Source organism: Pontiella sulfatireligans (assembly GCF_900890705.1).
GTDB classification, from domain to species: Bacteria; Verrucomicrobiota; Kiritimatiellia; order Kiritimatiellales; family Pontiellaceae; genus Pontiella; species Pontiella sulfatireligans.
In genome coordinates this window covers 3,401,337-3,632,022 of record NZ_CAAHFH010000001.1, presented here as the reverse complement: position 1 = coordinate 3,632,022, position 230,686 = coordinate 3,401,337, and the positions used below count along the sequence as shown (strand labels likewise).

General features: G+C 53.6%; 163 protein-coding genes and 3 pseudogenes (1 of these 166 running past the window's edge). 135 read left to right on the top strand and 31 right to left on the bottom strand.

Going from position 1 to position 230,686, the window contains the following annotated elements; translation table 11 throughout:
* The 42 genes from rpsG to SCARR_RS12595 form a co-directional block, all read left to right on the top strand.
* Positions 1-249, top strand: partial view of a 30S ribosomal protein S7 gene (gene rpsG / locus SCARR_RS12800; protein WP_136061958.1) — the 3' portion only. 225 nt of this gene lie to the left of the window's left edge; only the last 249 of its 474 coding nucleotides appear in the window; its start codon lies off the left edge, out of view; it ends in the stop codon at positions 247-249.
* Positions 250-350: 101 nt separating this feature from the next.
* The gene (fusA, locus tag SCARR_RS12795; RefSeq protein ID WP_136061957.1) at positions 351-2,486 is read left to right on the top strand and encodes an elongation factor G; all 2,136 of its coding nucleotides are present in this window, start codon (positions 351-353) and stop codon (positions 2,484-2,486) included.
* A gap of 8 nt (positions 2,487-2,494) precedes the next feature.
* Positions 2,495-2,803 (top strand): 30S ribosomal protein S10, encoded by a 309-nt coding sequence (gene rpsJ / locus SCARR_RS12790; RefSeq protein ID WP_136061956.1) that lies wholly within the window; start codon positions 2,495-2,497, stop codon positions 2,801-2,803.
* Positions 2,804-2,815: 12 nt separating this feature from the next.
* Complete coding sequence (rplC, locus tag SCARR_RS12785) at positions 2,816-3,445, top strand: 50S ribosomal protein L3 (protein WP_187356368.1); 630 nt, start codon at positions 2,816-2,818, stop codon at positions 3,443-3,445.
* Positions 3,446-3,457: 12 nt separating this feature from the next.
* The gene (gene rplD / locus SCARR_RS12780) at positions 3,458-4,081 is read left to right on the top strand and encodes a 50S ribosomal protein L4 (RefSeq protein WP_136061954.1); all 624 of its coding nucleotides are present in this window, start codon (positions 3,458-3,460) and stop codon (positions 4,079-4,081) included.
* 14 nt (positions 4,082-4,095) lie between these two features.
* On the top strand, positions 4,096-4,380 hold the full coding sequence (gene rplW / locus SCARR_RS12775) for a 50S ribosomal protein L23 (RefSeq protein WP_136061953.1): 285 nt from the start codon (positions 4,096-4,098) through the stop codon (positions 4,378-4,380).
* A 13-nt stretch (positions 4,381-4,393) separates the two neighbouring features.
* On the top strand, positions 4,394-5,221 hold the full coding sequence (rplB, locus tag SCARR_RS12770) for a 50S ribosomal protein L2 (protein WP_136061952.1): 828 nt from the start codon (positions 4,394-4,396) through the stop codon (positions 5,219-5,221).
* A 2-nt stretch (positions 5,222-5,223) separates the two neighbouring features.
* Entirely contained in the window at positions 5,224-5,496 is a 273-nt protein-coding gene (gene rpsS, locus SCARR_RS12765) for a 30S ribosomal protein S19 (RefSeq protein ID WP_136061951.1), read from the top strand.
* Between the two features lie 97 nt (positions 5,497-5,593).
* On the top strand, positions 5,594-5,929 hold the full coding sequence (gene rplV, locus SCARR_RS12760; protein WP_136061950.1) for a 50S ribosomal protein L22: 336 nt from the start codon (positions 5,594-5,596) through the stop codon (positions 5,927-5,929).
* 17 nt (positions 5,930-5,946) lie between these two features.
* The gene (rpsC, locus tag SCARR_RS12755) at positions 5,947-6,579 is read left to right on the top strand and encodes a 30S ribosomal protein S3 (protein ID WP_136061949.1); all 633 of its coding nucleotides are present in this window, start codon (positions 5,947-5,949) and stop codon (positions 6,577-6,579) included.
* 10 nt (positions 6,580-6,589) lie between these two features.
* Positions 6,590-7,009, top strand: a complete 420-nt coding sequence (gene rplP, locus SCARR_RS12750) for a 50S ribosomal protein L16 (protein WP_136061948.1) — start codon at positions 6,590-6,592, stop codon at positions 7,007-7,009.
* Between the two features lie 15 nt (positions 7,010-7,024).
* Positions 7,025-7,219, top strand: a complete 195-nt coding sequence (gene rpmC / locus SCARR_RS12745) for a 50S ribosomal protein L29 (RefSeq protein ID WP_136061947.1) — start codon at positions 7,025-7,027, stop codon at positions 7,217-7,219.
* A 6-nt stretch (positions 7,220-7,225) separates the two neighbouring features.
* On the top strand, positions 7,226-7,492 hold the full coding sequence (gene rpsQ / locus SCARR_RS12740; RefSeq protein ID WP_136061946.1) for a 30S ribosomal protein S17: 267 nt from the start codon (positions 7,226-7,228) through the stop codon (positions 7,490-7,492).
* A gap of 9 nt (positions 7,493-7,501) precedes the next feature.
* Positions 7,502-7,867: a 50S ribosomal protein L14 gene (gene rplN, locus SCARR_RS12735; RefSeq protein WP_136061945.1), complete on the top strand. Its 366-nt coding sequence runs from the start codon at positions 7,502-7,504 to the stop codon at positions 7,865-7,867.
* 12 nt (positions 7,868-7,879) lie between these two features.
* On the top strand, positions 7,880-8,107 hold the full coding sequence (gene rplX / locus SCARR_RS12730) for a 50S ribosomal protein L24 (protein ID WP_136061944.1): 228 nt from the start codon (positions 7,880-7,882) through the stop codon (positions 8,105-8,107).
* 41 nt (positions 8,108-8,148) lie between these two features.
* Positions 8,149-8,694 carry a 50S ribosomal protein L5 gene (gene rplE / locus SCARR_RS12725; protein WP_136061943.1) on the top strand — a complete coding sequence of 182 codons (546 nt, stop codon included), beginning with the start codon at positions 8,149-8,151 and terminating at the stop codon, positions 8,692-8,694.
* Between the two features lie 14 nt (positions 8,695-8,708).
* On the top strand, positions 8,709-9,107 hold the full coding sequence (rpsH, locus tag SCARR_RS12720; RefSeq protein WP_136061942.1) for a 30S ribosomal protein S8: 399 nt from the start codon (positions 8,709-8,711) through the stop codon (positions 9,105-9,107).
* Between the two features lie 19 nt (positions 9,108-9,126).
* Positions 9,127-9,663 carry a 50S ribosomal protein L6 gene (gene rplF / locus SCARR_RS12715; RefSeq protein ID WP_136061941.1) on the top strand — a complete coding sequence of 179 codons (537 nt, stop codon included), beginning with the start codon at positions 9,127-9,129 and terminating at the stop codon, positions 9,661-9,663.
* On the top strand, positions 9,663-10,001 hold the full coding sequence (rplR, locus tag SCARR_RS12710) for a 50S ribosomal protein L18 (protein WP_342803695.1): 339 nt from the start codon (positions 9,663-9,665) through the stop codon (positions 9,999-10,001). Before rplF ends, rplR begins: the two co-directional genes overlap by 1 nt.
* Positions 10,002-10,011: 10 nt before the next feature.
* The gene (gene rpsE / locus SCARR_RS12705) at positions 10,012-10,554 is read left to right on the top strand and encodes a 30S ribosomal protein S5 (protein WP_136061939.1); all 543 of its coding nucleotides are present in this window, start codon (positions 10,012-10,014) and stop codon (positions 10,552-10,554) included.
* Between the two features lie 20 nt (positions 10,555-10,574).
* The gene (gene rplO, locus SCARR_RS12700) at positions 10,575-11,015 is read left to right on the top strand and encodes a 50S ribosomal protein L15 (RefSeq protein WP_136061938.1); all 441 of its coding nucleotides are present in this window, start codon (positions 10,575-10,577) and stop codon (positions 11,013-11,015) included.
* A gap of 19 nt (positions 11,016-11,034) precedes the next feature.
* Positions 11,035-12,375, top strand: a complete 1,341-nt coding sequence (gene secY, locus SCARR_RS12695; RefSeq protein ID WP_136061937.1) for a preprotein translocase subunit SecY — start codon at positions 11,035-11,037, stop codon at positions 12,373-12,375.
* Positions 12,372-13,013 carry an adenylate kinase gene (locus SCARR_RS12690; protein ID WP_136061936.1) on the top strand — a complete coding sequence of 214 codons (642 nt, stop codon included), beginning with the start codon at positions 12,372-12,374 and terminating at the stop codon, positions 13,011-13,013. The genes secY and SCARR_RS12690 overlap by 4 nt, the downstream gene beginning before the upstream one ends.
* A 10-nt stretch (positions 13,014-13,023) precedes the next feature.
* Positions 13,024-13,782, top strand: a complete 759-nt coding sequence (gene map, locus SCARR_RS12685) for a type I methionyl aminopeptidase (protein ID WP_136061935.1) — start codon at positions 13,024-13,026, stop codon at positions 13,780-13,782.
* Entirely contained in the window at positions 13,782-14,000 is a 219-nt protein-coding gene (locus tag SCARR_RS12680) for a S1 domain-containing protein (RefSeq protein WP_136061934.1), read from the top strand. The genes map and SCARR_RS12680 overlap by 1 nt, the downstream gene beginning before the upstream one ends.
* A gap of 1 nt (position 14,001) precedes the next feature.
* A complete protein-coding gene (gene rpmJ / locus SCARR_RS12675) occupies positions 14,002-14,115 on the top strand; it encodes a 50S ribosomal protein L36 (protein ID WP_130595687.1) in 114 nt (37 codons plus the stop codon).
* A 15-nt stretch (positions 14,116-14,130) separates the two neighbouring features.
* A complete protein-coding gene (gene rpsM, locus SCARR_RS12670; protein ID WP_136061933.1) occupies positions 14,131-14,535 on the top strand; it encodes a 30S ribosomal protein S13 in 405 nt (134 codons plus the stop codon).
* A gap of 31 nt (positions 14,536-14,566) precedes the next feature.
* Positions 14,567-15,175 (top strand): 30S ribosomal protein S11, encoded by a 609-nt coding sequence (gene rpsK / locus SCARR_RS29285; protein ID WP_136061932.1) that lies wholly within the window; start codon positions 14,567-14,569, stop codon positions 15,173-15,175.
* Positions 15,176-15,240: 65 nt separating this feature from the next.
* Positions 15,241-16,251, top strand: a complete 1,011-nt coding sequence (locus tag SCARR_RS12660) for a DNA-directed RNA polymerase subunit alpha (RefSeq protein ID WP_136061931.1) — start codon at positions 15,241-15,243, stop codon at positions 16,249-16,251.
* 22 nt (positions 16,252-16,273) lie between these two features.
* A complete protein-coding gene (rplQ, locus tag SCARR_RS12655) occupies positions 16,274-16,681 on the top strand; it encodes a 50S ribosomal protein L17 (RefSeq protein ID WP_136061930.1) in 408 nt (135 codons plus the stop codon).
* A 282-nt stretch (positions 16,682-16,963) separates the two neighbouring features.
* Positions 16,964-17,962, top strand: a complete 999-nt coding sequence (gene pta / locus SCARR_RS12650) for a phosphate acetyltransferase (protein WP_136061929.1) — start codon at positions 16,964-16,966, stop codon at positions 17,960-17,962.
* A gap of 27 nt (positions 17,963-17,989) precedes the next feature.
* Positions 17,990-19,186, top strand: coding sequence for an acetate/propionate family kinase (locus tag SCARR_RS12645; protein ID WP_136061928.1), 1,197 nt, complete (start codon positions 17,990-17,992; stop codon positions 19,184-19,186).
* A gap of 89 nt (positions 19,187-19,275) precedes the next feature.
* Positions 19,276-19,893, top strand: a complete 618-nt coding sequence (gene orn / locus SCARR_RS12640) for an oligoribonuclease (protein WP_136061927.1) — start codon at positions 19,276-19,278, stop codon at positions 19,891-19,893.
* Between the two features lie 215 nt (positions 19,894-20,108).
* Complete coding sequence (locus SCARR_RS12635) at positions 20,109-22,472, top strand: DNA translocase FtsK (RefSeq protein WP_136061926.1); 2,364 nt, start codon at positions 20,109-20,111, stop codon at positions 22,470-22,472.
* Positions 22,459-23,130: a helix-turn-helix domain-containing protein gene (locus SCARR_RS12630; protein ID WP_136061925.1), complete on the top strand. Its 672-nt coding sequence runs from the start codon at positions 22,459-22,461 to the stop codon at positions 23,128-23,130. Before SCARR_RS12635 ends, SCARR_RS12630 begins: the two co-directional genes overlap by 14 nt.
* A gap of 33 nt (positions 23,131-23,163) precedes the next feature.
* Entirely contained in the window at positions 23,164-23,754 is a 591-nt protein-coding gene (gene pgsA, locus SCARR_RS12625) for a CDP-diacylglycerol--glycerol-3-phosphate 3-phosphatidyltransferase (protein WP_136061924.1), read from the top strand.
* A gap of 72 nt (positions 23,755-23,826) precedes the next feature.
* Positions 23,827-24,420 carry a hypothetical protein gene (locus SCARR_RS12620; protein ID WP_136061923.1) on the top strand — a complete coding sequence of 198 codons (594 nt, stop codon included), beginning with the start codon at positions 23,827-23,829 and terminating at the stop codon, positions 24,418-24,420.
* Positions 24,421-24,483: 63 nt separating this feature from the next.
* Complete coding sequence (gene hisF, locus SCARR_RS12615; protein ID WP_136061922.1) at positions 24,484-25,242, top strand: imidazole glycerol phosphate synthase subunit HisF; 759 nt, start codon at positions 24,484-24,486, stop codon at positions 25,240-25,242.
* A 108-nt stretch (positions 25,243-25,350) separates the two neighbouring features.
* Positions 25,351-25,767, top strand: a complete 417-nt coding sequence (locus tag SCARR_RS12610; protein WP_136061921.1) for a phosphoribosyl-AMP cyclohydrolase — start codon at positions 25,351-25,353, stop codon at positions 25,765-25,767.
* 73 nt (positions 25,768-25,840) lie between these two features.
* Positions 25,841-27,304 carry a phosphomannomutase gene (locus SCARR_RS12605; RefSeq protein ID WP_222846286.1) on the top strand — a complete coding sequence of 488 codons (1,464 nt, stop codon included), beginning with the start codon at positions 25,841-25,843 and terminating at the stop codon, positions 27,302-27,304.
* Between the two features lie 104 nt (positions 27,305-27,408).
* Positions 27,409-28,941: an anthranilate synthase component I gene (gene trpE / locus SCARR_RS12600; RefSeq protein WP_136061920.1), complete on the top strand. Its 1,533-nt coding sequence runs from the start codon at positions 27,409-27,411 to the stop codon at positions 28,939-28,941.
* On the top strand, positions 28,938-29,501 hold the full coding sequence (locus SCARR_RS12595; RefSeq protein WP_136061919.1) for an anthranilate synthase component II: 564 nt from the start codon (positions 28,938-28,940) through the stop codon (positions 29,499-29,501). Before trpE ends, SCARR_RS12595 begins: the two co-directional genes overlap by 4 nt.
* A gap of 116 nt (positions 29,502-29,617) precedes the next feature.
* Here SCARR_RS12595 and SCARR_RS12590 read toward each other — a convergent pair whose 3' ends face one another.
* Complete coding sequence (locus tag SCARR_RS12590) at positions 29,618-30,010, bottom strand: putative signal transducing protein (protein ID WP_136061918.1); 393 nt, start codon at positions 30,008-30,010, stop codon at positions 29,618-29,620.
* A gap of 67 nt (positions 30,011-30,077) precedes the next feature.
* Positions 30,078-31,520 carry a sulfatase family protein gene (locus SCARR_RS12585; protein WP_136061917.1) on the bottom strand — a complete coding sequence of 481 codons (1,443 nt, stop codon included), beginning with the start codon at positions 31,518-31,520 and terminating at the stop codon, positions 30,078-30,080.
* Between the two features lie 203 nt (positions 31,521-31,723).
* Here SCARR_RS12585 and SCARR_RS12580 point away from each other — a divergent pair, with 203 nt between their 5' ends.
* The 4 genes from SCARR_RS12580 to SCARR_RS12565 all read left to right on the top strand — a co-directional run bounded on the left by SCARR_RS12580 (position 31,724) and on the right by SCARR_RS12565 (position 38,982).
* Complete coding sequence (locus SCARR_RS12580; RefSeq protein WP_168433276.1) at positions 31,724-32,515, top strand: IclR family transcriptional regulator; 792 nt, start codon at positions 31,724-31,726, stop codon at positions 32,513-32,515.
* A gap of 125 nt (positions 32,516-32,640) precedes the next feature.
* The gene (locus SCARR_RS12575; protein WP_168433275.1) at positions 32,641-34,350 is read left to right on the top strand and encodes an arylsulfatase; all 1,710 of its coding nucleotides are present in this window, start codon (positions 32,641-32,643) and stop codon (positions 34,348-34,350) included.
* 15 nt (positions 34,351-34,365) lie between these two features.
* Positions 34,366-38,145, top strand: coding sequence for an HzsA-related protein (locus SCARR_RS12570; protein ID WP_136061914.1), 3,780 nt, complete (start codon positions 34,366-34,368; stop codon positions 38,143-38,145).
* Positions 38,146-38,982, top strand: coding sequence for a beta-propeller domain-containing protein (locus SCARR_RS12565; protein WP_136061913.1), 837 nt, complete (start codon positions 38,146-38,148; stop codon positions 38,980-38,982).
* Positions 38,983-39,051: 69 nt separating this feature from the next.
* On the opposite strand, the gene SCARR_RS12560 is transcribed toward SCARR_RS12565, so the two are convergent.
* The 4 genes from SCARR_RS12560 to SCARR_RS12545 all read right to left on the bottom strand — a co-directional run bounded on the left by SCARR_RS12560 (position 39,052) and on the right by SCARR_RS12545 (position 44,260).
* Positions 39,052-39,738 (bottom strand): family 16 glycoside hydrolase, encoded by a 687-nt coding sequence (locus SCARR_RS12560; protein ID WP_136062175.1) that lies wholly within the window; start codon positions 39,736-39,738, stop codon positions 39,052-39,054.
* A 111-nt stretch (positions 39,739-39,849) separates the two neighbouring features.
* Positions 39,850-41,235 (bottom strand): sulfatase, encoded by a 1,386-nt coding sequence (locus SCARR_RS12555; protein ID WP_136061912.1) that lies wholly within the window; start codon positions 41,233-41,235, stop codon positions 39,850-39,852.
* 2 nt (positions 41,236-41,237) lie between these two features.
* Positions 41,238-42,614 (bottom strand): sulfatase, encoded by a 1,377-nt coding sequence (locus SCARR_RS12550; protein ID WP_222846284.1) that lies wholly within the window; start codon positions 42,612-42,614, stop codon positions 41,238-41,240.
* 143 nt (positions 42,615-42,757) lie between these two features.
* Entirely contained in the window at positions 42,758-44,260 is a 1,503-nt protein-coding gene (locus SCARR_RS12545; RefSeq protein WP_222846283.1) for a sulfatase family protein, read from the bottom strand.
* A 412-nt stretch (positions 44,261-44,672) separates the two neighbouring features.
* Between SCARR_RS12545 and SCARR_RS12540 the strand changes: the two genes are divergently transcribed.
* Positions 44,673-45,512 carry a hypothetical protein gene (locus tag SCARR_RS12540; RefSeq protein WP_136061909.1) on the top strand — a complete coding sequence of 280 codons (840 nt, stop codon included), beginning with the start codon at positions 44,673-44,675 and terminating at the stop codon, positions 45,510-45,512.
* Between the two features lie 31 nt (positions 45,513-45,543).
* On the opposite strand, the gene SCARR_RS12535 is transcribed toward SCARR_RS12540, so the two are convergent.
* The 4 genes from SCARR_RS12535 to galB all read right to left on the bottom strand — a co-directional run bounded on the left by SCARR_RS12535 (position 45,544) and on the right by galB (position 50,297).
* Positions 45,544-46,950: a sulfatase gene (locus SCARR_RS12535; protein ID WP_136061908.1), complete on the bottom strand. Its 1,407-nt coding sequence runs from the start codon at positions 46,948-46,950 to the stop codon at positions 45,544-45,546.
* Positions 46,951-47,297: 347 nt separating this feature from the next.
* The gene (locus SCARR_RS12530) at positions 47,298-47,483 is read right to left on the bottom strand and encodes a hypothetical protein (RefSeq protein ID WP_222846282.1); all 186 of its coding nucleotides are present in this window, start codon (positions 47,481-47,483) and stop codon (positions 47,298-47,300) included.
* Positions 47,470-47,760: a BrnT family toxin gene (locus SCARR_RS12525; protein ID WP_136061907.1), complete on the bottom strand. Its 291-nt coding sequence runs from the start codon at positions 47,758-47,760 to the stop codon at positions 47,470-47,472. Before SCARR_RS12525 ends, SCARR_RS12530 begins: the two co-directional genes overlap by 14 nt.
* 89 nt (positions 47,761-47,849) lie before the next feature.
* Positions 47,850-50,297, bottom strand: coding sequence for a beta-galactosidase GalB (galB, locus tag SCARR_RS12520; protein WP_136061906.1), 2,448 nt, complete (start codon positions 50,295-50,297; stop codon positions 47,850-47,852).
* A 170-nt stretch (positions 50,298-50,467) separates the two neighbouring features.
* On the opposite strand from galB, the gene SCARR_RS12515 reads away from it, so the two are divergent.
* The 7 genes from SCARR_RS12515 (at position 50,468) to SCARR_RS12485 (ending at position 58,432) form a co-directional block, all read left to right on the top strand.
* Positions 50,468-51,235 (top strand): AraC family transcriptional regulator, encoded by a 768-nt coding sequence (locus SCARR_RS12515; RefSeq protein WP_136061905.1) that lies wholly within the window; start codon positions 50,468-50,470, stop codon positions 51,233-51,235.
* A gap of 63 nt (positions 51,236-51,298) precedes the next feature.
* The gene (locus SCARR_RS12510; RefSeq protein WP_136061904.1) at positions 51,299-52,591 is read left to right on the top strand and encodes a 3-keto-disaccharide hydrolase; all 1,293 of its coding nucleotides are present in this window, start codon (positions 51,299-51,301) and stop codon (positions 52,589-52,591) included.
* Positions 52,578-53,903 carry a Gfo/Idh/MocA family protein gene (locus tag SCARR_RS12505; protein WP_136061903.1) on the top strand — a complete coding sequence of 442 codons (1,326 nt, stop codon included), beginning with the start codon at positions 52,578-52,580 and terminating at the stop codon, positions 53,901-53,903. The genes SCARR_RS12510 and SCARR_RS12505 overlap by 14 nt, the downstream gene beginning before the upstream one ends.
* Complete coding sequence (locus tag SCARR_RS12500) at positions 53,900-54,853, top strand: Gfo/Idh/MocA family protein (protein ID WP_136061902.1); 954 nt, start codon at positions 53,900-53,902, stop codon at positions 54,851-54,853. Before SCARR_RS12505 ends, SCARR_RS12500 begins: the two co-directional genes overlap by 4 nt.
* Positions 54,850-55,641 (top strand): sugar phosphate isomerase/epimerase family protein, encoded by a 792-nt coding sequence (locus SCARR_RS12495; RefSeq protein ID WP_136061901.1) that lies wholly within the window; start codon positions 54,850-54,852, stop codon positions 55,639-55,641. The genes SCARR_RS12500 and SCARR_RS12495 overlap by 4 nt, the downstream gene beginning before the upstream one ends.
* On the top strand, positions 55,638-57,071 hold the full coding sequence (locus tag SCARR_RS12490) for a sulfatase-like hydrolase/transferase (RefSeq protein WP_136061900.1): 1,434 nt from the start codon (positions 55,638-55,640) through the stop codon (positions 57,069-57,071). The genes SCARR_RS12495 and SCARR_RS12490 overlap by 4 nt, the downstream gene beginning before the upstream one ends.
* 146 nt (positions 57,072-57,217) lie before the next feature.
* Positions 57,218-58,432 (top strand): nucleoside permease, encoded by a 1,215-nt coding sequence (locus SCARR_RS12485; RefSeq protein WP_187356367.1) that lies wholly within the window; start codon positions 57,218-57,220, stop codon positions 58,430-58,432.
* Between the two features lie 565 nt (positions 58,433-58,997).
* Here the strand turns inward: SCARR_RS12485 and SCARR_RS12480 are convergent.
* From SCARR_RS12480 to SCARR_RS12420, 13 genes are all read right to left on the bottom strand, one after another.
* Positions 58,998-60,443, bottom strand: a complete 1,446-nt coding sequence (locus SCARR_RS12480; protein WP_136061899.1) for a carbon starvation CstA family protein — start codon at positions 60,441-60,443, stop codon at positions 58,998-59,000.
* Positions 60,444-60,562: 119 nt separating this feature from the next.
* Positions 60,563-62,509 (bottom strand): FAD-dependent oxidoreductase, encoded by a 1,947-nt coding sequence (locus SCARR_RS12475; RefSeq protein WP_136061898.1) that lies wholly within the window; start codon positions 62,507-62,509, stop codon positions 60,563-60,565.
* A gap of 185 nt (positions 62,510-62,694) precedes the next feature.
* The gene (locus SCARR_RS12470; RefSeq protein ID WP_168433274.1) at positions 62,695-64,161 is read right to left on the bottom strand and encodes a sulfatase-like hydrolase/transferase; all 1,467 of its coding nucleotides are present in this window, start codon (positions 64,159-64,161) and stop codon (positions 62,695-62,697) included.
* Position 64,162: 1 nt separating this feature from the next.
* Positions 64,163-65,644 carry a sulfatase family protein gene (locus SCARR_RS12465; protein ID WP_136061896.1) on the bottom strand — a complete coding sequence of 494 codons (1,482 nt, stop codon included), beginning with the start codon at positions 65,642-65,644 and terminating at the stop codon, positions 64,163-64,165.
* A 9-nt stretch (positions 65,645-65,653) separates the two neighbouring features.
* Positions 65,654-67,171, bottom strand: a complete 1,518-nt coding sequence (locus SCARR_RS12460; protein ID WP_222846281.1) for a sulfatase — start codon at positions 67,169-67,171, stop codon at positions 65,654-65,656.
* Between the two features lie 10 nt (positions 67,172-67,181).
* The gene (locus SCARR_RS12455) at positions 67,182-69,074 is read right to left on the bottom strand and encodes a sulfatase-like hydrolase/transferase (protein ID WP_136061895.1); all 1,893 of its coding nucleotides are present in this window, start codon (positions 69,072-69,074) and stop codon (positions 67,182-67,184) included.
* Between the two features lie 112 nt (positions 69,075-69,186).
* A complete protein-coding gene (locus SCARR_RS12450; protein ID WP_136061894.1) occupies positions 69,187-72,054 on the bottom strand; it encodes a hypothetical protein in 2,868 nt (955 codons plus the stop codon).
* Between the two features lie 42 nt (positions 72,055-72,096).
* Complete coding sequence (locus SCARR_RS12445; protein ID WP_136061893.1) at positions 72,097-74,928, bottom strand: PQQ-binding-like beta-propeller repeat protein; 2,832 nt, start codon at positions 74,926-74,928, stop codon at positions 72,097-72,099.
* Between the two features lie 141 nt (positions 74,929-75,069).
* On the bottom strand, positions 75,070-78,810 hold the full coding sequence (locus SCARR_RS12440; protein WP_136061892.1) for a PQQ-binding-like beta-propeller repeat protein: 3,741 nt from the start codon (positions 78,808-78,810) through the stop codon (positions 75,070-75,072).
* Positions 78,811-79,011: 201 nt separating this feature from the next.
* Positions 79,012-79,755: a PEP-CTERM sorting domain-containing protein gene (locus SCARR_RS12435; RefSeq protein ID WP_168433273.1), complete on the bottom strand. Its 744-nt coding sequence runs from the start codon at positions 79,753-79,755 to the stop codon at positions 79,012-79,014.
* Positions 79,756-79,926: 171 nt separating this feature from the next.
* Positions 79,927-82,974 carry an Ig-like domain-containing protein gene (locus SCARR_RS12430; RefSeq protein WP_136061890.1) on the bottom strand — a complete coding sequence of 1,016 codons (3,048 nt, stop codon included), beginning with the start codon at positions 82,972-82,974 and terminating at the stop codon, positions 79,927-79,929.
* Positions 82,975-83,162: 188 nt separating this feature from the next.
* Complete coding sequence (locus SCARR_RS12425; protein WP_136061889.1) at positions 83,163-87,029, bottom strand: S-layer family protein; 3,867 nt, start codon at positions 87,027-87,029, stop codon at positions 83,163-83,165.
* 78 nt (positions 87,030-87,107) lie between these two features.
* Positions 87,108-88,943: a right-handed parallel beta-helix repeat-containing protein gene (locus tag SCARR_RS12420; protein WP_136061888.1), complete on the bottom strand. Its 1,836-nt coding sequence runs from the start codon at positions 88,941-88,943 to the stop codon at positions 87,108-87,110.
* Between the two features lie 616 nt (positions 88,944-89,559).
* On the opposite strand from SCARR_RS12420, the gene SCARR_RS12415 reads away from it, so the two are divergent.
* The 5 genes from SCARR_RS12415 to SCARR_RS12395 all read left to right on the top strand — a co-directional run bounded on the left by SCARR_RS12415 (position 89,560) and on the right by SCARR_RS12395 (position 101,378).
* Positions 89,560-92,043 (top strand): hypothetical protein, encoded by a 2,484-nt coding sequence (locus SCARR_RS12415; RefSeq protein ID WP_136061887.1) that lies wholly within the window; start codon positions 89,560-89,562, stop codon positions 92,041-92,043.
* A gap of 310 nt (positions 92,044-92,353) precedes the next feature.
* Complete coding sequence (locus tag SCARR_RS12410; protein ID WP_136061886.1) at positions 92,354-92,575, top strand: hypothetical protein; 222 nt, start codon at positions 92,354-92,356, stop codon at positions 92,573-92,575.
* 16 nt (positions 92,576-92,591) lie between these two features.
* A complete protein-coding gene (locus SCARR_RS12405) occupies positions 92,592-94,178 on the top strand; it encodes a sulfatase family protein (RefSeq protein ID WP_136061885.1) in 1,587 nt (528 codons plus the stop codon).
* A 193-nt stretch (positions 94,179-94,371) separates the two neighbouring features.
* A complete protein-coding gene (locus SCARR_RS12400) occupies positions 94,372-97,803 on the top strand; it encodes a beta-galactosidase (protein ID WP_168433272.1) in 3,432 nt (1,143 codons plus the stop codon).
* A gap of 230 nt (positions 97,804-98,033) precedes the next feature.
* Positions 98,034-101,378 carry a hypothetical protein gene (locus SCARR_RS12395; RefSeq protein ID WP_136061883.1) on the top strand — a complete coding sequence of 1,115 codons (3,345 nt, stop codon included), beginning with the start codon at positions 98,034-98,036 and terminating at the stop codon, positions 101,376-101,378.
* A 227-nt stretch (positions 101,379-101,605) separates the two neighbouring features.
* Here SCARR_RS12395 and tnpC read toward each other — a convergent pair whose 3' ends face one another.
* From tnpC to SCARR_RS12375, 4 genes are all read right to left on the bottom strand, one after another.
* The gene (gene tnpC / locus SCARR_RS12390; protein ID WP_168432867.1) at positions 101,606-103,129 is read right to left on the bottom strand and encodes an IS66 family transposase; all 1,524 of its coding nucleotides are present in this window, start codon (positions 103,127-103,129) and stop codon (positions 101,606-101,608) included.
* Positions 103,130-103,193: 64 nt separating this feature from the next.
* Positions 103,194-103,541, bottom strand: a complete 348-nt coding sequence (gene tnpB / locus SCARR_RS12385; RefSeq protein WP_136059629.1) for an IS66 family insertion sequence element accessory protein TnpB — start codon at positions 103,539-103,541, stop codon at positions 103,194-103,196.
* Positions 103,529-103,858, bottom strand: a complete 330-nt coding sequence (tnpA, locus tag SCARR_RS12380) for an IS66 family insertion sequence element accessory protein TnpA (protein WP_136059628.1) — start codon at positions 103,856-103,858, stop codon at positions 103,529-103,531. Before tnpA ends, tnpB begins: the two co-directional genes overlap by 13 nt.
* A 62-nt stretch (positions 103,859-103,920) precedes the next feature.
* Positions 103,921-105,036, bottom strand: a complete 1,116-nt coding sequence (locus SCARR_RS12375) for an AraC family transcriptional regulator (RefSeq protein ID WP_136061882.1) — start codon at positions 105,034-105,036, stop codon at positions 103,921-103,923.
* 144 nt (positions 105,037-105,180) lie between these two features.
* Here SCARR_RS12375 and SCARR_RS12370 point away from each other — a divergent pair, with 144 nt between their 5' ends.
* The 5 genes from SCARR_RS12370 to SCARR_RS28610 all read left to right on the top strand — a co-directional run bounded on the left by SCARR_RS12370 (position 105,181) and on the right by SCARR_RS28610 (position 111,938).
* Entirely contained in the window at positions 105,181-106,623 is a 1,443-nt protein-coding gene (locus SCARR_RS12370; protein ID WP_136061881.1) for a tagaturonate reductase, read from the top strand.
* The gene (locus tag SCARR_RS12365; RefSeq protein ID WP_136061880.1) at positions 106,616-108,058 is read left to right on the top strand and encodes a UxaA family hydrolase; all 1,443 of its coding nucleotides are present in this window, start codon (positions 106,616-106,618) and stop codon (positions 108,056-108,058) included. The genes SCARR_RS12370 and SCARR_RS12365 overlap by 8 nt, the downstream gene beginning before the upstream one ends.
* A gap of 111 nt (positions 108,059-108,169) precedes the next feature.
* Entirely contained in the window at positions 108,170-110,980 is a 2,811-nt protein-coding gene (locus tag SCARR_RS12360) for a glycoside hydrolase family 2 protein (RefSeq protein ID WP_168433271.1), read from the top strand.
* Between the two features lie 88 nt (positions 110,981-111,068).
* A complete protein-coding gene (locus tag SCARR_RS12355) occupies positions 111,069-111,716 on the top strand; it encodes a LamG domain-containing protein (protein WP_222846280.1) in 648 nt (215 codons plus the stop codon).
* A 45-nt stretch (positions 111,717-111,761) separates the two neighbouring features.
* Positions 111,762-111,938: a hypothetical protein gene (locus SCARR_RS28610; RefSeq protein WP_222846279.1), complete on the top strand. Its 177-nt coding sequence runs from the start codon at positions 111,762-111,764 to the stop codon at positions 111,936-111,938.
* Between the two features lie 257 nt (positions 111,939-112,195).
* Here the strand turns inward: SCARR_RS28610 and SCARR_RS12350 are convergent, their stop codons facing one another.
* Positions 112,196-112,759, bottom strand: coding sequence for a TetR/AcrR family transcriptional regulator (locus SCARR_RS12350; RefSeq protein WP_136061878.1), 564 nt, complete (start codon positions 112,757-112,759; stop codon positions 112,196-112,198).
* Between the two features lie 194 nt (positions 112,760-112,953).
* Between SCARR_RS12350 and SCARR_RS12345 the strand changes: the two genes are divergently transcribed.
* The 29 genes and pseudogenes from SCARR_RS12345 (at position 112,954) to SCARR_RS12205 (ending at position 159,531) form a co-directional block, all read left to right on the top strand.
* Positions 112,954-113,517 (top strand): carboxymuconolactone decarboxylase family protein, encoded by a 564-nt coding sequence (locus SCARR_RS12345; protein ID WP_136061877.1) that lies wholly within the window; start codon positions 112,954-112,956, stop codon positions 113,515-113,517.
* Positions 113,518-113,533: 16 nt separating this feature from the next.
* Positions 113,534-113,659, top strand: a pseudogene (locus tag SCARR_RS12340) (haloacid dehalogenase type II); the annotation flags it as partial.
* Positions 113,660-113,789: 130 nt separating this feature from the next.
* Positions 113,790-114,251 carry a hypothetical protein gene (locus SCARR_RS12335; protein WP_136061876.1) on the top strand — a complete coding sequence of 154 codons (462 nt, stop codon included), beginning with the start codon at positions 113,790-113,792 and terminating at the stop codon, positions 114,249-114,251.
* A 17-nt stretch (positions 114,252-114,268) separates the two neighbouring features.
* Positions 114,269-115,135, top strand: coding sequence for a peroxiredoxin-like family protein (locus SCARR_RS12330; RefSeq protein WP_222846277.1), 867 nt, complete (start codon positions 114,269-114,271; stop codon positions 115,133-115,135).
* A gap of 37 nt (positions 115,136-115,172) precedes the next feature.
* Positions 115,173-115,910 (top strand): SDR family oxidoreductase, encoded by a 738-nt coding sequence (locus SCARR_RS12325; RefSeq protein ID WP_342803694.1) that lies wholly within the window; start codon positions 115,173-115,175, stop codon positions 115,908-115,910.
* 67 nt (positions 115,911-115,977) lie between these two features.
* A complete protein-coding gene (locus tag SCARR_RS12320; RefSeq protein WP_168433270.1) occupies positions 115,978-116,661 on the top strand; it encodes an aminomethyltransferase family protein in 684 nt (227 codons plus the stop codon).
* 201 nt (positions 116,662-116,862) lie between these two features.
* Positions 116,863-118,659: a right-handed parallel beta-helix repeat-containing protein gene (locus SCARR_RS12315; protein WP_136061874.1), complete on the top strand. Its 1,797-nt coding sequence runs from the start codon at positions 116,863-116,865 to the stop codon at positions 118,657-118,659.
* A gap of 96 nt (positions 118,660-118,755) precedes the next feature.
* Positions 118,756-120,303: a sulfatase family protein gene (locus SCARR_RS12310; protein ID WP_136061873.1), complete on the top strand. Its 1,548-nt coding sequence runs from the start codon at positions 118,756-118,758 to the stop codon at positions 120,301-120,303.
* Between the two features lie 735 nt (positions 120,304-121,038).
* The gene (locus SCARR_RS28165) at positions 121,039-121,176 is read left to right on the top strand and encodes a hypothetical protein (RefSeq protein ID WP_168432847.1); all 138 of its coding nucleotides are present in this window, start codon (positions 121,039-121,041) and stop codon (positions 121,174-121,176) included.
* Entirely contained in the window at positions 121,124-122,422 is a 1,299-nt protein-coding gene (gene ltrA / locus SCARR_RS12300) for a group II intron reverse transcriptase/maturase (protein ID WP_136061871.1), read from the top strand. Before SCARR_RS28165 ends, ltrA begins: the two co-directional genes overlap by 53 nt.
* Positions 122,423-122,743: 321 nt before the next feature.
* Positions 122,744-124,618, top strand: a complete 1,875-nt coding sequence (locus tag SCARR_RS12295; protein WP_136061870.1) for a hypothetical protein — start codon at positions 122,744-122,746, stop codon at positions 124,616-124,618.
* 217 nt (positions 124,619-124,835) lie between these two features.
* A complete protein-coding gene (locus SCARR_RS12290) occupies positions 124,836-126,230 on the top strand; it encodes an arylsulfatase (RefSeq protein ID WP_136061869.1) in 1,395 nt (464 codons plus the stop codon).
* Between the two features lie 24 nt (positions 126,231-126,254).
* Positions 126,255-127,628 (top strand): sulfatase-like hydrolase/transferase, encoded by a 1,374-nt coding sequence (locus tag SCARR_RS12285; protein ID WP_136061868.1) that lies wholly within the window; start codon positions 126,255-126,257, stop codon positions 127,626-127,628.
* A 38-nt stretch (positions 127,629-127,666) separates the two neighbouring features.
* Positions 127,667-129,535, top strand: a complete 1,869-nt coding sequence (locus SCARR_RS12280) for a sodium:solute symporter family transporter (protein WP_136061867.1) — start codon at positions 127,667-127,669, stop codon at positions 129,533-129,535.
* An 8-nt stretch (positions 129,536-129,543) separates the two neighbouring features.
* The gene (locus SCARR_RS12275; RefSeq protein ID WP_136061866.1) at positions 129,544-131,952 is read left to right on the top strand and encodes a glycoside hydrolase family 2 TIM barrel-domain containing protein; all 2,409 of its coding nucleotides are present in this window, start codon (positions 129,544-129,546) and stop codon (positions 131,950-131,952) included.
* 15 nt (positions 131,953-131,967) lie between these two features.
* Positions 131,968-134,301 (top strand): glycoside hydrolase family 2 protein, encoded by a 2,334-nt coding sequence (locus SCARR_RS12270; protein ID WP_136061865.1) that lies wholly within the window; start codon positions 131,968-131,970, stop codon positions 134,299-134,301.
* A gap of 74 nt (positions 134,302-134,375) precedes the next feature.
* Positions 134,376-137,417, top strand: a complete 3,042-nt coding sequence (locus SCARR_RS12265; protein ID WP_136061864.1) for a glycoside hydrolase family 2 TIM barrel-domain containing protein — start codon at positions 134,376-134,378, stop codon at positions 137,415-137,417.
* Positions 137,418-137,680: 263 nt separating this feature from the next.
* Entirely contained in the window at positions 137,681-139,075 is a 1,395-nt protein-coding gene (locus SCARR_RS12260; protein WP_136061863.1) for a vWA domain-containing protein, read from the top strand.
* 84 nt (positions 139,076-139,159) lie between these two features.
* Positions 139,160-141,508, top strand: a complete 2,349-nt coding sequence (locus SCARR_RS12255) for a beta-galactosidase (RefSeq protein ID WP_136061862.1) — start codon at positions 139,160-139,162, stop codon at positions 141,506-141,508.
* Positions 141,509-141,598: 90 nt separating this feature from the next.
* Positions 141,599-143,452, top strand: a complete 1,854-nt coding sequence (locus SCARR_RS12250) for a heparinase II/III domain-containing protein (RefSeq protein WP_136061861.1) — start codon at positions 141,599-141,601, stop codon at positions 143,450-143,452.
* Entirely contained in the window at positions 143,452-145,062 is a 1,611-nt protein-coding gene (locus SCARR_RS12245; RefSeq protein WP_136061860.1) for an alpha-L-fucosidase, read from the top strand. The genes SCARR_RS12250 and SCARR_RS12245 overlap by 1 nt, the downstream gene beginning before the upstream one ends.
* A gap of 78 nt (positions 145,063-145,140) precedes the next feature.
* Positions 145,141-147,159: a sensor histidine kinase gene (locus SCARR_RS12240; protein WP_136061859.1), complete on the top strand. Its 2,019-nt coding sequence runs from the start codon at positions 145,141-145,143 to the stop codon at positions 147,157-147,159.
* Between the two features lie 122 nt (positions 147,160-147,281).
* Positions 147,282-147,914, top strand: a complete 633-nt coding sequence (locus SCARR_RS12235; protein WP_168433269.1) for a response regulator transcription factor — start codon at positions 147,282-147,284, stop codon at positions 147,912-147,914.
* A 162-nt stretch (positions 147,915-148,076) separates the two neighbouring features.
* Positions 148,077-149,786: a sulfatase-like hydrolase/transferase gene (locus tag SCARR_RS12230; protein WP_136061857.1), complete on the top strand. Its 1,710-nt coding sequence runs from the start codon at positions 148,077-148,079 to the stop codon at positions 149,784-149,786.
* A 12-nt stretch (positions 149,787-149,798) separates the two neighbouring features.
* On the top strand, positions 149,799-153,350 hold the full coding sequence (locus SCARR_RS12225) for a putative Ig domain-containing protein (RefSeq protein ID WP_136061856.1): 3,552 nt from the start codon (positions 149,799-149,801) through the stop codon (positions 153,348-153,350).
* Between the two features lie 76 nt (positions 153,351-153,426).
* Positions 153,427-157,326, top strand: coding sequence for a sulfatase-like hydrolase/transferase (locus SCARR_RS12220; RefSeq protein ID WP_136061855.1), 3,900 nt, complete (start codon positions 153,427-153,429; stop codon positions 157,324-157,326).
* A gap of 88 nt (positions 157,327-157,414) precedes the next feature.
* The gene (locus SCARR_RS12215) at positions 157,415-158,281 is read left to right on the top strand and encodes a family 16 glycosylhydrolase (RefSeq protein WP_136061854.1); all 867 of its coding nucleotides are present in this window, start codon (positions 157,415-157,417) and stop codon (positions 158,279-158,281) included.
* 200 nt (positions 158,282-158,481) lie between these two features.
* Positions 158,482-159,234, top strand: a complete 753-nt coding sequence (locus tag SCARR_RS12210) for a sugar-binding domain-containing protein (protein ID WP_136061853.1) — start codon at positions 158,482-158,484, stop codon at positions 159,232-159,234.
* A 21-nt stretch (positions 159,235-159,255) separates the two neighbouring features.
* Entirely contained in the window at positions 159,256-159,531 is a 276-nt protein-coding gene (locus tag SCARR_RS12205) for a family 16 glycoside hydrolase (protein ID WP_136061852.1), read from the top strand.
* 309 nt (positions 159,532-159,840) lie between these two features.
* On the opposite strand, the gene SCARR_RS12200 is transcribed toward SCARR_RS12205, so the two are convergent.
* Positions 159,841-160,671, bottom strand: coding sequence for a substrate-binding domain-containing protein (locus SCARR_RS12200; RefSeq protein WP_281281174.1), 831 nt, complete (start codon positions 160,669-160,671; stop codon positions 159,841-159,843).
* A gap of 472 nt (positions 160,672-161,143) precedes the next feature.
* Between SCARR_RS12200 and SCARR_RS12195 the strand changes: the two genes are divergently transcribed.
* From SCARR_RS12195 to SCARR_RS28860, 19 genes and pseudogenes are all read left to right on the top strand, one after another.
* On the top strand, positions 161,144-163,093 hold the full coding sequence (locus SCARR_RS12195; protein WP_136061850.1) for a hypothetical protein: 1,950 nt from the start codon (positions 161,144-161,146) through the stop codon (positions 163,091-163,093).
* A gap of 121 nt (positions 163,094-163,214) precedes the next feature.
* Positions 163,215-164,360, top strand: a complete 1,146-nt coding sequence (locus tag SCARR_RS12190; protein WP_136061849.1) for a glycoside hydrolase family protein — start codon at positions 163,215-163,217, stop codon at positions 164,358-164,360.
* Complete coding sequence (locus SCARR_RS12185; RefSeq protein ID WP_168433268.1) at positions 164,350-167,814, top strand: beta-galactosidase; 3,465 nt, start codon at positions 164,350-164,352, stop codon at positions 167,812-167,814. Before SCARR_RS12190 ends, SCARR_RS12185 begins: the two co-directional genes overlap by 11 nt.
* 272 nt (positions 167,815-168,086) lie before the next feature.
* Complete coding sequence (locus tag SCARR_RS12180; protein ID WP_168433267.1) at positions 168,087-170,867, top strand: sensor histidine kinase; 2,781 nt, start codon at positions 168,087-168,089, stop codon at positions 170,865-170,867.
* A 62-nt stretch (positions 170,868-170,929) separates the two neighbouring features.
* Entirely contained in the window at positions 170,930-171,577 is a 648-nt protein-coding gene (locus SCARR_RS12175; RefSeq protein WP_168433266.1) for a response regulator, read from the top strand.
* A 242-nt stretch (positions 171,578-171,819) separates the two neighbouring features.
* On the top strand, positions 171,820-174,156 hold the full coding sequence (locus SCARR_RS12170; protein WP_168433265.1) for a CBM96 family carbohydrate-binding protein: 2,337 nt from the start codon (positions 171,820-171,822) through the stop codon (positions 174,154-174,156).
* 351 nt (positions 174,157-174,507) lie between these two features.
* Positions 174,508-177,861: a fibronectin type III domain-containing protein gene (locus SCARR_RS12165; protein ID WP_136061844.1), complete on the top strand. Its 3,354-nt coding sequence runs from the start codon at positions 174,508-174,510 to the stop codon at positions 177,859-177,861.
* Positions 177,862-178,020: 159 nt separating this feature from the next.
* Positions 178,021-178,779, top strand: a complete 759-nt coding sequence (locus tag SCARR_RS12160; protein WP_136061843.1) for a PEP-CTERM sorting domain-containing protein — start codon at positions 178,021-178,023, stop codon at positions 178,777-178,779.
* Positions 178,780-178,998: 219 nt separating this feature from the next.
* Positions 178,999-181,617, top strand: a complete 2,619-nt coding sequence (locus tag SCARR_RS12155) for a sulfatase-like hydrolase/transferase (protein WP_136061842.1) — start codon at positions 178,999-179,001, stop codon at positions 181,615-181,617.
* Positions 181,618-181,656: 39 nt separating this feature from the next.
* Positions 181,657-182,760: a glycoside hydrolase family protein gene (locus SCARR_RS12150; RefSeq protein WP_136061841.1), complete on the top strand. Its 1,104-nt coding sequence runs from the start codon at positions 181,657-181,659 to the stop codon at positions 182,758-182,760.
* An 80-nt stretch (positions 182,761-182,840) separates the two neighbouring features.
* A complete protein-coding gene (locus SCARR_RS12145; protein WP_136061840.1) occupies positions 182,841-183,980 on the top strand; it encodes a glycoside hydrolase family protein in 1,140 nt (379 codons plus the stop codon).
* Positions 183,981-184,103: 123 nt separating this feature from the next.
* Entirely contained in the window at positions 184,104-185,258 is a 1,155-nt protein-coding gene (locus SCARR_RS12140) for a glycoside hydrolase family protein (RefSeq protein WP_136061839.1), read from the top strand.
* Positions 185,255-186,892, top strand: coding sequence for a sulfatase family protein (locus SCARR_RS12135; RefSeq protein WP_136061838.1), 1,638 nt, complete (start codon positions 185,255-185,257; stop codon positions 186,890-186,892). The genes SCARR_RS12140 and SCARR_RS12135 overlap by 4 nt, the downstream gene beginning before the upstream one ends.
* The gene (locus SCARR_RS12130) at positions 186,889-188,427 is read left to right on the top strand and encodes a sulfatase family protein (RefSeq protein ID WP_136061837.1); all 1,539 of its coding nucleotides are present in this window, start codon (positions 186,889-186,891) and stop codon (positions 188,425-188,427) included. Before SCARR_RS12135 ends, SCARR_RS12130 begins: the two co-directional genes overlap by 4 nt.
* Before the next feature lie 16 nt (positions 188,428-188,443).
* Complete coding sequence (locus SCARR_RS12125; protein ID WP_136061836.1) at positions 188,444-189,568, top strand: glycoside hydrolase family protein; 1,125 nt, start codon at positions 188,444-188,446, stop codon at positions 189,566-189,568.
* A complete protein-coding gene (locus SCARR_RS12120) occupies positions 189,565-191,202 on the top strand; it encodes a sulfatase family protein (RefSeq protein WP_136061835.1) in 1,638 nt (545 codons plus the stop codon). The genes SCARR_RS12125 and SCARR_RS12120 overlap by 4 nt, the downstream gene beginning before the upstream one ends.
* Positions 191,202-192,680 carry a sulfatase family protein gene (locus tag SCARR_RS12115; protein WP_136061834.1) on the top strand — a complete coding sequence of 493 codons (1,479 nt, stop codon included), beginning with the start codon at positions 191,202-191,204 and terminating at the stop codon, positions 192,678-192,680. Before SCARR_RS12120 ends, SCARR_RS12115 begins: the two co-directional genes overlap by 1 nt.
* A gap of 93 nt (positions 192,681-192,773) precedes the next feature.
* The gene (locus SCARR_RS12110; RefSeq protein ID WP_136061833.1) at positions 192,774-195,281 is read left to right on the top strand and encodes a glycoside hydrolase family 2 TIM barrel-domain containing protein; all 2,508 of its coding nucleotides are present in this window, start codon (positions 192,774-192,776) and stop codon (positions 195,279-195,281) included.
* A 98-nt stretch (positions 195,282-195,379) separates the two neighbouring features.
* Positions 195,380-195,523, top strand: a pseudogene (locus tag SCARR_RS28860) (transposase); the annotation flags it as partial.
* A 121-nt stretch (positions 195,524-195,644) separates the two neighbouring features.
* On the opposite strand, the gene SCARR_RS12100 reads toward SCARR_RS28860, so the two are convergent.
* Positions 195,645-196,796: an AraC family transcriptional regulator gene (locus SCARR_RS12100; RefSeq protein WP_136061831.1), complete on the bottom strand. Its 1,152-nt coding sequence runs from the start codon at positions 196,794-196,796 to the stop codon at positions 195,645-195,647.
* A 127-nt stretch (positions 196,797-196,923) separates the two neighbouring features.
* On the opposite strand from SCARR_RS12100, the gene SCARR_RS12095 reads away from it, so the two are divergent.
* From SCARR_RS12095 to SCARR_RS12065, 7 genes are all read left to right on the top strand, one after another.
* Positions 196,924-197,682, top strand: a complete 759-nt coding sequence (locus SCARR_RS12095) for an SDR family NAD(P)-dependent oxidoreductase (protein WP_136061830.1) — start codon at positions 196,924-196,926, stop codon at positions 197,680-197,682.
* Between the two features lie 11 nt (positions 197,683-197,693).
* Positions 197,694-198,770: a mannonate dehydratase gene (locus tag SCARR_RS12090; RefSeq protein ID WP_136061829.1), complete on the top strand. Its 1,077-nt coding sequence runs from the start codon at positions 197,694-197,696 to the stop codon at positions 198,768-198,770.
* A gap of 5 nt (positions 198,771-198,775) precedes the next feature.
* A complete protein-coding gene (gene uxaC, locus SCARR_RS12085) occupies positions 198,776-200,167 on the top strand; it encodes a glucuronate isomerase (RefSeq protein WP_136061828.1) in 1,392 nt (463 codons plus the stop codon).
* An 18-nt stretch (positions 200,168-200,185) separates the two neighbouring features.
* A complete protein-coding gene (locus tag SCARR_RS12080) occupies positions 200,186-200,869 on the top strand; it encodes an RraA family protein (RefSeq protein ID WP_136061827.1) in 684 nt (227 codons plus the stop codon).
* A 41-nt stretch (positions 200,870-200,910) separates the two neighbouring features.
* Entirely contained in the window at positions 200,911-202,134 is a 1,224-nt protein-coding gene (locus SCARR_RS12075) for an Nramp family divalent metal transporter (protein WP_168433264.1), read from the top strand.
* A gap of 42 nt (positions 202,135-202,176) precedes the next feature.
* On the top strand, positions 202,177-204,279 hold the full coding sequence (locus tag SCARR_RS12070; RefSeq protein ID WP_136061825.1) for a glycosyl hydrolase 115 family protein: 2,103 nt from the start codon (positions 202,177-202,179) through the stop codon (positions 204,277-204,279).
* Between the two features lie 358 nt (positions 204,280-204,637).
* The gene (locus tag SCARR_RS12065) at positions 204,638-206,116 is read left to right on the top strand and encodes a sulfatase family protein (RefSeq protein WP_136061824.1); all 1,479 of its coding nucleotides are present in this window, start codon (positions 204,638-204,640) and stop codon (positions 206,114-206,116) included.
* Positions 206,117-206,205: 89 nt separating this feature from the next.
* Here SCARR_RS12065 and SCARR_RS12060 read toward each other — a convergent pair whose 3' ends face one another.
* Positions 206,206-207,087 carry a helix-turn-helix domain-containing protein gene (locus SCARR_RS12060; RefSeq protein ID WP_136061823.1) on the bottom strand — a complete coding sequence of 294 codons (882 nt, stop codon included), beginning with the start codon at positions 207,085-207,087 and terminating at the stop codon, positions 206,206-206,208.
* 105 nt (positions 207,088-207,192) lie between these two features.
* Here SCARR_RS12060 and SCARR_RS12055 point away from each other — a divergent pair, with 105 nt between their 5' ends.
* From SCARR_RS12055 to SCARR_RS29530, 16 genes and pseudogenes are all read left to right on the top strand, one after another.
* Positions 207,193-208,446 carry a uroporphyrinogen decarboxylase family protein gene (locus SCARR_RS12055; RefSeq protein ID WP_136061822.1) on the top strand — a complete coding sequence of 418 codons (1,254 nt, stop codon included), beginning with the start codon at positions 207,193-207,195 and terminating at the stop codon, positions 208,444-208,446.
* Positions 208,447-208,477: 31 nt separating this feature from the next.
* Positions 208,478-209,908 (top strand): sulfatase-like hydrolase/transferase, encoded by a 1,431-nt coding sequence (locus SCARR_RS12050; protein WP_136061821.1) that lies wholly within the window; start codon positions 208,478-208,480, stop codon positions 209,906-209,908.
* A gap of 86 nt (positions 209,909-209,994) precedes the next feature.
* On the top strand, positions 209,995-211,284 hold the full coding sequence (locus tag SCARR_RS12045; RefSeq protein WP_168433263.1) for a DUF4185 domain-containing protein: 1,290 nt from the start codon (positions 209,995-209,997) through the stop codon (positions 211,282-211,284).
* A gap of 2 nt (positions 211,285-211,286) precedes the next feature.
* Positions 211,287-212,750 carry a sulfatase family protein gene (locus SCARR_RS12040; protein ID WP_168433262.1) on the top strand — a complete coding sequence of 488 codons (1,464 nt, stop codon included), beginning with the start codon at positions 211,287-211,289 and terminating at the stop codon, positions 212,748-212,750.
* 23 nt (positions 212,751-212,773) lie between these two features.
* Positions 212,774-214,624 carry a DUF7402 domain-containing protein gene (locus SCARR_RS12035; protein ID WP_136061818.1) on the top strand — a complete coding sequence of 617 codons (1,851 nt, stop codon included), beginning with the start codon at positions 212,774-212,776 and terminating at the stop codon, positions 214,622-214,624.
* Between the two features lie 61 nt (positions 214,625-214,685).
* Positions 214,686-216,131, top strand: coding sequence for a helix-turn-helix domain-containing protein (locus SCARR_RS12030; protein ID WP_136061817.1), 1,446 nt, complete (start codon positions 214,686-214,688; stop codon positions 216,129-216,131).
* 136 nt (positions 216,132-216,267) lie between these two features.
* Complete coding sequence (locus SCARR_RS12025) at positions 216,268-217,647, top strand: sulfatase family protein (RefSeq protein WP_136061816.1); 1,380 nt, start codon at positions 216,268-216,270, stop codon at positions 217,645-217,647.
* Between the two features lie 71 nt (positions 217,648-217,718).
* Positions 217,719-219,260 (top strand): right-handed parallel beta-helix repeat-containing protein, encoded by a 1,542-nt coding sequence (locus tag SCARR_RS12020; protein WP_136061815.1) that lies wholly within the window; start codon positions 217,719-217,721, stop codon positions 219,258-219,260.
* 288 nt (positions 219,261-219,548) lie between these two features.
* Positions 219,549-221,366 carry a Sip1-related alpha-galactosidase gene (locus SCARR_RS12015; RefSeq protein ID WP_168433261.1) on the top strand — a complete coding sequence of 606 codons (1,818 nt, stop codon included), beginning with the start codon at positions 219,549-219,551 and terminating at the stop codon, positions 221,364-221,366.
* A 58-nt stretch (positions 221,367-221,424) separates the two neighbouring features.
* Positions 221,425-222,795, top strand: a complete 1,371-nt coding sequence (locus tag SCARR_RS12010; protein ID WP_136061813.1) for a sulfatase — start codon at positions 221,425-221,427, stop codon at positions 222,793-222,795.
* Complete coding sequence (locus SCARR_RS12005) at positions 222,795-223,922, top strand: glycoside hydrolase family protein (RefSeq protein ID WP_136061812.1); 1,128 nt, start codon at positions 222,795-222,797, stop codon at positions 223,920-223,922. The genes SCARR_RS12010 and SCARR_RS12005 overlap by 1 nt, the downstream gene beginning before the upstream one ends.
* An 87-nt stretch (positions 223,923-224,009) precedes the next feature.
* Positions 224,010-224,456 (top strand): hypothetical protein, encoded by a 447-nt coding sequence (locus SCARR_RS12000; protein ID WP_136061811.1) that lies wholly within the window; start codon positions 224,010-224,012, stop codon positions 224,454-224,456.
* Positions 224,457-224,838: 382 nt separating this feature from the next.
* On the top strand, positions 224,839-227,463 hold the full coding sequence (locus SCARR_RS11995; RefSeq protein WP_136061810.1) for a sugar-binding domain-containing protein: 2,625 nt from the start codon (positions 224,839-224,841) through the stop codon (positions 227,461-227,463).
* A gap of 18 nt (positions 227,464-227,481) precedes the next feature.
* The gene (locus SCARR_RS11990) at positions 227,482-228,321 is read left to right on the top strand and encodes an SGNH/GDSL hydrolase family protein (protein ID WP_136061809.1); all 840 of its coding nucleotides are present in this window, start codon (positions 227,482-227,484) and stop codon (positions 228,319-228,321) included.
* Positions 228,322-228,330: 9 nt separating this feature from the next.
* A pseudogene (locus SCARR_RS29535) lies at positions 228,331-230,397 on the top strand (glycoside hydrolase family 95 protein); the annotation flags it as partial.
* Positions 230,398-230,409: 12 nt separating this feature from the next.
* Positions 230,410-230,673: a glycoside hydrolase family 95-like protein gene (locus SCARR_RS29530; protein ID WP_407984810.1), complete on the top strand. Its 264-nt coding sequence runs from the start codon at positions 230,410-230,412 to the stop codon at positions 230,671-230,673.
* The last annotated feature ends 13 nt before the right edge of the window (positions 230,674-230,686 follow it).

The window sequence follows — 230,686 nt, the reverse complement described above, 5'->3', positions numbered from 1 at the left end:
GTGAAGTCCCGCCGTGTTGGTGGCGCCACCTATCAGGTTCCGCTGGAAGTGAAACCAAAGCGCCAGATTGCTTTGGCGACGCGCTGGCTGATCCAGTTTGCAAGCAACCGCAAGGGTGTTCCCATGCGCAAGGCCCTTGCAACCGAGCTGATCGATGCGTCCCGCGGACAGGGCAATGCCATCAAAAAGCGTGACGACACGCATAAGATGGCTCAGGCGAATAAAGCCTTCGCCCACTACCGCTGGTAGAAAAAATGCAGTGAACAGAGGAAGCTTCCGGGTTTGGAGGCTTCCAGTTCGTTAAAAATTCCAAGCGTTGGGGTTTTTTTAATTTCGGATACTATAAAAGAATGTCGATTGTCGTGAATAAGCAGAATAACAAAGGAGCCAAGTCTTCGGATTCCCAAAGGGAAGCTGAGGGGCGTGGCCGTGCTTTGTCTGCGATCCGCAACATCGGCATCATTGCCCACATCGATGCGGGCAAGACCACCACATCCGAACGCATTCTTTACTATAGCGGCAAGGTCCACAAGATTGGCGAGGTGCATGACGGCACAGCGACCATGGACTGGATGATTCAGGAACAGGAGCGCGGCATCACGATTACGAGCGCCGCAACGACCTGTTTCTGGAACGACCGTCAAATCAACATTATCGACACCCCCGGCCACGTGGATTTCACGGTGGAAGTGGAGCGCTCACTTCGCGTCCTTGACGGTGCCGTGGGCGTTTTCTGTGCCGTAGGCGGTGTTCAGCCGCAGTCCGAGACCGTTTGGCGCCAAGCTACAAAGTACAGTGTGCCGCGTTTGGCCTTCGTCAATAAAATGGATCGCATGGGCGCTGACTTCCTTAAGGTGGTCGGCGAGATGCAGGAAAAGCTTCGTGCTCCTGCTGTGGCGATCCAGCTCCCGATCGGCGCTGCGGAAACCTTCTCCGGCGTGGTTGACCTGATTAAGATGCGCGGCATCAACTTCTCCGAAGGCGACATGGGATCGAATGTAGAATACATCGGCATCCCAGCCGAGCTCGCCGCCGAGGCTGAGGCCTATCGTGTGGAATTGATCGAAAAGGTTGCTGAAGTCGATGAGGAGCTTCTCGAAGCCTACATGGAAGATGCGGACGTTTCTGAGCAGGCGCTGATTGCCGCTCTGAGGCGCGCCACCATTGCCAACCACATCGTTCCGGTTCTGGTTGGATCATCGCTGAAAAACAAAGGCGTGCAGCCGTTGCTCGACGCCGTTGTTGATTATCTTCCGTCTCCGCTGGACGTTAAAGCCGTGATTGGCATTTCTCCGAAGAACGAAGCGGAGCTCGAGCGCGAAGCCTCCGACTTCGAGCCGCTGACCGGCCTTGTCTTCAAGATGGCCTCCGATAAGTTTGTCGGAAAGCTGGCCTTTGTCCGCATTTATGCCGGCCAGCTGAAAAAGGGACAGAACATTTTTAATCCGCGCACCCGCAAGCGCGAACGCATCGGCCGCCTCCTGCGCCTGCACGCCAACCATCGCGAAGATGTCGATGCGCTGTATGCCGGCGAAATCGGAGGCATGGTTGGGCAGAAACTGTTCACCACCGGTGATACGGTTTGCACGGAAAACGAACCTATCGTTCTTGAAAACATTGAATTTCCGGAACCTGTAATTTCCATGGCCATCGAGCCGAGAAGCACGGCCGACAAGGACGCTCTTGTTGACGCACTGCAGGATCTGTCTGAAGAAGATCCGACGTTCCATACGTCGATTCACGAAGAAACCGGCCAGACCATCATTCAGGGCATGGGCGAGCTTCATCTTGAAATTTTGAAAGACCGCCTGTTGCGCGAATACAAGGTGCGGGCCAACGCCGGCAAGCCGATGGTGGCCTATCGCGAAAGCGTTTCCGCCAAGGGCGAGGGCAGCTTTACGTTCGAGCGGGATATTGGTGGCGAAAGCCATTTTGCCTGCCTCAATCTTCAGGTTGCTCCGGCATCCGAGGGAGCGGGAAACAGCATCGAGTTCGACGTTTCCGCCAACATTATTCCGAACGAATACCGTAAGGGAATCGAACAGGGGATTGCTGATGCATTGCTGACCGGCGTGCTGGGCAATTATGCCATCATCGACACCAAGGTGAAGGTGGTCGGCGGGCAGGCCCATGCCACAGAATCTTCGGAAATGGCCTTCCGCTCCGCTGCGGTTATGGCGTTGCGCGCCGCCGTCGGCAATTCCAAGCCGGTTTTGCTCGAGCCGATCATGCTGCTCGAAATCGAAACCCCCGAGGAGCATCTTGGCGATGTAATGGGCGACCTCAACAGCCGTCGTGGCCGCGTCCGCGAAATCAAGGCGACCAATGATTTACAAATTGTGCAGGCGGATGTTCCGCTTGCTGAAGTTTTTGGATACGCAACGTCGTTGCGGTCATTAACAAAGGGTAGGGCTAGCTATTCGATGGAACCGCAAGCGTTTGAACCGGTTCCTGCGAGCATGGAAGCGTCTATCCTCAATCGGTGAGAAAAAATATGAGTAATCAACGTATCAGAATCAGGTTGAAGTCGTTCGACCATCGAGTCCTCGATGTTTCAGCCTCAGAAATTGTCGAAACGGCACGTCGTACGGGCGCCCGAGTTGCCGGCCCCATTCCGTTGCCGACCCGCATCGAGCGCTTTACGGTCAACAAAAGTCCGCACGTGAACAAAAAAGCGATGGAACAGTTCGAAATCCGTACGCATAAGCGTCTGCTCGATATCATTGATCCAACGATCAAGACGGTCGATGAGCTCAAGAAGCTCAATCTTCCGGCTGGCGTGGACATCACCATTAAAATCTAGAGGGAGGAGATCATGAAAGGTTTGATTGGAAAAAAACTAGGAATGGCCTCCATCTATGATGAAGCCGGCACTGCGGTTCCGGTTACGGTCATCGAAGCGGGCCCCTGCGTTGTTGTTCAGCGCAAGACCAATGACAAAGAAGGCTACTCAGCGGTTCAGCTTGGTTTTGAAGACCAGAAAGAGTCCCGCTTGACCAAAGCCTCGCTCGGGCACCTCAAGAAAGCCGGGGTCGAAGCCAAGCGCATTCTCAAGGAATTCCGCACGGAAGATGGCGAAGAGGCTATTGTGGGCGACGTGATCGACGCTAGCGCCTTTGCAGAGGTTAACTTTGTCGACATCGTGGCCACCGGCAAGGGCCGCGGCTTCCAGGGCGTTGTAAAGCGCTACGATTTCGGTGGTGGCCGTGCTTCCCACGGTGGCGGCTGGATTCGTCGTACGGGTTCGATCGGCATGTGCGAATTTCCGGGCCGCGTGTTCAAGGGCAAGAAGATGCCGGGGCACATGGGCAGCAAGCGTGTTACCACGCAGAATCTCAAGGTGATCCAGGTTCGTCCTGAAGAGAACCTTATCCTGATCAAGGGATCGGTTCCGGGCGCCAACGGCGACATCGTCACGATTCGTGAAGCGCTCAAAAAGAAGTAAGCGAGGATTATCATGAGCAAATTACCTTTGAAAAACGTTAAGGGAGACAGCGTCGGCGACTACGAGTTCGCAGACAGCCTCCTCGTACTCGACCGCGGCGAGCAGGCCGTACATGAAGCCATTGTTGCATACGGCGCTCATCAGCGTGCTGGCACTGCTTCGACTAAGAGCAAGCGCTTCGTTAACGGCACCGGCGCAAAGCCCTGGAAACAGAAGGGTCTCGGCCGGGCACGTGCCGGCTACAAGCAATCACCCGTATGGCGCGGTGGTGCGGTGGCCCATGGCCCGCATCCGCGTAAGTATACAAAGAAAGTTTCGAAGAAAGTGGGTCAGCTGGCCTTCCAGCGTGCATTCAGCGCCAAGGTGGATCAAGGTGAAATCACGGTCATCGATCAGTTGAGCGTTACCGCCCCGAAGACCAAGGAGTTCGTTGCCGTACTCAAGAACCTGGGTCTGGACCGTGGCGCGCTCTTCATCGTGGATGAAGCAACCGACAATCTGTTGCTGGCCGCGCGCAACATTCCTCGTGTTGAGCTGGTATCGGCGAGTTTGGTCAACACCTACCAAATCCTGCGCTACAAGAACGTGATTGTTACGAAGGCAGGCATGGAAGCGCTCGAAAAGCGCCTCGGATAAAGGAGCCCTACGAGATGAAGAATTCAGCTGATATTATTAAACAGGTTTTGTTGACGGAAAAAGGAACGCGCCTTTCTGAGGAGCAGAACAAATATTTGTTCCGCGTGTCCATGGATGCCAACAAGGTAGAAATCAAACGAGCCGTAGAAGAGCTCTTCAATGTCCGTGTTATGGCCGTCAATACGATGCGCCGAAAAGGCAAGAAGAAGCGCCAGAGAACGGCTCATTTCGGAATGACCGCCGCATGGAAGCGTGCAGTGGTTACGTTGAATGCAGAAGACAGCATTAACTTGATCTAAGGAGTTTGTTGTAATGCCTTTAAAAGCACATAAACCGTACACACCGAGCCGCCGGCACATGGTGTTGTCCGATTTCGCCGACATTACCAAGTCGAGCCCAGAGCGCTCGTTGGTCAAAGCGAAGAAAAGCAATGCCGGACGCAATAGCGCGGGACGCATTTCGGTGCGCCACCGTGGGGGCGGGCACAAGCGTCGCTACCGTGTGATTGACTTCAAGCGCGACAAGTTTGGCATTCCTGCCAAGGTTGCTTCGGTTGAGTACGATCCGAACCGCTCGGCGCGCATTGCGCTGCTTCATTATGCTGACGGCGAGAAACGCTACATTATCGCACCGGTCGGCCTGAAGGTTGGAAGCACTGTAATGTCCGGGCCGGACGCCGAGCCTTCCGTAGGTAACGCGTTGCCGTTGGTCGCGATTCCGGTTGGAACGTCTCTGCACAATATTGAGCTGGTTTCTGGCCGCGGCGGCCAGTTGGTTCGTTCCGCCGGCACCTCGGCTCAGTTGATGTCCCGTGAAGAAGAGTTCGCGCACATCAAGATGCCTTCGGGCGAAATCCGCCTCATCCGCACCAACTGCCTGGCTACAATCGGCCGTGTTGGCAATGTTGAGCACAGCAGCATTGTTATGGGCAAGGCCGGACGCAAGCGTTGGCTGGGCATCCGCCCGACGGTTCGCGGCGTGGCCATGAACCCGGTGGACCATCCGATGGGTGGTGGTGAAGGCCGTACGTCCGGCGGGGGGCATCCGATGTCGCCTTGGGGCTTGCTCGCGAAGGGCAAACGAACCCGCAACAAACATAAGCAGACCAACAAGTACATCGTTGAACGGAGGAAGAAATAGTTATGGCACGTTCACTGAAAAAAGGTCCTTACGTCGACCTCAAGCTGGTCAAGAAGGTTCGCAAGATGGAAGGCGCCCCGCGCAAGTCTCCGATCAAAACATGGGCTCGCAACTCCATGATTGTTCCGGAATTCGTCGGGCATACCTTCAATGTTCACAACGGTAAAGTTTTCGTTCCGGTGTTTGTTACGGAGAATATGGTCGGGCACAAACTGGGTGAGTTTTCACCTACCCGAGCTTTCAGAACGCATGGTATGGCAACGGATAAGGGCTAGAGTGGATTTTTGTGAGCGAAATCGCTGGATTTCGCTCAACAAATCCATACACTGTCCGCCCTTTATTACCTGCAGACAAAATCGAGAGTGAAAACACATGGAAGTGTCAGCAACAACTAAATATGTGAGAATGTCGCCTACCAAGGCGCGTGATCTGGCAAACGAAATAAAAGGTTTGCCCGTCGCCGCTGCGTTGCGCATTACAGAGTTCAATGCCCGCAAGGCTGCTGTTCAGATTGGCAAGACCCTCAAATCGGCGATTGCAAATGCCGAGAACAACGAGGGCCTGTCGACTGATAGCCTGATTGTTAAAAATGCCATCGTGGATGGCGGACCGATGATGAAGCGTTTTCGTCCGCGTGCCCGGGGCATGGCGAGTCCGATTCAGAAGAAGACAAGCCACGTAACCATTATTCTAAGCGACAACGCGTAGTTGAGAAGGAGACTATTTTGGGTCAAAAAGTAAATCCTATTGGAATGAGACTCGCTTTAACCAAGGACTGGCGTTCGCGCTGGTATGCGGACAAGCGAGATTTCGGTGCCATGCTTAAGGAAGATGTCGATATTCGCAAACTTGTGGCCGAACGGCTCAAGGACGCGGCTGTCTCTGACATCTACATCGAGCGTTACGCCAACCGTATCCGTGTAACCATCAAGTCGGCTCGTCCGGGCTTGGTCATCGGCCGCAAAGGCGAAGACATCGACAAGCTTCGCGAAGTGCTCTCGAAGATCACTAAAAAAGAGATCTACATCGAGATTGCCGAAGTGAAGAAGCCGGACATGGATGCCACTCTGGTAGCCGCCAACGTGGCTATGCAGCTCGAACGCCGTGTTTCGCACCGCCGTGCAATGAAGCGTGCGCTTCAGATGGCCATGGACAATGGCGCTCTGGGCATCAAGATTCTGGCTTCCGGCCGCTTGAACGGCGCAGAAATTGCGCGTTCGGAAAGCTATAAAGAAGGCATGATTCCGTTGCATACGCTCCGCGCCAACATTGATTATGGCACTGCAGAAGCCAACACCATCGCCGGCATCATCGGCATCAAGGTGTGGGTCTGCAAAGAAGCCGAAAAGAAAGCTTAGGAGTTGAACCATGCCTTTAATGCCGAAAAGAGTTAAGTATAGGAAGGTTCAGCGTGGTTCGCGCAAAGGTCTCGCGCAAACCGGTAATAAGCTGGCCTATGGAGAGTACGGTCTTCAGTCGTTGGAACGTGGATGGATCACAGCGATTCAGATTGAAGCGTGCCGTGTGGCTGCAAACCGTGCCATGAAACGTAAAGGGAAGCTGTGGATTCGCATTTTCCCTGACAAACCGATTACGAAAAAGCCGTTGGAAGTTCGTATGGGTAAAGGTAAAGGCGCGGTCGACCAATGGGTCGCTGTAGTCAAGCCTGGCACCATGCTCTTCGAGCTGGATGGAGTACCGGAAACGCTGGCGAAAGAATGCCTGCGTCTCGCAGCCACCAAGCTGCCGATCCGTGTGTGCTTTGTTCAGCGCCACGCTCACGACTAAAGGATAGGGCGAGCCATGAAGGTTAACGAATTAAAAGAAATGACGAAGGAAGAGCTGGATCAGCAGCTCGTAGACATCAAGAAGGAGCAGTTCAATTTGAAGCTCCAACAGGTGTCCGGTCAGCTGGAAAAACCGTCACGCATGAAAGAACTGCGCCGTACGGTGGCCCGCATTAAGACCATCCAAACCGCAAAAAAAGTTGAAGGATAAATGGTCATGGAAGAGACAAAAAGACATCTCAGAAAGACCCGCGAAGGCCGCGTATGCAGCAAGAGCGGCGACAAGACGATTGTCGTGTTGATCGAACGTCGTATGCGCCACCCGCTCTACGGCAAGGAAATCCGCCTTTCGAAGAAGGTTCATGCCCACGACGAAGATAACCGTGCAGGTATCGGCGACGTGGTCCGCGTGATGGAAACCCGCCCGCTGAGCAAGCTTAAGCGCTGGCGCTTGGTGGACATTGTTTCAGAAGCAGCGAAATAGGGCAGAACGATGATTCAAGAGCTAACACGTTTAAAAGTTGCGGATAATTCGGGCGCACGCACCGTGATGTGCATCCGGGTGCTCGGCACCAAGAGCAAGGTCGCCCGCGTTGGCGACGTGATCCGCGTATCCGTTAAAGAAGCACAGCCGAATGGCGTGGTGAAGAAAGGCGACCTCTGTTTGGCGGTTGTCGTTCGAACCAGAAGCACCATTCGTCGTTCCGACGGCTCATGCCTTCGTTTCGATGGGAACGCGGCCGTGATTGTTGACGAGAAAAACAACCCGCGCGGCACCCGTATTTTCGGGCCAGTCGCCCGCGAGCTTCGCGAAAACGACTTCATGAAAGTTGTCTCGCTAGCTCCGGAAGTACTTTAGAGGAGTTTAGAAATGAGCAAAGCCAATATCAAAAAAGGCGACACCGTTACGGTGATCTCCGGAGATGACAAGGGCAAAACCGGCAAGGTCCTTCTGGTATCGCCCGAAAGCGGGCGCGTACTGGTTGAAGGGATTAATCTTGTCAAGAAACATATGCAGAAGAGCGAGGAAAACCCTCAGGGCGGAGTCGTGGAGCGTGAAGCTCCTTTCGCGATCTCCAATGTGAAGGTTTCCGTTTAACCGTTCCAAGCATTGGAACCGTAATTTTGGAGGACGGGTTAATGGCCCCAACACTGAAAACCAAGTATAAAGAAGCAGTAGTTCCTTCGCTGATGGAAAGCCAGGGCTACTCGAGCAAAATGCAGGTTCCCGCAGTTAAAAAGATCGTACTGAATCTTTGCGTTTCCGTTGCAAATGACCGCGACACACTGACCGCGCTTGCCGAAGACCTCGGCAAGATCACCGGACAGAAAGCCGTCATAACGAAAGCCAAGAAGAGTGTATCGAACTTCAAGCTGCGAGAAGGAATGTCGATCGGCGCGCGTGTTACACTGCGTAATGACCGGATGTATGAATTCATGGACCGCTTGGTCAACGTCACGCTACCCCGCATCCGCGACTTCCGCGGCATTCCGGGCACGTCGTTCGATGGCCAAGGCAACTATTCCATGGGATTGCAGGAGCAGACCGTGTTCCCTGAAATCGATCCGGACAAAGTCAAGAAGACGCATGGCATGGATATTACTTTCGTAACGTCCGCCACCAAAGACGACGAAGCCAAAGAGCTGCTGACCCTCATGGGAATGCCGTTCGCCACGGGCAACTAGGAAGAGGTTTAAAGATGGTTTTAACAGATCCAATCGCTGACATGTTGACCCGGATTCGCAACGCGAACATGGCAGAAAAGAAAGTCGTTGCAATGCCGCACTCGAAAATGAAGAGCGAGCTTGCGCGCATTCTCAAGTCCGAAGGATTCATCAAGGACTACACAATGGAAAACGACGACGGCAAAAGCGTGCTGAACTTGTTTCTCAAGTACACTGCAGACCGTGAGCCGGTCATCCAGGGGCTTCGTCGCATCAGCAAGCCGAGCTGCCGCAAGTATGTCAATTCCGAAGAGGTTCCGCGCGTTTTGGGCGGCATCGGAGTGGCGATTTTGAGCACGTCTTCGGGGGTCATGACCGACACCGATGCTCGTGAAAAGAAAATCGGGGGCGAAGTCCTCTGCTACATTTGGTAGAAAGGACCGGGATTTAGTTATGTCTAGAATAGGTAAACAACCCATTTTGATTCTCGACGGCGTGACCGTCGGGGTAGATGGCCAGACGGTTTCCGTCAAAGGCTCCAAGGGCGAAAGCTCATATACAGCGCCGGCATGCATTGCCGTCGCGATTGAAGACGGCAGCGTTGTCGTTTCCCGCACGGATGAATCACGCTTCGGAAAGGCCATGTTCGGCACGGTCCGCAGCCTGATCGACAACATGATCGTTGGCGTCAGTACGGGCTACAAGAAAGAGTTGATCATCGAAGGCGTCGGTTACAAGGCCGTGATGAAGGGGCAGGAAATCATTCTTTCCCTCGGATTCTCGCACGAAATCAACTATGCGATTCCGGATGGAATCGCCGTCGAAGTAAAAGACAGCACCAAGGTTTCCGTCGAGGGGATCGACAAGCAGCTGGTGGGCCAGGTGGCCGCGCGAATTCGCGACTACTCCCCGGCTGAGCCGTATAAGGGCAAGGGTGTTCGTTATGCTGGTGAACAGATTCGCCGTAAGGAAGGCAAGGCGGTTGCATAATCATGAGTACTAAAAGCAAAAGAGATTTGAGAATTCGCCGCCACTTGCGTGTGCGCAACAAGGTTCAGGGAACTGCCGCGCGTCCGCGCATGGCAATCTTCCGCTCCAACAAGCGTCTGGAAGTGCAGTTTATCGATGACGACGCCCGCATTACGCTGGCCGGTGTTTCCTCCAATGGCAAAAACGCGGAAGCGGCCAAGGCGCTCGGTGCCAAAGCGGCGGAAGCAGCTAAGGGCAAGGGCATCGAGAGCGTCGTATTCGACCGGGGCGGCTTCGCCTTCGGCAGCAACCTTAAAACACTCGCCGACAGCGCCCGCGAAGCGGGCCTTAAATTCTAGGAGTTTCCTGATGGCAGAAGAACGTACAGAACGTAGAGGACGCAGAGACGGCGGTCGCGGCCGGAAGCGGGATGACCGCAACGAGCCCCGCGCAAAGCCGGAATTCGAAGAACGCGTAGTCCACATTAGCCGCAACTCTAAAGTGGTTAAGGGCGGACGTCGCTTCAGTTTCGGCGCACTGGTTGTCGTTGGCGACCGTAAGGGGCGCGTAGGCTTTGGCCTCGGCAAGGCGGCGGAAGTGGCGGAAGCCATTCGCAAGGCCGGCGAGGTGGCCAAACGCAACCTCGAAACCGTCACCATGCGTGGCACCACGCTCCCGCACGACGCGCTGGGTAAGTTCAGCGGCGCACAGGTGTTGATTCGTCCGGCCTCCAAAGGTACAGGCATCATCGCTGGCGGCCCATGCCGTGCGGTGCTTGAACTCGCAGGCGTTCGCGATGTATTAGCGAAGTCGCTCGGTTCCAACAACCACCTTAACGTAACCAAAGCCACCCTTAAGGCGCTCAGCTCGCTTCGTTCCAAAGAAGCCGTGCTCGCTCTCCGCAAGGGTTAGTTTTAGCAAAGGATTTAGTCATGGATTTGCATTCATTACAGCCTTCAGAAGGCTCTAAGCATCGGAGAATCCGCGTTGGACGCGGTCGTGCATCCGGCAAGGGAAAAACCGCCGGACGTGGCCACAAGGGGCAGATGTCCCGCGCCGGCGCCACTCATAAGCCATTGTTCGAAGGTGGTCAGATGCCACTCGTACGAAAGCTTCCGAAGCGTGGTTTCACCAACTTTAACCGTAAAGAGATTCTTCCGGTCAATCTGGACGCGCTTGCCGCGTTTGAAGAGGGTTCCGAAGTCACCATCGAGCTCCTGATTGAAAAGGGCTTGGTCAATGGTCGTTTCGACGGCGTGAAGATTCTCGGCAACGGTAGTGTGGATAAGAAGCTGGTCGTTAAGGCCAATGCGTTCTCCGCCTCGGCTAAGGAAAAAATAGAAGCCGCTGGCGGCTCCTGCGAAATCGTCTAATCAACGAAAGGCCACACCTATGCTCTCCGCGTTTGTTAACACCTTCAAGATTACTGAACTTAGACAACGTATTCTTTTTACGTTTGGTCTGATTTTCGTCTGCCGTCTGATTTCTGCCGTTCCGCTTCCGGGCGTGAATGCAGTAGCGATCAGGTCTTTCATCGAAACCCAGGGCGGTGCTGAAGGTGGATTGTTCGGACTCATGAACCTTTTCAGTGGCGGCGCAATGCTGCAGTGCTCTATCGGCACGCTGGGCATCATGCCCTACATCAGTGCTTCGATTATCATTCAGTTGATGACCGCTGTTATTCCGCATCTTGAAAAGTTGGCGCGCGAGGGCGATGTAGGCCGGCAAAAAATTACGCAGTACACCCGTTACCTCACTGTGGTCATCTGTGCCGTTCAGGGCATTGCCATGGCGGCGGCGCTTCAAAGCGGGGGCTATTTCGGGCTTCCGCAGTCCGTGGTTCGGATTCCCGGTTTTGGTTTCGTAGTACTGACCATGCTGAGTCTGGTGACCGGTTCGCTTCTTTTGATGTGGATTGGCGAGCAGATGACGGATCGTGGTATCGGCAACGGCATCTCCATCATTATTACGGTTAACATTGTGAGCAGAATGCCGATGGCCGTTAAGACGCTGATCGACAAGCTGACTCCGGTTGACGGAGTTGCTGAAATCGGCGTTTTCCATTTGGCGCTTCTGATTGCTCTGATCTTCTTCGTTATTCTAGGCGTGGTTGCGGTGACGCAGGCGCAGCAGAAGATTCCCGTGCAGTTTGCCAAACGCATGGTTGGCCGGAAGATGATGCAGGGGGGTACGTCCCACCTGCCGCTTCGCGTCAACTATTCCGGCGTTATGCCGATCATTTTCGCTTCCGCGATCCTCGCGATTTTCCCGAAGGTAGGAAGCTTCCTTCCATTTCAGGCGGCTAAAGAGTGGGCGTCCGCGTTCCCGACTTCACCTTGGTACATGTTCTGGTTCGGCATGATGATTTTGTTTTTCTCCTACTTCTGGGTGGCGACGCAGTTCAACCCGATCCAGATTGCAGACGACCTGAAGCGTCGTGGGGGCTATATTCCCGGGATCCGTCCGGGCCGGCCGACCGCTGAGTTTCTGGATAGAACCATGACTCGCCTCACGCTGGCCGGTGCTGTATTTCTGACGGCCATTGCCGTGATGCCGAACGTGATGACCTCACAGTTCAATGTTCCGTGGATTGTGGCCTCCTTCTTTGGTGGCACCAGTTTGCTCATCATCGTGGGTGTCATGCTCGACACCATGCGTCAAATTGAATCGCATCTGCTGATGCGCCACTATGACGGCTTCCTGAAAAAAGGGAAGATGCGCAGCGGGAAATGAACGCGGTAGTCCTGTTGGGCCCCCCCGGTGCGGGCAAGGGAACCGTCTCTGAAGTGCTGGTGGGCAAGGGTTACACGCATGTGTCCACCGGCGATCTCCTCCGCGAGCAGATTCGCTTGGAAACGACGCTTGGCTTGGAAGCCAAGCAACGGATGGATCAGGGCAAGTTTGTTCCCGATGATGTTGTTGTGGGAATGATACGCGATCTGCTTCAATCTTCTGATGCGAACGCTAATTTTTTATTCGACGGGTTTCCGCGTACTTTGGTGCAGGCAGAAAAGCTGGATGAACTGATTGAAGCCCTGTCGGGTACGCTCGAAGAAGTGGTCTTGCTTCAATGCCCCGATGAAGTGATTGTCGAGCGCCTGTCTGGTCGCCGGACCTGCAGCAAGTGCGGCATGGTATATCACATTAAATATAATCCGGCCGTTCAAGAGGGCAAGTGCGACATTGAGGGCTGCGAATTGATGCAACGCCCGGACGATAATTCTGAAACGATTAAAAAGCGACTAGATGTTTATAAAGAACAAACCGCTCCGCTTATCACTTACTACGAGGCCAAGGGCCTCATTCATCCTATCGATGCCGCAAAGAGCATCGCAGAAGTGCGTTTAGCGGTGCTTGCGCGCATAGGATAAGGCTTTCGTCATGATTATTGTAAAAAACCAAGCAGAGCTGAATGCCATGCGCATTGCCACGAAAAAAACCGCAACTATTCTGCACAAGGTTGCCGCCAAGGTTGCGCCAGGTGTGACGACGCAGGAACTCGACGACTATGCCGCCGAGCTTGCCCGTAAGGCAGAGGGCCGTTGTGCGTTTTATGGCTACCACGGTTTTTCCGGCCACATTTGTTCCTCGGTGAATGAAGAGGTGGTGCATGGGATTCCTGGACGGCGCGTCATCAAAGACGGCGATGTGGTCGGCATTGATTTCGGCCTCGTCTACGGTGGGTTTGTCGGCGACACAGCCATCACGGTGGCTGCAGGGGAGATTGATCCCGAATGGCAGCGCCTTCTTGATAAAACACAGGAGTGCCTGACCGCGGCCATAGGCCAAGCGGTCGAGGGGAACCGGCTTTCCGATATTTCGAATGCTGTTCAGGTGGTTGCAGAAGAGGCTGGTTTTTCCGTTGTGCGTGATTTTGTTGGGCATGGCATTGGCCGGGAGATGCACGAAGATCCGCAGATCCCGAACTATGGGCCTCCGGGGCGGGGTCCAGTGCTGAAAGCCGGCATGACTTTCGCGATTGAACCGATGATTAATCTGGGTATCCACAAGACGGAAACCCTGAAGGACGGTTGGACGGTGGTGACCAAGGACAGGCTTCCTTCTGCTCACTTTGAGCACACGGTAGCAGTGGGTAAGGAAGTTGCAGAGATTTTGACGATTCCCGACTTAGAGTCGTGATGGAGAAAAAAGAGACAATTTTACTAGACGCCCGCTTGTTAAGCGTGATAGACAAACACGCTTTTGACGCAGAACTGCCCAATGGGCACCGTTTTGTCGCCTTTTTAAGGCGCGAAGATTTAAAGTGCCCGCCACCGCAAGCTGGTGAGCAAATAACAGTTGAAATGTCGCCCTACGACATGTCGAAGGGGCGTCTGGTGATTGACCAGGAGCAATGAGATGAAAGTAAGAGCTTCAGTGAAAAGAATGTGTGAACAATGCAAGGTAATCCGGCGCAAAGGTGTGGTTCGCATCATTTGCACGAACCCGCGCCATAAGCAGCGCCAAGGATAATAAGGAGTTTTAGCAATGCCACGTGTACTCGGTATAGACATTCCCGGAAGAAAAAAGCTGGAATATTCCCTTCGGTATATTTACGGCATCGGCCACACAACCGCTAAGGAAGTGTGCGAAAAAGCCAAGCTGGATCCATCGAAAAAAGCGGATGACATGACGGATGATGAAATTCAGCGTTTGATTTCAGTCCTGCAGAACGACTTCCGCATCGAGGGCGACCTGCGTCGCGAGGTGTCGGCAAACGTTCGTCGCTTAATCTCGATCGGTTCGTACCGTGGACGGCGTCATCGCGCCAGTTTGCCGTGCCGTGGACAGCGCACTAAAACCAATGCCCGTACCCGCAAGGGCGCCAAGCGTACCGTGGGCATCGTTCGCGGTAAGGAAGCACGTTCCGCGGTCAAGGCTGGCGGTAAGTAGGCGCGCCACTGATTAAATAAGGAATATTCCCATGGCAGAAGATAAAAAAGAAGTAGAAGAAACAGCGGTTGAGCAAGCAGCTCCGGTAGTCGAAGAAAAAGCGGCCGAAGCCGTTGCGGTTCCCGTTGAAGAAAAGGCGGCTGCGACACCTGTTGAAGAAAAGGCGGTTGCGGCTCCTGCTGAAGCGAAAGCCGAAGAAGTGGTTGAGGACAAGAAGCCTCGCCTGCCCACCGCGGCCGACTTGCTCGCCGATGAAAAGATCGAGCCGATCAAGCGCAAGAAGGGTTCCAAGAACGTTCCGTTCGGAATCGCTTTCGTGAAGACCACGTTCAACAACACCATCGTTTCCATTACGGACATGCGCGGCAACGTGATTTCTTGGAGTAGCGCCGGACGTTGCAATTTCAAGGGATCGCGTAAGAGCACGGCCTTTGCAGCAACGACTGTTGCGCAGGATGCGGCCCGTACCGCAATCAGCCATGGAATGTCGGAAGTTGAAGTCCGCGTTCAAGGACCAGGCGCAGGACGCGAGTCTGCTGTTCGTGCCATCCAGTCCGCTGGCTTGGCGATTACGTCGATCAAGGACACCACGGCCATCCCGCACAACGGATGCCGGCCTCCTAAGCGTCGTCGCGTTTAAGTAGAATTTAACAATTAACAACACCATACGAGCCGGTTAATGCCCGGTTCTGGGAGGAAAATATTATGGCTACACGACTCGGTCGTTTTGAAATGCCGAAGCAGGTCGTCAAGGATGAGGCCGCTTCAACCGACACCTATGGCAAGTTCTATGCAGAGCCTTTCGAGGCCGGTTATGGACGCACCATGGGCAACTCGCTTCGCCGCGTACTGCTCTCTTCACTGGAAGGCGTCGCGGTTTCATCGATAAAAATCAAGGGCGCGCCCCACGAATTCTGCAGCCTCGAAGGCGTTCTCGAAGATGTCACTGACATTATCCTGAATGTAAAACAGTTGCTGTTCAAGTGCTACACCCGCGATTCGCAGATGGTTAAGGTTAAGGTTGAAGGTCCGTGCGAAGTCACCGCCGGCGACATCGTCACCTCCGACTCCATTGAAGTGCTGAACCCCGATTACGTGATCTGCACGCTCGCCGAAGGTGCCGTGTTCGAAGCCGAGATGGAGGTTCGCATTGGTCGTGGCTACTGCCCCGCCGATCTGAACAAAAAAGAAAATCAGGAAATCGGCATCATTCCGATCGACTGCCTGTTCTCCCCGGTTCGCCGTGTGAAGTTTGCCACCGAAAACACCCGTGTGGGCCGTCGCACCGACTACGACAAGCTCGTAATCGAAATCTGGACCGATGGCCGTGTGAGTCCGGACGACGCGCTGACTATGTCCGCCGCGATTTTGCGCCACCACCTCGATGTTTTTGTGAGCTACGACAAAGACCTGATTGAGTTTGAAGAAAGCGAAAAGCAGATCGACCTTGAAAAGGAAGAGCTCCGCAAGAAGCTCAACATCAGTGTAAACGAAATCGAGCTCAGCGTCCGCGCCGCAAACTGCCTGAACAACGCCAACATCACGACGGTTGGCGAGCTCGCGCAGAAGACCGAAGCCGAAATGCTCAAGTACCGCAACTTCGGCAAGAAGTCGCTGAACGAAATCAAGGCCAAGATTCAGGAAATGGGTCTTTCGCTGGGAATGACCTTCGATATCGACCTGCTCAAGCAGACCGTATCCGACGACATTATTTAAAAATTATCCAGAGGTTGGAACAATGAGACACCGTAAAAAGACAGTAAAGCTTGGACGCACCAGCGCGCACCGCAACGAGTTGCTCGCAAATCTGGTCTGCGCCCTCATCGATAACAAGCGCATCAAGACCACGCTGCCCAAGGCGAAAGCCGCCCGCAGCTTGGCCGAAAAAATGGTAACCCTCGGCAAGAAGGGCACGTTGGCCCATCGCCGTCAGGCCATTTCCACGCTGAAACAGGAAGGTTCTGTTAGGGAGCTTTTCGAAAGCATTGCTCCAATATTTTCAGATCGTTCCGGCGGCTATACCCGCATCATCAAACTTGGCCGTCGTATTTCCGACAGTTCCGAGATGGTGCTGCTCGAGTGGGTCGATACGATCGCTGCTCCGGCTGTCGCTCCGGTTGCCGAAGTGGAAGCCGCTGCCGAGTAATCGGAAAGTTTAGCTTTGCGTTTCAAAACCCCGTTGCCTTTTGGCCTCGGGGTTTTTTGCGTTCTGGGCCTCTAAAACGAAAAACAAGGGCGTTCTGCCAGTGCCAAATGGGCCGATATCCCTCTGTGTCCGTTGTTTTAGGGATTGTGTTTATGACCAAAATTCAAAACACATAATATTTATGAGGATTTGGGTTGCGCAAAACCCCGCAGGTGGTAGCTTTTGCAGGTATTTTTGCATATTTGGGGATGCTTTAACCAATTAAAACAGGGAAATAGGCCAATGGGCAGAAGTTTATTTATTCAGCAAATCATTGATTCGGCAAAGCTTAAGCAACGCAGCATTGTACTTCCGGAAGGCAATGATGAGCGAGTGCGCGAAGCCGCCAACACCATCAACCAAGAAGGGATCGCCACGATCACTTTGCTGGGCAGCGAACAAGCCATTACGGAAGCATTTTCCTCGAAGGGCTGGAGCCTTGAAGGAATCACGGTTATTGATCCCGAAACCTCGGGAAAGCTTCAGGAATATGCCGATGCTTTTTATGAGCTCCGCAAAGCCAAGGGCATCAAGCCGGAACAGGCTCTGGAAGCAGTGAAGCAGGCTAATTATTTCGGCATGATGATCGTGCAGGCTGGGGAAGCCGACGGCCTTGTTTCGGGAGCGGTCCATTCGACGGCCGATACTGTTCGCCCAGCGCTTCAGATCATTAAGGCGGCTAAGAGAGGGGCGACGGTTTCGAGCTTTTTCCTCGAATGCGTGAACGACGTTCCCTATATCTTTTCCGATTGCGGGCTGGTGGAAGATCCTGATGCTGACCAGCTTTCTCAGATTGCCGTGCAAAGTGCCAATTCGGCTATTCAATTCGGTATACCTCCGATGACGGCCATGCTGTCGTATTCAACCTATGGATCGGCTTCGAGCCCGCTTGTTGAAAAGGTTCAGGAAGCGACAAAGCTGGCCAAGCAGCGAGTGGCAGACGAATGTCCTGGCAAAGGCATCATTGTCGATGGCGAGCTGCAGCTCGACGCCGCCATTGTGCCGGAGGTTGCCGCAAAGAAGGCGCCGGAAAGTCCTTTGGGCGGCGAAGCGCGCGTGTTGATTTTCCCCGACCTCAATGCAGGAAACATTTCCTATAAAATCGTTGAGCGCATGGCTGGCGCGGAAGCTTTCGGACCCTTGCTTCAGGGGTTGAATAAGCCGGTTAATGACCTTTCCCGCGGATGTTCCGTTGAGGATATCGTCGGTGTTGCGGCCATTACGGTGCTGCAGGCGTTTTAGTTTCGAATTATAAGGAAAACTAGTTCAATGAAGATTCTCGTACTTAATTCCGGATCCTCCTCCATTAAATTCAAGCTCTACCACGCCAACGAGGCTGACGACCAGTTTCGCGCGCTGTGCGAAGGGCAGGCCGACCGCGTCGGCATCGCCGGGTCCACCATCGCCTTTGAGCGGGGCGACGAAGGCAAAGAAAAGCAGTTCATCGATTTGGCAACCCACAAGGTGGCGATTGATGAAATTCTTAAGTTGCTGACCGATGGCGAAAAGGGCGTGCTCGAAAGCTTGGAAGAGCTCAGCGGAGTGGGCCATCGCGTCGTGCACGGCGGTGAGGACTTTACGGGCTCCGTGGTCGTTGACCGCGAGGTGATCAAGGCCATCGAGCGCAACTCAATGCTGGCGCCTCTGCATAACCCGCCCAATCTAATGGGCATCAAGGCGATGTCGTCGCTGCTGCCCGAAATGCCACAGGTTGCCGTGTTTGATACGGCTGTTCATCAGTCGATGCCTAAGAAGGCCTACATGTATGCCCTTCCGCGCGCGCAGTACACCAACTATAAAATCCGCAAGTATGGCTTCCACGGAACCTCCCACGGCTATGTGGCGAATAAGGCCGCCGAGCAAATGGGCAAGCCGTTGAAGGATCTTAAGCTGATTACTTGTCACTTGGGTAACGGCGGTTCGTTGGCGGCATTCATGGGCGGTGTTTCGGTGGATACTTCTATGGGCTTCACTCCGCTCGACGGCATTATCATGGGTACCCGCTCCGGCACGCTCGATCCGTATGTGCCGCTGCACATCATGGAGTCGCAGGAACTTAATCCGGCACAGGTCAGCACCATGATGAACAAGCAGGGCGGATTGCTGGCGATTTCCGGGAAAAGCGATATGCGCGACAATGTGGAAGCCGCGGCCGAGGGCGACAAGGACTGCCAGATGGCCATTGAAATGTTCTGCTACAGCATCCAGAAATACATTGGCTCCTATGCGGCCGCAATGAATGGGGTCGACGGCATTGTCTTTACCGCCGGCGTGGGTGAAAACAACCCCATGCTCCGCAGGAAGATCCTCGAAAACTTCACCTTCCTTGGGTTGGAGGTGGACGATGCGAAGAACGATGCGAACGAGACCCTCATCACCACCGCTGAGTCGAAGGTCGCTGCGCTGAAGATCCACACCAACGAAGAGCTGGTGATTGCGCTGGATACCTACAACCTTATAAAATAAGGCGTGTAGAATTTTGAACAAGGATCGCCGAATGATGAAGGGAGCTTCTTCGTGATTCATAATTCCTTGTTCGACATTTTACGGTTCCCATGAGTGAAACGATTAAAAAAACATCCGCTTACGTTTGGTTTGATGCCGAGTTTACTTCGCTGGAGCTCGACCAGGCGCGCCTGTTGCAGGTGGCGGTGATCGTCACCGATCACCAGCTCAACCGCATCCATCCCGAAGAGGCCGACCTGAATCTCTGCATTAAGCTGGCGGATGGGGAGCCGGTCAGCGACTGGGTCGAAGAAAACCTTTCAGGCCTTGTGGCGCAGTGCCGTTCCGATGAAGCGGTTACCCTTGAGGAAGCCGATCAGCAGATTACTGCATTGCTGGATCAATATTGCGGAACACCCTGCAATGAGATGGCCGACCGTCCAGTGCTGGCCGGCAACAGCGTGCACAACGATTGGTTCCTGATGCGTAAGTTTCTGCCTCAGTTTGGAAGCCGTCTGCACTACCGCCTGCTTGATGTCTCCACCATTAAGATCCTGTGGCAGGATTGGGTGGGGCAGGCGCCGTTCGACAAGGAGAGCGTCGAACAACTCAATCAATATTTCCCTGGAGGCGGCATTTCCTCCGCCAATGCCCACGACGCCCTGTTCGACATCAAGGCTTCCATTGCAGAGCTGAATTTTTATCGTTCGAAGCTGAATTTGAAATAGAGCCCGCATAGTGGAGGGGCAACGTCCTTGTTGATCCTCCAGTTGGCACCTCCCGTCAGTATGCAATGGGCTGAGGAGGTGCCAAGTCCTGAGGAGCCGCAGCACACGTCAGAGCACCTTGCTGTGTAGAACAGTGCTCCGCGCTGTTTGTTTTCTGCTCAATTAGACATTCCAATGTTTTGATTTGTGGGGGGTGATTCCTCTATATTCCCCGAATGGCAAAAACAACAACAGAGGCGCCGGTTCGTTCGGGCTGGCGCGAGATTGCAGGCATTTTAGTGGGCACGGTGGGGCTGATGCTTTTGCTGGGCGTTTTTTCGTATAATCCGGCGGACATCGGGCTGTTTCGCAATACGCTGGGATCGCACAATTGGATCGGCCCGTTTGGTGCGCGCACGGCTTATGCGGCGTTCATGTATTTTGGCGTGGCGGGCTATGTCATTCCGTTTTGTATTTTATGGATCGGCGTTTCATCCGTTTTTTGGTCGGCGCGCAAGATTTATCCGCGGTTGCTGTGGTTTGTGCTCGGGCTGTTCTGTCTGGCGGGGCTGATGGACATGCAGCAGATCTGGTTCAGTACGGTCGAACGCTTGAATATTGGAAGTCCGGGCGGGCTGATGGGCGAGGTGCTCGCACAGCGGTCGCTCGGCTATTGGATCGGATCGGCCGGCGCAGGCATCGTGTTCACGGTGCTCTTGGCCATTTCAATCATTCGGATGCTGGACCTGCATATCATTGATTTGGTCAAGCGCCTTTGGGGCTGGATTAAAACCATTAAGATGGAAGCGCCGTCGGCCGAAGAGGTTTTTACGCCGAAGGAAGAAACAAAGCCGGGCCGAAAGCGCGCACCCCGCAAGTCCAAGAAAACAGCCCCTGTCGCGGAACAGGGTGCCTCCTCCGATCAGATTATAACCATGGTTGAAGCACAGGAAAAGCGGGCGAAAAAGAAGCCGGTCAAATCCGAGCCCGCCGTAGAAATCCCGTTGGTGAAGCCCTCTAGGCCGAAAAAGGGAAAAACCGAGGAGGCGGCCGAGATCACTATCTCTCTCAATGAAGGCGGCGAACAAACCGACTATCGGCTGCCGTCGCTCGATTTGCTCGATCCTGTGACGCCGCAGGCCAAGGGCATGTCGGCCAGCGAGATTGCAGAAACCGCGCAGGTGTTGCAGCAGGCCTTGGAAGAGTTCAATGTGGAGGCCAAGGTGACCGGTTACCAGCAGGGCCCCGTGGTGACCTGCTATGAAATCCAGCCCGCTCCCGGCGTGCGCGTGGAAAAAATTAAAAGTCTGGCCGACAACCTAAAGCTGAAGATGCATGCCGAAAGCCTTCGTATTCAGGCGCCAATTCCGGGCAGGGGCGTCTGCGGCGTTGAAGTGCCGAACACCGCGCGGGCAGACGTGTTGTTCCGCGATATGGTCAGTTGCGACGATTTCCGGCATGGCAAGAGCGCGCTTCCGCTGGTTTTGGGCAAGGACGTGAGTGGCGACAGCATGATCTACGACCTCGCCAAAATGCCGCACCTGCTGATTGCCGGTGCAACCGGCGCGGGCAAGTCGGTTTGTATGAACTCGATTTTGACCGGCTTGCTGATGAAGCATTCCCCCGCCGATATGCGCCTGATTTTGGTGGATCCGAAAACGGTCGAGTTCCACAGCTACAACAACCTGCCGCATTTGGTGGTTCCGGTGATCACCAACGCCAAGAAAGTTTCGCTCGGGCTGCGTTGGGCGATCGACGAGATGGAACGCCGCTTCAAGTGGTTCCGTCTGGCCGGCGTCCGCGATCTGCAGAGCTTTAATGCTCGCGTGATCCAGAAGCAGGAAGAGCTCTTTGGCGATGAAGTGGTGGAGGAACCGGCCAAGAAAAAGGATCAGATACCCGAAAAGCTGCCCTACATCGTCATTGTGATCGACGAGCTGGCCGACCTGATGGCCGTGGCGCAGGCCGAGATCGAGGCCGGGATTGCCCGTCTGGCCGCCAAGTCGCGCGCCGCCGGCATCCACATGATTCTCGCCACGCAGCGCCCGGACGTGAAGGTCATCACCGGCACCATCAAGGCCAACTTTCCGGTGCGCATCGCCTTCAAGGTTTCACAAAAGGTCGACAGCCGCACGATTCTCGACCGCATGGGCGCAGATACGCTGCTGGGCAAAGGCGACATGCTCGTGCTGCCTCCGGGCTCGGACAAGTTGATCCGCTCGCAGGGCGCCTTTACCAGCGACGGCGAAATCGATCGCGTCACCAACTTCTGGAAAGAGCAGAGCCAGCCGGAATTCATTGCCGAAATCCACGACAAGATTGAAAAACCCTCGACCGACCTGCCGGACATGGATAGCGGGGAGGACGATGATATTGTTGAGCAGGCGATGGAGGTGATCCGCCAAACCAAGCGAGCCTCCACGTCGTCGTTGCAGCGTCGGCTGCGCATCGGCTACACGCGCGCCGCCCGTGTGATGGACTTGCTCGAAGAGCGGGGCGTGATCGGGCCGCCCGACGGCGCGGGGCCTCGCGAAATTTTGATAGATCTTGACGGGGAAATTCCTCAGAACACGGGAGCAGAAGACGATGCAACAAACTAGTTTGAATATCGGAAGTATTGGGCAGCAGCTTGAATCGGCGCGCCATGCCAAGGGCGTGACCGTGTCCGAGGCGGGGCGGGCCACTAAAATCCTGTCCAAGTTCATCGAGGCCATGGAAGCGGATGACTTCGGCGCGCTTTCGGCTCCGGTCTATGCCCGGAGCTTCATTAAAATGTATGCTCAGTATCTGGGGCTCGACGCCCGTCCGCTGGTTGAGGAATATGCAACGCAGCACGACACCTCGACTTCCAAGCCCAAGTTGCCCGAAGAGGTGCGCCAGCATCTGGCGAAGGCGGATCAGATTCCGGCTGAAGCCAACGGCGCGTCCACGGCTCCACCCAATGGAGCCAGAAAGAAAATATTCAGTCCGGCGGCCTCGGCTCCATCCAATGGTGCGGGGAAGAAGGTGTTCAGCGATGTCAACGAAGCCATTGTCCGGCTTTCCGGTGCCGGGGGCGGCCTCAAGGCGGCTGTTGCGGGCGGGGCCGGACTGGTGCTGCTTGTAATCATTTTGTTTAGCGTGACCCAATGTGCGGACGAGGACAGCGAGGTGCCGGCGAGCAGCGGAGCCGCCTTGGTTGAGCGCGCGGTCATCTCCGACAGCGCACCCGATGTATATCTTGTGAAGCCCGGTGTGGTCGAGGTCGACAAGCACTAGTTCCAATCCGTGGAAACCTGTAGAGACTAAATTATGAAAAGCCTGCCCAATCACTTGACCATTAGCCGTTTTTGGATGACCGCCGTAATGATGGTCTGCATGAGCGTCGATTTCCCCTATGCGCTGATCGTTGCTCTGGGGATTTTCATCGTCGCCAGCATAACCGATGCACTTGACGGCTATCTGGCCCGCAACTTTTTTGGCTGTACCTCTTTCGGCAAGTTGATGGACCCCTTGGCCGACAAGGTGCTGGTTTGCGCCGCGTTCATCGGGTTCATTGAGCTGAACAGCCTGAGTGCCTGGATGGTTGTGCTCATTATTGCCCGCGAATTCATGGTGACGGGCATGCGCCTGCTGATGATTGAAAAAGGAATTGTGATGCCCGCCGGCAACTGGGGCAAGGTCAAGACCACCGTGCAGATGCTGGCGATCTGCCTCCTTTTCTTTGGTTTGATTTGGCCGGAGGTTAAATGGTTCCCAACTCCTGGAACAACCTCATGCATACCCTATTCGTTCGCTTGGTGGCTGGGACTGGGCACCGCGCTGCTGACCGCCTGGACCGGTGTAGTTTATTTTTGGCAGCAGCGCCATATCATTTGGGAAAAGGAAAGTGAAGGTTCGTAGTTCCGCCGTCAGGCGGTTCAGCTGCAGCACCGCCTAAAGGCGGGACTACATGCCTTTTCAAAGGATTTCATCATGGGACGCGAAAACATTGAAAACTGGAGCGTGAGAAAATGCGCCAAGGCGTGCGTAAAGTGCGAGAAGGAATTCGAGGACAAGGAAGCGCTTCATTCCCATCTCGTTTTCAAAGAGGGGGAATATGTCCGCCACGACTTTTGCAATCCCTGCTGGAAAAAAGAGGAATCCGCTCAGAATTCTTGGAAGACGGTCTTCATTGTGCCTCCGCCCCCCGCTGAGGAGGCCGTGAAGAAAGAGAGCGCCGAGTCGCTCCTCCGCAAGCTGCTGGCCAAGGAAAATGAAGACGATCTGAACGCCATCTTCATCCTGACGGTTATGCTGGAACGGAAAAAGATTCTGGTTGAACGTGCGGTCCAGACGGCCGAGGACGGCCGGAAGCTGCGCGTCTACGAGCACAAGAAAACCAACGAAAGCTTTATGGTCATCGACCCCGAGCTGAAGCTCGACGAGCTGGAGCACGTGCAGGAAGAGGTAGTGGTGCTGCTGGGCGGTCAGCCCCGCAATGCGTCGCCAGAGCCCGAGGATCCCGTCGAAGAATCTGCCGCTCCGCCCGAACAGGCGGAAGCGGCGCCGTCCGAAACGAAGGAATAAGCCGTTTGCCTTATTCCCGTCGCTGGAATATCGTTTCGGGCTTTTGAATTTAGGAATATTTCTATGCTGGCAAAACGAATCATACCCTGTCTGGATGTAACGGGCGGGCGCGTCGTCAAGGGCGTTAATTTTGTGGATTTGCGCGATGCGGGCGATCCGGTGGAATGCGCCAAGGCCTACGAGGCGCAAGGCGCCGACGAGCTGACCTTTCTCGATATCACCGCCTCGAGCGACGGCCGTGAAACCATGGTCGATATTGTCCGCCGCTGCGCTGAGCAGGTGTTCATGCCATTGACGGTTGGCGGTGGCATCCGTACGGCGGTCGATGTGCGCAACATGCTCAAGGCCGGCGCCGACAAGGTTTCGTTCAACACGGCGGCCATCAACAATCCCGACATCCTCAACGAATGCTCGGCCTCGTTCGGCTCGCAGTGTACGGTGCTAGCTATCGACGCGCGTCGCAACGGCGACGGCACCTGGGGCGTATTCACCCACGGCGGCCGCAATCCGACCGAACTTGATGCGATCAAATGGGCCATCGAAGGCACGCAACGCGGGGCAGGGGAAATTCTGCTCACCAGCATGGACTGCGACGGCTGCAAAGACGGCTATGACCTGGAGCTGACCCGCAAAATTTCGGAAGCGGTCAATGTCCCGGTTATCGCCTCGGGTGGCGCCGGCACGCTGGAACATCTGGCCGACGCTGTAACCGAAGGCAAGGCCGACGCAGTACTGGCCGCCTCCATTTTCCACTTCGGCGAATTCACGATCCGCGAGGTGAAAGAATACCTACGGGACAAAGGAATTGAAGTAAGGTTATAAACACAAAGACACCAAGGACTCAAAGAAGAGGTTTTTCTTCGTGTACTTTGCGTCTTAAGCGAGCTTTGCGAGCGGGTGTTTAATTTTGAATTAAATAGGAGTAGAGATATGAGCAAGGAACTCGAAGAAGGACTGGAACTGGCATTGGATTGGAACAAACTCGAGAAAGCCGTTGAGGGCACAAAGGGCATCATTCCCGTGGCCGTGCAGCATGCCGACACGAAGGAAGTCATCCTCGTGGCCTACATCAACCAGATCGCGTTCGAAGAATCGCTCAAGCGCAAGATGCTTGTGCTTTGGAGCTCGTCACGTCAGGAGCTTTGGATCAAAGGCCTGACCTCCGGCGAAACCTTCGAGCTGCTCGAAGCCTACGTCAACTGCGAGCAAAACTCGCTGCTGTTTGTGGTGCGTCCGAACCGCGGTGGCATCTGCCACACCAAGAACGCCAAGGGCGAGCCGCGCAACTGCTACTACCGTAAGATCGACCTCGACAACCCGACCCACCTCGAAAACATCGATGCGTAAAAAAGTTTGTAGTTCCGCCTTTAGGCGGTTCTGCGGATACACCGCCTAAAGGCGGAACTACGGAACTTCAATCATGGAAATCAAGATCAACGATTTAATGCAGCAGAGCGGGGTAAAGTTCGGCACCAGTGGCGCGCGCGGGCTGGCCGTTGAAATGACCGATCAGGTTTGCTATACCTATGCCAAAGGCTTCCTTCAATATTTGGAGGAATCCGGCGAGCTGAAAAAAAACGGCGAGTCGGTGGCGATTGCCGGCGACCTGCGCCCGAGCACGGAACGCATTATGGGCGCGGTGGCCAAGGCGGCTTCCGACATGGGCTACGTGCCGGTCAACTGCGGCTTCATTCCTTCTCCGGCAGTGGCGCTCTACGGCATTACACACGGCTGCCCGGCCATCATGGTGACCGGCAGCCATATTCCGGCCGACCGCAACGGCATCAAATTCAACAAGTGCACCGGCGAAATCCTTAAGTATGACGAGGAGCAGATTCGCGAACAGATCGTTGATGTTGACGAGTCGATTTTCGGCGAAGAAGGCTTCGGGCTTCCCGAGGTCAACATTGATGCGCGCATCGACTATGTCCGCCGCTATCTCAGCGCTTTTCCGGAAGACTGCCTGCAAGGCAAGAAGGTTGGCATCTACCAGCATTCGGCCGTGGGCCGCGATGTGCTGATTGAAATATTTTCCGGACTTGGCGCCGACGTAACGCCACTAGGCTTCTCGACGACCTTCGTTCCCGTCGATACCGAAGCGATCCGCGAAGAGGATGTTGAACTGGCGCGCGAGTGGTCGGCCGAAAACGGCTTCGATGTCATCCTTTCTACCGATGGCGACAGCGATCGCCCGCTCGTCAGCGATGAAAACGGCGTGTGGCTGCGCGGCGACGTAGCTTGCATTCTGGCGGCTAAATATTTGGACGCCGACTCGGCCAGCACACCGGTCAGCTGCAATACGGCGCTCGAAAAGTGTGGCTGGTTCAAGGATATCCGTCGCACCAGGATCGGCTCGCCGTTTGTGGTGGCTTCGATGATCGAAGCCTCGTTTGCCGGTTGCAAGGGCGTGATCGGCTACGAAGCCAATGGCGGTTTCTTAACGAATTCGGATTTCACCGTGTTTGGCAAAGAGCTTCGGGCGCTGCCGACCCGCGATGCCGTGTTGCCTGTGCTCGCGATCATTCTGCTCTCCATTCAGGAGCGCAAACCGATCTCGGCACTGCTGGCCGACCTGCCGCAACGCTTTACTGCCAGCGACCGAATCCAGGGTTTTCCGACCGAGGAAAGCCGCAAGATCCTTGAGCAGTTCGAAGAGGTTTCCGCCATCGAAGAGGCCTTCGGCAACGCGTTCGGAAAGGTCGAGTCCATCGACCGCACCGACGGCCTGCGCGTGACCTTTGAATCATCGGAAGTGCTCCACATGCGCCCCTCCGGCAACGCGCCCGAGTTTCGCTGCTACAACGAGGCCGACAGCGAGGCACGCGTCCAGGAGATGCAGCGCGTCAGCATGGAAATCTTGATGCGCATGAAAAGCGATGCATGAGGCGTGACTCTCAGATCACGCCTCACGTTTCACTCGTCACGCATTTTAGATTGCCAAGGAGACCGTAAAAGCTACCATCCAATGTTTTAACCACGAGAAGAACCATGGCCGTTGTACCCGATAGAGAAACATTTTTAGAGCAGGCGAAGCAGGGGAATCTGGTGCCGGTGTGGGCGGAGCTGCTTGCCGACCAAGAGACGCCGGTTTCGGCCTACAAGCGCGTTCGAACCTATTTGCGCGAGCGCGACGACGCTTCGCACACCTACCTGCTCGAAAGCGTCGAGGGCGGCGAAAACATTGGACGCTATTCTTTTATCGGCGGCACGCCGCGCACCATCATCCGCGCCTACGGCCGCCGGGTGGAAATCGCCACCAACGGCGATACGCCGAAAATTATTGAAGACATCGATCCGCTCGAGGCGCTGAAAAACCACATGGCGCAGTTTGCTCCCGTGGTGGATGATCCTTCGCTGCCGCGCTTTATCGGCGGAGCGGTCGGCTTCTTGGGCTACGACATGGTTTCGCAGTTCGAGCCCCGGGTTCCAATCATTGGAAACGACGACATCGGCAATCCCGACATGGTCTTCATGGTCACGGATGGACTGATCGTTTTCGACCGCGTGCAGCACCGCATGAAAATTGTGGCGAATGCGCATATTGAGGGCGACCCGAACGAGGCCTACGACAAGGCGGTTGCCCAGATTGACGAGTTGACCGAAGCTCTGCAGACGCCGCTGCACCGTGTGATGATTGATGCGCATGTGGATGCCGAGCCGTTGGAGCCCAAGTCGAACACGACCAAGGAAGAGTTTCTTGGGATGATTGAAAAGGCGCAGGAATACATCCGCTCCGGCGACGTGATCCAAACGGTGCTCTCGCAACGCTTCGAGGTGGAGAACGAGGCCGATTCGCTGGACGTCTACCGCGCGCTCCGCACCATCAATCCTTCACCCTACATGTATTGCCTGGATATGGGCGAAAGCTCGATTGTCGGCACCTCGCCGGAAATCCTCGTGCGCTGCGAAGACAAGCATGTTGAAGTGCGCCCGATTGCTGGAACCCGCCCCCGTGGCCAGACGCCGGCTGAGGATCTAGCGCTCGAAAAGGATTTACTGGCCGACCCGAAGGAATGCGCCGAGCACATCATGCTTGTTGATCTCGGCCGCAACGACATCGGCCGCGTGTGCGATTATAATTCCGTTGAAGTGCCGGATCTGATGGTGATCGAGCGCTACAGCCATGTGATGCATATTGTTTCCGATGTCATCGGGCATTTGTCTGCCGAGCACGATGAATACGATGTCATACGCGCCAGCTTCCCGGCCGGCACGGTGAGCGGCGCGCCGAAGATTCGAGCAATGGAAATTATTGCCGAGCTCGAAAAGAGCAAGCGCGGCCCCTATGCCGGCGCAGTCGGCTACTTCAACTATAACGGCAATGTCGATTCGGCCATCACCATCCGCACCGTCATTCTCGACAAGGACAAAGCCTACGTTCAGGCCGGGGCGGGGATCGTCGCCGATTCCGTGCCGATTAACGAATACGAAGAAACGCGCAACAAGGCGCGCGGCATGATGAAAGCCCTCGCCCTTGCCAAGCACTACCACGCCGCCCGCATGGCGGGAGGTGAATCATGATTCTGGTCATCGACAATTACGACTCCTTTACCTACAACCTCGTGCAGTATCTCGGCGAGTTGGGCGCAGCAATGCGCGTGTTCCGCAACGACGAAATCACCGTGGAAGAGGCCGTTGCGCTCAATCCCGAAAAGGTGCTCGTCAGCCCTGGGCCCTGCACGCCGAAAGAGGCCGGCATCTCGTGCGACATTATCCGCGAGTTCGGCCCGCGCCTTCCGACGTTCGGGGTGTGCCTCGGCCATCAGTCCATTGGCGACGTCTATGGAGGCAACGTCATCCGCGCCGACCGCCTGATGCACGGCAAAACTTCGCCGATGATCCACGAAGGGCAGAGCGTCTTTAAAGGCCTCCCGAGCCCGTTCGATGCCACCCGCTACCACTCGCTCATCATCGAGCGCAAAACCATTCCTGATTGCTTGGAGATCACGGCCTGGACGGCCGAGGGCGAAATTATGGGCGTGAAGCACAAGGAGCATCCGGTGCATGGCGTGCAGTTCCACCCCGAGTCCATCCTGACGGTCGAAGGCAAGAAGCTGCTGCAGAACTTTCTCGATTTATAGCGCCGGTTTATCCAGTTCTGAGCGGGACGTCCTGTCCTTGAAGCGATGACGAAGCTTCGCCCTCCAGTTGGGTGGAGGGACGCCGTCCCCGATGTCCGGCGCCGGATTGGAGTCCGCTACATCTGGGGTCGTTTTTTATCTTTCCATTTGTGCCCGCAATTTTTGCATGTGCATTTGCGCTTAGACCAGGTGAACGGCATGTTGATTAGAAACAATGACAGGTACGCGCTTCGCTTAGATACATTTTCATATTCAACTGAATCAGAAGAGCAGTTGGGGCATTTGAAAATTCCTGTGTCTACTGGGTTTTCATCATCAAGAATCTCCCGAGCCTTCTTCATGTCATCTTCATGAATTTGAATTCTAATTCCTCCAATTGCTCCAGAATATAGGGGATTAATTAAGGCTAGATTTTGATCTGCAATGAATGCGTTGATGCCAGATTCTTCCAGTTGCATGCATAACATGTCCGCTTCGTGAATGTATGAAACTTTAGCTATTGTGATCATTTTTTTGTCCAAACCCAACCGTAGAGCGTGCCCGTTGCGCCGGATTGGAATCCGGCACCACACGACCCTATAGGTTTACGCCGGTGCCCTGCATCTTGCTCTTGTTGCCCCAGATAATCTGCCAGGGATCGTTGGTGTCGGTCTGGAAGGCTTTCATCTTATCCTTCATGGCCTGGAGCTGCTTGGCGTATTCCGGCTTTAGGGCCAAGTTGTCGCTTTCTTCCGGATCCTTGGCAAGGTCATAGAACTCGAACTCGGCGCGGTAGAGATAGTCCTGCACTTTGCGGTGCCCGAAATATTCGCCTTTGTTCCGATAGACGCTCTGCCAGGTGGAGGCGGCCCACAGGTCGGAGGCGAACGGATATTTCAGGCCGTAGGCAATGTTCCAGATCAGCTTCATGTCACCGTCGCGCACCACGCGCATCGGATAGTACATCGTGATTTCATGGAAGGTGTGCGTCGCATAGATCGTGTTCCAATCTTTGGAATCTTTTTTTCCAAGGATGGGAAGAAACGAGCGGCCGTGGAATTCCGATGCTTGGAAGTCCACTCCGGCAAAGTCGAGAATGGTGGGGGTCAGGTCAACCCACGAAACCATGGAGTTGTTGACGGCGCCTTTGAGGTCGGTGCGCGGATCTTTGACGATACAGGGCAGTTTGATGCCCGGCTCGTATACCGTGGTTTTCGCGCCGGGGAAGGCGATGCCGTTGTCGGAAATATAGATGATGATGGTGTTGTCGGTTTTGCCGGCCTTGTTCAGCAGTTCCTGCAACTTGCCGAGCCCTTGGTCGATGCGCGATATGGACTGGTAATATTCGGCGAGTTCGGCGCGGCATTCTTTGGTATCAGGCAGGAAAGGGGGGACAAGGACTTTGGCCGGATCATACTTTACGGTCGTTACACCGGGATAGCCTTCGGGGCGGTTGCCGAAGGAATTCGGCGCGTCCCATGGATCGGGCGTGAAGGGATGCCCTCGGTGGGGATCATCGGGGCAGAAGTAGAGGAAGAAAGGTTTGCTGCCATCGATGACATCCTCGCATTTTTCAGCCATCGCAACGGTGCTGCGCGGATCTTCTTTGAGCACCGTGTTGAAGAGGTAGACCGACTCGGGGGCCACGTGGTATTTGCCGATGCGGGCTGTTTCGTATCCGGCTTCTGCAAGCAGGACGGGCAGCGACTTGACGGTATCGAAGGTGCTGAAGTGATGGTAGTCATGGACGTGGCCGTAGGAGCCGGTGGCGTGGCCGAACTTTCCGGTCAAAATGACGGAGCGGCTGGCGGCGCAGCTGGCGCTGGTGCAGTAGGCGCGGGTAAAGCGTACGCCGTCCGCAGCAAGCTGATCCATATTCGGGGTTTTGATGACCGGATTGCCGTAGCACCCCAGCGCATCGAGCCCGTGGTCGTCGGTGACGAATAGAATAATGTTGGGCTGCGCCGGCGGCGTTCTTCCTGCGGCATAAATCTGTGAGCTGAAAATCAGGGATAGGGCGATCAGGGATAGTGTTCTCATAGTCAGGTTCCTTTTTCAATAGAGTTGTTTATACATGCATTCTCTAACTGGGGAAATACGTAGATGCGTAAATGATGTATTCTATTTTGCCAGAACGGGGAGGAAATGGGCGGAATAGGAAAATAACTCATTTTATTTTGGACGCGCTATCCAAAATATTAAATATAGAACGTCGTTCTATTATGGGTCATTCAGGAGAGTTTATGAATATACAGGCGAACCGAGAAGAGCTGGCGGAGTTCAAGATGACCAATCTTGAGCGCGGACTCACGATTATGGAGCTGCTGACCGACTATCCCGACGGGCTGGGCACATCGGAAATTGCCCGGATGCTGGATTTGCCGAAAAACTTTATTTTTCGGGCAACCCGTGTACTGCACCTGCGCGGCTATTTGGACCGCAACGAGGATTCGAAAACGTTTTCGGTGAGCCGCAAGCTGCTTTCGATGAGCTATCACGTGTTGAAGCACACCAGTTTGATCGAAGTGTCCATGCCCTTGATGAAGCAGCTGCGCAATGAAATTAAGGAAACCGTGACGCTGTCCGCTATTGAAGGAGCGCAGGGCATTGTTCTCGATTATGTGCCAAGTCCGCATTCGCTGCGGCTCGTGGTGGAGACCGGCGCGCATTACCAGCTGCATTCCTCTGCGCCGGGCAAGGCCATGCTCGCCTTCATGCCGGAAGAGGATCGCGACTATCTGATCGAGCAACTCTCTTTCGAAAAATTCACCAGCCAGACCATCACGTCGAAGAAAGCTTTTTTCCAAGCATTGGAAAGCGTGCGAAAGGCCGGCTATGCGGTCGATCTCGGCGAAGAGTTGGAGGGCATTCATTGTCTATCGGCGCCGGTGTTCGACGAAAAAGGGTTTCCGGTCGCCGCGCTCGTCGTGACGGGGCCGGCCAGCCGCTTTCCGGTTAGGCTGTTTAAAGAACGAGGGGAGCTGCTTAGGCAAGCCGCGGTAAATATTTCAACTAAATTGGGATGTGCAGAATGAAAGATGCAGATATGTTAACCACGAAATATACTAAATACACGAAACGGGTTCATTCTGTTGGTTTTCGTGTGGTTCGTGTATTTCGCGGTTTAATTTTCTGTTGCACAGGAGCTTTCTCTCTTGCTGTGTCGGCGGCTGAAAAACCCAACGTGATCGTGGTGCTGACCGACGATCAGGGCTACGGCGATTTTTCGTGCCATGGCAACCCGGTGCTGAAAACGCCGAACCTCGACAAGCTGCATGCACAGAGCATTCGTTTGACCGACTTTCACTCCGCGCCGGTTTGCACGCCGACGCGCGGGCAGTTGCTGACCGGTCGCGATGCGATGCATAACGGCGCGTGGTCCTGGGCCTTCGGCCACGAAATGATCCATGGCGAAAACAAAACCATGGCCGACATTTTTAAGGCCAACGGATACACTACCGGCCACTTTGGAAAATGGCACCTCGGCGACAACTATCCGTTCCGTCCCGGCGATAAAGGATTCGACGAAACCATCAGCCACGGTGGTGCGGCAACGCACCAAACGCCGGACTATTGGCAGAATGATAATTTTGATGATTTCTATCGCCACAAGGACGGCTCGTATCAGCAACACAAAGGCTACTGCACAGATGTCTGGTTCGACCTATCGATGGATTTCATGGCGCGCTGTCAAAAGAAGAAAAAGCCCTTCTTCCTCTATCTGCCGACCAATGCGCCACACGGCCCGCACTATGTTGCCGAAAAATATTCCGACCTGTACAAGGATGCCGGGAAGGCCTCGAACTTTTTCGGCATGATTGCCAATATCGATGAAAATATGGGGAGGCTCGAGGCCTTCATGCAGGAAAATGGACTGGCCGAAAACACGATCTTGATTTTCATGACCGATAACGGTGCGACCGCCGGATACGAGATCTATAATGCCGGCATGCGCGACAAGAAAAGCAAATATTACGATGGCGGGCATCGGGTGCCGTGCTTCATCCGCTGGCCGGAAGGCAACCTCGGAGTCCCGCGCGATATTAATGAGCTGACCCAGGTGCAGGATATTTTCCCGACGCTGATTGAGCTGCTGGATCTTAAGGCAAAGACGGATGCGGTTGAACGGTTTGACGGCGCAAGCCTCGCCGGTTTGTTGACGGGGAAACAAGTTGTACTGGCCGACCGTAAATTGGTGGTTCAGTGGTCGTCCAAAGATTATCCCGACTATGGCGCCGCCGCCGTGCTCTGGAAAAAATGGCGGCTGGTGCACGACAAGGAGCTTTACAATATTGCCGATGATCCGGCGCAAGCGACCGACGTTGCTCTCCAGCACCCGGAAATAGTGGAAAGCATGAAGGCGCATTATGCCGATTGGTGGGAAACCGTGAAACCGGTGGTCTCGATCTATTCGCGCGTGGGCATCGGTGGAGCCGAAAACCCATCGCGCTTGACTTGTTTTGAATGGACGAAAAAATCCAATACCAAAATCAATGTAACCGATCAGCGGAAAAGTGTCTGGCTCGGTGGCCAGGTGAACGGCAGCTGGATGCTGGATGTGGTCACACCCGGCAAATATCGATTCGAACTGATGCGCTATCCCAAAGAAGCAGCCACTGCCATGAGCGCGGCCTATCCGGCGATTCAAAGGGAGTTCAAACCGTTTCCCAAATGCAAGGCGTTGTCCATTACTCGGGCACGGTTGCAGATCGGTATGATCGATAAGACCATAGCCGTTAAAACGACAGATAAGGTTGCGATGTTCGGGGTCGAATTGCCCGCCGGAGAAATCGAAATGCGTACATGGCTCATGGATGAGGCCGGGGAAGAACTTTGTGGAGCCTACTATGTGGAAGCAACGCGACTTTAAGAGGCAAAGAGAACGATGATGAAGAAACTATTTATATCAACCATATTGCTCATGGCGTTTTCTGTTGCCGCCGAAATCAAACTGGGTGACTGGCATGTGATCGGCCCATTCAAAGATGAGGAGTTCGGCAACATTGACCGGACGCTGGCCTATCGTTTCGGGCCGGAGCTGGACTATTTCAAGTCGCTGGGAATTTTGCTGGAAGAGCCGGATCAACGGGAGAACCTTGCCCTGTTGGCCAAGGCTTCAAGCCCTGATGGCATTCCTGCTCAGGGGCATAATCCGAGTGGCGCGAATGATGGGAATCCGGACTCCTATTGGGACGACCAAGATCATGGAAAACAATACGTGCTCCAGTTGGATTGGAAAAAGCCGGTGTCGTTCAGCAATGTACGATTGTCTGGATATGCGCATCATAATTTTGCGCCTAAAACCTTCTCGCTTGTAGCCGATGGAAACGTGGTTGCAGAGGTGCAGCATGCTGCATACAGCCAAAATCAACTCGTCGTCACTTTCAAGCTGGTCAAGGCGCGTCGGCTCGAATTGCGGGTGAATAAATATTATGGAGGTTCGCCTGCGGTACGTGAAATCGAGGTGTTTAAAACGCTTCCAGCCGAGGCCGCTGCGGTCTTTATTCCTCAGATCGACCTTTCGGGCAGCTATGAAATGAAGCCGTTTCCGGGCTACCTTGATTTGGAGCGTAAGTGGGAGGTTCGGAAGGACTACGCAGACGGTTTCTACAACCTGTTGCCGCGCGGTCCGGCACCGTCGCGCATGGAGGCGGTTTATCTCTACCGTACGATTGAGTCCGATAGCGACCAGACCATCCCGATGTATTTCCGGATGCAGGATTTCTTCAAGGTCTGGGTCAATGGTGCAGAGGCCTTTAAGCATAATCAATTGGCTGGATGGAGCCGGTATCAAAAGCCCATGAAACAGGATGTCCGGTTGAAGAAAGGAACGAACCATCTGCTGATCAAGAACGTCAGTCGATGGGCAGAGCATGGGTTTTCGTTTGCCGTGGAAGGCATGCACGATGTTACGGACCCGTTTTATGTGGATGTTCATGAAACGGATAAGCTGACGGCTGAACAGTATGCTGGCGCTTTCAAGTTTAAGGCGGAGCCGATTCCGATGTATTCGCCGGCTGAATATGAACTTGAGAAAAGCCTCGGTTCGTTCAATGCCTCGCCAGCGGCTGCGGAATATGACCGCAAGTTGGACGCATTGAAAAAGAAAACGGCTAAGATGAAGAATGCAGATCGGAAACGACAGAAGCTGGAGGCTTTTCTTGATGAAGAAGTGAAGGCGCTGCCTCCGATCCTTTTCATTGCCAAACCGCTGCACGATCAGAATGCCATTGCTCCCTACATGACGCAAGGATCGCTTCCTTCGGCCATTTGCAAACTGGATCCTTCAAAGCCGGGCAGTGAGCCGAAGGTAATCTATTCAGACCCAGACATGCGCATCTACGATATGAGTCTCTCTTTTGATGGGAAGACCATCTTCTTTTCCGCAAAGAAGGAGAACAAACCCTATGCTTGGAACATTTATGAAATTGGGAACGCTGGCCAAGGCCTGAAGCAGATTACCAGCGGCGATACAGCAGATATCAGCCCGGTAGAGCTTCCGAGTGGCCGACTGGCGTTTATCTCCACCCGGAAAAGTACATTTGTTGAATGTCAGAGTAAGTATGCCGGCCTGCTGTTCACGATGAACCGCGATGGTTCAGATGTCCGTCTCATTTCGGCGAACATCGACAGCGATCATTCGCCGCGCGTGACCAATGACGGGCAGATCATGTTTACGCGTTGGGATTACGGCGTGGAAAAGAATGTGTTTGCACGGCACGGCCTCTGGACGGTGAATCCGGACGGAACAAACCTTCAGCTAGTCTACGGCAATACGATCGAAGATCCGGGCGGACTCTGGTGGGCGAGCTCCATTCCGGACCGGCCTGAAATTCTGGCGGTCTTCGGCCCGCACCATAATCACCATGCCGGCATGATTGGTCTGGTGTGGAATGGCAAGGGGCCCGAAGCGCCGCGCGGCGTGGGCTACCGCTGGATCACCCGCGAGGCCCCGGTGTATGGAGATAAGACTTATGCCGACGGATACCGCACGCCTTGGCCTCTGAATGAAAAGCAGTTCTTGGTTTCATACGGAGGAGAAAAACATCGCCCTGAATGGGTTAGTCCGGATCCGAAGAACTGGAAGGTTAAACGGCCGTACAACAAGTATACTCCACTGAAGCTGCTGTATCTGGATGCCTACGGCAACGAGCGTGTGATCTATGAAGCGCCGGACAACCTGTCCGTCTACAACGGCATGCCGGTTGTGCCCCGTAAAAACCCGGCGGTAATTGCCGACAAGATTCCGCCGTTCAACTGGAGCTTCGCTGATCCGGAAAAAATGAACCGCACGGATGCCGGTGCGGATCTGATGGGCACAATGATGGTGCAGGATGTCTATCAAGGTATTTCAAAGCATGTGAAGCGGGGCGACGCTAAATACATTGCGGTGATGGAACAGATCCAGAAGAGTCGTATTCTGAGCGGTGGCGAGGCGTGGGGGCATTCGCCATTGATCGGACGCGGCACGGTGCATGCGCGCCGTCTGATTGGTCTGGTCCCGGTTGAAGAGGACGGTTCTGCCTTCTTCAAGGTTCCGGCGTTGCGCAGCGTTTCGCTCAACGTGCTCAACGACGAAGGCAAGACGCTCATGCGCATGGGGTCGGATATTCATGTGATGCCCGGCGAAAACCTGAGCTGCATCGGCTGCCATGAGCAGCGCGAACTCGGCTATGGCGTGGCCCCGCCAGCGCTCGGGCAGCGCACAGCGCTTAAAAAACCGGCTGTCGTGCCGGAAAAGCAAGGCTGGGGAACGCAGGGCATCATCGATTACTCTACCGTCATTCAGCCGGTTTGGGATAAGCACTGTGTGGAATGTCACAGTGGCTCGGTCCCGAAGGGCGGCGTGAATATGACCGCCGATAAAACACGCTTCTTCAATCAGTCGTATGATCACCTGATCGACCGCGATATTGTCGATCACCTTTCCGTCTTCTCGCTGGACCACGACGAGGGCACACCCAATACGGTGGGCGCCATGGTCAGCCGCATTGACGAGTTTATGGACAAGAAGCATTGCGGTTCGGAAATCAGTTGGGACGATAAGTTCCGCGTCTACTGTTGGATCGATGCAAATGTTCCATACTATGGAACCTATGACTCTTTATTGGTTGATGGGAAAGCGCGTGGGCTGGGTATGCGCGATTCATGGGAAACGAAAAACAAGGCACAACAATGGGCCGAGGGTGACCTGCAGGAAATGTTCGACCGTCGCTGCGCCGACTGCCACGAACGCGATGCGCTCAACATGTCGTGGCTGATTCCGGCACGCATGAAAGTCTACAGCGATATCTGGGGCGACAAGGCGCTGACTTCGCACGGCATGGGTAAAAAATGGAAGTTGGTGCAGAAGCTGGGGCCGGAGTTCCGGATCAACCTGTCGAATCCTTCGCACAGCCTGTTGCTTCAGGCTCCGTTGGCGAAGGATGCGGGCGGGGCGGGCATGTGCAAAAATGAAGACGGATCACCGGTGTTTGCCGACAAGGACGATCCGGATTATCAAAAGTCATTGAAGGCCATTGAGGTCGGGCAGGACCGGCTGGAGGAATATCCCCGGATCGACATGATGGGCAAAGAAGCGTTCATGAATCCGTTGCCTGCGTGCAGCCCTTCGAATAATCCGGGCGGGCCCGGTGGGTGCGATGAAGATGTGGAGGGGCTATAAATGAAGCGTGCACTGGCTGTTGTTTATTTAGTTGCATTCACCTGTTCTGCGGAACAGCAGTTTCTGGTGACAAGCCATAAGCCGGACGGCATTCATAAGGTCGATAGTTCCGGGAATGTGGTTTGGACCTATTCCGACATCCGGCATCCGCAGGATTTTGATGTCGATGCGCAAGGGAATATATTTTGCAGCGAAATTCTCGGGGCAAAGATGCTTTCCCCTGAAGGGAAGCTGCTTTGGCGATATGATGTCCCGAAAGGATGTCAGAATCCCGTAGCGCAGTTCCTTGGCGATGGTCGCTTTTTGGTCGGAAACGAAGGGCCGGGCAAGCTGCTGGAAATCAATTCGAAAGGCGAGACGCTGAAGGAGGTTCAGCTGTTGCCAAAGAATGACAAGAGCCATGGTCAGTTCCGCTTTTGTCGCAAGACGCCGCAGGGCACCTGCCTCGCGCCGATGACCGCGGACGGCGTCGTACACGAAGTTTCCAGTGAGGGTGAAATTATCCGCGACTTCGGCAAGTTTACGCAGCCCGTATGTGCTGTACGTCTCGGCAATGGCCACACGCTGATCGGCTCCCTGCGCCGGTTGAACGATTTCGATAAAGACGGAAAACTGGTTTGGTCCTTTAATCCTGTGGTTGACGGAAAATTGCCCGAAGGAAACAAAGGGCATGTGTGCTCAATCCAACCTTTGGAAAACGGCGACATCGCTTTTACATTCTACCATGGGGTTAAAGCGTGGCCCGACATCATGGTGGTCAATCGCAAGAAGGAAGTCGTGAAGTCCATCGTCCTTCCTGAAATCGACAAGGTCGCCTCGCTTCGGAAAAGTTTGTGAATAGGTTGTAGTCCCGCCTTTAGGCGGTCAGTTCGCATAACCGTACGTCAAGGCCGCCTAAAGGCGGGACTACGAACTTTTATTATTATAAATCTTCAGGTCGTCGATCACGGCCTTCTTCGGCACGGAAAGGCGAAGGGTTCGTTTGGTGGGATGCGCAATGCCTTCCGACGAGAAGGAGGCGGTTTCCATTCCGTCAATGGTAACGGTCATGGTGTCGCCTTTGATCGTTACCTCTAGGTCATGCCACTTTCCGTTTTCTAGTTTGTTCTGGAATTTGTTCTCGGTGGATTTTAGTTTTTCCTTTTGTGTATCGGTCAGTGGTTGTTTGGCTTTGCGGACGGCGTAGATTTCCTTGCCCATTTTTCCGGTCTTTAGATCCGAGATCGTAATGTCCTTGGTGCTGATTTTAACCATGCACAGGTGGCCGGCGTGAACCTCTTTGAATTTCAGGTCTGCAAAGTTAAGGCCAAGGCTGTCGCCCGCATTTTCGAGCATGAAGCGGAGCTCAACGGTTCCATCTTTGAATTCGGCCGGGTGGGTGACGGAGACGGCGTGGTCCGCTTCGGCGTGGCGGTAGATGTGCATCGCCCCGTCCTTCAGATCGACCTGCTTGTTTCCTTTCGCCCGGCTCTTGCTGTTGGATCCCCATTCCTTTCCAATCTCGTCTTTAATTTCCTGAGATTCGTTACGGTTGAAGTCGTCGGAGAAGATCAGTGTTCCCTGTTTCCCGGCGAATGCAGTGGCCGAGAGCATGAGGAGGATCAAGGTATGTAGTCCCGTTTTTAGGCGGTTCCGCTCGTGGGTGCCTTGCTTCTGGATTTCGCCTAACGGCGGGACTACATGCCTTGTCATCATATTTCCCCTCTATTGGACTCCGGAATATTTTTCGACGTTCATCTCTTTTTCCCAGTCGATGAGCTTGGCTTTCAATTCAGCCACTTTTTCGGGGTTGGATTTGGCGAGGTCGGTTTTTTCTCCCTCGTCCTGAGCAATGTTGTAGAGCTTGAGGATGCCGCTGCGGTAGGCGAGCAGTTTCCAGTCGCCCTGGCGCACGGAACCATAAAGATCCTCGTAGGCGCGGAATCCGTAGATCGGCTCGCAGCGCTTCAGCTCGCTGTTGTTCTTGATGGTTTTCAGCAGGGAGATGCCGTCGAGATCTTTATAGTCGGACGGATCGCCGCCGGCGATTTCCACGAGGGTGGGGAAGAGGTCGGTCGATTGGACAATGCTGTTGTTGACTGCGCCCGGCTTGGTGACGCCCGGCCAGTTAAAGACAAACGGCACGCGCGCGCCGCCTTCATACAGCGTGTCTAGCTTTTTGCCGCCGTGGAAGGGCGGGTTGTCGAACGCGCCGCCCTGGTCGGACAGCAGGATAATGATGGTGTTGTCGGCCAGGCCTTTCTTTTCGAGAGCATCTCGGACGCGGCCGATAGACTCATCAACGGATTTGACCATGGCCGCATAATGCGCATAGCTTCCGGTCAGTCCTTTTTCCTGGAAGTGTTTCAGATAATCCTTCCGGCCGACGTGCGGGCCGTGGACGGAGTAGTACCAGAGCGAAATCATGAGCGGCTGTTCCTTGTTCCAGCCGTCGATAAACTTGACCGTTTCGTCGGTGAGCTTGTCGGTCAGGTAGGCTTCCTTTTCATCCGCCATCACATCGGAGTTTTTGAAGTAGGGCGGATAGTAGGATTTCGGGTGGCCGGCGTTGGAGGTGCCGATCTGTCGGTCGAAGCCTTGGTGGATGGGGTGGTAGGGTTCGTGGCCGAGGTGCCATTTTCCTGCGAACAGGTTGTAGTAGCCCAGCTCCTTCAACGCTTCGGCATAGGTGGTGTGCTCGAGCGGGAGCCAGTTGATGCAGGGGACGTGTGCGGGATCCTTTTCCCAGTAGCTGTATTTCTCGTCGGTGCGGCCGAACTTGTCGAAGCCGTGTTTTTCGTCGTTCGGGATATGGCGCACCAGCTCCAAGCGGGTGGGATGCTGGCCGGTGAGCAGGGTGCCGCGGCTCGGGCTGCAGGTCGGCGTGGCGATGTAGGCCTGTGTGAAATCGATTCCCTGGTGCATCAGCTTGTCGATGTTGGGCGACTCAAACACCTTCGGCTGGCGCAAGCCCATGTCGGCCCAGCCCCAGTCGTCCACAAAGAATAGGACAATGTTGGGTTGGGCTCCTGATTTAGCCGGGTTGGATGCGCCGGCCATGGCGTTAATCGCAAGAACTAAAAGTGATACTGCGAGAATTAATTTTTTCATAGTTAACCTTCCTTTTTTGCGAGTTTCTCTGAAAGCTGCTGCTTGAGCTCGGCAACGAGTGCTGGGTTTTGGTCTGCAATATTCAGCGTTTCCGAGCCGTCAGTGGTGTGGCCATAGAGCTCCACTTCTCCGCCCTTGTGAACCGTGATCCGGTGTGTGGCCGTGCGGAGCGTGTTGGCGTCGCTCTTATAAGCCAAGGCCGTATGCCCGGTTGCTTCCGGATTTGAGAGCTGGGGCGAGAGCGAAATGCCTTGCGCAAAATCAGGTGCGGGCAGATCGGTTAGGTCGCACAGCGTGGGGAAAATATCCAGCGTCTCCACCACGGCATCGGTTTTAATGCCCGGCTTTCCAATGCCGGGATAATAGACAATCAGCGGAGAATGCAGCGATTCTTCGAACAGCGAGTGCTTGCCCCAGATGGAGTGTTCACCAAGGTGCCAGCCGTGGTCGCCCCAAAGTATGACGACGGTGTTTTTGTCGGCGCCGGTTGCTGCCAGCTTGGCTATGATTTTTCCGACCTGTGCGTCGGCATAGCTCACGCAGGCGGCATAGTGCCGGCGGACTTCGGTGGCGAAAGTGGCGTCCTTGCGCGGATCTTTGCCCCATTGGTTGTATTTCATGTATTCGCCAGAGCCGTGCCAGGTGGTTTTGCCCGTCGGTTTTTCTGAATGAGGAATCGGCGGGAGTTCAACACCCTCGTACAGATCCAGATATTTTTTGGGTGCGCCGAACGGCAGGTGGGGCTTAATGATTCCGACCGCGAGGAAGAACGGTTTTTTTTTGTCGGCAGCCAATTCGCCGAGCTGGTCGAGCGCTTCATTCACAATCAAACCGTCGGGGTAGATCGTGTCCGGACCTTCCACAGATTGGAAAACATCCATGTCGCCGGTTTTTACACGAATCTCGCCGTTGGCAAGGCCATGCATCATCCCTCTTGGATGCTGCCATTCGCCGACCGGCATCAGGTGGCGGTCCCACGCATTCGGCATCTCGATTTTAGAGTCGTCGCTCCAGTCCGCGCCGCCGCGTCCGCCGGGGTGGTGCGAAACCTTGCCGACCGATACCGTCGTGTAGCCATGCGTCCGGAACCATTCCGGCATGCTGGGCGGCACAGCGTCCGGGGTTTTCGCCATTTCCCCGGCTCGTTCAAACAAGGCGCTGTTTCCTGCCGGGCCATAGCGGCCGGTCAGCAGGGTGAAGCGCGACGGGCCGCAGCTCGGCGCATTGACGTAGTGATGGAGGAACGGCCGCCCTTGCGCCGCCAGCTTGTCGATGTTCGGCGACTTGACGTAGCTTGCGCCAAACGAGGCCAGCTCCGGGCGCAGGTCATCAATGCAGATGAGCAGCACGTTTTTAGGCGATGCTTGCGTGTTCTGCAAACATAAGGAGATGAGTGCCAGAAATGCCGCGCCGAGGTGCAGAGTACGACTCGTTTTTACCACAGAGGCACGGAGGCACAGAGAAGGCAAAAAATTCCGAGCCTCTGTGTCTCCAGCGAAGCGGGTGGTGAAATAAGGATTCATTATTTTCCCTTCTTCTTGGTGCCGTACTTTTTCTTCCACGATTGGGTTTCCATCAGTTCGCCGGCTTCCAGTCTTGCCCAGACGTCCGGCGCCTTTTCCTTAACGGCTTCTCGAACCAAGACTGCACCGAGCCCTTCTTCGGGATGACGGTTGCCGAGATCGGCCAAGCCCATGTCATTGTTTTCGGCCTGCCATTGCTTTTCAAGCGCGCGCATCTTTTTCAACGTTTCGGCATATTCGGGGTTGGCGGCCAGATTGACCATTTGGTTGGGATCCTTATTGAGATCGTAGAGCTCTTCGGAGGGTTTTTCGTCCAAGAAGAACGTCATCTCGGCATCGCTCAGTTTGCCTTCCGCTTTCAGGCGGCGCATCACGTGCAGGGCAGGGCGGTTGAGTTCGAGGTAGGCCTGCGTGGTGTTCCACGGAACCTCGGGCATGTGGTTTTTGATGTAGGAAAACTTTTTGGTGGTGATGCTGCGCGAGCATTCGTCGATCTCGTCCCAAATGTCGCGGGCGGAGCGGACATATTCGCGGTATTGCGGATTTTCCACGCCGAAGACCGGATGGCCGTCGAGATAGTCGGGCATATGGGCGCCGGCGAGTTTCAGGATGGTGGCGGAAATGTCGGTCATGCAGACGAGTTCGTCCACGACGGTGCCGGCCTTGATGCCCGGGCCCCAGACAATCATCGGAACATGGATGCCCGGTTCCTGCAGATAGCCCTTGCCTCGCAAGTTGCAGCGGCCGTTGTCGCCCACAAAGACGACGATGGTGTTTTTGTCGAGGCCCTGATCCTTGAGCCGCTGCATGATCTGGCCGACCTCGTCGTCCATGTATTCAATGGTGTCGAGGTAGGTGGCCCAGTCGTAGCGGATTTCCGGGGTGTCGGCCATGAAGGGGGGCAGTTTGATGGCGTCGAGCGGAACCGGGTGCTTCGATGCGGCCCGGACGCCGTTCCACCAGTCGCCGCGATGGGTGACTACCGTCTGGATCTGGTTGAAGAAGGGCTGGTCTGCCGGGGTGAACGTATCGAGCTTGTCAAAAATGCCGAAGTTTTTCACGCCGTCGTAAGGGCCCGTGTCTTTGTATTTAAAGTTGCAGTCGATTTTGCGCCCCTGCTTCATAACGAGATCGCTGCCTAGGATGCAGGTGTAGCCGGCGTCGCGGAGGTAGCTGGTGATCGGTTTGTACGGAGCCGGCAGCGGCGTGTCGCGGTTGCTGCGGTGGTGTTGGGCGTTAAAGGTGGTCTGGTGCGCGCCGACCATCATCGAAGAGCGGCTGGGCGAGCAGATCGGGTTGGCGCAGTAGGCACGGGTGAAGAGCATGCCTTCCTTCGCCATTTTGTTGAGATTAGGCGTTTTGACGCCGGCCATGCCATAGCATTCCAGATCCGGCGCGATGTCCTCCGTCATGATCCAAATCATATTGGGCTTCTGTAGTTCCGAAGCTTGGACAAGCCCTGCGGCCATAAGAGCTCCTGCCATTGCAAATGCGCGTTTCATATTGTGATCCTTGATTAGGTACTTTCGTTTTAGTTTCTTTAGCATTATGCGTTCCTGATCAGACTACTCTTTAGGTACTTGCGTCCAACCAATAACGCAGGATTTTCAGCAACGAATTTCCCCGTAGTTCAGATTTGTTGCTTTACATACATTCGTTGCTATTAAACCTCTGCTGCGGATCCGCATTGGATTCCAGAGTCTAGTTAAACAAGCACGAAATGTAGCAGAAATACGGACGCTCTGTAATGCGCGATTGCGTAAAAACTATACGTAATATTGCCAGTTTGCGCCTAAAAGTGAGGTCGCTTCCGTAGGTGACTTTTGTCGCGGGCTATTGTATTATCCCGCCTTTTATCGCAAGAAATGTAAACTTACAAAACAGATTAACTTATTTGGACAAAGGACGCGACACATGCTTTCAATTTTGATTTCACTCGCCTTTTCAATCGCACTGGTTGTCACCTGTGCGGTCACGGACGTACGCACGGGAACCACGGTTTTCTTTGGAATTTTCGGGTTCATTGCAGCCCAATTTCTGGTTGGGTTCCTGGTGCGTAAAAAAACCACTGCGGTTCAGAATGAGCTGCAAGCGCTTCTTACGCAGGGCCAGCAGCGGCTGCAGCGGAAAGTGCAGCAATTCCAAAGCAAGCCCGGCGGGAACATCAAGCTGATGCAGCGCCAGATTGAGGCTGGCCAGATGGAGATCGTGAAAGGCGCACTCGATTTTACCGATCGCTTTGAGCCCTTCAGGAAGTGGAATCTGTTGATGGGAAGGCAGATTGCAACCATGCGCTTGCAGTTTCTTTATCAGCTGAAGGAGTTTAAACAGGTGGATGAAATTTTCGCAGCAGGGGGGCTGTTTAGAGGCCCAATGCTGATGGACCCTATGCCGGTGTCCATGAAGATGGCGCGTCAGTATAAAAAGGGTGATGTTGCGGGCGTTGAAAAAACCTTCAAGCGTTATGTGAAATGGTTCCGAGGGGATCGCGGCACCCTGTTGTATGGTCTTATGTCGTGGGTGTTGGTGAAAGAAGGCGAGCCCGAAAAAGCGCGCCAGCTTTTGCTGAAAGCGAAGGACGCCACCGGAAATGAGACGTTCTCTTATAACTGGGAACGGCTTTCAAACAATAAAGAAAAGAGCTTCTCGAATGCGGGGCTCGGCGACGAATGGTACGGTCTCCATCTGGAAAAGCCACCGGCCCCCAAGCAGCAGCGAATGCGCGGAAACGCGCAAAACGCCCGCCGGTTCTAGATCCCGCTTTGGAGGGGCGGCGCCCCTCTAGCTAGTGGCCGGCCTTAGCTGTTGGTTTTTTGTCTGCCGGCAGAAACTTGCGCAGCTCTTTGATGATGCCCGCGTGTTCCGGGTTGGATGCAAGGTTGGTCCATTCGTTTGGATCTTTGTCGTGATCGTACAGTTCTTCGGTGCCCCTCTTCTTGCTGATGTAGCGCCACCGTTCGGTGCGCAGGCTATGGCCTCCGGCCGAGGAGGTGATTGCTGGATATTTCCATTCGATGTCTGGATTTTTAAGCACCGGAACAAAGCTGCGTCCGACCAGCTCTTTCTTTTCCGGAAGACCAGCGAGATCGATCAGGGTGGGGTAGAGGTCGATCAGGTTGACCGGGCGCTTGCTGCGTCCCGGCTCCATGCCCGGCACCTTGACGATGAAGGGCATGCGGGCGGTTTCTTCCCAGAGCGTTGATTTTTTATAGCGCAGTTTTTCGCCGACGTGCCAGCCGTGGTCGCTCCAGAGCACTACGATGGTATTATCCTTATAGAGGCTCTTTTCCAGCGCGTCGAGAATCACGCCGACGCAGTCGTCGGCATAGGCAATGTTGGCGAGGTAGGCCCATACGATTTCCTCGCGCAGCCCTTTTTCTTTGGCTTCTTTGTATTCGTCCATCGCTCCGCCTTTGCCAATGTCTGAGTAGTCATCTTCGTTGATTGGCGGGAGTTTGATCGAATCGAGATCAAAGCGGGCGTAGTACTCGGCCGGCACCGTCCACGGCAGATGCGGGCGGAAAATGCCGCAGGCCAGGAAAAACGGCTTTGGGGTTTTCTGCTCCGCTTCATCCGTCAGCCACTTCGAGGCCCACATGGCGTTCTGATAATCCTGGGTCAGCTCCTTCGGCTGCTGGGTGGACTTCCAAGCGATCCGTGGCTTTTGGACAAACGAAAGGCCGTTGTCGATATTGATGTCCTGGTAGGGCGTCATGTCGGTCAGCTGGCCTTTCGGGATCTTAAGCTTGTCCGTGCGCTGATTGCTCATGATGTCCCAGCTCTGCGGATCCATGTCGGCGTGGTGGAAAATCTTACCGCGCACCATTGAGGTGTAGCCATGGTTGCTGAAATAGCGGGGCAGCATGATGGCCTCTTTCAGCACGGGGCTCTCCCGCATTTCCTGTCCATTGCTGTACATTCCAGAAATATAAGGAGGAATCCCGCTCATCAAGGCGGAGCGGGAAGGGTTGCAGGCCACGGACGAACAACTGGCGTTTTCAAAGACCATGCCCTGAGCTGCCAGCCGGTCCATGTTGGGGGTCAGCGTCTGCGGATGCCCGCCCAGAAAGCCGACCCAGTCGTTCAGGTCGTCTATGGCAATCATCAGCACGTTCATAGGTTCTTTCGCGCTGAAGGCCGGCGAGGCCAGCAAGGCCATTGAAAATATTGAAATCCAAATCCTTCGTTTCATGTTCACTCCTGTAGTTGCCGATATTTAAGGCAGAATAATTGGGTGGTAGAATGATTCTCCGTCCATCCAGCAAAGAAGAATTATTCTGTCAAAATCACTCTGCCTAATTTCTCCCTTGCGATGCCAACGGAGTTTGTTTTTAGACGTGATAAAGGTATCAGAATCCAAGGCTCGATAAATACGTGATCGCGCAAAAGGTATGCGTGATTTCGCACAAAGAACGCACTTTCCTGTGGGAACCTGCCACGTGTTCAGCTGGCTTTTTGGGTAAGCCTCCCATTCACGTATCGGTGAAGGATGCTGGACATCAGGGTCTGGTAGGGGATTCCGTCTTCAACGGCAATGGCCTAGAGTTCCTCTAGATCTTTCGAGGTCATCCGTATGTTGACGCGTCGGTCTTTGCGCAACGTGTTTTGCGCGTATTTTTTGTGGCGGGCCATCTCTCCCTTTTGGTTTTTAACAGGCAGCCATTCACCCTGTTCAAAGGAATCCAGAATATCTTTTTCTCCTTGGTTTAGCTTACTGTTTTTCATTTGAAGAACCTCCAAGGTAGTCGCGTGTAGCCTTCCGGCTGGGAATGATGGTTTTCAGGAAACGGCCGTTCTCGTTTTCAACAAACAGCACGAGATAGGCATAGTCCTGTATACTCACCACCAAGACCTGCTGGCCTGGATGTTTTTTCTGATTGGGATGTGCAAGCACTCCGAGTAGATCGTCCTTCTCGATATGCATGACAACTTGCTCAAAGCTGATGCCTCGCTCAACTTTAAGCTTTTTGTTTTTCTCAGGATTCCACTGATAATAATCCACGTCGTTAAGTTGTCACGATGTGTGCCCTTTGGCAGCACCATATTTCGGGCATCATCGCTCGCTAAGTTGTCGTTTTTCGCTTTTGGGGACTATTTTGCTTTAACCGAGATCTTTGCGGATTCGAGGCCTTCGGACTCGGCGGTCAGTTCGATCTTGCCGGCTTCGCCCGCCTTCGAGCGGATGACGACGAGGGCGAGGCCGTTGAAGACCTTCCGTTCCGTGGCCTGGAAAGATTCGTGGCTGACGGGATCGCCGTTGCCGACGGCGATGATTTCGCCGGGGCCGGAGAGCGTGTATTTTACCGAGTTGTGCGTCCGCGGAACAAGCAGGCCGTCGTTATCGGAAACCTGAACCGTTACAAACGAGAGGTCGGTCCCGTCGGCGGCAATTTTTTTCCGGTCGGCGGAGAGCTCAAGCTTCACGGCTTTTCCGGTGGTTTTCGTTTCGCTCGCTGCCCATTTTTTGCCGTTTTTATAGGCCTCGACCTTCAATTTGCCGGGCTCATAGACGACATCGTCCCAGCGCAGGCGGTATTCAAACTCGCCCTTCTTTTTTCGACCGAGCGATTTCCCGTTGAGGAAGAGCTCGGCTTCGTCGCCGGAGGTGTAGACGTGAACCGGCGTGATTTTGCCGACGCGTTCCGGCCAGTTCCAGTGCGGGAGGATGTGCGCCATCGGCAGCTCGGGGCGCCACTTGGCCTGGTACATGTAGAAGCGGTCTTTCGGGAAGCCGCAGAGGTCGACAATGCCGAAGTAGGAGCTGCGCGGCGGAATATTGCCGCCGAGCGCTGCGAGCTCTTTTTTCATCCGCGCTTTTTCCGCGGGATCGGTAAAGTTGAGGAGATTGGTTTTGTCTTTGTTGTAGGGGGTCGGCTCGCCGATGTAGTCGAAGCCGGTCCAGACAAATTCGCCGAAGACCCAGGGATATTTGTCCTGCGCTTCAAACTCAATGTCGGGGCGGTAGGCCCAATTGGGGGCGGAAAGGTCGTAGCTGCTGACCTGGAAATAGCCTCCGGAGCCTTCTTTTTTGTTGTCGGAGACAGGGAAGAAATATTCACCGCGCGAGCTGACGGTTGAGGCGGTTTCGGAACCGTAGAGCGGCAGGTCGGGATTGTCTTTGCGGAACTGCTCGTACATGTGGGGCTTATAGTTGAAGCCGAACACATCTGCGGTGTTCTGGAAACCGTTGGTCGAGGCCTCGGGGCGGCTGTTGCCAAACGTGCAGGGGCGCGTTGGATCTTCGGCATTCACCAGCTCGCGCAACTGTTGGGAGAGCGCGGCGTCTTCCGGATAGCGCAGTTCGATCATTTCGTTGCCGGTGGACCACATCACGACGCACGGATGGTTGCGGTCGCGGTGGATCATGGCTTTCAGATCCTTTTCATACCAGTCCGCGAAGAGGGTGGAATAGTCGTTCACCACCTTTTTCCTCGCCCAGACATCAAAGGCTTCCACCTGTACGAGGATGCCCATGCGGTCGCACTGGTCGAGGAATTCCGGCGCCGGCGGATTGTGCGCTGTGCGGATAGCGTTTACGCCGAACTCTTTCAGGATTTCAATCTGGCGCTCTATGGCGCGGACGTTGACGGCGGTGCCCAGCGGGCCAAGGTCGTGGTGCTGGCAGACGCCGTTCATGCGGACCTTTTTTCCGTTCAGGAAAAAGCCATTGGCGGTGTATTTGATGGTGCGGATGCCGAACGAGGTGTCGTAGCGGTCGACGGCTTCGCCGCCTTTGAAAACCGTGGTCTTCACTTGATAAAGGTTGGGGTTTTCCAGATCCCAAAGCTTCGGAGAGGCGAGTTCAATCGAGCAGTCTGTCCCGTTTCCGGAGGCCAGCACCTTGTTGGAGCCCTCTTTGAGGACTTCATGGCTCACTTCAACATCGGCCGAAGCGCCTTCGATCTGCGTTGTAATATGGATGGTTGCGCTTTCTCCCGAGACCTTGGGCGTGGTGACGAACGTTCCCCAGTGGGCCACATGCACCGGACCGGTTTTGACGAGACGCACATTGCGGTAGATGCCTCCGCCCGGATACCAGCGCGACGAATCCGGCTTGTTGTCGAGCCGTACGGCGATCGTGTTTTCCTGTCCGACCTTCAGCTTGCCGGTCAGCTCCAGTTGGAACGAGGAATAGCCGTAGGGCCACTCGCCGATGTATTCGCCGTTGAGCCAAACCTTGGTGCGCGACATGGAGCCGTCAAACTCAATGAACACCCGCTTGCCCGCATCGCTTTCCGGTGAATCGAAGCTTTTGCGGTACCAGCCGATGCCCGCCCACGGGAGCTTGCCGGTTTGGTTGGGCAGTTCGGCGCGGAACGGGCCTTCGATGGCCCAGTCGTGCGGGAGGTTCAGCGTGAGCCATCTGGAATCGTTGAGTCCGGGCTTTTCCATCCCCTTGGGTTCTTCCAGCTGCGAGCCGTTGGGCATCGCGCCGAAACGGGCAAATTTCCAGTTGTCGTTGAAAGAGGCCGTATCGCGCGTGGCGCCGGCAGACAAGGTGAATACGCATCCCAGTAATAGAAGCAGTGTATGTTTCATAGCAATCGTCATCCTTTTCAGTATCTCGAACAATTCAATGAATATAGCAGAATGTACATAGGCCGCGATACGACATCGCGCAAAAAGCATGCGTGATTTGGCCAGCAAAGGGAAATGACCCGGCAACGGCTACTTGCTTGGCAGGCTGTCTTCACCTAGTCTGGTCTTCTATGAGTGAAGGACATCAGATGGATGCGGTCCAGGAGGCCGATGCCTTTCGGAAGAGGGTGCATGGTGCGCAGCTGCAGCAGCTTTTCAACTATCTGCCCGGAGTATACTTCGTCGTGAAAAGCCGCGATGGGCGGGTGATGATGGCCAATGAGGTGGCGGCGAGGTTATGCGGCTTCGAACACGAAGCGGATATGATCGGCAAGACCGATTATGACATTTTCGCGCCCGACCGGGCCTCCGCCTATGTTCAGGATGACCGCCATGTGTTCGAAACCGGTGAGAGCATCATTGACTGGGTGGAGCTGGCTCCAGACCCGAAAAATTCGATCAACTGGTTTGTCACCACCAAGATTCCGCTGCATTCACACGACGGTAAAGTCATTGGGCTGGCTTGCATTGCTCGCAACATGACCGACGCCCACGAAAAGCTGCGCCCCTACGTGGAGATGAACGAGGTGCTTGAATTTGTTCGCGAAAACCATGCAAGCCCTATCCGGATTGAGGAGCTGGCCAAGATTGCGAACCTGTCGTCAAGCCAGTTCGAACGCCGCTTTAAGAAGGTTTTTGATATCACTCCGACGAAGCACATTCTGAATGTGCGCATTCGGGCCGCCTGCAACCTCCTTTCAACCACGAATGAAACCATTGCATCCATTGCGCTGGAATCTGGGTTCTACGACCACAGCCATTTTATCCGGAACTTCCGGAAAGTGATGGGCCTTTCTCCCAAGGAATACCGTGAGCAGGATCGTAAGAGCCCGTGGTGATCTACACTGTTGTGCTGAGATTTTACAATACGCGACGTTGCCTGTTCTGATAGATTCCGTTCCATGAATTGGAAACTGAAGATATGTTTGCTGGCTGGGTGTGCAGGGCTGCTCCTCAATGTTGCTGCGTTGCCGGAGGGTTTTGTTCCTCTCTTTAACGGAAAGGATCTGACGGGGTGGTGGGGCTTGAAGACGGAAGATCCGGCCAAATGGATGGCGCTGCCCCCGGAAAAGTTTGAGGAAAAAAAGCAGGCCAGCCTGAAAGACATTCATCAGCATTGGCGCGTCGAGGGCGACGTGTTGGTGAACGACGGCAAAGGGTTGTTTTTAACGACGGATAAAAACTATGCCGACTTTGAGCTGATGCTCGAATATAAAACCGTCGCCCGCGCCGACAGCGGGGTTTATTTGCGCGGCATACCGCAGGTGCAGATTTGGGATTCCACCGATAAGAAAAAATTCAAGCTCGGTGCCGACAAGGGGTCGGGCGGGCTGTGGAACAACAAGAAAAACCTCGAAGGCCGGGATCCGCTGGTGCTGGCCGACCAGCCGTTCGGCGAATGGAACCAGATGCGCATCCTCATGGTGGGGGAACGGGTTTCTGTTCTTTTAAATGATCAGATCGTGGTTGATCACGCTCGGTTGGAAAACTATTTCAACCGCGATATGCCGGTGCCCCGCTCTGGGCCGATTCAATTGCAGACCCACGGCGGGGAAATCAGCTGGCGCAATGTTTTCATCCGGGAGATTGGCGGCGAAGAGGCCAATCAAATCCTCGTTTTCAATGCCTGGGAGGACGGAGAAGTTCCGGCGGACTGGCAGGGCCCGGCCGATAACTATTTATTCGAGAACGGCATGATTCAGTGCAAAAAAGGAAAGGGCGGAACCATCTTTACCGAAACGGAATATTCCGACTTTGCCGTGCAGTTTGAATTTAAACTTCCAGAAGGTGGAAACAACGGGCTGGCGATCCGCTATCCCGGCAAGGGCAATCCGGCTTACAACGGCATGTGCGAACTGCAGGTGCTCGACAACACGGCGCCCAAATACGCCAAGCTCGATCAACGGCAGTACCATGGTTCCGCCTACGGCATGATGCCGGCGCACCGGGGCTATCAGCGACCCGTTGGCGAATGGAACTTTCAAACGGTGGAGGTCGTTGGATCGACGATCAAGGTCGAGCTCAACGGCACGTTGATTCTCGATGCCGATCTGTCAGGGGTCACTGAATATTTGGCCGACAAGAAACATCCGGGCAAGGAGCTGACCCGCGGTCATTTCGGTTTTGCCGGGCACAACAGTCCGGTCGCTTTTCGCAACATTCTCATCAAGGAGCTTAATCATGAATCCAAGTAGACGTTCATTCATCAGAAGCACGGCCGTGGCGGCCGGCCTTCCTCTTTTTAATGTTGGCGCTCAAGGCGTTTCTCCTAACGAAAAGATTAACCATGCCAGCTTCGGCGCGGGGGGCAAGGCGGGATCTGATATCGGAATGATGATGCGGACCGGCCATTGCAATCTGGTGGCCGTGGCCGAGGTGGATGAAACGCGGGTGGGAAAGATCAAGAAAAACTATCCGGAGGCCAGAATCTATAAGGATTGGCGCGTGTTGCTGGAGAAGGAGCATAAGAATCTCGATTCGGTCAATGTATCAACGCCGGACCACATGCATGCACCGATTGCTGTGACGGCGATGAAGCTTGGGCTGCACGTGTTTGGGCAAAAACCGCTGGCGCAGAATCTCTATGAAACGCGGCGGATGGCCGAGGTGGCGCAGGAGACGGGTGTTGTTACCCAGATGGGCATTCAGCTTTCATCCAGCACTTATGAACGGCTGGCGGTGCGGATGATTCAGGACGGTGTGATCGGCAAGGTAAAGGAAGTCCATATCTTCAGTCACAAAACCTGGGGCGACCCAGGGACCCTGCCGGACAGATGCGACCCTGTTCCAGAAACACTCGATTGGGATCTGTGGTGCGGCGTGGGGCCGAAGAAACCGTATCTCGGCAATAAATATTACCATCCGAGTGGCTGGCGAAAGCGCCTCGACTACGGCACTGGAACCCTCGGCGACATGGGCTGCCATATTTACAGCCCCATGTTCGGTGCACTGGGCATCAAGGCGCCGCTTTCGGTCAAGTCGCTCGGTAGCGTGCCGAACAAAACCAATTGGGCTATTGATGAAAAATTTGAATATATTTTTCCCGGCAATACACGCACCGCTGGCAAGACCGTTAAGGTCATCTGGACCGACGGTGCCCACCGTCCGCCACAGGCGCTGATGGATTTGTTTGGTGAAAAAATGCCGAAGCAAGGGGGCATATTCATTGGAACGGAAGGGGTCCTTTTAGCGCCGCATGGCGGGCTTCCCGTGCCTTATCCGCGCGAAAAATTTGCAGACTACCGCTATCCGAAATTCCCGGCGCGCGATCACTACGGAGATTACGTGGATGCCATACGCGGTGAGGACGTGAAGCCGATTGCAGACTTTGTCACCTATGGGGGACTGCTCACAGAAACCGTTCTGCTGGGGGCGCTCTCCTCGCGTTTCCCGAACGAAACATTGATGTGGGATGCCGCCAATCTGCGCTTCACCAACCATGATGCTGCGAATCAATTCATTCGTCGCACCTACCGCAAGGGCTGGAAAGTCGACGGTCTGTCATGATTCGAGTCGGAATTATTGGACTGGGATTCATGGGCGGCGTTCACTTGCGCAATTGGCAGGCATTGGACGGTGCGCAAGTGGTTGCGGTTTGCGACAAGAGTCCGGAGGTTGGGAAGGCAACGCAGGGGAATATTGACGCGGGGCAAGAGGTTCTTGATCTTGAAGGTATGACCCTCTATTCCGATGTGGCAGAAATGCTGGCCGGTGAAAAGCTCGATGCCGTGTCGATCACGCTGCCGACCCACCTGCACAAAGCCATTTCAATTCAATGCCTGGAAGCTGGTGTTCATGTGCTGTGCGAAAAGCCGATGGCGCTGAACACTGCCGATTGCGACGCCATGATCGCGTCCGCATCAAAGGCGGGCCGGTACTTGATGGTGGCCCATTGCATCCGGTTTTGGCCGGAATATGTTTGGGCCAAGCAGGCGGTCCAAAGTGGTGAATACGGCAAGGTGCTCTCGGCCGATTTTTCACGGCTCACCTATGCGCCGGCATGGGATGGCGACAGCTGGCTTTCGGATCCTGCGAAGAGCGGCGGCATTGCGCTGGATCTGCATATTCACGATCTCGACTTTATTCAATACCTCTTCGGTGCGCCGGCCGGAAGCCGTTCGGTGCGCTCCACATTCAAGCATGTTCAAACGTGGCTCGACTATGGCGACGACCGCGTCATTTCGGCCACCGCCAGCTGGCTGATGCCGGAGTCGTTCGGTTTCCAGATGGCCTTTAAGATTGTTTTCGAAACCGCGGCCTCGGTTTATGACGGCACCACGCTGACCGTCTATCCCTCCGAGGGCAGCCCGTACGAACCCGAGGTGGGGGACGGCATGGGCTATGCCGGCGAGATTGAATATTTTGCTGCATTGATTTCAGGAACAAACACAGAAGCCGTCATCACGCCGGAGCAGGCGCGCGAGTCGGTCCGTATGGCATTGGAGACAAATCGATGAAGCACCCCCTTGGCATTTGCAGCTGGTCGCTGCTCAACAATCCTTTCGATATTTCCCGGACTCTGGGAAAAACAGAACTTACCCTCCTGCATCTCGAGCTGGTTGCCGCGCCTCTTTTACGCGAGGCGATTGCTGAAAACAGTTGGAAGGTCAGCGCCACGATGCTGGCGTTTCCGCAGGAGGATTATTCCTCGCTCGGAAGCATTCGCGAAACCGGCGGCATTGTGCCGGACGACTGCTGGACGGTGAACCGCGCGCTGACCTTGGATGCCATCGAAAAGACGGCGGAAATGGGCGTTGCATTTCTGACCTTCCATGCGGGCTTCATCGATCACAAAGATGCAGAGGGCTATCAACTGTTTTGCGCCCGCATGTCGGAGCTGGCCGATGCCGCGCAGGCGCGCGGCGTTATGCTGCTGCTCGAAACCGGGCAGGAAACCGCCACTGATTTGCGCGTCTGCTTGGAAGATCTCAACCACCCCGCACTGGGCGTAAACTTTGACCCGGCCAACATGATTCTTTACGGCAAAGGCGATCCGATTGAGGCCGTCCGTGTGCTTGCGCCGTGGATCAAACATGTGCACATCAAAGATGCTGTCAAGACCGCCGCGCCCGGCGAGTGGGGCGCCGAAGTCCCGTGGGGCGATGGCGAAGTCGGATGCGATACGTTTATTCAAACCTTGGAGGAAATCGGATATACAGGCGCCTTGGCGATCGAACGCGAAGCGGGAGATGCGCGAATGGCCGATATCCAGTTGGCGGCGGAACGACTCAGAGGTGAACAATGATTAGATATGGAATGGTTGCCGTCGCGCTGATGGGACTGATGAGACTGATGGTCGGTGGTTGCTATGCCTCTGAACAAAAGCCCAATATTATTTTGGTTATGGCCGACGACCAAGGGTGGGGGGATACCGGCTACAACGGTCATCCCGTATTGAAAACGCCGGAGCTCGATGCCATGGCGCGGGACGCGTTTGTTTTCGACCGCTTCTATGCCGCGGCGCCCGTTTGCTCGCCCACCCGCGCCAGCGTGATGACCGGCCGTAGCCCTATTCGCGCAAAGGTGCCCAACCATGGACGCTACATGCGCCCCCACGAAACCACGTTGGCTGAAACACTGAAGGCGGCTGGATACACAACCGGTATTTTCGGCAAGGTCCATCTGGGTTCGGGGCAGCCCGGCTCGCCATGCAACCCCTCCTCCATGGGTTTTGACGAATGGGTGGTTGGTCTGAACTTTTTCGATAACGATCCCTACCTGAGCCGCAACGGAACGGTTGAGCACCGCAAGGGCAAGGGCTCGGTGATCCTGATGGACGATGCCATCGAATTCTTGGAAAAGCACAAGGAGGGCAGTAAGCCCATCTTTGCCGTTGTGTGGTTTCCATCGCCCCACTCGCCGCATAAAGAGGTGCCTGATGGCGTCCGCCTGTACGACGGCGAAAAAAATGCCGGATATTTCCGGGAGATTGCCTTGCTCGATCAACAGGTCGGGCGGCTGCGCGGGGAGCTGAGGCGGATGGGCCTCGCCGAGAATACGATTCTTTGGTATTGCAGCGACAACGGCGGCTTGCTGAAAGAAAGTTCAGGCGGGCGCGAGAAGAAGGGAAGCATCTACGAAGGGGGCTTGCGGGTGCCCGGCATCATTGAATGGCCCGCGAAAAAACTCAAAGGCCGAACCAGCGTTCCGGTCGTCACGTTTGATCTGTTTCCAACCCTGCTTTCCATGGCCGGAATTGAGGCGGCGAACCCAACGCCGCAGGACGGCATGGATGTGAGCGGCGTATTTAGCGGCGAAATGAAGCGTCGCGCCAAGCCCATGGGCTTTTGGCATCTTTTCCAGGGTGGGCAATCGACGAAAAGCGATCTGATCCTGAAAGATATTATGGAAAAGCAGCAGGCCGGCGCGTCGCTTCCCCACAACGCGGAACGCATGCAAAAGGATTCGTTCGACTTCCCGCAATTTCCCGAAGACATCGCAACAGGGCATGCCGCTTGGAACGATTGGCCGTGGAAGCTGCACCGCATCACGAAAAAAACCAGTGTCTACGAGCTCTACAATCTGGAAGACGATCCAATGGAAGCAACCGATCTATCCTCCCTTCCCGAGTACAGGGAGCGGTTTGAGCGGATGAAGGCGGAATTGAATGCTTGGATGCGCTCCGTTGTCCGGAGCATCAACGGGGCGGACTACAAACGGAAGGGCCGCAACTAACGCGGCTGTGCAGCAGAGGGATTAATGGCAACGAATATTTCGGCTGTATGGATTCGTTGCGGATGCTTTTACTTTTTTAACCATAAATAATATGTAATGCAGCTCCGTAGCAGAATGGTAAGAAGTTTGAGTATAAGGAACTAACGATGAGTGAATCTAATATACACCCCTATATTGGTGCACGCCTTTCGGCGATGATGTTTCTCCAGTTTTTTGTCTGGGGCGCCTGGTTCGTTACGGTCGGCAACTACATGTTCAAAGCGGGCATGGGCGATGCCATCGGCTGGGCGTATTCCGTCGGGCCGGTCGCCGCTATTCTTTCCCCGTTCCTGCTCGGCATGGTGGCCGACCGTTTCTTCGCGACGGAGCGGGTGCTTGGCACTCTGCATATTCTCGGCGGCGTGCTGTTGTTTGGCGCGGCGGCGCAGCCGTCTGCATTTCCATTCATTGGACTCTTGTTCCTACATACGCTCTGCTACATGCCGACGCTTGGGCTGACCAATACGCTGGTCTTCCACAACATCACCAACCAGGAAAAGCAGTTTCCGCTGATTCGGGTTTTCGGGACGCTTGGATGGATTGCCGCCGGCACTCTGGTGAGCATGGTGCTTCATGCGGATGAGACCGTTCTTCCGCTGCAGATCGCCGGCGGGGCAGGGGTGCTGCTGGGGCTCTACTGCCTGACGCTTCCGCATACACCGCCCCCTGCCAAAGGTAAAAAGGTCTCGGTGCGCGATCTGCTCTGCCTCGATGCGCTGTCGCTGTTGAAGAAGCCTTCGTTCCTCGTGTTCATCGTCAGTTCCATGCTCATCTGCATTCCGCTGGCGGCCTACTATGCCTATGCGCCGGTTTTTGTGAATGCCAGCGGACTGGCGGATCCCGCATTCAAGATGTCGTTCGGGCAAATGTCGGAAATCTTTTTCATGCTCGTCATGCCGCTGTTCTTCGCCAAACTGGGCGTAAAGAAAATGCTGCTCATCGGCATGGCCGCCTGGGTGGCGCGCTACGGCCTGTTTGCCCTCGGTGCTCCGGAAGGAACGCTCTGGATGATCCTGATCGCTATTGCGCTGCACGGAGTCTGCTACGACTTCTTTTTTGTCACCGGCCAGATCTATGTCGACAAAGAAGCGCCGCTGGCCGTTCGCGGGCAGGCGCAGGGGCTGCTGATTCTAGTCACGCAGGGCATCGGCATGCTGGTCGGTGCGCAGGTGTCGGCCAAGCTGTTCAGCGCTTTTGTCCAAGGGCGCGAGGCCGATGTGTTGCTCGGATGGCAGCAATACTGGGAAGTCCCATGCATCGGCGCCGCCTTGATTCTGGTGTTCTTCGCTCTGCTGTTCCGGGAACGGCGCAAGGGTGAATAGAGCGTAGCGCGGAATTCTGTTTCGCGCTACAAACAGCGTAACGGAAGATGTGTGTGGTTGGATGTAGCATCGGTTCTCAGAACCAGTATTTCTGGGGGCTTCCAATGATTGGAAATAAACTGTCTGGAGGTGGAAGGCGTTGAATGGGGCCTTGTCCCCGTGGGCGACGACGAAGCGTCGCGCTCTATTTTAGGGGCGCGCAGCACTCTGGAATGCGGAGACCACGTCTCCGCTCTTAGCAGAATATGCTTCGCAGGGCTTTCCTCAGAAGCAACAGTGTTGCCGGGGCTGTTCCGCCATGGTTTTCTTGATGTATCTTCCCGTAGGAACGGCCGGATCGGCGGGCGCAGCGGTTTCTTGCTCAGCATATTCAGCCTAAAGGCTGGACTACATACCTTCTCCACTGCGGGTCTGTAGTCCACGCTTCAGCGTGTCCAGTCCGACATGATCCAAAAGGTGGATTCTATTCTTCGAGGGCGACGACAAAGCGTCGCGCTTCATCTAGGCGTTGCGCGGGGCAGGCAGGATGCCGGCGGGACGGAGCGCGCTTCGCGCAAGCCTTGCCTTACGATCCTTTGGCGGGGATTCCTTTTTTGAAAAAGAGAACGACTGCGACGGCGGTTGCGATGAGTCCGGCCGGATAGGCAATTGCGGTGCTGAGCCCGAAGCCTTCGGGGGCGATCAGGATGTAGGTGGAGCAGACGGCCGTCATGAACGCGGCCGGCAGGGTGGCGATCCAGTGGTTTTTTTTGTGACGGGCCATGTAGACGGCGGACATCCACAAAACGATCGTCGCCAGAGTTTGGTTGGAAAAGCCGAAGTAGCGCCAGATGACGCTGAAGTCTAGGCGGGTGACCAGCCAAGCAACGGCAAAGAGCGGCAGGCTGATAAACAGGCGGGAGCGGACGGGCTTTTGGTCGAGGTTGGTGAAGTCGGCAATAATCAGGCGGGCGCTGCGGAAGGCGGTGTCGCCGGAGGTGATGGGGCAGGCGACGACGCCGAGGATGGCGAGGAGCCCGCCAACCTTGCCCATCCATGAGCCGCAGATTTCCTTCACGGCCCAAGCGGCGCTGCTGCCCTGTTCGGCCATGGCGTTGTTGAGCTCCAGCGTGCCGCCAAAAAAGCTGATGGCCGCCGCAGCCCAGATGAGGGCGACAATGCCTTCGGTGATCATGGCGCCGTAGAAGATGCGGCGGCCGAGGCGTTCGTTGGTTATGCAGCGCGCCATCATGGGCGACTGGGTGGCATGGAAGCCGGAGACCGCACCGCAGGCGATGGTAATGAAGAGCATGGGATAGATCGGCTGCGTGGCCGCTTTGGCGTGGAAGTTATGCAGGGTTGTAAAGGTGATGTTTGGAATGGGGGCATTATTGACGATCAACGCACCCAGCAGGCCAAACGCCATAATGAGCAGGACGGCGCCGAAGAGGGGATAGATTTTGCCGATGATTTTATCGATGGGAAGGACCGTGGCGGCAATGTAGTAGCCAAAGATGATGAGCAGCCAGAAATCGTTGGTTTCGAAGGCGCCCCATGTAATGAATTCGCCGGTCATGCCGGTAATGATTTTGGCCGGGCCGAGAATAAAGACCACCCCAACGAGCAGGAGGAGGATGACGGAAAATGCGCGCATGAACTGCTTGAAGCCGTTGCCGAGGTAGTGGCCGACCACTTCGGGAATGCTTTCGCCGTCATGGCGGATTGAGAGCATGCCCGAGAAGTAGTCGTGCACCGCTCCGGCAAAGATGCAGCCGAACACGATCCAGATGAACGCGACCGGTCCGTAGAGCGCGCCCATAATCGCACCGAAGATGGGGCCGAGGCCGGCAATGTTCAGGAACTGGATCATGTAAATGCGCCACGCCGGCATGGGCATGAAATCGACGCCGTCGTTGAGCCGGGTGGCGGGGGTCTCTGCCGCTTCGTCAATGCCGAAGGTTTTCTCGATGAAGCGGCCATAGGTGAAATAGCCGACGACCAATGCGATGAGCGAAATAATAAATGTAGTCATAAGCGTTCCTCAATTAGCCATCCTTAATCCGCTTCGGTGAAAGATGTTTAACCATGAAATACACTAAAGACACGAAACGATCAGCGGGCTTTCGTGTCTTTCGTGGTCGGTTTTCGTTGTTATGATTTGTAGGCGCGGACTTCGAAGACCTTGGCGGTCGGTTTGCCATGGACCTCTTTAATGTTTAGGCGGATGGCGGTGGCTCTTACCGTCGGGAACTCGGTTTTAATCCGGCGGACCAGATTGTTTTCCACCGTGGCAACCTGCACCCATTTTCCGTTCACCTGCGCATCGATCGTCATGGTTTTGATCAGCTCCGGCGGGACGGTGGTGTGCTGCCCCTCGTTCTTGGCCGGATTCTTGTGCATGGCGATTTTTTTATGCAGTTCGGTGTCGCCCTTTAGCTCCACTTTCGAAAGCTCGACAGGTTTTTCCCAGACCACCTGAATCTCGGCGGGCAGCGAGTTGGATTCCCAGTGGTGCACCTCGCCGTAGATATCGCGCCCAATGCCGTCGGTCAGCAGGTTGACGTCGCCGGACTTGGCCGGCGAGGCGAAGAGCATTCCGTCGTTGCGAACCAGATCCTTCGGATCGTTGGCGGGGCGGTTAGGGATGAAGGTGTCGTCGCGGATAATCTGTTCCTGTAGCTCCTTGATGTGCAGCTGGGCGATGTCCCTTGGGTTGACGCCTTTATCCACACACATGGCGGCCGCCGAGCCGGTGGCCTGGCCCATCATGGCGCAGGTGCTGATGATGCGGGTCGAGGAGAGGGCAATGTGCGTCAGGCTGGCGTTGCGTCCTGAAAACTGCAGGTTCGAAATGTTTTTCGAGTAGAGGCTGCGGTACGGAATCTCGTAGAGCTTTTCGAAGCCTTGATGGAAAAAGCTGGCCGGGTCGTCGAGGTTTTCAATTCCGCCGGGTGCGTGTTCGTCAAGCGACCAACCGCCATACGCGACCGCGTCTTCGAAGTGGCGATAATCGAGCATGTCATTTTGGCAGAGAACATGATCGCCCATAAAGCGGCGCGATTCGCGGCGGCCGGGAATGGAGCCCACCCAATCCAGCGCAAGGTTGTCGGCTTCGGGGAAGTCGCCGGAATTCTTGATGTGGTCCCAGACGCCGTAGAAGTAGGCCATCAGTTTGTGGCGGTTGTCCTCGCGGGCGGCAATCGTATCGAACTCATCGCCGAGCTCAACCCACCAGAAGCCCTCTTTTACCTGCTTAATTTTGCGGTGCTTGTCCTTGAAGGCTTTTTCATAATCGAAGGGGAGCGCGTATTCCGGCGGATAGAACGGAACGGGGCGGCCCATGTCTTTGGTGATCATCATGATCGTGTCGCCCTGGGTCCAGCCGTCGGGCTGGTCGGGGGCGTAGGATTCGTTGAACTCGGCTTTGCCTTCGCGTCCAGTGCGGTATTCCGCGCCGGCGGTCGCCGCCAACAGGCCGTCGCCCGAGCAATCGACAAACTGTTTGGCGTTGATGACGTATTCCGTTTCGTTGGTGTAGCCCCAGCAGACTGCGGATTTTATTTTTGCGCCGTCCATGATGGCCTCGGTGGCCTGGCAGTTGAGCATGACCGTCAGGTTGGGCTCGCGAACGCAGAAGTTGTAGAGCACGTGGTCCCAAACGGGATACGACTCCTGCGGGTTGTAATACCAGTTCTCGATCATGATTTCTTCAATGATCCCGGTTTCACGCTCAATCTTCGGCTGCTTTTTATCTTTGACGCGCAGGCCGTGTACGCCGTTGACGGTGACGCGCATTTCGCTTGAAGCGTTGCCCCCGAGCACCGGGCGGTCCTGCACCAGCACGGTCTTGGCGCCGTTCCGCGCTGCGGCAACCGCCGCCGAGATGCCTGCCATGCCTGCGCCGAGCACGGCAACGTCATAGTTGAGGGTTTTTTTACGGTTGGGCAACCCGGTTTTTCCGGTGCCGACTTGCGTCCATTTATCGGTGGTCCGTTCGCCCTTGCTGTTCACTCGGGCAGTGGTGCATCCGGCCATAGGGAGGATGCTTGCGACGCCTACCGTTCCGGCGGATGTTTTAAAAAAGCTTCTGCGTTTCATAGTGCTCCTGTTGTGCATCCTCCGCGGAGGGTTGTTTTGATGTCTCGGGTATGAGCTGTTAGTCCTGCTGAGTTGGTTTAATGCAGTAAGATAGCAGAAGTAAAAGCTGAAGAAATACGCTATTGCGCAAAAGGTATACGATATTCAGTCGGGCTGGTGTGGCGGAATGATATGGCGTTCAGCTTCTATTCCGTGACGTAGGGCCGCTTCATGGCAAGGCCTGGTTCCTTGAATTTTTCCATCTGTACGAAGAGCTCGTCCTGAAGGCGTTTGGCGATTTCTTTGTATTCGGGATTATTGTACTGGTTCACGAGCTCGTCCGGATCTTTTTCCAGATCGATCAGCCAGGGCGTTTCCTTCTTGTCGAGGATCAGTTTGTAGCGGTTGTTCACCGCCGCGACCCACCATCCGCCGTTTTTGGCAAAGTAGGTAATGCGGTCGTCCACCACTTTCTTTTCCGGATTCTGGAAATCGGCGGAGGTGTCTTCGCCATGGAACGCGGCATCGGATTCCACGCCCATCAGTGCGAGCGTGGTCGGGGCGAAGTCAACGTTGGTGTAGGCCTTGTTGATGACCTTGCCTGCTTTGATCTTTTTGGGATAGCGGATCACAAACGGGATTTTTGCCGAGGCTTCGTAGGGCACGCCCTTGTTGCGGCGGTTGTGCTCGAAGAACATGTCGCCATGGTCGGAGGTGAAGATTACGATCGTATTTTCGGACAGGCCGTTTTTATCTAGAAACTCCAGCAACCGGCCGACGCTGTCGTCGATGTGCTTGACCATGCCGAAATATTGGCGCAGGGGCTTCGGGTCAAAGCCATCGGCCTCGTTATGGTCGTCGTCGTTGCTCTTGGAAGCCCACGAAGGTTTCGCTGCCGTGTATTCGGGCGCCATGGTTTTCGGGGGTTGCAGATCCATGTGGTCATACATGGTGTGGTAGGGCGGGCGGGCATAGTCCGGCGTGTGCGGATCCGGAATCGAGAGCATGATGCAGAACGGCTTGTTCTTGTCGCGTTCGAGAATTTCCAGGGTGGCGTCGGTGAAAAAGTCGGTCATGTGGACTACTTCTTCTTTCGGCAGTTTGGCAACGGATTTGTCGCCAAGCCCGCCTTTGGCCACGTTGCCGTTTTTCACTTGAAAGAACGGTGAATGCCCGCCTCTCATCATATGGCGGTTGTCGTCGAAGCCGGCCTTGTATTCGATGCCGAAAGTATATTTTTCATGTCCGTCGAGGTGCCACTTTCCGACATAGGATGTGGCGTAGCCGTGCTCTTTCAGGACGGTTGCGAAGGTGGGGATATCCTGCCGGATGTGGTCGCCGTTTTTCGGTGCGCCGGTCGCCTGCGGGTGGAGGCCGGTGATGAACGAGGCGCGCGACGGTGTGCAGATCGGCGACGAGCAGTAATAGTTGTTGCAGATGGCGCCTTCGTCGGCAATCCGGTCGATGTGCGGTGTTTCAACGCCGTTGCCTTTGCCCCAGACAAACGCTTGGTCTTCGGGGAGCTGATCGCGGTAGCAACCGAGTGTGCGGAAGTTGTGCTCGTCCGTATGAATGATCAGCAGGTTGGGTTGCTTGGACTTGCCTGCGAGCGTGGTGCGGCTGATGGCTGCTATGGTGACGGATGCGGTTATGGTGAAGTTGCGTCTATTCATTTTATTCTCCGACGGTCGGGGCCTTGGTTTTGCGCAGTTCGATGCACCGGTTGAGCATGGCATCCACGCGCGGTTTGTATTCTGGGTTCTTAAGCAGGTTGTTCTTTTCGTAGAGATCGGTTTTTAGGTTGTAGAGTCCGATCGGTTCCATGATGCCCGGTTGCAGCAGTTTTTCCGGCTTAAACTTGAAATCCTTGATCGTGGTGCTGGCCTTCATGATCAGCTTCCAGTCGCCATCGCGGATGGCCCATGAGGGGCCGCCGGCGGACTGGTGCATCAGGTTGCTGTGGCGCTCCTTCACATCGTGCCCTTGCAATACGGGCAGCAGATTCATCGAGTCCTTTACCATGTTCCGGTCGATCGGCTGGCCGGCCAGCGCCGCAATGGTGGCGACCACGTCGTGTCCAATGATTGGTTCGTCGGAGACCGAGCCCGGCTTGATCTTGCCCGGCCATACGGCGACGAACGGCACGCGGTGGCCGCCCTCCATGATGGAGCCCTTCTTGCCGCTCAAGCCGTTGCTCGAATCCAGATCCATGGAGAGGCCGCCGTTGTCGGACGTGAAGATGAACAGCGTGTGGTCATAAACGCCGGCTTTCTTCAGCGCCCGAACCAGCATGCCGGTTTGCACATCCAGCTCCTTGACCATGTCGCTGTGTTTGCCCGGCGTGGTTCCAGCGATCTTGATGCCGTCGAGCTCGACCGGCGGTTCGTGGGGGATGTGCACGGCTTGGCTGCAGTAATACATGAAGAACGGGTTGCCGGCATGCTTCTTGATATATTCCATGCCTTTCTTCGCGAGAACCGGGCCCGCTTTGGAGGGATCCCAGTTGGAGTCGCCCATGCCACCGCGGTCGTTGAGTTTTTTCGAGGTGGCGTAGCACGTTTGATCGGCGTCGAGTTCCTTCATAACGGAATCCGGGCCCAGTTTCATCCAGACCTGGTTTTCATAGAACGCATAGGGCTTGTTCTGGATGCCTTCCGGCAATTCGCAGGCATAGTCGAAGCCAAAGTGCAGCGCACCGCCGTCTTCCTTTTCCCAGTTTTCGATTTTGGAAAGCCAGGAGCTGCCGAGCCCCCACTTGCCGAAGAATGCGGTCTGGTAGCCGCCGGCCTTGGCGATCCGGGCGCTGGTGGTGAAGCCGCCGGGCTCGATGCCTGATTCCGCCTCCGGTGTCCAGACGCCGAACGAGTTGTGGTTGCGGTAGGAATAGTTGCCGGTCAGCATCGAAAAGCGGGTGGGGGCGCAGAGCGAGGCGGGGGAGTGGGCATCGGTGAAGCGCATGCCTTGCGAGATCAGCTTGTCGATGTTTGGTGTCTCCAGCACTGGTGTTTCGCTGCGCTGGCGCTGGAAAAAACTGATGTCGCCGAGTCCGATGTCATCCGCCATCAGGACGACAAGGTTCGGTTTGGCGCCCAGCTGAGGGGCGATTCCTGCGAGAAGCAAGAGACTGGCTGCGATGCTTTTTAAATGTGCGTTCATAAGGGGTTCCTAGTAGGGCAACGACGAATTCGGAGGCAGCGGAACGTTGTTGGCCTTGCGCCAGCCGGTTAGTTCCTTCAGCAACAGCTGCGCGGTTTCGGGGTTTTTCAGGGCCAGGTTGTTTTCTTCCTTTGGATCCTTTTTCAGGTCGTACAGCTCCAGCTCGCCGGTGGCGAGGAACTGGATGAGCTTCATGTCGTTTTTGCGGATGATGGAGCAGGTGCCGTTTCTATATTCGCTGGCGAGGTGCCAAAAGATCGGACGGGCCTGCAGCGCCTTGTCCTCGCCCTTGAAGAGCGGTGCGAAGGATTGGCCGTCGAGCTGGCCCCTGTAGTCGATTCCCGCGAGCTCCATAAAGGTCGGAAAATAATCGGTCACCATCACCGGTGTTTCGGTGCGGCGCGCGTCAACCTTTCCGGGCCAATTCACGAACGCGGGAACCCGGATGCCAGCCTCGTAGATGTAGCCTTTCTTTCCGCGCAGCTGAAGATTGCTGCCGATGTTCTGTCCGTTATCGGACGTAAAGATGATGAGCGTATTTTCGCGCAGCCCTTTTTGGTCGAGAAATTCGGCGATTCGCCCGACGTTGTCGTCGAGCGACTCAATCATGGTGGCGTACTGAGCCGTCGTGAGTTTTTTCTTTCCCGTTTCCATGCCCTGGCCGGTTTTAGGGTCGCCGAGTTTGTTCATGTATTTTTCCGTCAACTCCTCGCTGCGGGCTACGACAGGGCGGTGGACGGTGTAGTAGTGAAGGTTGATGAAAAACGGGCCTTCCTTGTGCTCGTCCATGAAGTTGATGGCTTCGGTGGTCAAATGGTCGGTCAGCCATTTGTCTTTCGGATTTTTCTGGTCCATGAACGGATTGCTGAACGGCGCGAAATAGCCGCCGGTCTTGCTCTTGTAGCCACCGACCTCCAGCGCGGGATCGCCGCGATAGGTGCCGCCAATGTTTTTGAGATAGCCGCGGCCTTCCGGATAATACGCTTTGCAGTGCTCTTTGTGATAGGGCACCCAGCTGAAGTCCGATGGCTTGGGTTGCCCCAGCTTTTTCTTCAGCGGCCAGGACGCTTCCATCTCTTTTTTGGGATAGGGGCCGACGAGGTGCCACTTGCCAAGGTGGATGGATTTGTAGCCGGCGTCCGCCAGCGGCTGGCTGTACATGATGTGCTCTTCGCCGACCGTCCAGCGCGAGAATATGCTCACCTGATCATTGCCCTTTTCGAGGACGGGAACCGTGTAGACGCCGGTGCGGAACGACTGCTTCCCCGTGGCCAGCGCCGTGCGCGACGGAGAGCAAGTCGGATACATATAGGCGTTCTTGATCACTAGCCCGTCATTGGCCAGTTGGTCAATGTGCGGCGTTTCGTAATAGGTCGATCCGTTGAATCCGACGTCGCCGTGTCCGAGGTCGTCGACCAAAATAAACACGATGTTGGGTTTAACTTTTGGCGTTGAAGCCCCCGCATACGTGCCACCCGTCAGTACGGCGAATGCCAAGCCCGTCGCCATTGTTTTTGCAGTTATCACTTGGTCTCCTCTATTTCTTTTTGATCTGAATGCGCTTCGCCGCCAGATGCCCCCCGCCTCGGATTCCGGCTGTGAGCTGCCATGCATTGGAATCGTTGGTGCTCAGCTCCAATGTCAGGGTGCCGGATTCTCCTGCGGCCGCCTTCCAGATATGCAGCTGCTTGGCCGTTTTATCCGATTTGTCGCCGACAAAGTTGACAAAAAAATCGGCGCCTTTATCTAGGCCTTTTGACTCCCACTCCATCGTCAGGGCATAGGTGGTGTTGGGCGCAAAGCTTTTCGTTGGGACTTCCAGCACGCGGTTCCATGAACTTTTTTTTGCGCCCTTGGCGTTTAGCTCGAGGTCGGCTTCGTCGATCAGGTATTCACCCTTTTTGTCGGCCTTGAGCTTTCCGCCCTTCTTTTTCCCGCCGGTATTCGCCGGCACCTTTTGATCGGCGCTGTAGAGGTAGTTCTTTCCTTTGGCGAGTCCGGGTTCGTTGTAGGCCTTCATCTGCCGAACCAATTCGTCCATCATGGTCTTGCCGATTTGAGCATACTCCGGGTTGAGGTAAAAATTGATCAGTTCGTCCGGATCCTTCTTCAGGTCGAAGAGCCACGGGATGTCGCTTTCCGAGATGACGAGCTTGCAGCGGTTGTTCACTGCCGCTACCCAGCCACTGGCGGAGGCGGTGATGTAGGTGACGCGGCCGTCTTCGACTTTCTTTGCAGGCGAGGTGAAGGCCTTCGCGTCGTTCAGTCCTTGGGAGCCGGGGATTCCGGGCGCGCCCATGATGCCCAGAATGGTCTGCGGGAAGTCCACGGTGGTGTAGGCGGTATGGATCATTTTCCCGGGGGCAATCTTTTCGGGATAGCGGATGAGGAACGGGATTTTGGCAGAGGTTTCGAAGGGGCTTCCCTTGTTGTGCTTTTTGTGTTCGCCCATCAGGTCGCCGTGGTCGGAGGTGAATACGACGATGGTGTTGTCGGCCAGCCCGTTGGCTTCCAGCCATTCCAAAAGGCGTCCGACGTTGTCGTCGATGCATTTCACCATACCGAAATAGATCTGCATCTGCTTCTGATTCAGCTCCGATACGAGCTCCTTTCCGCCTTGAGCCCAGATCGGCATGCTTTCCACAGGAACGTCCATCGTGCGGGGATTCTCAAAGTGAAAATTTTTAAACATGGTGTCGTAGGGCGGGCGCACGCTGTTCGGGCCGTGTGGGTCGGGAATGGAGAGCATCAGGCAGAACGGCTTGCCTTTGTCGCGCTCGAGGATTTCCAGCGAGCGGGTGGTCAGGAAGTCGGTGGTGAAGTTTTCGGGGTTTGATCCCGACACATTGAATTTTGCGGATTCTTTTTCAGGAATGAGTCCAATCACCGCCGGCTTGCCGTTAATGTTCGACAGTCCTTTCCAGTGGCCGCGGTTCATCATATATCGATTATCGGAAAAGCCGAACTTGCGGGCCGGTTCAAAGCCCGGCTTGGCGTCGCCGTCGAGGTGCCATTTGCCGACATACGAGGTGGCATAGCCTTGGTCCTTCAGCACCGAGGCGAAGGTGGCGAGCCCGTCATGCATCGGCATATTGTTCACCGGCGATCCGGTTGCGATGGGATAGAGGCCGGTCACGAAAGATGCGCGCGACGGCGTGCAGACCGGGGACGAGGCATAGTAGCTTGTGCAGATCGCGCCGTCGTGGGCGATGGAGTCAATGTGCGGGGTATCCACCTTAACGCCTTCGCCCCAGACAAACGCCTGGTCGTCGGGCATCAGTTCTCGGTAGCAGCCGAGCGTGCGGAAGTTATGCTCATCCGTGTGGATGATCAGCAGGTTGGTTTTTTTTGATTTCCCGGCCAGCGCATTTCCAGCCATGGCGGTGATGCCCGTTGCAGAAGCCAGCATTGAAAAATTACGTCTGTTCATCGTATTCCCTTTTTGTTGGATAGCGGCTCGACTGACTATGTAACGGATTGCAGGGGCAATAATGGACGCATTCTAGGCAAAGGGTTGCGTAAAAATAGTTGTTCCGCCATGCCTATTTCCCGGTGAAGGGTTCTTTCAGCTCAATATCGATGAAGCGGAAGCTGCCGAGCTGCACCTTAATTTCGGCTGTGTTCTCATTCTGCATCGGGATGGTTTGACCGGTCAGCACATCGGTGATCCGGATCGGTTTCACCGTGTTAAATTTTGTGGTGGCTGTTCGGGCCTTCGGGTTGATGTAGCCTGAGTCGACCAGCGTTAGACGCAGGCGCTTCGGAGCGGACTGGGCGACAACCCAGCCGACATCGCCGGCTACGGTCAGCGGAAGCAGCTTTGCCTTCTCGGCGATCGCATCCCTGACGGTGGTGTAGTAGGTGTTAGCCGCATGGGTTGAATTTCCGTCGGCTGCGATATAGCTGTGCCCGTCCGTAATGAACTCCTGCATGATGTTCCGGTAGAGTGGGTGCAGGTGATCGGTCAATTTTCCGCGGGGAACCGTTTGGTCCGCCAAAGGGCCTTCCTGCGGCGGCGTGATCAGGACCATCCCATTGGGGAACGGAGCGATAAAGTTCAAGCGGCGTTCTTTGACGGCCGCGGCATAGTTGGAGTAGTCCCACGGCGTTGTTTGTGCGCCCATCCATGTGGCGTTCATGCGGCTGAACACCATGGGGTTTCCGGTTTCATCGATTTCGTTGTAAAAGGTGTTCCACTTCGCTTCGTGGGCTTCCTTCATGTAGCGCGGATGGGGATTGTCCATGCTCAAGTGGACGGGGTTAATACTAAGGATTTCGTCGCGATGCGGCACATAAAGGGCGCCGGATGCGATCAGTTCCCAGAGAATGCTCATGTATTCCTGATCAACCGGAAAGTTGTTCAGGTATTGTCCGCCGTTGGCGACATGGAACACCAAATTCAGCAGAAAATGATTGGGCAGCATCTGGTTGCTGTACTGGCGCGAACGATCATAGCTGGGATTGTCGCGCACAGCTCGCGTGCCCCAGCTGTTGACCGCCCCGCTGGCCCAGAGTCCCATGCGTCCGGCGAGGCTGATTTCCATGGTTTTATCCGTTGTTTCCTCCATAGACGGGACGAATACATCGGCATATTCACCGGACAGGAGGACATTCCACATCGGTTTATCTGCACCGGGTTTGAATGATTTTTGATATACATTTCCGGTCCAGGAAATATTCTTACACCGCAGATAGATGTTCGCGTTCCGGGTTTCGCAGTATGCCGCAAAAGGCACGAACAGGTTGTCGACCACCCATTCGAAGTCCGCATCGCAGTGCTCCATTTCCGGGAAGATTTGAACCGTCTTTTTGCCCCCGTCTTTAAATGCGCGGTCAACCAGTGCATAGCGCGTTTCCAGGCTGAAAAACAGAGGGTCGTTTCCGTGCCCGCCCCAATAGGCGGCTCCTTGCGGGTCTCCATCAATCGTGGGCCCCAAGAGATTTAAAATCCCGGCCTGATCCATGTTCGGGTCTTCATAGTCGTGACGGCCGTCTTTGGTGTTGCGGTATTTTTCGTTGGTAACGATTGTGTCTCGGTTCCAGCTCGGCGGATACTGAACTTTTGATGTGGATTTGCTGGCCAGGAATTGAATGGCCGGGTTCTGCGTTTCCAACCGCTTTGCGAGTGTTTCAAGTTCAGGGGTGCTCATGTTTTCGGTCATGAAATAAACGGGCGGGCGTGCTCTGCCCTTTTTCTCATGCGCAGGGCGTTTGAACCGGGCAACCTGTTGGTCCAACTCGGCGCGTCGGGCGTGGATGTGTACCAGATTGCCGGTCGGCTCCAGTTTTTCATATGCCGCTTTCCAGTCCGGATGAGCGGTGTCCAGCAGATGAATGCAGCTGCCGCCGCTCTGCGAGCTGGCGATCAGGAATTTTGTGTCAGACACCTGCCACAGGTCGTTGTAGCAATACTTCGTGCCGATCACTTCGGCCTTTTTTACGTTGAGGTCCGGTGGCAGCAAAACAATTGAAGGCCCCATCAGGATAAAATAGCGGAAGCTATCTTCATCGGGAATTACGCGCGGTTGAATTACGAGATAGTGGGAGCGCCCGATTTTCTTTCTCAGCGGGGAGAGATTGACGCTCGAGTATGTGTCGTTCGCCACATCATAAATTCCGAATGCGGTGGTGTTGATATGCTGGGAAGTTCCAAACAGAACTTCGCTGACGCCATCCCCGTCTGCATCACAAACATGCATGTCGCCGAGTGTTTTAAGCCCCTTGATGTCCATGCCTTTTTTTGATTTCGGGAGTGTGGCGAGCCGATCGAATTCGTAGAGAACTCCCGCATCCTGCATGTGGTTGTTGAAGCCCGCCATGGCCAGAATTTCACGGCCATCGGGCAATGGAAGCGGACGCACAAAGTTAACGTTGTGCACGTTGCCGGGGGCCTCCGACCCTTTATGCCAAATCCGCTGCTGGCTGTACGTCGATGATGGGACGGTCTTAAGCAATTCGCCCGCTGCATCGAGATAATACATGTTCAGATCAAACCCGCCGCATGCGATGTATGGCTTCTTTCCGTTCTGAATCACGCAGACTGAATACATCGGCACATCATTGACTTTGAACTGCCATTGGAGTTCGCCTTTCGCATTCAGGCAGTAAACGCTTCCGTCAGCGTTGGCGGTCAGAATTTCATCGGAACCATCGCCGTCGATATCCGCACACCATACATCGTGATTCACGAAGCCGGAGAGCTTGTTTGTCCACCCGATCTCCCCGCTGTAGGTGATGCCCAGGACGGTGCCTTCATAGCTGCTCGCCACGATGAAGGGGGTTTTTCCGGTCTTGGCCGAGCGGACCTTGGTAATGGTATGACCGGTCTCGATGCTGGAGATGGCCGGGCCACCGAAAACAACGCTTTCGATTAATGCGATGGTGAGCAGAGCAAGGCATCTATTCGTCATTGAATCTGTTTCCTGTTTTCGGCTGCGCAGCGTTTGTTTTCATTAAAACGAATCCTTCAGCTCAATGTCGATGAAGCGGAAGAGGCCGGTGGGAATTTCGATTTGAATGGAGGGGCGCACGCTGTGCGCCTGGGCAGACGGCGTCTGCCCCTCCAAGCCCAGATCGAAGGTTTCCTTGCTTAGCAGGTCGGTCATTTTAACGGGCTGCACGGTCTGGAATTTTACGATGGCGGTTTTGGCGGATGGGTTGATGTAGCCGCCGTCGATCAGTGTGAGGCGCAGGTGGGTGGGGGCGGTCTGCGCGCAGACCCAGGCAACGTCGCCGGAGACGGTCAGCGGCAACAGTTTGGCGCTAGCCGCAATGTCGGCTTCGATGGTTTTGTAGTATTCATCCGCCACGAAGGTTTGGGTGCCGTCGGCGGAATAATAGTTCCGGCCGTCGGTGATGTATTCCTTCATGATGTTCTTGTACATCGGGTGCAGGTGGTCGGTCAGCTTGCCGCGCGGCGCGGCGCGATCGGCAAACTTGCCGGCCTGAGGCGGGGTGAGCATCACGATGCCATTGGCGTAAGGCGGCAGGTAGTTGAGGCGGCGTTCCTTGACGCCGGCGGCGTAGCGCGAAAAGTCCCACTCGGTTACGGGTGCGCCCGGCCAGGTGCCGTTGAGGCGGCCGAAGACCATCGGGTTGGCGTCTTCCTCCTCCTGGTTGAAGAAGGTCATCCACTTGACGTTGTTGCCGGTATCGAGGAAGCGTTCGTCGGGCTCCAGCATGCTGAGGTGGACGGGGGAAAGGCTGAGCAGCTCGTTGCGGGCGGGCACATAGAGCGCGCCTTCGGCAATCAGCTCCCAGAGGAAGGACATGTAGTCCTGATCCACCGAAAAGTTGTTGAGGTAGGTGGCGCCGCAGGAAATGTTGTAGATCATCTGGCGGAGGAAATGGTTCGGCAGCATCTGGTGCGAGTGCTGGCGCGTGCGGTCAAAGCTGGTGTTGTCGCGCGCGCAGCGTGCACCCCATTGGTCCACCGAACCGGCCGTCCAGATTCCAAGACGGGCGGCGACGCTGACTTCCATGGTCTTATCGGTCGTTTCTTCCAGAGCAGGAATAAATACATCGGCATATTCGCCGGAGATCAGGCCGGACCACATCGGCATATAGGCGATCCCGTTCCAGAAGGCATGCTTGGTGCGAACGAAGATATTGTTTCCCGTTTTCTGTGCATGTGCAGCCATGGGATAGAAATGGTCTTGCAGCACTTGCGCAAAGGCGTCGTCGTGGTTCTCGAGCTCGGGATAGATGGTGACGACCTTCTTGCCTTTGGCCTTCCCTGCATCGAAAATCTTTTTCTGGGTTTCGAGGCTGGTCTGGTAGGGATCGTTGCCGTGCCCTCCCCAGTAGGCGATTCCGGGGACTCCCTCGAAGGTGTCGACCAGCTCTTTGGTCATCTCATCGCTGGTCAGGACATATTTTTTCCGTTTGTCGCGCTTTTTCTGATAGTCGGGATGGACGTTGGTTCGGTCGACGTTTTCCACCCGTGGAAGATGTTTCCCGCCCAGAAAGACCGGGCTCTTGTATCCGGCTTTTTCGATGGCTTCAATATAGGGGCCGCCGGAACCTTTGCGGCTTTCAGAAATGAACGTCACGGTGGGGATATCCTTTTCCCATGCGGGCTTTTTGAACGACTTAAGCTGCTCCCGCGCTTCGGCGGTTTTCTCAAGGATGGCTGTAATGTTTCCGGGCGGCGCCAGGTTGGCGTATTCGGTTTTCCAGTCTTTGGAATCGAGGTTGATCAGGTGGATGCAGCTTCCGCCGCTCTGGGCGCTGGCGAGTACGATGATGTTTTTGTCTTCGGCCTTCCACATGTCGTTGTAGGAAAAACGGTTTGCCAGCACCTCCGTTTTTTTTGGATCGGCCTCATCGAGATCGATCGGGAGCAGAATGATTTTGGAACCAAACAGAACGAACAACTGTTTTTCATTGCCCTGTTTAATGAGTTCCGATTGGACGACGCGATACCCGAATCCGTCGATCTGTTTCCGAAGACTGGAAGGCTGGAATTGTTTTTGTTCCTCTTTCTTGAGGTCGATCACGCTGATATGCGCGTTCTGAATCATGGAGGTTGCGCCGATGATGACTTCATCGTTGCCATCGCCGTCTACATCAACCGAGCGCAGATCGCCAACGCCGCTTTTGGACTTGAAGATTTGGTAGGGTTTTTCTTCGAGCAGTTCAAAGCAGTAGAGCGATCCGCCGGCGGACGTGCTCCAGATGGCGCCATGCACAACCAAGGCTTCGGTTCCGTTTGCCCGGCGAAGCGGACGGACAAAGTTGGTTTCGTGCGTGTTGGCCGGCGGAAGTATTTTATGACCCTTGCCCCACGGCTTTTCCTTCGAATAGGTATTGGAGTGGATCGTTTTGACCAGCTCGCCGGCCGTCGACAGATAGTGAATCTGGTTGTCGTATCCGCCGCAAACAACGTATGGCGTCTTGTCTTTATGAACGACGCAGACCGAATTCATCGGCGCTTCGTTAGGCTTGAATGTCCAGAGCAGCTTGCCATTGGAATCAAGGCAGTAGAGGGAGCCGTCGGCATTGGCGGCAAAGATTTCGTCGGTCCGGTCTCCGGTGATGTCCGCGCACCAGACATCGTGGTTCATAAAGCCGGACAGCTCGTTTTTCCAGCCAATGGAACCTTTGGGGCTGATAGCCATGACCGTTCCTTTGTAGGAGCTGGCAACGATATAGGTCGCACCGTTCTTGCTGGCCGTGCGCACTTTGCTGATGGTGCGGCCAGTGTCGATGCTTGTGATGGGTTGTGCGTGAATGGTAGTCACGGCCAACGCCAAAGTGGAAATCAGAGCGGCTTTAGTATTCATAGTTTTTCGCGATCCTTGTTGGGTTTCCGACATAACGCATAAGGATGAATAAATTGGACGGGAATGACATGCACTCTTGCGTCTTATTTGTACGGGATTTCGCCACATTCCCAAAGGTTGGAACTTTCCAGAGGCTGGAACTCAAGGCTGGGAGACTTTTAACCGCATAAACAGGTTGTCGTTGGTGCCTCCGTAAACCTTTCGCTCAGTTTCGTTGTAGGCTGGATTAGCGGTCGATGTACTGTTTGTTGAACCCCATGTGTTTTTCCAATCATTGGAAACCAGGTTGTCCGTCCATTCGGCGATGTAGGTGATGCCCGGATTGGTGTGGGCGGATTCCCAGTTGAAGAGGCTGACGTTGTCGTCCGCGCCGTATGCGATGGAAGGTGCGGTTCCAAGCGCGCTTGGGTTGGTCGGATTGCCGCCGAGGGCAAACTCATGGAGATCAATCTGTCCATCGTTGTCCTTGTCGGCCTGCGAATTGCCGGTCAGTCCATGGTTGCTTGCAAATTCCCCCCATCCGTTTGATGGGAAAAACGGTTCGCTCAGCTCGATATCGATGAAGCGGAACAGACCGAGCGGGACATCGACGGTTGCCGTTGCATCGGTAATGGTGAAGTCCGTATCGTCGAGCATGTCGGTCATGGCGGCCGGCGTAACGGTGTTGAAGGTCACGGTGGCGGTGCGCGCCTTCGGGTTGAGGTAGCCGCTGTCGATCAGCGTCAGGCGCAGATGGTTTGAAGCTGTCTGCGCACAAACCCAGGCCACGTCGCCGGAAACAGTCAGCGGCAGCTGTTTGGCCGCATTGGTGATGCTTGCTTCGATATCGGTGTAGTAGGTGTCCGCATCGTATGTCGTGGTGCCATCAGCCGAAATATAGTCGCGGCCATCCGAGTTGAACTGCTGTAGGATGCTTTTGTACATCGGGTGCAAGTTATCAACCATCGCGCCGCGTACGGCGTTGGTGTCGGCAAACACTCCCTGTTGCGGCGGAGCGATCATGACGATCCCGTTCGGGCAGGGGGGCAGGTAGTCGGAGCGACGCTCCTTGACACCGGAGGCGTAGCGTGAGAAATCCCACTCGGTAACGGGCGAGCCGGCCCATTCCGTTCCCTTGCGGCTGATGACCATCGGGTTATTTGCTTCCCATGTCTCGTCGTACCAGGTGCTGAACTTTTCCTGCCGGTCCTGGGCATCGAAACGCGCGTCGGGCTCGGTCATGCCGAGGAAGACCGGGTTGATGCTGACGATCTCTGAACGCTGCGGAACATAGAGCGCGCCTTTGGCAATCAGGCCCCAAAGGATGCTCATGTATTCATCGGTTGAGTCAAAGTTGTTAATATACCGGGCCCCGCAGGCGATATTGTAGATCGAATTGCGCAGGAAATGGTTAAGCAGACGCTGGTTGCAGTGGTTGCGCTGGTTGTAATAGCGGGCATTGTCCGGCACCGCGCGTGCGCCCCAGGCATCGGCCGCGCCGCTGGCCCAAAGGCCCATGCGCCCGGCCACACTCAGATCCGGCGAGCGGGTGCCGGTTTCTTCGAGAGCCGGCACGAAGGAATCTGCAAACTCGCCGGACAGGAAGCGGCTCCAGTGAGGGCGGTAGACATCCGATTGCCACTGCGGTCCTTTTGAGCGGAAATAGACGATCGCATTTCTTCCCTGTGCGTGGGTCGCAACGGGATGGAACAGATAATCCAGAACAAACGTGAAGTTCGTTGTGAAATCGGCGCCGGTTTCCGGCCACAGCATGACCGTTATTTTTCCGGCTGCATTGTCGAGGATGTTGGTGATCGTTTCCGGCTGATACCAGTTGGGGTCGTTCCCGTGCCCGAACCAGGCCGCAATACCCGGTACGCCGGCATAGTGGGGAGTAAACTGATCGACCGCCTGCTGCTGCGTGAGCGAATAGGCGGATATATCGCCCTTAAGTCTCGTGCTGTACTCTTCATTTGTGAACCCGTTTGCGGACGTGCGCCAGTTGGTTGTCTGTTTTTGAAATGCGCCGAGCCAGTTGAGCATAACCGGGCTGGCATAGTTGTTTGTAATATCGTGGAAATAGCCGCCGAGAGGGCCGAGGTCGTCTTGGTCGGTCATTAGATAGACCGTTTCCGGATTCTCCCATCCGGGCTGAGTGAACGAGGCGAGGTTCGACCAAACATTATCTGTGTTGGCAAGAATGGTTGCGATTTTTCCGGGCGGCTCGAGGTTGATAAAGGCTGATTTCCAGAACGCGTTGCTGGTGTTCAGCAGATGAATGCAGCTACCGCCGCTCTGCACACTCGAAAGGATGAGCGTTTCCGGTTGGTCGGGAAGGGTGCATACGTCGTAGAAGGAATAGGAGCTTTTCAGGAACTCCACGGAGTTGGTATTCATGTCCGGTTGAACGAGCAGGATGTGGTGGCCGTGCAGAATCAGGTGCAGATAGTTCGTTCCGTCCGGGATGACGACCGGTTCCGCCACCTTGTAATGGGTATCCGAGTAGGAGCTGAGGGAAAAGGCATCGGTAATGGAGAACATGCTGAATGTCTGCGTTGCAGGGTCAAACTTGGTCATGCAGGCCGAATCCCGGTGTCCGGAGCTACCCATGAAGAACTCGTTGGTGCCGTCGCCATCTGTGTCGTATTCCGAAATATAGCCGGCGTTGTCGGTGGCAAACGCCTTGTCAACCTTGTCGGTCTGGTGCGGCATATCGGCCAAAGGGTCAAACCAGTAGAGATGGCCTTTAGACGACCAGCCCACGGTGCTGTGCATGACCAGATCTTCCGAGCCGTCGGGATACTTCATGACCCGCAGGAAATTAACATTATGTTCGCCGTCCGGCGGAGGCGCGGGCACATCGCCCCATGTGGTATCCTGCGAATAGGTGTCGGAGTGGACCGTTTTGATATGCTGACCGGAGGCCGTCAGCCAGTAGAGCCGTTGGTCGAAACCGCCGCAGGCCACATAGGGGGTCGTGTTGGAGTGGATCACGCACACGGCGTTCATCAGGGCGTTGTTGGTCTTGAATTGCCAGAGATCATCTCCATTGCTGTCCAGGCAGTAGAGTGTGCCGTCCGCATTGGCCGCCAGGATTTCATCCACACCATCTCCGGTGAGGTCTTCGCAGTATATGTCGTGGTTGACGAACCCTGAAAGTTCATTGGTCCAGAGCATCTCGCCGTTGGTGGACATGCCGAATACGGTTCCCTCGTAGCTGCTGCCGACAATATAAGTGCCGCTGTTCCGGGCTGTCCGGACCTGGTAAACAGTATAACCCGTCTCAAAACTTTGCAGCCCGTCATCCAGCAGCGGGGTGTCAACATCCACCGTGAAATTGAAACGAGTAGGATTAAAGGAGCAGGTCTCGACGGTGTTGGTTGGATGATCCGTCGGTACAATGGTGAAGTCATCATCGGACAGGGCGTATGTGTTCGCGGTCTGGACAGCACCGGTGGTGCTGGACTGCACAATGACGTAGGCGTCCTTGAATGCCTGCCAGCGCTTCATTTCGATTTCCGTGAATGTGAAGCTGTTGAGTGTGGCTGTTCCTCCCCCTGAAAACGTTCCCGAAATACCGGCATATTCAAACGTCATGTCTTCGCCAATGTTCAGTGAGTTGCCGTTGTGGTCGTACTCGTCACCGCCCGCATCCCAGCTGATGGCTCCGTTGCTGCTAGATACATCGATATGCACCGTGAATGAGTCGTTGGTGCTGTCACCGTCGAGATCCACGCCGGATACGGTGTAGGTGGTCGATGTGGCGGTTCCGCCCACCGCAACCGAACCGACGGAGACAGAGCCGACATTGGTGTATCCGACCTCGGTGAAGTTAATCACGATGGCCTGTGTGCTTACCGCCAGTACCAGACCGCATACCATCAAACCTGTTTTAAGTTTCATTTTGATTCCTCTCTTCGATTCGACAGCGTAGGCCGAATATACATCAACTAAAACATAGTTTTTTCCAGATGGATATATGGATTTGTTTCAAATACATGTGCGATTTAGTCAAAAAAGCACAGGCGATCCTACGGATCATGAACCAAAAAAACGGCGTGAACCCGAGGGCCACGCCGTTTTCTGAAACAAAGAATTACGTTGCTACATCATGAACCTGCGACGGATGAACAAGATGCCGCCTCCAAAGGCTGCAAGCATGCCGAGCGTGGCCGGTTCCGGAATCGCAGAGAGTTGGTATGTAGCCATGTAGATTCGCTGTAAGTTTCTGGTATCAGCGGAATCCAAGCCCCTTGCCGCGAAGTAGATCGTGTCGCCTTCGCTGACCGTTCCGAGGCTAACTTCGGTGACATCCAACGTGTTACCAGTACCGCTATCGGAATGTACCTGGGTATCATTGATGAAAACCAAGATTTCTCCACCTTGGCCAGAATTGGAAATGAATCCATCGAAAGTCGTGGTGATTTCATTGCCTGCCGCCAGATCGCCGGACTGGATGGTGTAGCCAAGGATGGCATAGTGAGCCAAGCCATCGGTGGAGTTGACTGCATCTGCGCCTCCCAGTATCCATTCAATTCCTGTGCCGGCGGTATCGGTAGAGTTTGGATTCCAGAAACCCGTTTCCGTGTCAGTGGCCAGTGCTGTGTTGTGTGAGTTCGTATAATCGGACGTTGCGGCAGTCGCGTCAACGAGGGAGTTGACGGTTCCGCTAAATGTCAGCGCAGAATAACCCGATGCTGTTCCAATCGCGGCGCCGGTGGGGTTCCACTGGTAGCTCCAGCCAACCCGGTCGCCGGCCCAATCGGTATTTCCGTCAGCAATAATTACTGCCTGCGCGCAGGACGCAACGGCGACGACCGTTAATGCGATAATCCATTTTTTCATCATTATTCTCCTTTTGTTTTCATCATTAGCTTGGTTTACCCACTGCAACCTATCTGCAATGAAACTCAAAGCTATGCTCGTTCGTAACATCGGTATATATGTAATCGAGCAAAACATATGCGCAATTTTGCCAGCTTTCCTCGTTTTGCAATGGAATGCGGTAACGGGGCGTGTTTAAGGTTGTGAAATTTTCAGGCGGAAAAAGAGGTTGTCGGTGGTGCCTCCGTAGACCTGGCGCTCAGACTCGTTGTAGGCGGAATTGGTGGTCGCCGTGCTGGAGGTTGAATCCCACGCGCTGCTCCAAATGCCAGTTACGAGGTTGTCGGTCCATTCCGCCATGTAGGAGATGCCGGGATTGGAGGCATTCACTTGCCAGTTGTAGAAGCTGACCATGTCGTTGGTGCCGTAGGCGAGCGTGGGGAGGGCGCCTTTAACCGCGTCGTTGGTGGGATTTCCTCCAAGGGCATATTCGTAGATATCGGACTGTCCGTCGTTGTCTGAATCGTTGGTTGAAACCGCACTCAGGTCGTAATCGGCAACAAACTCTCCCCAGCCTGACCGGGCAAATGCGGAGATGACCACATTGTCGATATAGGCGTCGTCCCCGTCAAAGCCCGCGTTGCAACGAATCCGAACCTTCATGTTGTTCGTAAGGTTTTGGCTCACGTCATCAATGATCAACGAAATTTCTACGCGTTCGGTATTGTCGAACTCAAAGCCATACAGGCAGTTGTCTGCTGTCGCCCAGCTCGAACCGCCGTCGTCGCTGTATTCCAGCACCAGTTCATGGGAATAATTCATCTTGACTGAATAGAGAGAGAACTCGAGTTTCAGTCTGGTATACGGGGTCAGATCCAAAGCGCTGGACAAAGCCATGTAGGCTGTTGCTGTATCGTCCTGCAGGTTTACACATTGAGCACCTATGGCATTGTTGGTGGAAAGGAAGACATCATTCGTGTTTCCGGATTCCCAGTCGCCCCATCCGAGTTCAAAATCATTGCTCGACAGCTGGGTCCAGCTGCCGCCTCCGCCGCCGGAGACGGTAAGTGCACAGGTATCGAACCATCCCCAGTCGACCGTTCTTGCGGTAATGTTGGCCGTACCCGCATTCAATGCCGTTACCAAACCGCTCTCGCTGACGATGGCAACCGCCGGGTTATCGGAGATCCAGTTCACATTTGTGTCCGTTGCATTGACCGGGCTTACGGTTGCGCCGAGCGCGGCGCTTTTAGTCACGTTCAGGCTCAGGTTGGTTTGGGAGATCGTGACGCCGTCCACCGGAACCGGGTTGCATCCTACATATAGATTGGCCAGGTCGGCATCCAGGTCTTCCCACGGTTCGCCCGACAGCAAGGCCTTTGGCTGATAGACAAAACCTGAGTGGGTCACGTTCGAGAAGGTAATGTCCGGATCAGAGTTTCTGGCCGCGGCAGCTGACGGCCCCGGATAGATTTCCCCTGCCGTGTCGTAAGGGAAGGCATTGGTCGAAATCAGATGCCTGAGTTGGCAGGGCACGTCATCCATGTTTTTACCTTTGAACTGGGCGCCCGATGAACCGTATACCGCATGCACATTTCTAACGATCGATGAGCCTGCAAAAAATCCGGGCGTTTGGCCCAGTGCAATTTCCTCGGCAGTGGCAAATCCGCGTCCGCAGCTTGCCGCCATCAGCGAGCCAACCGCGTAGATGCCATCCGCATCGACATGGCCGTTCTCCCGCGTGTGAGGGCCCATCATGAGGGCGTAGTGCCCATTGGTGATGGAGATGTTGCGGGCGTAAATCTGATCGATATTGATGGACTGCGGAGCGGCGGCAACATCGTTAGCTCCCGATTCCAGCCGGAGTGTCACACCGCCGGTTCCGGTCAGGTTTGTGAACATGATGTTGTATCCGCACTGCACCTGAATCATGCCGTATCCATAGTGTCCGTATAGGTTGTCGGCATTTTTGACCAGACCATTTCGGGGTCGGAAGTACTGACCACCATCCTCCGCGAGATTGAAGGTGAAGGAAGAGAGCCGTGTGTGGTTTTCGATTATGTTGCAATCGGCAATCATGAAGTTGTCCGCATTCTTGCAGTTAACGACCGCAACCTTGTAGGTTGGGTTGGGAGCCACATCAGAGATATCCACCGTAAAACGGCCCGATGAAGCACGGATGCTGATATTTGAAATGGTAACCAGGGCGTCGGCACCGCTTCCGCTCAGACCAAACGCGAAAATGGTTCCATTTGCGGCCGGTGTTGCGGTTCGAATCGTTGTGCCCGGATCAATCTCGATATGCACATTGGACTTAAGCAGTATGCCCACCAGGTAAAATGTTCCGCTTGGAATGGTGATCTTTCCGCCGTTCGGAAGCAGGGTCATATCGTCGATCGCAGTCTGGAGTGCGACAGAGTCGTCAGTGGTATCGGATCCGCTGGCCCCATAATCCGCCACCAGATCCACGTTGGAACTGACCAGGGAAATGGTGTCGTTAAAAAAACTGGCGGTCGGGTCGGGAATGTTCGTTACGTTTGAAGTGGTCAGTTGTACATTGTCGAGCGTACTTCCAGTGGCGCTCAAGTCAATCTGGTCGCCGCCAATAGAGAACCGGACGCCGATATAGTCATAATCGCCAACATCATTCAGTCCCGTGCCATATCCACTGAGATTGATTGCAACCACAGCGTTTGTTGTTGCACCCGCAGAACCGGTGATGGTGCCAAAGCCAGGCGTCGGACTTTCTGTGCCATGGTTGGTTCCGTTCAGCAGGTCAATGACATTTGCTTTAGTAGACAGGCCAGAAACTTTTTTGGTGTCGCTGTTGATATTGTTGAAGAAAATGTCGGTGGCAACGGGAGCGGAAATGCCGTTGGTTTGCCAGCCGACGACCTGGTAGTCCAGGCTGGTGTTGGTCGAGGACGCTCCTGCTGCAGGAGTCCATTCGAAGGCAAGGGTCAGAACGCTTCCTGTTTCGGTCGTTACTGAATTGATCTGTGCCAGCGAATCTTCGAGCAGGATATCCGTCGGCCCATCCCAGGTCATCTTGCCGGGATTGGTATCGTAGTCCAGATTGGCCTGCGATTTGACCGCCCAGCCTTGGTCGAGATCCACGAAAGTGGCATTGTTGCCCCCGGTGGCATAAGAGTTCGAGGACATATCGCCGTTGACGACAAGCGCCCCGTGCGACATGCATAGAGGCATCAGGAACAGTCCGAATGTAATTGCCCATTTTTTCATGATAACTCCTCTTCGTTTACCTGCTTGTTGCAGGATTAGACACCACAATAGGCATTTATGCTTAGCCTTTTTACCGTCTTTATTGAGCCGGTTCTACTCAGAGTAAGATACCAGCAATAGGAAACAGGTCTATATGCTAGTCTGCCAATAATGTATGCTATTGTGCCAGTGGGAGCACTGCAACACGCTCAGGGCAACCTGATTTGCAGGCGGAAGAACAGGTTGTCATTGGTTCCGCCGTAGATCTGCCGTTGGATGTGGTTGAAGCCTGGCAAAGCGGCCGGACCGGGGACAACCGAATCCCACGCGTTGCTCCACGCGTCCGTCATCAGGTTGTCGGTCCACTCGGCCATGTAGGTTATGCCGGGATTGGTGTGAGCCACCTCTAGATTGGAAAAGCTGACAGTGTTGTTTGGGAGAAAAGCGAGAACCGGTTCTATTGCCTGAACGGTGTGGTTGGTTGCATCCCCGCCAAGGGCATATTCATGCAGGTCGGTTTCGCCATCTTCATCATGGTCTGCCAACGGATTTCCGGTCAGGCCGTGCTCGCTGGCAAACTCGCCCCAGCCGTTGTTCGGGAAGAAAGGGGAGGACAACTCGATATCGATGAAGCGGAACAGGCCGAGCGGCACATCGATCTGAACGGTGGAGGCCGGGCTGTAGCTGGTGCCGTCCAGCACGTCGGTAATCGTGGTCGGGGTGACGGTGTTGAAGGCTACGGTCGCGGTGCGGGCTTTTGGATTGAGGTAGCCGCTGTCGATGAGCGTCAGGCGCAGGTGGTTGGACGAGGTCTGCGAGCAGACCCATGCCACATCGCCGGAGACGGTGAGCGGCAGTTGGCTGGCGCTGTTCGTGATCGCCGCTTCGATGGTGTGGTAGTAGTTGCTGGCCGGCGGCAGCTGCGTCCCGGTGGACGAGTAGTAGTGGTGCCCATCGGTAATGAATTCCTGCAGAATGTTTTTATACATCGGGTGCAGATGGCTGGTCATGGCGCCGCGCGCGGCGTTGGTGTTGGCAAAGACGCCTTCCTGCGGAGGGGTGACCAGCACCAATCCGTTTTTATACGGCGGAAGAAAGTTTTGGCGTCGGTCCTTCACTCCGGCTGCGTAGCGCGAGAAATCCCACTCGGTGTTGGGGGCGGCCGGCCAGGTTCCGTTCATGCGACTGAAGACAAACGAATTGGTTTCCTCGAAGGTGCGGTTGTAGAACGTGGTCCACTTGTTGTTTTCACCGTCGTCGAGATAGTGCTCGTCCGGGTCGGTCATGCTGAGGTGGACGGGGGAGAAGCTGACGATCTCTTCGCGTTTCGGCACGTAGAGCGCGCCTTGGGCAACCAGCTGCCAGGCGAGGCTCATGTAGTCCTCTTCGACATAGGTGACGTTCAGAGTGGTTGCGCCGCCGGCCAGGTTGTAGACCATGTTGCGCAGGAAATGATTGGGGAGGCGCTGGTAGGAATGCTGGCGCTGGCGGTCGAAACTCGGGTTGTCGCGCGAGCAGCGCATGCCCCAGTTGTCCATGGCGCCGCTGGCCCAGAGTCCCATGCGGCCCACGATGCTCATGTCCTGTGTTTTATCGGAGGTTTCTTCGAGTCCAGAAATAAAGATATCCGAGAAATCGCCATCGCGCATGCGTTGCCAAGCCGGCAAATAAACGGCGCCCTGCCAGAAAATATTTTTATTGCGGACGTAGATGTTGGCGTTGTTGGTGCGCGCATATTCGGCCAGCGGGTAGAATAGATGATCCATCACCATTTCGAATTCCACGGACGAGCCATTCATTTCCGGCCAGATCAGGACGGTCTTGTCGCCATTGCCGAGATCGATAATCTTTCTGAGGGTTTCCGGGCTGTAGTAGTAGGGATCGTTGCCGTGCCCGCCCCACATGGCCAGCCCTGTGCCGCCATCGTCGAGTTCCGGTTCGATGTCGGCAAGGATCTGGGCCTGTGCCCAAGTGTAGCTCTTGCGCCCGTCGCGCTTGTCGCGGTAGGTCGGGTTGCTGGAGAGCACGTTGTCGCGATCCCAGTCGAGCGGATCCTGGACGTGGTTGTCCCAGTAGTAGTTTAGGAAAACGGGGCTGTCGTAGCTGGCCTGAATGTCCATGGCAACGGGGTGCGTCGGATTGGCCGAGGTCAGCACCACCTCCACCGGATCTCGCTCCCATGCCGGTTTGCTGAAGCCGGCGAGGTTGGTCCAGACCTGTGCGGTGTTGTCGAGAATGGTTTGGATTTTCCCCGGCGGGTTGAGGTTGGCAAAATCGGTTTTCCAGTCGGCATGCCGCGGATCGACGATGTGGATGCAGCTGCCGCCGCTCTGGGCGCTGGCCAGCAGGAGTTTCCCGTTTGCCGGGTCTTTCCACAGGTCGTTGTAGGAATATTTTCCGGCAATTTTTTCCACAGTGGCGACCACGTTGGTGTCCAGGCTCGACCGGAGAACAATGTGCGTCCCGCAAATCATGAAATACTGGAACCCGGCACCGTCCGGAATGGTTTCCACCTGTGTGACCCGGTAGCCCGCATCGCCGATTGCGGTGAGCGGATACACTTGGCTGGTTTCGCTGGCTAGATCAAACCGCGACGCACTCTGGCTGTTGAGCCCGGAGGTGCCGATCAGCACTTCGTTGGTTCCGTCTCCATCCGGATCGCATATCCGGAAGTCGCCGGCCATATCGAGGCCGGGAGTCGAGTTGGTGCTGAAGGGGAGGTCGTCGAAAGCGTGGAACCGGTAGATCGAACCCTTCGCCTGCATGTGGTTGCAGGTGCCGAGCACCGCCAGGTTTTCGGAGCCGTCCGATTGTGGAATCGGGCGCAGGAAGTTGGCGTTGTGGGCATAGCCGGCCCGCGGGCGGTCGTCCCCCCACGGGCGCTCCTTTGAGTAGGTTGCGGAGTCAATTTCCTTCGCCAATGATCCGGTTGAATCCAGGTAGTAGATACTCATGTCGTAGGGGCCGCAAACCACGTATGGGGTGCCGGCGTCGTGAACTACGCAGACGGCATACATCGGCGGCAGGTGCCCGCCGTTGTTGGGCTTGAACTGCCACTGCAGCATGCCCGCGGCATTCAGGCAGTAGACGGAGCCATCGGCATTGGCCAGAAGAATTTCGTCCGAGCCGTCGCCGGTGATGTCATCGCACCAGACGTCGTGGTTCATGAAGCCGGACAGCTCGTTCGTCCACAGCACGGTTCCGTCATACTCCATGCCCAGCACAGCGCCTTCATAGCTGCTTCCAATAATGAGGGTGTTGGTTCCAACTTTCGCGGTGCGCAATTTCTGGATGGTGAAGCCGGTGTCGAGGCTGGTCAGGGGCGTGATGGGTGACGTGTTCGTTATTGGGGGGGAAGTGGCTGTACTCAGCGAGACGTTGTCTAGGAAGCTTCCGTTGGCATTATCCGCAGCAAGGGCACCGTTGATCCAGAACCGGACGCCGATATAGGTGTAGTTGGTTACATCGTTGAGACCGGCAGTAAATCCGCTGAGATCAATCGTGATCGAGGCACTGTTTGTTGAGCCTGCGGTTCCGGCAAATATTGCGCTAGTTGCTCCCGTATAATTAGCAGTCGCCCCATTGTTCCCGTTGTCCAGCAGGTCGTGGACCGTCATGTAGTTGGATGCATCGGTTATCATTCCAGCGGCGGTCTGGGCGGCGCCGTTGATGAAGTTCAACATGGGGTTGGCGACGAATGTGGGGGATCCCGTTACCTTCCAGCCGATCACTTGATATTCCAGGTCCGGAGCGGTGGAGCCCGACACCGCCGTCCAATCGAACCTTAAGGTCAGGACGCTGCCGGTTTCGGAGGTCACCGAGTTGATCTGGGCCAAGCCATCATTGATGTCGTCGGTCGTGGCCTTCCAGGTGATCACACCCGGGTTTTGGGTAAGGCTGATGATCGTTGAGGACTTAACCGCCCAGCCTGCGTCGATGTCCAAGGTGGTCGCGCTGTTGCCGCCGGTGGCATACGTGGTCGAGGACATGTCCCCGTTAACGACCAGCGCCCCGTGGGACATGTAGAAGGGCATCAGACTCAGCCCGGCAATGGCCAGTAATTTGGTTTTCATCATGTTCCTCTTCTTTATTGGTGGCCCCAGCTTCTTGCGCGCCCTCTTCGGGAGGCACGCCCTACAACGCTGGATATGCCCTTAATTCAGTGCGGCTTGCAGTTTCCGGTCTGTTTGAGACTTGAAGCCGGGGTTGCGTTCAATCTTTACATTGGAGGTGTCAGCGGTTTTGGACACTTCCAGGGGATTGTCGAAGCCGGCAGCCTTGTTTTTCTTGATCGTCACATCATCACAGTATTCCAGCACGATGGCTTCGCCTTCGTCGGCTTTCGGATAGTCGGTGCTGAATACCATTTTGTTTCCGGAAATATTCAAGCCCTTGACGGAGCAGGCCTTGACCAGCAGCCCGTTGAAGCTTTTGATCGTGTTGTCGACAAAGTCAATGTTGCGGTGGTAGCGGCCTTCGCCCATGCGTTGGTTTGCGGTAAACAGCGGGGAGGCGAGCAGGGGGTAGCGTTCGCTCACGGCATAGCCGATGTTAACGAATTCATTGTTGCGGATCGTAACATCCTGCACCGCGCCGGATTCATACCACTTGTTGTTGTCGCCCTCGATCAAGATGCCGTGCATCTGCGAGGAAAGATAGTTGTCCTCGATGAGCACCTTGCCCTTGGTGGTAACCAGGATGCTGCGTGCCCGGTTTTCGCGGACAATGTTTTTGCGGAACACAAGGTCCGGATACCATGACAGGTTTTCAACGGAGAGCGGCCCCTTGGATAAGTTGGCCGGCACATCCGTAACGGTCAAAACGAATCGGTGTTCGTTGAGCACCTTGATGTTTTTAACCGTGGTCTCATAAAACGGCAGGATGGTTTCGCGGGAGAGAATGGCGATTTTGTCGCCGGGTTCCCCAAAGGTCAGGCCCCATTGCTGGAAGTGGCTGATGTCGCAGAGGAACTCATTGTTGCCGAGGTATTCGGTCACGGGGACATAGGCGCCGTGCACGTTGATGGCATCGTCGAGCATGTGCTCGAACAGGCAGTTTTCGACTTTGATGGTGCCTTTGCAGCCGATGAAGTGGGTGGCGTCGGCGCGGGTGGAAACAATGCGCTCTTTGGTGGAGGTGACCTTCATCCCGTCGAGCGTGATGTTGTCTGTGCGTTCGACGATGAGTCCCATGCCGCCGGCTTCATAGACCGTTACGTTTTTGATCTTCAGATCTTTGGAATTGGTGACGTGGATGGCCGGGCAAAGGCGGCTGGTCGGGTGGTTGCCATACGTTACGAGTATGCTTCCAACCGGCGGCGCGTTTTTGAACCCTTTTTCAATTTTGAAGGTCGTCTTGCTGATCGGGGTGATCTTAGCGTTCTTCCCATTAATAGTATACAGGCGGGTGTTGTAGATCGGGGCGCGGGTTTCCGGATCGAACACCATGTTTGAGCCGATTGGGTCGTCCTGCTTGTAGCGGTGGAACAGGATTTTTCCACCCTTGATGGTATAGGGATAGACCGATGGGTCGCATTCAACCACAACGCTTTTGTCCTTGGCATTGCTTTCGACAATGAGCATTTCGTCGTGGAAGGAGCGGATCCAGTCGATGGAAAAGTTTTTGAGGGTAATGCCTTGAACGCTTTCTATGGTGAAGGGAATCATGTGCCCGTGGAACATGAACGTGGATCCGCCGCCGTCGATCGTGATGTTCTTGTGGTTGAACAACGGGAAGGCCATGCGCTTGAGGCCGTTGTCGTGGTTAGCCACAGCCCGATGCATTCCCAACGCGTTTTCGGGATGGAAATCATACTGCCCTTTGGGGAAGCTCAGTGTAACGTCCGGCTCGTTTTGCACGCTTTCAATCAATCGGTTCAGCGCATAGGTGGCATCCTTGCCTGGAACAATGCCGTGGTCGGCTACATTAACAACCCTTGCCTCGGCCAACACCGTGCAAAGCGCGAACCCGCATATAAACAGATTTTTCATAATAAAGACCCTTCACTTCTATTGAACCCAAACGGCCGCGCGGAACCCATTCTACGCGAAACGACGTCATAAGCTAACACATCGAGGGATTCGCGAAATACGTCATCGCGCAAAAGGTATACGTTATTTCGCCTTGAACCGGATTGCGTTTCCGTCGCTGGGAGGCCGGTTATTCCATAGGAATACCACCCGTTACGCTTGAGGCCACAGAGGTTTCATAACAAATAAGTCCTCCGCGTTCCTCTGTGTGAAAAGAAGCGACGAAGTAGCATATAAGTAGGAGTCAGGCGAGTTGCTCGGAATCTTTCGACCCATCATTTTTTTACCCAGTAAGAAATTCCTGAGAAAGGTGAAAAATAGAAGGAAGGGAAATAGCGGATGACCGCCCGGGAGCCGCGTTCTCTGCGGTTCAATGGTTTTTTTCAGGATTAAGCACTGGCGAGATAAGGTATATCCTTTGCGCAATCGCATATAGAGGCCTCGCTGGATTGGTGCTCTACTTTCAACCATCAAGCAGAAGGAAATAAGTGCAGTGCTTGACGTGTATTCAGCGGAGAGCAGCCAGGGAGGCTGCCGGCTGAGTGGAGCAGATAAACCGTAACACGGAGGAAAAAAGATGAAGAAGATGAGGCAATTAGCAATATTTGCATTCGCCGTAGGCATGACGCTGGCGATGAGTGCGCAGGCAAGCACGATTGTGCAGTGGGGCGAAAGCGGTGGCGATAGTAACATTGTCAGTGAAACGCAGCTTATTGAAGTATCCGGCGGCGTGAAAACAACGTTTACAGCGGGACGGGATTCCACAGCCAATCCGGTAGATCCGGGGTATTACACCAATGTGACCGCCGGTACGCGTTCTGCCGTATTCAATCTCTCAGGAGACCAGAGGTGGGGCAATCGGTCGATAAAGACCGACACCAGCGGTGCCAATATCGAAGTTGGGCAAAACAAGGAAAAACGCGAGGCCATGATTGTCTGGGAAGATTTCCTGACGACGGATGACCAACTGACCACCTTGGCCATCGAAGTCGCGAAATCCTCCGCTGCATCGAACGGCGTTTTCCGCTTCCTAATTCAAAAGGGCAGCGGTTTGTGGTATGCTAGCGAAGAAACAGACCTGACCACCAGCTACAGCGCCGGTACGGCAACGAATGCTGCAGATCTCACGTGGTACGAATACACCCCGTTCAGTTCCGCCGCGGTTACGATTGCTGGAACAGCCTCTACGATCGACATGACGGACATCACATCTGTTGGGTATTACTTTTATGTCGACGGCGATGGAAACACCTCGTGGAAAGGCGCGAAGATTCGCTACTTCAAGGCGGAAGCGATTCCCGGGCCGATTCCGACGGATAAAACAATCGTGCAATGGGGTGAGGCGGGTGGAGATACCACTATTGTTGCCGCTTCCACAAACTTTCAAAACAATGTCACGACCTACACGGCAAACCAGGTCAAGAGTCCGCCGCAGGGCGACAGTTATTACAGCAACAACGTCGAGCGCACCGCGGTGTTTAACCACGCGTCTTCCAGTACAGGCAACCAGAAGGCCGTGGTCGAGGATGGCGGCGGGGACTTCATTGGATCGGGCAAAAACGCCGACACCTATAGAGCCATGGTCGTATGGGAAGATTTACTGGGTTCCGAGTCCAAGCTGGCAACCCTTGCAACGGAAAGCAAGGTCTCGGCTGTTGCGCCCACAGGCACTGTGTATGCCTCCGGGGATTTCTACTGGATCATTGAAAAGAATACAGGACAATGGTACGCGAGCGACGCGACGGAAATAAGCGCCCAAGACGGCTTTAAATCCATTGTCGTCGAGGATGCATCGGCTTTGACCTGGAATGAATTCACTCCCATGGTCAGCGGAACGGCAACCGTTGGAGCCCCGGTGACGATTGAGATGACGGACGTCACCTCCGTGGGTTACTATATTTCCATGACCAATCAACCGATATGGAATATTTCGGATGGCGTAACCAACGGGACTAAATACGCGAACATCAACACTCAAACGCGCTACTTCAAGGCGACGGCCGAACCGGGGCCAGTCTCTGTTCAGCTGATTCAGTGGGGTGCTTCAGGCGGCGAAACCGACATTGTTACCAGTAGTATGAATTTGTTGGGAACGGCAGGTACCGAAGCTGCGCCTTATTATACGACCTTTAACGAGGGCATCACGAACAGTCCGTTAGGTGCTGCGTATTATCCGAGCAATACAGACCGCTCTCCGCTGTTTAACTATGCGTGCGGTGCGGCCTATGGTGGTGCCAGTGTCTCAGATGGCGGCACGGGCGCAGACTGCATCGCCTTTGGGAAGAATCAGGCCAATTATCAGCAGATGGTGGTTTGGAATGACTTCCTGATTGAAGGCGCGTCGCTCAATACCCTGGGCGTGGAGATTCGTGGCCAAAACGCTGCGGTGACCAACGAGGTTCGCTTCCTGGTGCAGAAAGGCGACCTGTCTTGGTATGCCAGTGACGCGTTTAGCTATGGCAATTCTTACACGCCCATCGTGGAGAACGTGGCGGATCTGACGTGGTATGAGTTCACACCGCTCTCAGGTGGGTCGGCCACGGTTACCAATGAGGCCTCGATTGGTTTTGACGCGACGACAAACATCGTTGCGGTCGGCTATTATTCCGATCAGAACAATACCAATGGAGCGTACCAGGCTTCCAACACGAGAATGTTCTCGGCAACAGGGCTTGTTGCTGTTGAGCCGCCGCCTGCCGGATATGATGGATGGGCCATCGAGAAGGGATTGACGCCGGGCGTGAACGATGGCAAGACCCAAGATGCGGATTTCGACGGGCTGAATAACTACGGAGAGTATGTCTTTGGCGGTCTTCCGTTGGACGATACCAACATCGGTACGCAGCCGAACTTTATTGCCTCCGGCGGGAAGTATGTATTCTCTCTGATCGGCGACAATACCGTGGTTGCGTACGTGGTCTCCACGCCTGATCTGGTCTTCCCCTCTTGGACGACCAATGGCATCGAGTCTGTGAGCAAAACCGACGGCGTTCTGAGTGCCTACACCAACGACGTCGGCACTGCGGCTTCCGAGCTGTTCCTGAAGCTGCTGGTTGACTAGCAACACCGTTTTCCAATTCTTGGAAAACGAATCGAAAACCCCGTCTCATGGCGGGGTTTTTTTATGCGCATGCCAAGGGGGCTGCCGGTGCGGGGTGGGAGGCCCCGACGTGATTGCATATATTTTTTGCGTTATTGTGGGTAGATGGCGCACTGGATCAGTTCTTTAGTTTACACCATCAAATAAAGGCGGCGTGCGTCGCATTGATGGAACGATGCTTAAACAAAACAACAATCTGGTGGAATTGGATCGGAGACCGGTCCGTCGCGGTTTGGCTTCCGGTGCGGCATTGAGCGAGGAGGAGGTTGGCATGAAAACAAATATAGTGGCGCGACTTTATTGGTTGCCGGGTGGGCTGTTCAGCATCAACGACAAAGCCCGAGTCGTGAAATTAAGCTGGGAAGAGGCGGGGCTGGAAGGTAAAAAAGGCATTCGTGATGTATGGAGGCAGATGGATGTCGGGACGTTCGGCGGCTGCTTTTCGCTAAGGTTCGTCCGCATGGCGTCGCACTGTTCCGCATCAAATAATTGAAATAGAAGGAAAGGCCATGAATGTATTCCGTATTGTATTGTTGAGTCCGCTGCTGCTCGGTCTGGCTGTTTTCGCCGGCTCGTCGAAGCCTCCGGCCAAGTCCGCCAAACCCGTTGCGGCGTCTGCCACCCCCAACGTGGTCATCATCTATGGCGATGACGTCGGCTTTGGCGATGTTGGGGTTTATGGGTCAAAATTAATCCCGACGCCGAACATTGACCGGCTGGCGGCGCAGGGGATTAGTTTCTCAGACGGCCACTGTTCGGCAGCCACCTGCACGCCGTCACGTTTTTCGATGCTGACGGGCATTCATGCCTTCCGCTACAACGCACGCATTCTGCCTCCCAATGCGCCGTTGATCATCCCGACCGACAAACTGACGCTGCCGAAGCTCTTTAAACAGGCGGGGTATCAAACTGCAGTGATTGGAAAGTGGCATCTCGGCCTAGGGGTGACCGGCGAGCTCCCCGACTGGAACGGCGATGTGAAGCCGGGCCCGCTTGAAATCGGGTTCGACTATTCCTATCTGCTGCCGAACACGAACGACCGGGTTCCCTGCGTCTACCTCGCCGGCCATCGCGTGGTCAACCTTGATCCGGCGGACCCGATCTATGTCGGGAAAACGCTGGCCGATGTGCAGAAGCCCGGAAGCACGCAGTACCCCGACGGCAAAACCAACCGCGAAGCCATGACGGTGTACCAAAGCACGCACGGCCACGACGATAGCGTTGTCAACGGCATTGGCCGCATTGGCTACATGTCCGGCGGCAAGGCCGCCTTGTGGCAGGAAGATGAGCTGACGGATGTGTTTGTCGGAAAGGCGAAAGAATACATTGCCGCGCACAAGGACGAGCCGTTTTTCCTCTACTTCGCTTCGCAGGATATCCACGTGCCGCGCTATCCCCATAAGCGCTTCCGGGGCAAAACCAAGCTCGGGCACCGTGGCGATGCCATGGTGGCGTTCGACTGGGCCACCGGCGAAATCATGAAGGCGCTTGAAAAGCACGGCTTGACTCAAAATACGATTGTTATCTTTTCCAGCGACAACGGCCCGGCCTACGACGACGGCTACGACGACGGCTCGGTGGTTGAATGCTCTCAGGAAGAGTCGGATCACGGTCACGATGCTTCAGGAATCTGGCGCGGCGGGAAATACCAGATCTATGAAGGCGGCACCCGCGTGCCGTTCATCCTGCGCTGGCCGGCGCGCATCAAGCCCGGCCTGTCGGATGCCATGGTGAACCAGATCGACTTTATGGCCTCGTTCGCCGCGTTGCTGGACATCGAGCTTCCGGCCGACGAGGCGGTCGACAGCCGAGACACGCTGGATGCCTTCCTTGGCGATGATCCGATTGGACTCGAATTCATGGTGGAAGAATCGTTCGGCTTGGCCCTGCGCCATAACGACTGGAAGTTTATCGAACCTTCGAAGCCCAAATGGCCGAAAGGGCGTCTTCCGATAGCGATGGCGCTGCATGACTTGGGCGACGATCCCAGCGAGCAGGTCAATCTGGCGCAAGTGCACCCTGAAAAAACGGCCAAGATGAACGCCATGCTGCAGAACGTCAAAAAGGGTTCCGGCGTTCGGGAAACCTTTAAGTAGGAAGCCATAGTTCAGCCTTTGGATGCTGGTTGGCGGGATCGCGCACATGTTTTACGCCAACGCATATATAATCCTCGCGCAATTCGTGGTCGAATATCGATCATAGTTGATGAACGCCGCATGCCAAAACAGGTCTATGGGACTATCTCCCCGGGCATTCCGAGGCATCGCTGCAAAAGAGGATTATATAATCATGATAAGTTCCACATTGAAGTGGTTGGTTTGCTGCGGCATTGCATGGGTCAGTTTGCCTGCATTGGCCTGGGATGGCGATACGGACGAGCCCGCATGGACGCAGCTGACCAACGATGTAGCCGCCGGCAAGGCGCAGCTCGAAGATCTGATGGCTCAGGCGGCTGTTGCCGGGGTGGACACCAACTATGCCTATGTCTCCAAGGTCGTGATCGACCGTTTTCAGACCTACGCGCAGTACGACCGGAGCAACCCCGACGAAGTGTACGAGGCGTTTACCAATGTCTGGTGGCACGCCAAGGTGCCGGATCAGAATTATTCCGTAAACCTGCCCTTCGACGAAATGCAGTCGTGCCTCGAAGTGTCGAGCAATGCGATTGCTGAGCTGCAGGCGCAGCTGGCCACGAATGTCGTGCTAAAGGCCCCGGTTGATTTCACAACGGGAGCCATGAGCTTCGGGCCCGGATCAGCGTTGCGAAACGGCGAGCCGGTGTTCCCCAGCGATTTTACATGGATGCCCGGAGACGAGGATTTGATGACGGCGTTCGGGCGCATGGGCGGAACGTACTATGCGCTGACGGATATGTCGGACGATACTACGGTTAAAGCCAATGCGATTAATAACGACGTCAACAGCATGACGGATCAAAATGCGGACAACATTGCTTTCGGGCAATACTTCATTGGCCACAAGGCCGCCAGCTGGATGACGAATGCCCATCCGGAAATTGTGGACGGCGGGCGCAACTTTGTGACCTACGATACGGACAGCCCATACATTCGCGGGTGGTTTACGAATCTATTCCAAGGCTATCTCCCTCCAGTTTGCGAAGAGCAGGGGGACCAACCCCGCATGCATCTGCTGGCGAACGAACCGAACTTTGCAACCCGCACGGGAGGCTGGTTGGCCGACAACGGCGTATCAGCGAACACCATGACCAACTACAACGGTTGGCTCACGGAAAAATACACAACCATCTCGAACTTGAACTCGACCTATGGAACGTCTTATGCCGACTTCAATGCAGCCATGAACGGAATGTCCATGCCGATTGATCCGACTGCTGCGGGCACCGTTCAGGGAGGGCCGGTCTGGTACGACTGGTGCCGGTTCAACATGGACCGTGTAAACGACTTTTTCCAATTCCTGAAAGATGGAACGCAGGGAAGCGACCCGCTTTCCAAGCCGGTAACGATCAAAATCCTAGGCGGCCAGTTGGGTAATTCCTGGCGCGACGACGGGATGGATATGGAATACCTCGCCAACCTGATGGATGTAACCGGCGCCGACCTCCATGTCATCCCGGCAAACGCGACGATTATGCAACCCAACAAGATAGACACCACATGGACCAATCACTACACGCTCGATTGGCGGGAGCAGTCGATGATGCTCGATTTCTATAAATCGCTCTACCCGGACAAGCCCTACTACGATTCCGAATGGCACGGCTTTGCCACCGGCAAGTGGCGCGATTTTTCGATGGACCGCGACTATGTCCGGTCTGCGCTCTGGCTGGGTTTTACGCACGGCATGAACTGCATTCAGTCATGGGTGTGGGCACGTGAAAACGACGGGAACTTCCTCAACGTGAATTCGGATTTTATCGGCGACATCCTAACGCAGCCGACGGCGCTCGACGCCTACGGTCGGGTGATGAAGGAACTCAATGCTCATGCAACTGATGTGACGGGTCTGGTGAAGCAAGATCGCCATTTCATGGTCTATTATTGTGGTGAAGCCGCGATTCAGAACCTCGCCTACGTCGAGGAACTGGAAGAGGTCTACGAAGCGCTCAAGCTGCTTAACGTCCGCGTTGGTTTCACGACGCCCTCTGATATTTCAGGGCTGTCGGTTTCGAGCCAGACCGTGGTTGTTCCGCCGACCACATTCATTTCGGATGCGAGCTACGTCGCATTACTCGCCTTCGAACAGGCGGGCGGTAACGTGGTGCTGGTGAACGGTTCCACGGCCAGCTTCTTGAAGACCGAGCTTGGGTTTGCAGCGAGCGACAACACGAATCTAGCACCGTATGCATCGGTGGATTTTGATGTGGCCACGGTGATGGTTAATGATCTCGGTGATGCGCTGGATCCCCTAATGCTTAGTAATGCCGTTCATGTGGTCATCACGGATTCAGGAGCACAACCGGCCTATGGCATACTGGCTACCCAGACCGTGGATCCGGTGACTGGCGAAAGCACGCTTTCATTGATCAATGTCAGCAAGGACGCGCGTACCGTTTCTTTATCGCTCTCTTCGGGCTATAGCGCGGACTACCGCGATCTCCTTATCGGTCAATTGGTTTCGTCTATCCAGACCATGGAACCCTACGATGTTCTGCTGCTCAAAACTGAAAACCAGAGCGTGCCCCCCGTGGTCAGCGTGGCGGTGCAATGGGGAGAAGCCGGCGGCGATACCAATATCGTTGCTGGCAATCAGGATTTTGTGGTTAAGAATACAACCTATATCGAAGGCACAGCTGCCAATCCGGCGGTAGGATCCAGTTACTACCCGATCAACACCGACCGGTCGGCCGTGTTCAATACCTCGTCCAGCAGCTCCGGAAATGCCAAGCAGGTACTCAACACAACGTATGGCGATACTATTCGGTCAGGGAAAAACCAAGCCACCTATGACTGCATGTATGTCTGGGAAAACCTGTCTGCGGGGAACGTCGCGTTAGCCGGCCTTGCTGCGGAAACCCGGGTTGCAATGTGGGGGGGCACCGGCACTGGCGTCGTCCATTGGATTATTCAGAAAGAGACTGGGGATTGGTATGCGAGTGCGGGCACGGAATTGACGAAGTACAACGCCAACAGCGCCTCGTTTAATTCGCTTTCTGTGCCGGATGCATCGGTGCTGAACTGGTCCGGATTCACCCCGATCACCAGCGGGTACGGCACGATTGGCTCTTCCGCATCCATTGATATGAAAAACATTAAATCCGTAGGCCTCTACTACGACCTTTCCGGCAGCGGTGAGAATATAAATGCCGACCTGCGTTACTTCAAGGCAACGGTAATTTCCGGCACGCCGGCCTCCGGCTGGGATGATTTTGTTGCGCTCTATGGCCTTAGCCCGACGGGGGTCGAAACGAACGACTTTGATAAAGATGGCGAGCTCGACTATGTTGAATACGCTCTTGGCGGAAACCCGACGAATCCGGCAAGCCAGGGGGTGCCCCCGTCGATGGCCTACAACCCCGACCACTATGTCAGCTTCTTCAACTTGGAGCTGATCCATTCCAACCCCGGCATCACCTACATTCAAGAGTGGACGGACAATCTAATTTCCAATGTTTGGAACAGTTCGTGGGATTGGTCTACGAACAATTCGTCGGATACGTCAGGCTACGATGAAGTCGAGCATAAAGTCTATGGAGGCACCAACGCCAACTTTTTTTTTCGCCTGAAGGTCTTGCATCCGTAGCACGGTAGTGCCCGCCGAGCCCGAGCTTCCGATGTGGCTTGGAGCTATCAGAAAAGGATAATATTGACATGGTTATATGTCGGATTATCTGTGTTCAAGTTCTCGTTCTCGTGCTAAAACGCTTATAGCCGGTAAAGAGAGGCGCTCTGTCTAATCTATCGTGTTCCCTCTGGGGAATTAGGACTGCGTGTCTCTAATTGTTGAAACCGGACAAACAGCGAGGAGATAGGATGAAAATAAAAACCATGATAGCCGTGCTATTGAGCATGGGTGCATTATCCGCATGGGCGGCATTTCCCATCAACACCAGTTTCAGTTCGTCGGATTCACCGGCGTATTCTGACGCTGACCTGGCCGGGCAGAACGGCTGGACGCAGATTGCCGCGTACTCCAACGCGTTCAATGTTGTTGATTCAGCTGGATCAGGTTTCATTACTACGCTCAACAATGGTTATACGGGCGGGGAACTTCCTGTCAGCATGCAGGTTGATTCCGCCAATGCCGTCGATACCGAGTGGGATGGCTATATTGACTTCAAGCTCAGCAGAACAACCAGCGCGTGGGACAGTGGTGCCGTTCTTGAGCTGGGCTTGTCGGTCGCGAACACCTTCCTCAATCCCGGCAATGTCAGTACGGGCGACGAGTGGGATCTTCGCATTATCAGCGAGAATGTCGGCAATTCCGACCGGATTCAGCTAAGTGTGCAGAAAAGTCCAGGTTGGGCGGTTATCGCCTCGCTAACTCCCGCAGAGGCGGGCTGGGACGGCACAGGCGGCAGCGATCTGGAAACCCAAAACCTGCGCGCCGTTTTCAATGTCCGCAAGACGCGCGAAGGGGTTGCCTATGCCCTTACGGGCGAATTGATCAATCTCGATGCCTCGACGACCAACGGCGGCTCCACGGCACTCCAGACCGTGTCGAACGCCTACAATGCCGCGAGCCTGGATTATTTCGTGATCCAGCATGATGCCGGTGCAGATGTCGGAGAAACGTCTGATCGGTTTGATGCCACCATCGATGCCCTGAGCATTGATGTAACAGAAAACGTTCCTCCTGTGCTGGCTACGCCTACGCTGAATGCTTTTGCCGGCGACGGAACAGTGGATCTTTCTTGGGACACGGTTTTTGAAGCCGGAACCTACGATCTGACCTGGTCCAGCACTAGTGGCGGCACCTATAGTCCCGTAACGGGCGGCAGTGGACTTACCACTAATGCCTTCACCGATACGGGCCTGTCGAACGGTACTGAATACTGGTACAAAGTGACTGCAAAAGCCTCTGGAGCGGCGGATGCCGTATCTGTGCCTGTTGATGTAACGCCTGAAGCGCCTCCCACGGCGGTCGGAAACACAACTATTCTTGACACCTCATTTACCTCCGCAGAGGGCTACATCAGCGCCGATCTGGCCGGGCAGAAAAGCTGGAACGCCATTGCCGATTCAAATCCAAAGGCCTTCCTCGTGGATCCCGCCGGTGCCGGTTTTGCCGAATCCGACCAGCTCTTTGCAACAAACGGGGGCAACGATGTGGTATACAGCCTCTTCACCTCAAACGAAGTGGGTTCCGTTTGGAGCGGCACCACCGTCTTCAGTGTATCGGCCGTTGCAGATGGCGCCACTGTGACCAATGTGGTTGGCGGGGTTACCAATATCGGTACGGTTGCAAATCTTTCCGGTGCGGAGGAATTCTTCGAGTTTGGCATAAGCTCCGATACAGCCAATACAGACCTGTTCCCCGAACAGGACGACGACGTACTGTGGGTCGTGCGCAATGATGCAAGCGATGGCATTGCCTTTGGATTGAACATGCATTCGTACAACGTCAACAAGGCGCTTTTATTGACAAAGGATCAAGTGGGTTGGGATCCGTTGTGGGAAACGGTTACGAGCAACAGCCTGCCTGATCTGGTCACCGACGAGATTACGCTGGATTGGTATATCCGGAAGTCCACCGTCACGAGCAAGTATAATGGGCAGGTTATAGCCACGGTTGGTGGGCTCAGCCATACCAGTCTTGTGGTGTATACGGAAAGCAATCCGGCTGTAGACGCCTATGTGGCCGAACTCGTGGAGTTTGGCATGGGTCACCGCATACCTGCCGGTCAGGAGTTATATGTCTCTGTCGACTCTATTTCGGTCGTGCATACCAACGCCAGCGAAATCCCGCATGTGGCGCCGTTCGATATCACCGGCCAACAGGGCAACCTGGCGATTACGCTGAGCTGGTTGGCTGGGGGGGAACAGGATTCCTTCAGTGTCTACCGGTCGGAAGTTTATGGGGTCGAAGGTGCTTTGATTGCATCGGGCCTGACTGCATCCACCTATGTGGACAGCGATTCCTTGGTGGACAAGCGCTCCTACATCTATACGATCAAGTCGGTGTATGGTGCCACGGAAGTTGCCTCCGATCAGTTTGCCGTTTTTGCGCTGGCCGTACAGGCACCGTTGCATTATCCGGGTGAGGATCTGGACTGGGCCGCTGCTAATGAAACTGCGGGTGGCGACACCTATACGGCAGTGGCCGGCAATGGATTCACCACGTACGTAACGGGTGATGGTCCAACTGATCCAGCATCAACGAGTGGTGCCAAGTCTGTCTTTACTGGAGCTGACTTTATTAACGTTGATACGAATATCTGCCCATTAATCTTCATGGTTTCCCAGGGCGATCGCACCGATACGGGTGTCCGGGCCGGTGGAGCGGATACCTTACGGTGGCGGAATCAGAATCATTCGACCCTGCTCTGGGTTGAGAACAATGTAGGCAATACGGGCGGTTCGTTTAACGCAGATGCCAATGGTGGATTAATCACCGGGGATGCGGGCAACTTCAATATGACAAATCTTGTTACAGGTGTGTCTGCCGTTCAAGTAGCCATCCGTAATGGCACGCAGTGGTATGTCAGTCAGAACACGTGGGGTAAAAACAATGCAAATCTCTCGACCGACATCCTCACTGAAAAATGGACGCCGCTGACATTGGCGGGACCTACGGACACCAATCGCATGACCGTTATGGGTGGTTCGTATACCCTCGGCTCTGCCTTGTCGCTGACGGATGTGAATGCCCTTGGATACTTCTACGACTCCATGAATGAAGTTGGGACTGGATGGTGCTACTTAGATACCATCAAGGTGGAATTTGGTTCGCAGCCTTCCGCATACCAGACATGGGCCGCAGGCTACAACGTCTACAACGACGCCGCTGCATTTGCCAACGACTACGATGGCGATGGTATTAGCAACGGCGAGGAATGGGGTCTGGGCGGCAATCCTAACGATATAAACAACGTCGGCATCCAGGATCGGCGCATGGAAGTGGATGGAAGCGGCAGCTTCATCTATATGTATCCTCGCATGATCAATACGCCGCGTCCGACCTATAATGTCGCGGCAACTGAAAACCTGGTAGTCATTCCGTTCACCATACTGACCGCTGGCGGTGTGGACTACACGGAAACCGGATCGGGTGGACTATGGTTAACCAATGGAATCGGTGCCAACTTCGAGGTGGTAACCAATTCCATCCCGATGATCAATCCGGTCGAGTTCTACAAGCTTCTCATTACGGAGTAGTCGTTCAATAAATGCCCCCTGAAAGGGGGGCATAAAGGCTAGCCCGCCGGAATCCGGCGGGTTTTTGTATAATATAATATCCGTTAGCTTCTACAACTGGAGAAAATTCATTCCAATCCAGTTAAAATCACTGGTGCCGTCTACTTCAACCTGTTCTTTTGATTGAACGTTATTCAGTCGTCGGGGTTTATTCGTATGCGTCTGTTCGTTCACCCACTTGACAGCATTTATGCTGACTGTGCGCGGGATGAGTTCCATTGAGCCGGAGTCCAGCTGGCAGCTTCGTTCTGTCCCATGGTTGGAAGGGCTTCGAGCACATCCCGCAAATAGTCGGCGGGGTTGATGTCGAGTTTTCGGCAGGTTTCGATGAGACTGTATATGATGGCGCTATCCTGACCGGATCGGGGGCTGCCGAAGAAGAGGAAGTTTTTCTTGCCGATGGCCGTGGGCCTGATGGCATTTTCGACAAGGTTATTGTCGATTTCCAGCTTCCCGTGCTCAAGAAACAGGTTCAGGCTGTCCCAGCGTTTGAGGGTATAGCTGATAGCTTCTCCGAGCTTGCTTTTGGGCAGTTGTTTTTTCTGTTCACGATCCAGAATGGTTTTTATTTCATTAAGCACTGGAGCAGAGTGTTCCTGCCGATAGGTTGCCCGGTCGAGCTCCGGTTGTTTGCGCAACGTGGTTTCGTTGCGATAGAGCTTCGCAATGAGTTTGATAATTTTCCGGCTGATTGAATCCCCGGCCTCATGAAATTTACGCCGGGCATGTGCCCAGCAGCAGGCATGAATAATATTTCCCTTTTCCTGTTCATGAGCCGGGTCGTTCAGCCATGACGGATAAGAACCGTATCCATCGCTTTGCAGAAGACCGGCGTAATCTGTCAGCATCGAATCAAGACATGATGCAGCACGACTCGGAAACCATTCAAAGAGCACTCCAACGCCTGGACTGTGATAGGCCCATAGGTATCCATTGGGACAATGGTCCTTTTTCGGGTCTTGGTATTTGATAAAAGTTTCGTCGGCCTGAATATACTCACTTTGCCGGATTTCATTTCTCAGTGCTTCGTAGATCAACGTTAACCAGTCGGCGATAAGATACATCCAGTTGCCCATGGTTTTGCGGCTGATTTCGATGCCGTGGCGGTATTTTAAAACCTGTTCCTGACGGTAGAGCGGAAGATGGTCGCAATATTTGCTCAGAATGATCTGTAGGAGCAGACCGGCAGAAGCATAGCTGTTTGGAATCAGTCTTGCCGGAGCTGGTGCGATCAGCGGCGGCACTTCACGGTTATCAATCTCAATAAACTTTTCTCGAATGATTTCACGGATAAAATACCGGGTCGGAACAACGTCGAGCTCCCGTACTTTTTCCTCCCCGATTTTTTTATAGCGACCAGGATTTCCCTGAACCTCATCGGGAATGATGATCACCTGCTCAACCGGCAGGTCTTCCGGGACCCGTTCCTTGAGCGGCTTGCGCTTTCCTCGACGGGACTCAACCGGCTCTGAATCATCCTGTTCGGCCTCTTCCGCTATTTCCAGAGCCTCTTGGGCTTCCTGCAGTTCATCGAGCAGTAGTTCCATCTGATCCGGGCTTAACTTTTCGGAACTGCGCCCGAACAGTTTTTTCAGCAGATACTGAACTTTCTCATTAAGCAGTTTAACTTCGGTTTTGAGCTGAGTGTTTTCGGCATTCAGAGACGTCCGCTCCTTTACCATCAGATCAAAATTTTCCCGGTTAAAATTCATGCCGTACATTATACCAAAACACGTTGAAAATGCGGCACCAACCTGATGGAAAATGCAAAAAAAATCAGCGCTGATACCAAGGTTTGAGCGAGCCTTGTTTTAGATCAACTCCATCGAGCAGCAGGGCCAGCGCTTCCGGAGCAAGACTAAGCTTTTCATCTGCGCCAACGCCTTGAGGCCAACTGAAACAGCCCTTTTCAAGCCGCTTGATAGCAACCCACATGCCGGTACCATCCCAGTACAGCGTCTTGATCCGGTTTTTCCGTCGGTTCGTAAACACAAACAATGTGCCCGAACACGGATCTTCATTTAACCTATCCTGCACTACACAGTGCAATCCGTTGAAGCTCTTACGCAGATCCACCGGCTCAACCGCCAGAAATACCCGGATTGAATTACTTAATCCAAACATCCGGCAGCCTCCCGCAGAACCATACCGAGTTCATTCAGTGACGGAATTGGAAGCTGAACCTCAATCCCGTTCGGCAGAAAGATCTTCAGTTCATCTATCTCAGGAGGTCCGGGCTGAACTTCCACCTCGCAAAAAGCAACCTCAGATTCCTGACGTTCAATTCGCAGCCAACGGGCCAGCGTTTTCGGGTTGATGCTCCATTCCCGGCAAAACGCCGCCTGGGTCAGCCCCGCTGAATTAAACTCCTCGATCAGTTCCCGGCGTTCTTCCTCCGTATAGGAAGCCCGCCCCGACACATTGTTTTCATTCGTATCCATGCCTGACAAATTATCAGGCTTTGCCGGAGCTGACTACGGGGTGAAAGAAGAGGCGTTTACGTTTATTCCGCGCGCATGCTTTTGCGGTAGGCGAGAGGGGGCTGGCGGTATTGCTGTTTGAAGGCGCGGCACAGGTGGGGGGCATGACAGAATCCGGTGAGGGCGGCGATGTCTTCAATTTTTCTGGTGGTTTTGCATAAGAGGTGTTCCGCCTGTTTGAGTCGGAGTTCGACCACCTTTTTATGCACGCTGGTATTCAACGTTTTCTGGAAGCGCATTTCCAGATTACGACGGGATATGTCGAAGATGTTGGCGATTTCGTTGGTTCCGATCGGTTCCCGCAGATGCTGCTGGATCCATAGCAGCGCATCGCGAATGAGCGGATCGCTCACGGCGAGAGCATCGGTGCTGGCTCGGAGTGTAATGCCGTTGGGATTAATATACTGAACGGCTAATGGGGATGCTTTGCCGTTGATAATCTGATCCAGCAGAAGGGCGCCTTCATAGCCGATCCGTTCATGATCGTGGTTAACGCTCGATAAGGGTACGGGCAGGTAGTCGCAGATCAGGGGATTGTTATCGACGCCCACAATCGCAAAATCTTCTGGAACCCGAAATCCCGCCGATAGGCAGATATTCATCAGCCAAGCGGCGGCGTTGTCGTTGTATGCAAAAAGTGCGCAGGGGGTATCCAGTCCGGACAGCCATTGCTCTACGCTGTGCTGGTCTTGTGTCTTTTTCCCGACGAGTTGTTTGGGGACTGAAAGGTCGTTCTTTTTGAGTTCTTTTTTAAACGAGTTAAAGCGGGTTTCGGCCACGGTATTGTTCCGGTGGCAGAACCAGCCAAAGTTTTTATGTCCATAGGAAATGAAGTGCTCGGCGGCCAAGCGGCCGATGGTTTGGTTGGATGCCGAGATGCGCGGCAGGTCCAGATCGATGCGCCAGGCGGAAAGGTCCACACACGGCAAGCCGGACTTTTTTACCAGCTGCTCCAATCGGACATTGTCGGTCAGAGAGCAGATGATGCCATCGCCATCCCAGTGGGTAGGGATCTGTTGGGAGCTGAGCATGCTCACATTCAGGTGCCATCCAAGCGAACGGGATGCCCGGGCAATACCGCGATGGGTTGCCGGATCATAGTTCCCGAGCAGCATCAGGATTCTTTTGGTTTTAGGCATGTGCGCAAAAGTGCAATAAAATTAAAAAATATGCAATATGTGTTTTCCGCGCTAAGTGGCACATTCATTAGCTGATAAGCATGTGAGTCCTCGGCAGAGGGTATTGCAGAATAATCTGCAGCTGAAGGGGCGAAGGAATAAATAATGAAGAAGTTGACTAAAACAATGCGGGCAAGGGCTGTGCTCCCAGAAAAGGTGTTGCAGTTCGGGGAAGGGAATTTCCTGAGAGCCTTCATCGACTGGATGTTTCATCGGATGAACGAAACCGGGGTGTTTAACGGCAGTGCCGTCGTTGTGCAGCCGCTGGAAACTGGTTTGGTGGAAACCCTGAACGAGCAGGATGCGTTGTATACCCTTTATTTGCGCGGCATCGAAAATGGCGAGACGTTGAATCAGCATGAGTTGATCACTTCGGTTAGTCGGGGGCTGAACCCCTATGCCGCGTGGGATGACTATCTGGCCACAGCCCGGAATCCGGCAATGCGGTATGTGGTGTCGAATACGACCGAGTCGGGAATCGCCTACGTGAAAACGGCGAAACCGGAAACCTGCCCTGCCTCATTCCCTGCCAAGTTGACGGCTTGGCTGGCGGCGCGTTTTGATGCCTTCGGTGGTTCAGCGGCATCCGGCATGGTGTTCCTTCCCTGCGAACTGATTAATCATAACGGAGCTGTGCTAAAGGAGTGCATCCTCAAACATTCCAAGGATTGGAAACTGGGAGCGGACTTTGAGGCGTGGATCGAAAACGACTGTACCTTTCTCAGCACCTTGGTTGACCGCATTGTGCCGGGTTATCCACGCGATGAAGCCGAGGCGATGTCGGCCGATCTGGGATATGAAGATCAGTTGATCTGTACCGGCGAGCTCTTTCATCTGCTGGTGATTGAAGGACCCGAAGCCCTGAAAGCAGAACTGCCTTTTCATGAAGCAGGCCTGAATGTGGTCTGGACAGACGATATGCAGCCCTACCGCAATCGGAAGGTCGGGATCCTGAATGGCGCACATACCGCAAGTGTGCTGGCGTCTTATCTCGGCGGTTTGGATACGGTGCGCGAAATGATGCAGGACGATAATTTCGGACCTTACGTGAAGAACCTTGTTTTCGATGAAATTGTTCCGGCACTTCCCATGGACCGGCTGGAAGCGGAATCTTTTGCCGCCGCAGTGGTGGAGCGTTTCTTGAATCCCTTCATTCGACACGAGCTGCTTTCGATCAGCCTTAACTCGGTTTCCAAATGGAAGGTGCGTGTGTTGCCGTCCGTAAAACGCTATATTGACGCCTTCGGCAAACCGCCCGCGTTGCTTTCGTTCTCGCTGGCGGCCTTGATTGCTTTTTACAAAGGCGGCCTTCGCGAAGGATATGCTCCTAACGACGACCCGGATGTGCTGGAATTCTTTTCTAAGGTCTGGAAGTCGGATGATGCGACGACGGTTGTACATGGGGTGTTGAGTCATGAAGGATTCTGGGGCGAAGACCTGACACGACTTCCCGGGCTTGAAGATGCAGTTGCAGCATCGCTGGAGCTGATTATTAAGGACGGGTCGCGTGATGCGATTAAAAACATAATGGGTGGAATTAATGAATGAGACCCTGAAAATCAACGAACGAGATAATGTCGCGGTTGCCCTTTCTGAAAACGAGAGCGGCGTTCCGGTGGGTCATAAGTTGGCGCTGGTGCCGATTGCTAAAGGTGAACCGGTTATTAAATACGGCTACCCCATCGGCACCGCTTCCGCAGCTATTCAGGCCGGCGAATGGGTCCATGACCACAACGTTAAGACCGCGCTCTCGGGCACGCTGGAATACAACTATGAACCAAACTTCCAGCCGTTGGAAATAATTAATGACGAACGCTCCTTCATGGGCTATCCACGCGCCAACGGCGATGTAGGCATCCGCAACGAGCTTTGGATTATTCCAGCCGTTGGATGTGTGAATGGTCTGGCGGAAAAAGCAGCTGCCAAGCTGCGCGCCGAAGGCTTGCCGGATAACGTTGAGGACATCGTGGTGTTCAGTCATCCGTATGGCTGCTCCCAGCTGGGCGATGATCACGAGGCGTCACGAAAGATTCTGGCAGATCTTGTGCGCCATCCAAATGCAGGCGGTGTGCTGGTCGTCGGGCTCGGTTGCGAAAACAACACGATGGAAGCCTTCAAAGAGCTCATTGGTCCGGTCGATGGAAGCCGTGTCAAATTTTTGATCACGCAGGATGTGGAAGACGAGCTGGTTGAGTGCGGAAAGCTGCTGCGCGAGCTGCGGGACAACGCGGTCTCCGTCCAACGCGAACCCATGCCGGTTTCTAAGTTGCGCATCGGGCTCAAGTGCGGCGGGTCGGACGCTTTTTCCGGACTGACAGCCAACTCGCTCGTTGGGGCGGCGTCCGACCGCTTGATTGCGCGCGGCGGTTCCGCCGTGCTGACCGAGATCCCGGAAGCGTTCGGCGCCGAAACCATTCTGTTCAACCGCTGCGTGAATGAAAAAGTTTTCAATCGGGCGGTTGAAGTCGTGAACGATTTTAAAAACTACTTCATTTCACACGGCGAGCCGGTCGGTGAAAATCCGTCGCCGGGGAATAAAGAGGGCGGCATCACTACGCTCGAAGACAAGTCGCTGGGCTGTGTGCAGAAGGGCGGGCTCGCCCCGCTGACCGATGTGATCCGCTACGGCGAACGAATCAAGAGCGATGGACTGACATTGTTGGAAGGGCCGGGCAACGACATCGTTGCTGTTACCGCATTGGCGGCTTCCGGCTGCCTGATGGTGTTGTTTACCACGGGGCGCGGCACGCCGTTGGGCGGGCCGGTGCCGGTGGTGAAGATTTCCTCCAACACCGCCTTGGCGGAGCGGAAGAAAAACTGGACCGACTACAACGCCGGTGTGCTGCTGGAAGGAAAAGCGATGGCGGAGGTCGGTGATGCGTTCTTCGATTTTCTATTGGATACCGCCTCGGGGCTGCTCACGCGCAACGAAGAAAATGGGTATCGTGATTTTGCAATTTGGAAACAAGGCGTGACGCTTTAACGGGAATGATTAAACACGAAGGCACTAAGGGCACAAAGATTTTTATTTTGAGAGACTTGGTGATCTTAGTGCCTTTGTGTTTCAAATGTTTTTAATAGGAGAAACATGAACATGAAAAAATGGATGATTGGTTTAGTGGCAAATCTGGTTGTGGTTTCAGTTTTCGGGGCACCGAGTGCTGAACGAATTTACCTTTCGGGCAAGGGGCCGTCGGATGCGGTGGAGTGGGACTTCTTCTGCTCCAAAGGCCGGAAGAGCGGCGAATGGACGAAGATCCAGGTGCCGTCAAACTGGGAGCAACAGGGCTTCGGCAACTACAACTATGGTCATGATGATCCCGCGACGAAGCATGACGAAACCGGGACGTACCGTACCACGTTTATGGTTCCCAAGGATTGGGAGGAAAAGCATGTCCGGTTGGTCTTTGAAGGCTCCATGACGGAGACCTCAATCAAGATTAACGGAAAGACCGTCGGTGCGCCAAACCACGGCGGCTATCTCCCGTTTCGGTATATCCTCGATAAAACCAACGTTAAATACGGCGAAGAAAATATGCTGGAAGTGCTGGTGAAGAAAAAGCCCGACAACAGCAGTTTGGATCAGGCGGAGCGCAAGGGCGACTATTGGGTGTTTGGCGGAATCTATCGCCCGGTGTTTTTGGAAGTCCAACCTAAGGATTTTGTTAACCGGTTGGCCATTGATGCGCGGGCCGACGGTTCAATGCGGTTGGATGTCTTTCCGCAGGTACAGCGAAAAACTAATTTTCGAGAGGAATCAGAAACCACAGTTGATGAAGTTGTCGCACAGGTTCAGACGCTTGAGGGGGTAGATGTCGGAGCTCCGATTTCAGCGGCTATTCATGGTGCCACCGGCCGGGTTCGTCTAAAGGCGACGATCAAAAATCCTAAGCTTTGGTCGCCGGAATATCCCACTCTCTACCAGGTGAAAGTAACGCTGAAAAATAATGGAGCACCGGTTTCTGAAAAGACGGAACGCTTCGGTTTCCGAACGTTTGAAATGCGCCCGGAAGACGGCTTTTACCTGAATGGAAAAAGAATACTGGTTCAGGGCATAAACCGGAATGTATTTGATCCGCAGCACGGCCGGGCGGTGGATGCTGAAAAGGTGTGGGCCGATGCTCGGGCCATCAAGGCGATGAATGTGAATCTCGTGCGTTCCCACATGCCGCCGACCACCGAATTTATGGAGGCCTGTGAGGAACTGGGGCTGATGGTGATTACTGAACTGTGCAATTGGCATAATCCCTATATCGATACGCCGATTGCCCGGAACATTGCCTATGAACTGGTCATGAAGTATCAGAATTATCCTTCTGTAATTCTATGGGCCAATGGTAATGAAAACGGCTTCAATCTGGAAATCGATGAACTGTACCATTTGTACGATCTGCAGGATCGGCCGGTGATTCATCCCTGGTCTTATTTCGAAGGCATTGATACTAAGCATTACCCGAGCTACAACATGCTTAATAAAAAACTCAACGGTTCGGTTGTTTATCTGCCGACCGAGTTTCTGCATGGACTTTATGATGGTGGCCACGGCGCGGGGCTGGAAGATTTCTGGAGTGCGATGTCTCAGTCTCCGGTCTCTGCCGGTGGTGTGTTGTGGTGCTGGGGTGATGCGGCCATTGCCCGTACCGATAAGGATGGGAAGCTGGATACCGACGGCAACCATTCAGCCGACGGGATTGTCGGTCCTAACGGCGAAAAAGAGGCGAGTTATTATTCCGTCCGCGAAATCTGGTCGCCGGTGCAGATTCCGGCCGATCAGCTACCTGAGAACTTCAAGGGAAAGCTGCCGATCGTAAATCGCTATTATGAAACCCGACTGGACGAATGCTCATTCGAGTGGAGATTGGTTAATTATTCAGCTCCATTCAATACAAAGCCGGAAACCACGGTGCGGACTGAAGGAAAACTGAAGGGCCCTAAAGTTAAACCGGGTCAAACCGGAGCACTTGAGCTTCCGCTTCCCAATGATTGGAACAAGGCAGATGCGTTGGAGCTTACCGCTTCCAGTTCGGCCGGTGTTGAGATCATGAAGTGGTCCTGGAAGATTGGCCACGATAAGGCGGCGGTAGCTGAAAGTACGAAGGTTAAACAAGCTGCGGATAACCCGTTTAAAGTGAAGCTTGGAAATACCGTTTGGTCGTTCTCGCCGAAAACCGGTCAGCTGATGAGTTGTGTTGTTAATGGAAAAAAAAGCGGTCTGGGGAATGGGCCCGTGCTGTATGCGGGAACGCTAGATAAGGTGCTGAAGTTTTCCAAGGATTGGAAAGCCGAGGTCTCGCAGAAAGCCGGGGCGGTTATAGTTAAATCGACAAACGCGGATGGATCATCCTTTAAATGGACGCTTTCAAATGAGGGCACGGTGGCACTCGATTATTCATTTGCAACGCTAACGAATGAGCTGGCGTACTGTGCGGTCGGTTTTGATCTGGCTGATGATGACGTGGTGTCCAAACGTTGGTTAGGGCAGGGGCCGTATCGCATTTGGGGGAACCGTCTACGCGGCCCGCAGTTCGGACTTTGGGAAAATGATTTTAATGACCACATTACCGGTGTGAATTGGGGAGAGCCTGAGTTTAAAGGCATCTTTGGCAATGTGGAATGGATGGAACTGAATCTGAATTCGGGAGCATCGTTGCTGGTTGATGCAGAGGATGCTGCTATAGGCGTTCTGCAACCGAGTAATGCAAAGGGTGATCGGAATAGAAAAAACACACCGACCAGCCCGATCCATGCGTGGTGGCACTATCCGGAAGCCGGTGGTCTGCATCTGTTCCATAAACTGCCGGGCACGGGAACCAAGTTTGCCAATGCTGAAGACCTTGGGCCTCAGGGTGAACCGTCTGTGATTTCAGGTCCTATTTCCGGTCGGGTAATCTTTCAGGTGAAGTAAGGCTTTAACAGGACAATTTGATGACCGCCAAGCAATGGATTGAATGACTTCCTGTCTTTGCGGTCAAAAAGAAGTTGGTGAGGTGCGAATGATGAATAGTTCAGTTATATCCTTATTGGTTCTGTTGATTGCTAACGGTGTTTTCGGACAGTCCGTCCCTGTATTTATTTCCGGTGAAAATCCGGCGGGGTTGAAGTGGGAAAAGGTGGAGAATATGTCCGATGAGTTTACGGGGGATTCCGTAGACCTCAGGAAATGGCAGATCGAGCCGATTGAGAACAGCTTTACGTGGGAGGGGCGTCCGCCCGGACTTTTTCAGGCGGAAAACGTATGGGTAAAAGATGGGGATCTCCGTGTAAAGGTGGGCGTGCTGGATGAACCGTACACCGGGGTAGAAGGGAGCTATACCTACTGCGGCGGGATTGTTCGTTCTATTCAGACCGGCGAAAAGGGTTGGTATTATGAATGCCGGATGAAGGCCAACGCGACCGAAATGTCATCCACGTTCTGGCTGTTGACGGAAGGGGGGCCAGACGAGGCCCTGGAGTTGGATATTCAGGAGTGTGTAGGGACAACCACGGAACTGACCAAAAAGTGGGCGCGCAACTGGGACCAGATATTTCATTCGAATGCCATTCACTGGCGCTACTTCAGCGAACCTAAAGAGACGAAGAAGCAAGGGTGGACGGGGTTGGAGGAAAAGAATGCCCGCCGGTATTTCGTGTATGGAGCCTAGTGGAAGTCAGCGGAAGAGATCCGGTTCTATCTCGACGGCAAATACATGTATTCCATTCATCCCGAGTCCAAATGGGATATCCCGGCATACCTGCACATGGCCATTGAAACCTATGACTGGAACCCGATCCCGGAAGATGGCGGCATGGTTGCATCCGAAACCCTGGATGAGCGTACGACCAAGTATGACTGGATCCGAACCTGGAAGCTTGTTGAAGAGTAAATCTGAAAGGAACCGTATGAAGAAATGGATGTTGTGCCTGCTGGTTGATGGCGCCCCCAATACGCTGCCGGGGTTCAACTCCCCCGTTGCTGCCGTGGCCGTTGTCTGAAGGGTCGTTCTTCTTGTCAGGTTCGTCTCTGGCTCCCCGGTACATTTAAATAGTGTGCAACAGGATGCTCCGATGCTTAAACTTGACAACTAGCCAAAGGCTTAGGGGCGGCTCGTATAATGCCGCGTTATGAACAAGCGGCTGTCTTTTAGCTCCAGGGCAGCCAGGGCAGGCCGGTGCGCAGTCCTTGGCGTATGCGATCCGCGGAATCCGGCTGATAGCCGTAAACCCGCATCCCAAAAATATGAAACATGATGCTGACCGCGCGTTGTTCGCTCCGCTCTTTCTCGAACTCTTTTTCAAGGTAGCTGCAAAACAGCGCTTCCACCTCGCCCAGTTTGGCGGCGGCGAGTTCATGCAGATCGTTGCCTTCGGCAGCCAACTCAAGCTGGGTTTTGACGAGGAAGCAGCTGCAATAATTCTGTTTCATCGAGGCCTGTATGTTTTCTTCGAAAATCCTGCAGATTCCCTCCCCGATACTCGGAGCTCCGTCCAGTACATCTCGAATCCAGGCAAGGGATTTTCGGCCGTAACGCTCCAGCGCTTCGCGGAACAGGCCTTCTTTGTTGCCGAAGGCCAGATAGATTGAGCCGGGCTGAAGACCGGTAGCCTGCACAACCTGTTGCATGGAAGATGCGCTGAAGCCGTGCTGCCAGAAAAGTTCGATCGATTTATCAATCACTTCGTCTCTATCAAATAGGGCTCTTGCCATGGGTTTGCCTCGGTTCTTCGCTCTCAGATTCCGTCTAACTGGAAAGCACTGTAGCACATCATGTTGAATAGTCATTCAAAAAGTGGTTGACGCGCGGCTTTGCCGTGTTATCTTGAACGAACATTCAAGATGAATTTGTCTGTAGGAGTGCTGTAGGCAAAAAATCGTTTAAACAAGAGCAACTGGAGAACAAAATGAGTACCTTTAAGATTCACGATGTAGATTCCGCGCCGGAAGCCAGCAAACCGTTGCTGGAAAACGCCCAAAAAAATATGGGTATGATTCCCAATATTTATTCAGTAATGGCTGAAGCTCCGGGATTATTGGAGGGGTATCAGGTGTTGCACGACCTTTTTCTGCATACATCGTTCGATGCAGAAGAGATGACCGTTGTATGGCAGTCCATCAATGTTGAGCATAATTGCACCTACTGCGTTCCGGCGCATACCGGAATTGCCCACATGATGAAAGTTGATCCAGCGCTAACAGAAGCACTCCGAAACCAGAAGCCGATGCCGACGGCAAAACTTCAAGTCTTGCAGGACACCACGCTGGCCATGGTTCGCAAACGCGGCGAGCTGTCTGCTGAAGAATTTGATGCCTTTTACGCTGCGGGCTACGAACAGAGACAACTGTTGGAAATCGTTCTGGGCACGTCACAAAAAGTGATGAGCAACTACGTTAATCACATTGCCGAAACACCGGTCGATGCTCCCTTCCAGAAGTTCGCTTGGGAGAAGCCGGTCACGAACGAATAGCGGTTAGGTGTCTACCATGCCGAAGCCGAAGGTGATCATTTTTGACGTCAACGAAACGCTGCTCGATCTTGCGCCGCTTAAAGTGTCGGCGGGAAAAGCACTCGGCGGGCGGGAGGGTCTTCTGACGCTGTGGTTTTCGACGAGGCCACCTGCCCGCTGGCGAAAGCACTGCGCTGATACTCCAAAGTGAACCTATCATAAAACACCTTAATAATAATAAACGGCAGGATACGGCCGGAGTCTTCACTATTTCACATGAACAGGAGAGCACCATGAAAACAGTACACATCGCCAGAGCCCTGCTCGCGTTACTTAATTTATTTGCTGGATTAATTTTGATGAGATTTACGGTGTCAAAGCTTGCTGCCTGGCCGATTTCGGTTGCCGCATTTGAAGATATGGCAAAGCCCCTTGGCTTAGATCCCACCGCTTTCAGAATATCAACCGGATTTATCATTGGCATTGCATCACTCTCGTTTTTTATTAACTGTCTGATTGTTTTATTGAAGAAGGGTGACAATCGAAAAAGAACTAGGATATTTACTATTAACAACTTGTATTCGATAGGCGCAATGACTGGCGCCCTTCTTTCCGAGTTTTTCTTGAGATCAAGCACCAAGTGGATGCTCGTTTATATTGCAATTGGAATTATTTGCATTTCACTGACTAACATAGCTTCTTGTCATAAGAGCATATTGAACGCGTTTTTCGATAAAGGGCAGGGTGACAGATAACACAAAGGGGGATCCATTTGACTGCGAAATGGGGCGGCCTATCTACATTCATTTTAGGGATAAATAAAGCTAATATTGAACGTCAGCCCGTACCCAAGCCTCCATTAACTCTCATAAAAAAGGAGAACAACATGAAAACATTAAAAATTGCGGGAGCCATGCTCGCCGTAGCCACACTGGTGGTTTCCTGCTCGAAACAAACAAGAGAATCAGAAATGACCATCGAAAATGCAGACTCAAGTCTCAAGGCGCAATTGGATAGCCGGAAGAATGCCTTTGGTGCAAAAGCCTCGGGCCCTGTAAAAAAAACCTATGCCGAAGGGATTCAGGCGGTCGTAGATAGTGGAGTTGTGCAGCAGGCAAAACAGGTAGGCGATAGGGCTCCCGGTTTTGAACTGACCAATGCCGCCGGCGAAACGGTCCGTTTAAGTGACTCCCTAAAGAAAGGGCCTGTGATTCTGACCTGGTACCGCGGCGGTTGGTGTCCCTATTGCAATCTGGCCTTGCGGGCGATGCAGAAGGAATTGCCGAACTTTAAAGCACAGGGCGCAACGCTGATCGCGCTCACGCCCGAACTTCCCGATCAATCTATGTCGACTGCTGAAAAAACGGAACTGGAGTTTGAAGTCCTCAGCGATCTCAACAACAACGTCGCGCGGGACTATGGCATCGTTTACAAGCTCACGGATGGCGTTGCTTCCATCTATGAAGATAAATTTTCGTTGTCGGCCAACAACGGAAACAGTTCGAATGAACTGCCGCTCGCAGCAACGTATGTCATCAACGAAGAAGGGAAAATTATCTATGCCTTTTTAGATGCTGATTATCGCAACCGCGCCGAGCCGGCGGATGTTGTTGGGGCCCTTCAGGCGCTCAAGAAGTAAGATCAACTGGCATAAAAACCCAAGCGAAAGGAATAAAATCGAGAGCATTTCAATAGAAAACAAAGTGGCGCTGGTTACCGGCGCAAACCGCGGCATCGGCAAAGCGATCGTGGAATCGTTCATCAACCACGGCGCCAAAAAAGTCTACCTGGCGGTCCGTAATCCCGAATCGACAAAAGCGTTGGAAGAGCAGTTTGGTGATAAAGTTGTTACCACTCAGGCCGACGTATCCGATGCAGATTCTATTAAGCGTTTGGCCGAACAGGCGCAGGATGTCGATATCGTGGTCAATAACGCCGGCGTACTTTTCCAGTCGTCGCCGTTCGGAGAAGATGCCGAAGCCGCACTGACCAAAGAGCTGGATGTGAATGTATTCGGTCTGCTGCGCGTCGCCAATGCATTCGCCGATATCTTGGTAAAGAATCAGGGAGCCCTTGTTCAGTTGAATTCCGTGGCCTCCATTAAAAACTTCGCGGACCTCTCGACGTACTCGGCATCCAAGGCGGCCTCCTATTCCCTGACGCAGGGGATTCGATGGGAGCTCAAAGACAAAGGGGTCGCCATGCTCAGTGTTCACCCCGGCCCGATTGCCACCGATATGGGGACGGAAGCCGGCTTTGATGACGGCGCTTCAACGACAACGGTTTCTGAAGGCATTGTGGAAGCATTGGCTGCCGGCGACTTTCACCTCTTCCCGGATGAAATGGCCAAGCAATTTGAAACCGCCTACCAAAGCTTTTCGGATAACATTGTAATGGCGGACTTCTCAGAGTAATTAGCATACATCGCCAAAAGGATTGATGACAAAGGGAGATGCCCATGAAGCCAAGGAGGCAAAGCAAATGATTAAGCCAAGTCCGTTTGTAGCCTCCACGGTCCCGGGCAAGGTTTTTGATCCTAAACATCACGTGGCGTTTAGCGATGTATTCCTTGCACGCCATATGTCGCCGTTCGAGGATGAGATGGAAGCGATCACCCTCGGAGCCGGTCTGCCCGACCGAGGCGACCAAGGCTGGATTGCCTTGGGCGGGAAAGATGTGTTGCAAGTTATTGAGGGAGTCCCCGTCGATCTGCCCCCGGGGGGCGGTGTATGCGGTGTGTGGATCGAAGCCCTGTCGGACGAACCGATAGATCTATATGCAGGAACCGACCAGTTATGGATCGGGCTTCTCCGCATTTTAGTCCAGACGGTGGTGAGTCGGCTTCATTCGGTTGATGTCTCGGTGACCGACGAGACTGACCGCGTTGCCCGAATGGCCGTGATGGGGCCTGACTCAAGGAAGCTCCTGCAGGCCCTCGGAGTTTGCGATGATCAACTTTTACAGGTCGGCAACCACATAGAGATTGAAATCATTGAGGAGCCGGTGCGCGTGTGTCGCAGTGATTTTGCAGGCGTACACGGATATGATTTCATTATTCCCTTTGGGCCGTTCAACATGATTCTAGCCGTCATCTGCTCATGGGGCGTACGGCTGGACATGAACTTGCTGCCTATCGGCTGGAACGCATTGCAGGTTCCTGCCTGATTTTTCGGTGGAATTATCCTTCCCGCTAATTGTTCTGCCTGGCCCCTTCTTCGGGCAATCGCCTTGGCGTATATGGCGCAATTACGTATATTCTTTGCGCATTGATGGGTTTCGTTCTTGAGCTGTAGGAGTATATTAATCGGCTTCAATACCGGTTGGGGTGTTGCCGACCGAAAATAAAATTTTCATTGGGGAGAGACTATGAATAAGAAAACTTCAGGTTTAATGGTAGGACTCATGCTGTTGGCAGGTCTGGGGGCCGAAGCGCGGCAGGTTATCGAGATCAAGCCGGAGGCCGGCGATATGACGCCGGTGGTCCGCGCGGCGCTGGAAGGCGTTTCCGAGCCGGATATAAAGCTGGTGCTTTCCAAGGGAACTTATTTTTTCCGGCCTGACTATGCTTCGGAAAAATACTGCTTCATCACCAATCACGACAACGGCCTGAAAAAGATCGCGTTCTTGTTCGATGGTTTTGAGTCGGTGGAAATAGAGGGCAACGGGGCTGAACTTCTTTTTCACGGGCAGATGATGCCGTTCCTTTTTGAAAACTGCGGGAAGGTGACCACAAAGAACCTGACCATCGATTGGGATATTCCGTTCTGCTTTCAGGCCGAAGTCGTGGCCGTGAACGAGGAGGAGGGCTGGCGCGATGTTAAGCCGTTCACAAAAGGTTATTCCTGGAAGGTTCAAAAGGACCAACTGATCTTTCCTGATGTTGACGGTGCCTCGTATGCCAAGGTTGGCAGCACGCTCGCATTTGATCCAGCCACCAAGAACATTGCGTACGGGGCCTGGGACTTCACCAGCGAACCGACCAAGGTTGAAAAGCGCAAGGACGGCATTCTACGGTTCTACGAAAAGCTTAAACATTATCCAAAGGTTGGAACCATCCTGAACTCCAAGGGCAAAAAGAACCGCTATGCGCCGGCGTTCCACTGCAAATCGTCGAGCAACATTCTGTTCGACGGCGTGGTGATTCATCACGCGCTGGGCATGGGCTTCCTGCTGGAGCGTTGCGATACGGGCACCATTGCCAACAGCGGCATCTATGTCCGCGAGGGCTCCGACCGTGTGGTTTCGGTCATTGCCGACGGCACGCACTTTGCAAACTGCAAGGGCGATGTCGTGGTTGAAAACTGCCGGTTCAAGGGCATGCTCGACGACAGCACCAACGTGCATGGAACCTATGTGGAAGTGGACAAGGTTCTCGACGAAAAGACCGTCCGCGTTAAGCTGGTCCATTTCCAGCAGCTCGGTTTCGAGTTTGCCGGAGTGGGGGATAAAATCTGGTTCATCCATCAGCCCGACCCGACCCGCGGGGCCGTGAATAAGGTCACGGCGGTTAAGGTAATCAACGACCGTTTCATTGAGCTGACCCTCAAGAAGCCCATCCCCAGCAATTTGAAAGCAGGGGATGTACTGGAAAACAAGACCTGGAATCCTACGTTTACCATGCGCGGCAACCATTTTGAAAAGCACCGTGCCCGCAATGTGGTGATTAAAACGCCACTTCCTGTTGTGATTGAAAACAACGACTTTTCCTCCCACATGTCGGCCGTTTTTCTTCGTGGCGAAACCTACTACTGGTTTGAGTCTGGCAACGTCGAGGATGTGCTGATCAAAAATAACCGTTTCAAGGACTGTGCGTCGAGCGGGATGGAGCATTCGGTGATGTACGTCACGCCGCGTCTGGGAAAAACCTTTGACGCAAGCATTCCTTTCGACCGCAACATCCGTTTCATCGACAACACGATTGAAACCTACGACAACCGCATTATTTGGCTGGACCGGGTGGATGGGTTCGTTTTCAAGGGAAACACGATTAAGCAGACCAAAACCTTTGAACCGCAATGGAACAATGCCTATCTGTTCGACTTCAAGAACTGCAGGAATGTCCAGCTGATCGACAACATCTACGTCGGTTCCCATACGAAGGCCATTCTTGCGGACGACGCAACAAAAGCGACGCTGACGGTCGAAGGAAATAAAGGTTTTTAATTTAAACCGCAGCATACAAAGAATACATTAGGAGGATTCAAGTCGGGTTTCGTGTATTCGGTGCATCCCTTGGTTAACATTAAATAGGACAGGAATATGAACAAGAAAAACATGCTTGCTGTTGTTGTGGCGCTGAGTGCGCTAGCTGTTGTTGCGGCTGAAAAACCAAACATTATCTTTATCTACGGTGATGACATCGGCTACGGAGACATCAGTTGCTACGGCGGAGAGGTCGACACCTGCAACATCGACACGCTGGCCAAAGAAGGCGTTCGTTTTACGGGGGGCTACTGTACGGCCGCCACCTGCACGCCGTCGCGCTATTCGCTTCTGACGGGGGAATATGCTTTCCGCAATAAAAGTGCGCAGATCCTCCCGGGCAACGCGCCGTTGATTATTGATCCGGCACGCCCGACGATCGCTGCTTTCCTGCAAGACAACGGATACAAGACCGCACTCTCCGGAAAGTGGCATCTCGGCCTTGGATCGCCGGCCGAACCGCTGGACTGGAACGGGCAGATTAAGCCCGGCCCGAAAGAAGTCGGATTCGAATATTCCTTCCACATGGCGGCCACCGCCGACCGCGTTCCTTCCGTCTATATCAAGAATGGCCGGATTGTTGATCTTGATGCTTCCGATCCGGTGCAGGTGAACTATCAGGAAATGGTCGGCAACGATCCGACCGGCCTTTCGCATCCGCAGCTGCTGCGCCTTCAGGCGGACGAACAGCATGCCAAAACCATTGTCAACGGCATCAGTCGGATCGGCTATATGAGCGGTGGAAACAGCGCCCGTTTCCGCGACGAAGACATGGCCGACACCTATCTGAACAAGGCGGTCGACTTCATCAAGGCCAATAAGGCCGACCCGTTCTTCCTTTACTTTGCTCCGAACGAAAACCATGTGCCGCGGGTGGTGCATGAACGCTTCCAAGGCTCTACCAGTCTTGGCCCGCGTGGCGATGCCCTTGCCGTATTCGACTGGTGCGTCGGCCGTCTGGTTGAAACGCTGAAGGAAACCGGACAGTATGAAAACACCCTGATCGTCGTTTCTTCCGACAACGGTCCGGTGCTGTTCGACGGCTACTGGGAAGCAGGCATTGAGCGGACGGGAACGCACGATGCTTCCGGTCCGTGGCGCGGCGGAAAATACAGCCGCTGGGAAGGCGGCACCCGCGTTCCGTTCATCGTTACGTGGCCGGGCAAATCCAATCCGGGCATCTCCGACGCCATCGTCAGCCAAGTTGACCTCTACGCTTCCGTTGCCGCGTTGATCGGCAAGAAGGTTCCGAAGAAAGCCGGGCAGGATGGACTGGACTTGCTGGATGCCTTTCTTGGCAAAACCGAAGTCGGCCGCGACTACATCATTCAGGAAGGCTCCGGCCAGATCGCGATTCGCAAAGGCAACTGGAAATATGTTCCGCCGGGCAGCGTTACCGAGCGCGGCGGCATCGGCGTATGGATCAGCACTCCGGTTGAGGAGCCCGGCCTGCTCTTCCACCTGACCGAAGATCCGACTGAATCCAACAACCTCGCGGCGCTCTATCCGGAACGCGTGAAAGAGCTGCGCGACATCATCATGAAGGTTGCTCCCGAAAAGTCCGTTGGCGAAACCAAGCTGAACAAGAAGATTCTTGGATTCTAGCGAAACCGCCTGATGCGCTGGAATGTTCCTTTTCGGAGATTCAGCTCGTTTGTGGTTTAGCCAAACAACGTGAATTGTTTTAGAGCCGTCCAATGGGCGGCTTTTTGTTTGTCCGGCAAAGCCGTCAAACCCGATCGACTGAAAGAGGTCGATAACACCCCGTTCGAGGGGAAGTTAATCCGAATCGCAAGGGCGTGACTGGTAACGGTTGGGTCTAAAGGAAGCGATAGGAAGTGAATGATACATAGCGTAAGCGAACCTGATTCAGCAGGTGCAGTGCGGTAAGCGTGTAAAATAGCGCGATGCCCGGTTCTCGAACAGACTGCATTTGTGATTGAGGATGGGATGATTCACAGGGAGCGGTGTATTAACCGGAGAAGCCCTGTATGGATTTCCGCGCAAGTGGAATAGTTCGATACCAAGAAGAGATTCAAGGTGGAGGATGAAGCGTGCAGGGTGGCAGATGAACCCGTAGTAGTATTGAAGTTTCGGCCGATGAAAGCCCGTGAGGGTGTGGAGGGGAAAACCGGGACGATCCGTAGTCTGATCTGCGGAGGCGGTCGATGGCCAAAAGCGTCGACTGAATGCGAAGGGGGAAAGTTTATTGGAAAGATGTAGGAGTTTACGGAAATCGATTGCTGAGGAAGTAAGCCGCTCGTCGGAGCGGGCAAGTGGTCGCCGGTTAATCTGGGAACAGAGGTACTGGGGGCTAACTGTTCTTTATCGGAGTACGTCATGGTGAAGCTGTATATTGCCGCGGTGCGGATAACACGCAGGGGAGCTTGGCGGAAGGATGCGAAGGCAGTCGAGGAGCTGGAAGATGAATACATCGAAGCAACAGGAGGGCGGAGTGAAGCCCCGCGTTTGGTATAGTTTATATGATCGCCTGCTTCACGCGGATGCGTTGAATGCGGCGTTTAAAAAGGTAAAGTCGAGCAATGGAGCTCCCGGTGTAGACGGGCAGTCCTGCAAAGACTTTGCGCTGAACCAGACAGAGGAAATCGCCGAACTCCTGACAGAGTTGCGTACTAAAACCTATCGGCCGAGCCCTGTTAAACGGGTGGAGTTGATAAAGGAGGGCGGGGGCATTCGGCTCATCGGCATTCCGACGGTACGTGACCGCGTGGTTCAACAGGTGCTGAAGATGGCTATAGAGCCGATCTTCGAGCCGCAGTTTCATGATGGAAGCTATGGGTATCGACCTAAACGCAGTGCGCAAAAGGCGGTGGCACATGCCATTGATCTGATGCGTGAGCGTGGGTTGGAACAGGTAGTCGACATGGATCTGAGTAAGTGCTTTGACCAGTTGGATCATGACCTGATACTAAAAGCGGTAAAGCGCAGTATTACGGATGGAAGCATCCTTGCGCTGATCCGGATGTTTTTAGAGAGCGGTGTTATGAAGTATGGAGAACTTTCGCCAACTGAAACCGGTAGTCCGCAAGGGGGTGTAATCAGCCCTTTGCTTGCCAATATTTATCTGAATGATTTCGATCAGACGATGAAAAGCCGGGGGCATAAGGTGGTTCGCTATGCCGATGACATCCTCATTTTCAAGGGTTCGCGCAAAGGAGCAGAACACGCGCTGAAGGTGGCCTCGGAGGTTCTTGAAAAGGAGCTGAAGCTGACGGTTAATCAGCGTAAAACGCATCTTGCGAATCTTGATGAGGGCGTTGCCTTCCTGAGTTTTGTAATCTACCCAAGCTATACCCTGATAAAGGAAGGCAAGGTGGACGGACTCAAGGCAAAGCTGAAGCTCGCCACGCGAAGGAATACGCCGGTAAATCTGGAAAAAGTGATTCGAGATATTAATCCGATCCTGCGCGGTTTCGTGAACTACTTTAAGCTCGCGAACTGTAAAACCGTGCTCCAGAACGTGATGAGTTGGCTGCGCCGAAGGTTGCGCGCGATCCAGATGAAGCTATGGAAAAAGCCAGCGAAACTCCACCGAAGACTGAGGCAACTCGGTTATAAAGGAGAGTTCAAGCGGATCAAAATGGCTTCTTGGAAAAATGCCGCGTGCCAGCAAGCTCACATGGCCATGCCCAATGCATGGTTCAAAGAGCAGGGCCTCTATCATCCACCACAATTAGAAACAGGACAGCTTACGCTCATATGAGCGATAACAATAGACAGGAGCCGTATACGAGGTCCGTACGTACGGTTCTGTGAGAGGCGCAAAGCTGAGCTTGATCACTCAGCTTTGTCCTACTCGATTCCGTTCACAACCCTCTTTTGCGCTTTTTGCGCTTAACGCCTCCAACATTGGCAGTCGGGCATGCGCGAAGATCCTAATGGCGAGAATCCGTATATATATTACGGCTCTGCATATAGATGATGCAGAAGATTCGGGGTAGTTTCTTTTTTGAAGTTGCTAATTTCGGTTGTGGGTTGCGCCATGAATCGACACAGCAATATTCAGAAGAGGGAGTGAAGAGGAATGAAGCGATCAGTCAAAGAAGGCAGAGGCGTTGTCAAGGGTGCGCCCAGCGGCTTTGCAATCAGCTTAATGGTTCATGCGGCTGCGTTCCTGTTGGCAGGGATGCTGGTGGTGTTCACCGTGACGCAGAAGGAAGAAAAAAAATTCGTTCCGCCCAAGCCGGTTGATCGGCCGAAAATGAAGCTGAAGAAGCCGAAGGTGAAGGTGAAAAAAAGTGCGAAGCCCAAGCCAACCACCCGCATCGTGACGAAGGTTAAGCGCGCGAGCATGCCGGATATCCAGCTGCCAGAAATGAGCGGCATGACCGACGGCCTTGCGGGGGGCATCGGCGGGTTCGACCTCATGCCGGCATCGGCATTGCCGAGCCTGCTGGGAGAAACCATGTCGATCGGCAACGATTTTGTAGGAACCTTCTACGATTTCAAGCGGGATCGCAGCGGACGCTCCATTTCGTATTCTGCCGAAGCCAAGGATCAAATTATCAAACGGTTTTTTGTTAGTGGCTGGAAGCCTTCGGCATTGGCCCGCTACAATCGTTCGCCCAACAAGCTACACTCTACAACCTTTGTCATTCCCACCTGCAATTCATCCATTGCACCCGAGGCGTTTGGCGAAGCCGATGTGGAAGGCAACTTCTGGATGGCGCATTACAAAGGGCAGTTGGTGCATCAGGAAGACATTACTTTTCGCTTCCGGGCCCAAGCCGATGAAATTATTGTTGTGCGGGTGGATGGCAAGATTGTGATAGGCGTCGCTTGGCCTGAATCGGGGTGCGATGCGTTGCTGGCGCCGCTTTGGAATTCTTCGGATAGCGAGTCTCGAAAGTATTGGCTGGGCAACAATACTTCCGAGGTCGGGGATTGGATTACGCTGAAAGCCGGCGTCCCGCTCCCAATGGAATTGATTATGGCCGACAACGGCGGCCTTGCGTGCTTCATGCTGGGCGTCGAAGTGAAGGGCGTGGAATATGAGCAACGGACCGTGGGCGGCCCGATCTTTCCGGCTTTTAAGACCGAAGAAATGTCGAGGGATCTTCTTGATGCCATTTACGACAATATGGTGCCAGAAGAACTCTCCCTCACCAATGGCCCGGTGTTTAAGGACTATGGCACCGTTGGAGGCGTGAAGGTGGCGAAGAGTCGGAAAATAGCTGAAAAATTGGAACCTTCAACCCGTGTTGAATCCGTTCCTTCCTCTGGACTGCGGGTCTGGAGCATGATGGATGGGAAATCCATCGAGGGAGAATATGTGGCGCGCATTGGCGACAAGGCCGTGCTCAAGGATGCGCGGGGAAGACAGAAAAAATATCCGCTCGTTCAGTTTTCCCGTCCCGATCTTGAATATATGGAGTTGTCTTCGCCGCCTTCCTTATCGCTTTCGGCGAGCTTTAAGAACGAGCCGAGATGCTCCCTTGAAGACGGCGGTTCCACCGGAGTTCCGATTGCCTACCGCTACGTCTACACCGCCAATGTTAGACAAACCAGTTCCACCGCGTACAACCATGAACTGAATGTGGAGTTTTATGCCATCGGCGAGGAAATCCATGGCGATAAATATGTTCTCCTGCAACGACTGGAACAAAGTTTTATACCGACGAAAGAAAATGATCGGTCGCTCCGTTTCAGCGGCGACGAGATCGAACTGCCTAATTTCAAGTTCGGCGACTGGGTCGTGGACCAGACCCAGCGAGGCCTTGAGGATGATGGCTATTTGATTGTGGTTAAGGACAAGCGCGGAGAAATTATTGAGCATAAGGCCACATCCAAATGGCTTTTCGAGCATTATGAACAGCTCAAGAATTTCCCGGTGCGGCGTTTCATGGATAAAACAGTCACGCGCGTATTTCCCACGGGGCCACCGCGCGCATTCTATTAATCTCCAGTTCTCCCGAATATCTCAACCGCTAGAGCACAATTTCGTTGTGGTGGCGCGATCTCGTACATCTTTTGCGCGTTGTTGAATATCGATCTGGCCAGATTAGTGTATAACTACAAGCCATGTGTGAAATGCTTGTTGTGGACGTGCCATTTGCCGGATTCTGCGGGGACCTTGCAACAGGTTGGAATGTGTATATTCAAACGGAGTGGAGATAATGAAAAAAGGTATCGTATTAGGTTTTTTTCTTATAGCGGCGGGTGCTGTGCAGGCACGCCAGCCAAACGTGGTATTTATCCTGGCCGACGACCTTGGCTATGGTGATCTGGGTTGCTACGGGCAGACGATGTTTGAAACGCCGAACATCGATGCGCTAGCCAAGAAGGGCATGAAGTTCACCAACCACTATTCCGGCAGCACGGTCTGCGCACCGTCGCGCTGCGCGCTGCTGACGGGCATGCACATGGGCCACGCCGCCGTGCGCGGCAACGCGGAGCTGGAGCCGGAGGGCCAGCAGCCGATGCCGGCCGACACCTACACCGCCGCGCACCTCTTCAAAAAGGCCGGCTACAAAACCGGCATCTTCGGCAAGTGGGGACTCGGCGCCGCGGGATCGACCAGCGATACCGTTGCCATGGGGTTCGATACCTTTTATGGCTACAACTGCCAGCGCCTTGCGCACTGCTACTATCCGGCTTGGATGTGGCGCAACAACGAGCGCGAGTTTCTTTGGGGCAACGTTTCGTCGTTCAGCAAAGACTATGCGCCGGACTTCATCCACCAAGAGGCACTCAAGTTTATCCGCGAAAACAAGGACGAGCCGTTTTATTGCTACTATGCGCTCGTGCAGCCGCATGCCGATATGATTGCCCCCGAGGAATACATGAAGAAGCACCGCGGCAAATACCTTCCCGAACTAAACTATGAAGAAGACTATTATACTGGTCAGCCGGAAGGGCACGCGGCATTCGTCGCCATGGTCAACATACTCGACGACTATGTCGGCGAAGTGATGGCCGAGCTCGACAAGCTGGGCATCGCCGACGATACGCTCGTCATCTTCGCCTCCGACAACGGCGCGCACGAAGAGGGTGGCGCCGACCCGGAATACTTCGACTCCAATGCGGTCTGGAAAGGTTTCAAGCGCGACCTCTACGAAGGCGGCATCCATGTTCCGATGATCGCCGCTTGGCCGGGAAAGATTAAGGAAGGCGTGGTGAACGACCATATCTCCGCCTTCTGGGATTTCCTCCCGACGGTCGCCGAGCTGATCGGCGAGCCGTTGCCCCTGAAAGTCGATGGAGTCTCCTACCTGCCGACCTTGCTGGGCAAGGATGGGCAGGGGAATCACGACTATCTCTACTGGGAGTTCGCCATGAAAGGCGGCCGTAAAGCCATCCGCAAAGGCAACTGGAAAGGCGTTCGCTATGACGTCTTTAAAGCGTCCGATTCGATGCTTGAACTCTATGATCTTTCCGCCGATCCGGGCGAAACCAAGAACCTTGCGGAACAATATCCGGAAGTGGTTGCCGAACTGGACGCGCTGATGAAGAAGTCCCGCAAGCCGGCGAATCTCGACAAGTGGAATTTCCCTCAACCTAAAAAGAAGTAAACACGAAGACACAAAGGTCTGATCATGAAAAGATTCATATTACTATTCCTGGTTGTTGGTGCACTGGCGGTGCAGGCGACTGAAAAACCGAACATCATTATTCTTTTGGCCGATGATTTGGGCTATGGCGATCTGGGTTGCTACGGGCAGGAAATCATCAAGACGCCCAATCTGGATGCGTTGGCGGCGAAGGGGCTTCGGTTTACCGACTTTTATGCAGGGTGTTCGGTTTGTTCGCCGTCGCGCGGCGTGCTGATGACCGGCATTCATGCGGGGCATGCAACCATTCGCGGGAACAAGGGATTCATCCCGGTTGATGGAAGCTGGGATCGGATTGCGCTGAAAAAATCGGAAGTCACACTAGCGGAAATGCTGAAGGGTGCCGGCTATCAGACCGCGTTTGTTGGCAAGTGGCATTTGGGTATTCCTCAGGATGTTTCCACCTGGGCCGCCGGTCGCGGATTTGATTTTGCCGTGCAGGAACAGTGGGGGCCGACACCGGAAGGCGGCAAGTACGATGAACGCGACCATTGGGTAAATGGCTGCACGGAAAGCATCTTTCACGACTACACCAAGCATGACTGCCTCGATGAGTTCCGCACCGACATCATCATGGACTTTCTGAAAAAAGGCCGCGACCCGGAAAAGCCGCTTTTCCTGTTCATGTCCTATCGCAGCCCGCACGCGCATGAATTCCACCTGCGTGAAACAGAACGCTACAAGGAACATGGATGGCCCGAGATCGAGCGCCGCCATGCCGCGCGCATCACCATGCTCGATGAGCAGATTCAGCGCCTGCTTGACCGGTTGGAAGAAATGGGCGAATTGGATAATGCCTTCATTCTGTTTGCCTCCGACAATGGACCGCATGCGGAAGGACCGAAAGACGGCCCGAAACATGATCCGCTGTTTTTCAAAAGCTCCAACGGCCTGAAAGGACATAAACGCGATATGTATGAAGGCGGCGTGCGCGTTCCCGGCTTCGCCTATTGGAAAGGCAAATCCCGCCAGGGGCTTACAGATCATCAGGCCACTTTCTACGACGTGATGCCGACGCTTGCTGAAGTGGCCGGAATCGAATGTCCAAAACAGACCGACGGAATCTCTTTCCTGTCCGAGGTGCTGGGTAAAAACCAAAAGAAGCACGATCACCTCTACTGGGAAATTGCCGAATCCAATTCGGCCAAGGCGTTTCGCCAGGGCGTGCGCCGCGGCGACTGGAAAGCGGTGCGCTATGGACAGCAATCAAAGGTGGAACTATACAATCTAAAAACCGATCTCTACGAAACGAAGAATGTTGCCGCGCAGCATCCTGAGATTGTCGAACGCATGGAAAAAATTCTGAACGAGGAAAGCACGAAGACGGTGCACTACCCGTATGCCGGCGGAACGGATTGACCGCGTGGCAGGATCAGATCAAAGAAAAGGAGGCTTGAATGGATGGGTTTACACTAGGTTGGATTGATATAATCATCTTCGTGACGTTCATCGTCGCTGTGATTTCAATAGGTTTAATCAAGTCCAAAGGCGAGGAAGGGAGCGAAGACTACTTTCTGGCCGGTCGTGGCCTGAAGTGGTGGCTGATCGGCTTTTCGCTGATTGCCGCCAACATTTCCACCGAACAGTTTGTGGGCATGTCCGGCGCCGCCGCCGGGCAGTTAGGGCTGGCTATTGCCAGCTATGAGTGGCTCGCAGCAATTACACTGGTGGTCGTGGCCTTTGTATTCCTTCCACGCTTCCTGAAGGCAGGCATCTACACGATTCCCGAATTTCTGGAATACCGCTACAACTCGGCAACGCGCACCATCATGGCCGTGTTCACCATGATCACCTACGTGGGGGTTACCATTTCCGCCGTCATCTATTCCGGCGCGGTGGTGATCAACACGCTCTTCCCGAACATTACCATCGTCTACGCCGGCATCATCATCGGCGCGCTGGCGGCGGTCTATGTGGCTACAGGCGGGCTAAAAGCCTGCGCTTGGGCCGACCTGCTGCAGGGCTCCGCGCTGATTATTGGCGGGGTTGTGGTTGTAATCTGGGCCATGAAAGAACTGGGGCAAGCCGATCTGGCCGCCATTGGTGCCACCGCTGATCAGGTCAAAAACCTGACCGATGCAAACGTCATCACCAAATTCACCACGCTCAACGCAGACAAGCTGCACATGGTGCTGCCAAGAGATAATCCGACGATTCCGTGGACCGCGCTGGTTTTCGGCCTCTGGCTTCCCAACTTTTACTACTGGGGATTGAACCAGTACATCATGCAGCGGACGCTCGGTGCCGCATCGCTGGGGGAAGGGCAGAAGGGCATTGTCTTTACCGCCGCCCTTAAACTGATCGTTCCATTCATCATCGTCATTCCCGGCATCATCGCTTTCAATCTATTCAAGCCGGATATGATGAAGGCCGCCGACTCAACGAACAACCACCGGATTCTTGTGGCTTTTGAGGAAGCAAGCGCCACCCCGGTCGCAGCAAGCAAGGCCTTTCGCTTTAATGCGGACTTCAGCATAACCGCTCCGGAAACGGCAGAGGCCATCATTGCCTACAACTCGATCGTGGCAAATGTGCAACCGGAAGGCGAAACGCTGTTTGCGAAGAACCAGTCGCTGTTGATTAAGATGCCCGCTCACGTTTCGTTGCAGACCGAGTTGATGGGGTATCACTATGATTCCGCATTTGCGCTGTTAATCAAAAAACTGATCCCGACCGGACTGCGCGGATTTATGCTGGCCGCCATTCTCGGAGCGGTGGTGTCGTCGCTGGCATCCATGCTGAACTCGGCGTCCACGATCTTCACGATGGACTTTTACAAACGGTTTATTTCAAAAGACTCAACAGACCGGAGCCAGGTGCGGGTCGGGCGGATTTGCGTTCTGGTGTTTACGGTGATCGGCTGCGCGGTTGCCCCGCAACTTGCCAACCCGAAATTCGGCGGCGTGTTTAATTTTATTCAGGAATTCCAGGGCTATATCGGGCCGGGCATCGTTGCCGTATTCGTATTCGGCCTAGCCGTCCGCAAGGCGCCGCCGATGGTCGGAGTGATTGGTCTGGTCGGGAACGTGGTGGTCTATGGCCTGCTCAAATACGCACTGCCGCAAGTGGCCTTCCTTGACCGCATGGCCATCTGTTTCGTGATGGACTTTATCCTCATGGGCATCGTGACGCTGATCAAGCCGCTGGCGCAGCCGGTTGATATAAAAATCAACCATTCCATTTCGTTGGAGCCAGCCAAAATTGCGAGGAACCTCGGGCTGGTTGTGGTTGCATTGACGCTGATTCTTTATGTGGTCTTCTGGTAGGAGAGATAATGGTGAAGTTTAAAAACATCAGAAAAGTGACTTTGCTTTCTGTGGCAGGCATTGGATTGGCCGGGGCAACGATTGCCCGTGAACGGATAAATTTTGATGAAGACTGGACGTTTCATCTGGGCGACGTCCCTGGTGCCGAAGCTTCCGGATTCAAGGATGGGGAGTGGCGGTCGCTGGCGCTGCCGCACGACTGGTCGGTCGAGGCAGAATTCAGCCAGGACAACGCCGGGCGCAATGCCTGGCTTCCCGGAGGCACTGGGTGGTACCGCAAGGAATTTTTAGTGCCTGCCGAATACTCGGGGAAACATGTTGAACTTCAGTTTGATGGCGTCTACCGGCATGCCGAAGTCTGGGTGAACGGAAAATCGCTGGGTGTGCAGTACGATGGCTACACCAGCTTCTATTGCGACATCACAAAGCATCTCCGGTTTGGCGAGGAAAACACGATCGCGGTGCGGGTCGATAACTCGGACGTGCCGAACTGCCGTTGGTATTCGGGTTCTGGCATCTACCGCCACGTATGGCTGACAAAAACCGATCCGTTGCATGTCGCCAACTGGGGAACCTACATCACCACGCCTGAAGTCTCAGGCGATAAGGCGGTCGTAAACATCCGTACGGAAATAGAAAACAGTGGAAGGAAAGCAGGGTTCGAGCTGGAAACTACGCTGTTCAATGGCAGCGGCAAGGAAGTGGCCAAGATCACCACCAAAGCCATGGTCAGCAAATCCAAAACAGTAGAACAGACGGCCACCATAAAATCGCCGGAACTCTGGTCGGTCGATGCGCCCAATCTTTATTCCGCGATCAGCCGCGTTAAAGCCGGAGGCAAGGTGGTGGATGAATACCGCAGCACCTTCGGCATCCGCACGCTCAGGTTCGATGCCGAGAAGGGGTTTTTCCTGAATGGCCAAAACATGAAAATGAAGGGCGTTTGTCTGCACCACGAGATGGGCACGGTCGGCGCGGCGGTTCCGGTGCGTATGTGGGAGCGCCGCCTTGCCGCGCTCAAAGACCTCGGCTGCAATGCCATCCGCACGGCTCATAACCCGATGGCGCCTGAATTTATGGATTTGTGCGACCGCATGGGCTTTCTTGTCATGGATGAGTTTGTCGACAAGTGGGAGCATCAAATCCGGCCGAATGCGGATCCGCTGAATGATCCGGCATTCGCAGAGCCGCATTTTCCGCAGGAATGGGAAAAGAATTTCACAGGAACGATTCGCCGCGATCGCAACCATCCGTCGGTCATCATTTGGAGTGTCGGAAACGAAAACCATCCGGCTGGTTCCGATAAGCAGAACGAAGGACTTGAGCGGTATTGTAACTTTGTGCGTTCCATGGACCCGACCCGACCGGTGATCTCCGGAATGGAGCGCGGAAAGGATATGAAGCCGGAGTGGAAGGTGAACGACATTCTGAAGTCCTGTGCCCACATGGATCTGATCGGCATGAACTATGGCGAGCAGTGGGTCAAACGCATTGGCCAACGGAATCCCGGCAAGCCGTTTGTCAGCACCGAGAGTTATGTTTATTTCAACAGCAGCGAAACAAAACGGTTTGCATTGATTGAAAAAAGCCCGTGGATTGATGTGCTGGAAAGCGATCACAACATGGGCCTGTTCCTCTGGGTGGGGGCACGCTACCTCGGCGAGGTGAGCAAGAAGAAGGCTTGGCCGCGGATCCATGGCGGAAGCAGCGCGTTGCTCGACATGGCCAGCTTCAAGACCATCAATGGCTCGATGTATGAAGCATTCTGGTCGGAACAGCCGGTGGTCAGTTTGGCGGTGTATGACGGCGCTCCGGGAGAGCGCAAGGGATTCAGCGGATGGGGCTCGCCCGAGCGTAAACGCCATTGGAATCTGACTGCCGATGAAAAGGTTGATCTGGTCTCCTATACCAACTGCGATTCCGTTGAGCTTTATCTGAACGGCCGGAAGCTCGGTACGCAAAAGTTGTCCGACTTCCCGAACTGGATCATGAACTGGCGGAAGATTACCTATGAACCGGGAACGCTGCGCGCGGTGGGAATCCGCGACGGCAAAGCCGTCTGCGAGGATCGGTTGATCACTGCCGGTGCGCCCGTATCCATTCAGTTAACCGCCGATGCAGAAACGGTGGCTTCGAAGGGCGTAGTTCATGTTGAAGTGCGCTTGTATGATAAACTTGGAAATCGCGTGAATCATGAAGAAGTGGAGCTGGAATTTTCCGTTGAAGGCGGCATGATCCTCGGTCTCGACAATGGGGTGATGACTGCTGAATCGAGTTTTTTAGAAAAGAAAGTCCGCCAGACAAATGAAGGCCGATGCCTTTGCATCGTGCGGGCCGGCGAATCAACCGGTAAGTTGAAACTGACCGTTAAAGCGAAAGGGCTCTCATCCAGCGCGGTTGTTGTGGATGTGGAGTGATAGGAGGCGTAAAAAATGAAAAGGTCTGTTGGATTAATGCTGCTCGCCATTTTGGGATTGGCGGGATGCAAAGAGGTTTCGGAAAACACGGTGAGTGTCAACGGCGGTTGGACGTTTACACGGTTAGCAACGCCGGAGTCGGACGCAACCGGTTTTGAGGCTCCGGAGTTCGACGATGAAAAATGGCAAGCGGTCAACCTGCCGCATACGGCCCATCTGGAACCGTTGGTGGTGAACGACCAGTGGCAGGGGGTGTGCTGGTATCGCAAGGACTTTGCCGTTGACGAGGGTTTTGCCGGAAAGAAGATTTTTCTCACGTTGGAAGGGGCAATGAGCAGTTCCAAGGTGTGGATCAACGGGACGTTGGTCAAGGAACGGGCGGGCGGCTATTTGCCTGTCGTCATTGACGCCTCTGATTTCGTCAAACCCGGCGAGAGCAACGTGCTGGCGGTTCGGTTGGACAATCAGGACAACCCGCTGACCGGCCCGAAACCGCTCAAACGGCTCGATTTCAACATGTATGGCGGGCTCTACCGCAATGTGCTGATTACCCTCAAGGACAAAGTCTACATTTCCCATCCGGTACTCGCCAACCAGGTTGCGGGTGGGGGCATTTTCGTCACCTTCCCGAAGGTCTCTGACGATGAATCCGTTGTGAACATTAAAACCCATGTGGTCAACGAAGAAGCTGAAGCTCAAACGGTCGAGCTGGTTCAACGTGTTTATCAGGATGGCCAGCTTGTTGCGGAACAGAAATTGGAACCGGTCACAATCGCTTCCGGCACGGATGCGGCCCTGGTTGCAGCAATTAAGATTCCAGAGGCCAAGCTATGGTCGCCTGATGCACCCCATCTGCATACCTTGAAAACCACGGTGTTGGTTGACGGGAAAAAGGTGGACAGCGAAAGCACCCGCTTCGGCATTCGCGAATTTGTTTTCAAGGACCACGAACTTTATGTGAATGGCAAAAAAACCTTCCTGCGCGGGACGAACCGCCATCAGGAATATCCCTTCGTTGGATATGCAATGTCCGACAACGCGCAATACCGTGACGCGAAAAAAATAAAGGAGGCCGGCTTCAACCATGTTCGGCTGTCGCACTATCCGCAGTCGCCGGCCTTCATGGATGCATGCGACGAGCTCGGCCTGATCACGCTCGACGCTATCATGGGCTGGCAGTATTACCTCGATGACGACCAATTCCGCAACTATTGCTACCGCTCCGCCACGGAACTGATCCGTCGCGACCGCAACCGACCGTCGGTGCTGGCTTGGGAGGTTTCGTTGAACGAAACCAAAATGCCGGAATTCTTTATGGATGAGCTGAACCGTATCGTGCACGCCGAATACCCCAGCCCGAATGTCTACTCCGCCGGATGGATGGATTATGGCTACGACATCTTTGTGCAGGCGCGCCAGCACCGCATCATGCACGGCTACCACGAGAACCTAAAGAAGCCCTACTTTGTTTCGGAATACGGCGACTGGGAATACTATTCCAACAATGCCGGCTTGAATCAGGACAAGCTGGACAAGACGCTACGCTACGAAACCAGCAGCCGCCAGCGCCGCGCCTACGGCGAGAAACGTTTGCTTAAGCAAGCCTACAACCTGCAGGAGTCGCACAACGACAACCTCGATACGTCAGCCTACGGCGATGCGTATTGGGTTATGTACGACTATAACCGCGGCTACCACGACGACATTGAGTTTTCCGGCATCAGCGATATCTTCCGTATCCCGAAGTTCAGCTATTCATTCTACAAGAGCCAGAAGGATCCGTCGGAAGAAGTGGTGGTAGATATCGCCAGCTATTGGTCGTCGGAATCCGCTCTGGATCTCAAGGTCTACAGCAACTGCGACGAAGTGCAGCTGTTTCTGAACGGCAAGCTGGTTGCTAAGCAGAAGCCGGACTCCGATAAGAATTGCACCAACCTCAAGCATCCGCCGTTCACATTTAAACTGGATGAATTTGAGCCGGGCGAGCTGAAAGCCGTCGGTCTGATTGATGAAAAGGTGGCTGGCGAGCACATCGTAAAAACGCCCGGCAAGGCCACCGGTTTGAAAATTTGGCTGGATGAAAGCGGCAAGGCCCCTGAGGCCGGATGCAACGACACCGTCTTCGCCTACATCGCCGCCGTTGATGAAAACGGAACGGTGGTGCCCGATTTTGCGGAGACGCTTCAGGTGACGGTTGCGGGGGATGCCGCGCTGATGAACGTTGGCGATGTTCAGGCCGAGGCGGGCATCGCGACGGCCCTGTTGCAGATCGGAGCACAGGAGGGAGGTGTTTCGCTTGAGGCGGCATCCGGAGCACTGACCGGCAGATTGCTGTTCAAAACAAAATAAGACCTTCTGCGCTCTGGCGGTGCCCTCGATTCGCTCCGCCTACTAAAGAATATAAAGCACGATAGGATGGAACCATGAAAATTATTACACTGCTTATGCTGCTTGGAATGGCGCAGGCTTCGCACGCAGAACGCGAGCGAATGAATTTTGATTTCGGCTGGAAATTTAAGCTGGGCGATGTGACAGGGCAGGAGGCCCCGGCCCTCAACGATGCGGAGTGGCGCGTACTTAACCTTCCACACGACTGGAGCATCGAGGGCGAATACAGCGAAAGCAATCCCATGGGCGATACGTGTGGCTATCTTCCCGCCGGCATTGGATGGTACCGCAAGACCATTGCGGTGGATCCGGCCTGGAAGGGCAAGCATGTCGAGATTGCATTCGACGGCGCTTTCATGAACAGCACCGTCTGGGCGAACGGCAAAAAGCTGGGAGACCGCCCTTATGGCTGGATCTCCTTCGCCTACGACATCAGTGATCTGGTGGCCGATGCGGACGCCATCACGTTCGCGGTGCGGTTGGATAACGACAAGCAACCTTCGGCGCGCTGGTATACCGGCAGCGGCATCTATGCCCACACGTGGTTGGATGTGATGGACAAGGTGCATGTGGTGCGCGACGGCATCTTTGTCCGGACCAAAGGGGATACGGTCGAGATCGACACCGAAGTGGAAAACAGGACGAGTGATGCCCAGAAGGCCGAACTGAGGATATCCATTAAAGATGCATCAGGAATGGTGGTTGCTGAAGCAAAGAGTCCGCTGGCCGTCAAAAAAGGCGAAACGAAAACCGTGAACCAGACGATTGAACTTTCCAATCCATCCCGTTGGTCAGTGGAGAGTCCGGTGCTTTACACGGCGGTGAGCGAGGTGCTCGTCGGTGGAGAATCGGTGGATCGCATCGAGACGCGGTTTGGCGTGCGCGACATTGAATGGAATCCGAAAACCGGCATGTGGCTGAACGGAAAGAATGTAAAGCTGCAAGGCGTTTGCAACCATCAGGATGCCGGCGCGCTGGGTGCGGCGGTGCCGGATAAGGTGCTGCGTTTCCGGATCGAACAGCTGAAGGCCATGGGCTGCAATGCCATTCGGACGGCGCACAATCCGCAGACGCCGATCTTTTACGATCTCTGCGATGAGCTTGGCATGCTGGTGATGGACGAAATTTTTGACGGCTGGCTCCGAAAGGCATTCGAAGACTACGGCGCGCACCATTTCGATGAATGGTGGGAGCGTGATGTGACCGACTGGATCCGTCGCGACCGCAACCATCCGTCGATCGTGATTTACAGTTTGGGCAACGAAACCCACGGTGATGTTGCCCCCGAATTGGTGACTAAATGCCACGAACTCGATCCCACGCGCCCAGTGACCTCCGGCCATTCCAACACGGAGGATATGGATGTTATCGGCGTTAACGGCCACAGCGAAAAAATGGGTTGGTTCGAGGAGGTGGACGGCCAAGTGTTCATAGGAACAGAAAATACGCACACCTGGCAGGTGCGCGGCTTCTACCGGACAAAAACCTGGTTCCGGGACGGCTACCCCAGCACCAAGCAGAAACCCTACCCGTGCCCCGATCTAACCGACGAGGAAATCTTTACCTACGACTGGATTATCGATGCGGACCGCTCGAACCGGAAGCAGATCTTCAACTCCAGCTACGACAATGCGATGGTGCGCCTTACTTCGCGTTTGAACATCGAACAGTTGAGAGACTATCCAAACTATGCGGGCTCCTTCCGCTGGACGGGCTACGACTATATCGGCGAGGCGGGGTATGTGCACGGCGGCTGGCCGTTCAAGTCGTTCATGGGTGGCGCCATCGACATGGCCAACTTTGAGAAGGACCTTTTCTATCTCTACCAAAGCCAGTGGGCCGACAAGCCGATGGTTCACATCCTGCCGCACTGGACGCACCCGAGCATGAAGAAGGGAACGCTTGTTCCGGTGCAGGTCTATTCCAGCTGCGATGCGGTGGAGCTGTTCTTCAATGGAACCTCGCTAGGCAAGCAGGAGCCGGGCGCCGACTGGGATAAAATGCAGTGCCAGTGGATGGTGCCGTGGAAGCCGGGCGGGCTGAAGGCCGTCGGCTTTGTGAACGGGCAGGCGACGGTTGAACAGACGATCGCTACCGCCGGTGCGCCGGCGCAGCTGGCTCTGTCGGTCGATGGTGAACCACTGACGGCTGAGGGCCAGGACATGGTGCAGGTTCGTGTGACGACGCAGGATGACCAAGGCGAGTTCTACCCGTATGGCGAAAACCGCACATGGTTCCATGTGATTGGGCCGGGCAAAATCCGTGCGTTGGACAACGGCAGTCCGGTGGATGTCGAAAAGCATTTCGAGGCCGATAACCGCGTTGCGTTCTATGGCCTGACCCGCGCCTATATCGAATCGACCGGAGACCAGGGCGATATCGCGCTGCTGGCCAGCTGCATTCTGGGAGAGAAAAAGCTGGTGTACTCGGATCTGGTGAGCATCGACGCCAAGCGGCTCGCATTGCGCGGTCAACTGCCCAAGGCCTCGATTGAAATTTTCTACAGCGTGGATGGCTCAACGCCGACGCAGCAATCGACGCTTTACACGAAAGCGTTTCCGGTCAAGCCGGGCACGACGGTCAAGGCCTTGATCGTGCTCAATGGAAAGCCGGTCCAGCAGCTGGAAGAACGCTTTGCTGTGAATGAAGGCTTCATCTGGGAAGGCGGTGGCCAGTCCTCGAATGTTCCCTCCGGCGAACAGGCCGAAACGGCCACCTTTGAAGGGGCGGATCTGGTAACAAAAGGCGAATATTTCCGGGGCAAAGGATTCCTGCGTTTCGGCAAGGCGCCCGGGGCATATATCGAGTGGTATCAGGAAAACGACGGCGGTGCCGGAGAGGCTGATCTGTCCATCCGCTACGGCGGGCGGATCAAGAGTGAAAAAGGGTACAAGGTCAACGTGACGGTTAACGGCTCGATTGCCCACGAAGGACTGCTGCTTCCAAATACGAGAAGTCCGGGGCGCGAGTGGGCGAAAATTACGGTTCCCATTCAGGTTGGGCGCGGCGCCAACACCATTCGTATAACCCCGCACAAAGGCAGTGGTTTGTGTATCGATGAAATATTAATCCGATAAGGGCGGGGTGGCGATTATGCGTATATGATTTACGCAATGCCATATGTCCCGAGAGTCGCTGGTGGGATATAACGTCTATCAAGTGCAGACGGGGAAGCTAATCTCGGGGTCGGCGAACAGCAAAGCGTCGCGGGCCGACAAGAGGTTTATTCTACATGTTCAATAAGGGGTTGCTAAAAGTGCTGAAAAGGTGCATTTATACCGTATGGGACAGATAACATTTGTTTGGGCGTCTAAACAGAACGTGAAGAGGAAATTGAACCATGACACAGAAAAAACGGTTTTTTGCAAAACATGCTAAATCGAGCGCGGCACTCATCAGCCTGGGAATACACGCGGTTCTGATTCTGGTGGCGCTTTCCTTCGTGGCGGTTACTGTAATTCAAAGGGATGATCAAAAGTTTGAGGCGAAGCCGGTGAAACGCCCGAAAATGGCGATGAAAAAGCTTCAAGTTCCGGTCAATATTAAGAAAAAGAGGGTTCAGAAGCCTAAATTGCGCAAGCGCATCGTCGTTCAGCCGAAGATGAACCAGACCATGCCGGACATTAAAATGCCGGAAATCAGCGGTGTCAAAGGCGGCATTGGTTCCGCAGGCGGTGCCGGTCTTGGCGGCGCCGGCGGGGTTGGCTTTTCGATGCCGGAAATCGAAATCTTCGGGGTCAAAGGCAAGGGGGAGAAGATTTTCCTGATTCTTGACTCGTTTCCCGAAATGATGCACGACCGTATGGGCGGTATCCGCGCCTACACCATCATTAAAGAAGAACTGATCCGGATTGTGGAAGAGCTTCCCCCGACGGCGCTGTTTAATGTGGCCGCATTCGAATGGAATGGTGTCGCTCTGGCCTTCCCGACAATGGTGCCCGCGAGCGGTGCGAATGCGAGCAGAATGAAAGAGTGGATCATGCCGCTCAACTCCGTCAAAAAGGGTATGGGCGCAGACGACTACGGCTTGCAGACATTGGGAAAGGGCGGAGTTCGTAATAATGACAACATGAACATTGGAGTCTTTGCCGACACTAAGAAAGTGGGTGGAAAAAGTACAAGCAGGCCCCATAAATGGTTCAATGCCGCGATGCTTGCGCATGCACAGCAGGCGGACACCATTTTTTTGCTGGTGAATACATGGGGAAACCAGCGCGTTTCCATCTCCAAAACCATGTCCCGCGAGGAATGGAACGAAACTTCGGCAGGGAAAAAGTGGGCTGAGGCCTACAAGAAAGGGCTTAAGATGCTGGATGAGGAAAATGAACAGCGCAAAGCCAACGACGAGCCCCCCAAAGTGCTGGCGCGTAATGAGTGGACCATCATGAAGGAATATTTTGATGGAATGCAGCGGCCGCCGGTTCCTGAATGGTATTACTTCACGCCGCGGGATTTTGCTGAAGCGTTTATGTTGACCCGCGAAAAATACAAGCCGAAGGAAATTCAAACCACCAGCGGCTTTGGATCTAAAAAGAAAAGTAAAAAGCCAAAGATCGATTTTTCCTTCAACGTTATCCAGTTTGTCCAGCAGGGTGGTGATGCTGGCGACTACAGCGAAAACGATGGAAAGTTCAATACTCTCGCCGGTTTGTGCAAGGGTGAATATAAAACGGTTTCCGGCTTGGAAGAGGTGGAGAGCTACGTCACATCTGACTACAAACCCGATTCTGATTAAGTAAAGACGGCTTCGCTCCCGGAAAGGGCGCAGGTGCAAAGCGCAGGCTGGGAACGAATTGTTTTTAGACAAAGGAACGAGTGTATGAAAGGGTTTAAGTGCGGAAGGCGTTGGTTGTTGAGGGTTGTCGTTGGTTGCGCGTTTTTTGCGGCGAATGCTTTTGCCGATATGGAGTGGAAGCATCTGACTCAACAGGTTGAGGCCCGCCAGACCGCTCTGGCATCCATGATTCGCGAGGCGCAGCGAAAGAATGTTTGCACCGACTATGCTGAAACCTCCTATCATGTGATCGGCATCTTCCAGCAGGCGGCGCAGCACGACCACGACCATATGGGCAAGGTGCGCAGCATCTTCCAAAGCTTTAACCACTATAAGAAGATTGATCCGGTGCATACGGAACGGCTGCCGGTGACCGAGCTTGAGGCGTGCGTCGATATTGCCGACAACGCCATGGCCGAACTGCGGCTGCAGCTGGCCCACCAGATCAAGCTGACGATCCCTCCCGATTTTACCCAAGGGCAGATGAATCTGGGCAAGGGGGCGTATCAGCTGGATGGCCGGCCGGTTTTTCCGAGTACGCTGGTCTGGACGCCGAAGACTGAACCGTATTTGAATGCTTTCGGTTATCTGGGCGGGGGCTATCTGCAGATTTCCCAGTTGGAGCAGGATGGCACCCCCAGCGAGCGCACTTTGCAACGCTCCATTGAGCGGACTAAAGAGCAGGCTGGGCTGAACACAGCGCCGATCGTTTTCCTGATGGGGCATACGCCGGGGCGCTGGCAGCGGGAACAGCATCCGGAAATTCTGCACGGCGGGCGCAACTTTACCCAGTACGACATCGACAGCCCGCTGGTTCGCGGGTGGATCAAGGATATGTGCGAAGGCATGCTGCCAGAGTTGAGCAAGGCCTGCAGCAGCCAGCCGATGATGCATCTGGTGGCCAACGAGCCGCACTTCGCGACGGCCAAGGGCTCGTGGAAAGCGAGTAACGGGCTGTCGGACATTACGATTAAAAAGTTCCAGCGCTGGCTGGAGAGCAAATACAAAACCATCGGCGCGCTCAACACGGTTTATGGATCATCGCATGCAGGATGGGATCAGGTTCTTTTTCATGATCTTCCCGTTGAGAAGCGGCAGATCGACAAGAAGCTGCGCGGCACGCCGGTCTGGTACGACTGGAACCGCTTTAACCAGGAGCGCGTCAGTGATTGGTTTACCTATCTGAAAGAACAGAGTCAGGCCAACGACAACGGACGCAAGGCGCCGATGTCGATCAAGATGCTCGGCTTCACTCTTTCCCGAAATACGCGCGACGGCGGGATGGATCTGGAATACCTCACGAAGCTGCAGGATGTGGTTGGTGCCGACCTGCGCGTGGCCCCTCGGGGTTCTGAGTTTTACGGCAAACACGAGGAAGGCATGGATCCGGAGACCGGGTGGCAGGCGCACTATGCCTACGATTGGAGCGAGCAGTCCATGTATCTGGATTTTTCCAAATCGCTCTGCCCGGACAAGGTGTTCTACGATTCCGAATGGCACGGCTTCGGCGCGGTCAGCTGGCGGAACTTTAATCTGAGCCGCGAGTATGTCCGGTCATCGCTTTGGCTGGCTTTCACGCACGGCATGGGCATGATCAAGCCTTGGTTGTGGGGGCGCGGCGAAGACGGCGCACTGAGCCCGAAGGCCGACCATATCGGCGAACTGGCCACGCAGCCGATTGCGGTGGATGCTTTCGGCCGGACGATGAAGGAGCTCAATGCCCACGCTGAACACATTGTCGCCTCAGTTCCAACGCGTCGTGACTTCCTGATCTACTACTGCGAAGAATCTGCGATCCAGGATGAAAACTACACCTCCGCTTTCAAGGATGTCTATGAAGCGCTGAAGCTGCTGAACCTGAATGTCGGCTTCACCACACCGACGGAAATCGCCAACCTTGATCCGGAAACGCAAACCGTCATCGTTCCGCCAACTCCCTATGTTTTGGACGCTAGCTTGGATTCCCTCAGTTCCTTTACAGGAAGCGTGGTCATGGTTGGGTCGGAGCAAAGCTTCCTGAAAACCGAGCTGGGCGCCGCCCAGTCCGGCGAAGGAGTCCGCGCTCCCTTTGCATCGCTTCCGATGGGGAATGCGATGGAGCTGGCTGATGCATTTGAACCAGCCTTGGCTTCGATTGCACCGGCCCTGCCGCTGGGAATTAAGATAACCGATCCGGCCGGCAAGAAGGCCCACGGCGTAATGATCAATCAAGCAATAGATCCAACGACGGGAAAGCTCATTTTGGTGTTGAACAACATCAGCAAAGATCCGCGCGTCGTTTTGATTCCTCCGGAAATGAAGGTGGCCAACTTGATTAAGCATCGGGAGGAACAGAACCGCATTGAGCTGAACCCATGCGATGTGCGCCTGCTGCTGGTTGCAGATGCGCACTAAGCTTGCGCCGTGTGTCCGCCATGAGCGCTGCGGAAGGGGCGGAGGTCGTCCACTGCACGTTGTTAAGGCTTTAACTAAACAGGAAGTGGAATGATGAACAGATTGGTTTTGGGCTGTGTTGCTGTAGTCGCTTTGGGACAGACGTGGGCGGGGGAGCTTCCAAAGCTCGACAACCCGATGTCGGTGGAATATTTGAAGGCGAATCTGCGGGAAGGTCATCCGCGGTTGGTTTTCACCCCGGCCCTTGTTTTCCGCCTGAAGGGAAAGGTTAAAACCGACCCCGTGTTACAAAACATGTATGCGGCCATCCGGCTGAATGCCGAAAAGATACATGATCAACCGTTGCTGGAGCGCAAGATGGTGGGTCGGCGATTGCTGGGAACCTCGCGCGAAATGCTCTACCGGATCAACATGCTCGGCGTGGTCTATCTGGTGGAAGGTGAGCCGCGAACGCTGAACCGTATCAACGACGAGGTTCTAGCCGTCTGTAGGTTTGAAGATTGGAATCCAAAACATTTCCTGGATGTGGCGGAGATGTCGATGGCCGTGGCCTTGGCGTTGGATTGGACGCACGGTGCGCTGCCTGATACGACAGTTAAAACAGTGACGGACGCTTTGCTCAAAAAAGGTTTGCTGGCCGATGGAAAACCCAAGGCACGGATCGTTAGTGGCGGCAACAACTGGAACCAGGTCTGCAACGGCGGAATGATTGCCGCGTCCATTGCCTTGGCGGACGGGCATCCCGAGCTGGCTGCCGAGACCATCAAACGGTCGATTGATGCGCTGCCGAATGCGCTGAAGGCCTACATGCCAGACGGAGTGTATCCCGAAGGATCAACCTACTGGGGATATGCGACCCGCTTTTCTGTGACCACGGCCGCCATGCTTGAAAGCGCCTTCGGGGATGACTTTGGGCATCTGGACTATCCGGGCTTCAAAGAGAGCGCCATCTTCCGGTCGCTCTGCAATGCACCCTCGGGGTGGTACTACAACTATGCGGATTGCGGAGATAAACGCAGTCCGGACGGCGACGTTGCCTTGGCGTGGTTTGCCGCCAAAACCGGCAACAAGGCCTTTTTTGAACGGGAGCGGTTTCTGCGTTCCCCCAAGGATATGGGCAAGCTCGAACGGCTGGATGGCGCCGGCATGGCCTGGCTTTCCCAATATGAAGAACGCGGCGAGGAAAAGGTTCCTTCCGCATGGAAAGGGGAGGGCGAGAACCCGATCGTTATTTTCACCGGGGATGAAAATGATGAGCACCAATATTACTTTGGCGGAAAGGGAGGCAAGGCCACCACCAGCCACGGCAATATGGATGCGGGTTCCTTTGTCTTCGAGTTGAACGGCGTGCGGTGGGTGGTTGATCCCGGGAACCAGAGTTACCACGCATTGGAAAAAACCGGCTTTGACCTTTGGGGCAAGGGGCAGGGCAGCGACCGCTGGACCTTGCTGACCAAAAACAACTTTGGCCACAGCACCCTGACCGTCAACGGCGAGTTGTTTGAGAACGAAGGCTTCGCGCCGCTCATTGGTTTCCAAGTCGGTGCTCGGCCGGAGGCTGCGTTCGATTTGTCGGCGGTTTATGGCGATAACATGAAACAGGCGTTGCGCCGTTTTATAAAGGATAGCCCGTACTCTCTGTCGATAGAAGACGATCTTAAAATTTCAGACCGGACCGAAGAGGTTGTTTGGCAACTCATGACGACGGCCAACGTGGAGCTCGTCGAGGGCGGTGCTTTATTGCGTCAGGACGGAAAGACGCTGAGGTTGGAGAATCTGTCGCATCCCGGTCTGGCGGTGTCGGTGGTGTCGCTTGACCCTCCGCCTCTTGAACTTGATCGAACAATTAAAGGGCTGAAACGGTTGGATATAAAGTTTCCCGCTGATGTCGCGGTTCGAGGGAAATTGAAAATTATAGTCCGTCTTTCGGAGGGTGCGTTGTAATGAAAATAATGATCTGTTTGCTGATGGGAAGTCTGGTTGTTCCTGTATTTGGGGAAAGCTACAAACCCGAATGGGAATCGTTGCTGAACTATGAAGCGCCGGAGTGGTATGAGGATGCCAAGCTAGGTTTTTGGGTGCATTGGGGCGTCTATTCCGTTCCGGCTTTCATGGGCGATCACGCGGGCGAATGGTACGGCCGGTGGATGTATTCCAAAGAGGGGCAGAGCAGCCGGCATAATCAGGGCCTGGCGATTCATGAGCACCACAAGGCGACGTACGGCGATCCCTCCGAGTTCGGCTACAAGGATTTTATTCCCATGTTCAAAGCCGAGCACTTTAATGCCGAGGAGTGGGCGGATCTTTGCGTGGAAGGCGGTGCCAAGTTTTTCACCATGATGGGGGCGCACCATGACAGCTTCTGCCTGTGGGATACGAAACTGAGCAAATGGAACTCGGTCAACATGGGGCCGAAGCGCGATCTGGTCGGCGAGATTGAAAAGGCGGTCCGGAAGAAGGGTCTGAAGTTTGGCGTCTCCAACCATACGGCTTGGAACTATGGCTTTTTCCAGTGGAACCACATTAACGGCTATGATGCGAAGGATCCGGCTTATGAAGATCTCTACGGTAACCCGATTGTGCCGGAAGGGCTGGATAAAGTAACCGTCCGGCCCGAAGAGCAGGAGGGCAAGGGCCGCTGGAAATGGTTTGATCGTTCGCGCAATTTGATCAAGCCCAGCGAGCGCGATCTCGACCGTTGGCTGGCACGCACGGAGGAGCTGGCCGATATGTATAAGCCCGACCTTTACTATTTTGACTGGGGCATGAATCCGCCCGAGTTTGAGTCGCGTCGCAAGGAGTTTGCCGCCCACTACTACAACAATGCGGTCAAGTTTGGACAAGGTGAATACGGCGCTCCCAACGTAGTGCTGAACTATAAAAACTGGAAGACCTTCAAGCCCGGCTCCGCCGTGCGCGATTTTGAGCGCGGCGGCATGGATCAAATTGCCGACATGGTTTGGCAGACCGATGACTGTGTCTACAATGATCACAATTGGGGCTATGTTCCCGGCGTGGCGATCAAGCCGACCAATCTGATTGTGGATCAGCTGATGGACATCATCAGCAAGCGCGGCGTGCTGATGCTTTCTTTTGCACCGAAGGCCGACGGCACCTTCCCGGAAGATCAACAGGTCATGATGCGCGAGCTGGGCGCATGGCTGGAGGTTTGCGGAGAGGCCGTTTATGCGACCCGGCCGTATGAAGTGTTTGGAGAAGTCGGGGATCAATGGTTGGAGAAGGATGATTACGGCCGTAAGAAAATGACGGCGACCTGCGAGGATATCCGCTTTACCCGCAATAAGGAAAACACCGTGCTCTACGCCACCTTTCTTGATTGGCCGGGTGAAAAAGCCGTCATTAAAACGCTGGCGGGTGCAGATCTTTCCGGCATTAAATCCGTCAAGTTGCTCGGCAAGTGGCGCAAGCCCAAATGGGAGGTCACGGAGCAGGGGCTGGAAATCCAGATGCCGGAGAAGCAGCCGAAGCACGGTATGGCGTATCCCATCCGTATTGCTTTTGCCGGTCAGGTGGCTGCCCCATCGAAAAAGTGAAACACGTCGCGGGCTGAGCGCGCTTTATGAACCAAATAGCGGATTGGTTCGCGGCTTTAAAACGTGTAAACAGGGTGAATGAAACTCGGTTGTTCTAGGTTGTTCTTCCTGATTGCAGGGCTGTCGTCGATGTGGTGTGCGGCAGAGGTTTCTCTGTTTGAGATTCCGAAGACGTGTAAGCAGCTAAAGGCGGACGGCAGTGCCATTCGCGCAGAGATTGCCCAGCTTCCGCGTCTGGAAGAAACCCTGCAACTCGATGCCTATGGCTATCACGGCGGCTATCTTCCTTTGCTTGATTCACTCCCGGAGCAGCCGCGCTGGACGCTTGAACTGCGGTTCAAACCCTATATCTCGTTGTCGCAGGTTATTCTGGTTCCTGCCATCGACCACCGGTTCGGACTTTCGGGCAGCTATGGCTTTCCGAAGCGCTTCCGGGTGTTGAGCGTGGATGACGAGGGCGCGGTGGAGGTGGTCAAAGAGTGGATGGATTCCGACTGTCCGGATCCGGGCCGTTTCCCACTGATTCTTGATGTGGTTCAGCCCAAGGCGCGTACGGTGCTGATTGAGGTCTTTAGCGGCTGTGAGGACGGCGGACGCGAGGTGTTTGCGCTGGACGAACTGTTCGGTGTGATGGGGGCGACGGCCCACCAATGCGACAAGGTGATTGCCGGTTCTGAATATGCCTCGCCGCCATACTGGGATAAAGAATATCTGATCGACCAGAAAACCAGCTTGGGGCTCCCGCTTGATGTGCGAAGGGAAGCCCTTCCCAAAAATGAAGCACCTGATTTTTCGGTGGTCTTTGACGCCCAGCCGCCCAACGGTTGTGTGATTGAAGTGGACCTCGGCATGAATCAGAGGCTGGGCTGGGTTACCTTGTTTCCGGCTCAGGCACCGGATGGAATATTGATTCCCGGCTATGGATTTCCCGGGGATGTCCGCATGGAAATTGTGCGGGAATCTGAATCGGGCCAGCGCGATAGGATTCGTCCGCTTCCGAAAAAGTGGGGGAGGCTCCGGCCCGGCAATAATGCAGTGCGTCTGCAAGGCTCCGATATGGCCGGCCGTTGGTTGCGTATTTATATTAAGGATCTGCCCCTGCACAATGGGCAGCCTACCTTTGCGATGGGCGAGATTCATGTGTCCCGGTTGCAGGAGACCTATCCCATAAAGGCCGTCGCGCTGGAGGGCTTCCCCGCCGGGGCGGAGGCCGGAGCCGGCCTGATGATGGACGGGGAGTCCGACGGGCTTCCGGTCATGTTTTTGCTGGATTGGCTTGATCGAATTGAGGAGCGGAACCATTTGTCGAGCACTCTTGCAGAGCTGGTTGAAGTTGAAAAGGCGCTGCAATTCCGGTGGAAGCAGTTCTGGCAGATTACAGGACTGAGCCTGGTTTTGCTGCTGGTGTTGGGAGCCTTATCCGTAGCGGTTTTGGCGGTGGTGCAGCGGAAAAAGGCGTTGAAAAATTTAAAGTGGCGCATCGCTCGCGACCTGCACGATGAAGTGGGCAGTAATTTGGGCAGCATTGCGCTTACGGCCGAACGGCTGGAATGCGATGTCCGCGACGAGAATTCGAGGGAGGATCTGATCGATCTGCTGCTGCTGGCTCGCGAAGCCTCGGCATCGCTGCGCGACGTGGTTTGGGTGATAGACCAAACCTCGATCCGTTTGCCGAACCTGATCCAGAAAATGAAGGAGCGGGCGGAGCGGGTTCTTAGCGGCATTGAGCTGGTGGTTGAAATGCCAGCGGATTGCCCTGACCGTGAAGTATCGCTTACGTTCAAGCGCCATCTAATCATGTTTTTCAAGGAAGTGGTGCACAACTGCGCCCGGCACTCCGGAGCAACAAAGGTTCAGATTGCATTTTCGGTCAGCAGCGATCAGTTTAAGTTACTCGTGCAAGATGATGGATGCGGCTTTAACCCAGATGAGATCCGGGATGGGTGGGGGCTTGAAAGCATGCAGAAACGGGCCAAGGAACTCGGTGGCGAAATGACGATGGAATCGGCTCCCGGCAAGGGCACCACGACAGCCTTAACCGTTCCGCTCTGCGCCTTGCTGAAGCAGACGGACCACTTGTACAAAACCTCCAACTGAAACTGCAGGGCAGTATCAGTTGAAACCGCAGAATAAAGAATAATGAACATGGAATGCAGAAGGGTTTTACTTCGAAATTTGGAGTTCCGTGTTCAATATTCAATGTTCTGAACGGAGTGAAGATGATACCGATCAATATATGGATTGTGGAAGACGACGGGGGCTACCGGCGCAACCTGCAGCGCTCGCTGGGCCGGGAAGAGCATATCACCTGCAGCCGCGTGTTTCCGTCCTGCATTCCGTTTCTGGAAGCAATTCAGGAAGACACCCATCCGGATCTGGTTTTGATGGATTTGGGGCTGCCCGAGATGGGCGGGGTCGAAGGGATTCAGCGGCTGAAGGAAATTGCGCCGGATGTGACCGTGATTGTGCTGACTGTGATGGAGGACAAGGAAAAGGTGCTGCAGTCGCTGGATGCCGGAGCGGCGGGTTATCTGCTGAAATCGTCCACCATTCGTGAAATCGTCGACGGCCTCCAACAGGTTTTTGTTGGCGGGGCGGCGTTGAGCCCGGGCATTGCCAAGATTGTTTTGGAAGAGCTGAAAAAACCGGCACCTGATGAATTCGGCCTGACCGACCGCGAAATCGAAGTGCTGGAGCTTTTGGCCGAAGGGCTTTCCGTAAAGGAAATTGCCGCCAAACTCGACGTCAGCCGTGCCACGGCGGCCTTTCATCTGGGCAATATCTATCAAAAGCTGAACGTCCAGTCCCAGACCGGTGCCGTGGCCAAAGCCCTGCGGGCGGGTATTATCTAACGCGGGTTCTGGGCCGCTCCGTCGTGGCGCCCGGTGGGGGACTTGGCCTGTAACCAGGAATTATCTAGGTTGCTTCCCCACCTATTCACATGACTAGTAGACTGCTTTGACGATGTTTTAGTAACTTCTCTGTTAATTCTTAGACAACCAGCAGGAGAAGTCATGAACAGACCATTGCACATTATCGTCCTACTTGCCGCCGCTCTGAGCAGTTATGCGGCAGCCCCTTCGGCAAGACCGAACATTTTAATTGTTATGTGCGACGACCTTGGCTACGCCGATGTCGGTTTTAACGGTGCGAAGGATATCCGCACGCCGGCACTCGACAAACTGGCGGCAGCCGGCACGGTTTGCACCTCGGCCTATGTTGCTCATCCGTTTTGCGGACCGAGCCGCATGGGACTGCTTTCCGGGCGCTACCCGCATGAGTTTGGCGGGCAGTTCAATCATCCTCCCTTCCAGGAAGGGTTGACCGAATACGATTCCCTCGGAATCCCGGAGGAGGAGACCCTCATAAGCACCGTGCTTCAAGACGCGGGTTATTTCACCGGCGCCATCGGCAAGTGGCACCTCGGCATCGACAAGCCGTTCCATCCTAATACGCGCGGGTTTGACGATTTTTATGGTTTCCTCGGTGGCGGGCACATGTATTTTCCCGAAAAATATGCAGGCATTTATGAACGGCAGAACAAGGCCGGAGTCGAGCGCATTAATGAGTATGTCCTGCCGCTGGAACACAACGGCGAACAGGTGACGCCCAAGGGATACCTCACCGATGAGCTGACCGGCGAAGCGATCCGCTTCATTGACACTGCGGCCCAAAAGAAAAAACAGCCGTTCTTTCTCTATCTCGCCTACAACGCGCCGCACTCGCCGATGGAAGCCTCCGACGAAGATCTGGCAGTCTTTTCCGATATTGCAAATCCGAAGCGCCGGACCTATGCGGCGATGGTCTATGCGGTCGACCGCGGCGTGGCCCGCATTGTCGATAGCCTGAAAAAGAACGGACAGTATGACAACACGCTGATCATTTTCCTCAGCGACAACGGCGGCAAGCCGTCGCAGGGCGCCTCCAACGCTCCGCTGCGTGGACAGAAGGGCGATACCTTCGAGGGCGGCTTCCGCGTGCCGATGTTTTTCCATTGGCCGGACAACGTTCCGGTGCAAACCTTCAACCATCCTGTCAGCGCGTTGGATTTCTACCCGACTTTTGTGCAGCTTGCCGGAACAAAGCTTCCGAAGGGCAAGGAGCTCGACGGCAAAGACATTATGGCCGATCTGAAAAAAGGAACCAGCCCGCGCAAGGGCGAGATGATCTATTCGATGCGCCACCGCAACAGCTACAGCGATGTGAGCGCCCGTCGCGACGACTGGAAAGTCACTCGTTATGGCGGACAGCCTTGGCGGTTGTTCAACATTGATGAAGATCCAGGCGAGAACAACGATCTGGCCACCCAGCATCCGGAACGCGTTCAGGAGATGGTCAAAAAGGCCGAAGGGTGGAGCGGTACGCATGTCCAGCCGCTTTGGTTCCACGCCGGCCAAGCGCGGGATGAGTGGAAGAAAAACAACATGCCCCGCTTCGACAAAACCTTCAGCCCGGATATTGGCGCGCCTTCGCTGGCCCCGGTCAAATACATCACGGAACAGTCTGCCGCTCCGAAGGCGGCCATGCCTTCGGCCCCGGCCGGAGTTAAGCTGAAGAAGGGCGATTCCACTAAAGAAATGTTCGTGGCCCAGGAAAAAGCCAAATGGGATAAGAACGGATGGAACTGGGACCTGTCTAAAGTGGAAACGCTGTTCAGTACGATCGATGCAAATGGCGATGGAATCGCTTCTGGCCAGGAAAAGAAAGCCTACTGGGCCAAATAGCAGGTGAATTTGATGAGCAACCGGTTAAGCCTATTGATAGTTTCAGTGTCTGCCTTGGTGGTGTTTGGATCTTCTTTTTCATATGCCGGGATTTATTTCGGGGAGACCAATGATGCCGCCTATATTTCGCTTTCCAACCAGGTTGAAGCGGTCTATTCGGCGCTGACCAATCAAATGGCTACGGCAGAGGGCCTTGGAGTCAACACTGACTATGCCCAGGTGACTCAGGTGACGCTTGAGCTGTTTAAAGACGAGTATGCTCCATGGGACAGGGCTAATCCTGATAAAATTGACTATGCCTATACGGAAAAAGCCATCTTTGCCACAGCAGATCCTGTATATGCTGCTTATGGGGCTGCCGGTCTGCCATTTGATGAATTAGCTGACTGTCTTGAAATTGCTCAGGCGGCAACCAATGAACTTCAGCAGCAGATCGATGGGGCAATCGAATTGCAGGATCCTCCGGATTTTTCGACCGGAACGATGACGTTGAACAACGCTCATTATGAGCTGGATGGCCAGAAGGTGATTCCTAGCCGCTTCTTCTGGCAACCGGAAAACGATGAAGACATCTGGCAGGCTTTTGGTCGCATGGGGGCGTCGTTTTACGGGCTCTACTGGAACATGACGGATACGAATACGGCGAACAATAACGCCGTGGTGAACGATGTGAAAAACCTAGCCTCAGAAGGCGCATCCCCGGTGGAATTCTGGCATGCAACCGTGGTGGGCAACGTTACAACAAACCATTGGATGTGGGATTATCCGGAGACGGTTCTTGGCGACGGATACCGCTTCTTCAACGAATACGACATTGACAGTCCGCTGGTGCGTCAGTGGGAGAGCAACCTGTTCAATAAGGTGATGGCCCCCGCGTTGTCTGAACTCGGTACGGGCCTTCGGTATCACCTGCTCAACAACGAGCCGCGCTTTCCCATCCGCCAGGGCAATGGGGATTCTAGGCATAATGTGTCATCCTATACCTACGATAATTTTGCCGTCTGGCTGGCGGATAAATATTCGACGTTCAGCAACCTGAATGCGGTTTACGGAACCGGTTATGCCAGTTTCGCGCAGGCATCGACCGCGAATTATGTTGTAAACGATGGTGTCAGTGAAACCCTTCAGGGCGGCCCCATCTGGTATGACTGGTGCAAGTTTAATCAGGAGCGCGTCAACGACTGGCATACGTTCCTGAATGATTCTGTTAAGTCTATAGATTCGACTCCTTCCACACACATTAAGGTCTGGGGAGAAGGATCCATCCATACCCCGTATCAGGATCAAGGCATTGACTATGAATACCTGTCCAAAATGGTCGATCTTCCCGGTTCGGACAGCCAATGCACGCCGCTGAAGTCCGAATACGAAAACCGCGAAAATGACGACTGGAAAAACCGCTATGCGTTTGAATGGCGCAACCAAGCCGTCATGATGGATTTCATCAAGTCCATGAGTCCGGACAAGCCCTATCTTGATTCCGAATGGCACGGTTTCCTCGGAACGCGCTGGCGCGATTTTCACATGGAAGAGGAATATGTCCGCGCGATTCTCTGGATGTCCGCCCAGCAAGGGCTGAGCAGCATCAACGCCTGGTTCTGGAACCGGAACTACACGAGTAGTGATCCCGCCGTTCGCAATGGATATCGGCAGCGGGTTGAATTTGTCGGCGGTCCGGCTGTTGAGCCGATCATGATGAATGCGTTCGGTCGAACGATGAAGGAAATCAATGCTCATGCAGACACCTTTGCCTCAATGGTTCCGGAGCTTCGCCATTACATCGTATACTACAACAAGGACTCCGCCATCCAGGACAACACCTATTCCGACAACATGACGGATGTATTCGAAGCGCTGAAGCTGCTCAACGTTCCCGTGGGTTTCACCACGCCGACTGAACTTGCGTCGGTGTCAAACGCGATGCAGACCGTGATCGTTCCCCGTACCGAATATATTTCCGCCGCCGATCTGGCCGCGTTGGAGAGCTTTAAGTCTGAGGGCGGCGAGATCGTACTCGTGGATTCGGCAAGCTGCTTCATGAAGACTGAGCTTGGTGCCGTTCGGGCCGGCGGCACCAGCCTGACCAATTGTACATCCGTCAGCCACAACGAGGCGGTCTATACTATGGCGGCCGACTTCGAGGCGGTCCTGGTTTCGCGCAAGCCGGATCAGCCGGTTCAATGCTCAATCACTGACACGAACAGTGGTAAGAGTTATGGCGTGATCTGCGCCCAGTCAGAAGACCTCGTCAGCGGCGTCCAAATCGTTTCGCTGATTAACCTGAGCCAGGATCCGCGCGTGGTATCTCTCTCCACATCGGAACTGGGCTCAGTGACCAATCTTATTACCGGCCAGACAGGCACAAATGTGGTTGTTATGGCGCCGCAGGATGTACTGCTGCTTCGCCTGGAAAATACCGGCAGCGACAATCCGTTGTGGAACAGCTTTGTGTCCGAGTATGAGTTGAGCGGGGTGAGGACCAACAACGCGGATGTTGATCGGTTGACCGACTGGGGCGAATATATCTTTGGTGGCAATCCGACCAATCCGGCGGATGAAGGCTTGCTGCCCTTTTTCAATGCAGCTTCCGGGGATTACTCCTTTTATCTCCGCAACGACAATTCGCTCATTGCCCGTGTGGTTTCCACGACGAACTTACAGGGTGGAGTATGGGCGACAAACGATATCGTTGATGTTCTGGCCAGTGATGGCTTGATGGGAACCAATGCAACATCGATTGGAACCACGAACGAACAGTTGTTCATCAAGCTGCTGGTCGATGAAAGTGGCCCATTCAATTTTGCACCTTCCTTTACAGCTGATCCGTTCAGCAAGCCGAATGCCGTTAAAGACGTTGCTTACAACAGTTCGATTTCGGGTGATGCCTCCGACCCGGAGTCCGATCCGTTGACCTTCTCCAAGGTGTCTGGCCCGGTTTGGCTGCATGTGGCAACAAACGGCGCACTCAGTGGGACGCCGCTGGTCGGCAATGTCGGCACCAATCAATTCGATGTGCGGGTTGAAGCGATTGGTGGAAGTGATGCCGCAACACTGGAAATCATTGTGGATGCTTCCACGGGGATTGAGGTGCTGACCCATGATGATTTTGAGGACGCTTTAGATAATGCAGGGTGGGGGAGCTGGACTGAAGGCGGTAATGGTGTCGACTCGAGACGGCTGGACAATGCGTCGTATGCCATTGGTTCGTACAGCCTGAACATACGGGATGATACCGGTGATGATGCGTCGGTGTTGCTGGAGTCGCCCCTTGATCTCTCTTCTCGGACGCAACTCACGATCGGTTTTTCATATTACCCAAGGGGCATGGAAGCGGGAGAGGATTTCTGGGTTCAGTTCAGCGATAATAACGGGGCCAGTTGGACGACTGTCGCTACGTATATTTCCGGTACGACTTTCACAAACGACGTTCGCGCATTTCCGCAAGTCATTCTCGATAGCGGAAGCTACAGTTTCACAACCAACGTAAACATTAGGTTCGTATGTGATGCCTCTGAAGATAACGACAATGTCTATCTCGATAATATCGTCATTACCGCTCAATAGAGCTTTTGAATAATTGTAACAATGAACTTAGACGGTTCTGTTCGGTCTGAGTGGATATCAAGCCAGGAGAGTAAAAATGAAAAAGTGGATAACAGGATTGGCGGTTTTTTCTGCCGTAGTGAGTGTGCAGGCCGGTTCGCTCGTCAATTGGGGCGTGGCAGACACCGGCGCAGACATGTTTGCCGCATCGGCGAATCACAACCCCAAACCAACTGATGTTTATACAGTAGGCAACGTATATGGAGATGAGACCACGCATAGCGGGTCATCGGTGGCTCCGGTCGAGTCACAGACCTATAATGCTGCGGCTTTTGCGACTGGCGCTCTTGGTATATCCAAGGATATCAGTGATGTTGTCGGTTCTGGTTCTGCTGATGGAGGAGACGCCATTTATTTGCAGGATGGCGACAGCACATCCATGAAGGCGATGGTCGTTTGGGAAAACTTCGCAAGCACCAATACGACACTCGATAGCATCGCTGTTGGTGGAAGATATGTCGGCGACAGCGGCACCTTCAGCTATCTGATTGAGAGAGACAACGGAGACAGTACGACTTCTTGGTATGTTAGTGCACCTGCCCTTACGTTAGGCCTTTCCTACACTTCTGCCTCCAATGCAAATCCTGTCTCACTGACTTGGTACACCTTTACTCCGTTGAACAACAACGGCGGTGTTGTTGGTTCTGTTGCAACTCCGAATATGGATAATATTACCTCGGTAGGGGTCTATGCGGATATTGCAAAAACAGTCGCGGGAAACACCGGATTCAAGGTTAATTATTTTAATGCAACCGCATCGGAAGCAAGTGAACCACCGGTCGATCCGGCACCTTCCTTTAGCTCTGATTCCTTGAGCAAGCCTAACGCTGACGAAGGCGTCGCTTATACCAACTCGATTGCAGGCGATGTCTCGTATACGGGTTTGGATGCAATGATGTTTTCGCTGCTCGATGCTCCCTCTTGGCTGAGCGTTGCAACGAACGGCACAATCACCGGCACTCCGGGTTCTGGGGATGTGGGACCCAATGCTTTTTCCGTACAGGTTTCCGCGACAGGAGGAGTTGATACGGCCACGTTGAACATTACGGTGAATGCTGAACCGGGCGTTCCGCCGGACTCTGACGTGGCGATTGATTTCATAACCGAAGAGGGCTATGTAGATGGCAATCTCGACACCCACACGAATTGGGTGTCTGAGACCGCCAATGTGGTCGACATCAATGCGGACGGCTATAACGGTGCGAAGGGTCTTGTGGCGCTGGATGCGGATACGGCTAATGTCGAGTCGGTGGCCAATCTGTTGGGAGCGCTGTCGGTAGCGGGATCGAATATGACCTTTTCGAGCACATTCCGGTTTACCAGTACGGGTAATGTGGTAACTACCGCGAAGGACCTCTATACGCATACCTATAATAAAACATGGGCGACCGATGCGGATCAACTGCGCGTAATTTTGAGACGCGAAACGAATGTAGCAAACAGCTACGATATCAGGGTTAAAGGGACCAATAATAAATATTCTTCCGAGGTGTCCGGAACGCTGCTTGGCCTGGCAACCGATGGCACGGGTACGACCGACTGGCTGCAGCTTACATCAAGCTTGATCCGCGGGGCTTCCGAAGCCGAATGGTCGGTGGCTGTTGAGCTGGTGAACCTCAATACGGCAAGCACACTCATTTCGGAGACTCTTACCGACACTGAATCCATTCTCTCCTTTTTTGAAGAGGGCGCATATTATCCCGGATTCAGTTCAGGGACTAAAGATGTGGATGGCCTGACTGCTGACCGGCAGATCGACGCCTTTGACATCATGTATGCGCCGCTTGCACCATCTCCAGCTTTTGATGTGGACCGCATTACCAAACCCGTTGCGGATATTGATGTGGCCTACACCAACTCGATTGCGGGCGATGCCTCCGATCCCAAGGATGATCCAATGACCTATTCGCTGGTCGGTCCAGCCTCCTGGTTGAGTATAGATTCGTATGGAACCATTATAGGTATGCCGGGGCCGGGCGATGCGGGGCAGAATGAGTTTACGGTTCAGGTTTCCTCGGTAAACGGAATAGACACAGCCAAGCTGATCGTCTTCGTGAATGAGGCTCCCGGGGATCCTTCGGACTGGGAAGAGTTTGTTGATGGATACAGCTTGAGCGGATTTAAGTTCGACGATGCCGACAACGATGCGATGGCCGATGCCTATGAATTTGCGTATGGCGGCAACCCGACCAATCCAGCGGACAGAGGCACGTATTATCTTCAATATGAAGAAGATGATTCGGTCCGGTTTGTCGCGTTGGAAATGACCAATTCCGAGCCGGGCATTTCGCTGTCATATACCGCAGAGTGGACCGGCAACCTTGCAAGCAATGACTGGCAGCAGGATTGGGACGCCACAAACTCCGCGACAGCAGCACTGGCGGGCTACAACGAAGTGGAACGTGTGATTGATGGCTCAACCCGCGACCAGGTATTTGTCCGGGATAGCGCATTCAATCTGGACCGGCCGAATATTCTGATGATCGTGTGTGACGATCTCGGGTATGCCGACATTGGTTTCGGCGCCGCTCTTTTTGGTGAAAAAGATGGCAGTACACAGGCTGGGCGAAGCTATACGTCTCCTTTTACCCCGGCAATCGATACGCTGGCGAGCGATGGCATGATCTTAACGCAGGCCTATATTCCGCATCCGTTCTGCGGTCCAAGCCGCATGGGCTTGTTGACGGGGCGTTATCCGCATCATATCGGCGGCTCCAAAAACCTGCCGTATGAAGTGAAGGACCTTCCGTCGCAGGGCGTGCGGGACCTATGGGGCTTCGAGGCTGCAAATGATCTGGGAATCCCTACCAATGAAGTGACGATAGCGAAGGTGCTCCAGGATGCCGGCTACTACACGGGTGCGTTCGGAAAGTGGCATTGCGGCGTCGCATCGAATACGCATCCGAACGTCGTTGGGTTCGATTATTGGTACGGCATGCTGGGTGGCGGACATAACTATTATTCCGACGGTTGGATGTCCAAGGATGATCCAAACCTGGTCAACGACTACCAGATGTGGCTCACTCGCAACGGCGATGAGGTTCCGCCGCCTGATGTGCCGGCACCGGGGCTCTACCTTACGGACATGATCTCCGATGACGCTGTAACCTTCATTACGAACGCTCCGCCGGAACAGCCGTTCTTCATGTATTTGTGCTACAATGCCCCGCACGCCCCGCTGACGGCCAAGGTGGAGGATCTAATCTATATGTTCGGCGGCACCGGACAAGATGACGGCAGCTATACGAAGCAGGAGGAAAGCGTGGCCATGATGTATGCTGTCGACCGGGGTGTAAGCAACATCGTGGCGACATTGAAAGCCAATGGCCAGTTCGACAACACCATGATCATCCTCCTTAGCGATAACGGAGGCAAAGAAATGGCATTTGAAAACGACGCTGATAATGGGCCGTTCAAGGGAGGTAAGGGCGATGTGTATGAAGGCGGCGTGCGTACGCCGATGTTCATTCATTATCCCAATGCCATTGCTCCGGGATTGGTCTACGAGCATCCAATGTATCCATATGATTTGTACCCCACCTTTGCCCGCTTGGGCGAAGCCGCCATTCCTGAGGACAAGGTACTTTCCGGGGTGGACATATGGGATGAAATTTTGGCCAACCAAGATGCGCACACGAATGATACCGTGTTCTGGGTGCGTCATAATGCCGGTGCGAATAATGTCGGGATGCGCAACGGAAGGTATAAAGCCAACCGCCTGAACAATGGCGCCTGGAAGCTCTACGATATTGTCGACGACATCTCAGAGATCAACGACATCGCCTCCGGCAACGGGGCCATCATTAACAACATGCTTGTCGATGGTAATAATTGGAAAACAAACGGCGTTGACCCGCTGTGGCATGACACCGAGATCGGCTATACGAACTGGGTTGTAAACGGCATGCCGAACTATGATGAATCGTTCAGCGACTAAACCAGCTAGGTCTATTCGGCAATGACATGCACAGCGTAACCAAAGAACTATTGAAATGCGCCCGCCGGGCGCTTTCAGGGAGTGAATAATGAATTCAGGAAAATCGATTATTACGCTGTTTGCCGCTGCAATGCTGCTGTCGGCCGTTAACGGCTATGGAGCCGGCAGCAAGTTTGGAAAAGTTTATCCGGTTTCGGATCCCGCCAAGACCAGCGGATGGGTTCTGAATACGGACGTCAGCGATGAGTTCGAGAGCAGAAAGCTTGATGAGGACAAATGGTTGGTGCAGGGCAGGGACGGCGAATATAAATCGAGATGGATCGGCCGCGCCCCTTCCCAATTCTCGCCAGACAACGTTCGGATTTCCGACGGCAAGCTGATGGTCGAAACCCGCTGGGAGCCCGACTTCGAGTTTGCCGCCAAGAAGGACAAGGACGGGCGCTCGTATGAAAACATTACAACGGCCGCCGTCATCAGCAAGAAGCAGTTTCATTACGGCTACATGGAAATCAAATGCAAGGCGGCCGACGCCTCCATCACCAGTTCCTTCTGGGGCACGGGTAAGGGCTCGGAAATCGACGTGTTCGAATTCAACGGCCGGCCCTCGCTGAAAAACAAGAAGGGGCTGGAGAAGGAGATGATGTTTACCATGATCGACTGGAAGACCGGCAAGAACGTCAGAATGTGGCGGAACAAGGCCCATCTCGATTGGCGGGTGGCCGGCGAGTTTCACGTGTACGGCTGCGAATGGAACGAAGACTACTTAAAGTTTTATGCCGACGGAGAGCTGGTCGGGGAGGTCACCCGGGCAGCACTGGGCGACAAATGGGTGCTTAAAAATCCGATCTCAGTCTGGGTTGATTCTGAAACCTTCCCCTGGCAGGGGCTGCCCGCAAAGGAAGACCTTCCGGTCGATTACGAGATTGAATACATTCGGGTTTGGCAAAAACAGTAATCAGCTGTTCTGCTATGCAACCATAGGCTCCTGAACATTTGCATTCTGGCGGTTTCGCTCCGCCGGAATTTGGCGTAGATTCGTATAAGAATTGCGTAATCACATATTTTTCATCGTTCTAGTTAGTGCTAGGTTCTAGTTTGTTTATAAACTGAACAAATGGGCAGGATTGCACTGGACTGAATTAAACGGGGAATACTGTGAGCGTTAAACGAATATATGCGGCATTGGGATTGATGGTTTTGTCAGGCTTCTCATCCTTCGCGGATGGGAGGAGGGATCAACGGTTCTCAACGGCGGGCTTTTATGCGGTAGAGGGCAGTCCGCGGACGGTGGCCAACTTTAATCCGGGCTGGCGCTTCCATAAGGGCGATGCGTCGGGTGCGGAAGCGGTTGGGTTTGACGACCGCGAGTGGGAGGCGGCGAATCTGCCGCACGGGCTGGAGATTCTCGGCGAGAACGCCAGTGGTTGCCGGAACTATCAGGGCAAGGCGTGGTACCGCAAAAAGTTTGCCGTCAATAAGGCCTCCAGCCACGGGAAGGTGTTCATCTATTTTGAAGCGGTGATGGGCGAGGCGCAGGTTTGGGTGAACGGCAAAGAGGTGGCCCATCATTTCGGCGGCTACCTTCCTTTTGCCGCCGACGTCACCGATGTACTGAACGCCAACGGCAAGCCCAACGTGGTAGCGGTCATGGCGGATAATTCTAACAGCAAGCTCTATCCTCCGGGCAAGGAGCAAAACAAGCTGGACTTCACCTACATGGGCGGCATTTACCGCGATACCTATCTGATCGAAACCGGGCCATTGCATGTCACCCTCCGCGAGCTGAGCGACACCGTTGCCGGCGGCGGCATATTTGCCGCCACGCTGGACGTGAACGGCAGCGACGCCGAAATGGAAGTCCGCACCGAGGTCGCCAAAACAGTTCCCAGATCTTGGACGTTTTGGTGAAAACCACGCGGCTACGAAGGCGTGGCCCCAAAATTGAGTGCGGCCCGGTCGCCCGGAGAATGGCAACGAATGGAGGTGATTTTCCGCGCTCCCCGTTTTGATGCCGCCGGAAACAAAACTGAAACCGCCCGTTTTGAATCGGTGCGTGTGAATGGCCAATTGGTTCAGGAAAACATTTCCGTCATTGGACCAACCCGCTCCAATCCGATGGATGGCGAAGTCGCCCGAGGACCAATTGTGGTCCAGGGCGATCATGGCCCGGTCGCAATACGTCGTTTTGTTGTAAAGCCGCTGTAGAAATGGAGTATGAGACTGCCTGATAAGGGCAGTATTCGATAGGGAAGGAAATAAATGAGGTTCCTTCGTATGTAAAATTGGCTCTCCGTTAATTTTTATGGAGATCATCGGGAATTAGACTTGGGGATCGTGCAGGTGCCGGATCATTATACGGCATGAATAGCATAATAGAGCATTATGAAGTATTGTTGGGATTAACCTCTCCTTGGGAGGTGACGAAGGTTGATTTGAGCACAGAACAACTCAGAGTGGATATCCATATCGCACACATCGGCGAGGGCGCATGCTGTCCGGAATGCGGATTAAGACCTACTGGCTGCGCATCATCTTTCGGTAATCGCGAGGCGGGTTACCGGTTGCTTTTTTGAAGGCATAACTCAGGTAGTTGTATGAACTAAAGCCACTGGCTTCGGCAATTTGCTGCATGCTCAGATCGGTATACGCAAGCAATTGACGGGCTTTGTTGATTCGTTGACGCCGGATTTCTTCGACCGGTGAGCAGCCGAAGGTTTTCTGGAACTGCTGTTCAAGCGAACTTCTGGCCATGGGGACCGCGGCGAGGGCGTCCTCGACGGTGATGGCCTCACAGGCATGGTTTTTCATAAAGCCGATCACCTTGCGGAGGCGAGAGTCTTCGACTGCGAGCGTGTCGGTCGACAGTCGCTCGTGCACGCCGGGGGGAGGAAAATAGGTGATGTCGTGCGGAATGTTTTCCCCCTGCATCATTTGGTCGAGCAGCTTGGCGGCATGATAGCCGATTTGTTTCATGGGGGTGAGCACGCCGGAGAGAGGCGGGTGGCAGGCGTTGCAGAGAAAGTTGTCGTTGCTGGCACTGAGAATGGCGACATCATGCGGCACGACGATATTGGCGAGCATGCAGGCGTCGACAATGCACTGGGCATAGCCGTGGCCCCAGGCCAGAATGCCGGCCGGTTTGGGGAGCTCCAGAAGCCATTCCGTGAGCGGTTCGAGTATTTCTGCATCGGTGCCGTCGTAGGCAAAGGTTGGACAGGGTGGAAATCCTTTCTCCACCAGTGCATTCATAAAATAGCCTTTGTATTTCTCGGCATTTACGAAATTAGTGGGTGCCACGAAGGCCATGTTTCGGAAGCCGCGCTCACTAAAATGATCGACAGCCAGCCGGGTGCCGTGAAACCGAGCGAAGGATGTATGAAGGAACCAACGACAACCTGTTTTTTCGGATGAAGGTCAACCATAAGCCTTCCGAATGGGTTTGATCTCCTGACGTGACCAAGCCTGTAATATCAAGACCTTCGGGCATAATTATCTCTTCATATTCTCCGAAAACTACGCATATGCGTAGCCTTGTCTACAGGGTCGCGTACGGGGTGTTATTGGTCTTCTTATGATACATTTGTGGCTCATTCTCAGAAGGTGTATAGGGGCTTCATGAAGCAGCCCTCTTCCGGGAGAGTCAGTAACTGGAGAATCAAAAATGAAGAAATCGCATGTTTAATATGAATATGTAGGTATTCGTCCTAGCGCGTTTTTTTTGGCTTTCTATTTGACGGCAAAAAAGAGCGGGGAGTACGTCGTCCGGGAGATCCTGCTTAAAGGTGAAACGGAAATATCAATAATGAAGGAGTAGAGCATGAGAAAAGGAAGAGTGGCAATGATTGGCGCCTTGACAGCCGGGCTGATGACGGCGGGGTTGGCGCAGGCGGTGGAAGTTAACTTTACGGCGGTCGAAGGTTATGTTGATGGCGCACTAGACGGGCAGCAGGCCTGGAGTACAAGCGCATATGTTCCGGTTGATTCAACTGCCGGTATTGCGGGTGGACATGTGGTGTCTAATCGTTCGGGTATGGGTTATATCGCCGGCGTCTATGGTAATGACAGCGCAACTGTTGACACCTATGACCAGTTCGAATCCTCTATCGAATTTACCTTTGGGGAAGGGTACAACGACAACTTTGTGACCAACGGACTGGGACCGGCTGATGCGGGCTATTATGACGTAGCTCAGGGATTTGCGATTTCAAGCCAGAGCAAGTCGATCATCAATGCCAGTATCTATGGCGGGGCGACCAACGGCTCAGAAAATATTGAAGCCGGTTTGGTTCGCAGCGGCGCCAGCGGGTACAAGTTTATGATGTATGAAACCAGCTGGGAAGATTATGGATGGGACGGCACATCGGCAAAGCCGTGGCCGCCTACGTATGTGTCGGGCGTCATATCAACTAATTTGGTCGGTATTGATACGGCGAATGGAGATTACATCAGCGACTTGCTGCGCCTCACACTGTCGCTTACCCGTGGAGCAAATGCAAATGACTGGACGATGAAGGCCAGCCTTTTTAACATCGATAGTGGAAACCCGGATCCGATTCTCGAACAGGAGTGGACGGGCGTAACCCATAGCAACCTGTTTGACGCTGCGGAACTGTTCGGAGGCTTCGGCAACGGGCAGTCCGACCGCAATGCAAAGCTGCATAACCGCGAAATTCATGCGTTTGAATATACCGCCGCAAAGGCCCCGCTTCCCTTCGTCCTTTGGGGCGGCGCAAGTGATATCGTCGACGGATCCATCAGCAATGACAGTCCATGGAAGTTTCAGTTTGATGGGATGAATGCCAATACCTATGTTGCCGGCCAGGATCATAGCCCGACCAACAGCAATTATTATCCGAACCGAACCGGCCGTTCGCCGAACTTTAACTTTACGTTGAATCATACCTGGGGCGATCGTCTGGTCCGCGACTTTAATCAGTGGAACTATGCCGACGATTATGACTACATAGAAATCAGTCATGGCGGTGTCGACGCGAGTTTTGCAACGAATCTTCAATACATGCTGGTTTGGGAAAGCTTTTTAGCCGATCCCAGTCGAGTTGAAACCTTCGAGGTGCAGCTGCAGTCCGACTCCTATGCTGTTGGAGTGGAGGCCAGTGAGATGCGGTTTATTTTCGAGGATAGCAACGGGGACTGGTTTGCAACTGCGTCTCAGGCTGTTCCCACGTCAACAGGTTCTGACGATTGGACAACCATTGCCGTAGAAGCCGATGCCGTGCAGTGGTATGAATTCACGCCGATGGTCGCCGGCGCTGCCGTCGTCGGGGCCGCCGCATCGCCTGAAGTGAAAGAGATTACTGCCGCGGGGATCTGGTACAGCCGCATCGTATCTCCGGCTAAGTATGGTGCCGGTGGCCATGTTCGCTTCTTCAAGGTCACCGGCCGTACCGGATCTCCGTATCAGAGCTGGGCAGATCAGTTCTTACTGATTGGCGATAAAAACGGCAATGATGACCATGACGCCCTCAGCAACTACGGAGAGTATATCTTTGGTGGCAACCCGACCAACAGCACTGATGTTGGAATTAAACCAATATGGAATGCGGTTTCCGGCACCTATAGCTACTCCCTGCGGGGCGATGATTCTCTCGTGGCCGTAATCAAGACCACAGATAACCTCGTGCTTGGACCATGGGGGCCGGTAGAGACCAACACGGTTGCCGTTGCGGATGAGGTCATGCATGACTACAGCACCGTTGTTCCGGTTGATGCCGATAGCCAGAAATATATCAAAATTTCATTTGAATAGCTTCATCACTATTCATCCTCCCAAGAAACCCCGCCTTCGGGCGGGGTTTCTTTTATAAATCCATATTGCGGATAGGCGCTTCTTCTTTCGAGTTTTAATCCAGAAAAAGGAAATCATAGATATGAGAATCAGAACACTGGTCGCATTGCTCTCGCTCATTTTTGTTCATGGGGTCGTTCAGGCCGAAAAACAAATGATCGACTATTTTCTGCCAATGGAGCCACAGGGGCCTTTGGTATCGGAAGGCATCTGGGGGAACCCCAATGTGCTGCCCCGGGATATTAAAAACGGGCTGGAAGATTCGACCCTTGAAAGCTGGTGCTATTGGGACGGGGCGATTGTGAAAGCGGATGATGATCGCTATCATATGTATGCCAGTTGTTGGGCTCAGACCAACTCTCACAGTACGGGATGGAAGGTGGAGTCCAAAGCTATGCATGCGGTTTCCGACAATCCGATCGGACCTTATAAACATATTGGCGGCCTGACCTGGCCTGACTGGCAGAATGGAAAAGGCGGCAATGTCATTGGCTTAAGAATGCATGACGGACGTTATGCGATGGTCACCAGTGAAATTACCTCCGGAGAAGTCTTCGTCTCCGATTCGCCGGATGGTCCGTTTCAGCTATTGGGAAAAATAGAGATCGATCTGAACGGATTCAATCCCGGTTTAGCGCGGTACGGTGAAAACAATAAAGGCGCTGTAAAAAATGGAACCGTTGGCTGTATGGCTAATGTCCAGATTCTTCTTCGCCCAGATGGCCGCTACATGATCGTGCCGCGTTCAACGGCGATCATGATCAGTGAGAACGGTATTCTGGGACCCTATAAAATCAGGTCTGAACCGGTTTATAAAGATATGCCCGAAGTCCAGAAGACAAACATGGAAGACCCATCGGTTTGGTATAGCGGCGGCCTGTATCATATGACCATCAACTATCACCTCGACAATGTCACGTATCACCTGACTTCAGAAGATGGAATTCACGACTGGACATACCGCGGCATTGCGTTCCGTAACGACATAGATTTTTTCAAGTATACCGATGGTACGGTGAACCATTGGCCGATCGTGCAGCGCATGACGGTATTTGTAGAGAACGGGCATCCGACTCATTTCCTCTTTTCAGTGATCGACTCCCGAAAGGGCGAAGATGGGCCGAACGATAAAAACGGCAGTAAAATTGTCATCGTACCGTTCGATGGCGAAGCCTTTGATCGCGATATGCAGGAGCTCCTGGAACCGGAGAATACAAATGTTCAATGAAGTGGTGAAAAAAAGTTTGAACTTAATCGGTTTCCTGTTGGTGGGGTTGAACGCGTCCGCTTGGGACGGGGGGACGGATGAAGCCGACTGGCGCGCGCTGACGGATCGTGTGGCGAGCAATAAAACGGAGTTGGCCTCGCTGACGGCGCAGGCCGATATGGCTGGGCTTAATACCGATTATGCCGCCGTTTCCAAAACCGTAATCGATCGTTTTCTGGTTTATTCACAATACGACCGGGATCATCCGGAAATTATGTCAAACGCTGTTGCCGCTGTTTGGTGGCGGGGTAAAATTCCGAATTCTGCCACGTATCACATTGAGCTTCCATTTGATGAGATGCAGGAATGTCTCGACCTGTCCAACAACGCGATGGATGAGCTCCGGCAACAGTTGGCATCAAATATTTCCCTGGAGGATCCTTCTGATTTTTCGACGGGCACATTGGTGCTGACCAATCGCTTTTATACGCTCGACGGTAATCCGGTTTTCCCCAGTACGTTTACCTGGATGCTGAAGGATGAGGAAGATCTGCTGCAGGCTTTCGGGCGGGTGGGCGGCAGAAGCTACAGCCTGACCAGTGTAGATTCCGACAACACGGTCAATGCCGGCAACAGGAATGCCATGGCAGCGGACCTTTATGCACAGAGCGCCGATAATATTGGTCCTCAGCAGATCTTTCTGGGCCATCAAGCCGACTCGTGGATGATCAGCAGTCATCCGGAGGTGTTGGACGGCGCGCGGAATTTTACAAAATACGATATCGACAGTCCGCTGATTCGGGGCTGGCTGACGACTCTTTTTGAGGGCATTTTGCCGACGGCGTGCGGACCGGCGGGTTCGGGGAATCAGCCCCGCATCCATCTGCTGGCGAACGAACCGAGTTTTTCCACGCGCGAAGGCGGCTGGCTGGCCAGTAACGGTGTGTCTGACCATACCATGGCCAAATACAAAGAATGGATTACTGCGAAATATACGACGGTTTCTAATCTGAATATGACCTATGGCACGTCCTATGCGGACTTTGATGCGGCGAAAGCCGGAATGATTATACCGGTTCCTCTCTCCCTGCAGGGCGGGCCGATTTGGTACGACTGGTGCCGGTTCAATATGGATCGTGTGAACGAATGGTTTTCGTTCCTTAAAAACGGTACCCAGTCGAATGATCCGGCTGGTTCTCCGGTTACGATTAAGCTTCTGGGGGGAACGCTGAGCGATGAGTACCGTGATGCCGGGATTGATTTGGAGTATCTGACCAAGCTGCAGGATGTGATGGGGGCGGATAATCATGTGGTTCCGCTCGGGGCATCCGATCTCAACATTAAGTTTTCTATGGAGTGGACCAACCGGTACGCTCTGGCCTGGATGGAACAATCCATGATGATGGATTTTACGAAATCCCTTTGTCCGGATAAGCCGTTCTACGACTCGGAGTGGCATGGACTTTCCACGGACCGATGGTGCCATTTTTCGATGGGGCGCGACTATGTTCGTACCGCGCTTTGGCTGGGATTTACGCATGGAATGAGTGCCATGCAGGCATGGTATTTCCCGCGAAAACACGACGGAAGTCTGCGGGGCGATATGGGGGCTGTGATCGGCAGTGCCGCTACGCTGCCTAAAGCGGTGGATAGCTACGGCCGCACGTTCAAGGAGCTGAATGCCCATGCCGGATCCATAACGGCGCTGGTGCCTGAAACCCGCAGCTTTATGCTCTATTACTGTGAAGAGGCGGCCATTCAGGATACCGAATACACGGCCGATTTAACGGATGTCTATGATGCGCTGAAACTGCTCAATATTTCGGTCGGATTCACCACTCCGACGGAAATTTCCAACGTATCGACGTTGAATCAGACCGTGATTATTCCGCCAACAGCCTATATGTCTGACGTCAGTCTGGCTGCGCTGCAGACCTATGAAGGAGCGGGCGGTAACCTTGTGCAGGTGAATGGGGCGACGGCCAGTTTCGGAAAGAACGAGCAGGGGGGCAGTCGTAGTTCTTCCGGACTGACGCCCTTTGCATCAGTGGCTTTTTCGGAAGTGTATGCCATGGCGGATTCGCTCACCATCGCGCTGAACGCCTTGAAACCATCTTTGCCGGTACAGACGTTGATCCTAAGTCCGGATCTGCAACCCGCCTACGGTGTGCTGAGCTCACAATGGATCGATCCGGCAACCGGCAACACCACGGTAGTTTTGATTAATGTCAGCAAGGATACACGTACGGTGGTGCTTAAAGAATCAGGTCTACCTGTTGGGCTGCGCAACCTCATCACCCAGCAGCTTCTTACGAGCTCTCCGGTGATGGAGCCCTGCGATGTCCTGTTACTTCAGACCGATCATTCGATTCCGCCGCCTTCGGTGCCGCTGCAGGCCCCGTCGCCCGTAACAACGGTTGTTCAGTTCACCGGATCAGAGGGCTATGCGACCGGCGATTTGACCGCCCATTCGGATTGGACCGGTCCGCTGGGCAACATGGTTAACCCCAATGGTGCCGGATATAACGGTGCGCAGGGCATTGTTGACGTAAGTCTGAATGCATGGGTGAAAGGGGTATACAGCGCGGGCCTTTCTTCAGCTAGCGCCGGAGATGAGATCACCCTTTCCTCCGTTTTTAAGTTCACCAGCACCAATAGTGTTATTGGAGCCAAGGATCTGATCAATTTGATGTTTTATGACGAAAGTACGGGCGGTGATTTCATGAGAGCCGGAGTTCGCCGTACTTCCAGTGGGGGCTTTGATTTTATCGTGGTGAACCAAAACGGCAATCGGTTTTCAACGGGGGTATCCTCCTCGCTGGCTGGCCTGGTCTCGGACCTTGGAACCAGCGATTGGTTGGAGTTTTCGGTGACTCTAACCCGCGGCGCGTCTTCCGATGATTGGGCGATGGACCTAACGTTAATGAATCTTGTGTCAAACAGCATCATCGAGACCTTCTCTGCGGGCGGTCTCGGTTCAACGCCCGATTTTTTTGCGGCCGAGACCCTCTACGGCGGATTTAGCTCGTCGATGATTGCAATGATTTCCAGTCGCGTGATCGACTGTTTTTCATACACGGTGCCCGGACAGACCGGTTGGCAGCAATTTGTTTCAAACTACGGTTTGGGCGGTTCCGTTACGAACGACTTCGATCACGACGGTCAGTTCGACTACGTTGAATACGCCTTGGGCGGAAATCCCGTCAATTCAGCAAGCCAAGGGACCATGCCGTCGATCGTTTACGCACACGACAGCTATGTCAGCCTTTACAATCTGGAAATAACTAATGCACATCCTGGCATCACCTATCTGGCGGAATGGACAGATAGTCTGGTTTCCAATGGGTGGAATCAGACATGGGACTCAACGGTGATTGTTCCGTCCGCTATACCGGGGTATGACGAGGTTGAACGAAAAATATATGGAGGCACCAATGATCATTTGTTTTTCCGCCTACAGATTATAGTGCCCTGAGCTTTTATTTAGTGAAACGAATGCCGAAGGAATCAAGGGATGCTCCGGGGGCATCCAATTTTTAACATGGTCATCTCTCTCATTCAGCGTAATATAGCTATGTAATGTCATATATTTCCGTCCAGATCATTTTAGTCCTTTTTGTTTTGGCGGCTGCCGGGCGAGCGACAGGGCAGTCTGCGTCGCCTTTTGTTCCCGATTCTGAAACCATTTTTAAACTTGATTTTCAAGATCATGATTTGGGGCTCTGGAAAACTCAATACGGAGCGGACATGCTGTTGGGATGGGGGTTCGGCCATGTGGTCACTAAGCCGTCTGATCCGGGCAATCGATATCTAGAGCATCGGCCGGGGTTTGTGGCAAACGGCGGTACGTTGGACACAAACTGGTGCGGACAGTATTTCACCAATGCGGTTGGGCGTTTGGCGCCTGGTGATGCGCTTCAATTGAGTTTTGATTATCGGCAGTTTGGCCGGCACTCGCTGACTGATGTGAACATGCTTGAGTGTTTTATCACGTTAGTGGGATCTGATGGGCAGGGGCCGCCGGTGATCCCGGCGTCACACAAATTTTTTAATCAGCCGAATGGAATCAACCGAAGAATCGGATTCAGACTTTCGCAATCGTCTGCGCAGAAAAACGGGGCTTGGCCGGATGGGGGGTTAGCTGTGACGTTAAATCCCGCCGAATACTGGAAACGCAATGAGTTAGTGAATCTGAACGATATCGGGATTTCCGGAATGGGATCCATGGAGGCGGCCGCCGAAAGTGATGAACTGCGGATCATCTACACAATACAACGGCCCGCGAAGCAACGGCCTTGGAACTGTAGTCTGGTGATTTCGAACCAGGTGTCGGGGCAGGTTTGGACTGCGGAGACGACAGCGGAGAGCCTGCTTACCAAAACCACGGCCGACATTTATCTCGCGTTGAATGCCGATTCGGAGTTTTCGGGGGAAGAGGGTTTTGAGTTGGATAACATGGAGTGCAGAATACTTCATGAAACCTATCCACTGGCAGCATTTTTGACTCGGTCGAAGGAGTGTTCTGTGCAGATCAAGGAGGCCGCATCCTCGCCTGTCCGAGCGGAAAAAGCCGTTTCTCCGGCCCATTCGAAGGCCGTTCCGTTATTATACATTCCCAAAGAGCTGCGTAGAATTCAGGCGCAGCAGGCGCGACTCCGGTCGGAGCAGGCGTTGCTTCCTCGCCTATCGGAACCGCTGCAGTTTGACGGGTATGGATATCACGGAGGGTATTTGCCGGCGTTGGATGAACTTCCGGACGCGCCGCGATGGACGGTGGATATCGAGTTTATCCGCGATGCGTTTATACAGCAGATCCTGTTGGTTCCGGCGATTGACCGGCAGTCCCCCAAGGCCCAAAGCTATGGCTTTCCGCAGCGATTTCGCTTGTGGCAGTTTTATCCGGATGGATCCTCAAAAGTTACCAGAGAGTGGATGGCGTCGGATTGTCCGGACCCGGGGCGCATGCCGCTGGCGATTGACCTGCCGGATCCGCGTTCGAACCGGTTCCGGCTCGAGGTTTTCCGTGGAAGCGGGGAAGGGGGCAAGGAGCTGTTTGCTTTAGATGAGTTTTATGCGGTGGTTCGACACGAGGTTGCCAAGGGGACGACGGTAGAGGTCAGTGCTGCTTTTGAGTCCCCGCCGTACTGGGGAAAACAGTTTTTGATTGATCAGAAAACAAGTCTGGGGCAACCGATCGGTATTGGCGCTGACGGCGATGATCCGGGAGACGACGATTATTCAATTGTGTTTGATACGCCTCCATCTGATCCATGCGTGGTGGAGATCGACCTTGGCCAGAATCGCGAGCTCGGTTGGGTTGAGCTGTTTCCTGCGCTGCCGTCGGATGGCATTCTGATTCCCGGATACGGCTTTCCGAGAACGATTGAGTTGGAGATGGTGCCGGAAACTCAGGACGGGCAGCGCGGGGAGTCACTTCGTGTTACATCCGGGGGGAGTGTGGGGAATCCTGGGAATAATCTAGTGCGACTTGCAGGGAAGGGCAATACCGGGCGCTGGATTCGGTGTGTGGTCAGCGATTTCCCCGTGCACAACGACAAGATGGTTTTTGCGTTGGGTGAAATCAGAGTTCATCAATCCAGCATGGCCTATCCGATTCAACGCGTCCGGCTGGTGGGATTCCCGCGCGGAGCTGATGAACAGGCTCATTTGCTGATCGATGGGAAGGCGAATGGGGCACCGGTTCTTTTTTTGTCGGACTGGCTTCGCCAAATTGATCAGCGCAGTCAATTGTCCCGCGCGCTCGAGGATAACGCGGCCCGAGCGGAACGGCTGGATGCCCGATGGGCGAATTTTATGATGGTGTCCGGTTTCATCATGGTGCTGCTGATTGTTTCGGGGGCCCTGCTGTTTGCCGTGGGGGCGATGCTTCAGCGAAGGCGCCACTCCAAGGCGCTTCGCCATCAGATTACAACGGATTTACATGATGATCTGGGCAGTAAGCTGGCGACCATTTCTCTGACGTCGGAGTTTATCGGTCATCAAGCACAGAACCCAGTCGTGGCAGAGGGAAGTCAATCCATTTTGGAGGTGTCCAGAGAGCTGACGACATCCTTGCGGGATGTGCTCTGGGTGACTGACAGCAATACGGATACACTGCAGCAGTTAATCCTTCAGCTCGGCGATATTGCCGAGAAAATGGTTGGTTCCGAACGGTTATCTTTAATCTTTCCGGAATCAAAGGCAATCCCTCGCAAGGTTATTGAGATTCCTGCTAAACGAGACATCGTCTTGTTTTTTCGGGAAGCATTGCATAACGCAGTAAAACATGCGCAGGCCACTGGAATCCAAGTGGAGGTTTTAGTGAAGAAAAAAACGATGACATTGCGGATTGCGGATGATGGGGTCGGCTTTGAGACCGCACCTGTTGAAGCGCGGGAGTCGCTTTACCTGCGGAAACATTATGGCCGGGCTTCTATGGAGGAGCGCGCGGAACGACTGCATGCCCGTTATCGATTGGACAGCTGCCCGGGGCAGGGCACCCGAATTGAACTGGTGGTGCCGATTTGATGGATCTTTTTGTGTCGAAGAATAATCCCTTACATGGCATTTTTGAAACAGGACGTATGAATATGACTGAGCAGCCCGTTAAAATCTGGATCGTTGAAGATCATCGCCCGCTTCGGGAGCAGGTCGCGAAGATGATCAACCTTTCTTCGGACCTTTGCTGCGAGGAGACCTTTTCCTGTTATGACGAAATGTTGCCCTTGCTTCGGAGTAAACAATTTCCGGATTTGATGCTGGTCGATATTCAGCTGCCCGGCATCAACGGTATTGAAATCATCAAGAATATCCGAGCCATGTACCCTGCGACACAGTTCATCGTTTTTACGATCTCTGAAAATCGGACCACGGTGTTTAATGCGATTTGTGCCGGGGCTTCCGGCTATCTTCTGAAGGACGCTTCGTTTGATGAAATTCTGCGAGGCATTCGGCTGGTGATTGACGGCGGGTCTCCCTTGAGCGGACCGATTGCCGCCATGATTCTGGATGCATACAAGCAACCGGCCCCCAGTTCCATCGATTCCGGGTTGACGGAGCACGAGCTCGACATTTTGAATTACTTGGCCGCAGGGGTCATGAAAAAAGAGATTTCCTCAAAAACCTCTCTCTCTGTCAGCTCCGTGGATTACTATCTGCGCAGCATTTACAAAAAGCTGCAGGTTCATTCCCAAGCCGGTGCCGTGGCGGAAGCCTTCCGCAAGGGCCTGATCTCCTGACGCAGTCAAGTCTGTCCTATCCTGCGGGCGCAGCACTCCTTCATAACCCCGAAAACTACGCACTTACGTAGCCTGGTTTACAAGGTCGCGTACGGGGCGTTTTCCGAGGGGCATGCTAGATTAGATCGTTCATTTTCAAGAGCCGTCGGTCGATAAGCATGCACAAAAGGAAAAGAGTGAAGATCGCATACACAAGAACAGCGATGATACTATCGCTATCTACCGCACTTGCCGTGGAACCCATGGAGAGCGATTTTTTTACAGACACCATCGGATCGGTGAGTGCCACGGTGAATCTGGTGACAGATTACGGAGCAAATGGATCGGATGCCAATGATGATACGGTCGCATTACAGGCGGCCATCGACGCAATGACCGCTCTGCCGACCGGCGGTAAAATTGTCATTCCGGCTGGTACCTTCTACCTTCGGGGCGCGACCATAAAGTCCAATGTCCACATTGTGATTGATCCGGGTGCAGTAATTAAGCCGTGGTCATCGCCGCGATCCAGCAAGTCCCTTTTTTTTATGGGAGCCCTTACCGGGACTCCAGAGTCAGCCGTTGCAACCATCAATGCCAGTGTCCGCTGTTCCGATACCAACCAGATGTGGACTGCAGATATTTCGTCCTTGGATATCCTATACCACTTCAAGGCCTTCGGTTGCTACAATACAGATAACTTCATGATTTCGAATATGCACGTCGTGGATAACATGACCGACATCAGTGCCATCGTTCTTAATGCGGGAAAATACAACGGAACATTTTACAACGTTCCCCAGAACGGCCTGATTATGAACTGCAGCACGACGAACTCGCATTCTGGATATGGATTGATTCAAATGCAGAACGGGAGGCATATTTTCTATAAAAACCTGTCCTGCAATCGCGGGGTGACGCTTCGAATTGAGACCGACATGGCGGTTGGTCAGACGTCCGGCCTTGATGATGTATGGGGAAGGGACATCACAAACGTTGATGGCGGCGACGCCGTCTTTCTCCAGCCGCACACGATGGATAACGGGCATGTCGATATTCGGCGCATTACTTCATATGGCAGTTTTTTCGCCTTTCACATGGAGCCGGGCTTTGTAACTCCAGATGAGGCCCTCGCAGGGCTTACTCCGGGTTCATTTGCAGCTACCTCTGTGATCGCGGACGTTCATGCCGTCTATGGAACCAATGCGCTTGCCGCAGCAAGGTTCCATCGGTTTGTACCCTGTCCAATTAAGAATTTGATTTCAGCTGGGCAGACCCTGGATCAATCATCATATACGGTTCCCTCGAGTGCAGCCGTCCTGGACGGGGCAAGCGGTACCGCGCCCGGGTGCTACAGTGTAAATATAATGAATGTAACGGCTGAAGGCTTCCGGTATCGCTCGAAGCTCATTATCACAGATGCGGATGGGGTCACGACCTGCAATGCGGTGCCGGTCACCGGGTTATCCCTGGCGACAAACACGTTGAACCTTGCTTCCACAGAAACCGCGCAATTAACGGCAACGGTGACCCCGCTCAACGCCACCGACCCATCCGTGGTCTGGACTTCAGATGATATCGCGGTAGCCGTTGTAGACTCCCGCGGTTTGGTGACGGCCAACGGGGCGGGCACCGCAATCATCACGGCGGCTACGACCGATGGCGGGTATCATGATACCTGCACGGTAACCGTCACTGGCGGTGACGGTGGAGGCACTTATATACTCCATCCGGTTGCCGATTCGTATGTCTACAGCGGCACCCGAGTAAACAACAACTATGGCACCTCCACGAAAATGGAAGTCAGAGGTACGGTTGGTGATTTTACACGCGACGCCTATCTGCGATTTAATCTGTCATCCGTACCCGGGGCATCCGTTACGAATGCCGTGCTGCGCTTGAAAGTCCTTTCTGAAGGCAGCACCGCTGCAGATGTTCATACCGCCCATTTGGTCGGCGATGATTCTTGGGGCGAGACCACGATCACATGGAACAACAAACCGGCTGTCGGTACGGCCCTTGCCAGCGATGCGCGTCCGGCCGTGGATTCCTGGATCGAATTGGATGTGACCAGTCAGGTGAATGCCGAACGGAATGGCGACGGACTCTTTTCGGTGGCGGTGCTTTCATCCGGTGGTTCCTTAATCGGGTATTATTCAAAGGAGGCCGCGGTCGGAAGTTGGCCGGAGCTCGTCGTAAAGACCGATGCTGCACCCGACGGCTGGTCGGCGTTCGTGACGGCTCACGCCCTGAGTGGTATTGCGACCAATGATGCGGATAACGATTCTGTTTCTGATATGGCGGAATACGCACTCGGCGGAAATCCGACCAATGCCGCCGAGCAGGGTGTGGCACCATCAATCGCCTATCACCCCGATAGCAACGTCAGTTTTAGTTATCTGGAAACCACGAATCTCTATCCTGGTATTACCTACCACCCGGAATGGACGACAAATCTTGTGACCGGTCCTTGGAGCAGTTTATGGAATACGTACTCCAATTATTCATCCGGCATTCCCGGCTATCAACAGGTCGAGCGCAAGACCTATGGAGGTACTAATGAGAACCTCTTCTTCCGTTTGAAGGTTACGCACCCGTAGGGGTATGGCCTATTCCCCGCCCCTCTGGGGCGCAATTCGAGGAGTGGAGAGTAAGTGTGCTGAAAGCTCTACACAATTCAGCGCTGGGTATAATAAAGAGATACCCCGACCCTTGGGTCGGGGAGTGTCATTCTTCTGACGCGCCCAAGCCTGTAATATCAGGGCCGCGGGCGAAATTATTCTGGACACTACGCGTATGCGTAGTTCTGTCTACAAGGTCGCGTATGGGGGGGGTATTGGTATTCTCATGATACATTTGTAGCTCATTCTCAGAAGGGTATGGGGGCTTCATGAAGCAGCCCTCTTCCGGGAGAGTCAGTAGTTGAATGAATCAGCAATAAAGGAGATGAGATGAGAGCGAAGAGAACAGGATTAACCATGCTGATCAGCATGGGGTTATTATCAACATCGTGGGCGGCATCGCTTATAAGCGCCGACTTTTCTGTCGGTCAAGGTTACGCAGATGGGGATCTGGCCGGACAGAATGGTTGGGCGTTGGTCGGCACCAAAACCAATGCGTTCAATGTTACGGACGCAGCAGGAAGTGGTTACATCACCACGCTGAACAGCGGGTTCGTCGGAGGCGATACTCCTGTATCTCTAAACGTGGCTTCCGATAATGGGGTCGATACCGAGTGGGACGGATCCATTGATTTCTCCATTAGCCGGACCACAAACGGATGGAGTGGCGGGTCAGTTCTGGAATTCGGTCTGACGACAACGAGCAGCGCTCTCAATCCGGGTACCGCCGGTGCCGGTGACGAATGGGATATTCGTATAGTCAGCCAGAATCCAGGTAATGATGATTTACTTCAGATCGGAATTCAGGACGGTATCGGCGGGTTTGAGATGCTTACCGCATTAACCCCTGCTGCGGCAGGCTGGGATGGTGCCGGAGGCACTGATCTGGAAACCGACAACCTCCGCGTTGTGTTTAATGTTCGTAAAACGCGCAATGACAACGTCTATGCCCTGACTGCAAATCTGATTAATCTCGATACTCTTGTGAGCAGCAACGGGGTGACGGCCTATCAGACGGTGTCGGATGCGTATGATGCCGCAACCCTCGATTATTTTGTTATCCATCATGACGGTGCCTGCAATTTTATTGCGGGTAACACCGTCGATCGGTTCGATGCAACCATCAATTCTATTAACATGGATGTGACGACGGGCGTAGCGCCCGTGCTGATGGCTCCAGTTGCAGCGGCGCTTGGCGGCAATGGAGAGGTAGGACTTTCATGGAACGCGGTTGTTGAAGCAGAAACCTACGATGTAACCCGGTCCGATGCTGGCATCGGGGGAACCTATAGTCCTGTTGCGGGTGGTAGCGGTTTGACCACCAACGTCTTCACGGACACGAGTGTTTCGAACGGATCCGAATACTGGTACAAAGTAACGGCAAAAGCCACGGGGGCTGCGGATTCAGTTTCTACTCCAGTGTCGGCGACACCGGAAGCGATTGTGGGCAATACGACCATTCTGAACACCACGTTTGTCAACAGCGGTGCGTTCTATAATGATGGGGATCTTTCTGGGCAGGACCGTTGGAATGCGATTGCGGATTCGAATCCGAATGCTTTCGAAGTGGATATTGCCGGATCCGGTTTTGCTCAATCCAATCCGCTTTTCGCCACCAATGGCGGAAACGATGTTATTTACAGTCGTTTTACTTCTAACGAAGTCGGCTCCGTTTGGAGTGGCACAACGGTCTTCAGTGTATCGGCGATTGCGGACGGTGCTACGAAGACGAATGTGATTAATGGAGTTGAGTATATCGGCACCACTGCGAATCTCTCGGGAGCAGAAGAATTCTTCGAGTGGGGCATCAGCTCCGATGCCGCCAATACAGATCTGTTTCCCGCGCAGGAAGACGATGTTCTTTGGGTCGTACGCAATACTGCTGCAGATGGCATGTCCTTTGGTTTAAACATGTACCAGTACAATATTAATGTGTCCCTCGCGTTGTCCTCAGAGCAGGTCGGTTGGGATCCATTGTGGGAGAATACAAGCAGCGAGCAGCCGGATCTGGAAACCGAAGAAATGACGGTGAATTGGATGATTCGGAAATCCCCGATTGCGAACAAGTACAATGGCCAGGTTACCGTGACTGTTGGCACTAACGTCTATGAGGGCATTGTTGTTTATACGGATTATGCTGCTTCGCAGGCGGTTGATGCCTATGCGGCCAGTACTGTAGAGTTTGGCATGGGGCACCGGATTCCTCTGGGGCAGATGCTGAATGTTTCGGTTGACTCGATATCAGTATCGCACACCAATGCCAGCGCAATTCCGCAGTCGATTCCTGAGCTCACCGCCCAGGCTGGTGTTACATCGCTGACGATTGATCTGAACTGGTCGGGTGTTGGCGAAGAAGAATCTGTCAAAATTTTCCGATCGGAAGAGTATGGAGTGGAGGGTTCAGAAATCGCAACTTTACCGCAGGGCACTACGTCCTATACGGACTCTGACGCAACACTGCAGGATCTTCGCGGCTACATATACACGGTTAAGACGGTATACGATGCAGGGGCCACGGAGGTTGCTTCGGAGCAATCAGGCGCATTTGCGCGTGCAACAATCGCTCCGCTTTGGTACCCGGGTGATACGATCGATTGGTTGAGCGCTAGCCGGAACTATGGCGGGGTATCTCACACGCCAGTGGCCAGCGGGATCGGCTTCAGCCAGTTTACGACAGGAAGCGGAATCGATGGTTCGGTTTTGGTTGCGGCTGATGTTGCGGTACATAACACGAACCTGTGCCCGTTGATACATGTCGTTTCGCAGAATAGTGCGGAACTGGGACTCATCAGGGGTAACGATGGTGGTGGTGGTACGTCGCCGCTGATTCGGTGGAAGTATGAAAACCATTCGACCTTGTTTTATTTTGAGAACACGGTCGGAAATACCGGTGGTGAATTTGATGGCGTGGCGAACAATCCAACGATTTCGTTTGATGTCGGTGCCTTTAATTTATTAAAGATCGGCTCAACAGATCCTGCGTATGTGCAATTGGCCATTCGTAATGACAACCAGTGGTATGTTGGAAAAACTCAGTACCTCAGATCTCAGACCGGTTCGATCACCGTTCTGGACGAAGAATGGACGCCGCTGACACTGGCAACCGCCACAGATATCAACCGCATGACGGTAACCAACGGGATCTATACCGTGGGTAGCGCCTTGTCCTTGACGAAAATTAATGCCGTCGGTTATTTCTACGACAACATGACCGCGAATCTTGACGTCGGAAATGGATGGAACTATATGAAGGAGCTCAAGGTTGAATACGGTTCACAGCCATCGGTGTACCAGAGCTGGGCCGCTGGCTTCAATCTCTATAACGAAGCAGCTGCCTCCACCAATGACTATGACGCAGACGGTTTTGATAATGTTACGGAATGGGGGCTGGGCGGTAATCCGAATGATATCAACAATGCTGGTATTACCGGTCGGCGATATGCTGAGGATGGAAACGGAAACTTCCTCTACATCTACCCGCGTCTGAAGAGTTCCGACCGGCCGACCTACACGGCGCTGGAATCGGATAATCTGGTCCATACGACCTTCTGGGACAATGAGGCCAGCTACACCATCACAACGGGCGGAACCTGGACAGATTTCCGGGATGAATTCGAAATGGTGACCAATGCCGTTCCGATGACCGCTCCGGTTAATTTCTTCCAGTTGGAAGTCACGGAATAGTCCGATTCACAACAAGATGCATCCCGTTCAGGGGTGCATCCTAGCTAAACCCGCCGAAGTTCGGCGGGGTGATTATGAAAGAGAATATATTTTCAAAACATTGCAGTTCATCTGTAGTGCGTAAATGAAGCTAATGATAAAAACAAAAGGAGCATCAAAATGAAGAAATGGATAATTACATTAACATTGATAGCCGGCGGATTCAGTGCGCAGGCGGCGCTTATTGACAGTGATATGTCTGCTGGATCAGGAAATTCGACTTTTACCGTCGATAAAGCCGATGGAGTCTGGCACAGCGGTGTTCGCAACTCCTGGGCAGCAACAAACACTGTAGACGGTAGAACTGTGCTGGAAGGACAGGATGCAGGCAACCGGGCGCTCTGGATTGCGGCGGTTGGGGACACGAGTTCGACGTCAACGACGCTGGACATTGTGATTACCTATAAATCCACGACGGACTTTAACGTTAGCGCATGGGGAATTATGGGTGACTTAACCGGCTTGGGGACTACCGAGATTGCAAATGCGAATAATATTCGTTACAACCCTGGAAGTGCCAATTTTAGCTCGGACTGGGTTGGAACCGGACTGACGGCTGTCGATCTGTTTGACGGGGACACGAAGACAGATGCCGACGGAACAGCCGCTTTTAGGCCTAGTGTTGCATTCACTCTCGCGTCCGCCGCAGATTGGACGACTGTGACCAATACGCTTAATCTTGTCACCCAGTCCGGTCTTACGGATCTGGGCGATCTGACCATTTTCGGAATGCATATAGGTCTTGATGGCAATACAACTATCGCCACTGACGCAATCCAGCTTGATCACGTCACCGTGATTCCTGAACCGGCTACACTCGGTCTGATTACTGCATTTGGCGGTGGCATACTGTTTGTTCGCCGCAGATTCATGATGTAACACGGCATTCGGTATTAGAAGGAAATGGCGTGGCCTATATAGACTCACGCCATTTTTATTTCATCTGCGGGGTTAGGCGAATCCGATTCGTCCGGCGAATTCTCCCGACAAAGATTAGCCGCGTGGAATGATTTTGTTCTTACTAAATAGCGTATCTGTTTTATCGATAAGGCTCTATTCAAATGCTTTGCGACCTGTAAAACAAAAAGGAGAGCTCAAATGAATAAACACCTCTATAGATTGGGAGGCGTATTGTTGCTGGCTCTGAACGCATACGCAACTGAATTTGTTTTCAAGGGGACTGATGCTGCTACTGCCTCGGTTTCGCCTGGTTCTGTGGTGGTGGGCGGAACCGCTACGGCAACGACCTATACCGTGTCTGGAGTGGACCTGGACGGTGACAGCACAAACGATAGCTTCACGGTCACAATCAATGCGGCCGGTTCCTCTGCCATAACCTTTACGGATAGATATCTCATTGGAGGCAACGCCTTGACCCCCGGCGAGACCTTCACTGTTTCGTATGGAGGTATTTCCGGAACGCTGAGCAGTGGCAGTGTAGTACAGGCAAACAGCTTTACATTCGACTCTCTTAAGATGATAGGGTGGCAACCTTCCAACAATGAAGCCTATACGATCACGCAATCCGGTGTAACCAGTGCAGTTCAGACGGCGAACAGGTATACTGAATTAAGCACGAATAATTTCACCGTAAATGCGTACGATAATGGAGGTGCAACCGCCTTTAATCCGGATTATTTTGCATTCACCGTGGATGTGCTGGATTACTCTCCGCCCTTACCGCCCACTACGGCCAACGGCAGAAACCTGATCTGGATCATCACCGACGAACACAATCTGCGGACATTGGGCTGTTACCGCGATACGATGAGCTCTGAAATGGCTGAAATGTGGGGTGAAGGTTTTGTAGTCGAGACCCCCCTTCTGGACAGCATGGCGGACAACGGCGTGCTCTTCACTCGCATGCATGCCAGCAGAGCCGTCTGTACACCGTCACGAGCTGCTATGTTTACGGGGCAATATCCATTGTCTCTTGGCATTCCTAACAATTCCAATACCGTGGGCGACGGGAAATACCTTCGCGCGAATGTGACAACGATTTTCGATGTGCTGAAAGATGCGGGCTACTTAACAGGTTATGTCGGGAAATGGCATTTAAGCGAAGGTGGAAAACCTTTTGAAAACACACCCTGGGGCAAATGGTGGGAACCCTATCCAGAAGATGACACAAACGATACGTATGGGATACTTGTGAACAAGTTTATGTTCAATGGTGGCCATGACAAATGGTACGGCATCGTCGAAGATGGTCTTCCCGCTACCGCAAACGGAACCACTGATCCCACGAGCAACGGAGACCCCTATCTCGTCAACAGGAATCTCATTTCGCCCACAGGCGCATACGATGCCTGGGGGCAACCTCTTTATAGCGATGGCAACACAACGAATGTGAAATTTTCGACGGATTGGCTGACAGACCGAACCATTGATTTTATCAACGAATTTAAATCAGGGGCCTATAACACCATCGGTACGACTTACACCTCGTTTTTCCATGTGCTCAGCATCCCCGATCCGCACACAACGGATTCCTCCCGTCCACCGTACAGCACCATGTACACGAATATGACCTTTGAACTCCCACGCACCTGGCTCAATCCAAACTACAACTCGGCGGATCCGTATACACCTTATCTGGACAATCCATCATGGATGTCGGCCGACGGAACCGCGGCGGATTTATACGATCCTCTCGATACCGGGGTTTACACCATACAGGACAGAATTGCGCAGTATTTCGGCATGGTGAAGTGCATCGACGATAATGTCGGACGTCTCATCGCCCATCTCGAAAACGTAGGCATCCTGCAGGATACCGTTCTGATGTTCAGCTCTGATCATGGCGACATGTTCGGTGAGCACCGCCGCGTGAACAAGGATACCCCCCACGACATGTCCATGCGGATTCCGTGTATTGTTGTAGATGGCAGCCAGTTGCTCACGACCGTAACTAACATGGCTCCACTGATCCCGAGAGGAATCATTGTTGAAGAATCAGGCAATAATACCGACTGGCTGGAAACGTTTCTCAGCTTATTGGACGTGAACAATATTCCGGACACCCATGGACGCGACCTGACCCCGTTGCTGGATCCGTCTACGGCGGCCGGCTGGCACGATGTCTCGGTTCAGAGCCAGGGCTGGATGGCCGCAACCGACTCGCGGTACAAGCTGGTTCTGGATGCGGCCTCCGACAACGCAACCTGGCTGTTCGACCTTGAACGTGATCCCAAAGAATTTACCAACTATGTTGATCATGCAGACTATGAGGGTGTGGTCAGAAAACTTGCTCATGGAATCAGGGACTACATGGCGGTCCATCCGGAAGATGTTGATCCGGATCGCATTACCGAATGCAATCGTCTGCTGTCGGGCTGGGATCGGTATGAAGAGGTCTATGCATTGACCGAAGGGCAAGCGGGGGATGACGACAAGGATGGATTATCTAATGTCTATGAATACACTTTCGGTACCGATCCGCTCGACCCAAACAACACCAACGAAACTCCCGTTATACAGATTAACCCGATCAATGGCTGGGTCACCTTATCCCACCAAATTCGTTCCCCGAAAGACTCGACCATTCCCTATACCGTCGAATGGCGTACCAATTTGGTGTCGGGGGTTTCCTGGTCCGGCACGTGGGATTCAGTGGCAACCAACTATCCGGCTGCTTCCATCGGATTCGAACGTATTGAACATACCGTTGAGCTGGATCGGGATGAACTCTTTTTCCGGCTGAAAGCCAATCCGTAGTAGATATAGAAAACTTCAAAATAAAGGACAGATAAACCAATGAAAAAAACTCTCTTAACCGCACTGGTTCTTTCCGGCGCCGCTTTTGCACAGGGAAAAACCCTGATCGATTATTTCCAACCGATGGAGCCACAAGGGCCCTTGGTGTCGGAAGGCATCTGGGGGGATCCGAATGTGTTGCCCCGGGACATTCAAAACGGACTGGAAGATTCGACTCTGGAAAACTGGTGCTATTGGGACGGGGCGATCGTGAAAGCGAATGATGGGCGCTACCATATGTATGCCAGTTGCTGGAGTCAGACTAACTCTCACAGTACGGGGTGGAAGGTGGAATCCAAAGGTATGCATGCGGTTGCTGATCATCCGATCGGGCCCTATAAGCATATAGGTTTGGCCTGGCCGAAATGGCAGGAAGGAAAGGGGCACAATGTTATCGGTCTGCGGATGCATGATGGTCGGTATGCGATGGTCACCAGCGAGCTGACTTCGGGAGAAGTCTTCGTTTCGGACTCGCCGGATGGACCGTTTAAGTTGCTGGGCTATATCCAGGTGGACTATAATGGATTTAATCCGTTTTTAGCGCGTTATCAGAAAAACGGTCGGATGGCTAATGTTCAGATTCTCCTGCGTCCGGACGGGCGATACATGCTGGTTGCGCGTTCCACGGCGATCATGATCAGTGAGAGTGGCATTCTCGGTCCGTATAAAATAATGACGGACCGGGTTTATAATGACATGCCCGAAGTCCCGAAGAAAAAGATGGAGGATCCATCCGTTTGGTATAGCGGCGGGTTGTATCATATGATCGTTAACTACCACATCGACAATGTGACGCATCACTTGACGTCAGAGGATGGTATTCACAACTGGACCTACCGCGGTATTGCTTTCCGGAACGACATAGATTTTTTCAAGTACACGGATGGAACGGTGAATCACTGGCCGATTGTGCAGCGGATGACGGTATTTGTAGAGAACGGACATCCGACGCATTTCCTCTTTTCAGTCATCGATTCCAGGAAAGGTGAAGATGGCCCGAATGATAAAAACGGAAGTAAAATTGTTATTGTGCCGTTCGACGGTGAAGCTTTCGACGCCGATATGCAGCGGATCGTCGAAGCAGAAAAGAAAGCCGCCCAATAAGTATACTGTTTCAACGGAGCTTTGCCGCCAAAGCTGCTCTTCTCCCCGAATTATAAATCAATAAAAAGGAAATCACTGATATGAAAATCAGAACACTTGCCACATTGCTTGTTCTCATGTCCCTGAATGGGGTCGCTCAAGCCGAAAAACAACTGATCGATTATTTTAAGCCGATGGAGCTGCAGGGACCGTTAGTCTCTGAAGGCATCTGGGGCGAGACCAATGTGCTGCCGCGCGATATTAAAAACGGGCTGGAAGATCCCGACATGAAGACCTGGTGCTACTGGGACGGACGGGTCGTCAAAGACGATGACGGACGGTTTCATTTTTACGGTTGCGGGTGGGATCAGAAATACTCGCACGATGCGGGATGGAAGCTGAACTCGAAAGCCATACACGCTGTGGCCGACGACATCATGGGGCCGTATGAAAACCCGGTTTTGATGTGGCCGCACTGGCAGGAGGGAGAGGGCAGTAATGTAATCGGCCTGCGAATGCATGACGGCCGATGGGCGGCAGTAAGCAGCGAGACCACAGAGGGTGAAATCTTCACTTCAGATTCCCCATACGGCCCGTGGAGCCTCCTTGGAAAGATTAAGGTCGATCTCAACGGGTTTGAGCCGGGGTTAGCTCGTTATCAAAGAAAGACCATGCCGAGCTACGGTCACATGGCCAATGTGAAGATCCTGCTGCGACCGGACGGACGGTATATGCTGGTGCCACGCTCCTGCTGCGTAATGATCAGCGATGACGGAATTCTCGGACCGTATAAGATCATGAACGACCGGGTTTACAAACCCTATCCAGAGCTTCCACAGACGAAGAACGAGGATCCGACTGTCTGGCATAGCGGCGGCATATATCACATCGTTTACAACCACTGGCCGTCCAAAATATCACACCATTTTACCTCCATTGATGGCATCACCGATTGGAAATACCGCGGGATTGCCTTCACAAAGGAACAAAATGATAAGGTCTTTCGTTATCCTGATGGATCGTTTGACGACTGGATCTATGTTGAACGCATGACCGCCTGCGTGGACGAGGAGACCGATCACGTCACTCATTTCATTTTTTCGGTCCTCGATGTGAAAAAAGGCTGGGATCAAGGCAACGATAACCACGGCAGCAAGATTGTCGTCGTGCCATTCGATGGCGAAGCTTTCGACGCCAATATGCAACGGATTATCGATGCAGAAAAGAAAGCAGCCCAATAAAGAATACTGTTTCAGTGGTGCATCCGAAGATGCTGGAGTATATGGCTGCATCGCTGAATAAAATTTACCGACCGGGATATTCTTTTCTCTGAATAGAACATCCATAAAAAGGAAATCACGTATATGAAGTTTAGAACATTCACCACATTGCTCGTGCTCTTGTCCCTGAATGGGGTCGCTCAAGCCGAAAAACAAATGATCGACTATTTTCTGCCAATGGAGCCTCAGGGACCCTTGGTGTCGGAAGGCATTTGGGGGGATCCGAATGTGCTGCCCCGGGATATTAAAAACGGGCTGGAAGATTCGACCTTGGAAAAGTGGTGCTATTGGGACGGGGCGATCGTGAAAGCGGATGACGCTCGCTATCATATGTATGCCAGTTGTTGGGCTCAGACCAACTCTCACAGTACGGGATGGAAGGTGGAGTCCAAAGCTATGCATGCGGTAGCCGACAACCCCATCGGACCTTATAAGCATATCGGCGGCCTGACCTGGCCTCACTGGCAGAATGGAAAAGGTGGCAATGTCATTGGTCTAAGAATGCATGACGGACGTTATGCCATGGTCACCAGTGAAATTACTGAAGGAGAAGTCTTCGTCTCCGATTCTCCGGATGGTCCGTTCCTGCTATTGGGAAAAATAGAGGTCGATCTGAACGGGTTTGATCCCGGTTTAGCGCGGTACGGTGAAAACAATAAAGGTGCTGTAAAAAACGGAACCGTTGGCTGCATGGCTAATGTTCAGATTCTTCTTCGCCCAGATGGTCGCTACATGATCGTACCGCGCTCAACGGCGATCATGATCAGTGAGAACGGCATTCTGGGTCCCTATAAAATCATGTCTAAACCGGTTTATAAAGATATGCCGGAAGTCCAGAAGACCAACATGGAAGATCCATCTATTTGGTATAGCGGTGGTATGTATCATATGACCATCAACTACCACCTCGACAATATCACGCATCACCTGACTTCAGAAGATGGTATTCACGACTGGACATACCGAGGTATTGCATTTCGTAACGACGTCGATTTTTTCAAGTATACGGATGGCACGGTGAACCATTGGCCCATCGTGCAACGTATGACGGTATTTGTAGAGGACGGGCATCCAACTCATTTCCTCTTTTCAGTCATCGATTCCAGCAAAGGCGAAGATGGACCCAATGATAAGAATGGCAGTAAAATTGTCATGGTGCCGTTCGATGGCGAAGCCTTTGATCGGGATATGCAGAACATAGTGGCCGCAGAGAAGGCTGCAGAAAAAGGAAACAAATGAAGCCATCGATAATTGGATTAACTTTTCTTTTTATGGTCGGTTGGGCTAGTGCCGCTGAGAAACCAAATATTCTGTTTGTCATATCCGATGACCATACCTCGCAGGCCATCGGGGCCTACGGCGGACGATTGGCATCGCTGAATCCCACCCCGACTATTGACTCGATTGCCGCCGAGGGCATGGTGATGGAAAATGCCTTTTGCCAGAACGCGATCTGTACGCCGAGCCGCGCTTGTATTATGACCGGCCAGAGCAATGCGGTGAATGGATGCCCGACCTTGGGACAGGGGCTACCCCAAGAGCGCCAATATCTCGCCCTCGAAATGAGGAAGGCGGGCTACCAAACGGGTGTCATCGGCAAGTGGCATCTGCACGCACTTCCAGAGGCTTTTGATTATTACAAGGTCCTGCCCAAGCAGGGGACCTATTTTGATCCTGTCTTTTATGAAACAGGGGCGACTGGTATCAATCAATTCAGGGGGCAAACATGCAAAGGAACCGTTCAAATGAAAGGCCACTCCTCCGATTGTATCGCCGACTCGGCTCTGGAGTGGTTTGAAACCAAACGCGACCCGAGTAAGCCTTTTTTCTTCTGTCTCCAGTTTAAAGCGCCGCATGATATGTTCGAATATGCCCCGCGCTACGAAAGCTATCTCGCGGATGTTACCATTCCCGAACCCGCTAACATGCGTGACCGAAAAAACAACGGATCGATTGCCACACGCGGCGCAAACGGTGAATTGATTCCGTACATAGGAACATCAATCGGTCGCCGTAACTTTCGCCGCAACTACACCAAAAATGGCGCGTGGGCCAAAATGTTGGATCGGTCTAAGTCGGATGATGAAATCATCGGCGATGCGTATCAGGGTTACCTGAAAGCCTATTTGCGCTGTGTGAAAGGCGTAGACGACAATCTGAAACGGGTTGTTGATTATCTGAAGGCCGAAGGTCTCTACGACAATACCGTAATCATCTATACCGGAGATCAAGGCTTCTATCTTGGAGAGCACGATTTTATGGATAAACGCTGGGCCTATGAAGAATCCATGCGTATGCCGTTTATAGTTCGCTATCCGAAAACGGTACAGGTCGGTCGTTCCGACGCGATGGTCGAAAATATCGATTACGGCCCAACGATGCTCGACTTCGCCGGTGTCAAAACCCCGGGCTACATGCACGGACAAAGCTTTAAGAACGTTCTTGAAACCGGAAAGGAATCCGCAGATTCAAAACAGGCGGCCTATTATCACTACTGGATGCATATGGCATCCCACGATAATCCCGGACATATCGCGATCCGTTCCAAACGCTATAAGCTGATCATGTTCTACGGTGCGCCGATGAAATCGGATGAAGCACAGACTCCGCCCGGTTGGGAACTGTATGACCTAAAGAACGATCCGACCGAAGACAACAATGTGTACGATAATCCGGAATACGCCGCCGTGATTGAAAAGCTGAAAAAACAGCTAAAGGAACGTCGCACCGAATTGGGCGAGGACGATCCGAAGTTCACGTTCAATAAAGTGATCGACGAGTTCTGGGATTATGATGCGGCCGACCGCGCACGTGCCATCGAGATCTCGCACGAATACCTTGCGTCGAAAACCGCCGAACAAAAGAAGAAATGATAAACCTAACCGTTAAAAAAGATTTAGCCGCTGTTGCAGCGTTCGCTTTGTTCAGCGGAGCTACTTTTGCGGCAATACAACCGAACGTGTTAATCCTCTACACGGACGACATGGGTTACGGTGATCTGAATGCCAATAACCCAGACTCGGAAATCCCGACCCCTAACCTGGACCGACTGGCGGCTGAAGGAATGACCTTTACCGACGGCCATTCCTCCTCCGGCGTCTGTACGCCGAGCCGTTATGCCATGCTCACTGGGCGTTATCACTGGCGCAAATTTCATGGAATTGTAGGCGCGTTTGGTGACTCGATGTTTAATGCCGCACGGCTGACGCTGCCCGAGATGATGCAGGCCAAAGGCTACCGCACCGCTCATATCGGGAAATGGCATCTGGGCATGGGGTGGGATGCCATTCGTAACGAAGGAGTAACGCCGGTGAAATCACTGGGCAAACGCGCCCAGCCTCCGGAGGCCTTTGACTGGAGTAAAAAAGTTCCTGACGGGCCAACGGCACACGGGTTTGATTATTCATTCACCGACTGTGTTATAAACTTTCCGCCCTACTGCTGGCTCGAAAATGACAAGGTCGTTGAAGCCCCTGACTGCATGATGGATACTGCCCTGTGGAAACCGCTTAAGGAAGGGAACTGGGAATGCCGTCCGGGCCCGATGGCCGCAGGCTGGGATCCGCATAAATGCATTCCGACACTTACGGAAAAAGCGATTGCTTGGATTGAACAGCAAAAAAATGATACACCCTTCTTACTCTACTTCGCGCTGCCTTCGCCGCACGCCCCCATTGTTCCGAATGATGGATTCGTCGGAAAATCAAAAGCGGGCCCCTATGGCGATTTTGTGGTTGAGAGCGACGATGCCTGTGGGCAGCTTCTCAAGGCACTGGCGGACTCCGGTCTGGCGGATAATACGATTGTGATCTTTTCTGCAGACAACGGGCCAGAACACTATGCTTATGGACGCGACCAGAAATATGACCACTGGTCCTCCGCCCCGTTCCGCGGCATTAAGCGCTATCTCTACGAAGGCGGGCACCATGTTCCGTTCGTTGTCAAATGGCCGGGCGTGACAAAAGCCGGTGCGGTTTCGGACGCGCTTGTTTCACAGATTGATATTATGGCTACCTTGGCCGCAATTATCGGGTACGAGTTACCGGATGATCAGGCCGAAGACTCTCACAACCTTCTGCCGCTGATTCAGGGAAAGACGAAGGCCGTGCGGACCGTACATGTTCACAACACCTTTGAGGATCAATACGGCATTCGCCAAGGCGACTGGGTCCTGATAAACTGCCCGAAAATTGCGAAGAAAGGTTCCTCGTTGAATCGCAAGTGGGCGGAAAAACACAATTATCCCAACGAAAAACCCAAAGTCGGCATGCTGTATAATCTTAAAACTGACATGGGCCAGCGGCACGATATCTCATCGGAGCATCCGGAGACGGTGGAACGCATGACCGCCTTACTGAATCAAATTCGAGAGCAGGGTTATTCTTCTCCCCGAATTAAAAATCCATAACAAGGAAGTCACCTATATGAAAATCAAAACACTTTCCACTTTGCTCGTGCTCATGTCCCTGAATGGGGTCGCTCACGCCGAAAAACAAATGATCGACTATTTTCTGCCCATGGAGCCGCAGGGGCCTTTGGTATCGGAAGGCATCTGGGGTGAAACGAATGCGTTGCCACGCGATATTCAAAACGGGATCGAAGATCCCACGCTGAAAACATGGTGCTACTGGGACGGGGCGATTGTGAAAGCCGATGACGATCGCTACCACATGTATGCCTGTTGCTGGGCTCAGACGAATTCGCACAATGCGGGTTGGCGAGTCGCGTCGAAGGCGATGCATGCGGTTTCCGATAATCCGATCGGCCCCTACAAGCATATCGGGTTAACCTGGCCGCATTGGAAGGAAGGTGCCGGGGGCAACGTGATTGGCTTGCGGATGCACGATGGCCGTTATGCCATGGTGACCAGCGAGATTACCGACGGCGAAGTTTTTGTTTCGGATTCTCCGGACGGCCCGTTTGAGCATCTGGGAACCATTCAGGTGGATTATAACGGATTTAAAGAGGGGCTGGGCCGCTATTACAAAGAACCGCGTCACATGTCCAATGTTCAAATTCTTCTCCGCCCCGACGGTCGCTACATGCTCGTGCCGCGCTCTGCGTCCATTCTGATCAGCGAAGACGGCATTCTCGGCCCGTATAAAATCGTTACGGAACGCATCTACAAAGGAATGCCCGAAATTCCGCAGAAACGAATGGAAGATCCCTCGGTTTGGTATAGCGGCGGTATGTATCATATGACCGTTAACTACCATATCGATAATGTCACGTATCACTTCAGTTCAGAGGATGGCATTCACGACTGGAAATATCGGGGCATTGCATTTCGTAACGACGGCGATTTTTTCAAGTATACCGATGGTACCGTGAACCATTGGCCCATCGTGCAACGGATGACGGTATTTGTGGAGGACGGGCATCCGACTCATTTCCTCTTTTCAGTCATTGACTCCAGAAAAGGCGAAGATGGTCCGAATGATAAAAACGGAAGTAAGATTGTCATGATGCCGTTCGATGGCGAAGCCTTTGATCGTGATATGCAGAACATAGTGGCCGCAGAGAAGGCTGCAGAAAAAGGAAACAAATGAAGCCATCGAAAATTGGATTAACTTTTCTTTTTATGGTCGGTTTGGCTAGTGCCGCTGAGAAACCGAATGTTCTGTTCATCATGTCGGATGACCATACCTCGCAGGCCATCGGGGCCTACGGCGGACGATTGGCATCGCTGAATCCCACCCCGACGATCGACTCGATCGCCGCCGAGGGCATGGTGATGGAAAATGCCTTTTGCCAAAACGCGATCTGTACGCCGAGCCGCGCTTGTATTATGACCGGCCAGAGCAATGCGGTGAATGGATGCCCGACCTTGGGACAGGGGCTACCCAAAGAGCGCCAATATCTCGCCCTCGAAATGAGGAAGGCGGGCTACCAAACGGGTGTCATCGGCAAGTGGCATCTGCACGCACTTCCAGAGGCGTTCGATTATTACAAGGTCCTTCCCAAGCAGGGGACCTATTTTGATCCTGTCTTTTATGAAACTGGGGCGACTGGTATCAATCAATTCAGGGGGCAAACATGCAACGGAACCGTTCAAATGAAAGGCCACTCCTCCGATTGTATCGCCGACTCGGCTCTGGAGTGGTTTGAAACCAAACGCGACCCGAGTAAGCCTTTTTTCTTCTGTCTCCAGTTTAAAGCGCCGCACGATATGTTCGAATATGCCCCTCGTTACGAGGATTATCTGGCCGACGTCATCATTCCCGAACCCGCTAACATGCGTGACCGAAAAAACAACGGATCGATTGCCACACGCGGCGCCAACGGAGAACTCATCCCGTACATCGGAACATCGATCGGCCGTCGCAACCTTCGCCGTAATTACACCAAAACGGGGGCGTGGGCCAAAACGTTGGATCGGTCTAAGTCGGATGATGAAATCATCGGCGACGCCTATCAGGGTTACCTGAAAGCCTATTTGCGCTGTGTGAAAGGCGTGGACGACAATCTGAAACGCGTTATCGATTACCTGAAGGCGGAAGGTCTCTACGACAATACCGTGATCATGTACACCGGCGACCAAGGGTTTTATCTCGGTGAGCACGATTTTATGGATAAACGCTGGGCCTATGAAGAATCCATGCGTATGCCGTTTATTGTTCGCTATCCGAAAACGGTACAGGTCGGTCGTTCCGACGCGATGGTCGAAAATATCGATTACGGCCCAACGATGCTCGACTTCGCCGGTGTCAAAACTCCGGACTACATGCACGGACAAAGCTTTAAGAACGTTCTTGAAACCGGAAAGGAATCCACGGATTCAAAACAGGCGGCCTATTATCACTACTGGATGCATATGGCATCCCACGATAATCCCGGACATATAGCGATCCGCACCAAGCGGTACAAGCTGATCCTGTTCTACGGTGCGCCGCTAAAATCGGATCAAGCGGAAACTCCGCCCGGTTGGGAACTGTATGACCTGAAGAACGACCCGACTGAAGACAACAATGTGTACGATAATCCGGAGTACGCCGGCGTGATTGAAAAGCTGAAAAAACAGCTAAAGGAACGTCGCACGGAATTGGGCGAGGACGATCCGAAGTTCGCGTTTAACAAAGTGATCGACGAGTTCTGGGACTATGATGCGGCCGACCGTGCCCGCGCCATCGAAATCTCGCATCAATACCTGGAGTCGAAAACAGTCAAGCAGGAGAAGAATTGATGATTCGTAACCGTATAAAAGGACAAGTTTTTCGGGGCCTATTCGTCATGGGAGCCGTGTTTTTTACGTTATTACAAGCGTATGCTGAAACGAGTGAGCCCGCTCCTCCGAATATCGTACTTATTATTGGTGATGATATTTCGGATACCGATTTCGGATGCTACGGGCACCCAACGATCAAAACCCCTAACATCGATCTGCTCGCCGCCAACGGCTTGCGTTTTTCTAATGCATATCTAACTATAAGCCAGTGTAGCCCGACACGCTGCAGTATTATCACCGGCCGATACCCGCATAATACCGGGGCTCCGGAACTGCATATGGCGTTGCCTAAAGGGCAGGTTATGTTTCCCGCACTCCTCAATCAGGCTGGATACTACACGGCCGCAGCAGGAAAATGGCATATGGGAAACTATGCAAAGAAGGCTTTCGACAAGGTTGTAGACAGCCGGCCTGGAGGGGGAGAACGTTGGGTTCAATGCCTTCAGGAACGCCCCAAAGATAAACCCTTCTTGATGTGGTTTGCCTCTCATGATGCACATCGATCCTGGCAAGAGGACAAAGAAGCTGTACCCCATGCACCGGAAGATGCAGTCATTCCGCCATACTCGATTGATACGCAGGAAGCCCGCGTGGATCTGGCAAAATACTATGACGAAGTCCAACGCCTTGACCGGTATACAGGTATGGTGGTCGACGAACTGAAAAAACAAGGTGTACTTGAAAATACGATCATCATCTTCATGGCCGATAACGGGCGCCCTTTCCCGCGTTGCAAAACGCGCCTCTACGACAGCGGAATCAAAACGCCTTTTATCGTCCATTGGCCGGCCGGATTAAAACAACGCGGCGAAGTGTGCGATTCTCTAATCAGTGCCATTGACATTGCCCCGACCCTCCTGGAGTTGTCGGATTTAAAATCACCTCCGAGCGTTCAAGGCACCAGCATACTGCCGTTGCTGGATGACCCCGAAAAAACAGTCCGGGAGTATGTTTTTGCTGAGCACAACTGGCATGTGCAGATTGCTCATGAGCGCATGGTTCGTCATGGCAATTATGTCTACATCCGCAACGCCCATCCTCAACTCCCTCAAATCTGCGGTCTGGAAGACCAATGTCCACAGAAAGAGTTGAGAGCATTAGCGAAAGAGGGGAAACTGACTCCCGCCCAAATGGATCCGTTGCTTGAACCCCGGCCTGCGGAAGAACTCTTTGATGTAAGCAATGATCCCCACCAGATAAAGGACCTGGCCCGGAATCCAGAGTATGCTCAGGTGCTGGAAAACATGCGAACGCTGATGGATGAATGGCAAGCCTCTACAGGGGACACAACGCCTCCGCTGGATAAAGCAACACCTGACCGGAATGATCGAAGAACGGGTAAACTAATTCACGAAAAAGAAAACCGTCCAAAGGACGGCATCGTACCCGGTCAATCAAAAGAGGCGCAAAAAATAAATAATCCAGGCCCGCGATGACCGCGCGCGCCATCGAGATCTCGCAAAGATTGCCAGAGAATATCAGGAGCGGGTCTCAGTAACCATGCCGATGAAATTAAACGGAAAAAGACAATGAAAACAAAGATAATGATACCCCTGCTGGCGGGAATCATGACTGCCGGTATTGTGGCGACTGAAGCGAACGAAATTCAAACGAAAGTCCGTAAACAGGAAAAATTTAATGCGAACTGGAAATTCAGTCTGTCCGACAATCCCGAATATCGCGAACCCGGCTTCACTGATTCCACCTGGCGCACGCTGAATGTGCCGCACGATTGGAGTATTGAAGGCGAATATCAGCCGAATAAATACATGGGAATGCGCGGCGGGTTTTTCCCCGAAGGAATCGGCTGGTACCGCAAGTGCTTTACGGTTGATCCGAGCAAGAAAAACAAACAGTTCACCATTCAGTTCGACGGCGTATTCCGAAATTCCGAAGTGTATGTGAACGGTCGTTTCATGGGGCGTCGCCCGTACGGCTATGCGACGTTTCAGTACGACATCACCTCCGCGCTGAAGTTCGGGGAGGACAATGTGATTGCCGTGCGAGTGGATAATTCCGTTCCGGCCGGATCGCGTTGGTATTCGGGCTCCGGCATCTATCGGAACGTACACCTGATCGAAACCGGCTACGTGCATTTTCGAAACCGTGATGGCGTGTACATCACTACACCGGTGGTGGAGAAAGACGAAGCGGTCGTGAATGCGGGCTATAAAATAGTCGGTAGCTTTTTCTCTGACGAGGAAATCAAGCTCTACAAAAAGAACAAATGGCTCCGTCTTGAAAGTTGCTGGGAAAACACTCCTAAAGCACACGCCTGCACGATCCGCTCTATTGTTTACGATGCGGAAGGGAAGGAAGTTGCCCGCAGTGAGAAGACCGCTGATATCTACAACTACGACAAAAACTTCTCTATCGATTGTAACGTGGGTATCAAAGAACCGAACCGCTGGTCCGCTGACACTCCGTATCTCTACACCCTGAAAAGCGAAATCGAATTCGAAGGCCGCATTCTCGATGATCAGGTGACAACCTTCGGTGTCCGTAAACTTGAATATATTCAAGGAAAAGGCCTATTTGTGAACGGTCAAGAAACAATTTTGAAAGGCGTCTGTTTGCATCATGATGGGGGGAGTGTCGGGGCGGCGGTTCCTGAAAAGTTACTGCGGTATCGTCTGCAGAAGCTGAAAGATATCGGCTGCAATGCCATCCGTACCTCCCACAATCCATTTGCACCGGAATTTTATGCCCTGTGTGATGAAATGGGATTTTATGTCAAGGATGAGGTTATCGACGAGTGGACCAGCGCCTGGGGATATAACTTCACCGAAAAAAATACCTCCAAGGCGGGCTATGGCTACGCAATGGATTTCAACCAGTGGCACGAAACGGATCTGGCGGAAACCATCCAACGCGATCGAAATCACCCTTCGGTAATTATGTACGGCATTGGAAACGAGATCCCTGATTTTCGTTCAGAGGTTGCCGCTGCGCAAGCCAATTGCCGCAAACTATTGGCGATCTGCCAACGGGAGGACAACACCCGTCCGGTATGTCTCGGCAACAATGGCGCGACCGCCGGTAATCTGCCGGACTTTGAAGTCCTGGGTTACAACTATGTTCGCGAGGATTATGGGCATAAACTCCCCGCAGATGAGTGCTACGAACTCGAGCATAAGAAATATCCAAATCAACTGATGCTTAGTAGCGAAACCTCCCGCAATGAAGTCAGTTATTATACGAGCAGCCGCGATTTACCCTATGTTATCGGCCAGTTTATCTGGACCGGTATTCAGTATTTAGGCGAAGTGAAAGCACCAAAGAGCGGTCTCCGCGGATGGCTCGCATCGCTACTGGATATGAAATGTAAGCTGCTTCCGGGCGGTGCGTTGTATGATGCCGCTTGGAATGAGGGACAGAAACCGGTCCTGCATATCTCGGCTTCCGAACTTCCGTTCGATACGAGTCGCCGATATGAAATCGTGCCGGTGACCGGGGAGCGGGTCTACAACGATTCGGCTGAGCGCTTTTCCTGGAATTGGAAGAACGACGGCGATAAATACGTCATGGTTTACAGTAACTGCGAAGAAGTTGAGCTGTTGCTCAATGGTAAACCGCTGGGACGTCAGAAAACGGATTTTATGAAATTCCGAACAGAGTGGACGGTGCCGTATGAGAAAGGAACGCTCGAAGCGATTGGCTTCAACAACGGGAAGCCGGTTATGAGCCGTCAACTCGTTACCAGCGGAGCCCCGGTGAAGTTGATGGCCAACCCGGTCTGGCCGATGTTGGAGAAAGACGGGGTGGATGTGAACCTCATCGAAGTATCCATTATGGATGATAAGGGGCATCTGGTAACGGACGCGGAAAACACGATCAAAATCGAGGTTGATGGAGGTGCAGAGTTGCTCGGTATGGATACCGGAAACCTCTTTTACAAAGGACTGTTTCAGGCGGATACCCGCAGCGCGGCCGACGGCACCATTCTGGTGATCATTCGATCGAAAAAGAGCAGTGATCCGGTTCGCATGAAGATTACATCGGCCGGTTTGAAATCAGCCATTCTGGATTTTGATTAATTAAATTCAGGTTGAACCATGAAAGCCACGAAGAAGGATGAAATGGCATATATCGAAAACGTCGGTATCCGGGGTGTTCTGTAAATCCCGACAGTGCGAGCACACGGCTGATGGTGGCGCTTTAATACCTGAAATACACCTTCGACCTGAGCGATGAACGGGTGGTTGACGGCTGGATGGAGAACCCGTATTGGCAGTCGTTCGGCGGCAACCAGTACTTCGAGCACAAGCGCCCGATCGAGCATGACGAACTTCTGCCGGAAACCATTCCTCGTTTGAAATCCAAGAGTCCGGTGGACGAACTGTTTAATTCCATCAAAGGCGGCCCTGCAGTGGGCTCGAACTTTGATTACGAGTGATCTCTTATATCATGTGTTCCTTTATCCGATATTTACGCGGGGTGATTCCCATCTGTTTGTGGAAAATGCGATGGAGATATTCCGGACTATTGAACCCGGAAAATGCAGCGATGTCGGCAATGGATAAAGTTGATTCCCTTAGCAGGCGGCAGGCCTGCTGTATGCGGAGCTGGTTGAGTTTGCCAAGGATGCTCAGATTAAGGTGTTCCCTGAATCGCTGCTCGAGCGGGCGACGGGATAGTTCGCTTATATTGACAATGTCTTGCACGTTAATACTGCGCTTAAAGTTTTCATAGATGAAGTGGAGAGCAGCAACAACATGGGAGTCATTGATGGCAAATACGTCGGTGCTTTGGCGAACGGTTATTCCTTTGTGGGGAATCTCGATAATGCATTTTTCCTGTTGAGCACCATCAATAATACGAGCCAGTTCGGCGGCCGCTCGGCGGCCCAGTTCTTCAAGGTCGTGGTTAATGCTGGAGAGCGGCACGGCAGCGGATGGACAGATGAGCGGATGGTTATCGGTCCCCAGAACCGCCACTTCGTCTGGTACGCGCACTCCGCCGGATATGCAGGCATCAATCAGGTTGACGGCCTGGGTGTCGTTGTATGCATAGACTGCACAAGGAAGCCCTTGCTTTTGAATGGCTTCCAGTATCCATTGCTTTAGCGTGTTCCAGGTCGGCATATGACTGGGGAATGCGTTTTCGGTTATTAAAGGGGTGCAGTCGAACCCATTGTTCTGCAATTTGCTCATGAATCCACTCAGGCGAAGTTGGGCGGTGGCATGGTTGGTTTCAGAATACCACAGATAGTTTCTGAAGCCACGATCCATGAAATGGTGAGCCGCCTCGTGGCCCATGTCTATATTGTTCCCGGTAAGATGGGGCATCTTCAGGTGCTGCCGGATAATGGAGAGGTCAACGGTCGGCTTCTTTTGCCGGATGATGGCTTCACTGAGTGAGTCATCCTTAGCAAGAACGGCAATGATGCCATCACAATCGCGCTGCTGTATCAGTTTAGGGTCGCTGCCGAAGAGATTGGTGAGATGCCAATTATTTTTGCCCGCATATTCTGCAACTCCACGATGAACGCGGTCAATATACCAAGAGCCCATAGCGAGGAGAATGCGCTTTTGCTGTTTCAATTGAGTCATAAATACTATCCAAAAGGTCAGGGGCGCAAATGTACATATATTTATTCATAAAATTGCATGATATGGTTTGTCGAGTTCTATGTAAACCTGATTGCTCTTGAACGATAAAGACAAGGACTTTTGACGTATGGAGCATGTATATTCATTGCAGGGGAAAGTGGCGCTGATCACCGGCGCGGCACGTGGCATCGGATTCGGTATCGCACAGGAAATGATCAGGATGGGAGCAAGGGTGGTGATCACGGACCTGGCTGAAGAATCGTTGGCTAAAGCGAGGGCGGAACTGGGCGAGTCATGCTTTACTTATGTCAATAATGTGACGAAGAAAGAAAAGCATGCAGATTTGGTTGCTCGGGTTGAACAGGAGGTCGGACCGATTAATATTCTGGTTAACAATGCTGGCCGCCATGGCAAGAAGCCTTCTTTGGAATGTTCCGATGATGAATTTGAAGCAATCCTGGACACGAACCTGCACAGCATCTTTTCTCTGATTAAAGCCGTGTTGCCCGGCATGATGGAGCGCGGTAATGGTTCGATCATTAATATCAGTTCCATGTCGGCTATTTTCGGCCTGCCGCAGGTGAGTGCATACAGCAGTTCTAAGACGGCATTGTTGGGGTTAACACGGACATTGACGGCTGAATATTCAGGAAGCGGTGTGCGTTTTAACTGCATTGCTCCCGGATTTATTGAATCCAAGATGTTCCGCGTCATCATGACTGCTGATCCGGTGCGTGAGCAGAAAATTCTGGATCGGACGCCGATGAAACGGGTGGGTACGGTTCAGGAAATTGGGTATGCCGCGGTGTTTTTGGCCTCGGATGCCGCTGAATTTATTACGGGAGTATGCCTGCCGGTTGACGGTGGTGCAGCGATTGGCTTCTAAGGAATGATGGTATGAAAATAGGATTTGGTTTTTACAAACACATGCTCAACCGAGAGCAGTATGATTTTGCGGTACAGTGTGGTGCGACTCATGCCGTTGTTCATCTGGTGGACTATTTTTATCAAGGCGATCAGGGCGATGGAAATAATCAACCAATCGGCAATGTAGAGCTCGGCTGGGGCTATGCCGGCGGCACTCCTCAAGCGGATTGGTCGGTTGAAAGCCTGAAGGCGCTGAAGGCGGAACTGAATGATGCGGGGCTGGAGTTTGAGGCGATCGAAAATTTTGATCCGGCGGATTGGCATGACATTCTTCTCGATGGGCCGAAAAAAGAGACGCAACTAAAACGCGTGAAGCAGATTATCCGCAACGTGGGCGAAGCGGGCATTCCGGTATTCGGCTATAACTTCAGCCTGGCCGGAGTGAGCGGTCGGCATACATTTGAAAATGGGCGTGGCGGTGCGGAAACTGTCGGTATGCGCGGGATTGATGAAGTGAACACGACGCCCGTTCCAAACGGCATGATCTGGAACATGATTTACGACAGCAATGCGCCGGAGGGCATCCAGCCGGAGATTGATCATGACGAACTGTGGAGGCGCCTTGAAGGTTTTTTGAAGGCACTGGTTCCCGTGGCGGAAGAAGCGGGGGTTCGTCTGGCGGCGCATCCGGACGATCCGCCGCTGGACTATGTTCGCGGTCAGCCGCGCCTGGTTTATCAGCCGGATATGTATCAGCGCCTGCTGGATATTGTCCCGAGCCGTAATAATGCATTGGAGTTTTGTCTGGGAACGCTTTCTGAGATGACAGAAGGCGATATCTATGAAGTCTGTGAGCGTTATGTGAAGCAGGATCGCGTGGCCTACATCCATTTCCGGAATGTTCGCGGTAAGGTGCCTAACTATGAGGAAACGTTCATCGACGAAGGGCAGATTGATATGCGCCGTATAGTCAGGGTCTTGAAAGAGAACCACTTTGAGGGCATGTTAATACCCGATCACACACCGCAGATGAGCTGCCCTGGGCCATGGCATGCCGGCATGGCATTCGCGATGGGCTATATGAAAGCGCTTTTGGCGGAGGATTAATAGCGATGACCGCTTTTATTCACAGCGATTTTCTATTGGAGAGCGATGAAGCTTCGCAGCTGTATCATGGGTATGCAGCCGAATTTCCGATAATCGATTTTCATTGTCATTTGCCGCCTGCGGCCGTGGCGCAGAATAAGGCGTGGGATAATATCAGCCAGGTCTGGCTAGACGGCGATCATTATAAATGGCGGGCGATGCGCTCAAACGGCATCGACGAACATTTCTGTACGGGCGCGGCATCGGATCGCGAAAAGTTTGATGCGTTTGCCTCAATCATGCCGTATTTGCTACGCAACCCGCTATATCATTGGTCGCATCTGGAACTGGCGCGTTATTTTGATGTTGATGACTTGCTGCTTTCTCCGGAAACGGCGGACGAGGTCTGGGAGCGAACTTCCGCTGTTTTTAGCCGGGGTCTTACCGTTCAGCACCTGATGCATAGGAGCAAGGTCGAGTTGGTCTGTACCACCGATGATCCGGCTGATTCGCTGGAACACCATCGGGCGGTGGCGGACAATCCGGAGTTGAAAGTGACGATGCTGCCGACGTGGCGCCCGGACCAGAGCATGGCGGTGGAAAACCCGGAGGTTTATAATACCTATCTCGACAGGCTGGCCGGGACTGCGGAATGCACAATTGAAGATTATGACAATTTGATCAGTGCGCTGCGTAAGCGGCATGATGTTTTCCATGCGGCGGGGTGTCGCCTGTCTGATCGAGGGCTGGATGTGTTTACGTTCAGCAACGGGGCAGAACGTAAAGCACGTGAGATTTTTATGCGGGTACGCCAGGGAGAGTTGCTGTCGGATGAGGAACGCTGTTTATTCCGCAGTGCGATGCTGCTTGAGCTGGGGCGCATGGATGCGGAAAAGGGCTGGACGATGCAGCTACATATTGGTGCGTTGCGTTTCAACAACAGCCGCATGCAGGGGGTATTGGGATACGACTCCATTGATGATCGTACGTATGCCGCCCCGTTGGCCCAATACTTGGATGCACTGGATCAGGACGATCAGCTTCCGAAGACCATTCTCTATAACCTCAATCCGCGCGACAACGAAATGATTGCGACCATGATTGGAAATTTTCAGGACGGAAAAACCGCCGGAAAAATCCAGTTCGGCAGTGGTTGGTGGTTTCTGGATCAGAAGGACGGTATGGAGCGCCAAATGGAGGCGTTGTCGAATATGGGGCTGTTGCGACGGTTTGTCGGGATGGTGACGGACAGCCGTTCCTTCCTGTCGTATACCCGGCATGAATATTTTCGTCGTGTGCTGTGTAATCTGCTCGGCAACGACATGAAACGCGGGGTATTGCCACGCGATGTTGAACTGGTCGGGGCGATGGTGCAGGACGTCTGCTACCGTAATGCTTCAACCTATTTTGGTTTTTAAGAGATAAAGGATTTAAAGATGAAATTTGTAACAGATAAAGAAATGCTGGATACAATTCGGGAGGAGCTGTATACCTGCGTGGTGGGCGATGTGATGGATACCATGGGATATACGCACCAGTATCTGCCGCCGCAGCTCCGCCCGGTAACGGAGGGCATGTGTGTCGCAGGACGGGCAAAGACCGTGCTGGAAGCTGACTGTCATGGCCGTCGGGTTTATTCTGAAGATCGGGATCATGCGTTCGGGATCATGTTTGAAGCACTGGACAGTATTAAAGAAAACGAAGTGTATGTCTGCACAGGTTCTTCGTCGAATTATGCCTGTTGGGGCGAGCTGATGAGCACGGCTGCGATGCATCGAGGAGCGGTCGGTGCTGTTGTGGAAGGGTATTCCCGCGACACCAATGGTATTCGTTCGCTGAACTTTCCGACGTTTTCAAAGGGGTTCTACGGTCAGGATCAGGGCATGCGCGGTCGTGTGATTGATTATGACTGCCCGATTGAGTTCAGCAACAAGGTCTTGGTGAATCCGGGCGATATTGTGTTTGGTGATATCGATGGCGTAGTAATTATTCCGAAAAAGATTGAGGCAGAAGTGATCGAAGCCGCTTTGGAAAAAGTCCACGGTGAAAATATGGTACGCAAACTGATCCAGGATGGTATGCCGGCGCGTAAGGTGTGGGATGAATACGGCATCATGTAAGGAACGGTATGAAGAATAAATTATCCATACTGCTTTCGACTTTGTTGCCCGGCATCTTTCTGATCGGGTACAACATCGGCACCGGCAGCCTGACTGCGATGAGTAAGGCGGGAGCCAACTTTGGCTGCGACCTGCTTTGGGCGGTATTGCTAAGTTGTGTGATTACCTGGTATCTGATCAACTTTTTCAGCCGTTTCACCATGGCCTCCGGCTTGACGGCGATGGAGGCGTACAGGAAGCATCTTCATCCGGCATATGCATGGGTGCTGTGGAGCGGGTTGGCGACGATTATTCTGTCTGCTTTGATGGCCATGTTGGGCCTGCTTACGGATGTGGTGCTGGTGTGGTTCAAAGAGGTCTGGTCGGTGGATGCGAACCGGATTTTGACCGGGATTGTACTGGCGCTATTAGTCTATGGCCTGATCCTTTTTGGGAATACAAAGCGCTTCGAAGCCATGTTGGGTGTGATGGTTGCGCTCATGGGTGTGGCTTTCATTGGTTCGGCGATCTGGTTCTTTCCGGATGCGAAAACGGTGTTGGAAGGATTCATTCCTAAACTGCCTGCGGTGTCCGAGGGCAGTGATAACAGCTCGATGGTGATTCTGGCAGGAATGGTTGGCACGACGGTTTCGGTGTTTGCATTTTTGATCCGCAGCGGACAGGTAAAGGATCACGGCTGGACGATGGCCGATTGGAAGATGCAGAAGCGTGATGCGTTGGTCAGTGCGACAATGATGTTTGTTTTGAGCGCGGCGGTCATGATTACGGCTACCGCGACGTTACATGCAGACGGGCACAAGATGAATCATATCAAAGAGATGATCCCGATGCTGAAACCGATTTTCGGCCAGGCCGCTTTAGTCGTTTTTGTAATCGGGATTATGGCAGCCGGGATCTCTTCTCATCTGCCGAATATGATGGTGATTCCGTGGCTTAGCGATGACTTGGCGGGGCGCAAACGGAATACTCAAACGACCGCCAAGCGTATCGTACTGGGCGGCTTGACAGTGATCAGTATTCTGGGTGTCTTTATGGCGCGACCGGTTTTCCTGTTGCTGCTTTCCCAGGCGGGAATTTCATTGGTGATGCCAATGGCGTTGCTGGGACTGATGTATTTGTCATCCAAAAAAGAACTCCTCGGGGAGTATACACCGAAAAAGGTTGAATGGGTGGTGCTGGCGCTGATCGCCTGTTTTTCGCTCTTTATGAGTTTTCAGGCGCTGATGGGGCTTTTTTCTGACCTTTCTTCAATTTTAACAACATAGAACCGTTTGCCTTATAAGGCATCAAAATCAGGAGACAACGAAATGAAAAGAATACGTTTCTTACACATGATACTGGCGCTGTTCGTCGGAGCTTCGGCGGCTATTGCACAGAGCGCAACGATCAATTCGCTCGTACTGACAGCCGATACCCCCTGGGTTGTTCACGACTCCCGGCCCAAATCCATTGAAGCTGCTCTCGATGATATTCAGAACGACTGGTATAAGGTCTTTGGTCGCCCCCCAAACATTCTGAACAGTCTGCCCGAAGAGTATAAGGGGCCGGCGATTTATTTCGGCAACTTTCCTGATTCGGTCATCAGCAACGTTGATCGTTCCGCTTTGACGGGCGATGAAAGCTTTTTGGTTCGCCGCCATATCGACGACAAGGGACGTGACGGCATCGTTGCTACCGCGAATGATGATCGCGGTATCATTTACGCAATGTATACCTTCGCGGAGAAAGTTCTCGGCGTTGATCCCTGGTATTACTGGACGGATCATGAGCCGGAACGCCGTAGTTCGATCAGCGTTCCGAATGCGTTCGACGTCTCCTCCGGCCCCCCGACATTCACCTACCGGGGCTGGTTTATCAATGATGAGGATTTACTCAATCTCTTCGCTCGCGATCCGGTTCAGGAAAACGTGTTCTCTCTGGAAATGTTTGACCGGGTTTACGAAACCATCCTGCGTCTCAAAGGTAACATGGTCGTGCCTGCGACCTTCCCGTTCCCGGATGAGCGTTGCTATGAGCTGGCAGCTCGTCGCGGTCTGGTACTTAACATGCATCACATTCTGGTGCTCGGCCTGAATACGTATCGGTGGCCAAGTCAGGATGCTGTTTTTTCCTACATCCAAAACAAGGAGTTGATGGAGCAACACTGGCAGACCTGTATTGATGCCTTTAAGGACTACGAGGTGATCTGGACCGTCGGATATCGCGGGATGCACGACCGGGCTTTCTGGAATTGGGAAACGGGAGTTGATACCGATGAAAAACGGGCAGCGGTAATCAATGGCGCCATTGCGCGGCAGGTTGAGATGGTTCGCGCAAAGCATCCGGACGCAAAGTTTATCGCCAACATGTGGTCTGAAGGCGCCAAGCTCTATCACGATGGCTATATTAAACTGCCCGAAGGCGTCACCTTGGTGTGGCCGGATAACGGGGTCGGCAAGATTAGAGATAGAGGTACTGTACAGGCAGGGCAAGGCATCTATTACCATACGGCGATGATGAACCGTCGGGCCAACCAGCTTACCGAGTTAATCAACCCGGCCCTGATCTATTCTGAGCTTGGCCGCTTTGTGAAAGCCGGCGCGACCAGCTTTCTGCTCAATAATGTCAGTGATATCAGGCCTGTGCCGCTTTCAACAGATGCCTTTATGAAGATGGGGTGGAATGCTGAATCCTATATCGATGACACACCGAAAGTGAACGAAAAGGAATTCATGCTAGACTGGTGCCAGCGTCAGTATGGTGAAGAACTCGCACCCGAGCTCGCGGAACTCTATCATCGATACTTCTATATTCCGTTTACACAAAGTAATCCGGGGTATAAGCACGGAAAGAGTGTCCTTCATTTACGTATTCGTGAAATGGATGACGTCTTTGCCGGGCTGGTCCTCGATGATAAGCCTGTCCCTGAAGAATTGGTCAAAATGGCACATGTCAATTATAACTATGGCGCGAAAAGTGTGCCCTACGTAGAGAGTCTGCTGAAGGATGTGGAGGCCATGGTTTCGCGTATTCCGGAAAACCGCCGGGATTTCTTCCGTGGGCATCTGCTGACCCAAACCAAACTCCATTTATATTCCCTGTATGCTGAGCAAAACTACAGCCAGGCGGTTCTGAAATATGCTGAAGAGGACAAGGCAACTTCCATTCAGCATGTGGAAGCCAGCATCCAAGCCTATGAAGATCTATTCTCTACTCTGGGGGATGCGGAATACGGTAAGTGGGCCGGATGGTATCGCGGTGAAGCGTTCAATAAAATTTTCCATAACTATGATCGGGTCTGCGTGGTGCATGCACGACTCACGGGGCAGCCGGAACCCTTGATTCGTAACGTGCGCGACTACGAGGAAATCGAACAGTTCCAGGATCGCTTCAGCGAAAACTTTCCGCTGCTTTACCCCAAAGCGAAATAAAACCTAAGTTTTAGTACAGACTGTTGATAAAGCTCCGGAGATTACTCCGGAGATTTATTAGTATCAGCACATGCTGACACGAAAGACATCCTTGGCCGGTGCGGAAATGAAGGTCACTGAAAATTGCTGAGTAATGTCAACAGATTGGAAGGTCGTTGAGGAGAGGTTTTGGAATCCAAATTCGGTTTAGTGCTGATTTTGATTACGAATAGAGCGATGAGAAGGCTGGAAATGGCACGATCCTGTGCGGGCGGGCACCATTCACGGCGCAATTATTTTAGAAGGCGTAACCCAGCATTAAAAAAAGAACTCAACCCGTAGCATTTTGAGAGACGATCTCAGAAAGAAGGAGAATTTTATGATTCGTAACCGTATAAAAGAACAAGTTTTTCGGGGCCTATTCGCCATGGGAACCGCGGTTTTCACCCTATCACAAGCGTATGCCGAAACGAGTGAACCGGCTCCTCCGAATATCATATTTATTATTGGAGATGATATTTCGGCTGCCGATTTCGGATGCTACGGCCACCCAACGATCAAAACCCCCAACATCGATCTGCTCGCCGCCAACGGCTTGCGTTTTTCTAATGCCTACCTGACCATAAGCCAGTGTAGCCCGACACGCTGCAGTATTATCACCGGCCGATACCCGCATAACACCGGAGCTCCGGAACTGCACATGGCGTTGCCTAAAGGGCAGGTTATGTTTCCCGCACTCCTCAATCAGGCTGGATACTACACGGTCGCAGCAGGAAAATGGCATCTGGGCAACTATGCAAAGAAGGCTTTCGACAAGGTGGTGGACAGCCGTCCCGGAGGGGAAGAGCGCTGGGTCCAATGCCTTCAGGAACGACCCAAAGATAAACCCTTCTTTATGTGGTTTGCCTCTCATGATGCCCATCGATCCTGGCAGGAGGACGAAGAGGCAGCACCTCATTCCCCGGAAGATGCAGTCATTCCGCCCTACTTGATTGATACGCAGGAAACCCGTGCGGATCTGGCAAAATACTACGATGAAATCCAGCGCCTTGACCGGTATGCCGGCATGGTGGTCGACGAACTGAAAAAGCAGGGTGTACTTGAAAATACATTCATTATATTCATGGCCGATAACGGCCGCCCCTTTCCGCGCTGTAAAACGCGCCTTTACGACAGCGGAATCAAAACGCCTTTTATCGTCCATTGGCCGGCAGGGTTAAAACAACGCGGCGAAGTGTGCCATTCTCTAATCAGTGCCATTGACATCGCCCCGACGCTCCTCGATTTGTCAAATGTAAAAACACCTCCGAGCTTTCAAGGCATTAGTATACTGCCGTTGCTGCATGACCCCGAAAAATCAATCCGGAAGTATGTTTTTGCTGAGCACAACTGGCATGTACAGATTGCTCATGAGCGTATGGTTCGTCATGGCAATTATGTCTACATCCGCAACGCCCATCCTCAACTCCCTCAAATCTGCGGTCTGGATGACCAATGTCCCCAGAGGGAATTGAGATCATTAGCGAAAGAGGGAAAATTGACTCCCGCTCAAATGGATCCGTTGCTTGAACCCCGGCCTGCGGAAGAACTCTTTGATGTAAGCAATGATCCCCACCAGATAAAGGACCTGGCCCGGAATCCAGAGTATGCTCAGGTGCTGGAAAACATGCGAACGCTGATGGATGAATGGCAAGCCTCTACAGGGGATACAACGCCTCCGCTGGATAAAGCAACACCTGACCGGAATGATCGAAGGACAGGTAAACTCATGTATGAAAACGGAACCCGGCCGCAGGAGGGCATCGTCCCCGGTCAGTCAACAGAGGCGCAGCATATCAATCATTCGGGCCCGCGTTGACCGAGCGCTGTTCGCTGCGAGGGGGACTTCGAAAACCAGGGGGCCGACACCCCGAACTCCAGCATTTCGGCTCCGAACTGACTGTTTGGTTACCAGTGAATCCGGGGCGTGGTATCGACCGGAAGGGGACCCGGTGGCGGCGGAAGGCCTGCGTCGATGTCTGCGCGGACCGCGGAAGGAGAGCGTCCGAATACCTTTGAAAAGCACCGCGAAAAATAGTGTGGATTTTCAAAACCGCAGCGCAGGCCGATCTCTTTAATATTCAGGTTCGAGCGCGCCAGCATGGCGATGGCCAGTTGCAGACGCATCAACGTCCCGGTCTGGGCTGGCGAATAGCCGACGGATGATCTGAAGACGCGGCAGAGGTGTTTCGGAGAGCACTTGGCTGCACGGGAAATATCGGCGAGACTGAAGGTATCGCATGGATTGTCATCAATCTGCTGCCGCATCCATTTTAGAGCCTGTCGTACCGGTTCCGGCCGCGTCTGGGAAAAGTTTCGAATTTCGTTGGTATGTGATTCCAAGCAGGTGTCGATCAGGTTTTGCAACAGCAGGCCGTCGCGGAATTCGGGGGCCTCAGCCGGCCAATTTCGATGCTCGTAGATATGGCCGAGAATATGACGGAATAGGCTAATAATCAGCGGGTCGGGGGTCTTGATAATGTGCGGCCAGCTGGCTGGGGCCGGCCAGTAGGAAGGCATTCGATCCGCGGAAAAGTGAAAAAAAGCATGGCGGGTGGGTTGGACTGTATCCCAAATATACTGTTCTAAGGTGCCCGGAACACTGAGAATAATGGACCCAGCCGGGGCTTGTAGTTTTTTTCCATCGGCGATGTAAGTCACCGTTCCAGAGATGATAAAGACGCATTCGTAGTCGGTTAGACGGCGCGGATTTAAACATTCACCCGGTTGATAAACGACTTCGCCTCCGTAAAGATAATTGAGTTTAAGGAGTTTTTTAGCGTTTTCCATATGCGAATATTGTGTACGGATCTGCTACCCCGGTCAATGTACAGATTGGTTTTTCTATGGTTTCATGATTACTTTTATTGGAATCTGGTATCGGAGATACGGGCAATGACAGGTAAAGAGCGGTTGGCGGCAACCATCAGGCATGAAGAGCCTGATCAGGTATGTGTGGACTTTGGCAGCAATGCAGTAACCGGGATGCATGTGCGCACCGTTCATCTACTGCGGGAACACTATGGCCTTGAAACGCGCCCGGTTAAGGTCTGCGAGCCATATCAAATGCTTGGAGAACTTGAGGACGATCTGCTGGACCAGCTTGGCATTGATACGGAACCGTTTAATGGGCATGGGAACATCTTTGGATTCCGCAATGAAAACTGGCAACCGTGGACCGCTCCATGGGGGCAGGAAATGCTGGTGCCGGCTGATTTTCAAGTTACCAACGACGCTAGCGGCGACACCCTCATCTATCCGCAGGGCGACCGCGCCGCACCGCCAAGCGGCCGGATGCCGACCACTGGACATTTTTTCGATTCCATCATACGCCAACCGGAAATTGATGAAGACAACCTCAATCCGGAGGACAATCTGGAAGAGTTCGAGGTCATGGATGAAGCGGCGGTGGACTGGTACCGTCAAGAAGCGAACCGACTCCGCGGAAGCGCCCGGGGCATCATTGCGGGAACACCGGGAACGGGTCTGGGCGATATTGCCCTCGTGCCGGCCCCGTTCCTGAAACAGCCGAAGGGAATTCGCGATATTCAGGAATGGTATATCTCGACCGCAATTCGCCAAGATTACATTCACACGGTTTTCGACAAACAGTGTAATATCGCCATCGAAAACATGAAGCTGATGAATGACGTCGCCGGCGATGTGATTGATGTCGTCTTCACCTGCGGCACCGATTTCGGAACGCAGACTTCGCAGTTTTGTTCCATCGATACATACGAAGAACTCTGGGCCCCGTATTACAAGCGACTGAACGGCTGGATCCATGAAAATACCCAATGGAAAACCTTCAAACATTGTTGCGGGGCGGTTTATCCCTTGGTTGATCATTTCATTGACTCGGGATTTGATATTCTCAATCCGGTACAGTGCTCAGCAACGGATATGGATCCGCAGCGACTGAAGGATCAATTCGGCGAGCGGATCATATTCTGGGGCGGCGGTGTGGATACGCAAAAAACGCTGCCATTCGGAACTCCGGATGAAGTCTATCGGGAAGTCCGCGAGCGCATCGATATCTTTGCCCCAGGCGGCGGTTTTGTCTTTGACGCCATTCACAACGTGCAGGCCAATACACCGATTGAAAATGTCGTTGCCATGTTTAAGGCGCTGGAAGACGCTCGAAAATAAAAGACCTCTCATGAATTCCACAAAAATAATAATGAAACAGATTTTAAAAATCCTAACAGTAATCCTTTGCTCACTAACCCTTCAGACCGATGCGGCAGAAAAGTCGTCTGCTGTGAGTTCGTCGAAGCCCAATATTGTGTTGCTGTTTTCGGATGATGCTGGCTATGGCGATTTTGGATTTCAGGGCAGCCATCATTTCAAGACGCCGCATCTCGATCAGTTAGCGAAGGATGGTGTTCGGCTCTCTAATTTTTATGTTTCCGGCGCCACTTGCGGTCCGTCAAGAGCCGGACTGCTGTCAGGGAAATATCAGCAGCGCTTCGGGTATGAAGAGATTAATGTAAGTCGCATTATGAGCGAAAACAGCAAGGTTCCTGCTGATGAAATGGGCTTGCCAACGGATTTGAGAACGATGGGTAATTATCTGCAGGAGTTGGGTTACTACACCGCGATTTTTGGAAAGTGGCATCAGGGCGCCGCTGACCGCTATCATCCACTCAAGCGAGGTTTTGACGAATTTTACGGAATGCGCGGCGGATCGCGTAGTTTTTTCGCCTATAAAAATCCGGACCGGGTAGTGGCTGAGGCATTGCTGGAGCGTAATTTCGGTCATTTCCAAGAGCATCGGGGCTATTTGACCGATGTGCTGGCGGATGAGACATGTGACTTCATCGAGCGTAGCGCCCAAGGGAATAAGCCCTTCTTTGCCTTTGTCTCTTTCAATGCGGTTCACACACCGATGCAGCCAGATCCCAAGGATGCCAACGAATTTCCGCAACTCGAAGGCAAACGTCGCAAAGTCGCACAAATGACGCTCTCGATGGATCGAGCATGCGGTCAAATCATCGACAAACTCAAAGCTCTTGGATTGTATGAAAACACCCTCATTGTTTTCTCTAACGACAACGGAGGGCCTATGAATAAAAATGGATCGAGCAACTATCCGCTCAGTGGGGTAAAGGCGACCCAACTCGAGGGCGGAATTCGGGTGCCAGGATTGATTTCCTGGCCCGGCAAGCTACCCGCTGGTTCGGTCTATGATTATCCGCTGATTACGCTCGATTTGATTCCTACTTTTGTGGCGGTCGGCGACGGGGATCCGGCGGCGATCGAGGGGCTCGATGGGGTGAATATGATTCCCTATTTGACGGGGGGCAATTCCGCTCGACCCCATCAAACTCTACACTGGAAAATGGAAACGCGTGCGGCGATTCGCGACGGCGACTGGAAACTGCTGCGCTATCCCGATCGTCCGGCCGAGCTGTTCAATCTATCGGAAGATATTGGCGAACAAAATGATCTGGCAGCCGAAAATCCGGAAATAGTAAAAGAGCTTTTTCGGAAACAATTTGCCTGGGAACTTGAACTCGCGCGGCCTCTGTGGATGTTACGCCGACAGGAAGAAGGTTGGTCCTCCCGCCGCACCGACGAGTTTCGCCATCCGCCTGCGAAAACGTATTAATGGCTGATTGCAATGGAATCTTTTTTATGACCGCAACAAAACAAGGACACAAGGACAGTATGAATTCTAAAATGTGGATAGTATTAATGGCTGCTCTGTTTGCGAGCATTGCGAATGGAGAAGATGAAATCTGGACCTGTCATAACACAGAGCCTTCAGAGACTATTGTTTATGATGCGGAGGGAGCTCTACCCAAAGGCGCTCCCGAACGATCGGATTCATTTTCAGGGGTTTCATTTACCGGAAGGTTTGCCAATTACACCAAGGCGGACACGTGGTATCCGACGTGGGCAGCAGACGGAAATCTTTATTCTCCGTGGACCGACGGTTCTGTTGGGCCCGGTATGAATTTTATCTGGTCGGGCGCGGGTGAAAAAGCGCGTAGTGGTTATGCCACCATTGAAGGGGATGATCCGCTTAATCTGAACATTTCCAACTATGGAATTATGAAAGCATCGGCGGCCCCGTTTCAGGGACGGTATCCGTGTGGTAGTCTCCATTATAATGGAGTTTGGTATTACGGTTCCTATGCCATCGATCAGCCCGACAAGAAATTGAAGAAGAAGTTTGGCTGGTATGTCATGGGTCCATTTGCCGGGTTCCATTGGTCGAAAGACAACGGTAAAACATGGACCCCATCCCCTCGCTCAATAAGTGCCCCCTTATTTGATGAACCGAAACGCGAGTCGCTCGATCTGGAAACCGGCACTCAAGGACCCTTTGTTAAGATGGGCGCACCGCACTTTGTGGATTTCGGGAAAAACATGGAACATTCACCGGATGGCAAAGCCTATCTGGTGGGACATGGTGCGGCAAACGACGATGTGGATCCGCGCGTTGCAAACAATTCATGGGTGACCGGTGATGCGGTCTATATGGCTCGCGTCACCCCAAGTATTGAAAATATGAATGACCGCTCGAAGTATGAATATTTCGCAGGGCACGATGACAAAGGCGCGGCAATTTGGACGAAGGATTATGAGGCGATCAAGCCGGTCTTTTCATGGAATAACCATGCAGGGATTGTAACCGCCACGTATAATCCGGGGCTTAAGAAATATTTCATGTGCATCACGGATGGCCACATTGGTCATACGAGCCGCAAGGAATACACGAGTTATATTTTAGAATCGGACAAACTTACCGGACCTTGGGACATTGTTGCTCATATGCCGAAGTTTGGCCCGCAGGCGTACTTCCTGAATATCCCGTCAAAGTTTATATCCGATGACGGGGCCACGATGTGGCTGTGTTCCTCTGCGAATTATATGGCAGGAAATGAAAAACGTAACGACCCTGAATATGTCAGAAACACCACGCCACCCGGCTGTGCCTATGCACTAAGCCTTCAGGAATTCCAGCTTAACGAGAAATGACCATGAAAAGGGCATCAAAAACAGCGCCTAAAATCGTGGTTGCCATCATGGCGGCGCTGACGGTTGTAAGCTCTGTCCATGCAGAAAATCCGCCCCCCCCCAACGTTATTGTATTTATCGGTGACGATATCTCGGCGGATGACTTTGGCTGTTATGGGCATCCGAACATTCGCACGCCGAACGTTGATGCGTTGGCGTCTGACGGTCTTCGTTTCAATAACGCCTACCTGGCAACCAGTCAGTGCAGCCCGTCCCGCTGTAGCATGATCACGGGACGCTATCCGCACAATACGGGTGCCCCGGAACTTCATCAGGCCTTGCCTTCCGATCAGGTAATGTTTCCGAAGGAGCTGAGGAAGGCGGGTTACTATACGGCTGCTACCGGAAAATGGCATCTCGGCAGAGCGGCCAGAAGCGCCTTTGATCGCATCGAGGATTGTAGACCGGGCGGTGAAGAAAAATGGGTTGGATTTATACAGGAGCGCCCCAAGGACAAACCCTTCATGATGTGGTTTGCATCGCACGATGCACATCGTGATTGGGACCCGAGTAGCGCTTCCCCGCCCCATGTTCCAGCCGATGCCGTGATTCCTCCGTATATGGTGGACACAGAAGGAACGCGCCAGGATCTGGCCGCCTATTACGATGAGGTTCAGCGATTAGACCGCTATGTTGGTTTGGTGGTTGAAGAGTTGAAGCAACAGGGCGTTTATGAAAACACGCTGATTTTTTTCCTTGCGGACAACGGGCGTCCATTCCCTCGGTGTAAGACTTGGCTCTATGATAGCGGCATCAAACCGCCTTTCATTGTGCATTGGCCGCATCAGCTTGCGAAGCCGGGCTCGGCCTGCGATGCGCTGATTAGTTCAATTGATATTGCGCCAACCGTGTTGGAGGCGGCCGGGGTGGCCGTTCCAGAAACGGTGCAGGGCACCAGCCTCATGCCCTTGATCAAGAATACGAAATCCGAAGTCCGGGATGTTGTTTTTGCCGAGCACAACTGGCACGATACGGAGGCGCATGAACGCATGGTGCGCAAGGGGCCATGGATGTATATCCGCAATGCGCGTCCTGAGTTTGCCGGATGGGTCCAGGTCCACCATAAGTATGCATCGTATGAAGCGCTGCTTGAAGGGCAGGCGCAGGGTAGCCTAACACCTGCGCAGGCCGATGTGCTACTGGCACCGCGTCCGGCGGAAATGTTGTTTAACGTAGAGAAGGATCCGCATCAACTAAACAATCTGGCGGACAGTCCCGAGCACAGCGAACCCCTTCGTTTGATGCGCGCCGCGCTGGATGAATGGCAGGAGCGCACGGGGGATACGACACCCGCCGATCTGACGCCGGACGGCGTCGACCGAAAGACATTTAAGCGCCTCGGGAAAGGCATACATCCGCCTCGTCGTGGCACCAAACCCGGTAGCAAGCGCAACGCGTCTGCTATTAATGATCCGGGACACGATTGAAATATTGAAAAGGAAGGTTTTAAATGAATACAAAACAAAATGTTAGTGTCGCTTTTTTATGGGCATCTGTATTCATGTGTATGGCTTCAGATCAGGTGGAATTCCGGTTGATTGACGTACCCGGTTCCATGCCTGCCGGGTTTGTTTGGCCATCCGAGATTCCGGAAGGGTGCCCCTTTGAGCAGTCCAAACTGTTTGACCGAGTTTATTTTTCCGGGCGCCACGGCGACTACCTGTGTGGCGACACGTTTTATCCATCGTGGGCCGATGACGGCAACCTGTATTCACCCTGGACCGATGGCTTGACGGATGGAATGCGCTCAAACTCCAGAGATACGGAGAAGCACTATGCCGCGACTGGCCATGCGATCATGAAGGGGGACGACCCGCTTCAGCTGACCATCAAGAACACCTCAAAACCAAAACGAGCAATGGCCGCGCCGTACCAGGGGCGCTATCCGGCAGGCTCGTTGGTGCATAACGGTGTTTGGTATTTCGGCACCTATTGCCTCGCTCCGGGCAACCCGATTCATAACGAATTTTCCTATAACTGGCCAACCTTAGGATCGATGCCGGGATTCCAGATCTCGTATGATTATGGCAAGACATGGGAGGATTCGCCGCTCTCCGCCGCGAAGCCTTTGTTCCCTGAACCGAAGGAATTTCTGGGTACGGTAAAAATGGGGGCGCCTCATTTTGTGGATTTTGGCAAGAACATGGAGCATTCGCCGAACGGGAAAGCGTACTTGCTCGGAATGGGTGCGGAAGAAAATGATCCCCTGCCGCGCCCTTGTATCACCAGTGCGCCCGGCAAGCCTTATGCGATCAGCGAGCACTGTCCCGAAGACACCGAGAATTACAAGCATGCGAATCTAAGTTGGGTCTCGGCCGATCAGGTGTATCTGTCGCGCGTGACGCCCTCGCCGGAGACCATGAATGATATCAAAGCGTATGAGTTTTTTGCCGGCCATGATGGGGCAGGCAAACCTATCTGGTCAAAGCAGTTCGACGACATCAAACCCTTGCTCGAATGGAACAATAATATGGGTTGTGTCACGGCCACCTATGTGCCGGGGCTGAAGAAATATATTATGTGTGTGACGGATGGCTGGCCGACCGAGGCCGACATGAGCTCCTACCTGCTGGAAGCCGATGAGCTTACGGGCCCTTGGCGAATCATTACCTACATGAAAGGTTTTGGTGAACAAGCCTACTTCCTGAACATTCCCAGTAAGTTTATGAGCGAGGATGGAAAAAATACGTGGCTTTGTTATTCCGCAAATTTCAGTTCCGGAAAAAATGGATATCGATTGAGGTTGAAACCAGAGGGCGGGCGTTATGGCCTGAGCCTGCACGAAATACGCTTCCTTGAAAAAGATGAACCCGTACCGGAACCGGCCAAAGTCGCTAAAGCTGACATCTTTGCCAACAATATCGCGCCGCAAGCCCAGATCACGGTAAGCTCAACGCATCCAGACTATTCAGCAACCGCCTTGGTGGATGAGGTTATTGCGGGCTATCCGGAAAATAAGGGCGCCGAGTGGTCGAGCGATAATGAAAATAAAGGAGCTTGGCTTAAACTCGAGTGGGCAACGAGTAAACGCATTGATTGCGTGACCCTGTTTGATCGTCCTTATCTGTGGGATCAAGTGCTGTCCGGCCGGTTGAGCTTTAGCGACGGATCGGTGATCGAGGTGAATCACAAACTGCCGACTTCCGCGATTCAAGGTCTGGAAATTAACTTCCCGCTCAAGGATGTGACGTGGATTAAATTTGAAATTATGGAGACCCGGAAATGGCAAGGGTTTCTTGTTCAGGATGAGATTAGGAAAACGCCGTGCACAGGTCTTGCGGAGATCGCTGTCTTTGAATAGTTTTTGATTTATCATGATGCAGCCTCATAGTACATTATTCTTTTAAATCAGGCGGTTGTGCATGAGGTGGGAGATAGCATGGAGTGATTTTTTCAGGGTGATGGTGCCGCTGTTTTCTGCGCAGCTGTTTTTGATGGTGCTTGCCTATTTCACGCTCGTTCGCCGGCAGATGAAGCGGGAATATCCGTTCTATGTAGCCTTCATTCTCTCGTTTGTCCTCTATTTGTGCGGTCCGATCCTGCGCTCGCTTCCTTTAAATATTCCAGCTTATCTCTGGTTGTACGTGCGTTCATTTTTTCTGTTCGGGGTAGGATTCCCTGCCTTACTGGTTGCGCTGAGTATTCAGTCCGGGCTGAAAATATCGAGAAAAAAGGGCATTGCTCCCTTTGTTGTCGGCGGACTTTGGGTGTTGGGATTCCTGATTTTGTGTGATCAGTTTTATGCCGAACTGGGCGTGCTGAAGCAGGCGGGACTTATTTTTGACGTGACTAAAACGATGCTTCGTTTTTTTCAGATCGGCGGGGTCGTAATGTTGCTGATTATTCCCTGTATTGGTCTCCTGATCCGGCGCACGGCGCATAAGAAGCCGCGTCCGTTTATTTACGGGGCGCTGTATTTTGGGTTGTTTATGGCGTATGGAATTGCCGCTGAAAATTTTCAGGTCTTTTATGCGGGCTCCAGTTTCTGCGCCTTGGCTTGGGCTTGGGCGGTTTTTTGTGACATCCGCGAGTTGAATCGTAAACAGGAACAGCATCATGAGCATCAGAAAACGCTGGCGGCCGCACAGTATGCATCCGGCAGTGCGGTGGGAGAGATTTCGGTCTCCGAAATCTATCCGGTGCAGTTCGATGAATCCTATCCGTTTGCTGATCGAGAAATTCTGCTGGAGCTCATTCGCACGGATCGGATTGATTTGATTAAGCCCGCTACGGAAAAACTGCTGGCGGAGCTGCATCATTTTTGCGGTGGGACTTTAGCGCTCTATAAAGCACGGGTGCGTGAGTTGTTGTTTTTGCTGGTCGATGCTGCCGTGTTTGCTGACGGTAACCCAACTGAGCTGATTCCGCGTCTGGAAGAAAAGGGGCGTCGGATTGATCGCTGTGCTGATCGGATAGAGATTTCGGAGCTCATTTGTGCGGAAGCAGTCGCCTTGGCTAAAATTATTGCGGATAGTCGGGATGAACCGTCTGACATGCTTGTACTCCGAGCTCAATCTTTCATGAATGAGAATTATCAGCAGGACTGCGGGATTGATGAAATTGCCGCGAAATTAAATGTCAGCCGCTCCGGTTTGACGAAGGCATTTAGAAAGTCGACCGGTCAAACGGTGAATCAGTATCTGACCGAAATTCGAATGGAGAAAGCGAAGCGTATGCTGTTGTCAAAATCTGTCACCGAGACGGCGTTCGCGGTTGGGTTCAACAACTCAAACTATTTCTCGACCGTCTTTAAAAAACAGACCGGCCAGACCCCCAAACAGTTTCATAATAGCTTTAAAGCTGAATGAAAACCCGAATTTGTAGATGTTTTTGTCCTATTTGAAAGGTGATTTACTCCTGCGTTGAGTACCTTTGTTGTTTTGCGATGCTGTGCGTTGCGGTGTCGTGGTGCAGCTTGAACTGAAAACAACAGAGGACTGTTTCATGGTGAAAATATTGATGGTTGTTTGGGTGTTGGTATTTCCTCTGATGCTTCAGGCCGTAGCGAAAAAACCGAATATTCTTTTTTGTCTGGCGGACGACTGGGGCTGGCCGCATGCAGGTGCGTACGGAGATACGACAGTTCGAACGCCGGTATTTGATCGGCTGGCGAAGGAAGGCGTGGTGTTTGATCACGCTTATGTTTCCAGTCCGTCCTGTACGCCTTGTCGGAGTTCCATCCTGACCGGTCAGCAGTTTTATCGTCTGGGCACCGCTGCCAATCTGCGAGGCGGGCTGGATGTGAATCATCCCAATTTTATGTTTATGTTGCGTGACGCGGGCTATGACATTGGTCACTGGCGCAAAGCGTGGGATCCGGGGAATTATGATGAAGGGGGCTACACAGAGCATCCATGCGGTCCGGAAAGTTCGTTTGATAAATTCATGAATGGACGTGATGAGGGCAAGCCGTTCTGTTTCTGGTTCGGCACATCCGATCCACACCGAAAATATGATCCGGGTACCGGCGTCGCTAGCGGCATTAAGCTGGCCGACGTGCATGTACCGGGATTCTTCCCGGATACCGAGGCCGTGCGCAGTGATATTGCTGATTATTATTTTGAGGTCGAACGCTGGGATACCGATGTCGGCGTGGCGCTAAAACTATTGGAGGAACGCGGCGAGATGGGAAACACCATCGTGGTGATGACCGGCGATCACGGCATGCCGTTTCCGCGCTGTAAAGGCAATATGTATGACTGGGGCCTACGGGTGCCGCTGGCGGTTCGCTGGAACGCGATTGATGCCGGCCGCCGGGTGAATGGATTTGTTTCGCTGACGGATCTGGCACCGACCTTTTTGGAGGCGGCCGGAGTGAATGTTCCGAGCGTAATGACCGGTCAGTCGCTACTGCCGCTGTTGCAGGGGGACATGGACGCACACCAGACGCGAGATTACGTGGTGGCGGGACGGGAACGTCATACGCCTGCCCAGGGCAAGCCTTCGCTGGATGGGTATCCGTCGCGTGCTATCCGGACGGGGCGTTGGCTGTTGGTACTCAATTTGGAACCGTCGCGTCTTCCCGCCGGCGCGTTGGGCTGGTTTGGTGATTGCGATGGCAGTCCGACTAAAAATGAAGTCAAAAAGCTGAAAGGCAGTATGTTCTATGACCTCTGTTTCAGTCAGCGCCCTGAAGTCGAGCTTTACGACTGTCAGAAGGATCCGGATCAGTTGAATAATTTGGCGTCGAATCCGGAATACAAGGAAACCGTGGCGCAACTACGCAGGCAGTTGGCTGGTTATTTAAAGCAGACGGACGATCCGCGCTTTACGGATGAAGAGGTGCTGTTCGATACCTTTCCCTACAATAAGAAGAAAAAATAACGGCTCCCGCCGCTTCCTTTTATCGGTCCTATGGATTTAAGGAAACGGTTGGACCAGATGAAGGAATACATATGACGCACAGATCCCACTTATTCATTGCCCTTTTTGCCGTATTCATGATTACACAATGCTCCTCGGTATTGGCTGCGTATGTGGAGCCTGCCGGATGGGCCGATCTTCCGGTCGAAGAACTATCGGCCGTCCATGGAGACAATTCGGCCCGCTTGCAGGCCGCGGTTGACCGCGCCACTGTGAATGGGGGACGGATCCGTCTCAAGAAAGGAACCTACGAATTAGCCAATGTGGTTTTGAAGTCGAACGTTCATTTAGAAGTCGAAGCCGGCACCGTGATCGCCCCCTATGCGGGCGGATCAGGAACTGTAAATATATTCAGTGTTGGAGGAGGGCCGGACGCTGAGGTGCAGCATGTAAGTTTTAGAGGAATAGGGGGACGGTTTTCCATAAACTATCCTTCTGACTTTACGCGGAACTCCCGGGCATTTGCGGTGTCCAATATCGATAATCTACTGATTCGGGACATTGATATTACGGAAAATTACACCAAGTTTTCTGCCATCGCTTTACTTCTTCCCGGGGGATCGACCTTAAAAAGTCATCGGGCCAAAAATGTGACGGTGACGCAGGTCTCTTTGCTGCACTCATCCTACGGGTACAGTCTTGTTCAGGCGAACACCGGACAGGATATGCTGTTCAGTCATCTGATTGCAACGGATGCAGGAGTCACCGTCCGCGTTGAAACGGATCTGGAAAGCAACAACCTATACAATATCGGCGTTGATAATATTTCGATTCAAAATGTAACCAACGTGAATGGGAATGCCGCTGTATTTATGCAGCCCCACTCCATTGCAAACGGGGACGTGAGAGTCGACGGTGTCGTCGCGATTGAGAGTTCTGCCGGGGTTGTTATTTTCAAAAACAACGGGCGCTTTCCAGACCTTCCTGATGGATCCTTCGGTAGCGGCTCGTATGTCAGAAATGTGTCAGTCGTTTACGGTATGGATACCCCGATGAACTATGCGCGAATTAAATATATGCCGCCGTCTCTGATCCCGCTGGCTCAGAGAGAGCCTGACGGGGCTCCTTCGGCTTACCGAGGTCCTTCCGCGACGGCCGTCATCAATTTACTTCCCGATCAGGTTTCCGTTAACTACTCGGATATAACGCACAGCGGGCCGAACCTTTCAGAATACTTAAAGATCGTCGAAATAGAACGTCGCAACGGAAGCTCCGGCCTTCTTCATTGGGATAATTTTATTTCAAGATATAGCCTTTCCGGAAGCCCAACCATCGATTCTGATAGCGATGGCCTAAACGACTGGGGAGAGTATCTAAAAGGCGGAAACCCGACAAATTCGGCCCACCGCGGCGTGCCGCCCGTCATCAACCCATACGCTGGAAATATTGTTTTTTCGTTGGTAGGGGATCGCCATGTATCCTGTGAAATTCTGACGAACACCAATCTGATGAGTAACACGTGGGACACCAATACGACTATCCAGGTCACTACAGACAACGGAATAATGAATAGCTACACCAACACCATCAATGTTGCGGAAGATCAGCTATTCATCAAACTGATCGTGGAATAAATCTGAGAAGAGAAGATAAAGAATAAAGAAATGATAAAATTACCACTGAAACTACTTTGTGTTGCAGCGCTTCTGACAGGGGTTGATGCATCGTGTCGAGCTGAGACGCTTCCCCTCTCGCCCCAGTCTGATCAAACCGAATTAATCTGGATAAAGGGAGTGAATGCTACGCCTGATTCCAACGGGTATGTTCAATCCTGTGCGATCAAACTCCCGCCCTTTAAAACGGGGTGTTATTATCGACCTTTTTCCGGAGGAGGCCATGGAGGACCGAATGGAAATCGCGTAATGGCCATGGCTTTCAATTCCATTCAGGAACTCTCAGACTTTGGTCCGGAGGATCCGGAAAATAGCACCTTTAAGAATGTCCCGGGTAACAATGTCGACCTTGGACAGTTTATGTTGCTGAAGCTGATGGACGGTTCGTATATGGCCCTTATGCCGATTTCGACCGATTCGATTATGTCGGCTTTTTTTGTCCGCGACGGAGTGCTTCTTCTGAAAAGCGGTCACTTTGGAACCGAGCGTGTGACGATGGATATTCCGGCGATGGCAACGGCCACAGGCGCGACCCCCTATGAAGCGACGCAGAAGGTCTGGAAAAAAGTGATGGAGAGCGGAGTGGTTCATACGGATTGGCGGTCAAATAAAGTCTATCCGGAGATATGTAAATACATGGGTTGGTGTTCCTGGGAGCATTATCGGTTGGATATCAATACGCAGAACATGAGCGAGGTCGTGCATGCCCTAGAAGCCAACCCTGTTCCGTTTCGCTGGTTTATGATAGACGATGGCTACTTGAATCATGAGAGACGCCGGCTGATCAATTTTGAACCGGATGCCAAGAAATTTCCCGGCGGCTGGCAGGATGTAACCGGATTGAAGAACCCGGATGGAATCCGATGGATGGGCGTATGGCGCAATATGATGGGATATATGTCGGGCGTCTCCATGAGGCAGGATATGGATCTGCCGGAAGGAACCTTGGTTGAGAATGCCGCGAAACAGTGTCTGCTTCCAAACGGGACGCAGAAGGGATCTGATCTCTTCTATGAAGAGATGGGTTCTAAAACCGCAGAAGGCGGCTTTGATTTCGTAAAAGTTGATTTCCAGGCGAGGGGACTGCAACTCCACTACGGAATGGAGAACCCAATTCGTTCGATGTATCAGAATAATATGGCGTTGGAAAAGGCGTGTAAGACGCATATGGATGGGTTGATGAACTGTATTGCGCAGACGCATGTAAATGTTTTCAATACAAAATACAGTGCGCTGACCCGGAGTAGTAAGGACTACAGCAAGGTTAAGTTTAACAAGGAGATTACCTATCAGAGCTTTGCGAACCACCTTTGGATGGGGCCGGTTCTTTGGGGCGATCTCGATATGTTTCATAGTCACGGCGAAGATGCTGACGCATTGGCCATTGCCCGTGCTGTTTCCGGCAGCCCGGTCTACATATTAGATGAACCGTCGATGATCGATGCCTCTGTTTTGCTGCCGTTTTGCGATCGCGATGGAAAAATATTTCAGGCGGATGCTCCCGCAGTATTATTGCCGGAGAGTTATTTTATAGATCCGTTTTTCGGTGATGCCGCATTCCGTGTAATTACTCCGACGAAAAATAAGGTGGCGGCATTGGCTCTCTTTAATTTTACCGGGAACAAAACGGTACCCGGCTCAATCAGTGCGGCGGATTATCCGTATGCGGGTGAGCAACTGCAACCTTATGCCGGTCCATGGAAGTTCCCAACGGAAGGGCTACTGGCGTATGAACAGAAGACGCACGAGCTCGTTGATCTGGCACAACCGCATTCGTTTCCGATGGAACCGAACTCCGCCCGGCTGTTTATGCTTTATCCAAAAACCAAGGGCTGGGCGGTCATTGGGCGCACGGATAAATATCTCTCTTCCGCAACGGTTGAGGTGCAGTCGGTGACCGATGCTGAGATCACCTTCACGCTGAGAGAGTACGGCCCGTTTGCCATCTGGAGTGCTAACGGTGCCCCAAAAATGAAGGGTGTAACATTTTCCGATGCAGGGAACGGACTGTACATGGCTGATGTCCCGGTGGGCGGAGAGAATGTCGAGTGTGTGGTACGACGTTAACGTGCCTTTAATGAGGTTCTCGTATTGCGGGGACTTCTCCTAAAAAATAAGGAATGAGATGAAAAAGTGGAATCGTTTGTTGATTGGTATGGGTGCTGTTTTAACCGCATGGAGCTGCATGGCGGCCGATAAGCCGAACATAGTCCTGTTCTTTGTGGATGATCTCGGCTGGTCGGATGTGGGCTATCGGAATCCCGATTTCGAGTCCCCGAATATCGACCGGCTTTCGCGGGACGGCCTGAATTTTGAACAGGCCTATATTGCCACGCCGACCTGTAGCCCTAGCCGCGGAACATTGCTGACCGGAAAGCATCCTGCGCGGTTAAAGATGGTTCGTCATATTTCAAATAATCCTAAATCGGTGGTGTTCGTCAAAGATGAGGATGGGGTTGAACGAACTCATCTGTTGAAAACCGACCCTGCGCAGTTCCCCAGCGCCAACTGGTTGAATCTGGATGCGCCGACATACCCGGAAATCCTGCGGAAACAGGGGTATACCACGCTACATGTCGGGAAGTGGCATTTGGGCTATGGGGAAGAGCATGCGTCGCGTCAGTATGGTTATGACCGGGAGATCGGCACGGTCTATGCCCCGAGGAATAACTATTACCCGGCGGATTATCAGACCACGATCAAGCCGAGAGAAAGCGATGAGCTGTACCGCACCGATATGTTGACCGATGGGGCCGTCGAATTTATTGAAACCCATGATAAAGATCAGCCGTTCCTGATGTCGTTCTGTTACTATGCAGTTCATAGTCCGCACGCTGGCCGGAAGGATCTGGTGAAGCATTTTGAGGAACGGGGATTCAGCGGCGGCTATGCCCACTATCTGGCGATGCTGACGTCAGTGGATCAGTCGATCGGGCGGGTGCGGGGCGCGCTGAAAAAACAGGGTCTGGAAAAAAATACCATCATCATCTTTCTTTCAGACCAAGGCGGTATTTTTGAAAACAAACCGTTCCATGGCGGCAAGATGGTCGATACTCTCTATGAAGGTGGCGCACGCGTTCCCTTTATCTTTTACTGGCCCGGAGTGACGGAGGCTGGAGCCGCAAACAACAGTTTGGTTCAGTCGACCGATCTCTTTCCCACCATCCTGGAGATGATTGGCGAAGATGCTACGAAATTTGCGCCGCTCGACGGAGTCTCCCTTTTGTCCACTATTCGTAACAATAGCGAGCTTGAACGCGGCGAACCGCTCTTTGGCTACCGGGCGTATGAGGATCTGTATGCCTCTGTCCGCGAGGGCGACTGGAAGCTGTTGGCGTATCGCAGCGGCATCGTGAAGCTCTACAATATTCCTAATGATATCGGCGAAAAGAACGACCTCGCGGCATCGAACCCGGAAAAGGTTCAGGAGCTGACGACCAAGTTGATGGCATGGGAAAAAGAGATGGGTGTTGAAAAATATTCAGGAGTTCAATAGTGGGAAAATTAATTCATACGATGCTCCTGCTGGTCGTTTTGTCAATCACGGGCTATTCCTCCCTGGCATCCGAAAAAAAAGACCTGTTCGACTATTTCCTGCCGATGGAACCGCAGGGGCCTTTGGTGTCAGAAGGCATTTGGGGCAATCCGAATGCGCTGCCGCGCGATATCAAAAACGGGTTGGAAGATCCAACGATGAAAACGTGGTGCTATTGGGACGGGGCGATTGTGAAAGCCGATGACGATCGCTACCACATGTATGCCTGTTGCTGGGCTCAGACAAATTCGCACAACGCGGGTTGGCGTGTAGCGTCGAAGGCGATGCATGCGGTTAGTGACAAGGCGATCGGCCCATATACACATACCGGCCTGACCTGGCCGCATTGGCAGGAGGGCGCCGGGGGAAACGTGATTGGCTTGCGGATGCATGACGGTCGCTATGCCATGGTGACCAGTGAGATCACCGATGGCGAAATCTTCGTTTCGGATTCTCCGGATGGTCCGTTTGAACATCTGGGAACGATTCAGGTGGATTATAACGGATTTAAAGAGGGGCTGGGCCGCTACTACAAAGCACCGCGACACATGTCCAATGTTCAGATTCTCCTCCGTCCCGATGGTCGCTACATGATCGTGCCGCGCTCCGCATCCATCCTGATCAGCGAAGACGGAATCCTCGGCCCGTATAAAATCATTACAGAACGCATCTACAAAGGGATGCCTGGCATTCCTCAGGAACGGATGGAGGATCCATCGGTTTGGTACAGCGGAGGCATGTATCACATGACCGTCAACTACCACATCGATAATGTCACCTATCACTTCACTTCGCAGGATGGGATTCACGACTGGAAATACCGGGGTATTGCGTTTCGCAACGATGGCGATTTTTTCAAGTATACGGATGGCACGGTGAACCATTGGCCTATCGTGCAGCGCATGACGGTATTTGTTGAAAACGGGCATCCGACTCATTTCCTGTTTTCCGTCATCGATTCAAGAAAAGGCGAGGACGGATCCAATGACAACCATGGCAGCAAAATTGTGATCGTACCGTTCGACGGCGAAGCCTTTGACCGCGACATGCAGGCGATAGTCGAACAGGAAAATACGCATGCACACTAACGCGCTGAAAAGGAGGGCGGCTTTAATCGGTTTTCTGCTGATCGTTTTCAAGTGTATGCACAATACGACAGGGATCACCCGGAAGTGATGTCGAATGCCGTTGCCGATAAGTGGTGGGGGCCTCAAATTCAGAATTCTTCCACGTACCGCCTTGAGCTTCCATTTGATGAAATGCAGCAATGTCTCGATCTTTCGAGCAATGCAATCATCGAACTAGAGCAACAGTTGGCAACGAGTATTGTCCTGCAGGATCCTCCAGACTTTTCGACGGGCACATTGATGCTGACCAATCGCTTTTATACGCTCGACGGGAATCCGGTTTCCCCAAGTACGTTTACCTGGATGCTGAAGGATGAAGAAGATTTGCTGCAGGCCTTCGGGCGTGTGGGCGGCAGGAGCTACAGCCTGACCAGTGTTGATTCAGACAACACGGTCAATGCCGGTGGCAGGAATGCCATGGCGGCGGACCTTTATGCGCAGAGCGCCGATAATATTGCTCCTCAGCAGATCTTTCTGGGCCATCAATCCGAATAATGGATTTAGTGTATCTGTCACAGGAAACGCTGCGGTTCTGGCTAAATGCCGTATGTATAATACGGTTTTGGATATGTTTTTTTATTCCGTCCCCAGCTATAATTCTTCCTTTGTTTAGTACTAAAAGGGGGCTTATTAGATCTGGTATGAAACTTTTGCGGGACGACGTGGGCAGCTATCATATGTATGCCAGCCGTTGGAGCTAGATCAACTTGCACGGCAGGGACTGAAATGCCGCATCGAAGGGGATGCACGCCGTCAGTGATAATTTGCTCGGCCTGTACCGGGATCCTGGCGAAGCCTGGATACGGCATGGCCTATCCAATGGGTATCGAATTTCAGGGTGAGACTGTATCTTTAGTATGTAAGTAACGGAGCTTATATGAATAAACTTTTTGGCATTATAGTATCCTTCGCAGTAGCCGGTTCCATACTGGCGGAACAGAAGTTTTCGACCGCCGGCTTTTATGCGGTGGAGGGCAGTCCGCGCTCGGTGGAGAATTTTAATCCGGGCTGGCGGTTTATCAAGGGCGACGTGAAGGGCGCGGAAGCGGTTGCTTTTGATGATAGCCATTGGGAGGCGGCGAATCTGCCGCACGGGCTGGAGATTCTCGGCGAGAACGCCAGTGGTTGCCGGAACTATCAGGGCAAGGCGTGGTACCGCAAAAAGTTTGCCGTCAACAAGGCCTCCAGCCACGGAAAGGTGTTCATCTATTTTGAAGCGGTGATGGGCGAGGCGCAGGTTTGGGTGAACGGTAAAGAGGTGGCCCATCATTTTGGCGGCTACCTTCCTTTTGCTGCCGACGTCACCGATGTGCTGAACGCCAACGGCAAACCGAACGTGGTGGCGGTCATGGCGGATAATTCCAACAGCAAGCTCTATCCTCCGGGCAAGGAGCAAAACAAGCTGGACTTCACCTACATGGGCGGCATCTACCGCGACACTTATCTGATCGAGACCGGGCCGGTGCATGTGACGTTGCGCGAGCTGAGCCGCACCGTTGCCGGCGGCGGCATATTTGCCGCCACGCTGGACGTGAACGGCAACGCCGCAAAAATGGAAGTGCGTACGGAAGTCGTTAACTCCAGTTCGAAACCCTTGGAACTTGTCGTTCGGAACGTATTGGTTAACGCCGAGGGCAAGGAAGTGGCCGCCGTTAAGGAAACCTTGAAGCTGAAAGGTGGTGAATCGCGCCAGCTGGCCAAGCAGCTTGAAGCGAAAAATGTGCATCTGTGGCATCCCGACGATCCGTATCTGCATTATATCCGCACGGATGTGATGGTGGGCGGAAGGGTTGTTGACAGCCTTCTCACGCGCGTCGGCATCCGCCTGTTTGAAATGCGCGGGGCGGACGGGCTGTTCGTAAACAAAAAATGGATCGGAAAAAAGCTGATTGGCGCCAACCGGCATCAGGATTATTCCTACATCGGCAATGCGCTGCCCAACTCCGGCCAGTGGCGCGATGTAAAGCTGCTTCGCGAAGGCGGCTGCAATACGATCCGCGCGGCGCACTATCCGCAGGATCCGGCGTTCTACGATGCGTGCGACGAATTCGGCATGCTGACGACCACCGCCAATCCGGGATGGCACTTCTTCAACTTTAAGGAAAAGGTTTTCGAGGAGCGGCTCTACGAAGATACGCGCCAGCTGGTGCGCCGCGACCGCAACGTGGCCTCAATGCTGATGTGGGAAACCTGCATCAATGAATTCCCGAGCCAGCCGGATTATGCGATGAACACGATGCACAGGATCGCCCACGAGGAATATCCGTTCCCGGGCATGTACACCGTGGCCGACCACGACGAGGCCATCAAAGGCGGGCTGGACATGTTCTACCACGGCGGCTCCAAGACCGTGAACTCGTTCAATCGTGAATATGGCGACGGCGGCGAGGTGGACGACTGGTATTCCCAGAACGCCCGTACCCGCGTGAAAATGGAGTGGGGCGAACAGCCACTGCTCGATCAGTCGCTCTATCAAGCGGCTACGCTGGCGCAGCGCCACCGTACGGACAAGGTGCGCATCGGCGGTACGCTCTGGGCCGGCATCGACCACCACCGAGGCTACCATCCTGATCCCTTCCGCGGCGGACTGCTCAACGGCTTCCGCCTGCCGCGCTACACCTACTATCTTTACCAGAGCCAGTATGATCCGGATTACGTCATCCCCGGTATGGGTGAAAAACAGATGCTCTACATTACTCACGAGCTCACGCAGCTCTCGGGCAAGGATGTGGTGATCTACAGCAACTGCGATGAAGTCCGCCTGACCTGGCTGGGCGTAGTGGTCGGCACACAAAAGCCGTCGGACGACGGAAAATTTGCCGGCCTTCCGCATCCGCCGTTTGTTTTTCAGGACGTCTTCGACTTTTCCAAGGTCAAGGCGCTGGGGAAGGGCAACATCAATGCGGTAATGGTTGCAGAAGGTCTGATCGACGGGCGGGTGGCGGTGTGCACGGAAAAACCGTATGCCCAGCGGACAACGGCTTTGGCGTTGAGCGTTGACGATGAGGGCATGGAGTTGGCGGCCGACGGATCGGATATCATTCCGGTGCGCGCCGTGGTCGTGGATCAGCACGGCGTCAAAAAAGTATTAGCGGCGGAATACGTCTATTTTGAGGTTGAAGGCCCCGCGGAAATCGTTGGCGACAGCACCACCTTTGCCAATCCGATGAAAACCGAATTCGGCGTGGCAACGGCTTTGATCCGCGCCACCACAGAGCCGGGTACAATCAAGGTAACCGCGCATTCCAATGGCCTTGAATCCGGACGCATCAGCTTGGAGTCCAAAAAGGTGGATATGGCCATGTCCTTTGACCGGGGTTATGCGGCGTCTTCTAAGAAGCCGGAGCAGAAGGGCGCAGTCATTATCACGCAGGCCGCCGGAAGTGATCTGCCGACCGATGTGAAAACGCTGCAGGACGAACTCCGGAAAGCGCAGTTGGACATGGTTGGGAAAGACCAGGACATTATGGAGCTCCGCAGTCGGTTGGGCTTGTCGGAATAGAGCAGGATACGGGGAATCATGAAAAGAATTCAAATGCTGGTGGCGGCATCACTCGTTTTGTTTTTAAGCGCCGAGTCGCGCTCTGAGCAAAGCAAAATGCTCAAGGTCGTGTTGGTCGGCGACAGTACGACGATTGGCAACCTGCCGCGCGAGGTCAATCCGGACGGGCTTTTTCTGGAGGGCATGATCGAGGTGCTCGCCGAGGCGGAAGGGTTGCCCCCGTTGGAGGTGGTCAATACGGGCAAGGGCGGCGAAACCGCAAAGCGCCTGCTGGCGAGCGGGCATTATGACAAGGCGATTGCGGGCATTCCCGACGTGGATTACATCTTCGTGCGCCTTGGCATCAACGACTGGTTCAGGTGTGATGATTTTCAGGCCGACTTTCCGGTGCAGATGAAAGCCGTGCTGGATCGCTTGCGGGCGGACCATCCCGATGCGCAGCTTATTCTGGCGACGATCTGCCGTTTTATGCCGGAGGATGCATGCGAAGAGGTGAACGCGTTGATCGCGAAGATTGCCGTACAGGAAAAGCTCGATCTGTTCGACCTTTACACCCCCTATAACCGGTTCCTGCGCGAGAACGGCGTGAATAGTTTGAATGTCCGTCAGATTGAACTCGCCAAGGTTCCCGAAAAATACCACGCATGGCTAAAGTCCTACACGCAGTTCCGTAAGGGCTGGGGCGGACGAGAGGATGCTTTCGTGGTCAAATTCGACGGCATTGAATTGGACCCCGTTTTGGGAAAAGTTAAAGGGTGGTATTACGACCGCCATCCCAACACCGCCGGCTATAATCTAATCGCGAACGAAACCGTCAAATATCTTGCGCCGATTCTCCGGGAACGCGCAAAGAAATAGGAATCCATTATGTTAAAAAAATCACTCGTTTTACTGTTGGGGCTGGCATCGGTTTCAACACAGGCCGTTGCAGGCTGGGATCAGCTTAAGCTGAACTATGACGAGCCGGCCAAAGAATGGACGGACGCGCTGCCGGTGGGCAATGGCTCGATGGGGGCGATGGTGTTCGGCGGGGTCGAACGCGACCGCATCCAGTTTAACCACGACACCCTCTGGGCGGGAAAGCCACGTTCGTATTCCGTTCCGGATGCCCACACTAATTTGCCGGCCCTTCGCCGGATGCTGTTCGACGGCCAGCAAAAGGAGGCGGAGGCGCTCGCGATGGAGGGCTTTATGTCGAAGCCTCTGCGCCAGGCGGCCTACCAGCCCTTCGGCGATTTAATGCTGGAGTTTCCGGCCATGGGTGAGACTTCGGGGTACCGCCGCGCGCTGGAGTTGGACGGCGCGGTGGCGACCACTGAATTCTCGGTGGATGGAGTGGTGTTTAAACGGACGGTTTTTGCCAGCCATCCGGATGGAATCATTGCCGTGCGCATCGAGGCGGACTAGCCCGGCAAGGTCACGTTCTCGGCAACGCTTGCCTCTCTTCACAAACATGCGCTGTCCTTTTCCAATCCCGATTCCCGGACGCTGTCCATGCTTGGTGTAGTGGATGAATTCCGCAATGAGAAAAAGAAGATCTATTTTGAAGGGGAAGTGAAGTTTGAGGCGCAGGTGCGAGTTGTGGCTGAAGGCGGAACGGCGATGGCTTCGAATGCTGCAATTCAGGTTGAAGGTGCCGATGCGGCCGTCCTGTATTTGGCCTCCGCCACAAGCTATGAAAACTTCCAGTCTTTGGATGCCGACCCAACGTCGTTGTGCTCTGCAGCGCTGGCGTGGATTAAGGGAAAACCGTACGAAAAAATTCTGGCGGATCATCAAGAGGATCACCGGGCTTTGTTCCGCAGGGTGGAAATCGATCTCGGCGGCGGGGAGTCGCGGTCGCTGCCCACCAACGAACGTTTGAATGCCTATCAGGCCAACCCAGATGCTGACTTCGTGTCGCTGCTGTATCAATACGGCCGCTATCTGCTGATTGCTTCGTCGAGGCCGGGAGCACAACCTGCTAACTTGCAGGGGCTTTGGAACGATAAGCAGTTTCCGTCGTGGGACTCGAAATATACGATTAACATTAATACGGAAATGAATTATTGGCCGGCTGAGCTAGCCAACCTGTCCGAGTGCCACGAGCCGCTGTTCGATATGATCAACGATCTTTCTATTACCGGGCGTGAGGTTGCGCAGGATTTCTATGGAGCCAGAGGCTGGGTGGTCCATCACAACACGGACGCTTGGCGCGGGGCGGCGCCGATCAATAAGTCCAACCATGGCATATGGCCGGTGGGCGGGGCTTGGCTGTGCTCGCATCTGTGGGAGCGTTATTTGTTTTCGGGCGATAAGGAATTTCTGAAAGACCGGGCTTATCCGTTGATGAAAGGCGCGTCCGAATTCTTCCTCGATTATCTGGTGGAAGATCCGGTGTACGGAAAGGGTTGGCTGGTGAGCGGACCGAGCAACTCGCCGGAGCGCGGCGGCTTGGTGATGGCGCCGACGATGGACCATCAGATTATCCGTAATTTGCTGAACACCACCGCAGAAGCGACCGATGTCCTTGGATGCGATGCCGCATTTGCCACGGAGCTGCGCTCAACGGTGGCAAAGATTGCTCCGAACCAGGTGGGGACGGAGGGGCAACTGAAGGAATGGCTCTATAAAGAAGATCCCAAAACCAACCATCGTCACGTTTCGCATCTGTGGGGGCTGCATCCGGGTTCGGAGATTTCGCCAGAGACGCCGGAGCTTTTCGAGGCCTGCAAAAAGGTGCTGGAATTCCGGGGCGACGAAGGAACGGGCTGGTCGCGCGGTTGGAAGGTCAATTTTTGGTCGCGCTTGCGCGACGGCGACCACATGGCCAAAATCCTCAGCGGCTTTTTTGTGAACTCCAGCATCACGGGCGGAGCTGGATTTTACAACAACCTGTTCGATGCCCATTCGCCGTTTCAGATTGACGGCAACTTTGGTCTGACCTCCGGCATCTGCGAAGCGCTGGTGCAGTCGCACCGGCGGGACAAGGCTGGAAACTACATCATCGATCTGCTTCCGGCGCTGCCTTCTTCATGGCCGGACGGATCCATTTCCGGGCTCCGCACCCGGGGCGGTTTTGAAGTATCCATCCAATGGAAAAACGGAACGTTAGAGTGCGCCGAATTTAAATCGCTGCTCGGAAATCCACTGGTCATCCAGACCTCCGAAGGCATCAAAACGCTGCATGCCGAAACGAAACCGGAAGTGGTCTATGTGTTTAAGCCGTAGACGGGATTGAAAT

Excerpts from the sequence above, each read along its gene's own strand:
- SCARR_RS12480 (WP_136061899.1), bottom strand. The coding sequence starts at position 60,443 with ATGACTACATTTATTATTTCGCTCATCGCATTGGTCGTCGGCTATTTC.
- SCARR_RS12315 (WP_136061874.1), top strand. The coding sequence starts at position 116,863 with ATGAATAAGAAAACTTCAGGTTTAATGGTAGGACTCATGCTGTTGGCA.
- SCARR_RS12015 (WP_168433261.1), top strand. The coding sequence starts at position 219,549 with ATGGCCATGGCTTTCAATTCCATTCAGGAACTCTCAGACTTTGGTCCG.
- rplW (WP_136061953.1), top strand. The coding sequence starts at position 4,096 with ATGAAGAATTCAGCTGATATTATTAAACAGGTTTTGTTGACGGAAAAA.
- SCARR_RS12140 (WP_136061839.1), top strand. The coding sequence starts at position 184,104 with ATGAAGTTTAGAACATTCACCACATTGCTCGTGCTCTTGTCCCTGAAT.
- tnpA (WP_136059628.1), bottom strand. The coding sequence starts at position 103,858 with ATGGATACGAATGAAAACAATGTGTCGGGGCGGGCTTCCTATACGGAG.
- SCARR_RS12630 (WP_136061925.1), top strand. The coding sequence starts at position 22,459 with ATGCAACAAACTAGTTTGAATATCGGAAGTATTGGGCAGCAGCTTGAA.
- SCARR_RS12290 (WP_136061869.1), top strand. The coding sequence starts at position 124,836 with ATGAAAAAAGGTATCGTATTAGGTTTTTTTCTTATAGCGGCGGGTGCT.
- SCARR_RS12410 (WP_136061886.1), top strand. The coding sequence starts at position 92,354 with ATGAAAACAAATATAGTGGCGCGACTTTATTGGTTGCCGGGTGGGCTG.
- SCARR_RS12585 (WP_136061917.1), bottom strand. The coding sequence starts at position 31,520 with ATGAGAACACTATCCCTGATCGCCCTATCCCTGATTTTCAGCTCACAG.
- SCARR_RS12545 (WP_222846283.1), bottom strand. The coding sequence starts at position 44,260 with ATGAAACGCGCATTTGCAATGGCAGGAGCTCTTATGGCCGCAGGGCTT.
- hisF (WP_136061922.1), top strand. The coding sequence starts at position 24,484 with ATGCTGGCAAAACGAATCATACCCTGTCTGGATGTAACGGGCGGGCGC.
- SCARR_RS12535 (WP_136061908.1), bottom strand. The coding sequence starts at position 46,950 with ATGAAACGAAGGATTTGGATTTCAATATTTTCAATGGCCTTGCTGGCC.
- SCARR_RS12225 (WP_136061856.1), top strand. The coding sequence starts at position 149,799 with ATGAGCAACCGGTTAAGCCTATTGATAGTTTCAGTGTCTGCCTTGGTG.
- SCARR_RS12180 (WP_168433267.1), top strand. The coding sequence starts at position 168,087 with ATGCTGTTGGGATGGGGGTTCGGCCATGTGGTCACTAAGCCGTCTGAT.
- SCARR_RS12485 (WP_187356367.1), top strand. The coding sequence starts at position 57,218 with ATGAGTGAATCTAATATACACCCCTATATTGGTGCACGCCTTTCGGCG.
- SCARR_RS12530 (WP_222846282.1), bottom strand. The coding sequence starts at position 47,483 with ATGAAAAACAGTAAGCTAAACCAAGGAGAAAAAGATATTCTGGATTCC.
- tnpB (WP_136059629.1), bottom strand. The coding sequence starts at position 103,541 with ATGTTTGGATTAAGTAATTCAATCCGGGTATTTCTGGCGGTTGAGCCG.
- orn (WP_136061927.1), top strand. The coding sequence starts at position 19,276 with ATGAGTGAAACGATTAAAAAAACATCCGCTTACGTTTGGTTTGATGCC.
- SCARR_RS12065 (WP_136061824.1), top strand. The coding sequence starts at position 204,638 with ATGATTCGTAACCGTATAAAAGAACAAGTTTTTCGGGGCCTATTCGCC.
- rpsE (WP_136061939.1), top strand. The coding sequence starts at position 10,012 with ATGGCAGAAGAACGTACAGAACGTAGAGGACGCAGAGACGGCGGTCGC.
- SCARR_RS12395 (WP_136061883.1), top strand. The coding sequence starts at position 98,034 with ATGAAAATAAAAACCATGATAGCCGTGCTATTGAGCATGGGTGCATTA.
- ltrA (WP_136061871.1), top strand. The coding sequence starts at position 121,124 with ATGAATACATCGAAGCAACAGGAGGGCGGAGTGAAGCCCCGCGTTTGG.
- SCARR_RS12070 (WP_136061825.1), top strand. The coding sequence starts at position 202,177 with ATGAAAAGAATACGTTTCTTACACATGATACTGGCGCTGTTCGTCGGA.
- SCARR_RS12185 (WP_168433268.1), top strand. The coding sequence starts at position 164,350 with ATGTTCAATGAAGTGGTGAAAAAAAGTTTGAACTTAATCGGTTTCCTG.
- SCARR_RS12160 (WP_136061843.1), top strand. The coding sequence starts at position 178,021 with ATGAAGAAATGGATAATTACATTAACATTGATAGCCGGCGGATTCAGT.
- secY (WP_136061937.1), top strand. The coding sequence starts at position 11,035 with ATGCTCTCCGCGTTTGTTAACACCTTCAAGATTACTGAACTTAGACAA.
- SCARR_RS12245 (WP_136061860.1), top strand. The coding sequence starts at position 143,452 with ATGAAAATAATGATCTGTTTGCTGATGGGAAGTCTGGTTGTTCCTGTA.
- SCARR_RS12405 (WP_136061885.1), top strand. The coding sequence starts at position 92,592 with ATGAATGTATTCCGTATTGTATTGTTGAGTCCGCTGCTGCTCGGTCTG.
- SCARR_RS12440 (WP_136061892.1), bottom strand. The coding sequence starts at position 78,810 with ATGAAACTTAAAACAGGTTTGATGGTATGCGGTCTGGTACTGGCGGTA.
- SCARR_RS12240 (WP_136061859.1), top strand. The coding sequence starts at position 145,141 with ATGAAACTCGGTTGTTCTAGGTTGTTCTTCCTGATTGCAGGGCTGTCG.
- rplQ (WP_136061930.1), top strand. The coding sequence starts at position 16,274 with ATGAGACACCGTAAAAAGACAGTAAAGCTTGGACGCACCAGCGCGCAC.
- SCARR_RS12345 (WP_136061877.1), top strand. The coding sequence starts at position 112,954 with ATGAGTACCTTTAAGATTCACGATGTAGATTCCGCGCCGGAAGCCAGC.
- fusA (WP_136061957.1), top strand. The coding sequence starts at position 351 with ATGTCGATTGTCGTGAATAAGCAGAATAACAAAGGAGCCAAGTCTTCG.
- SCARR_RS11990 (WP_136061809.1), top strand. The coding sequence starts at position 227,482 with ATGAAAAGAATTCAAATGCTGGTGGCGGCATCACTCGTTTTGTTTTTA.
- rpmJ (WP_130595687.1), top strand. The coding sequence starts at position 14,002 with ATGAAAGTAAGAGCTTCAGTGAAAAGAATGTGTGAACAATGCAAGGTA.
- SCARR_RS12190 (WP_136061849.1), top strand. The coding sequence starts at position 163,215 with ATGAGAATCAGAACACTGGTCGCATTGCTCTCGCTCATTTTTGTTCAT.
- SCARR_RS12010 (WP_136061813.1), top strand. The coding sequence starts at position 221,425 with ATGAAAAAGTGGAATCGTTTGTTGATTGGTATGGGTGCTGTTTTAACC.
- rplP (WP_136061948.1), top strand. The coding sequence starts at position 6,590 with ATGCCTTTAATGCCGAAAAGAGTTAAGTATAGGAAGGTTCAGCGTGGT.
- SCARR_RS12680 (WP_136061934.1), top strand. The coding sequence starts at position 13,782 with ATGGAGAAAAAAGAGACAATTTTACTAGACGCCCGCTTGTTAAGCGTG.
- SCARR_RS12360 (WP_168433271.1), top strand. The coding sequence starts at position 108,170 with ATGAAAAAATGGATGATTGGTTTAGTGGCAAATCTGGTTGTGGTTTCA.
- SCARR_RS12125 (WP_136061836.1), top strand. The coding sequence starts at position 188,444 with ATGAAAATCAAAACACTTTCCACTTTGCTCGTGCTCATGTCCCTGAAT.
- SCARR_RS12350 (WP_136061878.1), bottom strand. The coding sequence starts at position 112,759 with ATGGCAAGAGCCCTATTTGATAGAGACGAAGTGATTGATAAATCGATC.
- SCARR_RS12040 (WP_168433262.1), top strand. The coding sequence starts at position 211,287 with ATGAAAAGGGCATCAAAAACAGCGCCTAAAATCGTGGTTGCCATCATG.
- SCARR_RS28610 (WP_222846279.1), top strand. The coding sequence starts at position 111,762 with ATGTATTCCATTCATCCCGAGTCCAAATGGGATATCCCGGCATACCTG.
- SCARR_RS12100 (WP_136061831.1), bottom strand. The coding sequence starts at position 196,796 with ATGACTCAATTGAAACAGCAAAAGCGCATTCTCCTCGCTATGGGCTCT.
- SCARR_RS12375 (WP_136061882.1), bottom strand. The coding sequence starts at position 105,036 with ATGCCTAAAACCAAAAGAATCCTGATGCTGCTCGGGAACTATGATCCG.
- SCARR_RS12165 (WP_136061844.1), top strand. The coding sequence starts at position 174,508 with ATGAGAGCGAAGAGAACAGGATTAACCATGCTGATCAGCATGGGGTTA.
- SCARR_RS12030 (WP_136061817.1), top strand. The coding sequence starts at position 214,686 with ATGAGGTGGGAGATAGCATGGAGTGATTTTTTCAGGGTGATGGTGCCG.
- SCARR_RS12145 (WP_136061840.1), top strand. The coding sequence starts at position 182,841 with ATGAAAATCAGAACACTTGCCACATTGCTTGTTCTCATGTCCCTGAAT.
- SCARR_RS12335 (WP_136061876.1), top strand. The coding sequence starts at position 113,790 with ATGAAAACAGTACACATCGCCAGAGCCCTGCTCGCGTTACTTAATTTA.
- SCARR_RS12235 (WP_168433269.1), top strand. The coding sequence starts at position 147,282 with ATGATACCGATCAATATATGGATTGTGGAAGACGACGGGGGCTACCGG.
- SCARR_RS12130 (WP_136061837.1), top strand. The coding sequence starts at position 186,889 with ATGATAAACCTAACCGTTAAAAAAGATTTAGCCGCTGTTGCAGCGTTC.
- SCARR_RS12195 (WP_136061850.1), top strand. The coding sequence starts at position 161,144 with ATGAGAAAAGGAAGAGTGGCAATGATTGGCGCCTTGACAGCCGGGCTG.
- SCARR_RS12050 (WP_136061821.1), top strand. The coding sequence starts at position 208,478 with ATGAAACAGATTTTAAAAATCCTAACAGTAATCCTTTGCTCACTAACC.
- SCARR_RS12430 (WP_136061890.1), bottom strand. The coding sequence starts at position 82,974 with ATGAAAAAATGGGCAATTACATTCGGACTGTTCCTGATGCCTCTATGC.
- galB (WP_136061906.1), bottom strand. The coding sequence starts at position 50,297 with ATGAAACATACACTGCTTCTATTACTGGGATGCGTATTCACCTTGTCT.
- rplE (WP_136061943.1), top strand. The coding sequence starts at position 8,149 with ATGGCCCCAACACTGAAAACCAAGTATAAAGAAGCAGTAGTTCCTTCG.
- SCARR_RS12475 (WP_136061898.1), bottom strand. The coding sequence starts at position 62,509 with ATGAAACGCAGAAGCTTTTTTAAAACATCCGCCGGAACGGTAGGCGTC.
- SCARR_RS12310 (WP_136061873.1), top strand. The coding sequence starts at position 118,756 with ATGAACAAGAAAAACATGCTTGCTGTTGTTGTGGCGCTGAGTGCGCTA.
- SCARR_RS12515 (WP_136061905.1), top strand. The coding sequence starts at position 50,468 with ATGAGTGAAGGACATCAGATGGATGCGGTCCAGGAGGCCGATGCCTTT.
- SCARR_RS12135 (WP_136061838.1), top strand. The coding sequence starts at position 185,255 with ATGAAGCCATCGATAATTGGATTAACTTTTCTTTTTATGGTCGGTTGG.
- SCARR_RS12170 (WP_168433265.1), top strand. The coding sequence starts at position 171,820 with ATGGAGAGCGATTTTTTTACAGACACCATCGGATCGGTGAGTGCCACG.
- trpE (WP_136061920.1), top strand. The coding sequence starts at position 27,409 with ATGGCCGTTGTACCCGATAGAGAAACATTTTTAGAGCAGGCGAAGCAG.
- SCARR_RS12590 (WP_136061918.1), bottom strand. The coding sequence starts at position 30,010 with ATGATCACAATAGCTAAAGTTTCATACATTCACGAAGCGGACATGTTA.
- SCARR_RS12025 (WP_136061816.1), top strand. The coding sequence starts at position 216,268 with ATGGTGAAAATATTGATGGTTGTTTGGGTGTTGGTATTTCCTCTGATG.
- SCARR_RS12255 (WP_136061862.1), top strand. The coding sequence starts at position 139,160 with ATGAAAGGGTTTAAGTGCGGAAGGCGTTGGTTGTTGAGGGTTGTCGTT.
- SCARR_RS12635 (WP_136061926.1), top strand. The coding sequence starts at position 20,109 with ATGGCAAAAACAACAACAGAGGCGCCGGTTCGTTCGGGCTGGCGCGAG.
- SCARR_RS12560 (WP_136062175.1), bottom strand. The coding sequence starts at position 39,738 with ATGCTCTCGGCCACTGCATTCGCCGGGAAACAGGGAACACTGATCTTC.
- SCARR_RS12565 (WP_136061913.1), top strand. The coding sequence starts at position 38,146 with ATGAAGCGTGCACTGGCTGTTGTTTATTTAGTTGCATTCACCTGTTCT.
- rplF (WP_136061941.1), top strand. The coding sequence starts at position 9,127 with ATGTCTAGAATAGGTAAACAACCCATTTTGATTCTCGACGGCGTGACC.
- rpmC (WP_136061947.1), top strand. The coding sequence starts at position 7,025 with ATGAAGGTTAACGAATTAAAAGAAATGACGAAGGAAGAGCTGGATCAG.
- rplD (WP_136061954.1), top strand. The coding sequence starts at position 3,458 with ATGAGCAAATTACCTTTGAAAAACGTTAAGGGAGACAGCGTCGGCGAC.
- SCARR_RS12690 (WP_136061936.1), top strand. The coding sequence starts at position 12,372 with ATGAACGCGGTAGTCCTGTTGGGCCCCCCCGGTGCGGGCAAGGGAACC.
- SCARR_RS12265 (WP_136061864.1), top strand. The coding sequence starts at position 134,376 with ATGAAAATTATTACACTGCTTATGCTGCTTGGAATGGCGCAGGCTTCG.
- SCARR_RS12425 (WP_136061889.1), bottom strand. The coding sequence starts at position 87,029 with ATGATGAAAACCAAATTACTGGCCATTGCCGGGCTGAGTCTGATGCCC.
- SCARR_RS12495 (WP_136061901.1), top strand. The coding sequence starts at position 54,850 with ATGAAGCACCCCCTTGGCATTTGCAGCTGGTCGCTGCTCAACAATCCT.
- SCARR_RS12505 (WP_136061903.1), top strand. The coding sequence starts at position 52,578 with ATGAATCCAAGTAGACGTTCATTCATCAGAAGCACGGCCGTGGCGGCC.
- SCARR_RS12090 (WP_136061829.1), top strand. The coding sequence starts at position 197,694 with ATGAAAATAGGATTTGGTTTTTACAAACACATGCTCAACCGAGAGCAG.
- SCARR_RS12055 (WP_136061822.1), top strand. The coding sequence starts at position 207,193 with ATGACAGGTAAAGAGCGGTTGGCGGCAACCATCAGGCATGAAGAGCCT.
- rplN (WP_136061945.1), top strand. The coding sequence starts at position 7,502 with ATGATTCAAGAGCTAACACGTTTAAAAGTTGCGGATAATTCGGGCGCA.
- SCARR_RS12250 (WP_136061861.1), top strand. The coding sequence starts at position 141,599 with ATGATGAACAGATTGGTTTTGGGCTGTGTTGCTGTAGTCGCTTTGGGA.
- rpsJ (WP_136061956.1), top strand. The coding sequence starts at position 2,495 with ATGAGTAATCAACGTATCAGAATCAGGTTGAAGTCGTTCGACCATCGA.
- SCARR_RS12175 (WP_168433266.1), top strand. The coding sequence starts at position 170,930 with ATGACTGAGCAGCCCGTTAAAATCTGGATCGTTGAAGATCATCGCCCG.
- SCARR_RS12155 (WP_136061842.1), top strand. The coding sequence starts at position 178,999 with ATGAATAAACACCTCTATAGATTGGGAGGCGTATTGTTGCTGGCTCTG.
- SCARR_RS12435 (WP_168433273.1), bottom strand. The coding sequence starts at position 79,755 with ATGATGAAAAAATGGATTATCGCATTAACGGTCGTCGCCGTTGCGTCC.
- SCARR_RS12270 (WP_136061865.1), top strand. The coding sequence starts at position 131,968 with ATGAAAAGGTCTGTTGGATTAATGCTGCTCGCCATTTTGGGATTGGCG.
- SCARR_RS12660 (WP_136061931.1), top strand. The coding sequence starts at position 15,241 with ATGGCTACACGACTCGGTCGTTTTGAAATGCCGAAGCAGGTCGTCAAG.
- rpsQ (WP_136061946.1), top strand. The coding sequence starts at position 7,226 with ATGGAAGAGACAAAAAGACATCTCAGAAAGACCCGCGAAGGCCGCGTA.
- SCARR_RS12295 (WP_136061870.1), top strand. The coding sequence starts at position 122,744 with ATGAAGCGATCAGTCAAAGAAGGCAGAGGCGTTGTCAAGGGTGCGCCC.
- SCARR_RS12610 (WP_136061921.1), top strand. The coding sequence starts at position 25,351 with ATGAGCAAGGAACTCGAAGAAGGACTGGAACTGGCATTGGATTGGAAC.
- rpsM (WP_136061933.1), top strand. The coding sequence starts at position 14,131 with ATGCCACGTGTACTCGGTATAGACATTCCCGGAAGAAAAAAGCTGGAA.
- rplB (WP_136061952.1), top strand. The coding sequence starts at position 4,394 with ATGCCTTTAAAAGCACATAAACCGTACACACCGAGCCGCCGGCACATG.
- rplV (WP_136061950.1), top strand. The coding sequence starts at position 5,594 with ATGGAAGTGTCAGCAACAACTAAATATGTGAGAATGTCGCCTACCAAG.
- SCARR_RS12540 (WP_136061909.1), top strand. The coding sequence starts at position 44,673 with ATGCTTTCAATTTTGATTTCACTCGCCTTTTCAATCGCACTGGTTGTC.
- SCARR_RS12555 (WP_136061912.1), bottom strand. The coding sequence starts at position 41,235 with ATGAAAAAATTAATTCTCGCAGTATCACTTTTAGTTCTTGCGATTAAC.
- SCARR_RS12115 (WP_136061834.1), top strand. The coding sequence starts at position 191,202 with ATGATTCGTAACCGTATAAAAGGACAAGTTTTTCGGGGCCTATTCGTC.
- SCARR_RS12570 (WP_136061914.1), top strand. The coding sequence starts at position 34,366 with ATGATGAAGAAACTATTTATATCAACCATATTGCTCATGGCGTTTTCT.
- SCARR_RS12280 (WP_136061867.1), top strand. The coding sequence starts at position 127,667 with ATGGATGGGTTTACACTAGGTTGGATTGATATAATCATCTTCGTGACG.
- tnpC (WP_168432867.1), bottom strand. The coding sequence starts at position 103,129 with ATGAATTTTAACCGGGAAAATTTTGATCTGATGGTAAAGGAGCGGACG.
- SCARR_RS12045 (WP_168433263.1), top strand. The coding sequence starts at position 209,995 with ATGGCTGCTCTGTTTGCGAGCATTGCGAATGGAGAAGATGAAATCTGG.
- rplO (WP_136061938.1), top strand. The coding sequence starts at position 10,575 with ATGGATTTGCATTCATTACAGCCTTCAGAAGGCTCTAAGCATCGGAGA.
- SCARR_RS12230 (WP_136061857.1), top strand. The coding sequence starts at position 148,077 with ATGAACAGACCATTGCACATTATCGTCCTACTTGCCGCCGCTCTGAGC.
- SCARR_RS12365 (WP_136061880.1), top strand. The coding sequence starts at position 106,616 with ATGAATGAGACCCTGAAAATCAACGAACGAGATAATGTCGCGGTTGCC.
- SCARR_RS12510 (WP_136061904.1), top strand. The coding sequence starts at position 51,299 with ATGAATTGGAAACTGAAGATATGTTTGCTGGCTGGGTGTGCAGGGCTG.
- SCARR_RS12595 (WP_136061919.1), top strand. The coding sequence starts at position 28,938 with ATGATTCTGGTCATCGACAATTACGACTCCTTTACCTACAACCTCGTG.
- SCARR_RS12450 (WP_136061894.1), bottom strand. The coding sequence starts at position 72,054 with ATGACGAATAGATGCCTTGCTCTGCTCACCATCGCATTAATCGAAAGC.
- SCARR_RS12110 (WP_136061833.1), top strand. The coding sequence starts at position 192,774 with ATGAAAACAAAGATAATGATACCCCTGCTGGCGGGAATCATGACTGCC.
- SCARR_RS12080 (WP_136061827.1), top strand. The coding sequence starts at position 200,186 with ATGAAATTTGTAACAGATAAAGAAATGCTGGATACAATTCGGGAGGAG.
- SCARR_RS12000 (WP_136061811.1), top strand. The coding sequence starts at position 224,010 with ATGTCGAATGCCGTTGCCGATAAGTGGTGGGGGCCTCAAATTCAGAAT.
- rplC (WP_187356368.1), top strand. The coding sequence starts at position 2,816 with ATGAAAGGTTTGATTGGAAAAAAACTAGGAATGGCCTCCATCTATGAT.
- SCARR_RS12120 (WP_136061835.1), top strand. The coding sequence starts at position 189,565 with ATGAAGCCATCGAAAATTGGATTAACTTTTCTTTTTATGGTCGGTTTG.
- SCARR_RS12645 (WP_136061928.1), top strand. The coding sequence starts at position 17,990 with ATGAAGATTCTCGTACTTAATTCCGGATCCTCCTCCATTAAATTCAAG.
- SCARR_RS12215 (WP_136061854.1), top strand. The coding sequence starts at position 157,415 with ATGAATTCAGGAAAATCGATTATTACGCTGTTTGCCGCTGCAATGCTG.
- SCARR_RS12500 (WP_136061902.1), top strand. The coding sequence starts at position 53,900 with ATGATTCGAGTCGGAATTATTGGACTGGGATTCATGGGCGGCGTTCAC.
- SCARR_RS12605 (WP_222846286.1), top strand. The coding sequence starts at position 25,841 with ATGGAAATCAAGATCAACGATTTAATGCAGCAGAGCGGGGTAAAGTTC.
- uxaC (WP_136061828.1), top strand. The coding sequence starts at position 198,776 with ATGACCGCTTTTATTCACAGCGATTTTCTATTGGAGAGCGATGAAGCT.
- SCARR_RS12420 (WP_136061888.1), bottom strand. The coding sequence starts at position 88,943 with ATGAAAAATCTGTTTATATGCGGGTTCGCGCTTTGCACGGTGTTGGCC.
- SCARR_RS12060 (WP_136061823.1), bottom strand. The coding sequence starts at position 207,087 with ATGGAAAACGCTAAAAAACTCCTTAAACTCAATTATCTTTACGGAGGC.
- SCARR_RS12020 (WP_136061815.1), top strand. The coding sequence starts at position 217,719 with ATGACGCACAGATCCCACTTATTCATTGCCCTTTTTGCCGTATTCATG.
- rpsK (WP_136061932.1), top strand. The coding sequence starts at position 14,567 with ATGGCAGAAGATAAAAAAGAAGTAGAAGAAACAGCGGTTGAGCAAGCA.
- SCARR_RS12370 (WP_136061881.1), top strand. The coding sequence starts at position 105,181 with ATGAAGAAGTTGACTAAAACAATGCGGGCAAGGGCTGTGCTCCCAGAA.
- SCARR_RS12445 (WP_136061893.1), bottom strand. The coding sequence starts at position 74,928 with ATGAATACTAAAGCCGCTCTGATTTCCACTTTGGCGTTGGCCGTGACT.
- SCARR_RS12035 (WP_136061818.1), top strand. The coding sequence starts at position 212,774 with ATGAATACAAAACAAAATGTTAGTGTCGCTTTTTTATGGGCATCTGTA.
- SCARR_RS12620 (WP_136061923.1), top strand. The coding sequence starts at position 23,827 with ATGGGACGCGAAAACATTGAAAACTGGAGCGTGAGAAAATGCGCCAAG.
- SCARR_RS12580 (WP_168433276.1), top strand. The coding sequence starts at position 31,724 with ATGAATATACAGGCGAACCGAGAAGAGCTGGCGGAGTTCAAGATGACC.
- SCARR_RS12470 (WP_168433274.1), bottom strand. The coding sequence starts at position 64,161 with ATGAATAGACGCAACTTCACCATAACCGCATCCGTCACCATAGCAGCC.
- SCARR_RS12285 (WP_136061868.1), top strand. The coding sequence starts at position 126,255 with ATGAAAAGATTCATATTACTATTCCTGGTTGTTGGTGCACTGGCGGTG.
- SCARR_RS12150 (WP_136061841.1), top strand. The coding sequence starts at position 181,657 with ATGAAAAAAACTCTCTTAACCGCACTGGTTCTTTCCGGCGCCGCTTTT.
- SCARR_RS12260 (WP_136061863.1), top strand. The coding sequence starts at position 137,681 with ATGACACAGAAAAAACGGTTTTTTGCAAAACATGCTAAATCGAGCGCG.
- SCARR_RS12320 (WP_168433270.1), top strand. The coding sequence starts at position 115,978 with ATGATTAAGCCAAGTCCGTTTGTAGCCTCCACGGTCCCGGGCAAGGTT.
- SCARR_RS12490 (WP_136061900.1), top strand. The coding sequence starts at position 55,638 with ATGATTAGATATGGAATGGTTGCCGTCGCGCTGATGGGACTGATGAGA.
- SCARR_RS12355 (WP_222846280.1), top strand. The coding sequence starts at position 111,069 with ATGATGAATAGTTCAGTTATATCCTTATTGGTTCTGTTGATTGCTAAC.
- SCARR_RS12415 (WP_136061887.1), top strand. The coding sequence starts at position 89,560 with ATGAAGAAGATGAGGCAATTAGCAATATTTGCATTCGCCGTAGGCATG.
- SCARR_RS12400 (WP_168433272.1), top strand. The coding sequence starts at position 94,372 with ATGATAAGTTCCACATTGAAGTGGTTGGTTTGCTGCGGCATTGCATGG.
- pta (WP_136061929.1), top strand. The coding sequence starts at position 16,964 with ATGGGCAGAAGTTTATTTATTCAGCAAATCATTGATTCGGCAAAGCTT.
- map (WP_136061935.1), top strand. The coding sequence starts at position 13,024 with ATGATTATTGTAAAAAACCAAGCAGAGCTGAATGCCATGCGCATTGCC.
- SCARR_RS11995 (WP_136061810.1), top strand. The coding sequence starts at position 224,839 with ATGAATAAACTTTTTGGCATTATAGTATCCTTCGCAGTAGCCGGTTCC.
- rplX (WP_136061944.1), top strand. The coding sequence starts at position 7,880 with ATGAGCAAAGCCAATATCAAAAAAGGCGACACCGTTACGGTGATCTCC.
- SCARR_RS12095 (WP_136061830.1), top strand. The coding sequence starts at position 196,924 with ATGGAGCATGTATATTCATTGCAGGGGAAAGTGGCGCTGATCACCGGC.
- SCARR_RS12220 (WP_136061855.1), top strand. The coding sequence starts at position 153,427 with ATGAAAAAGTGGATAACAGGATTGGCGGTTTTTTCTGCCGTAGTGAGT.
- SCARR_RS28165 (WP_168432847.1), top strand. The coding sequence starts at position 121,039 with ATGGTGAAGCTGTATATTGCCGCGGTGCGGATAACACGCAGGGGAGCT.
- rpsH (WP_136061942.1), top strand. The coding sequence starts at position 8,709 with ATGGTTTTAACAGATCCAATCGCTGACATGTTGACCCGGATTCGCAAC.
- SCARR_RS12465 (WP_136061896.1), bottom strand. The coding sequence starts at position 65,644 with ATGAACGCACATTTAAAAAGCATCGCAGCCAGTCTCTTGCTTCTCGCA.
- pgsA (WP_136061924.1), top strand. The coding sequence starts at position 23,164 with ATGAAAAGCCTGCCCAATCACTTGACCATTAGCCGTTTTTGGATGACC.
- SCARR_RS12275 (WP_136061866.1), top strand. The coding sequence starts at position 129,544 with ATGGTGAAGTTTAAAAACATCAGAAAAGTGACTTTGCTTTCTGTGGCA.
- SCARR_RS12455 (WP_136061895.1), bottom strand. The coding sequence starts at position 69,074 with ATGAACAGACGTAATTTTTCAATGCTGGCTTCTGCAACGGGCATCACC.
- rpsS (WP_136061951.1), top strand. The coding sequence starts at position 5,224 with ATGGCACGTTCACTGAAAAAAGGTCCTTACGTCGACCTCAAGCTGGTC.